Here is a 230,686-nt window from a genome sequence, read left to right on the forward strand (position 1 = left end):
CCTCCAGCTACGGCCTGATCGCCCGCTCGGTGGAGTACAGCGAGGACCGCAGCTGGGTGGTGTTCAACCTGCGCCCGGAGGCCCGCTGGCATGACGGCAAGCCGATCACCTCGGCAGACGTGGCCTTCTCCTACCGCACGCTGCTCAAGGATGGCCACCCGATCTACCGCACCAACCTGCAGGAAGTGCAGCGGGTGGACATCCTTGGCCCGCTGCGCATCCGCTTCGTATTCAAGCGCGCCGGCAACCCGCTGCTGATCCTGCGCCTGGGCGAAATGCCGGTGCTGCCCAAGCACTACTGGCAAAAGCGTGACTTCAAGGCCACCACCTTCGAGCCTCCACTGGGCAGCGGCCCTTACCGCATCACCCAGGTCCAGCCTGGGCGCCGGTTGGTGTTCGAACGGGTAAAGAACTACTGGGGCAAGGACCTGGCGGTGAACCGTGGCAAGTACAACTTCAACCGCGTGGAATACGAGTTCTACCGCGACGCCACGGTCGCCTTCGAAGCATTCAAGGCCGGCGAGTTCGACATCTATATCGAGCACCAGGCGAAGAACTGGGCCAACGGCTACAACTTCCCGGCCGTGCGCCGGGGCGAGGTGATCAAGGCGCAGATCCCGCACCGCATCCCCACGCAAACCCAGGGCCTGTTCATGAACAGCCGCCGGGCCACCTTCAGCGACCCACGGGTACGCCAGGCACTGGGGCTGATGCTCGACTTCGAGTGGACCAACCGCGCGCTGTTCAGCGGCGCCTACCGCCGCTCGACCAGCTACTACCCCAACAGCGAATTCGCCGCCACCGGCCTGCCCACCGGCAAGGAATGGCTGTTGCTGGCACCGTTTCGTGACCAGTTGCCGGCCAGCCTGTTCAGCGAACCCTACAAGGTCAGCCATACCGATGGCCGTGGCATCAACCGCCAGACCCTGCGCCAGGCCCTCGGCCTGCTCGCCGAGGCCGGCTGGAAGCTGAACGGCCAACGTCTGGTCGACAGCAAGGGCCAGCAGCTGCGCATGGAACTGCTGCTGGTAAACCCCAACCTTGAACGCATCCTGCAACCTTATGTCGAAAACCTGGCCAGCATCGGCATCGATGCGCGCTTGCGTACTGTGGACCGCGCCCAGTACAAACAACGCCTGGACCAGTTCGATTTCGACATGATTCTGATGACCCTGAACCAGACCCTGAGCCCGGGCCTCGAACAGTGGCTGTACTTCCACTCCAGCCAGGCAACCACCAAGGGCAGCAAGAACTATGCTGGGGTCAAGGACCCGGTGGTCGACCATCTGCTCGACACCCTGCTGGCCGCCCGCACCCGCGATGATCAGGTTGCCGCCGCCCGCGCCCTGGACCGCGTGCTCTCATGGCAGTACTACATGATCCCCAACTGGTACCTCGACAATCATCGCCTGGCCTACCGCAACCGGTTCGCCTTCGTCACCACGCCGCCCTACACCCTTGGGCTGAACAGCTGGTGGATCAAGACTTCGGAGAAAGCCCAATGACGCCAACGCACCGACTGCGCCGGTTGGCCGGCAGCCTGTTGCTTGCCTGCCTGAGCCTTCCCGCCCTGGCCGCACCGCAACACGCGCTCACCCTGTACGACGAGCCCCCAAAATACCCCGCCGACTTCAAGCACTTTGCCTACGTCAACCCTGACGCACCCAAGGGTGGCACCTTCCGCCAGTCCAGCTTCGGCGGCTTCGACAGCCTCAACCCGTTCATCAACAAGGGTGTGCCGGCCGAGAACATCGGCAGCATCTACGACACCCTGATGCGCCAGAGCCAGGACGAGCCGTTCACCGAGTACGGCCTGGTGGCCGGCAAGATCGAAAAAGCCCCGGACAACAGCTGGGTGCGCTTCAACCTGCGCCCCGAGGCACGCTTCCACGACGGCCACCCGATGCGCGCCGACGACGTGGTGTTCACCTTCAATGCCCTGATCAAGGACGGCGCGCCGCTGTACCGCCAGTACTATGCCGACGTCGCTGAAGTGGTCGCCGAAGACCCGCTGACGGTGCTGTTCACCTTCAAGCACAAGAACAACCGCGAGCTGCCGCTGATTCTCGGCCAGCTGCCGGTACTGCCCAAGCACTGGTACGAAAGCCGCGAGTTCAACCGCGGCAACCTGGAAATCCCGCTGGGCAGCGGCCCTTACAAGGTTGCCGAGGTCAAGGCCGGGCGCTCGGTGCGCTACGAGCGGGTCAAGGACTACTGGGCCAAGGACCTGCCGATCAACCGCGGCTTCTACAACTTCGACGTCATGACCTTCGACTCCTACCGCGACACCACCGTCGCCCTGGAAGCACTCAAGGCCGGGGCGTTCGACTATGCGCTGGAAGTCAGCGCGAAGAACTGGGCCACCGCCTACAACGTACCCGCCGTGCGCGATGGCCGCCTGATCAAGGAAGAGTTGCCCAACGGCAACCCCACGGGCATGCAGGGCTTCATCTTCAACATCCGCCGCCCGGTGTTCCAGGACGTGCGCGTGCGCCAGGCGCTGAGCCTGCTGCTGGACTACGAGTGGACCAACAAGCAGCTGTTCAACGGTGCCTACACCCGCACCGGCAGCTACTTCGAAAACTCGGAAATGGCCGCCCGCGGCCTGCCCAGCCCCAGCGAACTGAAAATCCTCGAACCGCTACGTGGCAAGGTCCCCGAGCAGGTATTCAGCGAAGCCTTCCGCAACCCGGTCAGCGACGGCAGCGGCATGATCCGCGAACAGCAGCGCCAGGCCTACAAGCTGCTGCAGGAAGCCGGCTGGAAGATCGTCGACGACAAGATGGTCGACGCCCAGGGCAAGCCGGTAAGCATCGAATTCCTGCTGGCACAGACCGAGTTCGAACGCATCCTGCTGCCGTTCAAGCGCAACCTCGCCGACCTTGGCATCGACCTGAACATCCGCCGGGTCGACGTGTCCCAGTACATCACCCGCCTGCGCTCGCGCGACTACGACATGATCGTCGGTGGCTACCCGCAGTCCAACTCGCCGGGTAACGAGCAGCGCGAGTTCTGGTCCAGTGCCGCCGCCGACAACCCCGGCAGCCGCAACTTCATCGGCCTGCGCGACCCGGCCATCGACCAATTGGTGGAACAGCTGATCAATGCCGATTCGCGGCAGAGCCTGATCGACCACTGCCGGGCCCTCGACCGCGTGCTGCTGTGGGGCTACTACGTGATCCCCAACTGGCACATCAAGACCTGGCGCGTGGCCTACTGGAACCACATCGGCCACCCGGACGTCTCGCCCAAGTACGACATCGGCATCGACACCTGGTGGATCAAGCCCGGCGTAACCCCGGCCGTCAGCGAAACCACTGCGGACGAGGCCGAATAACATGCTGGCCTACATCCTGCGCCGCCTGCTGCTGATCATCCCGACCCTGTTCGGCATCCTGATCATCAACTTCATCATCGTCCAGGCCGCCCCCGGCGGCCCGGTCGAGCAGATGATCGCCAAGCTCGAAGGTTTCGAAGGCGCCACCAGCCGCATTGCCGGTGGCGGTGCCGAAGTGTCCGTGGCCGGCTCCAACTACCGTGGCGCCCAGGGCTTGGACCCGGCACTGATCGCCGAGATCGAACGCATGTACGGCTTCGACAAGTCGCCGCCCGAGCGCCTGTGGATCATGATCAAGAACTACGCCCGGCTGGACTTCGGCGACAGCTTCTTCCGCGATGCCAAGGTTATCGACCTGATCATCGAGAAGATGCCGGTGTCGATTTCGCTGGGGCTGTGGAGCACGCTGATCATGTACCTGGTGTCGATCCCGCTGGGCATCGCCAAGGCCGTGCGCCACGGCAGCCATTTCGACGTGTGGACCAGTTCGGCGATCATCGTCGGCTACGCCATCCCGGCGTTCCTGTTCGCCATCCTGCTGATCGTGCTGTTCGCCGGCGGCAGCTACTTCGACTGGTTCCCGCTGCGCGGCCTCACCTCCAACAACTTCGACGAACTGAGCACCACCGGCAAGGTGCTGGACTACTTCTGGCACCTGGTGCTGCCGATCACCGCGCTGGTCATCGGCAACTTCGCCACCATGACATTGCTGACCAAGAACAGCTTCCTAGACGAGATCAACAAGCAATACGTGGTCACCGCCAAGGCCAAGGGCCTGAGCCGGCCACGGGTGCTGTACGGCCATGTGTTCCGCAACGCCATGCTGCTGGTGATTGCCGGTTTCCCTTCGGCGTTCATCGGCATCTTCTTCACCGGTTCCTTGCTGATCGAGGTGATCTTCAGCCTCGACGGCCTTGGCCTGATGAGTTTCGAGGCGGCCATAAACCGTGACTACCCGGTGGTCTTCGGCACCCTGTTCATCTTCACCCTGCTGGGGCTGGTGGTGAAACTGATCGGCGACCTGACCTACACCCTGGTCGATCCACGCATCGACTTCGCCAGCCGGGAGCACTGACATGGCCTTGTCCCCCCTCAACCGCCGGCGCTTCGAGCGCTTCAAGGCCAACCGCCGTGGCTGGTGGTCGTTGTGGCTGTTCCTGATCCTGTTCGGCCTGAGCCTGGGCGCCGAACTGATCGCCAACGACAAGCCGATTGCCGTGCGCTACGACGGCGAATGGTACTTCCCGGCATTCAAGCGCTACCCGGAAACCACCTTCGGCGGCGAATTCCCGCTGGAAGCCAACTACAAGAGCCCGTACATCCGCGAGCTGCTGGAGAAGAAAGACAGCTTCGTGCTGTGGGCACCGATCCCGTTCAGCTACCAGAGCATCAACTATGACCTGCGGGTACCCGCCCCGGCCCCACCGTCGGCGGACAACTGGCTGGGCACCGACGACCAGGGCCGCGACGTGCTGGCACGGGTGATCTACGGTTTCCGCATTTCCGTGCTGTTCGCCCTGACGCTGACCCTGCTCAGTTCCATCGTCGGCGTGATCGCCGGCGCCTTGCAGGGCTTCTATGGCGGCTGGGTCGACCTGGCCGGGCAACGCTTCCTGGAAGTCTGGTCGGGCCTGCCGGTGCTGTACCTGCTGATCATCCTCGCCAGCTTCGTGCAGCCCAACTTCTGGTGGTTGCTGGGCATCATGCTGCTGTTCTCTTGGATGAGCCTGGTGGATGTGGTACGCGCCGAGTTCCTGCGCGGGCGCAACCTGGAATACGTACGTGCCGCCCGAGCCCTGGGCATGCGCAATGGCGCGATCATGTACCGGCATATCCTGCCCAACGCCATGATCTCGACCATGACCTTCATGCCATTCATTCTCACCGGCGCCATCGGCACCCTCACCGCCCTGGACTTCCTTGGTTTCGGCCTGCCGCCGGGCGCACCGTCGCTGGGCGAGCTGGTGGCCCAGGGCAAGTCCAACCTGCAGGCCCCATGGCTGGGCATCAGCGCCTTCGCCGTGCTGGCGCTGATGCTGAGCCTGCTGGTGTTCATCGGCGAATCCGCCCGCGATGCCTTCGACCCGAGGAAGTGACATGAGTGAACAGAACCTGATCGAAGTGCGCGACCTGGCGGTGGAGTTCGTCACCGGGGAACAGGCCCACCGCGTTGTGAACGGCATCAGCTTCGACATCCGCAAGGGTGAGACGCTGGCACTGGTGGGCGAGAGTGGCTCGGGCAAATCGGTCACCGCGCATTCGCTCCTGCGCCTGCTGCCCTACCCCCTGGCCCGCCACCCCAGCGGCAGCATCCTCTACGAGGGCAAGGACCTGCTGCAGCAGAACGAGAAGACCATGCAGCGCATTCGCGGCAACCGCATTGCAATGATCTTCCAGGAGCCGATGACCTCGCTTAACCCGCTGCACTGCATCGAGAAGCAGATCAACGAAATCCTCCTGCTGCACAAGGGCCTGACCGGCAAGGAGGCCACGGCGCGCACCCTGGAGCTGCTGGAGATGGTCGGCATTCCCGAGCCACGCAAGCGTCTGAAGGCCTTGCCCCATGAGCTGTCGGGCGGGCAGCGCCAGCGGGTGATGATCGCCATGGCCCTGGCCAACGAGCCGGAACTGCTGATTGCGGATGAGCCGACCACGGCGCTGGACGTGACTGTGCAGTTGAAGATTCTCGAACTGCTCAAGGAACTGCAGGCGCGTCTGGGCATGGCCCTGCTGCTGATCAGCCATGACCTGAACCTGGTGCGGCGCATCGCCCACCGTGTGTGCGTGATGCAGCACGGGCAGATTGTCGAGCAGGCCGAATGCGCCAAGCTGTTCAGCGCACCGCAGCACCACTACACGCAGATGCTGATCAATGCCGAACCCAGCGGGCTGCCGGCGCACAACCCGGTGGGCGCGCCATTGCTGGAGGTGGATGACCTCAAGGTGTGGTTCCCGATCAAGAAGGGCCTGCTACGGCGCACGGTCGACCATGTGAAGGCGGTGGACGGGATCAACTTCAGCTTGCCGCAAGGGCAGACGCTGGGGATTGTCGGCGAGTCAGGGTCGGGCAAGTCGACTTTGGGTTTGGCGATCTTGCGGCTGATCTCCAGCCAGGGCGGCATTCGCTTTCATGGGCAGGATCTGGAAGGGCTGAACCAGAAGGCCGTGCGCCCGTTGCGCCGGGAAATGCAGGTGGTGTTCCAGGACCCGTTCGGCAGCCTGAGCCCGCGCATGTGCGTAGAGGACATTGTCGGCGAAGGGTTGCGCATCCACCGCATCGGCACGGCGCAGGAACAGGAAGCAGCGATTATTGCGGCCCTGGAGGAAGTGGGGCTGGACCCACGCACACGGCATCGCTATCCGCACGAGTTTTCCGGTGGGCAGCGCCAGCGCATTGCCATTGCCCGGGCGTTGGTATTGAAGCCGGCGCTGATCCTGCTGGATGAACCTACGTCGGCGCTGGACCGCACGGTGCAGCGGCAGGTGGTGGAGTTGCTGCGCAATCTGCAGCAGAAATACAACCTGACCTACCTGTTCATCAGCCATGACCTGGCGGTGGTCAAGGCATTGAGCCACCAGTTGATGGTGATCAAGCATGGGCATGTGGTGGAGCAAGGGGATGCACAGGCGATCTTCCATGCGCCGCAGCATCCGTATACCCGGCAGTTGCTGGAGGCGGCGTTCTTGAAAGTGGATGCGGCTAGTTAGCTTTTGACCGCGCCGGCTTCAAGCCATGCGCTATCCCTGTGGGAGCTGGCTTGCCGGCGATGGGCCGCAAAGCGGCCCGCTTTCGGCGAGGTAAAAAACAGACTTATCCGCTTCCTTGTAGGCCATTTCCCAAACATACTCCTGCCGCGTGTTTTCCGTTGCGGCTGTTCTGGCAGCACTCTAGTCTCAGCACGTCGTTGCTCATCAACGACACGGCTTTGACAGGCCGTAACGGTATATGCACACGGCTCGCCTGTTTTGGCGGCTGTACATGGGGCACGTTCGCGTGCGCCGGAACTTGCATAGTCCGCCGGTCTGTCAACCCATGTACAGCTGCCACCCAACTGTTTGACAGCAGCCAGGTGGAAGCCCCACCAAAGGTACTATGCGATGTTGAAGATGGTCCCCGATCCACCCCACGATACCCATTCCCTCGAAGACACCCTGATCCAGGCCACCGACTACGCGCTATGCGCGGCCACCGTGGTGCATCAGGCCTTGCTACTGCAGCCCAAATCGCCGGCTTCGATCCTGATGATGACCTCGATGCATGAGCTGGAGGCGCTTCGGACTTTGCTTGAGTCGGCACTGGTTCAGGTGCAAATGCCCGCTGAGCCTCGGACTTTGCACTGAGGCTTTAGTGTTGCGTTGTCTGGGCCGGCCTCTTCGCGGGTAAACCCGCTCCCACAGGATCTCCACAGGCCTTGAGGTAGATGCAGTACCTGTGGGAGCGGGTTCACCCGCGAAAGGGCCCGTCCGGGCAGTCGAGAATTTTCAAGGGATTCAAAAATGACCACAGAAGACACGCAATTCACTGTCGGTAAAACCACGTTCTACCAAGGCGAACACGGCACCCACCCACTGTTCCGCATCGAGCCCGGCATCCCCTGCCGCGGTGCCCGCGAGCAATCCTCAGAGCTGATGGGCTATGTACGCGAACTGACCATCACCGGCCTGATGGACGAGAAACCGATGATGATCTGGGCTGCCCACTACCTGAGTGCGATGGCCAAGGCCCTCATGGATGACGCCGAGCTGGGCATGATGCGCTGATTGGCATCACAGGCCATACGCGCATATGGGGGCGGTCTCGTGTCGCCAAAGGGCTGAAAGCAGCCCCGGCGGTTTATGCTTTCATGCAGAAATCCGGGGGCCGCCCTGCGGCCGTTTCGCGACACAAGGCCGTCCCCACGGGAGATTGCATACCCAGGGAGACCGGCGCTAGCTGGCCTAGGCTGATGCAGCTCAGAGCCGGCCCAACAACTCCTGCCGCTCGCGCCAGATCTCCTGTACAAAGGGGTCGGTCACCCCATACAGCCCATGCCCCCGACGCATGATCAGGTTAGCGGCCAGCAGTTCGTTGGCAACCGGCTGTATCTCTTCGACACGCACTTCACGCCCCACATACTTCGAATATTCGGCCGCCGCTTCGTTGGAGAACACCCCACGCGCATCGCCTTCGACCGATGCGATCCGGGCAAAAATCGCCTCAGCCAGGACGCCCAGCTCTTCTACTTTCATCAGTTCCAGGTCAGCAGCCGCCGAACGCAGCGTTGATGCGATTACCGGCAGCACCTCATCCGGCCCCATCCCGGACGCAGGTGAGTGCACCAACTGCCGAAGTGCACGAATGAACTCCTCGGGCCTGCTGCCCAGCGTTTTGAATGCCTGGGCCGCGACATCCAGCGACGGCAAGTTGCCCAGGCCATCTTTTGCGAGCCGCTTGAGCCAGAATTCGACATAGTCCCTGTCCAGCACCGGATACGGCACGTTTGTGGCACCGGCAAAAGCCTGGTTACGCCGCGCGGTCAACTCGTTGACCATCGCCCGGTGAGAGCCGGTACCGATGAACAGGAAGTGCCCTGGCGTGTTCGGGCGCGGATTGATGGCATCGCGCGCAGCCTTGAGCGCCAGCATCATCTGTTGGCCGTCCTCGGTTGTGATTGCCTGCTGCACCTCGTCGACGACCAGCACGACGTCAGTCCTGGCCTGGTCCACAACCTCGGTCAGCGCTTCCGCAAGTGTGACACCGCCCTCTGTGCCCAAGGTTTCCAGGTTGAAGCCAAACTTCAGCCCAGCCACTTCGACCTCCGCGCCACGCAGGGCCTTGAGTTTCTGCAAGAAAGCCGAGGTAGGTTTCTGAAGATCAGCAAGGGCTTTACGCACTGCGGCGAGGACCAGCACGACCGGGCTGGTCTGGGTATCACTCCAGAGGTCGACATAGATCACCAATGCACCCATTTCCTCCAGGGCAGGGATCAAGTCGTTCTTTAAAAAGGTGGTTTTGCCAGTCCTGCGCAGCCCGGAGAAAAATAGCCCTGATCTCAAGCCGATATCCAGGGCAGACGGTTTCAACAGCTGCCTGGCCATGTCGGCAGCCAGTTCACGGCGCGGGAAGATGTCGATCATGGCTTTATCCGAAATTATTGAATAACAATAATTATTGGCAGAGAATAATTTAATGTAAAGGCGTACAGGCAGGTCGGCTCGAAAGCCGTCATCAAATTTTCTGACAACAATCATCTTCCATCATCAGCCAGATCGGGCATAAATTCTCCACCGTCAACCCCAGCAGCAACGGTAGAGCCCCATGTCCAGCCCACACCACCAGCCCGCCTCCCCTGCCCTGACCACGCTGATCCAGCGCTCCGGCCTGCCCAGCCCTGCGCTAGGCGAAGCCCAGGCACATGCCGTGCTGCAAACGCACTACGGCATTACCGGCAACCTCTCGGCACTGGGCAGCCAACAGGACCTGAACTTCCGTGTAGACGCACCACAAGGCCGTTTCGTGCTCAAGGCCTGCCACGGCAGCTACGCCCAGGTGGAGCTCGAGGCCCAGCACGCGGCCCTGGCCTACCTGCGCGAACAGGGCTTGCCTGTGCCGGCCGTGCGCCCGGCCAGCGATGGCCAGATGCTGCTGGCGTTGGAAATAGACGGGCGACCGCTGCGCATGCGCCTGCTCGACTACATCGAAGGCCAGCCACTGACCCGCCTCAAGCACATGGAGCCACGCCTGATGGCCGAACTCGGCGGGCTCTGCGCGCGGCTGGACAAAGCCCTGGCCACTTTCGACCACCCGGGCCTGGCGCGCACCCTGCAATGGGACCCGCAACATGCCCAGGCCCTGATCCAGCACCTGCTGCCCGTGCTGGGCAACGCCGAGCAACGCGCCCGCATCGAACGGGCCACCCAGCTGGCCGCCGAGCACCTGGCGCCACTGGTCGACCAGCTGCCAAGCCAGGCCGTGCATCTGGACATCACCGACGACAATGCCGTCTGGGCCCGCGATGGCGAGCGCCAGTGGCAGCTGCAAGGGGTGATCGATTTCGGCGACCTGTTGCGCACCTGGCGCATCGCCGACCTGTCGGTGACCTGCGCTGCATTGTTGCACCACGCCGAGGGCGACCCGCTGCGCATCCTGCCGGCCGTACGTTCCTACCAGGCGCTCAACCCTCTGAGCGAAGCCGAACTGCGGGCGCTGTGGCCACTGGTGCTCAACCGCGCTGCCGTGCTGGTGCTGAGCAGCGAGCAACAGCTCGCCGTCGACCCCGGCAACCAGTACACCCGCGACAACATCGCCCATGAATGGGAAATCTTCGACACTGCCACCGCCGTACCTTTCGCGTTGATGGAAGCGGCCATCCTGCAAGCTGCGGGCCTGCAGCCAGCCACGCCGGACCTGAGCGGCTGCGCCCTTCTGCTCCCTGAACTGGATCGGCAGGCAGTGACGCGCGTCGACCTGGGCGTGCTCAGCGTGCATTGCGAGGCGGGCAACTGGGAGCAACCGGGCTTCGACCAGCACCTGCTGACCACGCAACCAGCACCGGCCTGCAGCCTGCACGGGCAGTATCGCCTGTCGCAAACCCATATCGATCGCCCCGAAGAACCTGCCACCTGTGCCCTGGGCGTCGAGCTGCATGTACCCAACGGCAGCCTGGTGCAAGCGCCAGATGCCGGCACCTGGCAGCGCCATGGCGACGGCCGTGGCTGCCTGCGCAGCGCGCACTGGGCGTTGTGGCTGCAAGGCCTGGAAGACGCGCCTGCAGATGGCCAGGCCGTGGAAAAAGGCCAGTCGCTGGGCAGCAGTTGTGGCTTCCTCAGCGTGCAACTGTGCCTGGATAGCGGCAGCCAGCCGCCGTTCTTCGCCACCCCATCCCAGGCAACCGCCTGGCTGGCCCTGTGCCCGTCGCCAGCTGCGTTGCTGGGCTTCGACTGCAATGCCGAGCCGCTGCCCGACCCGCAGGCCCTGCTGGCCCGCCGCGACGCCAGCTTCGCCCGCTCGCAGAAGCATTACTACGCGCAACCGCCTCACATCGAACGCGGTTGGCGCAACTACCTGATCGACATGCAGGGCCGCTCGTACCTCGACATGCTCAACAACGTCGCAGTGCTGGGCCACGGCCACCCGCGCATGGTCGCCGAGTCGGCACGGCAGTGGTCGCTGCTGAACACCAACTCGCGCTTCCACTACGCAGCCATCACCGAGTTCTCCGAACGCCTGCTGGAGTTGGCACCCGAAGGCTTCGACCGGGTGTTCATGGTCAACAGTGGTACCGAAGCCAACGACCTGGCGATTCGCCTGGCCTGGGCCTACAGCGGCGGGCGCGACCTGCTCAGCGTGCTGGAGGCCTACCACGGCTGGTCGGTGGCCACCGATGCTATTTCCACTTCCATCGCCGACAACCCGCAGGCCCTGGAGACCCGCCCGGACTGGGTGCACCCGGTCGAGGCGCCGAACACCTTCCGCGGCCGCTTCCGTGGCGCCGACAGCGCCACCGACTACCTGCGTGACGTCGACGCCAAGCTGGCCGACCTCGACGCCCGTGGCCGCCAGTTGGCGGGCATCATCTGCGAACCGGTGTACGGCAATGCCGGTGGTATTTCGTTGCCGGCCGGTTACCTGCGCGAGGCCTATGCCAAGGTCCGCGCCCGGGGCGGTGTGTGCATCGCCGACGAGGTACAGGTCGGCTATGGCCGCCTGGGCGAGTACTTCTGGGGCTTCGAGGAACAGGGCGTGGTGCCCGACATCATCACCATGGCCAAGGGCATGGGCAACGGCCAGCCACTGGGCGTAGTCATCACCCGCCGCGAGATCGCCGAAGCGCTGGAGGCCGAGGGCTACTTCTTCTCCTCGGCCGGTGGCAGCCCGGTCAGCTGCCGCATCGGCATGGCGGTGCTGGATGTGATGCAGGAGGAAGGCCTGTGGGACAACGCGCGCGATACCGGGCGCTATTTCAAGGCGCGCCTGCAGGCACTGGTCGACAAGCACCCGCTGGCCGGCGCGGCGCATGGTTCGGGCTTCTACCTGGGGCTGGAACTGGTGCGCGACCGCGCAACACTGGAGCCGGCCACCGAGGAAACCATGGCCCTGTGCAACCGCCTGCGTGACCTGGGCATCTTCATGCAGCCGACCGGTGATTACCTGAACATCCTCAAGATCAAGCCGCCGATGTGCACCACCCGGGCGAGCGTGGACTACTTTGTCGACAGCATTGACCGGGTGCTGGGTGAAGGGCTGTAGGTGCTTGGCTTTGGTTTTTCAGCGCCTGTGAGATCGAGCGCCGCCCGCGCGGCGCTTCGCAGCACAAGGCTGCTCCTACATTTGTTTCGGGCCAATAAATCCTGAGGCGAGGGCGCGCGGCCCCTTGGTGTCCACCTCGATATCGTGTCGGGCAAACAAGGCGGTCGCGTGCACTGGTACAGGCGTTACTGGCCCGAAACAGATGTAGGAGCAGCCTTGTGCTGCGAAGCGCCGCGCGGGCGGCGCTCGATCTCACAGGCGCTGACAATCCCCCGCCGAACCGCTCGGCACCCTGGTGCATTCTCAAACAAAAGCCCCATAATTTTCTTCCATAACACTCCCCGTCATCAGGTTTACTGACAATGGCCTTTACCAGCGACTCCCTGGCAATCTTCCTCGCGGTGCTGGAGGCAGGCTCGTTCTCTGCCGCCGCGCGCAAGCTGGGGCGTGTGCCTTCGGCCGTGAGCATGGCCATCGCCCAGCTGGAGGCGGAGCTGGACCTGGTGCTGTTCGACCGGGCCACGCGCAAAGCCTTGCCCACCAGCGCCGCCCTGGCCCTGGAGCCCCAGGCCAGGCAGGTGATCTGCCAGCTCAACCTGCTCGACGCCCAGGCCCTGCAACTGCACAAAGGGCTGGAAAAGCGCCTGACTATCGCCATGGCCCCCGAGCTGCAGACCGGCCGCTGGAGCCAGCCGCTGGAAACCCTCGCCCAGGAATTTCCCAGCCTGGAAATCGAAGTACGCTCGGCCACCCAGGCCGAAGCCATCCGCCTGCTGCATGACGGCAGCGTGCAACTGGCACTGGTCTTCGAACGGCCTGGCATCGACGAGCGCGAGTCATTCCTGGAGGCCGGCAGCCAGTTGCTGGTGGCCGTCGCCTCCCCCCGCCATCCGGCCGGGCAGAACAGCGGCACGCCGTTGCCGGAAGAAACTTTCGCCGAACAGAGGCAGATCATTGTGGCGTCGGGCAAGGCCACCGGGTCGGACCCGCGCATGGTGCTGTCGCGGCGCATCTGGCTGACCGACAGCTACCTGGCCACGCTGGACCTGGTGCAATCGGGGCTCGGTTGGGCCTACCTGCCGCAGCCTTTGGTAGAGCCGTTGATTGCTTCGGGCGCGCTGGCGGAGGTGCGTTTCGACAACATGGCCAGCCGATTGCGCTTGTGGGTGGACATCATCTGGGTCAAGTCGCGCCCGTTGGGCCTGGGCGCGCGGCGTTACCTTGACGTGATGCGCCAATGCTTTGAAACAGAATCCCCGAGGTCCTGAGCGATACGACTGCCTCGTCCGACAGCGAAAAATCCTACAGCTGGTTAGGAAGCCGATAACTACCTGCAGCATTGATTCCCCGTTAGGTTTCTGCTCGCCATCAAGAAGAAAAGGAACTTCTCATGTCGAGCCAGTCCACGCAGGGCTACGTGCAGTCGGTCGATCACTTCGCCAACCAGCAGCGCCAACCAGAAGAGGCCCTCTACCTTTTACTGGACCCATTCGCCGGCTGCCCGCCTGAGCACCCGCTGGCCATCGCTGCCCTCAGCGAAGCGCTGGGTGGTGATGCCGTAACGCGCATCGACTGCAGCCGCCTGGTGCAGGATCCTGAGTGCTGGCCAGCTCTGGTGCGGCTTGCCGAACCCGGCGATGCGCCCACAGCCCTTGCCCTATTAAGCGCGACCTGCGCCGCTCGTGAATCGGCAGCTACCTGGCACTACGTGTGTGGCTGGCTGATCAGCGATCAACCCGCCGACCTCATCGCCCAGCACATCAGCCACCAGTGTCAGGTGCTGCACCAACCAGAACCGCACGGTATCACCGCCTGGTTCGAGCCCGTGCGGCTGGCGCTGCTACGCGCGACCCTGAAAAACGCAGGCGAACTCCTCGGGCCTGTTCGCAGCTGGCTACATCCCGATGGTTGTGGCAGTTGCGAGGTCTTCGAGCGAGAACCCATGGCTGGCGAACTGGCCGTCCCCGAGGCCGTAAGGGCGACCCAGCACGTCGCACCACAGATCATTCAACTGCTCGGCGCCTGGCATCGCCTGAGTGCCGTGCAGCATCCCCATGCACCCTGGCACTTCGCAGGCTCCTCAGGCTTGCCGGAAAACGCCCCCACCCATGCCATGAACCTGATCCTCAAGGCGTTCAAGCAGGGCCTGCGCGACCGCGCCGATATCCAGTGCATGAGCCTGCACATGCTCATGATCCACCCATTGCTCCTTCAGCACCCGACCATCCAGCACGAGGTGGAAAGGGCAGCGGCCGGCGAGCAGCGCCTGGCGGACCGCTTCGCCAGCTACGACGACTGCACCTGGTCGCACATCGTCGCCGGCCTGCCGAAGGCAAGGAGTTACCCATGAGCATCAGCAAAACCATCCACATCGCCATGCAGGAAGAGATCCCCAACACCTACGGCACCTGCAATGCCTGCGAACGCTCCGGCCTGCCGATTCTGCTGCTGCGCGAGGCCTACGCCCCGCGCCCGGATACAGGGCGCCCCTATCGCCTGGCAGACGACAGCGAAATCATCTTCCACCCGATGCACACCGACCAGTTGCGCCTCCTGCGCCAGGGTTATGTCTACGTACTGCTCGACCAGGAAATCTGGCAGGCCTACGAGGTAGCGGCGGAAGGTACCTTGCAGCGCTTTCCGGTATCGCAGATGCCCTTGGGGCCACCCAGGTCGTTACCCAAGGTATGCGCCACCGAAGGCCACGATGTGATCGCCTCGTTCATCAACATCGATACCCTGCTCTACCGCAAGGCCTGGATCGCCTTCGCCAACGACCCTTGGCCCCGTGCGGTACTCGACCGCTATCGGCAAGGCATCGCCGACAGTGACCCGGGCACCCTCGCCCGCTTCGTCGAAGTGGACCTGAACACCGCACGCAACGACCCTGCCAGCCTCGGCATCGCCATGACCGACAGCTTCCGCTTCGGCCTGGAACAGGTGCTGGAGTTCTCCACCTTTTCCTCTGCCAGGTTTACCAGCGTCCATGGCTTTTACAGCCGCCTGGGCCGCTGGCATGAAACCCGCACGCATGTGCGCAGTGTCATCGAGCAGGAACAACTGCCCAATGGCCTGCTGGCGCTGACACTGCCCGACCCGGTCGGAATGGTCATGGAGCTCAACGCGCAACGCACTGGCTGGGTGCAGGCCCTGCAGGAATGGCGGGCGCAGCCGCAGCGGCACTTCGAATACTTCACCTCGCAAGCACTACTGGGCATCCGCGAATTGCACGCGGCCATGGCGGCTGTGCAAGGTGCCGAGGACGCGCAGCGGGAAGCCCGGCAGATCGAGCAATGGAACGACAGCCCGATCGCAGCCAAGGCGTATCTGCCGCCGGTGGACATCGACGCGCAGACCGAACGCAACACCGCGCGCAAGCAGCAGGACGCCCGCGAGCGGCTGGAAGAGCGTTACGACGAAGGCGCCCGCGCAGCGTTCCAGGCCGACTACGACCGCGAACTGAAAAACTGGCAGTCGATGATCGACCAGGTTGGCGATCTGTATGCGCGGCACTATGCCAAGCGGGCGTTTCAACAGATCGGCTACTACGACTATGACGCGACCTCCCCCGTTTCGGTGGAGTACTTCATCCAGATGATGGCCGCCTGCCTGGCCGGCGGGCCCACTGAAACCTTGCCTCAGAAGGGTCAGCCGCTCGGGATCACCCAGCATATCTGGCAGCAGTTGCTGGAGGACAACCGCAGCCTGCTTTACCAGGCACTGCTGGCCAAGAATCAGAAGCTGATGCAGCAGGTGGCCAGCGCGCTGTCCGGGGACGACTTCGGCAAGGTGTACGACATCATCAAGGGCATCGCCGGGACCGCCGATGGCCAGCTGTTGATGATCAAGCCAATACAGGATGCCGTTGGCCAGTTGCTGGCCGCGACCAACAGCGCAGGGAATGCGCTCAGCCAGCACCTGAGTGAACGGACCAAGACCCTGATCGGCCATGTGCATCGCTCGGCGTTTGCCCTGTTTGCCGGGCAGCAGGTGACGCCGCTGCGGGTGTCGCTGACGGTAGGCGAGTACATGAGGCTGCTCAATGAAGCCCTGGAGTCGCGGACCGATGCGTTTCTGCAGCAGGTAGACAAGCAGTTCCGTGACCCACTGGGCCGCAAGGTGCGGGCCATGGTGCTGAGTGGCGCGATCAATATTGCGGCAGTGGGTAACCGTAGCCAGATGATCGAGGTGATGCTCTGGACGTTGGAAAGCGCCGAGAGTTTGCAGGCGCGGCTGGTGCAGTTGCGCGAGGGTGCAGCCGGCGGCGTCGGGGCGCTGGTGCGCAATGTTGCGATTGGTGCGGGTACGCTGCGTGCGCAGGTTACGGGTGGTTTGAAGATCAGTTCTACGGCCGCGCAAAGCCTGGCAAGCGATGCGATGCGCAGCCTGCGGGATGCTGCAGCGAGTAGTGGAAGTGGGAAGCTGATGCTTGCCTTGGGGGGCATATGGTTCCAGCAGGACAGCCTGGGCAAGAACTATCGGGCGTTGCAGGAGACGCATCAGAACAATCCAGAGGCGCTTGCCGCGATCTGGTCTTCATCGCTTGGGTTGTTGGGAGTGAGTGTCGAAGCGGCAGGGCTTGCTGTCACACTTGTACGACCGAAGATACCGTGGCCCAGAACGGTAACCACAGCTTCTCTAGGAAAGAACCTAGCCAAGTACGGCGGCGCCATCGCTGCACTCGCCAATGCCATGGATGCAGTGCAATACGTGAATGCGCTCGCCAGAACTAATAACCAAGGGGACAGCACCTCTGCAAACCAGTACGCTCGCGCGGCCGTGCTTGCTACGGTTTCCACTGTCTCTGGTATTTACTCGGCATTATTCGCAAGTTCGCTACTCGGTCCCTTAGGCTTTACGATCATCCTTGGTCTGGCAGCCTATACGCTGGCGATGGATGCCAAAAATCAAGAATCTTCACTATTAGAGCTTTGGTCCCGACACAGTAGATGGGGAACACCAGAGGAACATCGGCGCTGGATGAATCCAAAAGATCTGGATACCGCAATTGGCTCACTGAACGCGGCAGCCTTGGGAGTTCAAGCGCAGGTTTCAATTGAGACAAGATTTCAACCAACTCACAGTACCCACACGCTAGACCAAACTAAAGCCTTCATCAGCGATGACGCTGCTGTTGCGGCAGGTTTTTATCTCGATTTGTACATAAGCTTGCCAAATTTCAGTACTGAAGACGCACAGTACAAATGGCAACTGACTATGTACCCAGCAGGGCAAAATCGACTGCCTTTTCATCTCTCTGGTAATAGTTCACATCCAAAAGTAGTCGAATACGTGCCCGAAGAAACCAAAAAAACCTTTGCTAGCCCTGAAAGCGTCAGCGAACGAATAATTTTTAAAACCACCGATAAGACCCTGCACATCAGCACTTCAATTCCACTACTGGATAACCATTGCACAAAAGCTATTGAGCTAACGCTCACTTATTGGCCCAACAAGCATGACATGTCAGGTTATGCAAAAGTGACAATGAGAGAAAACAATCTATCCTCGCTAAGGAGTCTATTCTAATGGCCCGCCCGCACCTTAACCCGCCATGTACAGGATGGATAGAGGACCTACCCCATCCTGACACTCCCATTGCGATCGAAGCCAGCCTGGGCAATCAATCCCCTAACCATCAGGATCTTATCTATCTTGAAGTACCCAGACCCCTCGGTTGGGCAAGAGAAGTAATGGCTTTCCTTTCGCTTCCAACTATCGCCATCACCACCCCTCTGCTCAGTTTCATAAACTCCAACTTAGAGCAGAGAGACTTCGAATCCGTGCTAATTGATATATTAATACTTGCATGCGGAGTATGGGCATCCGTATTTTGCCTTCGAGTAAGCATATCCCCACCCCGAGATGAACCCCTTCGCTTCAACCGAGTACGTAAAAAATTGTATGCATACAATTTCAAGTACTGCTGGTGGAACCCCTTCACGAACTGGAAAGTAGAAACAGTTTGCTACGACTGGTCCCAAGTCCGCGCCGAGCGCTGGTCCCAGACCGGCGCAATGCCAAACGGTGGGTTAATTTTCAAATGGGGTGTCACACTCTCCATCGTTGCACCAGGCACAAACAATGTCATCGACCGTTTTCCTCTGGTTACGATGGGGGCCGACCAACATGCCTGGGCCTACATCTGCACCTACATGCAGGAAGGCCCCACAGCCCTGCCACCACCTGGGGAACCCAAGGATCACAACGATGTGCTCTGGTGTGAGTTCGCCCTGCGCCTGGCACCCCGAGTAGAGTGGCCAGCGGAAATGGATCTGGAGTCGAGAACCGCCCCCTGAGCTTACTGTCTTGCGCTGCTTGCGCTGGCCCCATCGCCGGCATGCCAGCTCTCATAGAACTGCACATGACTCATTGAGTTAGCAGGGACTCTGTGGGAGCGGGCATGCCCGCTCCCACAGGGGTTACATGGTGGGCGCCACCAACCTGTATCCCACACCTGGCTCGGTGATGATGAACCGCGGCGCCGTGGGGTCATCGCCCAGCTTCTGCCGCAGATGCCCGACCACTATCCGCAGGTAATGGGTGTCATCCACATGGGTAGGCCCCCAGATATCCTTGAGCAGCTGCTGCTGGGTAATCACTCGCCCCGGGTGCCCGGCCAGTTGCGCCAGCAGCGCATACTCCTTGCGGGTCAGCGCCACTTCCGCGCCATCCAGGGTCACCCGGCGAAAGGCAAAGTCCACCATCAGCGGCCCAAAGCTGGCCGCCACTTCCGAGCCACCGGCCTGCGGCACCTGGCGCAGCAAGGCGCGCACCCGCGCCAGAAACTCCTGGATGCCGAACGGCTTGGTCACATAGTCGTTGGCGCCGCCATCCAGCGCATCGACCTTCTGCACTTCACTGGCGCGCACCGACAACACCAGCACCGGCACCGCGCTCCATTCGCGCAGGTCACGCAGTACCTGCTGGCCGTCCATGTCCGGCAGGCCCAGGTCGAGTACCACCAGGTCCGGCTTGCCCAGCGCCGCCTGAGCGAGCCCTTCCGCGCCAGTGGCGGCCTCGAGCACCTTGTAGCCTTGCGAGGCCAGGCTGATGCGCAGGAACTTGCGGATCTGCGGTTCATCGTCGATGACCAGGAGGGTGGCGGACTGACTCATGGGGTTTCGCTTTCGGTTTCAGGTTGAGGGGGCAGCGGCAAGCATAAAGTGATGCTGGTGCCCTGGCCATCGATGCCTTCACCCACCAGGATCTGCCCGCCATGGGCGCCTATCATGCCTTGGCAGATCGCCAGGCCCAGGCCGGTGCCCTGCCCGCCGCGGTCACCGCGAGCGGCGGTGTAGAACATGTCGAAGATCTTCTCGCGGTCTTCCACGGGAATGCCGGGGCCCTGGTCGCTGACGGCAAAGCACAACCGGGCGTCCTGCACCGACACCTGCAGCTCCAGCCGGCCATTGGCTGGCGAGAAGCGCGCGGCATTTTCCAGCACGTTGACCAACGCCTGTTCGATCAATGCCGCATGCACGAACAGCAACGGCAGCTCGGTCGGCACGTCGGTGTGTACCCGCAGCGGTGCCAGCACCGCGCGCAGGCGGTTGAGCGCGCTGCCGACGATGTCGGCCGGGGCCACCCAGTCGCGGGCCAGCTTGAGGCCGCCATGGCCCAGGCGGGTCATGTCGAGCAGGTTCTGGATGTAGCGGTCGAGGCGTTCGGCCTCGTTGCGGGTGCCCTCCAGCAGTTCGCGGCGGTCGGCGGCGGGGATCGCCTCGCCCAGCGCCAGCAGGCTGTCGATGCTACCGCGCATGGCGGTCAGCGGGGTACGTAAGTCATGGGAAACGGACGCGAGCAAGGCGCTGCGCAGCTGCTCGGTTTCGCCATGCAGGCGCGCGGCCTCCAGCTGTTCGGCCAGGCGCGCGCGGGCCAGGGCCTGGGCCAGTGGTTGACCAAGGGCGGTGAGCAGGCGCCGGCGCGGGTCGCTGAGCGGCTGGCCGGAGCGTGGGCGCACACCAAGCAATGCCAGGGGCTGCTCATCCACCGCCAGCGGCCACCACCACCAGCGGCCATTGGGCAGGGTGTCGCTGCCATGACCGGCGGCCTGGCCGTGCTGCCAGGCCCACTCTGCGGCGGCGCGTTCGTTATCGCTGAAGGCATGGGCTTCGCCGCTGGCCACCTGCAACTGGCCTTCGACATTGCGCTCCAGCAGGCACACCTGCATGTCATGCCAACCGTCCAGGTGCTGGCCGGCGGCGTTGAACACCGCCTGGCGGTCGGTGGCCACGGTCAGCCGGCGCGACAGGTCGAGCAACTGGCTGGTCTGCGCCTGGGTCTCGCGCAGCGCCTGCAACTGGCGGCGCTGGCGGGCGGCCAGGTTGCCGGTGAGCGCGGCCATCAACAGGAAGAACACCAGGGTCAGCACGTCTTCTTCGCGCTGGATCCTGAACGACAGGTTGGGCGGGATGAACAGGAAGTCGTAGGTCAGGAACGACAGCACCGCGCAGGCCAGCGCAGGCCCCAGGCTGCTGCGCACTGCCACCAGCAACACCGCGGCCAGGAACACCAGCGATATGTTGGGCAGCGCCAGCACACTCGACACCGCCCAGGCCAGGCCTGCGGCCATGACCGTGGCCAGCAGCGCCAGCAGGTAATGGCGCCAGACCCACACCCGCCGTACCGCCGAACGCGGCGCTGGCGGCTGCGCGTCGCGGTCCAGCACGTTGATTTCCAGGCCGTGGCTTTCGCGCAGCAGCCGCGCGGCCACACCGGCACCGAACAGGCGCCGGCGCAGGCGGTCGCGGGACTGCCCAACCAGCACCAGGCTGGCCCGCCGTTCGGCAGCATGCTGGATCAGTGTGCGCACCACTTCGCCGGCACGCAGCAGTACCACCTCGCCGCCCAGGCGTTCGGCCAGTTGCTGGGCAGCTTGCAGGCGCTGGCGTGCGGTTTCGTCGCGCAGGCGGCCGTTGTCCACGTGCACCAGGCTCCAGGGCAGGTGGCGGCGTTGCGCCACGCGGCTGGCATGGCGCACCAAACGTTCCGCCTGGTCGTCACCATCCACGCCCACCAGCAAGCGCCCACGCAGGGCCGGGGCTTCCTGGCCGCGTTGGCGATAACCGTGGGCCAGGTCGGCATCCACCTGGGCAGCGGCGGTCTGCATGGCCAGTTCGCGCAGGGCGGTAAGGTTGGTTTGCGAGAAGAACGCATCGATGGCGGCCCGCGCCTGCTCGGGCACGTACACCTTGCCTTCGCGCAGGCGTTCAAGCAGCTCCCGGGGGGGCAGGTCGATCAGCACCAGCTCGAAGGCTTCCTGCAGCACCCAGTCCGGAAGGGTTTCGCGCACTTGCACGCCAGTAATGTCGCGGACCTTGTCGTTGAGGCTTTCCAGGTGCTGGACGTTGACCGTGGTGTACACATCGATGCCGGCGGCCAGCAGTTCCTGTACGTCCTGCCAGCGTTTGGCATGGCGGCTGCCGGGCGCATTGGTGTGGGCCAATTCGTCGACCAGCACCAGGGCCGGCGCGGCCTTGAGCAGGCCGTCGAGGTCCATTTCCTCGAGCGTTACGCCGCGGTACTGGCTACGCAGCAGGGGCTGCTGCTGAAGGCCAGCGAGCAATACCTCGGTTTCGGCACGGCCATGGGTTTCGACCACCCCGGCCAGCACCTGCACGTTCTGGCGTTGCTGGGCGTGGGCGGCCTGGAGCATGGCGAAGGTCTTGCCGACGCCGGGGGCGGCGCCAAGGAACACCTTCAACCGCCCCCGGCCGCTTCGCGGGAGGGTAGCCAACAGCGCGTCTGCGCGGGCGGAGTCACTCATCTTTCATCCTTTGCTATTTCCAGCAAGCAGCAAATCCAGGGACAAACACCGTACCTGTGGGAGCGGGTTCACCCGCGAATGCAGTAATAGCGCCACCGACGCATTCGCGGGTAAACCCGCTCCCACAGGGTCCCTGCTAGCCCCTCAAGTCATCTATCAATGGCTGAGGTTTTCCAAGGCCTGGTTCAAGGCCAGCACATTGACCACCGGCGGGCCGATCAATGGGTGGAGGGTGGCCTCTTCCAGCAAGCCTTGCAAGCGCTCCACCGGCAACTGCCGTGCCGCCGCCACCCGCGGGATCTGGTAGGCCAAGGCCTCCGGCGGCAGGTGCGGGTCGAGGCCGCTGCCCGAGGCGGTGAGCAGCGCCTGGGGCACCGGCCCCTGCTGCGCCTGGTACAACGCAGCCGCATCGCCCTTGACCCGCTCGGCCAGCGCCGGGTTGCTCGGCGACAGGTTGCTGGCACTGCTGGCCACGGTGGCGTAGGCGCCTGCCGATGGCCGCGCGTGGAACCAGCCATCGCCCTGGAAATCCTGGGCAATCAGCGCCGAACCGCGGACCTGGCCCTGGTCATCGCGCACCAGGCTGCCATTGGCCTGGCTGGGGAAAGCCACCTGGGCAATACCGGTCACCACCAGCGGATACAGCGCGCCGGTCACCAGGGTCATCAACAAGGCCAGGCTCAATGCCGGGCGTACATAAGCATTCATGGTGGCCTCCTCAGACCAGGTGCAGGGCATTGAGCAGCAGGTCGATCAGCTTGATCCCGGCAAACGGCACGACAATGCCGCCCAACCCGTAGATCAGCAGGTTGCGCCGCAGCAGGTGCGCCGCACTGGCCGCCTGCACCCGCACGCCGCGCAGCGCCAGCGGGATCAGCACGATGATGATCAGCGCGTTGAATACGATGGCCGACAGAATCGCACTCTGCGGGCTGGCCAGGTGCATCAGGTTGAGCACGCCCAGCTGCGGGTAGATGGCGGCGAACAGCGCCGGGAGGATGGCGAAGTACTTGGCCACATCGTTGGCGATGGAGAAGGTGGTCAGCGCGCCGCGGGTCACCAGCAGCTCCTTGCCGACCTGCACCACATCCAGCAACTTGGTCGGGTCGCTATCCAGGTCGACCATGTTGGCCGCCTCGCGCGCGGCCTGGGTGCCGTCGTTCATGGCCATGCCCACGTCAGCCTGGGCCAGTGCCGGGGCGTCGTTGGCGCCATCGCCGCACATGGCCACCAGGCGGCCGTCGTTCTGCTCCTGGCGGATGCGCGCCAGCTTCTTCTCTGGCGTGGCCTCGGCCAGCACGTCATCCACGCCGGCCTCGGCAGCGATGGCGGCGGCGGTCAGCGGGTTGTCGCCGGTCACCATCACCGTGCGGATGCCGAGCTTGCGCAGCTCGGCAAAGCGCTCGCGAATGCCGGGTTTGACCACATCCTTGAGGTGGATCAGGCCAAGCAGGCGCTTGTCCAGGCACACCAGCAGCGGTGTACCGCCGCTCTGGGCAATACGCTCCACTTCACGGGCCAGTGCCGGTGGCATTTCCAGGCGTTGCATGCCGACGAACGCCAGTACGGCATCGACAGCGCCCTTGCGGTAGCGGTGTTGCTGGAAGTCGATCCCCGACAGGCGCGTCTCGGCGCTGAAAGCCACGGCCTCGAACTGGCCGGCGGACGGTTCGACAAAATCATGCAGTTGGCGCAGATACTCGACGATCGACTTGCCCTCGGCGGTGTCGTCCGCCAGCGAGGCCAGCAAGGCGCCCTCCCCCAGCTCGCGGGCAGTGATGCCCGGTGCCGCGTGCAGCGCACTGCAGCGGCGGTTGCCGAAGGTAATGGTGCCAGTCTTGTCGAGCATCAGCGTATGCACGTCACCGGCCGCCTCCACCGCCCGGCCCGAGCGGGCGATGACGTTCAGCCGCACCAGCCGGTCCATGCCGGCAATGCCGATGGCCGACAGCAGGCCGCCGATGGTGGTGGGGATCAGCGTTACCAGTAATGCGGCGAGAAAGATCAGCGGCAGGCTGCCACCGACAAAGTGGGCGAACGGCTGCAGGGTCACCACCACGATCAGGAAGATCAGGGTCAGGCCGATCAGCAGGATGTCGAGGGCGATCTCGTTGGGCGTCTTCTGCCGCTTGGCGCCCTCGACCAGGGCAATCATGCGGTCGAGGGTCGATTCGCCCGGGTTGCTGGTGATGCGGATCAACAACCAGTCTGAGACCAGCCGGGTATTGCCGGTCACCGCTGAGCGATCGCCGCCGGACTCGCGGATCACCGGCGCGGACTCGCCGGTAATGGCGGCCTCGTTGACCGCAGCGATACCTTCAAGCACCTCGCCGTCACCGGGAATCATTTCACCAGCTACCACGCGCACCACATCGTCCTTGCGCAGCGCGCTGGCCGCTACGGTTTCGTAGCTGCCATCACGCTTGCGACGCTGGGCGGTAAGCCCTTGGCTGCCAGCCTTGAGGCTGTCGGCGCGGGCCTTGCCACGGCCTTCGGCCAGGGCCTCGGCAAAGTTGGCGAACAGCACGGTGAACCACAGCCACAGGGCGATCTGCACGGCCACACCGGTGCTCACACCGCTGCCGGGAGCGAAACACAGGACGGTTGTCAGTACCGCAGTCAGGGCGACCACCAGCATCACCGGCGAGCGCTTGAGTTGGCGCGGGTCGAGCTTGACGAATGCCTGCACCAGCGCCGGGCGCCACAATGCGGCGAAACGGGTCTGATCCTTGGCACTTTGCCGGGCTTTTACTTCAGCAATGGGCATGTTCATGGTCGGTCCTCAAAAACCCAGACTCAAATGTTCGGCGATCGGCCCAAGGGCCAGGGTCGGCAGGAAGGTCAGGCCACCGACCAGCAGGATGGTGACCAGCAGCAGGCCGGTGAACAGCGGGCCATGGGTGGGGAAGCTGTTAAGCCCCTGGGGCGCGCTTTTCTTCGCCGCCAGGCTGCCAGCCAGCGCCAGTACCGGCAGGATGTAGCCGAAGCGGCCGATGAGCATGGCCAGGCCGATCATCAGGTTGTGGTACACCGTGTTGGCACCAAAGCCGGCAAAGGCCGAGCCGTTGTTGGCCGTGCCCGAGGTGTAGGCATACAGCAGCTGGCTGAAGCCATGCGCACCCGGATTGCTGACTGCACCTGCCGGGCCTGGCAGACTGGCGGCAATGGCGCCGAGCACCAACACGCCGACCGGCATCACCAGCAGGGTCGCCACCAGCAACTGCACCTCGCGGGCCTGCAGTTTCTTGCCCAGGTATTCCGGGGTGCGGCCGATCATCAGCCCGGCCAGGAACACCGCGATCAGCACGAACAGCAGCATGCCGTAAAGCCCTGCACCGACGCCGCCGAAGATCACCTCACCGACCATCATGTTGACCGTCGCCACCATGCCGGTCAGCGGGTTGAGGCTGTCGTGCATGGCATTGACCGAACCGTTGGAGGCAGAGGTGGTAGTCACTGTCCACAGCACCGAACCGGTGGTGCCGAAGCGGGTTTCCTTGCCCTCCATCGGGGCGCTTTGCTGTACCTGCGCGCTCTCGAGGGCCGGGTTGGGCTGGTACTCGGACCACAACGCCGTGCTGCCGCCGATCAGGAACAGCGCAAGCATGCAGGCGAGGATGGCGCGGCTCTGGCGCAGGTCCTTCACGTAGTGGCCAAAGGTGAACACCAGCGCCACCGGAATGAGGATGATCGAAGCCACCTCGAACAGGTTGCTCCAGGCCGTGGGGTTTTCGAACGGGTGCGCCGAGTTGACTCCGAAGAAGCCACCGCCATTGGTACCCAGTTGCTTGATGGCGATCTGGCTGGCGGCCGGGCCCAGCGGGATGGTCTGCTCGGTGCCTTGCAGGGTGACCGCGTGGGCGTAGTCGGCCAAGGTTTGCGGTACGCCCTGCCATACCAGCAGCAACGCCAGCAGCAGGCACAGCGGCAGCAAGCCGTAAAGGGTGGCGCGGGTCATGTCGACCCAGAAGTTGCCTAGCGTCGTGGCGCTGCGCCGTGCGATGCCGCGGCACAGGGCGACCAGCACGGCCAGGCCGGTGGCGGCGCTGACGAAGTTCTGCACGGTAAGGCCGAGCATCTGGCTCAGGTAGCTGACCGACGCTTCACCGCTGTAGGCCTGCCAGTTGGTGTTGGTTACGAAGCTGATCGCGGTGTTGAACGCCAGCGACCATTCCTGGCCGGGCAGATGCTGCGGGTTGAATGGCAGGTAGCCCTGCAACAGCAGCACGGCGAACAGCAGCAGGAACCCGGCCAGGTTGAAGGCCAGCAGGGCCAGGGTGTACTGCTGCCAGTTCTGTTCCTGGCTGGCGCGCACGCCCGCCAGCCGGTAGCAGGCTTGCTCGACCGAGCCCAGCACGGGCGACAGCCAGGTGCGCTGGCCTTCCATGACCTTGAAGTAGAACCGCCCGAGCCAGGGTGCCGGTAGCAGCACGATGGCGAAAAATGCCAACAGCAAGGCGAAATCGTAACTGTGCATGGCCGCTCCCTAGCTGCGATCGGCGCGCAGCAGCGCCACCAGCAGATAAAACGCCAATGCCACTGCCAGCAGCAGTGACAGCCCGTCGAGCATGTTCATGTGTGGTTCTCCCCGTGGTGCGGCTTGAGCCGCTTTGGGGAAATTGTCCGAGCGAGGGGCGTAAAGGGGCGAGACTGGGAGGTGGGGATGGCGATAAAGAAGGCGTAAAGATCGGGAGTTGAGGTTGCCTGAACCGGCCTCTTCGCGGGTAAACCCGCTCCTACAGGGACCGCACCGCTCTCCCGGGCTGTAGAGATCCTTGTGGGCGCGGATTCACCCGCGAAGAGGCCAGTACAGGTTTACTGCTGAGGCGGCTGCGGGACGGCGTTGCGGCTCCAGTCCAGCAGCAGGCTGTAGCCGACCGCCAGCAAGGTCGGCCCGATGAACAGGCCAATGAAGCCAAAGGCGATCAGGCCGCCGAACACGCCCAGAAGCACGATCACCAACGGCAGGTTGCCGCCACGGCTGATCAGGTACGGTTTGAGTACGTTGTCCACGCCACTGATAATAAAGGTGCCCCAGGCTCCCAGGAACACCGCCATGCCGTATTCGCCTTTCCATACCAGCCAGCCGGTGGCCGGAATCCATGCCAGTGGCGGGCCCATGGGAATCAGGCTGAGCATGAAGGTCACCAGGCCCAGCACAATGGCCCCGGGCACACCGGCAATCAGGAAGCCGATCAATGCAAGCACGCCCTGCGCGGCGGCTGTACCGATCACCCCATTGACCACCCGCTGCACCGTACCGGCGACCAGCTCCAGGTAGTACTCGGCACGGTCGCCCATCAGACGGTGCAGCAAGCGCAGGACGAACGCCGACAAGCGCGGCCCGTCGCGGTAGAAGAAGAACACGAACACCAGGCTAAGGGTCAGTTCCAGCACGCCGCTGCCGATCTGCGCGCTGCGCGCCAGCAACCAGTTGCCCACCTGCCCCAGGTGCGGCTTGACCGAGGCCAGCAAGGCCGCGCCCTGCTGGTCCAGCGATTGCCACCAGCTGACCAGGCGCTCGCCAACCACCGGGATGCCACCCAGCCACGCCGGAGCATCGGGCAGGCCGTCCACCTGCACGTCACGCACGAACGCCGTCGCATCGCGAATGTGGTCGGCCAGGTTGAACCCCAGCCACACCAGCGGCAGCGCCACGATCAGGATCCAGGCAGTGGTCAGCAGGCTTGCCGCCAGGGTTTCGCGCCCGCCCAGCGCACGCGTCAGCAAGCGCATCAAGGGCCAGCTGGCAAAGGCCAGGATGGCTCCCCACAACAGCGCTGAAATGAAAGGTGCCATTACCCACAGGCCGGCACCCAGCAGCGCCAGCAGCAGAATCTGGACCAGCAAGCGGTCATTGTTAGCCATGGTGGTGCCCGTTCAACGGATCAGTTCAAGGTGCAGGCCGTCGGTAGGTGCACTACCGACTTCGAGGCGGCCATTGCGCACGCCCGCCTTGACCAGCGCCTCGCGCCAGGCTTCAGCCTGGGCCCCACTGAGGCTGGCACGCAGGGTGCTGTCGAGGTTCAGGCTGCGGGCCAGCAGGTTCGCCCAGGCGTCTTGCGGCGCGGCCAGGTCAGGGTAGTCGAGCTTGCCGGTGTCGCGCATTTCGCGCAGCACCGTGGCGGCGGTCGGCAGCAGTTCGCCCAGCGGGCTGCCGGCGACGAACTCTTCCACGTGCAGGTAGGCGCGGCGGTTGCCGCGGGTGACGCTGTACAGTGCGACGAGGGTGTCGGCCTGCTCCGCCGAGCGGCGCAGAAGGATGAACGCCTGCTGTTCGTCGCCGCCGTTGAGGCGGGCATTGCCGAACACATCATTGGCCCACAGGCTGGCCTCGCCGCAATCGCGGCCCTGGCACCAGAACAGCGGGTAGCCGCCGTCGCGCTGCAGTGCTTCGCGAGCGCTGGTGAAGGCTTCGCGAGCAGTACGCTCGACCGGCAGTTCGTAGGTTACCGAGCTGACCTGGCCACGGCTTTCGACCTTGTCCTCGACCCGCAGGCGGCCGCTGATCTTGCGCAGCGGGCCCATGGGGTAGACGCGCTCCTGCTCCACGGCCGGGCGCTGGTCGACCACCTTGGCGTCCACCGGTACCGGCAGGCTGCCGGCCCACAAAACGGGGCTGGCGAACACCAGGCAGGCAGCGAAGGCATTACGGATGGCAACAGGCGCGCTCATTGGCGAACCAGACGGCGCTCAGCGCCGAGATGAAGCTCCAGGATGTCTGGCAGTTGCATGGTTGTCTCCCTGTTCAACCCGCCAAGCCTCGACACTTGTCCGATGCAAGTCAAGCAAAGCCAAAGAAGCGATTGAAACAGTCTGCGACAAGGGCCGCGCCCTGCTCATCGTTCAGGTGCAGGTGATGGCCACCGGGCAGCGTCACCTGCTCAAAGGGTAGCTGCTCCAGCAACCCGGTGTGGCGCGCCAGCATGCCGTCGGCGGCCACGACCAGGCGCGTCGGGCAACTCACCCGGTGCACATAGGCCATGGCCTGGGCCTCGCTCAGGCGCACTGGCGAAGGCAGGGTCAGGCGGCTGTCGCTGCGCCAGCTGTAACCGCCGGGCACCGGCATCAGGCCGCGCTGGGCCAGAAGCTCGGCCGCCTCACGGCTGACCGCGACCATGCCTTTCATGCGTGCCTGTACGCCCTGCTCCAGTGTGGTGTATACCGACTTGCGCTTGGCATCCAGGCGCAACTGGGCCTGCAGTGCCATGCCCAGCCGCTCACCGGCATCCTGCTCGGCGCCGGTCGGCGGGATGACGCCGTCGATCAGGGCCAGATGGCTGACCCGTTCCGGCAGCGCGCCAGCCAGTTGCACCGAAATGATTGCCCCCAGCGAATGGCCCAGCAGGGCAAAACGTTGCCAACCCAGCTGTTCGGCCACCCGCAGCACGTCATGGGCGTAGTCGGCCAGGGCATAACCGGCGCCGAGCGGCCGGTGCTCGGAATAACCATGCCCGGCCAGGTCCAGGGCGACGATGCGCAGGCCTTTCAGCTGCGGCGCCAGGCGGGCGAAGCTGTTGGCGTTGTCCAGCCAGCCATGCAGGGCGATTACCGGCAGCCCATCCTCGGGGCCGAACAGGTGCGCCGCCAGTTCGATATGGCCCAGGCTCAGGCGGATCTCCTCAACCTGCGCGCTCATGCCTGGCTCCAGCGGTCGAACAGGCCCTTGATCAGGCTGGCGGTGTCGGTTGGTCGCTCAAGCGGGAACATGTGCCCACCCGGCACGCTGTGGTATTCGCCCCTGGGCATGCCACGCACGGCCAGCGTGTGGTGGCGGCGAATGACGTTGCTGCGCTCGCCGCGGACCATGGCCAGCGGCACCTGCAATTGCCGCGCGGGCGCAGGGCTGGTATGCGGGATGCTGCGGTAGATGCTGATTTCCGTGGCCGGGTCGAAGCGCAACTGCAGCCCCTGCTCCATCGCCTGCAGGCCGTGCTCTATGTAGGCATCGAGGCATTCGGGATCGAAATGGCGGAACAGTGACTTGCCGGCGAAATAGTCCCGGGCACTGTCGCGGTCATTGAAGGTTTCGCGGCGCCCCAGGGTGCGGCCAGCCGGGGTGATACGGTCAATGAAGCCGAAGCGCTTGGCGGTGCGCAGCAGCCACTGGTCGGCGCGGGTGAGCACCGGCGAGTCGAGCATCACCACGCCGCGGTAGTACTCGGGGCAGCGCAAGGCTGCGTGCAGGTGCAACACCCCGCCCAGCGAATGGCCGACGCCCCATACCGGCTGGCCCTGCCGGGCCAGGTGGTGCAGCAATTCATCGACCAGGCTCTGCCAGTTGTCGTCCACCGGAAAGCGCGGATCGTGGCCGTGCTGGGCCAGGTGCTGCACCTGGTAGTCCGGTGCCAGGGCGGCGAACAGCTTGCCGTAGGTGGCCGACGGAAAACCGTTGGCATGGGCGAAGAAGATCTGCTGCGACATGGCGCCGGGTCCGGATGCGAGATGATGGCCCATTGTCGGTATCGCGGGGCGGTTCGGCAACGTCCGGAAAGGTCATCGGCGAGGGCTATCAGGTCAGGCTTGCGGACGCGGGCGCTCCCTGTAGGAGCAGCCTTGTGCTGCGAAGAGGCCATAACTGCCGGAGAAGAGCTATTGCCCTACTGGCCTCTTCGCAGCACAAGGCTGCTCCTACAGGAAACCGAGATAGCCTGAGAGCTCAGGCCGGCGAGTTGATCGCCCGAAGGGTCATCAACCCAGCCAGCGGCCAGTCCCCTTCCAGCTCCGCCAGGCTTGCAGTGCTCATGCCCGCCGGTTGCTGCTGGTGGCCATGCTGCAACGCCCCTACCAAGGTACCCACCAGCGGCTGGTGGCTGACCAGCAGCACATGCTCCAGGCCCAGGCGCTCGATTTCGCCGATAACCTGCTGCACATCACTGTCAGGCGTCAGCCAGGGCACGGTGCGCACCGGTTCGGCGAAGCCGAGGGTGTCATGCACCAGGGCAGCCGTTTGCTGGGCGCGTACGTAAGGGCTGGCGATGATCGCCTGCAGCGGCTGGCCCAGCAGGCGGGCGGCGCTATGCAGCACCTGTTCGCGACCATGGGCGGTCAGCCGGCGCTCGGCATCGCTGTTGGCCCGCGGCTCCGCTTCGCCGTGGCGCAGAACCCACAGCTTCACAGCTTGGGCTCCTCGTCACGCACCGGGTGCGAGGCCGGGGCCACCGCATGCGGCGCCTCGCCTTCCGGGGCACGCGGTGCCGGCCAGTCGGCGAATGGCCAGGGCTTCTGGTCGCTGTGGAAGCTGCCGAAGCGGCCGATCTGCGCCAGGTACTGGCTCAGACTGTCGCCGAAGTTCATCAGGCTGGCGCTGGGGGCGCCGTACACCAGGCGGTAGATCAGTTGTACCAGCACCAGGCCACCGAGCAGCAGCTCGGCCAGCTGCCAGACCACCAGGAACACCAGCATCCACAGGGCCCGCAGGATGATCGACTCGCGCTGGGCGCGTTCGGGCGTATCGTTCATGTGTTGCTCCTTGCTGTTGTCAGAGCCGCTGAAGGCTCAGTTGAAACCGCTGATGGAAATGAAATCGACATCGGTCTTCGGCTCGGCACGCATCAGGTGCTCGATCACCTGGTTCAGCGTGCGGCCTTCGAACAGGATGGCATGCAGGCCTGCCACCAGCGGCATGTATACCTGCACTTCCTGCGCCTTGGCCTTGAGCACCTTGAGGGTGTTGACGCCTTCGGCCACTTCGCCCAGGCGGCTGACCGCCTGCTCCAGGCTCAGGCCCTGGCCCAGCGCGTGGCCGACCTGGTAGTTGCGGCTCTTTGGCGAGGAGCAGGTGACGATCAGGTCACCGACACCGGCCAGGCCAAGGAAGGTCATGGGGTTGGCACCCTGGCTGACGGCGAAGCGGGTCATCTCGGCCAGGGCGCGGGTAATCAGCATGCTCTTGGTGTTCTCGCCCATGCCCAGGGCCACCGCCATGCCAGCGATGATGGCGTAGACGTTCTTCAGCGCCCCGCCCAGCTCGACGCCAAAGCGGTCGGCACTGGCGTAGACGCGGAAGGTACGCCCATGCAGCACGGCCTGCACCTGCTGGCACAGTTTTTCATCCTCGCTGGCGACCACCGTGGCGGTCAGCGCATGTTCGGCGATTTCACGGGCCAGGTTGGGGCCGGACAGCACGCCGATGCGCGCCTCGGGGGCGATTTCCTCGAGGATCTGGCTCATCAGCTTGAAGCTTTGCGCTTCGATGCCCTTGGTCAGGCTGACCAGGCCCTTGCCGCGCAGCAACTCGGCATGCGGAGCCAGCACGCTACGCAAGGCGCTCGATGGCAGGGCGACGAAAATCAGCTCGCTGGCCTGCAGTGTGGCCAGCAGGTCACAGACCGGCTCGACGCCGTCGTGCAAGCGGATGCCCTTGAGGTAGCGCGGATTCTCGCGATTGACGCGCATGGCCTCGGCCTGTTCCGGGTCGCGCATCCATTGGCGCACCGGCACACCGTTTTCTGCCAGCAGGTTCGCCACGGCGGTGCCGAAGCTGCCGCCTCCCAGAACTGCAACAGGTTGCTGTTCAGTCATATCCAATCCGTTAAAGCCAAAAGTTAAGTGGCGACCCGGCCATTATACGGCTCGCCTGCTACAGAACCAGTGTCAGTACCGGCCCTTTCGCGGGCTCGCCCGCTCCCACAGGGGATAGCGCAGTCCTTCAGAGCGGCGCCGCACCTGTGGGAGCGGGCGTGCCCGCGAAAGGGCTCGACAGGTAGAGCAGATCACTGGCAAAACCCCCACGGTCGGTTACCATGCCTGTTTCAATCCTGATACAAGGCCGCTTTGTGTTCCCTGGCACGCCCTCGTACCCGCGCCTGCTCATACTGACTGCCCTGCTCGGCGGCCCGGCCGTGGCCGATGACCTGTTCATCGACAACACGGACCTGCCGCAGGTTCTGACCGCCACGCGCCTGAAACAATCCCCCGCCGCAGTCCCGGGCAGCATGACCGTGCTCGACAGCGAGCTGATCCGGGCCAGCGGTGCCCGTGACATCCCCGAGCTGCTGCGCCTGGTGCCGGGAATGATGGTGGGCTACAACGCCGGCAACCAACCCACGGTCAACTACCACGGCAGCAACGTCAACGATGCCCGACGCATGCAGGTGCTCATCGATGGCCGTTCGGTGTACCGCGCCGGCCTGGCCACGGTGGACTGGAGCGACATCCCGCTGGCCATGGAGGATATCGAGCGCATCGAGGTGTTCCGCGGCCCCAACACGGTCAGCTATGGCGCCAACGCGCTGATGGCTGTGGTCAACATCCTTACCCGCAACCCTGCCGACAGCCATGGCACGCGGTTGAAGATGACCCGTGGCCAGGATGGTATCAACGATTTCTACGCCAGCCACGGCTTCGGCTGGGAGGGTGGCGACATGCGCCTGTCGCTGTCAGGCCAGCAGGACGATGGCTTCGACGAGAACCAGTTCGGCCAGGACTACCGCGACAGCCGCCGGCTGACCCGCTTCAATATCAACGCCAGTCACAGCCTGGCACACGACCAGACCCTGGAATGGCAACTTGCGGCGAAGGAAGGCAGCAACCAGCGGCCTTATACCTACCAGCCGGTGTTCGCCAAATACGAAGCCGGTAACAACGCTGACGTCAGTGCCAAGGACTACGCCGGCTCATTGCGCTGGAACAAGGACTTCAGTTCTGAGCACAGCCTGTATATCCAAGGCTCTGCCCAGCATTTCGACCGTCAGCAGGTGTGGCGCGCCTGTGACGCTTTGCAGTCGTTCAGCCCGGAATTGACCCAGCTCTGGCAAATGAACCCCGATTTCGCCGAAAAAGTGGCGCGCGGCATTGCTACCGGCGCTCCACTTTCGACCAACGATCCTGTCATGAGAGGGCTTTTGGAGAAGGTCCAGCAGCAATGGGCGAACGGTGGCAAGCAGCAGGTCTGCGGCGACGTCGACCAGAGCACCCGCGAAACCCGCTACGACCTGGAAATCCAGGACACCCTGAGCCTGACCGACAGCCTGCGCCTGCTCAGTGGCATGAACTACCGCTATGATCGTGCCGACTCGCAGACCTACTTCAATGGCAGCATCGACGACCAGACCTGGCGCCTGTTCGGCCAACTGGAGTGGCGCGCCGACGAACACTGGATCCTGCAGGGTGGTGCCATGTTCGAGGACTCGCGCCTGTCCGGCAGCTCGCTGACCCCACGCGTGGCGGTCAACTACCTGATCACCCCGCGCCATGGCCTGCGTGCAGTGTATTCCGAGGCAGTGCGCTCGCCAGACATGTTCGAGAACAACGTCAACTGGAGCTACTCGGTCAAGAACCTGACCCCCAACGCTTTCGGCCTGCAAAACGGCGAATACTTCGTCAAGACCCGCGGCCCGGGCGACCTCGACCAGGAACGCATGCGCTCGCGCGAACTCGGCTACAACGGCTACTTCAGCGACATCGACCTGAACATGGATGTGAAGCTGTTCTATGACGAGATCACCGGCATGATCAGCGAGCCCCTGAAGAACAACCAGTACATCGCCAGCAATGCCAACAAGGCCCGTTTCAGCGGCAGCGAGGCGCAACTGGACTGGCGCCCGACCCTGCGCGACCGCCTGCGGGTGACCTACGCCTACGTGGATGCCTGGGCCAGCAACCCCGCCGACCGCCGCCTCAGCGCGCGCAACAGTGGCTCGGCCGGGTGGATGCGCGAGTGGGGTGACGGTTGGTCGAGCGCGCTGTTCTATTACGGTGACGATGCACTCAACCAGTATCGCTACGAGCGCCTGGACCTGCGCCTGGCCAAACGTTTCCGGGTGCATGGCAGCAACCTGGAGCTTGCGGCGCTGTGGCAACAGCGCCTGGACGATGAGCCGACCACGGCGATCCAGAACCGCTACGACAGCCGCCACCGCCTGATCGTCAGCGCGGAGCTGGAGTTCTGATGGCCCTGCTGCTGCGCCTGTTGCTGTTGTGCCTGTGGCCGATAGGGCCGCTGTTCGCCAGCGAAATCCTGTTGGTAGGCGCGGAAGACCAGCCTGGCATTCGCAGTTTCGTCGCCGCGCTGGAAAGCCGCCGGCCGCACGACCATGTACATTTCCAGACCACCGCCGACCTGCCCCCCCCGGGCAAGCTCAAGGCTGACCAGCGCCTGATCCTGCTGGACAACGCCGCACTGGAATGGCGCCTCGGGGAAACTGCCGGCCCGCCGGCCCTGGCCATGAGGGTCAGCCGGGTACAGGCTGAACAGCGCCTGGGAAAGTCGCGGCCCGCGTTCCTCACGCTGCTGTGGAGCGATCCGCCGCTGGGCCGGCAGTTGCGCCTGGCGCGCTACCTGCTGCCGCAGGCCCAGCGCATTGGTGTGCTGTACGGTGAGCACAGCAGCTTTCTGCTCGAAGAGCTGCGCCACGCCGCCCGCGCGCTGGACCTGGAGATCATTGCCCAGGACTGGCCCGACCCGCGCGACAGCCGCCCTTTGCAACACTTGTTGGCCAACAGTGACGTGCTGCTGGGCTTGGACGATGCCGACCTGTACAACTCCAAGACTGCGAAAAACCTGCTGTTGAGCAGCTATGGCCGGCAGATGGCGCTGATCGGCCCGAACGCCGGGTTCGTCCGCGCCGGCGCCCTGGCCAGCACCTTCAGCGACCAGGACGATTGGCTGGCGGTGCTCGACCAGTTGCTCGACCAGCCACCGGCGCGCTGGCCACGCAGCCTGTACCCGGTACGCTTCGGCGTCAGCGGCAACCAGCAGGTGGCGCGCGCCCTGGGCCTTGAACCGATCGATCCGAACGCCGCCGCCAAGGCCCTGGCCGAAGGAGAACCCACCCCATGAGCAAGCGCCTGAGCTGGGACATTCACACCCGCACCCAGATCATCAGCCTCGGCCCTGCCCTGCTGCTGACCTTGCTGCTGATCAGCTTCTTCACCTTCGTGCGTATCCAGGACCTGCGCCAGGAACTGAACCACACCGGGCAACTGATCGCCAACCAGTTGGCGCCAGCCTCGGAATACGGGGTGATCTCGGGCAACAACGAAGTGCTCGAGGGCCTGATGCGCGCCACGCTCAGCATCCCCCACGTGCGCTTCCTCGAGGTGCAGGACAGCCGCAACCACATACTGGTTTATGTTGAGCAGTCCGACGAAAGCGCCAACCGCGCGCAGCGCGTCGAAGTGTTCCAGGCGCCCATCCGCCTGCAGCAGATCCGCCTGGACAGCGACTTCCTGCAACAGGGCAAGGCCACCAGCCCGGCCATCGGCGACGATTACCTGGGCAGGGTTATCGTCGGCATGTCCGATGACGCCTTCAGCCAGCGCCAGCAGGAAATCGTGATCAAGGCCGGTATCCTCGCGCTGTTCGCCCTGCTGTTCACTTTCCTGCTGGCGCGCCGCCTGGCCCTTAGCCTCGCCAAGCCGATCAGCGACATGGGGCACGCGGTCAAGGCCATCCAGCAGGGCGAGTACCACACCCTGTTGCCGGTGGTCGATGACAGCGAACTGGGCCATCTGGCACGCCACATCAACAACCTGGCCCATGCCCTGGCGCAGGCCAGCAATGAACAGAAGCAGGCGATTGCCGAGCTTATCCAGGCCCGCGAGGAGGCCGAACAGGCCAACCGCACCAAATCGGATTTCCTGGCGATGATGAGCCACGAACTGCGCACGCCGATGAATGGCGTACTGGGCATGCTGCAGTTGCTGGAAACCACGCAGCTGAACAGCGAGCAGGCCGAGTACACCGCGGTGGCCAGCGAATCCACCGGGCACCTGCTCAAGGTCATCAATGACATCCTTGACTTCTCGCGCATCGAACGCGCCGCGCTGCAACTGGAACACATCGACTTCAACCTGGGCGAACTGATCACCAGCAGCGTCCAGTCGTTCCAGCACAGCGCCCAACAGCGCGGCCTTGCCCTGCACCTGCAAATGCCGGCGGGTATCGAGCAGCTGCAGGTGAACGGCGACCCCACGCGCATCCGCCAGATCCTGCTGAACCTGGTCGGCAACGCGCTGAAATTCACCGAACGCGGCCAGGTTCAGGTCGAGGCGCGCTGGCAGGTGCTGGACCGCCAACTGATCTGGTTGACCTGCAGTGTGCGCGACACCGGTATCGGCATCGACAACGAACGCCTGGAAATGATGTTTGTCGCCTTCCAGCAGGCCGACAGCTCGATTTCCCGCCGCTATGGCGGCACCGGGCTGGGACTGTCGATCGCCCGCACCCTGGCCGAACGCATGGGCGGCAAGCTGCGTGGCGAAAGCCGTGAGGGCCTGGGCTCGACCTTTACCCTGGAGATGCCTCTGGCCCTGGCCAGCCCTGCCCCGCTCTCGCTGACGCAGCCAGGCGCTGCGCCACCGGCGGTGGCCGACAATGATCAGGTGCTGCTGGTAGAGGACAATCCGGTCAACCAAAGTGTCATCGAAGCCATGCTGCGTAGCCTCGGGCTGGCGGTATGCACGGCCGAGGACGGCCTGGAGGCGGTCGAACGGGTCAGCCGGCAGCGTTTTGCCGCTGTGCTGATGGACTGCCGCCTGCCGCACCTGGACGGCTATGAAGCCACCCGGCGTATCCGCCAGCTGCCCAACGGCGCCAGGTTACCGATCATCGCCCTGACCGCCAACGCCTTGCAGGGCGACCGCGAGCGTTGCATGGCGGCCGGCATGGACGACTACCTGAGCAAACCCTTGCGCCGCACCGAACTGCAGCGCGTGCTGCAGCGCTGGCTACCCGGTCAGACAACCGCGACTGGCGATAAATGCTAAAGTGCGGCAGTCTTAAACACTGGACAGGACCTTCATCGGACCTGAAAATAGACGTTTCAGTGCACACCTGTACTTCTTTCACCGGGTGCACTGTGACTTTCACCACAACGCAATAGTCTACCTGTAGGCTGCCGCCCCGAACGCGATGCGTATCGGGCCGGCCGGGAAGATTCATCCCCTGCCGCAGGGGGTTATTGAGGAGCTCGCATGACCAAACAACACGCCTTTACTCGGGAAGACCTGCTGCGCTGCAGTCGCGGTGAGCTGTTCGGCCCAGGTAATGCGCAACTGCCCGCGCCGAACATGCTGATGGTCGATCGCATCACCCATATCAGCGAAGAAGGCGGCAAGTACGGCAAAGGTGAATTGGTCGCCGAGCTGGATATCAATCCGGACCTGTGGTTCTTCGCCTGCCACTTCGAAGGCGACCCGGTAATGCCGGGCTGCCTGGGGCTTGATGCCATGTGGCAGCTGGTAGGTTTCTTCCTCGGCTGGCAGGGCCTGCCAGGCCGCGGGCGCGCCCTGGGTTCGGGCGAGGTGAAGTTCTTCGGCCAGGTACTGCCGGAAGCCAAGAAAGTCACTTACAACATTCACATCAAGCGCGTCCTGAAGGGCAAGCTGAACATGGCCATCGCCGATGGCTCGGTCAGCGTCGACGGCCGCGAGATCTACACTGCCGAAGGCCTGCGGGTCGGCGTGTTCACCTCCACTGACAATTTCTAAGGGTTATTCGCATGCGCCGCGTCGTTATCACTGGTCTGGGCATCGTATCGTGCCTGGGCAATGACAAAGCTACCGTCACCGAAAACCTGCGCAACAGCCGTCCGGGTATCCGTTACAACCCGGAATACAAGGAAATGGGGCTGCGTAGCCAGGTTTCCGGGTCCATCGACCTCAACCTCGAAGAACTGATCGACCGCAAGGTCTACCGCTTCGTCGGCCACGCTGCTGCCTATGCCTACCTGGCGATGCAAGATGCGATCAAGGACGCCGGCCTGACCGAAGAGCAGGTTTCCAACCCGCGTACCGGCCTGGTGGCTGGCTCCGGCGGCGCCTCGACCCTGAACCAGATGGAAGCGCTGGACACCCTGCGTGAGAAAGGCGTCAAGCGCGTCGGCCCGTACCGCGTTACCCGCACCATGGGCAGCACCGTTTCGGCATGCCTGGCCACCCCGTTCAAGATCAAGGGCATCAACTACTCGATCTCCTCGGCCTGCGCCACTTCGGCACATTGCATCGGCACCGCCCTGGAGCAGATCCAGTGGGGCAAGCAGGACATCGTCTTCGCCGGTGGCGGTGAAGAAGAGCACTGGAGCCAGTCGTTCCTGTTCGATGCCATGGGCGCCCTGTCGACCAAGCGCAACGAAACCCCGGAACAGGCCTCGCGCGCCTACGACGCCGACCGTGATGGCTTCGTCATCGCTGGCGGTGGCGGCATGGTGGTGGTCGAGGAGCTGGAACACGCCCTGGCCCGTGGCGCCAAGATCTACGCGGAAATCGTCGGCTACGGCGCCACTTCCGACGGCTACGACATGGTTGCCCCGAGCGGCGAAGGTGCTATCCGCTGCATGCAGCAGGCGCTGTCGACCGTCGACACTCCGATCGATTACCTGAACACCCACGGCACCTCGACCCCGGTCGGTGACGTTGCCGAGATCAAGGGCGTTCGCGCCGTGTTCGGCGACAAGGCACCGAAAATCAGCTCGACCAAGAGCCTGTCGGGCCACTCGCTGGGCGCTGCCGGCGTACACGAGGCGATCTACTGCCTGCTGATGATGGAAAACAACTTCATCGCCGGCTCCGCCAACATCGACGAGCTGGACCCGGAGGTCGCCGACCTGCCGATCCTGCGCAAGACCGAAGAAAACGCCAAGATCGACACGGTCATGAGCAACAGCTTCGGCTTCGGCGGCACCAACGCCACCCTGGTGCTCAAGCGCTGGGAAGGCAAGTAAGACGCTGCTGCGGTAAACGAAAACGCCCCGACTGGTTCGGGGCGTTTTCATTTGTGTTGCCTGTACCGGCCTCTTCGCGGGCGCGCCCGCTCCCACAGGTACAGCACCGGTTTCAAGAGCAGCGCGGCCCCTGTGGGAGCGGGTTTACCCGCGAAAGGGCCGGCACAGGCGAAATACTATTGCTTGGGCAACACATCCAGAAAATTCTCCCTGGCCACCTTATTGGCAACTTGTTCCGGCAATGCATCCAGAAACGGCCTGAACCCATGCATCTGCTCCCCAAGGCTACCAAACCGCCCCACCACATCCGAACCCAGCATGAACCGTTCCGGGAACCTCTCGACCAGTGCCAGCCACGCCTTGCGCGGTACACCCTGGTCATCCAGCAGATAGGGTTTCAGCACGCTCCACGACAAATCGACATACAGGTTCGGGTAATCCTCCAATAACCGCGTCAGCACCGGCAGCAGAAAGTCCATCTGCGTCTGGTGCCGGTGAATCTCCATGCTGCTGCCAGCGTGCGCCCAGATAAACCGCGTGTGCGGGTGATTGCGCAGCGGCTCTTCGATCTCCGCCAGGTACAGCGGGTTGCGCTCGCGCTTGGAGGTGATGTTGGAATGCAGCAGCACCGGCAGGTCGCGCTCGGCCGCCAGGTGGTAGATACGCGCCATGGCTTCGTTGTTGGCGCGCGGCGTGTCACCGCTGGTAAGAGCAGTCAGGTCATCGTGGCGGGTGAACACCTCGCCAATGCCCTGCCACAGCCCCGGATGCAGATCGAGCATGCGCTCGATATGGCTGGCGGCGTTCTTGTCCACCGGATTGAAGCCGGCCAGGAACGGATGAAAGCGCTTGCGCTGCTCGTCGGGCAGTTGCTGTAGCGCCGCCGCCACGTAGGTATCGGTGGCGCTGTACCAGTAGGCTTCGGCGTCATCCCCAGCGTAATAGCGTGGGCGCTTGGGCTCGTCTTCATGCCACTTCTTGGCCACCGGCACGCCGGAAATCATCGACTGCTCGATACCGGCAGCATCCATGGCCTTGATCAGCGCGGGCATGCCTTCGCTTTCCTGGAAGAAGTCGACGTAGTGCAGGTGGGCATCACTGTAGCGGTAGTCGCGTGCCTGCGCGGCTTGGCACAGCCAGGTGGATAACAGCACGCAGGCCAACGCTCTCACGATCATGACGAAGCTTCCTTTTCCGGGTATCAGATCTCTAGACCGGCCGGCCTGCGAGACGGTTCAGCCGGGGCGGGCAAACCGCTATGCTTGGGACATTTCCACCTTGCCTGGAGCCTTCCCATGAGCAGCCCCCTGGTCATCCGCCCACGTGCCGAATCGGTCGAGGGCCAGCCGATCCTGCGCCCGCTGCCATCGGCCCAGTGTCGCAGCGTCGGCCCGTTCGTGTTTTTCGACCACATGCTCGAAACCGACTATGCCCCGGGGCATGGCATGGACATCCGCCAGCACCCGCATATCGGCCTGTCGACCCTTACCTACCTGTTCGAAGGGGCAATCCTGCACAAGGACAGCCTCGGCTCGGCGCAGCGGGTGCTGCCGGGCGACGTCAGCTGGATGACCGCAGGCAGCGGCGTGGCCCATGTCGAGCGCACGCCTGAAGATGCCCTGGCCCATGGCTCACGCCTGCACGGGCTGCAGGTATGGCTGGCGTCGCCACGCGAGCATGAACAAGGCCCGGCAAGCTACAGCCATCACCCGGCGGCGAGCCTGCCGGTCAGCGACAGCCTGGGGGTACGCATCTGCATGATCGCCGGCAGCGGGTTCTGCCTGGAATCGCCGGTGCCAGTGCTCTCCCCTACCCTGTACGCGCATGTACAGATGCAACCGGCAACCACGCTATTGGTGCCGAACGAGCATGCGCAGCGGGCGATTTACCTGCTCGATGGTGAGCTGGTGATGAACGATGAGGATGTGGAACCGTGCAGCCTGGTGGTCCTGCCGGAGGGCGAAGAGGTGACGCTGTATGCGGAGGGTGAGTGCCAGCTGGTGCTGATTGGTGGCGCACCACTGGATGGGCCGCGGCGGATGAACTGGAACTTTGTCGCTAGTGATGTGGAGCTGATCGAACAGGCCCGGGCCAAGTGGGCTGCGGGGGATTGGCCGGTGGTGCCGGGGGAAACTTCGAGGATCGAATTGCCTAGGTGATTTTGGGGCCGCTCTGCGGCCCTTTCGCGGCACAAGGCCGCTCCTACAGGGAATCGCGTAACTCATGGCTTGCGCGACCTTTGTAGGAGCGGCCTTGTGCCGCGAATGGGCTGCAAAGCAGCCCCGTGCAATCTCAGCGCTGGAACACTTCGGTCAGCAGGTTATGCATCGAGCGGAACGCCCGCTCAGAGGTACGCCGGTCATACTGCATCTTGCCCGGCACATTGGCACTCGGGTCGGTAAACGAGTGCACCGCGCCGCCATAGCTGAGCAATTGCCAGTCAACCTTGGCCGCGTTCATCTCCTCCTCGAACGCCGGCAACTGCTCCTTCGGCACCAGTGGATCGGAAGCGCCGTGCAGCACCAGCACCGAGCCCTTGATGCGCTTGGCATCTTCCGGGTTCGGGGTATCCAGGGTGCCATGGAAGGACACCGCCGCACGCAAATCGGCGCCAGTACGGGCCAGCTCCAGTGCACAGCAGCCACCAAAGCAGAAACCAAACGTGCCGACCTTGCCCGGTTCCAGCAGCGCCTTCGACTGCCCCAACAGTTGCGCCAGGGCTTCCTGCATGCGCTTGCGCAGCTCGCCTCGGTCATTCTTCAACGGCATCATCGCCGCGCCGGCCTCGTCCGCGTTGGACGGACGCACCGATTGCCCGTACAGGTCGGCAATCAGCACCACATAACCTTTCTCGGCCACTTCCTTGGCGATGCGCTCGGCACCTTCGCCGATACCCATCCAGTTCGGCGCCATCACCAGACCTGGCCGCCCCAGCGCGCCCGGCTCGTATACCAGGCGGCTTTCATACGCCTTGCCGGACAGGTGATAGACCAGCGATTCGACGATTACTTTGCTCATCAAGCACTCCTTTGGCACTCGTCATCAATATGCTCGCCATGAAAAAAGCCCGCCGAAGCGGGCTTTCCTATGCATCAACTCAAGCAGACAGTTCGACCAGCAGCTTGTTCAGGCGACGAACGTAAGCCGCCGGGTCCTTCAAGCTGTCACCGGCCGCCAGGGCCGCCTGATCGAACAGGATGTGCGACAGCTCGGCGAAGCGGTCTTCGCTCTGCTCGTTGTCCAGCTTCTCGATCAGCGGGTGGGTCGGGTTGAACTCGAAGATCGGCTTGGACTCCGGCACCTTCTGCCCGCTGGCTTCGAGGATCTGGCGCATCTGCAGGCCCAGGTCCTGCTCACCGATGGCCAGGATCGCCGGCGAGTCGGTCAGACGGTGCGACACGCGCACTTCGGCCACGCTGTCACCCAGCGCGCCCTTCAGGCGCTCGACCAGGCCTTCCTTGTCCTTGGCGACTTCCTCCTGGGCCTTCTTGTCTTCTTCCGAGTCCAGCTTGCCCAGGTCCAGGTCGCCACGGGCGACGTCGACAAAGGCCTTGCCGTCGAACTCGTTCAAGTAGCTCATCAGCCACTCGTCGATACGATCGGTCAGCAGCAGCACTTCGATGCCTTTCTTGCGGAAGACTTCCAGGTGCGGGCTGTTCTTGACCTGCGCGTACGACTCGCCGGTGAGGTAGTAGATCTTGTCCTGACCTTCCTTGACGCGAGCCAGGTAGTCGGCCAGGGCGACGCTCTGCTCGCCGCTGTCGTCCTGGGTGGAAGCGAAGCGCAGCAGGCCGGCGATCTTTTCCTTGTTGGCGAAGTCTTCGGCCGGGCCCTCCTTCAGCACCTGACCGAAGTTCTTCCAGAAGCCCTTGTACTGCTCGGGCTCGTTCTTCGCCAGCTTCTCCAGCATGTCCAGCACGCGCTTGGTCAGCGCGGTCTTCATCGAGTCGATGATCGGGTCTTTCTGCAGGATTTCACGCGACACGTTCAGCGACAGGTCGTTGGAGTCGACCACACCCTTGATGAAGCGCAGGTACAGCGGCAGGAACGATTCGGCCTGGTCCATGATGAACACGCGCTGCACGTACAGCTTCAAGCCGCGTGGCGCTTCGCGCTGGTACAGGTCGAACGGCGCTCGGGCCGGCACGTACAGCAGCGAGTTGTATTCGAGCTTGCCTTCTACCTTGTTGTGGCTCCAGGCCAGCGGATTTTCGAAGTCATGGCCGATGTGCTTGTAGAACTCCTGGTATTCCTCGTCCTTGATTTCGGTACGCGGACGGGTCCACAGGGCGCTGGCACGGTTGACGGTTTCCCACTCTTCGGCCGGCTGCTCTTCGCCTTCGGCGGTAGCTTGCTCTTTCAGCAGCTGGATCGGCATGGCGATGTGGTCGGAGTACTTCTTGACCACGTTGCGCAGGCGCCAGCCATCGGCGAACTCCTGCTCGCCCTTCTTCAGGTGCAGGACGATGCGGGTGCCGCGCTGTGGCTTGTCGATGGTGGCGACTTCGAACTCACCTTCGCCCTTCGACGACCAGTGCACGCCTTCAGCGGCCGGCTGGCCGGCACGGCGACTGTAAACGTCGACCTTGTCGGCAACGATGAACGCGGAGTAGAAGCCCACACCGAACTGACCGATCAGGTGCGAGTCCTTCTTCTGGTCACCGGTGAGGTTCTTCATGAAGTCGGCAGTGCCGGACTTGGCGATGGTACCCAGGTGGGCGATGACGTCTTCGCGGCTCATGCCGATGCCGTTGTCCTCGAGGGTCACGGTACCGGCGTCCTTGTCGAAGCTCAGGCGAATCTTCAGGTCGGCGTCGCCTTCGAACAGCTCTGGCTTGGCCAGGGCCTCGAAACGCAGCTTGTCGGCGGCGTCGGAGGCGTTGGAGATCAATTCACGCAGGAAGATCTCCTTGTTCGAATACAGGGAATGGATCATGAGGTGCAGCAGCTGCTTTACCTCGGTCTGGAAGCCCAGCGTTTCTTTTTGAGTCTCCACACTCATGGTCTTCAAAACTCCGATCTGATGGCAGTTGACGCCTGGCGGCCAGGTTGGCCAGCGTTTAGCGGCGGATGTCATGCAGATGGGGGCTGCCCGGATGATTTCAAGGGCTTTTCCGGTTCGATCTTGAAATGGGCGCGAGCCGTGGCGATCGGCGACTGCCTGTCCCCCTGCCAGGCGGTGATGGCCACATTGGTCACCCGCCGACCCTGGCGCCAAAGCTGGCACTGGGCGTAGGTATCGCGAAAGTGCCCGGCGCGCAGGTAATCGATGGAAAAGTCGATGATCTTCGGAATGCTTGCGCTCTCGCTGAAGATCAGCAGGTACAGCGCTGCCGACAGTTCCATGAAGCCCGCGATCACCCCGCCGTGGATGGCCGGCAGCAGCGGGTTGCCGATGTTGTCCTGGTTGGCCGGCAGGCGGAACAGCAGGTCATCGCCCTGACGCTCGCATTCAATGCCGATCAGGCCGGCATAGGGGATCAGCGCCAGCAAGGGCCGATAGTCTCCCACCGCATGAGCAGCGTTGAGCTGTTGGCGAACCTTGTGCGGAATCATGCCCCGCCCTCCTTCAGGCTGTTGCCGAAGCGGATGCCCCCCTTGATTTCCTGGCCCAGGCGCATGAACGTGCCCACCACTTGGCAGATAGGCTGGGCCGGGTCATCCTGGTAGGCCGTGCCACGGGTGAAGATCACATCGCGGGTGACTCGGTAACATTGGGCATGGCCGTAGATGTCCTTGCCGGCCTTGGCCGGATGCATATAGTCGATGCGCAGGTCCAGTGTCGGGCACACTTCGAAGCGCGGCAGCACGCACAGCGTGGCCATGCCGCAAGTGGTGTCCATCAGCGTGGTCAGCGCGCCGCCATGCACGGCGCCGGTCTGCGGGTTGCCGACAATGGCCGCAGACCATGGCAGCACCAGGGTCATGCCATCGGCATTGGTTTGCACCACACGCATTTGCAACAACTGACAATGTTTCAGGGCTGAGAGAAAACGCTCGGCCATGGCCATCAAGGTTGAATCACTCATTGGCTGTTTCCCTGCGCATTGCCGTAGCGGCATAAAATCGTTAAAAAGTCTATATAGAACGGGACGTTATATATGTGTAATCTTCGCGGAACTTATTCCGCGTAGTTGCACTCGAAGGAACAAGTCACTTATTCCACCAAGGAGAAACACCCCCATGCGTAAACCTTTTGCTTTTGCTCTGATGCTGGCCGCTGCCATGGGCCTGGCCGCTTGCGATAAAGCGAGCGAAGACAAAGCCCAGGACGCACAGCAACACGCCGAGCAAGCCCAGGAAAAAGCGGGCGAAGCTCAGGATAAAATGAACGAGGCTGCCAAGGAAAACGCCGAAGCCGCCAAAGATCAGGCCGAAGCCGAGCAGAAGGCCGCCGAAGAAGCCGCTCCGGCTACTCCGGCTCCGGAAGCCGCTCCAGCTACCCCAGCTGCTCCAGCCGAACCTGCCAAGCAGTAATCGGCTAAAACAAAAAAACCCGACATTGTCGGGTTTTTTTGTACCTGAAACTTATGGATTAAACGTTTCAGGCACCAGGAGCGGTGCTTTCCTTGGCGGGTTCGATCGAAACACTTTCGGTAGGTGTGAACACCATCACATCCAATACATCCGAATGGAACTCGCGGCGGTACAGAATCAGCACCACCCCGACACTCATGACCATGAATAACCATGGGCTGATGAACCAGCTCAACATGGCCATGCCAAAGTAATAGGAGCGCAGGCCCAGGTTGAACTGGTTGGCGGCAAGCGACAGCACCCGCGCCGCCCGCGAGGCGAATGCCTTGCGTTCAAGCTCATTTACCAGACGTTCACCTATCATCGGCGCCGACCCCACCAGTACTGCCGCGAAATTGTATTGGCGCATGCACCAGCTGAAGGTGAAAAAGGCGTAGACGAAGACCATGGCCAGGCACAGCAGCTTGATCTCCGACATGCCCTGGGAGGTCTGCTGCACCAGCGGCAGGTCGGCCAGCAGCGACAGCGCCCGGTCGGAAGCCCCGAGCACGGTGAGGATACCGGCGAGGATGATCAGGGTGCTGGAGGCGAAGAACGAGGCGTTGCGCTCGAGGTTGCCGATCACGCTCGCATCGGCAATGCGGTTGTCGCGCAGCAGCATGCGGCGCATCCAGTCTTCGCGGTACAGGTGCAGCACGCTGGCCAGGCACGCGGTGTCGCGGCCCTTCCAGATGGCATAACGGGTGTAACCGCCCCAGCACAGGGCGAACCAGATGATGGCCAAAAGATTGTTGAAGTTGCTTTGGATGAAGTTCATGCACGGTTCCCAGGAGGGCCAGATACCTGAAGGATAGGGACCGGATTTCGACGCTGGCAAGCGGCAAAAGGCACACATTCACCCAGAAATCCGCATTGCCTGTTCTGGCCTCTTCGCAGCACAAGGCTGCTCCTACAGGTACGGCACTGCACTTGTAGGAGCAGCCTTGTGCTGCGAAGAGGCCAGTGCAGGCAAACAAAAAGCCCCGCATCCTTTCAGATACGGGGCTCTTGAGCTTCCACCCTTGGCGAGCACCCTTCGGCTTGTGGCCGGTGCCGCCCTCAGGCTTCGACTATCAGGCCAGCGCTTCGCGCGGCTTGCCGAGCATGCGGTCGCAGGCCACGGCGCCAACCAGGGTCACCACCGAAGGCACCAGCCAGGCCAGGCCCTGGTCGCTCAGCGGCAGGTGAGCCATGAAGTCCGGCAGCACGTGGGCAATGCTGCTGCCCTTGATCGCGTCGACCATGCCGAACAGCAGCGATACCAGCATCACTGGTGCCAGGATGCGGGTCGGCGAGTTCCACAGGTCCTTCACGAAGCTCAGCCCGACCACCACGATGCACGGCGGGTAGATCGCCGTAAGCACCGGGATCGAGAACATGATCAGCTTGGTCAGGCCGAGATTGGAGATCAACAGCGAGAAGCCCGCCAGGATCACCACCAGTGCGCGGTACGACAGCGGCAGCATCTGGCTGAAGTACTCGGCGCAGGCACAGGTCAGGCCAACGGCGGTCACCAGGCAGGCCAGCGCGATCAGCACGGCGAGGAAACCGCTGCCCAGCGAACCGAAGGTGTGCTGCACGTAGGCATGCAGTACCGCCGCACCGTTGGTAGCGTCAGCCGCGATCTCGTGGCTGGTTGCACCCAGTCGGAACAGGCTGATGTACACCAGGGCCAGACCGACGCCGGCGATCAGGCCGGCAATGATGGCATAGCGGGTGATCAGTTTCGGCGACTCGACACCGCGCGAGCGGATGGCGTTGACGATGACGATACCGAACACCAGGGCACCCAGGGTATCCATGGTCAGGTAACCATCGGAAAAGCCCTTGGAGAATGCTGCGGCGGCATAGGCCGGCTGCGCTTCACCGATGGTACCGGCAGGCAGCGCGAAGGCGGCGATGCCCAGCACCGCCAGGGCGATGATCTTCAACGGCGCCAGGAAGCGGCCCACGGTGTCGAGCAGCTTGCCCGGGTACATCGACACGGCCAGTACCACGAGGAAGTACACCAGGCTGTAGATGAACAGCGCCAGCGGGCTTTCGCCGGTCAGCGGCGCAACGCCCACTTCGAACGATACGGTCGCGGTGCGCGGGGTGGCGAACAGCGGGCCGACCGACAGGTAGCACACGGCCGCCAGCAGGCCACCGAAGAACTTGCCGATCGGGCTGCTCAGGGCATCCATGCCGCCGCCGACCTTGGCCAGGGCGACCACGGTGATGACCGGCAGGCCTACGGCGGTAACCAGGAAGCCAAGGGCCGCCATCCATACGTGCGGGCCAGACTGCAGACCGACGATAGGCGGGAAGATGATGTTGCCAGCGCCCACGAAAAGCGCAAACGTCATAAAGCCAAGCGCCAGGATATCCTGGCCTTTGAGAACTTTCATTTAAGGTAGTACCACACTGCTGAAATCGGGATTCGAGAGGGGATTTCCCTTTGGATGAGGGGAAATGCTGCCCGGCTTGATAGGCCAGACCCGTTTAGCGTGTCGTTCCCTTTTGGGGTACGGGCACAGAGTGAGCGCGTAATGTAACTGTTTTGTCAGTCAAACGCACTGGCACAGTACTGCTTGTCCGATGTGCGTACATGTTTGTCGTCTGTGCGACCGAGGACAGCGAGAATTATCCTCGAATTGAAACATTCGTCTGCGTGAAAATTCCTATCAAACCCATCGAAAAATCCATGTTGCCTGTACCGGCCTCTTCGCGGGCTTGCCCGCTCCCACAGGGGATCACCACAGCCCCGGAAAGTGGAGATCTCATGTGGGAGCGGGCAAGCCCGCGAAGAGGCCGGCACAGGAATTCCCCCCCAGAAACGACAAAGGCCACCCGAAGGTGGCCTCTGTGCGCGTGGGGGGTGTAGCAGTATTACTTCTTGACTTCCCAGCCAGTCAGCTCGGCCAGGGCCTTGCCGATGTCAGCCAGGGAACGCACGGTCTTCACACCAGCGTCCTGCAGAGCGGCGAACTTCTCGTCCGCAGTGCCCTTGCCGCCGGAGATGATGGCGCCAGCGTGGCCCATGCGCTTGCCCGCAGGTGCGGTAACACCAGCGATGTAGGAAACGACAGGCTTGGTGACGTTGGCCTTGATGTAGGCCGCAGCTTCTTCTTCAGCCGAACCGCCGATCTCACCGATCATGACGATCGCTTCGGTCTTCGGGTCTTCCTGGAACAGTTTCAGGATATCGATGAAGTTGGAGCCCGGGATCGGGTCACCGCCGATGCCGACGCAGGTCGACTGGCCGAAGCCGGCGTCGGTGGTCTGCTTCACAGCTTCGTAGGTCAGGGTGCCGGAACGCGAAACGATACCGACCTTGCCTGGCAGGTGGATGTGGCCAGGCATGATGCCGATCTTGCACTCGCCCGGGGTGATGACACCTGGGCAGTTAGGGCCGATCAGGGTCACGCCCAGCTCGTCGCACTTGACCTTGGCATCCAGCATGTCCAGGGTAGGAATGCCCTCGGTGATGCACACGATCAGCTTGATGCCGCCGAAGGCAGCTTCCAGGATCGAGTCCTTGCAGAAAGGAGCCGGAACGTAGATCACCGAAGCGTCGGCGCCGGTAGCTTCCACAGCTTCTTTCACAGTGTTGAACACTGGCAGGCCCAGGTGGGTGGTGCCACCCTTGCCTGGGGTTACGCCGCCGACCATCTTGGTGCCGTAGGCGATGGCCTGTTCGGAGTGGAAAGTACCCTGCGAGCCGGTGAAGCCCTGGCAGATGACTTTGGTGTCTTTATTGATCAGGACGCTCATTACTTGCCCTCCGCAGCTTTGACAACTTGTTGAGCAGCGTCGGTCAGGCTGGTTGCCGCAATGATGTTCAAACCGCTTTCTGCCAGTACTTTAGCGCCCAGTTCGGCGTTGTTGCCTTCAAGGCGAACGACAACCGGAACTTTCACGCCGACTTCTTTCACTGCACCGATGATGCCTTCGGCAATCATGTCGCAGCGAACGATGCCGCCGAAGATGTTGACCAGAACGGCCGCGACATTGCTGTCGGACAGAATGATCTTGAACGCTTCGGTAACGCGCTCTTTGGTAGCACCACCGCCAACGTCGAGGAAGTTGGCCGGCTTGCCGCCGTGCAGGTTGACGATGTCCATGGTACCCATGGCCAGGCCGGCACCGTTGACCATGCAGCCGATGTTGCCTTCGAGGGCAACGTAGTTCAGTTCGAACTTGGCAGCGTGGGCTTCACGGGCGTCGTCCTGCGACGGGTCGTGGAAGGTCTTCAGCTTCGGCTGACGGTACATGGCGTTGGCGTCGATGTTGATCTTGGCATCGAGGCAGTGCAGGTCGCCGTCGGCCTTGATCACCAGCGGGTTCACTTCCAGCAGGGCCAGGTCGTGATCCTTGAACAGCTTGGCCAGACCAACGAAGATCTTGGCGAACTGTTGAACTTGCTTGCCTTCCAGGCCCAGCTGGAATGCCAGCTCGCGACCCTGGAACGGCTGAGCGCCGACCAGCGGGTCGATGGTGGCCTTGAGGATCTTCTCAGGCGTTTCGTGAGCGACTTTCTCGATGTCCACGCCACCTTCGGTGGAAGCCATGAACACGATACGGCGGCTCGAACGATCGACTACAGCGCCCAGGTACAGCTCTTTGGCGATGTCAGTGCAGGATTCGACCAGAATCTTGGAGACGGGTTGACCGTTGGCATCGGTCTGGTAGGTAACCAGATTCTTGCCCAACCACTGTGCAGCGAACGCCTTGGCGTCTTCTTTGCTGCGAACCAGCTTGACGCCGCCCGCCTTACCGCGACCACCCGCGTGAACCTGGGCTTTTACCACCCACTCGTTCCCGCCGATCTTGTCGCAGGCTTCTGCAGCTTGCTCAGGGGTATCGACAGCGAAACCCTTGGAAACTGGCAGGCCGTACTCAGCGAACAGCTGCTTACCCTGATACTCGTGAAGATTCATGCTTTTTACCGTCTTCGTTAGGTACTGCGCTTCGGCGCTGCGCCATCACTGGCGCCGCACCACCTGTGACCGTTGACCCCGGGTTTTCCCGTGTGATCCGGTCCGGCGGACTTTCCGCGGTGAGTCATGCACGCAAGACTCACGACGGGCAGCCCGCCGTGGTTTCTTATAATTAACGCTTCTTACGGTTGGCCACGTGAATGGCGCCGCCATTCACTGCCAGCGCTGCTTCATGCAACGCTTCGGACAGGGTCGGATGGCTGAAGACCATCATGCCCAGATCCTCGGCACTGGTGCCGAATTCCATTGCGATTGCGCCCTGCTGCACCAGTTCGGCAGCCGATGGGCCAATCACGTGTACACCCAGGACGCGGTCGGTCTTGGCATCGGCGATGACCTTGACGAAACCACCGGTGTCGTTGGCAGCCATCGCACGGCCGCTGGCCGCGAACGGGAAGGTGCCCACGTTAACCTCAACGCCCTCGGCCTTCAAGGCCTGTTCGGTCTTGCCGACCCACGCGATTTCCGGGTGGGTGTAGATGACCGACGGAATCAGGTCGTAGTTCATCTGGGCCTTGTGGCCCTTGATGCGCTCGACCACCATGATGCCCTCTTCCGAGGCCTTGTGGGCCAGCATCATGCCGCGCACCACGTCACCGATGGCGTACACGCCAGGCACGCTGGTAGCGCAGTAGTCGTCGACGAAGATGTAGCCACGCTCATCGATGGTCACACCGCTGTCGGCAGCCAGCAGGTCGGTGGTCACCGGGCGACGGCCAACCGCGACGATCAGCTTGTCGAAGGTGATCTTCTGCTCGCCGTTGGCGTCGGTGTAGGTCACTTCGACTTCGTTGCCGTTGACTTTCGAGCCGGTGACGCGCGCACCCAGCTTGATGTCCAGGCCTTGCTTGGTCAGGGTCTTCTGGGCTTCTTTCGACACGGCGGTGTCGGCAGCCATCAGGAAGGTGTCCAGGGCTTCCAGGACGGTGACTTCAGCACCCAGGCGAGCCCATACCGAACCCAGTTCCAGGCCGATCACGCCAGCTCCGATAACGCCCAGGCGCTTCGGCACGGCCTGGAATTCCAGGGCGCCGGTGGAGTCGACGATGACGTTCTGGTCGACCGGAGCCGGTGGAATGTCGATCGGGCGCGAGCCGGAAGCCAGGATCACGTTCTCGGCTTCGATGACTTCGGTGGTGCCGTCAGCCTTGGTGACTTCGACTTTCTTGCCGGCCAGCAGTTTGCCGTGGCCCTGGATCGAAGTAACGCCGTTGGCCTTGAACAGGGTGGCAACGCCACCGGTCAGGTTCTTGACGATGCCAGCCTTGCGGCCAACCATCGCGGCGACGTCCATCTTCACTTCACCAGTGGAGATACCGTGGACGTTGAAGCTCTCTTTGGCTTCCTTGTACTTCCAGGAGCTGTCCAGCAGCGCCTTGGAAGGAATGCAACCTACGTTCAGGCAGGTGCCGCCCAGGGCCAGCTTGCCCTCGGCGTCGGTGTACTTCTCGATACAGGCAGTCTTCAGACCAAGTTGTGCGGCCTTGATGGCAGCAACATAGCCGCCAGGACCTGCACCAATCACCACTACGTCGAATTTCTGGGTCATAAAAGATTCCTTATCAGCTACAAGCTACAAGCCGCGGACCGCGCGGCATGGCTTCCTGCGAAGCCAGGGCCGGCACGGTACGCAGCCAGAGGGTTAGATGTCCAGCAGCAGGCGAGACGGATCTTCCAGCAGGTTCTTGATGGTGACCAGGAAGGTTACCGCTTCCTTGCCGTCGATCAGGCGGTGATCGTACGACAGCGCCAGGTACATCATCGGGCGGATCACAACCTGACCATTGATGGCCATCGGGCGCTGGATGATGTTGTGCATCCCGAGAATGGCGGCCTGCGGCGGGTTGACGATCGGGGTCGACATCATCGAACCGAAGGTACCACCGTTGGTGATGGTGAAGGTGCCGCCAGTCATCTCTTCGATGGCCAGCTTGCCATCACGAGCCTTCTTGCCGAAGGTGGCGATGCCGTTCTCGATTTCCGCCAGGCTCATCGACTCGGCGTTACGCAGTACCGGCACCACCAGGCCACGGTCGCTGGACACGGCAACGCCGACGTCGGCGTAGCCGTGGTAGACGATGTCGTTGCCATCGATCGAGGCGTTGACAGCCGGGAAGCGCTTCAGGGCTTCGGTGGCAGCCTTGACGAAGAACGACATGAAGCCCAGGCGCACGCCGTTGTGGGTCTTCTCGAACAGGTCCTTGTACTTCGAACGCAGGGCCATGACTTCGGTCATGTCGACTTCGTTGAAGGTGGTCAGCATGGCCATGCTCGACTGGGCTTCGACCAGACGCTCGGCGATCTTGGCGCGCAGGCGGGTCATCGGCACGCGCTTCTCGGTGCGGTCGCCAGCGGCAACGACAACCGGGGCAGCGGCGGCAGGCTTGGCAGCTGCAGCAGGCGCCGACTTCTTGTTGGCGACGGCAGCGACGACGTCTTCCTTGGTGATGCGACCGCCTTTGCCGGTGCCGGCAACGGTAGCCAGGTCGATGCCGTTCTCTTCAGCCAGCTTGCGCGCGGCCGGGGCGGCAACCGGGTCTTCTTCGCCAGCGTCGGCAGCAGCGGCAGCCGGGGCAGCAGCGGCCGGGGCGGCAGCTGGTGCAGCAGCGGCAGCACCGCCTTCAACGATCGAACCCAGTACTTCGTCGGACAGGACGGTGTCGCCCTCGCCCTTGACGATGGCGCCCAGCACGCCGTCGGCGGTGGCCAGTACTTCCAGGACGACCTTGTCGGTCTCGATGTCGACGATCAGCTCGTCACGCTTGACGGCATCGCCCGGCTGCTTGTGCCAGGTGGCAACGGTGCCATCGGCAACCGATTCCGGGAAGGTTGGGGCTTTGATCTCGATAGCCATTATCTGTGTTTCCTTAAATTCGGTTTCAGGTGCGCGAAGGCATTAAACAGTGAAGGCATCTTGCAGCAGTTTTTCCTGCTGTTCGGCGTGCTTCGATGCGTAACCACAGGCTGGCGCGGCGGAAGCGTCGCGGCCGGCGTATTCCAGGACCAGTGCCTTGTTGTGGCGGCCCAGGATACGGCGCATGTGGTGCTGGCTGCTGTACCAGGCGCCCTGGTTCATCGGCTCTTCCTGACACCAGACCGCATGCTTGAGGTTGGTGTAAGGCGCCAGGATTTCGACCAGGTCGTCCTCAGGGAACGGATACAGCTGCTCGATACGCACGATGGCGATGTCTTCGCGGCCTTCGGCACGGCGTTTTTCCAGCAGGTCGTAGTAAACCTTGCCGCCGCACAGGACCAGGCGTTCGACCTTGGCCGGATCGAGGCTGTCGATTTCCGGGATCACGGTCTGGAACGAGCCTTCTGCCAGGTCTTCCAGGGTCGAGATGGCCAGCTTGTGGCGCAGCAGCGACTTCGGCGTCAGCACGATCAGCGGCTTGCGCAGCGGACGGATGACCTGGCGACGCAGCAGGTGGTAGATCTGGGCCGGGGTGGTCGGTACGCAGACCTGGATGTTGTGCTCGGCGCACAGTTGCAGGTAACGCTCCAGGCGCGCGGAGGAGTGCTCCGGGCCCTGCCCTTCATAACCGTGTGGCAGCAGCATGGTCAGACCGCACAGACGGCCCCACTTGTGCTCACCGCTGGTGATGAACTGGTCGATCACCACTTGCGCACCGTTGGCGAAGTCACCGAACTGGGCTTCCCAGATCACCAGCGCGTTCGGCGTGGTGGTCGAGTAGCCGTATTCGAAGGCCAGTACCGCTTCTTCCGACAGGAAGGAGTCGTACAGTTCGAACTGAGGCTGGCCCGGGAACAGGTTCTTCAGCGGTACGTAGGTGCTGGCGTCCTTCTGGTTGTGCAGCACCGCGTGACGGTGCGAGAAGGTGCCACGGCCGATGTCCTGGCCGGTCATGCGGATCGGGTGACCTTCGAACTGCAGGGTGGCGTAGGCCATGGTCTCTGCATAACCCCAGTTGATCGGCAAGCCACCGGCCTGCATCTTCTGGCGGTCTTCGTAGATCTTGGCGACCTGGCGCTGGACGACGAAACCTTCCGGGATCTCCAGCAGCTTGGCCGACAGTTCCTGCAGGGTCTTGAGGTCGAAGCGGGTATCGTGACGCGCGGTCCAGGCATGGCCCAGGTACGGACGCCAGTCGACGAACAGCTCGCGGTTCGGTTCCTTGACCAGGCTCTTCACAACGTGCAGGCCGTTGTCCAGCGCGTTGCGGTACTCGTCGATCTTGGCCTGGGCGCGTTCGGCATCGATGCGGCCGGCCTGGATCAGTGCCTCAGCGTACAGTTCACGCGTGGTGCGCTGCTTGCTGATCTGCTGGTACATCAAAGGCTGGGTGCCGTTCGGCTCGTCGGCCTCGTTGTGGCCGCGGCGGCGGTAGCAGACCAGGTCGATAACCACGTCACGCTTGAACTGCATGCGGTAGTCGATGGCCAGCTGGGTCACGAACAGCACGGCTTCCGGGTCGTCGCCGTTCACGTGCAGGATCGGCGCCTGGATCATCTTGGCAACGTCGGTGGCGTACTCGGTGGAGCGCGCGTCCAGCGGGTTGCTGATGGTGAAACCAACCTGGTTGTTGATCACGATGTGCACGGTACCGCCGGTCTTGAAACCGCGGGTCTGCGACATCTGGAAGGTTTCCATGACCACGCCCTGGCCGGCGAATGCTGCGTCGCCGTGGATCGAGATCGGCAGTACCTTGTCGCCAACGGTGTCGTTGCGGCGGTCCTGACGGGCGCGCACCGAACCCTCGACCACTGGCGAGACGATTTCCAGGTGGGACGGGTTGAACGCCATGGCCAGGTGCACTTCGCCACCCGGGGTCATCACGTTCGAGGAGAAGCCCTGGTGATACTTGACGTCACCGGAGCCCAGCTCGTTCATCTTCTTGCCTTCGAACTCGTCGAACAGCTCGCGCGGGTTCTTGCCGAAGGTGTTGACCAGAACGTTCAGGCGGCCACGGTGGGCCATGCCGATCACGACTTCTTTGGTGCCGTAGGAACCGGAGCGCTGGATCATCTCGTCCAGCATCGGGATCAGGCTTTCGCCGCCCTCGAGGCCGAAACGCTTGGTGCCCGGGTACTTGGTGCCCAGATATTTCTCAAGGCCTTCACCGGCGGTCACGCGCTCGAGCAGGTGGGCCTGCACGTCAGCGGAAAACTCCGGACGGCCGCGCACGCTTTCCAGACGCTGCTGGAACCAGCTGCGCTGCTCGGAATCGACGATATGGGTGAACTCGGCGCCAATGGTGCGACAATATGTCTTCTGGAGCGCCTCGAAGATCTCGCGTAGGCTCGCCTCCTCTTTGCCGATGAACAGGTCGCCGGCACGGAAGGTCGTATCAAGATCGGCATTGGTCAAGCCGTAGTGATTGATCGACAGGTCTACGGGCGCAGGACGCTGCCACAACCCCAACGGGTCGAGCTTGGCAGCCTGATGGCCGCGCATACGATAGGCCTGGATCAGTCGCAGAACTTCAACCTGCTTCTTCTCGTGTTCACTGCTCACGCTCCCGGCGGATACCGGTTGGGCGCGGCGCTGGTTCTTTGCCAGCAGTACGAAATGGTCGCGGATTGTCGAGTGCGATACATCGGTAGCGGTGCTGCCGTCGGCGGGCAACTTCTGGAAGTAGGTGCGCCACTCTTCTGGCACAGCGTTAGGGTCGTGCAGGTAGAGCTCATAAAGCTCTTCCACATATGCAGCGTTACCACCTGAAAGGTGGGCGCTTTCCCACATGCGCTGCATCACGCTTTCTTGCATGCTTGGTCACCCTCGGTTAGGGGACTGATCGGCGAGAGCCACAGCAAACCTGGAAAAGTCCGAATACAGCGACTGAACCACGCCACTTGGATCCTGCTGATTTTCCGGGTACCAGCCCGGAAGCCCCTGCTGGTCTCATATCTTCATAGGTAATGAACGCAGGCTTTGTGGGCCCTTGTTCGGGTTTTACCTAAGTGCGGGCTCACCACCCGCACCTCGGCTTACTGCAGGTACAACTCTTTGTATCAGGTGCCGCTTTGCAGCAGCATGTTACGTACGTGGCCGATTGCCTTGGTCGGGTTCAGACCTTTCGGGCAAACGTTGACGCAGTTCATGATCCCGCGGCAGCGGAATACGCTGAACGGGTCATCCAGGGACGCCAGGCGCTCCTGGGTCTTGGTGTCACGGCTGTCGGCCAGGAAGCGATAGGCCTGCAGCAGTGCGGCGGGGCCCAGGAACTTGTCCGGGTTCCACCAGAACGACGGGCAGGAGGTCGAGCAGCAAGCGCACAGGATGCACTCGTACAGGCCGTCCAGCTTGTCGCGGTCTTCCGGCGACTGCAGGCGCTCGATGGCCGGTGCCGGGGTGTCGTTCTGCAGGAACGGCTTCACCTTCTCGTACTGCTTGTAGAAGATGCTCATATCGACGACCAGGTCACGAATGACCGGCAGGCCCGGCAGCGGACGCAGAATCAGCTTGTTGCCCTTCACCACCGCCGACAACGGGGTGATGCAGGCCAGGCCGTTCTTGCCGTTGATGTTCATGCCATCGGAACCGCAAACGCCTTCACGGCACGAGCGACGATAGGAGAAACCTTCGTCCTGTTCCTTGATCAGTGCCAGCACGTCCAGAACCATCAGATCCTTGCCGCCGGTATCGACCTGGAAGGTCTGCATTTTCGGCGCCGAATCGGTGTCCGGGTTGTAACGATAAACTTCGACTTGCAACATAGCGGCCACCCTTAGTAAGTCCGGACTTTTGGTTCGAAGGCTGGAACAGTCTTCGGCGCAAAGTTGACGCCACGCTTGGCGACGCGCTTCTCACCCGGGTAGTACAGGGTGTGGCACAGCCAGTTTTCGTCGTCACGGTCTTCGTAGTCTTCACGGGCGTGAGCGCCGCGGGACTCTTTACGGGCTTCTGCCGCGATGGCGGTAGCTTCGGCGACTTCCAGCAGGTTCTGCAGCTCCAGCGCTTCGATACGCGCGGTGTTGAAGGCCTGGGACTTGTCGTTGATCTTGACGTTGGCGATACGGTCACGCAGACCGGCCAGCTGCTCGATACCCTTCTGCATGTATTCGCCAGTACGGAATACACCGAAGTAGTTCTGCATGCAGCTCTGCAGCTCGCGCTTCAGGCTGGCAACGTCTTCACCGGTGGTGCGCTCGTTCAGCTTGTTCAGGCGGTTCAGGGCAACATCGACGTCGGTGTCGCTGGCGTCGCGGTATTCCACGCCTTCGGTCAGCGCCTTCTCCAGGTGCAGGCCGGCCGCACGGCCGAACACCACCAGGTCGAGCAGCGAGTTGCCGCCCAGGCGGTTGGCACCGTGAACAGATACGCACGCCACTTCACCTACGGCGAACAGGCCCGGGATGATGTGGTCGTTGCCTTCGGCGTCCATGGTAATGGCCTGGCCATGAATGTTGGTGGCAACGCCGCCCATCATGTAGTGGCAGGTCGGGATGACCGGTACCGGCGCGACCACAGGGTCGACGTGGGCGAAGGTCTTGGACAGCTCGCAGATACCTGGCAGGCGGCTGTGCAGCACTTCCTCGCCCAGGTGGTCCAGCTTCAGCAGTACGTGGTCCTTGTTCGGGCCCACGCCGTTGCCGGCGATGATTTCCTTGACCATGGAACGGGCGACCACGTCGCGGCCGGCCAGGTCTTTCGCGTTCGGCGCGTAACGCTCCATGAAGCGCTCGCCGTGGGCGTTGATCAGGTAGCCACCCTCACCGCGGCAACCTTCGGTGACCAGTACACCGGCGCCGGCGATGCCGGTCGGGTGGAACTGCCACATTTCGATGTCCTGCACCGGCACGCCGGCACGCAGGGCCATGCCCACGCCGTCACCGGTGTTGATCAGGGCGTTGGTGGTGGAGGCGTAGATACGGCCGGCACCGCCAGTTGCCAGCACGGTGGCCTTGGACTTGATGTACAGGGTCTCGCCGGTTTCGATGCAGATCGCGATCACGCCAACGAATGCGCCGTCCTGGTTCTTCACCAGGTCAACTGCGTAGTACTCGTTGAGGAAGGTGGTGCCGGCTTTCAGGTTGCCCTGGTACAGGGTGTGCAGCAGCGCGTGACCGGTACGGTCGGAAGCGGCGCAGGTACGGGCAGCCTGGCCACCCTTACCGAAGTCCTTGGACTGGCCACCGAACGGACGTTGGTAGATGCGACCGGTTTCGGTACGCGAGAACGGCAGGCCCATGTGGTCCAGCTCGAAGACCGCAGCCGGGCCTTCCTGACACATATATTCGATAGCGTCCTGGTCACCGATGTAGTCGGAGCCCTTGACGGTATCGTACATGTGCCAGCGCCAGTCGTCGTTCGGGTCGGCCGAAGCGATGGCGCAGGTGATGCCGCCCTGGGCGGATACAGTGTGCGAACGGGTCGGGAAGACCTTGGTGACTACGGCAGTCTTGTGGCCGCCTTGAGCCAGCTGCAGCGCAGCGCGCATGCCGGCGCCGCCGCCACCGATGATGATGGCGTCGAAGGAAATGGTTGGAATGCTAGCCATGGATCAGATACCCCAGAGAATCTGCACACCCCAGACGAAGTAAGCGAACATCGCAACGCCGCATACCGCCTGGAACAGGAAACGAATCGCAGTTGCCGACTTGCCGAACGACATAGGCGTCAGGTAGTCGGTCGCAATGGTCCACATGCCGACCCAGGCGTGAGCGCCCAGGGCAACGAGGGCCAGCAGACTGAAGATCCGCATCGCGTTGTTGGAGAACAGACCATGCCACTGGGTGTAGTCGATGCCTGGGTGGGCGACCACGTAGCCGATCAGGAAGAGGAAGTAAGCCGCGAGAACGACCGCAGAAACGCGCTGCGCCATCCAGTCATAGAGGCCCGAACGCGACAGGTTCGTGACATTGGTTACCATACCCAAACTCCCACCAGAACGATCAGCACCACGGAGATGACGATCACGATTTTCGAGCCCAGCTTGCCGCCTTCCAGCGTCTCACCGATGCCCATGTCCATGATCAGGTGACGAACACCTGCCACGAGGTGATAAAGCAGGGCGGACAGCAGGCCCCAGGTCACGAATTTGGCCAGCGGGCTGGTCAGACACGCCTTCACCTCACCAAAGCCTTCCTCGGAACCCAGCGACTTGCCCAGTGCATAAAGCATGATGGCAAGGCCGAGGAACAGGATGACGCCGGAGATACGATGCAGGATGGACGTGTACGCAGTGACGGGGAGCTTGATGGTCCTTAGGTCTAGGTTTACAGGTCGTTGGCTTTTCACGGCTTTTTTCACACTGAAGAGCCCCTAGCGAATCAGGGCAAAGTTGTTGGTAAGTGTACTGGTCAGGTACCCACCACCCAGGGAACGGCGACCCCCAGCAGTTCGGGCTTGCAAGCCCCTGGCGGTCGGGTTGCGAGTATAGACAGTTAGGCTGCTTATGACAACGTGACGGGGTAGCCCAAATAGCGCATTGCCTTTAGCGCACAAAAGGCGTAAATGGGCGAGAATTTCGAGAAAAATCAGGCCTCAATGCCTGTTTCAACAAGCCTTTAGGCAAATTGACATCTGAATTTATCCCTCTATAGTGGTGCGGGCCCTGCGTGGGGGGTCTGTCTGATGATTTCAAGCATTAATAGGAGGCCACATGGCTGACAAAAAAGCGCAGTTGGTCATCGAGGGCGCTGCCCCCGTCGAGCTGCCCATTTTAACCGGCACCGTTGGTCCTGATGTAATCGACGTCCGCGGGTTGGGGGCCACTGGTCACTTCACCTTCGACCCTGGTTTCATGGCGACTGCCTCGTGCGAGTCGAAGATCACCTACATTGACGGCGACAAAGGTATCCTGCTGCACCGCGGCTACCCGATCGAACAGCTCGCTGAAAAATCCGACTACCTCGAAACCTGCTACCTGCTGCTCAACGGCGAACTGCCGAATGCCGAGCAGAAGGCCCAGTTCGTCAGCACCGTGAAGAACCACACCATGGTTCACGAGCAGCTGAAGTCCTTCTTCAACGGCTTCCGCCGCGACGCCCACCCGATGGCGGTGATGTGCGGCGTGGTTGGCGCCCTGTCGGCGTTCTATCACGACTCCCTGGACATCAATAACCCGCAACACCGCGAAATTTCCGCGGTGCGCCTGGTCGCCAAGATGCCGACCCTGGCCGCGATGGTTTACAAGTACTCCATGGGCCAGCCGATGATGTACCCGCGCAACGACCTGTCGTACGCGGAAAACTTCCTGCACATGATGTTCAACACCCCGTGCGAGATCAAACCGATCAGCCCGGTGCTGGCCAAGGCGATGGACCGGATCTTCATCCTCCACGCCGACCACGAGCAGAACGCCTCCACCTCTACCGTTCGTCTGGCCGGTTCGTCGGGTGCCAACCCGTTCGCCTGTATCGCCGCCGGTATCGCCGCACTTTGGGGCCCGGCCCATGGCGGTGCGAACGAAGCGGTACTGACCATGCTCGATGAAATCGGCGATGTCTCGAACATCGACAAGTTCATCGCCAAGGCCAAGGACAAGAACGACCCGTTCAAGCTCATGGGCTTCGGTCACCGCGTGTACAAAAACCGCGACCCGCGCGCCACCGTGATGAAGCAGACCTGCGACGAAGTCCTGCGCGAGCTGGGCATCAAGAACGACCCGCAGCTGGAACTGGCCATGCGCCTGGAAGAGATCGCCCTGACCGATCCGTACTTCATCGAGCGCTCGCTGTACCCGAACGTCGACTTCTACTCGGGGATCATCCTCAAGGCAATCGGCATTCCGACCAGCATGTTCACCGTGATCTTCGCCCTGGCACGTACCGTGGGCTGGATCTCGCACTGGAAAGAAATGCTCTCCAGCCCGTACAAGATCGGCCGCCCGCGCCAGCTGTACACCGGCGAGCAGAAGCGCGACATCGTTGCGCTGCAGGACCGCAAGTAAGCTTCCCTAGCCGAACGCAAAAAGGCTGCCCTCGGGCAGCCTTTTTTATTTCTGCTCGACACAATGCCTCAGTTTTTCTCCGCCCGCTCCCGCAACCCTTTCAGGGTATTGAACGGCGCATCCACCACGAACTTGTTGGCCACCATCGCCGGCACGCTGCCACCCGGTTCGGTGTGCACCTGATAGGTCACTTCCGTGCTGTCGCCCTTGGGCACCAGCTTCCAGAAGCCTTCGACCTTCGCCACCCGCACAAAGCCCTTCTCTTCCGGGATATAGGTCGGCTCTTCCTTCAGGTTGCGCACCAGGCTGCCATCAGCCTCCTTCACAGTAGTCACACGCAACACCGAGTCCCGCGGCGTCACCGGCCATGGCGTATTGAACTGGGTGTAGGTCCAGCTCTGGTCACCTTCGTGCTTGAGCAGCTTCTGCGACTTGCATTCGTGAATCCATGCACAAGCCCCGACCACGTCCTCCTGCAACGCCTGCACCTTGGCCAGCGGCGCCTTGATCACCGTGACACCTTGATAGGCCTTGTACTTCGAACCGGCCACTTCGCTAAGGGAAACCTTGATCCCCTCCTCGTCCTTGGCCACCTGCCAGTTTTCGGCCCAGGCCGCAGGCGACAGCAGAACACCCATGCCACACAGCAGAGCAATACGCTTGAACGATCTCATCATGTTTATCCTTGTTTTCGAAGATCCAGCCTGTCACGCCGCCGTTATCTGTTCCCACCAGCCGAGAATCCTAATGGCCTCATCGCGATCACTGCCACACACCTCGACATCCGCCTTGAAACCACCACACACCGCAGGCCTTTCGGGCTTGCCGAACAAGTCGCAGAGGTTGTCGACAGTCAGGTGCAGGCAGCGCTCGCCAGCCGGCTTGCCATTGGGCATGCGCGGCATCGCAGAGGTGATGGACGGGGCGATGCAGCAGGCACCACAGCCCTCACGACAGTTCATGGCTATTCACCAAAATCAGGACTCCCTGGAACAAAACGGGACGAGCGTCCCTGGATAGTAACCGCTCAAACAGGCGTTTGAAATTGCTGGCACGATGAAATCTGCCATGACCCGGCAGTCAGTTCGCCAGCTACTGGCGGTACTCGAAATCGATGGCTGCCCCTTCCACTTCCCGACGGCTGTCATTGCGTAGCTGCAGCTGCATTTCATTGCTGATCAACCGACCATTGAGCTGGAACGGGCTGTCGCTGGTCTCCGGCTTTTCAGTGAACATGGGAGGCAGTAGAGGTTTGCGTCGCTGTATCGGCGACAGGCTGCCCACATCTGGCTCAAGGTTATCGACCATCTCGGCCGGCAGGCTGAGGTCGAGCTTTGCCTTGGGTAGCGGCTTGGCAACCTCCTTGCTCACCTGCTTGCGCGCCGGCCTGGCCTTGCTGTTACCGGCTTTTTTTGCTGATTGTTTGTGCGCTGGCCTGGCTGCGGCCTTCTGCACCGGCTTGACCGCCTGCGCCTGGCCTGCCGGCTGCGCAGCCTGGGCAACACCAGCCAGGCTGCAAAGCGGTACAAGGCACAAGATCAGGGCAAAACGGCGCAGAGCATTCATGGCAAATGGACAGACTGGCAGCAAAAGTGCGTATGCTCCCTGTTCCACAGGCGCGTGGCAAGCCTATAAAAATGCCGCCGCTGGCTCCCGACACAATTGCTGGGCAAGCAAACCGAGAGTGATCACCGCGCGCTCGGCTTCCTTGTTCCAGGGTATGCCGCAATTAAGGCGGATGCAGTGGTTGAATTGCTCGGTGTTACTGAAGATCAGCCCCGGCGCAATACTGATGCCCTGCTCCAGCGCACGCACATGCAGCTCCTGGGTGTTGACCCGCCCCGGCAGGCTCACCCACAGGATGAAACCGCCCGTCGGCCGGGTCATCTGGGTACCCTCGGGGAAGTGTTGCTGCACCGCCAGCTGGTAGGCACTGAGGTTCTTGCGGTACTCCTGGCGAATGTAACGCAGGTGCCGGTCGTAGCCGCCATTCTCCAGGTAGGCCGCCACCCCCATCTGCGTCACGCTACAGGCCGAGTGGGTGGTGAAGGTTTGCAGGCGCTGGATCTCGTCCTGATAGCGCCCGGCAATCATCCAGCCAACTCGAACACCAGGGGACAGCGTCTTGGAAAAACTAGAGCAATAGATTACTCGGTCCAGGCGGTCGAATGCCTTGAGCGCCTTGGTCTTGCCTTGCTCGAACATCAGCTCGCCATAGATGTCATCCTCGACGATCTGGATATCGAAGTCCGACGCCAGGCGCAGCAACTGCTTCTGCCGCTCTTCCGGGACAGTGCCACCCAGCGGGTTGCTAAGGCGCGCGGTCAGAACCAGGGCCTTGATCGACCACTGGTTGGCGGCCAGTTGCAGCGCCTCGAGGCTGATGCCGGTGGACGGGTCACTGGGGATCTCGATCACCTTAAGGCCCAGCAGGTCGGCCAGTTGCAGCAGACCGTAATAGGTGGGCGATTCGGCCGCGATCAGGTCGCCTGGACGAGTCAGCACGCGCAGCGACATCTGCAGCGCATCGACACAGCCATGGGTCACGATCACTTCACGCGGGTCAACCAGTACGCCGGCATCACGCATGCGAATGGCGATCTGCCGGCGCAGCGGCTCGAAGCCGGGGCTGAACATGTAGCTGAAGGCACGCGGGCTGTGGAAGCGCGTCACCTTGGCAATCTGCTGGTGTAAAGCACGGACCGGCAGGTAGTCGACATGCGGCACAGCGGCGCCGAACGGGAACACGCCATCACGGCGAGCCTCGGTCAGTACCTGCTGGATGATACTGGCGCGGGTGACCAGGCCGGGGCGCTCCACGCGGGCGATGTCCGGGGTCTGCGCGGTCAGGGCCGGGGTCTGGTGCACGTAGTAGCCGGACTGCGGCCGCGCACGAATCAGCCCCTGGTCCTCGAGATTGGCATAGGCCTGCAGCACCGTGGCATGGCTGACATTGAGCTGGGCGCTCATCTTGCGCACGGAGGGCACCCGCTCGCCTGGCTGGTAGACACCACGACGGATGTCATCGGCCAGTTGCTGGGCGATACGCTGGTACAACAGCAGGTTGGTCATGGCGGCAGACTCGTTATTCTTGTACGGCTCAGTGACGGTAGAGGATACCGTAACAGTTGCAGAGTGTACTGGAACAGAATGCAACATAGTCGACAATACAATAGCGTGACAGCTATCGAAACGATTAAGCCGACAAACTGCCGGGGGTGCGCCGCCCCTGTGGGAGCGGGTTCACCCGCGAAGCAGGTGACGCGGTGGATGGCACCGGCTTTGCCGGTGTTCGCGGCTAAAGCCGCTCCCACAAGAGCAGTGCCAAACTCAAGGCATGCACAACGCCTGTAGGAGCGGCCTTGTGTCGCGAAAGGACCGCAGAGCGGTCCCCGGTATTTCAAAGACTCAGCGTGCTGGCGCCAGCTTGCCCTTGTCATCGGAGAACACGATCTCCACCCGACGGTTCTGCGCCCTGCCCCGCTCCGAGGCATTGGCCTCGATCGGGTACTGGTCGCCATAGCCCTCGACCTGCAGGCGCTTCTCGTCGATGCCCAGGTCTACCAGCATGTCGGCCACGGCCTGCGCCCGGTCACGGGACAGCTTCAGGTTGTCCTCAGCCGGGCCCGTGCTGTCGGTATAGCCCTCGATCCGCACCACCCGGCGCGGGTTGAGCTGGAGGAACTGCACCAGCTTGAGCACGGTACGGCTGGCCGAGTTCTTCAGGTCGGCGCGGCCGGTGTCGAACAGCACGTCCCCCAGGGTCATCACCAGACCACGGTCGGCCTGCTCCGAGGCCAGCGCGGCGATCTGCGATTCGACCCACTTGCCCTGCTGCTGGACACTGGCCAGCTTGGCCTCGCGCAGGGCCAATTGCAGGCGCTGGCGCTCCAGGTCGAGCTTTACCTGGCGCTCCTGGTTCAGCGCCAGCTTGGCATGCTCGCTGGCAATTTCACTGTAGCGCTGGCTCAGGTAGGCGTAATGGCGCACGTCTGCACCGGTGCCGATGTAGCTGGACAGGCGCTCGGCACGGGCCAGCGACTCGCCTGCGCGAATCACGTCACGCGGCGCGCTGCGCAGCACATTGGAATCATCCTTGACCTTCTGGAAAGCAGCAGTGGCATCATCCAGCGCTGCGCTGCTGCGCTGGCTGGCGCAACCTTGCAAACCTGCCGCCAGCGCCAGCACTGCCAGCACGGCCAATGGCATGCGACGGATCATGGCTGCACCTCCAACTGCTTGCGCAGGCGCTGGACCCGCGACTGCAGCAGTTGCAGCTGCTCTTCGCTCTTCTGGTTCAGTACCTGGGCCTCGGCCAGGCGCGCATCCAGTTCGGCCTGCTCGGCACGCATGCGCGCATCGCGGTAGTCTTCGGTGAGCATGTTGGTCTTGGCCCTGGCCAGCTTGTCTTCAGCCAGCTTGAGCGCATCGACCTGCTCGGTGGCACCGACGGCCCTGGCCTGCTCCAGTGCCTGTTCGGAGATGCGCATCTGCTCGTTCGGGGCCGGATCGTTGGCGCAGCCAGCCAGGCCGAGCACGGCCAGGGCAAGGATTAGTGGTTGGGTTCTCACGCAATCTTCCTAGTGTTTGGGGGCGTCCGACGGCACCTGCAACTGCGCTTTCCAGCGCTCGACATTACGTTGCAGCACAGCCTCGGACGCACCGGAGATCGGCAATTCTGTCAGTTTTTTCGCCAGTTGCCCACGCAACCAGTTGTCATTGCAGGCCGAATTGTGCGACAGGGCCAGATACAGGCCCGGCCGATCCACCGGCAGGCCGCGGGCGATCAGGTCATTGCTCATGCCCAGGCTTTGGGCCATGGCCATGCCCGAATAGCGGCCAGCGAGCACATAATCCACCTGGCCGAGCACCAGCTTCTGGAATGCCTGGGTCAGGTTCTGTGCCGGCACCAGCTTCAGCTGGGCCTTGGCGAAAGCGGTAAAGGCCGGGGTCAGCCGAGCGCGCTCGGACAAACTGCCTTGGTACTGGGCCAGGTCAGCCGGGCCCTCGAAGGCCAGTGTGGCGTCGTGGCGCGTCCACACCAGGTATTCGTTGAGCTGCAGGGGTGGATGGATGTAGTCCAGCGCGGTCAGTTGCTCCACCTGCATGGGGGTGTCGAGCAGCAGGTCCATCCGCCCGCTACGTACTTCTTCCAGCGCCTGGTCACGACGGCCGGCGCTCAGCACCTCCACTTTCACACCCAGCTCGCCAGCCACCTGGCGCAGCAGGTCGACGTTGGCGCCGATCAGGTGTTTCGGGTCATTGGGGTCCTGCCATGAATAGGGCGGAGAATCAGGGCTGCCGGTTGCCACCAGGCGTTCACACTTGCCCGCCGCCATGGCCAGCGGCGAAACCAGCACCGCCAGGCATGCCAGCACCCCGCCTGCTTTACGCAGCACCATTGCTCACTCCTTGTACAGACCAAAAAAAACCCGGCCCCTGTACAAGGGCCGGGTTCTTTATAAGTGAAGCAGGCGGATCAGACCAGCTTTTCCAGCTCCGGAACCGCTTCGAACAGGTCAGCGACCAGGCCGTAGTCGGCTACCTGGAAGATCGGCGCTTCTTCGTCCTTGTTGATCGCCACGATCACCTTGGAGTCCTTCATGCCGGCCAGGTGCTGGATCGCGCCGGAGATACCGACGGCGATGTACAGCTGTGGCGCAACGATCTTGCCGGTCTGACCGACCTGCATGTCGTTCGGCACGAAGCCGGCGTCGACCGCGGCGCGCGAAGCACCGACGGCAGCGCCGAGCTTGTCGGCCAGGCTGTACAGGTGCTTGAAGTTGTCACCGTTGCCCATGCCACGGCCGCCGGAAACGACGATCTTGGCAGCGGTCAGCTCTGGGCGGTCGGACTTGGCCAGCTCTTCGCCAACGAAGGCCGAGATGCCGGCGTTGTGCGCAGCGCCAACGGCTTCGATGGCAGCCGAACCACCTTCGGCGGCCACGGCGTCGAAGCCGGTGGTACGCACGGTGATGACCTTGATGGCAGCGCTCGATTGCACGGTGGCAATCGCGTTACCAGCATAGATCGGGCGCTTGAAGGTGTCGGCGGACTCGACCGAGATGATCTCGGAGATCTGGTCCACGTCCAGCAGCGCGGCAACGCGCGGCAGGATGTTCTTGCCGTTGGTGGTGGCCGGCGCCAGCACGTGGCTGTAACCCTTGGCCAGCTCGACGATCAGCGGCGCAACGTTTTCTGGCAGGACGTGGGCGTAGGCAGCGTTATCGGCAACCAGCACCTTGGCCACGCCAGCGATCTTGGCTGCGGACTCGGCAACGCCGCCCACGTTCTGGCCAGCGACCAGCACGTGCACATCACCACCGATCTTGGCGGCAGCAGCAACAGTGTTCAAGGTGGCCGGGGCTACGGCACCGTTCTCGTATTCAGCGACAACCAGGATAGTCATTTAGATTACCTTCGCTTCGTTCTTCAGCTTCTCGACCAGTTCGGCCACCGATTTGACCTTGATGCCAGCGCTGCGGGCAGCCGGGGCTTCAACCTTCAGGGTCTTGTTGGTGGAGGCGAGGGAAACGCCCAGCGCGTCTGGAGTAACAGTCTCCAGCGGCTTCTTCTTGGCCTTCATGATGTTCGGCAGCGACGCATAGCGCGGTTCGTTCAGGCGCAGGTCGGTAGTGACGATGGCTGGCAGGTTCAGTGCAACGGTCTGCAGGCCGCCGTCGATTTCACGGGTGACGTTCAGCTTGTCGCCAGCCACTTCGACCTTGGAGGCGAAGGTGCCCTGGGCGAAGCCGGTCAGCGCAGCCAGCATCTGGCCGGTCTGGTTGTTGTCACTGTCGATGGCCTGCTTGCCGAGGATGACCAGCTGCGGCTGCTCTTTGTCGACAACGGCTTTCAGCGCCTTGGCCACGGCCAGGGAATTCAGTTCGTCAGCGGCTTCGACCAGGATGGCACGGTCGGCACCCAGTGCCAGGGCAGTACGCAGTTGCTCCTGGGCAGTGGTCGGGCCGACGGAAACGACGACGATCTCGGACGCGACGCCCTTTTCCTTCAGGCGTACGGCTTCTTCCACGGCGATTTCGCAGAAGGGGTTCATGGACATCTTGACGTTAGCAAGGTCGACGCCGGAGTTGTCCGCCTTGACGCGAACCTTGACGTTGTAGTCGACCACTCGTTTGACAGCTACAAGAACCTTCATGGATTCCTCGTTACTCTCCGGTGAATAGATAGTCGCCAGGGGCAGAGCCCTGCGATGCGCGTGGGTACAAGGGCACCTCTAAAAACGTACCGGGAGGCGGTAACTTCACAGTGACCAAACAGTCTTGTCCGGACTCTTGCGACAAATACTCACGGGTCATTTTCTGTCGTGGCGTGTAAACTCCACTACAAACCGGCCAAAGGCCGCAAAACCCTGCTCCACACCTGGTCTTTAGAGGTGTACCTGCGCCCGGCTGCAAGCCTACGGCGAACGTAAAACCGCTCGTATCTTGACCGTAACACCCAATCCGGTCAATACGGCAAATCGGTCACCCTCCAGCCGCGTTCCTGTGATTTTACTGGCCTGCGGCAAATTCAAACAAACGTTTGTATTGGACCCGCCAAGTGGTGTAGATATAATGCGCGGCCAAGACAAAACGGTGTAGTCCGTCATTTGCCCAGCTACAGTTCCGCCGTTGCGTAGAACCGCTGCGAATGCCCCGCGCACCCATAAGACAAAGCAACAGCACGAGCCTTGATGAGTAGGAGAGAACCAGTGGAACGCGAATACATGGAATTCGACGTGGTCATCGTCGGCGCCGGCCCGGCGGGCCTGTCCGCCGCCTGCCGCCTGAAGCAGAAGGCCGCCGAAGCCGGTAGCGAAATCAGCGTCTGCGTGGTGGAAAAAGGCTCTGAAGTCGGCGCCCACATCCTCTCCGGCGCGGTGTTCGAACCCCGTGCCCTGAACGAGCTGTTCCCCGACTGGAAAGAGCTCGGCGCGCCGCTGAACACCGAAGTGAAGCGTGACGACATCTACGTGCTCAAGGATGCAGGCAGTTCGACCAAGGTGCCTGACCTGTTCGTGCCCAAGACCATGCACAACCAGGGTAACTACATCATCTCCCTGGGCAACCTGTGCCGCTGGCTGGCCCAGCAGGCCGAGAACCTGGGCGTGGAAATCTACCCGGGCTTCGCCGCCCAGGAAGCACTGTTCGACGACAACGGCGTGGTCCGTGGCATCGTCACCGGCGACATGGGCGTCGACCGCGAAGGCAACCCGAAAGACGGCATGTACACCCCTGGCATGGAACTGCGTGCCAAGTACACCCTGTTCGCCGAGGGCTGCCGCGGCCATATCGGCAAGCAGCTGATCAAGCGCTTCAACCTCGACAGCGAAGCCGACGTCCAGCACTACGGCATCGGCCTGAAGGAAATCTGGGAAATCGACCCGGCCAAGCACGAGCAGGGCCTGGTGGTGCACACTGCCGGCTGGCCGCTGGACGTGATGGCCAAGGACAACACTGGTGGTTCGTTCCTCTATCACCTGGAAAACAACCAGGTGGTGGTCGGCCTGATCGTCGACCTGTCCTACGCCAACCCCTACCTGTCGCCGTTCGACGAGTTCCAGCGTCTCAAGCACCACCCGGTGATGGCGCAATACCTCGAAGGCGGCAAGCGCATCAGTTACGGTGCCCGTGCCATCTGCAAGGGCGGCTTCAACTCGCTGCCGAAAATGGTCTTCAACGGCGGCGCGCTGATCGGCTGCGACCTGGGTACCCTGAACTTCGCCAAGATCAAGGGCAGCCACACCGCAATGAAGTCCGGCATGCTCGCCGCCGAAGCGGTGGCTGATGCACTGATCGCCGGCAGCGAAGGCGGTGACCAGCTCAACGGCTACGTCAGCGCCTTCAAGGCCAGCTGGCTGTACGAGGAGCTGTTCGCCAGCCGCAACTTCGGCCCGGCCATGCACAAGTTCGGCCCGCTGCTGGGCGCGGCATTCAACTATGTGGACCAGAACTGGTTCGGCGGCAAGCTGCCGTTCACCCTGCACGACACCAAGCCGGACTACGCCTGCCTGAAGCTGGCGGCCGAGTCGCAGAAGATCGATTACCCGAAACCGGACGGCAAGCTCAGCTTCGACAAGCTCAGCTCGGTATTCCTCTCCAGCACCAACCACGAAGAGGAACAGCCCTGCCACCTGAAGCTGACCGACCCGAACGTGCCGATCGCCAGCAACCTGCCGCTGTACGACGAGCCGGCCCAGCGCTACTGCCCGGCAGGCGTGTACGAGGTTGTCACCCAGGAAGACGGCAGCAAGCGCTTCCAGATCAACGCGCAGAACTGCGTGCATTGCAAGACCTGCGACATCAAGGACCCGGCCCAGAACATCACCTGGGTCACCCCTGAAGGCGCTGGCGGGCCGAACTACCCGAACATGTAAGGCCCCTGCCCTGCACTGACAAAAAGCCCCCGGTTCTCACGAGCCGGGGGCTTTTTGTTTTACCTGTACCGGCCTCATCGCCGGCAAGCCAGCTCCCACCTCGACCGCATCGACCTCGAGCCATGCGCTATCCCTGTGGGAGCTAGCTTGCCAGCGATGAGGCCAGAACAAACAACAGAAAACTATTTTTCACCACACATTACCGGCACCGGCTCTGCCGCGAACGCCAATGGCTCCCGACGCCCGAAGTACAAGGCCGTCAGCAACCCCACCGTGCCCATGGCAAGACAAAAGCCGACACACACCCACGGGCTCCACGGCATCAGCGCAATCAGCGCCAGCGGCGTGGTGCTGGCCCAAAGAGCGTAGGCCACGTTATAGGTGAAGGAGATGCCCGACACGCGGATCTCGGCCGGGAACAACCCGACCATCACTGATGGCACCACACCCACCACGCCGCAGGACAGGCCCGCCAGCGCATAGGCCAGCCAGGTCACGCCCCACTGTCCCACCAGGCTGGCATACAACGCGCCGATGCCCACCGGCAGCAACAGGCTGTAGAACATCAGTGCGCGCCAGGCGCCTGCACGGTCGACCAGCAGCCCGGCCAGCACGCAGCCGATGTTGAGGAAGACGATGCCCACGCTGCTAAGGGCAAAAGTGTGCCCGGCACTCATGCCGAAGCGCTGCTGCATCACTGTCGGAGTAATCACCACCAGCACCACCACGGCGGAAGTCAGCACGCAGGTCAGCAGCGCCGCCGGGATCAACGCCCGGCGGTGTTCGCCCAGCACCCGCCGCAGCGGGAAGCTCACCGGCTGCTCCTGGCGCGCGCGCAGGGCAAGGAACACCGGTGTTTCGCTGAGCCAACGACGCAGCCACACGCCGATCACGCCGAATACCCCGCCGAGCAGGAACGGATAGCGCCAGGCGTAGTCGAGGATTTCCTGCGGGGTGAACACTTGCGCCAGCAAGGTCGCGGTCAGTGCCCCCAGCAGATAACCAAAGGTCAAGCCGGCCTGCAGGAAGCCCAGGGCATAACCGCGCCGCCCGGCTGGCGCGTGCTCGGCGACGAAGGTCCAGGCACTCGGCACCTCGCCGCCCACCGCCGCGCCCTGCAAGATACGCAATGCCAGCAGGATCAGCGGTGCAGCGTAGCCGATGTCGGCGTAGGTCGGCATCACCCCGATCAACAGGCACGGCAGGGCCATCATCAGGATGCTCAGGCTGAAGACTCGCTTGCGTCCCAGGTGGTCGGCGAAGTGCGCCATAAGGATGCCGCCCAGCGGCCGCGCCAGGTAGCCGGTGACAAAGATTCCGAAGCTTTGCAGCAGGCGCAGCCACTCGGGCATCTCGGGCGGGAAGAACAACTGGCTTAGGGTCAGCGCAAAGAATACGAAGATGATGAAATCGTAGATCTCCAGCGCGCCGCCCAACGCCGCCAGGCCCAGGGTCCGGTGGTCGCCGCGGCTGAACCGTGGCGGGCGAGCGGTATCGATGGCAGTCATGGCAGGGTCCGCAAATCGGCAAAGGACAAGAGGATAGCAAATAGCTGCCCCCTTGCCCCGCCCGCTGCGGCTTTAGCGGTTGAACAGGGTATTGACGAAATTGGCCTTCGGCCGTGGCCGCGCCGTGGCAGCCGGCATGGCGCCCGGCAGCGGTAGCCTGCCGACCTGCAGCGGCGAATCGATGATCGCCATGAATGCCTCCAGTGCCTCGTTGTCGGGCACCTGGGGCAGGCTCATGCTGACGGCCTGGCGCTCGGCCTGCGGCACCAACGGCACTTGCAACTGGTTGGAGTGATAAAGCAGGGCATGCTGGATCTGCGTGCTGACGCGACAGAAGCGCGCCAGATCGACCCCGACATGGCTGGCCAGCTCGATATTGCCCAATAGCAGGTGGAAAGGCTGCAAGGCACTCAGCACCAGGCGCTGCAGCTCCTCGAAGCTTTCCACTGGCGCTATCCGGTAGTAGCCCAGGCCGTTGAGCAGCCGCTCCAGTTGCAGGCGCTGGCAGGGGTGTGCATCGGCGATGAGGATGCGCAGGGTCTTGTTGGCCATGGTGGGACCTGGGCAGTTGGGTAATGGTTAGGCTCCATGACCATACTGCGCCAGTAACGGCTGCTGCCTAGGCTACGCCTGGCAAGGGTCTTCTTTGATAGAAGTCGGGAAAACCGTGGAAATCAAGTGATCGACTGACGGAATTTTCATCCGCCTTCAACCCGGCGATCAGGATTCCCACTCGCGCATGCGCACACGACAGTGCTTCATGGCATTGACGATGTGCTTTTCCACCAGACTGCGGGAAATACCCAGGTGCTCGGCAATCTGTTGGTGTGACAGGCCTTCGAGCTTGCGCAGCAGGAAGCAGTCGCGGCAGACCTTGCTCAGCTCATCCAGGGCGCGCTGCATCAGCGCCAGGCGCTGGTCGAGCTGCATGTCATGGGTCGGCGCCGGGGTGTGCCAGCGCTCGTCGTTGTCCAGCACCTCCAATGGCTCGGCCTGGCGCACCAGGTGCCGGCGATGGCGGTCGACAACCAGGTTCAGCGCGGTGCGGTAAAGGAAAGCACGCGGGTGCTCGATGCGCTCGGCGTCGGTGCGCTCCAGCACTCGCAGGTAGGCATCATGCGCCACGTCTTCGGCGGCCTGACGACTGCCCAGGCGCGAAGAAAGAAAACCCACCAGTTCGCGATAGTAATGTTCCACGACGTTACCTGAGATCGTCCTGCCAGCCTATGCCAGAAAGCCTTTTCAGGCAGCAACGCGGGACCGAGTGATGTCAACGTGCGATCTTACAAATTATAATTATTCTCAGCAACAAGGGTATGTCTTGGGAGGTTTCGCGCCTGTGAAATCGCGCGCCGCCCGCGCGGCGCTTCGCAGCACAAGGCTGCTCCTACATCTGTTTCGGGCCAATTATTCCTGTGACAGAGGCGCGCGTCCCTCTGGCGTCCACCTCAATATCGTGTCGGACAAACAGGGCGGTCGCGCGCATTGTTACAGGCGTTACTGGCCCGAAATAGATGTAGGAGCAGCCTTGTGCTGCGAAGCGCCGCGCGGGCGGCGCTCGATCTCACAGGCGCCACAACCCTGTCGCCATACACCTGTCAGCCCCTGCTCAATATTCGCTAAATCCCCTCCTGCCGCTTTCGTCTATCTGGCACCCACTCGGCTGGATGTCTGCATGAGACCTTTAACCAACACCCGTCGCCGGCTCCTGCTCGGCGGCCTGGGCCTGCTCGGCCTGGGCAGCCTGCTGGCCTGGAAGGCCCTGCCCTACGGCGCACAGCCGCTCAGCACGGTTGCCGTGACCCGCGCCGACATCGAAAGCAGCGTTACCGCACTGGGCACCCTGCAACCAAGGCGCTACGTGGACGTCGGTGCCCAGGCATCGGGGCAGATCCACACCCTGCATGTGGAGGTCGGCGACACGGTGCGCAAAGGCCAGCTGCTGGTCGAGATCGACCCTTCTACCCAGCAGGCCCGGCTGGATGCCGGCCGCTACTCGATCGACAACCTCAAGGCCCAGCTGGCCGAACAACGCGCTCAGTTCCAACTGGCCCGGCAGCAGCTCAAACGCCAACGGGAGCTGGCCGCCGCCGGCGCCACCCGTGACGAGGACGTGCAAACGGCCGCCGCACAGCTGAAGGTCACCCAGGCGCGCATCGACATGTTCCAGGCGCAGATCCGCCAGGCCCAGGCCAGCCTGCGCAGCGACGAGGCCGAGCTGGGCTACACGCGCATCTACGCGCCGATGGACGGCACGGTAGTGGCGGTGGATGCCCGTGAGGGGCAAACCCTCAATGCCCAACAACAAACCCCGTTGATCCTGCGCATCGCCAAGCTCTCGCCGATGACCGTGTGGGCCCAGGTGTCGGAGGCCGACATCGGCAAGGTCACCCCGGGCATGACCGCCTACTTCACCACCCTGGCCGGCGGCAAGCGCCGCTGGACCAGCACCGTGCGGCAAGTGCTGCCGATCCCGCCCAAGCCACTGGAGCAGGCCAGCCAGGGCGGCGGCAGCCCGGCCAGCGTCAGCAATGGCAGTGCCGGCAGCCAGGTGGTGCAGTACAGCGTGCTGCTGGATGTCGACAACCCGGACGGCGCCCTGATGGCCGAGATGACCACGCAGGTGTTCTTTGTCGCCGGCAAAGCCAGCCAGGTGCTGACCGTACCACTGGCCGCGCTGGACGAAGGCGATGGCCTGCGCCTGGCGCATGTGCTGACCCGCGACGGCAAGGTGGAACAGCGCCAGGTGCGCACCGGCCTCAGCGACCGCCTGCGCGTACAGGTGCTGGACGGCCTGAACGAAGGCGAACGCCTGGTGATAGGCGCCCCTGGCGTCAGCGGAGGTTGAATGAGCACACCCCTGATCGAGCTGGTCGACATCCGTAAATCCTACGGCGGCATCGAAACGCCCAAGGTCGATATCCTTCATGGCATCAGCTTGCGCATCCATCCCGGCGAGTTCGTCGCCATCGTCGGCGCCTCTGGCTCCGGCAAATCGACCTTGATGAATATCCTCGGCTGCCTCGACCGCCCCACTTCCGGCAGCTACCGCTTCGCCGGCAAGGATGTGGCCGAACTGGGCAGCGACGAACTGGCCTGGCTGCGCCGCGAGGCATTCGGCTTCGTGTTCCAGGGCTACCACCTGATCCCCTCGGGCTCGGCCCAGGAAAACGTCGAAATGCCGGCCATCTATGCCGGCATCGCCGCCAACGAACGCCACGCCCGTGCCAGCGCCCTGCTCGGCCGCCTGGGCCTGGCCAGCCGCACTGGCAACCGCCCGCACCAGTTGTCTGGCGGCCAGCAACAACGGGTGTCGATTGCCCGGGCGTTGATGAACGGTGGCCATATCATCCTCGCCGACGAACCCACTGGCGCCCTCGACAGCCACAGCGGCACCGAAGTGATGGCGTTGCTCGACGAGCTGGCCAGCCAGGGCCACGTGATCATCCTGATCACCCATGACCGCAATGTCGCGGCGCGGGCGCAGCGCGTGATCGAAATTAGCGACGGCCTGATCATCAGCGATTCGGCCGCCGAAAAGCCCATGGTCGAAAACAGTCGCGGGCTACAGGCCGACCAGCTGCGCCAGCGCCTGGACCATGGCGCAACCTTGCACGGGGCATGGAAAGGTGAATTGTTCGAAGCCCTGCAGGCGGCCTGGCGGGTGATGTGGGTCAACCGCTTCCGCACCGCCCTGACCCTGCTGGGGATCGTCATCGGTGTGGCCTCGGTGGTGGTGATGCTGGCAGTGGGCGAAGGCAGCAAGCGCCAGGTCATGGCGCAGATGGCAGCCTTCGGCTCGAACATCCTCTACCTGAACGGCAAGCCGGCGAGCCTGGGCGAGCAGGCCGGCACCATTACCCTCGACGATGTCGCTGCCATCGGCCAACTGCCGCAGGTCAAGCACGTGATGCCGGTGATCGGCGAAAAGATGATGGTGCGCCACGGCAACAACAGCCAGCGGTTCTATGTGGGTGGCAACAACACCGGGTTCCCCGAGATTTTCAACTGGCCGGCGGTGCAAGGCAGCTTCTACAGCGATGCCGATGAAGCCAACGCTGCCGCGGTGGCGGTGATCGGCCAGAAAGTGCGGGAAAAGATGCTCGACCCTGGGCGCGACCCTTTGGGGCAGTACCTGTTGATCGGCAATGTGCCGTTCCAGGTGGTCGGTATCCTGGCCGGCAAGGGCGCCAGCTCTGGCGACCAGGACAGCGACGGGCGCATCGTGGTGCCCTACTCCGCCGCAGCCATCCGTCTGTTCGGCCAGCGTGACCCGGACTACATCGCCGTTGCCGCCCTGGACTCCACGCGGGTCAACGAAGCCGAAGCGGCCATCGACAAGCTGCTGCGCCAGCGCCACAACGGCCGCCAGGACTTCGAGCTGACCAATGACGCAGCGCTGATCCAGGCCGAGGCGCGCACGCAGAACAGCCTGTCGCTGATGCTGGGGGCGATCGCCGCGATCTCGCTGCTGGTGGGTGGCATCGGCGTGATGAACATCATGTTGATGACCGTGCGCGAGCGCACCCGTGAAATCGGTATCCGCATGGCCACCGGCGCGCGCCAGCGCGACATCCTGCGGCAATTCCTCAGCGAGGCGGTGATGCTGTCGATGGTCGGCGGCCTGGCCGGCATCGTCCTGGCCCTGGCCATCGGTGGCGGCCTGATGCTGGCCGAAGTGGCGGTGGCCTTTGCCCTGCCCGCCATGCTCGGCGCCTTCGCCTGTGCTGTCGTCACCGGCATCGTGTTCGGCTTCATGCCAGCGCGCAAGGCCGCCCGCCTCGACCCGGTCAAAGCCCTTACCAGCGAATAACCCATGACTCTGCCTAGCCGCATCAGCCTGTTGCCCCTGTGCGTATGCCTCGCCGCCTGCAGCACGCCGCAAACACCCGCCAGCGGTATTGCCGCGCCATCTGCCTGGCAAGGCGAGGCCGCATCACCCTCGGCCCAACTGCCAACGACGCAGTGGTGGCAAGCCTTCGCCAGCCGCGAACTCGACCGCCTGGTGCAGCACGCCCTGCACAATGCCCACGACCTGGCTGCTGCCACGGCACGGGTACGCCAGGCCCAGGCCCGCGCAGTCATCGCCGGCGCGCCGCTGCTACCGGAGCTGAAGCTGGGCCTGGATGGTAGCCGCCAACGCCTGCTGCACGGTGACGGCTACGACCAGCTGGATGTCAGCCGCAGCGAACCCACCAGCACCTCGTTCGGCATGCAGCTCAGCGCCAGCTACGAAATCGACTTCTGGGGTGGCCTGCGAGCGACCCGTGACAGCGCCCTGCGCAGCCTGGATGCCAGCCGCTTCGACCGCCAGACCGTGGAGCTGACCTTGGTCAGCGCGGTGGCCGACAGTTACCTGCAGGGCCTGGCTTTGCAGGAACAGTTGCGCATTGCCCGCCTCAACCTGCGCAATGCCCAGGACGTGCTGGGCCTGGTCGAGGCACGCCAGCGCAGCGGTTCCGCCACGCGCCTGGAACTGGCCCAGCAGCGCAGCCTGGTGGCCGCGCAGCAACGTCAGTTGCCGTTACTGGAACAGAAGTGGCAAGACAGCCGGGTCACCCTGGCGACCCTGCTCGGCGACCCGGTGCAGTCGCTGCCCACCAGCCAGGACGCGATCAACACCCTGCAATGGCCCGCCATTGGCAGCGGCGTGCCCAGCGAGCTGCTCACCCGCCGCCCGGACATTGCCGCAGCAGAAGCTCGGCTCGCTGCCGCCAGCGCCAATGTGCAGGTCGCCCGCGCCGCCATGCTGCCCAAGCTCACCCTCGGGGCCAACCTGGGGGCTGGCGCCAATACCTTTGCCCATTTGTTCGACAGCTCCTACTACACCCTCACCAGCGGCCTGGTCGCGCCGGTCTTCAACAACGGCCGCCTGCGCGCCGCGCGTGAACTGGCCGAGGCTGAACAGGCAGAGTTGCTGGAGACCTACCGCAGCAGCATCCTGGCCGGTTTTGCCGATGTCGAGAAGGCGCTCAATGCGATCCAGGGCGTGGACCGCCAGCGGCAGTGGCAGGATGAAGAAGTGGCGCAGGCGCGCCTGGCATTCGACCTGGCGCAGCAGCGTTATGGCGCGGGAGCGGAGACGCTGTTGAGCGTGCTGGAGACCCAGCGCACCTTGTATGCGGCGCAGGACCAGCAGGCCCAACTGCGCCTGGCCCGGTTGCAGGGTAGCGTGGCGTTGTACAAGGCATTGGGGGGTGGCTGGCAACTAGAACACCTGCGCGCCCCGTTGTAGGAGCGGCCTTGCGTCGCGATGGGCCGCAAGGCGGCCCCGGCATTATCCGCATCAACGCTGAAATCCGGGGGCTGCTGCGCAGCCCATCGCGACACAAGGCCGCTCCTACAAAAAGGCGGCGCAAGCCTCGGGGGCTTCAACGCGAGCGCTGCGCCACCTTCAGGTTGCGCGCATACCACGGCCGCTGCGGTACCTTGGGCCGCAGCTTGTCGAGCAGGTCGTCATCGCTGTAGATGATGCGCAACGCCAGCTTCATGGTCTCCGGGTCCATCTCTACACTGCGCCCGGGCCGCAAACCCGGCACCGTCGAGCAACCATGGGTATCCGGCCCCAGCCACGGGTCGGCCACCTCCACCCAGCGCCCTGGCGCAAACCATGGTACGCCATTGACTTCCAGGCGCCGTACCTCGCCTGGGTGCAGCCGCTCATGGGCGTGGAACCAGTCCTCGATGCGGTCGTCGATCCAGCCATGAAAGTGCCAGAACACCGGGTTCACATGGGATGAAAACGGGTCACCGAGAAAATCGTTCTGTTCTGCGAACCAGCGTTCGGCAAAATCATCCGGCGTGCGCGCCGTCGGCACCGGCATACCGTTTGACGGGTCGCGCGGTACCGACGCCCAGCGCATGTGCAGCCAGTCGTGCAGGCCCAGTTCCACTTCCGAACCGAACTGGCCCAGGGTCAAGGTGCTCAGGTACTCCGGATCGGTGTAGCGCGACTCCCAGACCTGGAAGTTGCCATGGAAGGTATCCGGCGTCTTGATGTCGCGCACCCACTGGGTGTATTCCGCATCACCGCTGGCCAGCCAGGTGGGCGGCAGGGCATTGCCGTCATGGTTGTCGAAGTAGCGGGCGAATCCGGCCCGGTCGCGCTCCAGTTCCGGCTGCGGCAACGGGAAGCGCGTCCATGACGGCAAGTCCTGCAAGGCACGGGCCCTGCCAAGCATGTGCCGGTGCATGAAGAAAAAGTCTTCGCCCGAGCCGTTGCGGTCCTTGTGCCGGCCCCGCGCATCACGCTCGCGATCACGTGGCCCGGGCTGCCAGCCCAGGCCACGCAGGGCGCCCTGCTTGTGCTTGCCCAGTTTGTGCCATTTGTCCCGCGACGAGTGCCACAGCTGGTGGAACAGGCGATGCTCCGGGGTGGTCAGCCAGGCCAACAACTGCGGGTTCAGCGGGGTACGCTCGCGCGCCTCGGGGAAGGTGCGCTTCAAGGCCAGGAACTGGTTGTCCTCCACAGGCAAAGTCAGCGCGCGGTCCAGGCGTGCAATGCGCCCGTTGAGGGTGGCCGGCCCGGCGTTGCCGAACCGGCCCCAGACCTCGTCGAGCACGATATGGCATTCATAGCGGGCCTGGGCCGAAAACAGGCGCCAGCGCAGGGTGCCCGGCTTGTCCGCCAACAGGTCGCCTACCACGCGGTAGCGCGGTTCCTCCTGCCCTCGCAGGCGCTCGGGGGTATCCAGGTAGCCGCGCAGGGCACGCCCGCTGGTTGCCACATCCAGGAACAGCTCCAGTTCACCCGTGGGCAGGCCGTCCAGGCCCGCATCCTTGCCCTGCAGGGTCCAGCGCCAGATGCCGCGCAGGGTATCGCCCAACTGCTGCAGGCGAGTATCGGCCAACTCGACGACGGCCTCGCCAGGGGTTTCCGGGAATTCCTCGGCGGCACGCTGGCGCTGCACATACAGCGCCCCCAGCGCACCGGGCACCACCACACCCGTCAGTGCCACACCGGCGATGAAACCGCGTCGGGAAATCGTCATTGCATACCTGCGCATTCATTGCGGCCATGGAGCACGGCCCGTCCAAGGCTAGAACGTTGCACGGCAGGCGAAATTTAGCGGCTTGCCACCCCCGCCCCTGAGGGCAACTCGGTCAATGTAGGAGCGGCCTTGTGTCGCGAAAGGGCCGCAAGGCGGCCCCGGCAATTTTGCAGAGGTGCGAAGATCCTGGGGGCGCTGCGCACCCCTATCGCGACACAAGGCCGCTCCTACAGGGCCCTGCGCCAGCGACCTGATAGCGGCTAAATTTCCCGGGTGCGAGCTCGTTCACTGCAGGTAGCGGCGGCCTCTGTGCCCATCCCTCGACGGTGAACCTACTGAGACCAAGATGACGACTCCACGCTGGAAGAAAGCCCTGTTTATCAGCCTGGCCGCGGCGGTTGCCGCTGGCGCCGGGTTTGCCGCCTGGCACTACTTCGCCACACCCGCTGGCTATTCCAGGGAGGTGACCCGCCAGGCCAACGACCTGCAGGAACGCATCATCTCGTTCGACAGCCACGTCACCCTGCCGCTGACCTTCGGCACCGAAGGCAGTGAGGCCGACAAGGATGGCGATGGCCGCTTCGACCTGGCCAAGGCCGCACGCGGGCGTTTGTCCGGCGCGGCCCTGACCATCTTCGCCTGGCCAGAGTCCTGGACCGGAGACGGCGGCCCGCACCGCCCGACCCCAGGCTTCGTCGAAGCCGCCCGCCACACCCAGGAGGTGCGCTACAACGCCATCACCGCCATGGTCCGCGACTTCCCGCAGCAGGTGGGTATTGCCTATACCCCGCAAGACATGCGGCGCCTGCACGGCGAAGGCAAGTTCGCGGTGTTCCTCAGCATGCTCAACGCCTATGCGCTGGGCGATGACATCGACCAGCTCGACCGCTGGGCCGCGCGCGGCGTGCGCATGTTCGGCTTCAGCTATGTTGGCAACAACAGCTGGGCCGACTCCTCGCGTCCGCTGCCGTTCTTCAATGACACCGCCGATGCCCTGGACGGCCTGTCGCCGGTCGGCAAGCGCGCCGTGCAGCGGCTGAACGACCTGGGTGTGATCATCGATGTGTCGCAAATGTCCAGCAAGGCGCTGGCCCAGGCCGTTGCCCTCAGCCGCGCGCCGGTGGTGGCCTCGCACTCGGTGCCACGGGCGATGGTCGACATCAGGCGCAACCTCTCCGACAAGGAGCTGCAACTGATCAAGGACAGCGGCGGCGTGGTCCAGCTGGTGGCCTTCTCCACCTACCTCAAGCCCTTGAGCAGCAAGACCCAGGACAAACTCAACGCCCTGCGCGCCCGCTACGACCTGCCGCCACTGGCCAACCTCGACTACGCACTGATGCCAGGTGACCCGGTGATCGCCGGCTGGCCCGAGCAGAAGGTCGGCCATTACGCCAACGCGCTGTACGGCATTCTCGAAGAGGAGCCGCCGGCCACGCTCAAGGACTATGGCGACGCCATCGACTACACCGTGCGCAAGATCGGCATCGATCATGTCGGCCTGAGCTCGGACTTCAACGAAGGCGGTGGCATCGACGGTTGGCAAAACGCCAGTGAAGCACGCAACGTCACCGCCGAACTGATCAGCCGCGGCTACTCCGAAGCAGATATCGCCAAGCTCTGGGGCGGCAACTTCCTGCGGGTGTGGGAGCAGGTGCAGCGCGCCGCGCATCCTGTCGCCACCTCATCCCCCTGACCCTTGCGAGCCATTTGATGAACGATCGTCGCACCTTTCTCAAGCAGGCCGGCCTGCTTGCGGCCGCCCTGCCCCTCACAGGCCCACTGCTGCCTGCCGCCCAAGCGGCGGCTGCGCAGCCTGCAACCGCCAGCGACTGGGCCGGGTTTCGCAACCTGTTCGAGCTGGACCCGGCGTACGCGCACTTTGCCAACTTCCTGATCACCTCGCACCCACGGCCCGTGCGCGAGGCCATCGAAGCGCTACGCGCCCGCTTCGACCACCACCCGGCCCGCATGGTCGACTGGGACAGCCAATCGGAGTGGAAGCACGAGGCCGCCGTGCGTGAATGGGCAGCCCGCTACCTCGAAGTGACGCCCCGGCAAATTGCCCTGACCGGCAGCACCACCGAAGGCCTGGGGCTGATCTATGGCGGGCTGAAGATTGCCCCGGGGCAGGAAATTCTCACCACCGTGCACGAGCATTCGGCCGCCCGCCATACCATGGGCTTTCGCACCACGCGCGATGGCACACCGGTGCACCGGTTGCGCCTGTTCGACGACCCCGCCAAGGTCAACAGCGACCAGGTACTGACCACCATCGCCGCAGCCATCGGGCCGAAAACACGAGTACTGGGCATGACCTGGGTGCACTCGGGCAGTGGCGTGAAACTGCCCGTGGGCGAGATCGGCGCGCTGGTGCGCGAGGTCAATCGCCAGCGTGACGAGCAGGACCAGATCATCTACGTGATCGACGGTGTGCATGGCTTTGGCGTCGAAGACATGCGCTTTGCCGATCTCAACTGCGACTACTTCATCGCCGGCACGCACAAGTGGATGTTCGGGCCGCGGGGTACCGGGATCATCTGCGCGGCGTCCACCGAACTGAAGCAGCTGACCCCGACCATTGCCACGTTTTCCGAGAACGAGGACTTTGCCACGGTGATGACGCCCGGGGGTTACCACGCGTTCGAGCACCGCTGGGCATTGGGCAAGGCGTTCGAGTTGCACCTGCAGCTGGGCAAGGCGGCGGTGCAGGCACGGATTCATGGGCTCAATGGCTATCTCAGGCAGCGGCTAGAGGCGCTGCCGGGGGTCGAGCTGGTGACACCGCGCAGCACGCAGTATTCGGCGGGGTTCACCTTCTTCCGGGTCACGGGGCAGGATGCTGACGAGGTGGCCCGGTATCTCAACAGCCAGCGCATCGTGGTCGATGCGGTGTCTCGGGATGTCGGGCCGGTGGTGCGGACGGCGCCTGGGCTGTTGAATACCGAGGCGGAGATCGAGCGATTGGTGGATATTCTGAAGCGCTACCTGCGCGCTTGAGGGTTGCCAGTACCGGCCCTATCGCCGGCAAGGCGGCTCCCACAGGCACTGCACATGACTTGAAGTCGGTGCGGTCGGTGTGGGAGCTGGCTTGCCGGCGATAGGGGCGCGAGCTCAAGTCAGGACTGGCCGCCGACCCGCTTCAACCACGCCCCGACATCCCGGTAAATCCCCTCTACCTGCCCCACGATCCCCGACATGCGCAAGAAGTCATGGGTCAACCCCTCCACCCGGGCAAAGGTCACCGCCGTCCCACCCGCCACCAGCCAGTCACGATAAGCCATGCCCTCATCATGCAACGGGTCATATTCGGCCACGAACAGGTAAGCTGGTGCCAACGGCTGGCGCAGCGTCGACAGCAACGGCGATACCCGCCAGTCAAGGCGCTGCTCGCGCTGCGGCGCATAGTGCTGGTAGAACCACTCCAGGGTAGGCGTCTCCAGCAGGTAACCCTCGGCATGCTCGCGATGGGACTCACGCCAGCAGGAGATATCGGTCACCGGGTAGAACAGCAACTGTGCCAGCGGCTTGAACGCCAGCGCCTCGGGCTGCTCCACTGCCGTAATGGCCAGCACCGCCGCCAGGCTGGCGCCCACGCTGTCCCCTGCCAGCACCACCCGGCGGTTGTCCAGGCCCAGCGAGGCCGCCTGCTCAGCCAGCCAGTTGGCGGCGTCCAGTACATCGTGCAGGGCCTTCGGGAACTGCTGCTCCGGCGCCAGCCGGTAGTCCGCCGCCAGCACCGCGAACTCGCCCAGGGCCGCCAGGCGACGGCACACCGAGTCATGCGAATCGAGGCTGCCGACCACATAGCCGCCGCCATGCAGGTACAGGATCACTGGCTGCAAGGCAGCACCAGCATCGCCCTGGCGGTAAAGACGAGCAGCCAGACGGGCACCGTCGCGCGCGGTAATCTGCAACTCGCTGGCCCTGACGCTGCCGGGCGGGCTCGGGTCGAGTACCTGCGAGCTGCCTTCGAACTCGGCACGGGCCTGGGTCACGTCCATCGCGTGCATGGGCAGGCTCCTGCCCGTCAGCCGGCCAAATTCGACCAGTTCCAGAAATGCCGCCAGATCAGGGTGCAGTGCCATGTGGGTTCCTTGGGTGAACAATGTGACTCGAGCCTCCCTACGGGACGTAGCAGCACGCCGAAAAATTACCCGCCCACACGGCTAAATCGTTGGTGCAGGCACTCGTTATCCCTGCACAACGAAAGACCGCCAGAGGCATACCGTGGACCTTCAGAGCATCCTCAGCAAACTGTTCGCCAACGCCCATGCCGTCGGCATCGAAGGCGTTTTCCAGTTCGTCTTCGGCCAGGACCGGGCCTTCTGGTCGGAGGTGCGCGACAGCAGCCGCACCGGTGCCGGCCGGCACAGCGCCCCGGACGTCACCATCGAGGTGGCCGAGCGTGACTTCATGGGCATCATGGGCGGCACCGCCAACGTCGAAGAACTGTTCGCCAGCGCCCGCCTGAAGATCAGCGGCAACATGGGCCTGGCCACCCTGCTGCCGCAGATCATCAGCAACGCCCGGCGCGGTGCGCCGGCGACCAAGGTGTCGATGAACCAACGCTACCCGACACCGGCACGCCTCAGCGAACGGGTATCGGCCGCGCAACCGGTGCAGCGCGAGGTGGCACGCATTGCCCGCGCCGACATGCCACTGGCGCGCTTCCAGGGCGATTACCTGGAGCACGGCACGCCGGTGGTCATCAGCGATGCCCTGCAGGACTGGCCGCTGTTCACCATGGGCCGCGAAGCTTCGCTGGAGCATTTTGCCGAACTGCAGGGCATCACCCGGCACGGCGACTACGTGAAGAAGACCTTCTCCACCGACCGCGACTTCCGTTCCACTTCCATGGCCGACTTCATCGCCTCGCTGGACACCCCTGCCAAACCCGGCGAAACCCCGGCCTACATGGGCAACAACATCGTGCCGGAAAAGCTGCTGAGGCTGATTCGCTACCCGCAGTACTTCGCCCGCGAGAAGTTCATTGCGCCGCGCATCTGGATCGGCCCCAAGGGCACACTGACGCCATTGCACCGCGACGACACCGACAACCTGTTCGCACAGGTATGGGGGCAAAAGTCGTTCATCCTTGCCGCGCCGCACCATCGCCCGGCCCTGGGTACCTGGTCGACCAGCCCCAAGGGCGGCCTGGACGGCTGCGACTTCAACCCCGACGCCCCGGACTACCAGCGCTTCCCGGCGGCGCGCGAGGTGCCGTTCCTGCGCGTGGTGCTGCAGGCCGGTGACCTGTTGTTCCTGCCCGAAGGGTGGTTCCACCAGGTGGAGTCTGTGACCACCTCGCTGTCGGTGAACTTCTGGGTGAATTCCGGGCGCGGCTGGTAGCCGGGATTGCCAGGGGCCGCTGCGCGGCCCCGGCAATCGATCAGACCGCCGCGATCAACGCCTCGGCAAAGCGCTGCGCGACCTCGTCGATCTGCTCGCCACTGATGATCAACGGCGGCAGGAAACGCACCACTGCCCCATGCCGCCCACCGAGTTCCAGGATCAGCCCGCGCTTGAGGCACTCGCGCTGCACCTTCGCCGCCAACTCACGGTTGGCCGCCGGATGCCCAAGTGCATCCCTGTGGCCTTGCGGATCCACCAGTTCCACCCCAAGCATCAGGCCACGCCCGCGAATATCACCCAACTGCGGATAATCCCGCTGCAACTGCTGCAGGTGCTGGCGCAGGCGCTGGCCCATGGCCTCGGCATGCTCTGCCAGGCGATGCTCGACCAGGTAATCGATCACTGCCGAACCCGCCGCCATGGCCATCTGGTTACCACGGAAAGTGCCGGCGTGGGCGCCCGGTTTCCAGGTGTCCAGCCAGTCGCGGTACACCACCACCGCCAGCGGCAGGCTGCCGCCAATGGCCTTGGACAAGGTGACCACATCCGGGATGATGCCGGCATGCTCGAAGGCGAACATGCGCCCGGTACGGGCGAAACCGCTCTGAATCTCATCGACGATCAACGCCACGCCGGCCTGCTCGGTGATACGGCGTACCCCCTTGAGCCACTCGATATCGGCCGGAATCACCCCGCCCTCGCCCTGCACCACCTCGAGGATCACCGCCGCCGGCAGCGGCACGCCGCTTTCCGGGTCGAGCAGCAGGGTTTCCAGGTAATGCAGGTTGGCCCTGACCCCGGCTTCGCCGCCCAAGCCGAACGGGCAACGGTAGTCGTAGGGGTACGGCATGAACTGCACACCGTTGCCCAGCAAGGCCCCCAACGGCTGCTTCGGCCCATGGCTGCCCATCAGGCTCAGCGCCCCCTGGCTCATGCCATGGTAGGCGCCCTGGAAGGCCAGCACGGTGCTGCGGCCGGTGGCGCTGCGCACCAGTTTCAGCGCGGCTTCCACCGCATCGGTACCGGTCGGGCCGCAGAACTGGACCTTGGCCTCACGGCGCAACGCCTCGGGCAGCACACCGAACAGGTCCTGGACGAAGCGGTCCTTGACCGGTGTGGTCAGGTCCAGGGTGTGCAACGGCAGCTCATCGGCCAGTACCCGCTGGATCGCCTCGACCACCACCGGGTGGTTGTGGCCCAGCGCCAGGGTGCCGGCGCCGGCCAGGCAGTCGATGAACTGGCGGCCTTCGACATCCTCCACATGGATGCCACGGGCGCGCTTGAGTGCCAGGGGGATGCGCCGCGGGTAGCTGCGGGCGTTGGACTCCTGTTGTTGCTGGCGTTGCAGCAAGGGTGAATCGGTGAACTCGTACAAGGCACGCGGCGCGCTGGCCGGCGGGACCTGGGCAAGGCAGGAAGCGGTGGACATGGGTGAATCCTCGCAAGCAAGCGAAAGTGCGGGTGTTCGTCGCTTGGAAAACGCTTGAGTGCGGGGAGGATTTAGCGGTTGCTGTGGGATTTTTGAAAGCAGGCCCGGCCTCTTCGCGGGTAAACCCGCTCCCACAGGATTGGCACAGATCTCAGGGTTGATGCAGTACCTGTGGGAGCGGGTTTACCCGCAAAGAGGCCGGCACAGGCAATAAAAATCAATTCCCCGAGCGCGCCGGCACTTGCAACAACACCCGCAACCCATCACTGCGGCTGTCGAACTTCAGGCTACCGGCACAACGCTGCACGATCGCCTGTACGATCGCCAGCCCCAGCCCGCATCCACCACTCTGCCCGTTACGCCAGAAGCGCTCGGTCAGGTGCTCAAGGTCCGCCTCGGCAATCCCCGGCCCATGGTCCCGCACCATGAAGCCCACCTGGCCGTCAGCCATCTGCACCTCAAGCTCCACCGCCTCGTCGCCGCCATGGCGCAAGGCGTTGTCCAGCAGGTTGCGCAGCGCCGCCACCGCCAACGGTGCCGGCATGCCCAGGTAGATCTGCGTAGCGGCTTCAGGCAAGCGCAGCACGATGCGCCGGTTGTCACCGCCGCCGGCATCCTGCACCGCCTGCCGGGCCACCTGCTCGGCGCTGCACTGCACGCCATCCTCGAACGACAGGCTGCCTTCCACCCGCGCCAGCATCAGCAACTGCTCCAGCGTGCGGTGCATGCGGTCGGCGCCCTGCTCGGCATGCTCCAGCGCCTGCTCGCGCACGGCGCCATCGGTCATCCGTGCCACCTGCAGGTGGGTCTTGATCGCCGTCAGCGGGCTGCGCAGTTCATGCGCGGCATCGTCGGTCAGGCGCCGCTCACGCTCGATGGTCTGGGCAATGCGCAGGAACAGCTGGTTCTGGGTTTCCAGCAACGGTTGCAGTTCGCTGGGCATGCCCGCCACCTGCAACGGCTCGACGCTGTCCGCGCGCCGGCGGCGCAGGGCATCGCGCATTCGGTTGAGCGGCTCCAGGCCCTTGCCCAGGCCGATCCACAACAACCCCAGGCTGCCAAGCAGGGCCATCAGCACCGGCGCCGAGGCCGCCAGCAGGATCGACTGGTTCAGTGCCTCGCGCTCCATGTGCCGGTCGGCGGTAGTAATGCGCACATCGCCATGGTTGTAGGTAAAGGTGCGCCACAGGGCGTCGTCGATAGTCTGGTCACGGAAACCGCTGCGTTCATCGTCCATGACGCCATCGTGCTTGTGGTTGCTGGCGAGAATCTCGCCACGCAGCGAGCTGACCTGACAGGCCATGCCGTCCGGCACGCTGAACTGGTCGGCGGAAAAGTGCGCCTCCCCGCCCTTGGCGGTCAGCGGCTGCGGCAGCTGGTCGATCAGCCCGGCGACCATGCGCGCCGAAGCCACCAGGCGCTGGTCGAGGGAGAACATCATCTGCTGGCGCAGGTCTCGCAGCATCCACGCGGCGGCCAGCGCCCAGATGATCACGAAGGCGCTGCCCAGGATCAGGCTCAGGCGTACCCTCAGGCTCATGATGCGGCTTCCTCCGGCGCCTGCGCCGGGCCAAGGCGGTAGCCCAGGCCGCGCACGGTCTCGACGATGCCATTGCCCAGCTTGCGCCGCAGATGGTGGATATGCACGTTCAGGGCATTGCTCTCGACTTCGTCGCTGAAGCCGTACACGCAGTCTTTGAGCTGCTCGCTGGACAGCACCCGCCCGGGGTTCTGCAGCAGCGCCTGGAGCAATGCCTGTTCACGCCGGGACAGGTCGACCGGCTGGCCGGCCAGGGTTGCCTCGCAGCTGCTCGGGTCGTAGCGCAGCGGGCCGTGTTCGATCACATTCACCGCCCGCCCGGCTACGCGCCGCAGCAGGGTGTGCAGGCGAGCAGCCAGCTCGCGCAGGTCGAACGGTTTGAGCAGGTAGTCGTCGGCGCCGGCCTGCAGGCCATCGACACGGTCGGTGACCGCATCACGGGCGGTGAGCACCAGCACTGGCAGCGTCTCGCCTTTCTCGCGCAGGCGGCGCAACAGCTTCAGGCCGTCTTCGTCGGGCAGGCCAAGGTCGAGAATCATCACGTCGAACTGCGCGGCCTGCAGCATTGCCCGTGCATCGGCGGCGTTGCCCACACGGTCCACGGTCAGACCCTGGGCGGTAAGGCCGGCGCAGATGCCGGCGGCGATCAGGTCGTCGTCCTCACAGAGCAGAACGTGCATGGTGGGGCTCCCGGAATGGTGTAGCTGGCATTGCACCTTGGGCGGATTAAGGGGGGATTATGGACCTTTTGTGGGGGATTGGGGATGTATGGCGCCTGCGGCAACGAGCACCGCGCAACTGCCACATGCGCCCGGGAGCGACAAACATTTGAAGCCCCCCCAAGGCCCACCCCGACAGCCTAACTCCGCCGAACACGCCGGAAACGAAGTCGCATTTTCCTACAACTGGCTCAGAAACTTCCGATCCGAATCCATGATGGGATTTCCCCCTGCACACGCTGTCAGGGAGACACCTCATGTACCTGGATTACCTCGTGCCCTCCTGGCACGAGATCGAGTCACGTGTCATCGCCATGGTGGGCTACCAAAGCGGTGGCCAGTTCCGCACCAGCCTCAATGAAGAGGTCGCCTCGCTGGGCCTCAACCTGCGCCGGATCGAAGCCGTCCGCACAGCCTTCTACCACGCCGAATGGCAGGCGGCGCACATGCTGCGCCAGCGCTTCGCCGACCTCGACATCAACAGTATCGTCGACGAACTGCTGATGGTCGTGCGGCAGATGGCGATGATCGTCGCCGGCAGCACCATTACCGGTGGCCTGCTTGGCGCGGGGGTTGGCGCATTCGCTGGCGGCGCCGGAACCATTCCGTTCGCCGGCGCGGGCGCGGCCATGGGCCTCAAGGTCAGTGGCTGGATCCTCGGCGCGCTGGGGCTGGCCTCCATCGCCGAGTTCTTCATCGAGGGCTTGCCGCGTATCGGCGAGTACTACGTCGACGGCATTCGCTTCGCCTGGGAAGGCACCTGCGGCAATGAAGGCTCGGGCCCGTTCTGCCGGGACGACCCCTATGCGATATCCCGGGCCACGCATCAGATTGCCAAAGGCCATGTGGAAGTCGTGCTGCTGTTGTTGGGGGCGATCGTGTCGTACCTCACCCGCGGCCGCGGCGATGCCCGGGTGCTGGCCCAGGAAATGACGGCCAGCCGCAAAGGTGCGCGGCTGGGGCAATGGATGCTCAAGCATGAAGAGGGCTTGAAGAAACGGCCAGACCTGCAGGTGCCGGAGCGGCGCAAGGGGGCGGTGGGTGAGCCGCAGCCGATGCAGCCTGATCGGCCGGCAGGGAAAGACAAGGAGCCCTCGACAGGGAAGCCCGGTAGCATGCCGTTGCATACGGTGGCGTGCTTCAAGGCCGACAAATTGCCACCCGCCAAGCATGGCGAGTTTGAACGGCAGTTGAAGGGGCAGCAGGATGGGTTGAATCGGCTGACGGTTGAGGAGTTTTTAGAAAACGTTGCCAATCCCGTAAAGCGAAACCCAATTGTAGCGCGCAAAGCTCGTAAACAGATGCAAGACAAATTAGAGCAACGGATACTGGACGACTTGCCAGACGATTTGAGCCCACGTGAAGCCCAAAGGACGGCTGCAAAATTAGCGAAGGAGACGATGGCAACGCTCGCGGCATTGCACAACCCGGACCTGACCGCTGGAGGAAGAGATGTCATTGCCGATTTCGGTGACAAACAAGTCAACTCCACCATTGGCCCACAGTGGAAAAGCAAGATCAAGGGTATGCAGCAAGCTGCCGAAGAAGCATTGAAATCAGGCGGAGATTCCTCCTTCATGAACATCAAACTGATCAAGTGCTAGATTGATATGGAGCCAAATGATGGATGACGTCTATTCCGTCTTTATCGATACAATTGGACCACCTATTCACAGGCAAGAGGTTCCTCCTTCAACCATCGAGCGTTACAGGAGAAAGCTGCCGAAGAAATTATTGGAACATTGGACGACACATGGCTGGTGTGGATATGGTGATGGTATTTTTTGGACCGTCGACCCCCAAGAGTATGAAGGCGTCGTTGCATCTTGGATTGACGGCACGTCCCTGGCCGAACACGACACCTACCATGTGATCGCGCGCGGGGCGTTTGGCGACCTCTACTTATACGGAGAGAGAACCGGTTTCTCACTATGCATTGCGAGCCATATCTCACACTATTGCGGCAACAACCGCCGAATAGCAAACATTGACAGGCACGTTCAATCTTTCTTTCTACAGGTTAAAAAGGACAGCAATGACTTCGAGGATTTATTCGAACCATCAAGAAACAATCTAGGCCCACTCAATCACGATGAAATGTATGGTTTTGTCCCCGCACTCGTCTTCGGCGGAAAAGCAAGACTGGAGCGAATTGAAAAAGTAAAAACAATTGAACACTTGATTATGCTTTCACAACTTTCGGCACTCGAACCCTACAGCTTCTCCGACTTCTAAACACTTAAAAAAGGACTTAATCAAATGGACGTCATCTTCAGCATCTTCCTCGAAACCTTCGGCGACCCCGTCGGCCACCAACCAGTACCGCCCTCTGCCCTCGATCATTACCAAGGCAAACTCCCCAACCGTCTCCTGGGATACTGGCAAGAGCACGGCTGGTGCGGCTACGGTGGTGGCCTGTTCTGGCTGGTAAACCCTCAGGATTACGAAGACGTAGTAGCGTATTGGCTGTCAGGCACGCACTTCGAAGCACGCGACACTTATCACCTCATCGCCCGTAGCGCTTTTGGCGACCTGTACCTGTGGGGTGAAGACACCGGCTCGGTGCTGACCATTGCGGCGTACCATTCCCGTTACCTCGATGGCGCCCCCAGCTCAGGCGACGAAGAGCGGGACAACAAGATCCACGGCCTGCTCATGTGGCTGATGACCGAATGCATCTATTTCGACGACCTGTTCGAACCCGCCAGGGAACGGCTCGGCACGTTGGCCGCAGACGAAATGTATGGCTTTGTTCCTGCCTTGATGCTGGGAGGGTCAGACAGCCTCGAGCGGCTTGAAAAGCTCAAAGCAGTCGAGCATCTGGTACTGCTCGCCCAACTGAGCGAGCTTCAACCCTATGAGCTGGCTGACGAACAAGATGAATAGGCCCTGACAAGTGCGTTCACCGGTGCACCGCATCAGGCTTGTCGACATCCAGCAGCACACCGGTATCCGGCACTTCTACCCTGACACAACTCGCCGGGTTGGCCTTGACCACCGAACGCGCCCCTTCATCGCCGGTCAGGCGCGCAAGCGCCGGCCAGAAATCGCGCCCGAACAGCACAGGGTGCCCTTGCTGCCCTTCATGGCAAGGCAACACGATGGTCGACGCGCTGGCCCTGGAAGCCAGCCGGGCAAGGGTTGCCTGCTCCAGCCAGGGCATGTCACCCAACAGAATCGCTACTGCCTGCGCCTCACTGTCGGCCAGCGAGGCGGCGCCGGCCGCCAGGCTATGGCCCATGCCCAATGCGAAATCCGGGCTGGAGACGACCCGGCACCCCGCAGGCAGCCCCAGATCCACGCCCCGCTCCCCCTCGCGCAACACCACCCGCACATCGTCGAACACTGCACAGGCCCGCTCCACGCTGTGCACCAGCAAGCTGCGACCATCAACCAACAGCGCCCGACGCTTGTCAGCCCCGAAACGCACGCTGCTGCCAGCAGCCAATATCAGTGCAACCACGCTCACAGCGCCTCCCGCTCGATACCATTGCGCACGCGAAGGATATCGGCCAGCACCGCCAAAGCGATCTCGGCCGGGGTCTTGCTGCCCAGGTTGAGGCCAATCGGGGCGTGGATGCGGCCCAGTTCGACCTCGCCCAGGCCACCGATCCGCCTCAGGCGTTCACGGCGCTTGTCGGAAGTCGCCCGGGAGCCCATCACACCGATATAGAACGCCTCGGTGCGCACCGCTTCGAGCATGGCCAGGTCATCGATCTTCGGGTCGTGGGTCAGCGCCACCACCGCGGTGTCGGCATGGCAACCGCCATGGGCGATGAACTCCGATGGCAGCTCACGACGCACCTCGATGCCATCCAGCCGCACGCCGTCGAGCACTTCGTCACGCGGCTCGCAGAGGATGACTTCGAAGCCCATGCCCTTGCCGAACTCGGCACAGAAATGCGCGACGCTGGAGTACCCGGCCAGCAGCAGGCGCTGGGCGGCCCCCACACGCAAGCGTACACAGGCACTTTCACGCTCCACACGCGGCCCCTGTCTATGGTCATCGGCAAGCAGGCACCTGCCCTCGGGCAGGCTCACTTCACGCAGCACACGGCGCTGGCCCTGAATTGCGCTTTCCAGCTCACGCAGGTGCGCCTGTACCTCGCATTCGGCCGGCAGGTTCTCCACCAGCACTTCCAGCACGCCGCCACACGGCAGGCGGATGCTCGAACGCGAGTCGCTACCATCGCCATAACGCACGATAGCCACCGGCTCGGGAAACTCCCCCCGCCCCACGCGTTCGAGGAAGTCGTCTTCGACGCAGCCACCGGACAGCGAACCGAGCCACCGCCCGCTGGCGTTCACCGCCAGCAGCGAGCCCGGCGCACGGGGCGCCGAGCCATAGGTGGCGAGCACCGTGCACAACCACACCCGCTGGCCGCCGCACGACCACTGCAACGCCTGGCGGACCACCTGTAGATCGAGATGCTGCACCCTTTACTCCGCCTTCAGCTCGGCGAGCTGCTGTACGCTCAGGTCACCGGGCAATCCACCCCAGGCCTGGCGCAGGTAGTTGACCATATCCGCCACCTGCTGGTCATCGAGCTTGTCGGCAAAGCCCGGCATCGGCTGCATGCGCTCGAAGCCGGTGAACTGCTGTTCACGGATGCCTTCGAGGACCACCTTGACCAGGTTGCGCGAGTCGGCCTGGCGTAGCACCGTGTTGCCACGCATGGCCACGGCGATGTGCGGCTTGCCCTCGCCGTCCACCCCATGGCAGCCGGCGCAGACGTTCAGGTACTGCTGGCGGCCGCGCCTGGCGCTGTCGCTCATCTGCTCCAGTGCCACCGTCTGGATGGCCTTGGCCGGCGGTGGCTGGTCGCCAAGCAGGTAAGTGGCCATGGCCGCCAGGTCGGCATCCTCCAGGTGCTGGGTGCTGTGGTGCACCACCGGGAACATTTCGTTGAACATGCTGCCCTGGGCACTGATGCCGTGCTTGAGGAAGGTGGTCAGGTCCGGCTGGGTCCAACCGCGCTCGGCCAGGTCCTGGGCCAGCAGGCTCGGGGCCAGGTAGCCACCCAGCAGGCCGCCGCTCAGGCGCTGGTCTTGCTGCAACGCACCGATCGGGTTGCGCGGGGTATGGCACTCGCCGCAATGGCCCATGACTTCGACCATGTACTGCCCACGCTGCCAGGCCGGGCTTTTGCCCTCGGTCGGCTGCAACTGCACGCTTTTACCGTACAGCATGTTCCAGCCGCTCAGCCCCTGGCGCACGTTGAACGGAAAGCGCAACGCAGTCTGCGGTGCCGGGCGGTTGATTGGCGGTACGGTCATCAGGTAGGCGAGGATCGCGTCCGAATCTTCGCGTTTGATCAGGTGGTACGAGGTGTACGGCATCGCCGGGTAGAGGTTGGCGCCGTCCTTGCGCTTGCCCTCGGTTACCGCGGCGAAGAATTCGTCGGCGCTGTAGTTGCCGATGCCGTACTGCTTGTCCGGGGTGATGTTGCTGCCGTAAATGGTGCCGAACGGCGAATGGATCGGCAGGCCGCCAGCATACGGCGCACCGCCTTCAGCGGTGTGGCAGGCCATGCAGTCGGCCGCGCGGGCCAGGTATTCACCGCGCTTGACCTGCGCCTGGTCGGCTGCCTGGGCAAGCGAGGTAACGGCAAGCCCGAAAGCCAGCGCCATTGCGCTACGAACAAGACCCATGCTCAACCCTCCTTGACCAGGCCGAGGTCGTTGAGCACCGTGCGGGTGGCGTCGTAGTAACGCACGTAGCCGGTGCAACGGCAGATGTGGTGGCCCAGGCTCGCCTCGATGCGGTCTTCCACCTCGCTCTTCTTCAACGGCTGGCGCTGGGCGGTTTCCACCAGCACCGTGGCGGCATTGACGAAGCCCGGCGCGCAGTAGCTGCACTGGAAGGCGAACAGGTCGACGAACTTCTGCTGGATCGGGTTCAGCGTGAGGTTGCCGGCCTCGTCCTGTTTGGCATGGCCCTCGATGGTGCGGACCTTCTTGCCCTCGAAGTAATGCGCGCCGGTAATGCAGGTACGCACCTCCTCGCTGGTGCCGTCGGGGTTGTCGACGATCACCACGCAGGCGTGGCAGATGCCCTGGCCGCAGCCCAGGCGCGAGCCGGTGAGGTTCTGGTGTTCGTGCAGGTAGTCGATCATCGCCAGGTCGTCGGGGACCTCGACCGGGCCGACCGGTTGACCATTGAGGGTCAGTTGCAGTGGACGGTTAGCCATTGAGGGCCTCCTTGATACGGGCTGGGGTGATGGGGAGATCGCGAACGCGCTTGCCGATGGCATGCGCGACAGCATTGCCGATGGCCCCCACGACCGGGATCATCACCACCTCGGCGATGCCCTTGGACGGGTCGGTCGGTGACAGCGGCGGGAGGATTTCGCTGGTCTGTTGCCACACCGCCACGTCGCGCGCATGCGGCAGGCGGTAGCGGTTGAAGTTCCAGTCGCCCTCCCCGGGCCCGCCCTCGTACAACGGCATTTCTTCGGTCAAGGCATGGCCGATGCCCATGGCGATACCGCCCTCGAGCTGGCCCTTGACCAGTTCCGGCACCAGCACCCGGCCGCACTCGACCCAGCTGTGGTGGTTGAGCACCTGCACTTCGTGAGTGCCTTTGTTCACCTTGACTTCGACAATGGTCGCCACCGGGCTGTAGTAGGTGACCATGGCGTTGTTCAGCTGGGTGTCGGGGTAGGCGGCGTTCTGCCGGTCGAGCAGGTGGTAGCCGTGGCTGCTCATCTGCGCCTTCTTGGCGCTCACCGCGCCATCGCCGTATTTGACTGCCACCGCGTCGAGCGGGAAGCGTTCGCGCACGCCATCGATGACGAAGTCGGCCTCGGCCCAGCTCCAGCGGTTGAAGCCGTGCACGCTGACGCCGGTGACCAGGCCCATTTCATGGGCCTTTTGGGCCAGCTGGGCGAACGGGATCGGTGACAGGCCGTTGCCGGTCAGCTCACCGTTGACCCATACCGCATTCTCGCGGCGCACCACCAGCGGGTTGGCCTGGCCGCCGTACGGGCCCTGGCGCCAGATGGCCATGGCCGCCGGCCAGAGACCGTGGTTGAACAGCACGCGTGCCGCTTCGCGGGTGGCATGGCTGAAGTAGAAGGCCGAGTTGGTCGCCGACGACGGCGAAGCAAGCTTGCCGACCCAGCGCGGGTTGCGCAGCGCGGCGTCCTGCTCGGGCTGGCTGATCAGGTAGGGGTTGCCGCTGGTGGTCAGCTGCAGCTCCGGCCATTCGGTGACCGCGGTCTTCACCTCGTCGGCCGAGCGGCCGAGGAAATCGCTGACAACCAGGGCCTGGGAGGTGGACATGCCGGTGCCCAGCTCGGTACCGATGTGGCGCAGGCTGATGCGCCCGTCGCGGCTGAACTCGATGCTGGCCATGGGGGCTTCGGAGCCGGTGCCGAAGTCTTTCTGGCAGATGGCAAAGCCCACGCCATACCAGTGGTCCGGGTCCTTGGCGTCCATCTGCTGCTTGCGCGCGTCGCGGTTGCGCCACCAGTCGTGCACGGCGGCCTTGTCGAGAATCTCATACAGGCGCAGGGCGCCGGCCGGGACCGCGCCCTGGGTGTTCTTCATGCCCGACTTCAGCGCGTTGGCGCGGCGCAGGTCGATGGCATCGACGCCCAGGCGCCCGGCGACCTCATCCACCATCATTTCGGTGGCGGCCATGGTCTGCAGCGTGCCGTAGCCGCGCATGGAGCCGGCCTCGACGCCACGGGAGTGATAGGCAGTGACCGACAGGTCGTTCTGCGGCATGTAGTAGATCGACTGCGCCGCCGTGGCCCCCACCGCTGCCACCGACGGGCTGTAGTTGATACGCCCGCCGCCGTCGCAGCTCATGTCGGCGCGGAAGATCTTGAAGCTGTTGTCCTTCTTGTCCACCGCCAACTGGTAGCGGATATCGAAGGCATGGCGCTTGATGCCGCTCTGGAACTGCTCGTAGCGGTCGTTGGCCAGGCGGATCGGCACACCGGCGCCATACAGCGCGGCCACGGCGGCGTAAAAGACGAAGATGTTGTTGTCTTTCGAGCCGTAGCCCACGGTATAGCCTGGGTGCATGTTCAGCGTGTTCAGTGCGAAGCGCGACGGCTTGATCATGTGCACGCATTCCTGCGCCACTTCGAACGGGCACTGGGTCGCGACCACAAAGTGCAACGTGCCGCTGGCCGGGTCGTACCAGCCGTTGCCGTTGTCCGGCTCCAGGGCGGCCGGCTCGATGGACGGCGTCTTGTAGCGCTCGTCGAACACCAGCCAGTCCTCTGGCGGGTTGTCCAGTTGCTCGGCCATGCGCTTGGCGTAGAACAGGCCCTGCTCGGTCAGGTCGCCATGCTGATTGGGCTGCTTCGACCACACCGGCTTGCGGTTGAGGATGGTGGGGAACAGCATGGAATTCTTCAGGCTGGAGAATTCATCGTCGTCGAACGGTGTGGCACCGCCCACGCGCACGAAGCGGAAGCTGCCGTAGGGGTCGCGCTGGTACAGCGGCGCCTGGGCGCCATAGCGGATCGCCTGGTCATTGAACTGCAGCTTGCGCTTGGCCTGACGGAAGCGCTCGAAGTCGTGCCAGATCAGGATCGCCACCGGGTGGCCGATGAACATAGGCACCTTGCCGGGCGGCAGCAGCGGGTCGGGCGAGTGGGCCTCGGGCCAGGCGATGCCGTCCTTTTCCAGGTCGGCAGCGGTGACGATGCGGTCCGGCTGCAGGTCGGCACCAAGCAGGCTGAGGTCATGGCCGGCATAGATACGATCGGCCTTGGTCGCCTTGAGCAGCAGCGCATGGCCCTGCTGTGCGGGCCAGCCGGGCATGTCCTTGGCACGGATGTCGCGAGCGAACACCTTGTCGCCGCACACCTTGGACAAGGCATCGTTACGGAAACGTGCCTTGCCATCATGGTTCATCCACTTCTGCGGCGAGGTGGTGACGCGTTCCTCCATCAGCGCGGCGAATGCCTGGCTGCCGAGCGGCGCCATGGTCACGCCGACACCAGCGATCAGGCCGCCTTGCAGGAAGGCGCGCCGGGAAATATCACGGTTGGACATGCTTGATCCTCTGGGCAGCAGGGGGTCTGCCCTTTTTTTGATTCTGGTACTAGCCTGAAAAGCTGACCTGTACGTCAACTTTACAGCAATTGTGTTGGCGCAGGCAAAGTCAAGTCGACAATATGTCGCGACATGTCTGGGATCTGGGGCGGAATTTGCTCTGGGGCTGGTAGGCGTTCGTCTTAGGATCTTCGGCGCTTGGGAGACCGAGCGCCGCCCGCGCGGCGCTTCGCAGCACAAGGCTGCTCCTACATCTGTTTCGGGCCAGTAACGCCTGTGCCAGTGCACGCGACCGCCTTGTTCGTACAACGCGATATCGAGACATGCGCCAAAGCGTTCGCGCACAGACCTCATAGGAATAATTGGCCCGAAACAGATGTAGGAGCAGCCTTGTGCTGCGAAGCGCCGCGCGGGCGGCGCTCGATCTCCCAGGCGCAGACAATCCCACGGCAAACACCTGCAAGCCCTGATGCGCCCCCCTGACCAAAAACCAGAGTTAACCTTGGGTTAATCGACCCAAGCCAGCATGACCCCTTTCAACGTACTGCCAAGGCGAAGACATGCGCGTCCTCCTGCTCTTCCTGACACTACTGCTGGCCGGCCCATTGCAGGCCAACCCGTTCGATGTCAAACCGGACTTCCTGCCGGTCAACCAGGCCTTCGTGCTTACCCACGACCGCCAGGCCGACGGCCAGATGCGCCTGTTCTTCCAGATCCAGCCTGGCTACTACCTGTATCAGAAACGCCTGAAGTTCGACGGCCTGCCTGCCGAACAGCACCCGCAACTGCCGGCCGCTCTCAACCACCACGACGAGTTCTTCGGCGACAGTGCGGTGTACCGCGACCAGCTAGAACTGCTGCTCCCGGCCGATGCCCAGGGCCAGCTGCGCCTGGGCTGGCAGGGCTGTGCCGACGCCGGCCTGTGCTACCCCCCGCAAACCACGTTGGTCGACCTGGGTGGCAGTGTGGTGCCGGCGGTCGAACAAGCCAGTGACCAGGCCCTGGCCAGCGACCTGCAAAAAGGCCACCTGGCCTGGAGCCTGCTCGCGTTCTTCGGCCTGGGCCTGTTGCTGGCCTTTACCCCCTGCTCGCTGCCGATGCTGCCGATCCTCGCCGGGCTGGTGCTGGGCAATGGCGCCAGCGCCCGGCGCGGCTGGATACTGGCCGGGGTCTATGTACTGAGCATGGCCCTGGTGTATGCCGCCCTGGGCGTGGTCGCCGCACTGCTGGGTGCCAGCCTGCAGGCCTGGCTGCAGCAACCCTGGCTGCTGGGCAGCCTGGCGGGGCTGTTCGTGCTGCTGGCCCTGCCGATGTTCGGCGCCTTCGAGCTGCAACTGCCCGCCGCCGTGCGTGACCGCCTCGACCGCGCCGGGCAAGGCACCCGTGGTGGCAACCTGTATGGCGCGGCGCTGCTGGGCGCGCTGTCCGGCCTGCTGATGGGCCCGTGCATGACCGCGCCGTTGGCCGGCGCGCTGCTGTACATCGCCCAGAGCGGCGACGTGCTGCAGGGGGCGCTGGTGCTGTTCAGCCTCGGCCTGGGCATGGGCGTGCCGCTGCTGTTGCTGGTAACCCTGGGCAACCGCTACCTGCCCCGCCCGGGCGCCTGGATGAACCGGGTCAAGGGCGTGTTCGGCTTCGTGTTCCTGGGCATGGCGCTATACACCTTGCGCAGCCTGCTGCCCGCAGCATTGCTGCTGGCCCTGAGCGGCGCCTTGCTGATTGCCCTGGCCTGGGCTGCCTGGCCGGCCCTGCAGCGGTTGCCGGCGTTGCGCGCCTTGCCACTGCTGGGAGCCCTGTGGGGCGGCCTGCTGCTGGTGGGTGCGGCGGCTGGTGGCGACGACCTCTGGCAGCCGCTGCGCCCGTTCGCCGGTGGCGGCGCTGCGCCGGCCACCGGCCAGCACATCGAGGACGCTTTCGTCACCGTCAGCCGCCCCGAAGACCTGCAACGCGAACTGGATACGGCCAAGGCCCGTGGCCAGTGGGTGATGCTCGACTACTATGCCGACTGGTGCGTGTCGTGCAAGGTCATGGAGAAACAGGTGTTCGCCCGCAGCGACGTGCAGGCCGGCCTGGCCGGTGTGCACCTGCTGCGCCTGGACGTGACCGCCGACACCCCGGCCAGCCAGGCCTTGCTGCAGCGCTACCAGGTACCCGGCCCGCCCAGCATCATCTGGGTCGGCCCGGAAGGCGACGAACGCCGCGCGCGGCGCATCACCGGTGAAGTGGATGCAGCCGCCTTCCTGCAACACTGGACCCAGACCAGGAGCCAAGGCTGATGCTGACCGTAACCCTCGGGCCACTGACCATGGCCCTCAACCACCTGCTGATGCTCACCGCCCTGGTGATCGCCAGCATGGTCGGCTGGTGGGTCGCCCGGCGTGGCGGCGAGAGCCCGGAATCGGCACTGTTCAACCTGTTCCTGATCGGCCTGCTGTGCGCACGCGCCGGATTCGTGCTGGCCTACTGGCCGATGTACCAGGACGATCTGCTGCAGATCATCGATATCCGTGATGGCGGCTTCCTGTTCTGGTCGGGCCTAGCCGGCATCGTGCTCGGCGCCCTGTGGCAGGGCTGGCGCCATCCGGGCCTGCGCCGCCCGCTGGGCTGGGCGCTGTTCAGCGGCGCGCTGTTCTGGGGCCTGGCCAGCCTCGGGGGCCACCTGTACAGCAAGGGCACCGAACTGCCCGATTTGAGCCTGCGCAAGGCCAACGGCCAATCCGTGGCGTTGCACAGCTACCGCGGCAAACCGCTGGTCATCAACATCTGGGCCACCTGGTGCCCACCCTGCCGACGCGAAATGCCGGTGCTGCAACAAGCGCAAAGCGCTTACCCGCACGTGACCTTCCTGTTCGTCAACCAGGGCGAGACCCCGGAAAACGTCAGCACCTTCCTCGTCACCACCGGCCTGAGCCTGACCCACGTGCTGTTCGACAGCACCGGTCTGCTGGCCCAGCGCGTCGGCTCCATGGCCCTGCCCACCACCCTGTTCTACGACGCCGACGGGCGCCTGGTCGGCAGCCATCTGGGTGAGCTGTCCCGGGCCAGCCTGCGCCACGCCCTGGAGCCTTTCGACCGGGCCACCGCGCCCGCCCCTGCCGCACAAGGAAACTGACATGCGACTGACTGCACTGCTGCCCCTGTCCCTGGCCCTGCTGGCTGCCCCCACCCTGCATGCCGAAGAGTTGCCCAAGGCGATTGCGCAACTGCAAGCCAAGGGCGCCGTGATCAAAGGCAGCTTCGACGCCCCCAACGGCCTGCGCGGGTATGCCGCCGAGTACCAGAACAACGGCCTGGCGCTGTACCTCACCCCTGACGGCAAGCATGTACTGGTCGGCAGCCTGTTCGACGAACAGGGCAACGACCTCAGTGCCGAGCCGCTGAAAAAGCTGGTGTATGCGCCGATGAGCAAGGAAATCTGGGCGAAGATGGAGAAAACCTCCTGGATCGCCGACGGCAAGGACGATGCACCGCGCAAGGTGTACCTGTTCAGCGACCCCAACTGCCCGTACTGCAACATGTTCTGGGAACAGGCGCGGCCATGGGTGGAGTCGGGCAAGGTGCAGTTGCGCCATATCATGGTCGGCATCATCCGCGAGGACAGCCCGGGCAAATCGGCGGCGCTGCTGGCGGCGAAAGACCCGGCCAAGGCACTGCAGGAACATGAAAAGGCCGGCAAGGCCAGCAAGTTGAAGGCACTGGAGCAGGTGCCGGAGGCGGTGCAGCAAAAGCTGGCGGCGAACATGGCGCTGATGGAAGAAATGGGCTTGCAGGCGACCCCGGCGATCTTCTATCAGGATGACCAGGGCAACCTGCAAAGCCAGCAAGGCGCACCGCGGCCGGAGTTGCTTGGAAAGATTCTCGGCAAGCGCTGATGTGAAATCGCCGGGGTTGCCTTGCAGCCCATTCGTAGCACAAGGCTGTGGCGGACCTGTGGGGCAAGCCCGCGAAGAACTCAACGCGGTGTTATGGCACCGGCTGCGCCGGTTTTCGCGGGCATGCCCGCTCCCACAGGTACTGCGCCAAACCTCGAGAACAACGCCGTATCTGTAGGAGCGGCCTTGTGTCGCGAAAGGGCCGCATAGCGGCCCCAGCAATTTCAACTTTTGTGCACCAATCCAGGGGCGGTGCAGGCCTCACCTGCTCAGGTCACAACCCCTCCAGCTCGGCCATCAGGTCACTGAGCCGGTCGACCTTGTCGTCATCCAGCACACTGCCCTGCAGCCCCTGCACATACACCGCCAGCTCCTCCACCGTGCTGCACTCGAACATCGCCCGCAGCGGCACGTTCAGTTGCAGCTGCTTCTGCACCCGCGAGGCGATTTGCGTGGCCAGCAGCGAATGCCCGCCCAGCTCGAAGAAGTTGTCGTGCACCCCGACCCGGTCGGCCTTGAGCACATCCGCCCAGATACCGGCCAGTACCTCTTCCAGCTCATTGCGCGGCGCCTGGTAGGCCTGGCTGTGCTGGCCACCGATGTCGATGGCCGGCAAGGCCTTGCGGTCGAGCTTGCCGTTGGCGTTGTGCGGCAGGCTGTCGAACCAGCCCCAGTGCAGTGGCACCATGTACTCCGGCAACTCGGCACGCAAGCGCTGCTTGATCTGTTCCAGCAACGCAGCGTCGGCTGCAACGCCCTGATGCGCCACCAGGTAACCCACCAGGTGCTTGCCATTGACGCCCTCCTGCACGCCAACGGCAGCGTCGCGGATCTCTGGCTGTTCGTGCAGGCGGGCTTCGATTTCGCCCAGTTCGATGCGGTAGCCGCGAATCTTCACCTGATGGTCGATGCGCCCGACATACTCCAGCACCCCGTCCGGGCGCTGCCGCGCCAGGTCTCCGGTGCGGTACAGGCGTTCGCCCGGTGCACCATGAGGATGGGGAATGAACGCCAGCGCTGTGCGCACCGGGTCGCCGACATAGCCACGTCCCACGCCGGTGCCAGCCACGCACAACTCACCTGTCGCACCCAGTGGTACCAGCGTCTGGTCCTCGCCGTACAGATACAGGCGGTTGTTGTCGGTCGGCGTGCCGATCGGCAGGTAGCTGCCACGGGTCGAGGCGGCATCGACGCGGAAGAACGCCACGTCATCGGAGCACTCCGCCGGGCCGTAGGCGTTGACCAGGCCGATCTGCGGGTAGCGCTGCAGCCACTGCGCCGCCAGCTCCGGTGGCATGGCTTCGCCGGTCGGCAGCATCCAGCGCAGGCCATCGAGGGCCTGGTGGTCGTTGGCCAGCATACCCTGGATCAGCGACGGCACGCTCTCCAGCACGCTGATGCCGGTGGCCTGCACATGCGCCAGCAGGCCCTGCGGGTCATGGGCGATGGCATTCGGCACGATCTCCACCCTGGCGCCGAACAGCGGTGCGGCAAGGAACTGCCACACCGAAATGTCGAAGCTCTGCGAGGCCGTCTGGGCGATCACGTCGTGCTCGCCAAGCGCCAGGTACGGCACCTTGCTCAGCTGGTTGTTGAGCATGCCGCGCTGCTCGACCATCACCCCCTTCGGCAGGCCGGTGGAGCCTGAGGTGTAGATCACATAGGCGAGGTTATCCGGCCCGCTGTGAATGCCGGGGTTGTGGCTGGCCACCGGGCTGGCCTGGATGTCTTCCCAGACCAGCAGCTGCGGCCGTGCCGCCAACGCAAGCTGGTCCAGCAACTGCCGCCCTTGCCCGGCACAGGCCGCGCTGCACACCAGCACGGGTGTACGGCTGAGCTGGATGATGCTTTGCAGGCGCGCCGCCGGCAGGCCCGGGTCCAGTGGCAGGTAGCCGGCGCCGGCCTTGAAGCTGCCGACGATCATGCCCAGCAGCGGTAGCCCACGCTCGGCCAGCAGTGCCACCGGCTGGTCCACGTTCACACCCGCCGCGATCAAGGCATGGCCCAGACGGTTGGCCGCCAGGTTCAAGCCGGCGTAGTCGTAGGACGCGTCCAGGCAGCGGGCCACGGTACGTTGCGGATGCGCGGCCACCTGCGCCTCGAACTGCGCGATGTAACTCTGTTCCAACGGATAGGCGCGCGCGGTGCAGTTGCAGTCTTCCAGCAGGAAGCGCTGCTCTTCCGCACCCAGCAACGGCAGTGCGCTCATCTCCCCTTCAAAGCCTTGCACCAGCGCCAGCAGCAGGCGCTTGAACTCGGCCAGCAGGCGCTCGACGGTCGGGTAGTCGAAATAGCGCTGGTCGAACGACAGGTGCAGGCCAAGGTCATCGCCCGGGTAGCACACCGCTGTCAGCGGGAAGTTGGTGTGGGTACGGCCCGAGTCGGAGCTGGCATTCAGGTGCTGGGCGTGGTCGAGCACGGCAGTTTCCACCGGCGCGTTCTCGAACACGAACAGGCTGTCGAACAGCGGCTGGCCCTTGGGCAGTTCGCTGCATTCCTGGATGGCCACCAGCGGCAGGTATTCATACTCGCGCAGCTCCATGTTGTGCTCCAACAGGCCTTGCAACCACTGCCGCACACTGCAGCGCTCACCCGCCACAGGCAATTGCACGCGCAGGGCGACGCTGTTGATGAACAGGCCGACGGTACGCTGCATCTGCGGCATGCTCACCGGGCGCCCGGCCACGGTCACGCCAAAGGCCACGTCGCGGTCGCCACTGTAGCGCGCCAGCACCAGTGCCCAGGCCGCCTGGGCGAAGGTGTTGACGGTGAGCTGGTGGGCCTGGGCCAGTTCGCGCAGGCGCACGCCGTCGCTCACCGCCAGGCGGGTGTAACAGTCGCCGACGATCATGCCGCTACCGGCATGGTCGTGGCGCAGCGGGCGGTCGCTGGGGATCGTGGTGGCGCGTTCGAAGCCGGCCAGGTTGGCCTGCCACCAGGCTCGCGCGTCGTCCAGGCCCTGGCGTTGCAGCCAGCCGATGTAGTCGCGGTAGCGCGGTGGCACCGGCAAGCGGGCCTGGCGCCCCTCGCCGAGGGCCTGGTAGATCTCGAAGAAATCGTTCATCAGCAGCGAGCGGCACCAGGCATCGATGAGGATGTGGTGGTTGCTCATCATGAACCAGTAGCGCTCGTCGGCCACACGCACCAGGCGCAGGTGGAACGGCGCCTCGCTGAGCAGGGCGAAACCAGCCTCGCGTTCCTGCTTGTGCAGGGCCTGCAGGCGCTGCTCCTGGGCGTCGTCGTCGAGGCCACGCCAGTCCTGATAGTCCACCGGCATGTTGCCCGGTTTGTGGATGATCTGCAGCATCGCCTCGCCGGTGTTCCAGCTGAACGATGCGCGTAGCGCCTCGTGGCGTGCCACCACCGCCTGCCACGCCTGGGCGAAGCGTTCGGGGTCGAGCGCGCTGTTGATCCGGTAGCGGTCCTGCATGTAGTAAAGGCCAGTACCCGGCTCCAGCAGGGTGTGCAACAGCATGCCCTCCTGCATCGGCGTCAGCGGGTAAACGTCCTCGATCTGCGCGGCCGGTACCGGCAGCGCGTCGATCTGCGCCTGGGTCAGGTGCGCCAGCGGGAAGTCCGATGGCGTGAAACTGCCGTTGCCATCAGCCAGGCAATGCTCGACCAGCGCCAGCAGCTCCTGACGATAGGCCTCGGCCAGGCAGGCGATGGTCCGCTCGTCGTAGCGTTCGGCACTGAAGGTCCAGCGCAGTTGCAGGGCACCGCCATACACCTGGCCATCGACACTCAGCCAGTTGGGCAGCGGTGCATCGAGGTCGTGGGCCAGGCCGACCGGGGCGTCCAGCGGCTGGAACAGGGCTGTGCTGTCGAACTGCTGGTCGAACTGGCCCAGGTAGTTGAAGGTGATGCGTGCCTGCGGCAGGGCCGCCATCTGCTCACGCACTGCCGTATCGGCCAGGTAGCGCAGCACGCCGTAACCCAGCCCTTTGTGCGGCACCTGGCGCAGCTGCTCCTTGATGCGCTTGATCGAGCCTGCCCGCGCCGCATCGTCCTCGCCTGGCAGCGGGCGCAGGCTCAGCGGGTAGGCGTTGGTGAACCAGCCGACGCTGCGGGTCAGGTCCATGTCTTCGAACAGCCCGTCACGGCCATGGCCCTCAAGCTGTACCAGCACTTCTTCATCGCCGCTCCAGCGGCACAGGGCACGCGCCAGCGCGGTCAGCAGCAGGTCGTTGACCTGGGTGTGATAGGCCGCCGGGGCCTGCTGCAGCAACTGCCGGGTCTGCGCCACATCCAGGCCGATGGCCAGGGTACGGGCGTGGCGGTGCAGGTTGCCGCCCTGCGGGTGATCACATGGCAGTTCACGGCGCACACCACCCAACTGGCCTTGCCACCAGCCCAGCTCGTCGCGCAGCGAATCGCTGCCAGCATAGCTGGCCAGGCGTGCGGCCCAGTCGCCCATGGCGTGGGTCTTGGCCGGCAGCGGCTGGCCACGGTACAGCGCCTGCAGGTCTTCCAGCAGCACGCGCCACGACACGCCATCGACCACCAAGTGATGGATAGCCAGCAACAGGCGCTGGCCGCCCTGGCCGTCATTTACCAGCAAGGCGCGCAACAGTGGGCCCTGTTCCAGGTCGAGGCTGCGTTGCAGGTCGGTGTACAGCGGTTGGCAATCGGCGAAGTCGGCGACCGTGGCTGTCCACAGCAATTGCCCGGTGGCAAGCGAAGCATATTCGGCCTGCCAGCGGCCCTGGGCCTGACTGAAGCGCAGGCGCAGGCTGTCGTGGTGCTGCACCAGGCCGGCCAGGGCTCGCTCCAGTACCCCCTCATCCAGCGGCTTGCGTGGCTCCAGCAGAACAGCCTGGTTCCAGTGCTGCGGCTGTGGCACTTCACTGTCGAAGAACCAGTGCTGGATCGGCGTGAGGCCGGCCTGGCCCTGGCGCAGGCCCTGTTCGATGCTGCTGGCGGCTTCGCTGCGCTGAACGATGGCGGCCAGGGTCTGGATGGTCTGATGCTGGAACAGGTCGCGCGGGGTGAACTGCAAGCCGGCCTGACGGGCCCGGCTGACTACCTGGATCGACAGGATCGAGTCGCCGCCCAGTTCGAAGAAGTTGTCCTGCACGCCGATCCGGGCAATGTTGAGCACGTCGCGCCAGATCTGCGCCAGTTGCGCTTCCACCTCGTTGCCAGGCGCCTGGTACTGCTGGCGTGCCTGTTCCAGGTTCGGCAGCGGCAGCGCACGGCGGTCGAGCTTGCCGTTGCCCATCAGCGGCAGGCTGTCGAGCAGCACCAGGTGCGCCGGCACCATGTAGTCCGGCAAGTGCTTGCGGGCATCGGCTTTCACCGCGTCGCGCAGCATGCCCTGGGCCTCGCTGTCGGCAGCGGCTTGCCCGCACACCAGGTAACCCACCAGTTGCTTGCCACCTGGCAGGTCGAGGGCCAGCACCACAGCTTCGTCGACATCGGCATGCGCCTGCAGGCGGCTTTCGATTTCGCCCAGCTCGATACGGAAACCGCGAATCTTCACCTGCTGGTCGGCGCGGCCGACGTACTCGACCAGGCCATCGCTGCCCAGGCGCACCAGGTCACCGGTGCGATACAGGCGCCCGCCTTCGCTGCCGAACGGGTCGGCGACGAAGCGCTCGGCGCTTAGGCCCGGGCGGTCGTGGTAACCCTGGGCCAGGCCGGCACCGCCGACATACAGCTCGCCAACACCGCCTTGCGGCAACAGGGCAAGGTCTTCGTCGAGGATGTAGGCCGTGCGGCTACCGATGACACGGCCGATCGGCACGCTGCCCAGCTCCGCCGGCAGTGTCTGTGGTGCCAGGCAGGCCAGCGGCATGACCACGGTTTCGGTCGGCCCGTAGGCGTTGAAGAACTGCTGCGGCGCAAAGGCCTGGCGGATGCGCTGCAAGTGTTCGCCGGTCAGCGCCTCACCACCGGTAATGACCAGGCGCACTGGCAACTGCTCGCCCTGCCCGGCCAGGTACTGGGCCAACTGGCTGCCGTAGCTTGGCGTGAAGCCGAGGATGCTCACCTGCTGCTCGCGCACCAGCTGGCAGATGTCTTCGGCACCCCACTGCCCCTGGGCACGCAGCACCACGCGGGCGCCACACAGCAGCGGCACCCACAGGCGTTCGCTGGCGGCGTCGAAATTGATCGAATAGAAGTGCAGCTCGCAGTCATCGCTGCGCATGCCGAACGCGTCGATCACCGCCTGGCAATGCATGGCGAACTCGCCGTGGCTGACCGCCACGCCCTTGGGCTTGCCGGTGGAACCGGAGGTGTAGATCAGGTAGGCCTGGTGCTGCGGCAGGTTGAGGTTGTCCAGCGGCGCATCGCTGTAGGCCGACAGGCTGGCGCTGTCGTCTTCCAGGCTCCAGCGCACCACGCCTTCGGGCAGCTGCCCCAGGGTTTGCAGCAGCGCGCGCTGGCTGAGCAGCAGGCCGATGCGGCTGTCTTCAATCATGTAGCGCAGGCGGTCGAGCGGGTATTCGGGGTCGAGCGGCACATAGGCGCCACCGGCCTTGAGGATGGCCAGCAGGCCGACGACCATTTCCAGCGAACGCTCCAGCGCCAAGCCCACACGCACCTGCGGGCCGACGCCACGCTCGCGCAGGGCGCGGGCCAGGCGGTTGGCCCGCTGGTCGAGTTCGGCATAGGTCATGTGCCGGCCGGCGAAGCTCAACGCGCCAGCGTGTGGCGTACGCGCAGCCTGGGCGGCGAACAGGCCGTGCACGGTCTGGTCGAGAGCGAGACCCTGCTCGCCCTGCAACTCGCCCACCAGCACCTGCTGCTCGGCGCTGCTCAGCATCGGCAGCTCGCACAGGCGCTGTTGCGGGTTGTCGAGCAGGCCCGCCAGCAATTGCTGCCAGTGCTCGGCCATGCGTGCGATGCGTGGTTCGTCGAACAGATCACGGCTATAGGTCAGGCAGCAACCCAGGCGACCGTCGAGGTCGGTCACCTCCAGGTACAGGTCGAACTTGGTGGCGCTGGCGTCGTTGACCAGGTAATCCACCTGCATGCCGGCAAGCTGGCGGCTTTGCTGGAAGGCCCAGCGCTGAACGTTGCACATCACCTGGAACAGCGGGTTGTAGGCGCTGCTGCGCGGTGGTTGCAGGGCTTCCACCAGCTGGTCGAACGGCAGGTCCTGGTGCGACTGGCCTTCGATGGCAACCTGGCGTACCTGCTCCAGCAACTGCGCGGCGCTCATCTGGCCGTCCAGCTCGCAACGCAGCACCTGGGTGTTGAGGAACGCGCCAATCAGCCCTTCGCTTTCCGGGCGGATGCGGTTGGCCACCGGCGCGCCAATGCGCAGGTCACGTTGGCCGCTGTAGCGATGCAGCAAGGCGGCCAGGGTGGCAGTCATGGTCATGAACAGGGTCAGGCCGCGCTGGCTGTTGAAGGCATGCACGCGGGCAACCAGCGCCGGGTCGAGTTCGAAGCGGTACAGCTCGCCACGGTGGCTTTGCACTGCCGGGCGCGGGCGGTCGGCAGGCAACGCCAGCACCGGGTGCTCATCGCCCAGGCGGGCCTGCCAGTAGGCCAGCTGGCGGGCGCCCTCGCCGCTTTCCAGCCATTGCCGTTGCCACACGCTGTAGTCCAGGTACTGCACCGGCAGCGGCGCCAGCGGCGATTCGCGGTCATCGACGAACGCCTCGTACAGCTCGCCCAGTTCGCGGGCAAAGATGTCCATGGCCCAGCCCTCGGTGACGATATGGTGCAGGGTCAGCACGAAGAAATGCTCGCGCTCTTCGGCTTTCACCAGGCAGGCACGCAGCAGCGGGCCGCGCTCCAGGTCGAACGGCTGGTGCGCCTGGTCGTCGGCCAGTTGCTGCAGGTGTTGTTGGCGGGCATCTGCGGGCAAGGCGCTGAAGTCTTGCCAGTCGAGGTGCAGGCTGCTGTCGTCGGCCACGCACTGATACGGCACGCCATCGATGCTGGGGAAGGTGGTGCGCAGGGTTTCGTGGCGCACCACCAGCGCCTGCAACGCTCGCTCGAAAGCATCCACATGCAGGGTGCCGCGCAAGCGCGCCATGCCGCCGACGTTGTACGCCGGGCTGCCCGGCTCCATTTGCCAGAGGAACCACATGCGCTGCTGCGAGTACGACAGCGGCACCGCCTGGCGGCGGTCGACGCGGGTGATTGCGCCTTGCTGGTTGCGCTCACCGGCAGCACGAATACGCGTGATCTCGGCACAGAAGGCGCCCAGCTCGCTGGCGTCGAACAGGGCCTTGAGCGGCAGCTCGACATCGCAAGCCTGACGCGTGCGCGAGACAATTTGAGTGGCCAGCAGCGAATGGCCGCCGAGGGCGAAGAAGTCATCCTGCAAGCCGATGCGCGGCAGGTTCAGCACCTCGCGCCAGATGGCGGCGACCTGCTGCTGCAACTCGGTTTGCGGCTCGACGTGTTGCCGCTGCTGCCACACCGGGGCGGGCAATGCCTTGCGGTCGACCTTGCCGCTGGGGCCTAGTGGCATCTGCGCCAGCGGGATGAGTTGTGCCGGCACCATGTAGGCCGGTAGTTGTTCCGCCAGCACCGTCAGCAATGCATCAGGCTGGGCGCTGCCACTGTAGTAGCCGACCAGTTGCGCGCCTATGGCATCCTTGTGAATCAGCACCAGCGCCTGTTCGACCCCCGGCTGCGCCAGCAGGCAGGCCTGGACTTCCTCGGGTTCGACACGGAAGCCACGCACCTTGACCTGCTGGTCTAGGCGGCCAAGGTATTCCAGCGCCTCGGTCTGCACCTGCCAGCGGGCGCGGTCGCCACTGCGGTACAAGCGCTCGCCATTGCCGTCAGCCTGGGGCACGAAGCGCTCGGCGGTGAGGCCCGGGCGGCCCAGGTAACCACGGGCCAGGCCTGCACCGCCAAGGTACAGCTCGCCCGGCACACCGGGGGCGGTCAGTTCCAGCTCGTCGTCCAGCACACGGCACAGCACATTGCCCAGCGGGCGGCCGATCGGCGAGCGTTCGCCATCGGTGGCCTGGCAGTGCCAGTGGGTGACGTTGATGGCGGTTTCGGTCGGGCCATAGCGGTTGTGCAACTGCACCTGTGGCAGCACCTGCAGCACGCGGTCACGCAGTGCCGCGGACAGCGCTTCGCCACCGGAGAACAGCCGGCGCAGGCTGCCGCAGGCACCCGCCTGCGGCTCCTGGACGAACACCTGCAACAGCGGCGGCACGAAGTGCAGCGTGGTCACGCCATGGGCCTGCACCAACGCGGCGATGCGCTGCGGGTCGCGGTGCTCGCCAGGGCCGGCGAGCACCAGCTTGCAACCGGTCACCAGTGGCCAGAAGCATTCCCACACCGAAACGTCGAAGCTGATCGGCGCCTTCTGCATCAGCACGTCGCTGTCGTCCAGCACATAGCTGGCCTGCATCCATTGCAGGCGCTCGGCCAGTGCCGCGTGGGTATTGCCCACGCCCTTGGGCTGGCCGGTGGAGCCGGAGGTATAGATCACATAGGCCAGGTTGTCGCCATGCAGATGCAACCCGGGGGCATGGCTTGGCCAGCTGTCCAGGTGCAGCTGGTCGAGGGCGATGGCGCTGACGCCGTCCACCTGTGGCAGCTTGCCCAGCAGGCTGCTGTGGCTCAGCAACAGGCCAGCGTTGCAGTCGGCGAGCATGTAGGCCAGGCGCTCGGCCGGGTAATCGACGTCCAGCGGCACATAGGCACCACCGGCCTTGAGAATGGCCAGCAGGCCCACCAGCAGCTGCGGCGAACGCTCGATGGCAATGGCCACGCAAGTGTCTGGGCCCACGCCTTTGTCACGCAGGTAGTGGGCCAGACGGTTGGCTTGCTGGTGCAACTCGACGTAATCCAGGCTGCCACCGTCCCACACCAGGGCGGTGCGCTGCGGGGTCAGGCGTGCCTGTTCATTGAGCTGCTCGACCAGCAGGCGTTGCGGCGGCGCAGCGGGTGCCTCGCCCCAGCTCAGCAGTTGCGCGCGGCCAGGCTCGTCGAGCAGTTGCACCTCGCCCAGCGCCCGCTGCGGCCCGGCACACACCTGCTCGAGCAGGGCCAACAGGTGCTGGGCCAGGCGCTTGACGGTACTGGCATCGAACAATTCGGCGGCATAGTCGAAGGCCAGGCTCAGGCGGCCCTGGTGGTCTTCTTCACTGTGCAGCTGCAAGTCGAACTTGGCTTCGCGACTGTGCCACGGCAGCTCTTCGGCCAGCAGGCCCGGCAGGCGGCGCAGCGCAGACAGGTCACGTTGCTGGTGGTTGAACATGACCTGGAACAGGCCTTGCTCGCGAGCCTCGGGCAGGGCTTCGAGCAGTTGCTCGAACGGCAGGTCCTGGTTGGCCTGGGCATCCAGGGTGGCCTGGCGCACCTGGGCCAGCAACTGGTCGAACGGCAGGCGGCCGTCGAGCTGCGCACGCAGCACCTGGGTGTTGATGAAGAAGCCGACCATGCCTTGGGTTTCCAGGCGCGGGCGGTTGGCGTTGGGCACGCCGACACGAATATCGGCCTGGCCACTGTAGCGGTGCAACAGCGCCTGCCAGCCGGCCAGCAGTACCATGAACAGGCTGGCCTGCTGTTCGCGGGCCAGGCCCTTGAGCGCTTCAGTGAGCCTGGCCGGCACCTTGAGGTTGAAGCGAGCGGCGCGGTGGTCGCGCTGGCTGGTGCGCGGGTGGTCGGTACACAGGTCGAGCACCGGCAGTTCATCCCCCAGGCGCTCCTTCCAGTGCTGCAGTTGGCGCTCGGCTTCGCCTGCGGCCAGCCACTGTCGCTGCCAGCTTCCGTAGTCGGCATAACCCAGGGTCAGCGGTGCCAGGTTGGCCTCGAGGCCCTGGCAGTGGGCGGCGTACAGTTTGGCGAATTCGTCGAGCAGGATGTTCAGCGACCAGCCGTCGGCGACGATATGGTGCAGGGTCACCCACAGTTGATGGTGCTCATCGTCCAGGCGCGCCAGGGTCACCCGCAGCAACGGCCCCCGGGTCAGGTCAAACGGCTGGCGAGCTTCGGTTTCACGTTGGGCGGCGACCTGTTCGGCGGCCTGGCCTTCGAGGTCCAGGCGGCGAAGGTCGAACGGCTGCTGCGCCTGGATGCGCTGCAGGGCCTGGCCGTTCTCTTCGGCAAACAGGGTGCGCAGCGATTCATGGCGCGCCACCAGCGCCTGGAAGGCTGTTTCCAGGGCGTTTTCGTCCAGCTCACCGCGCAACTGCAGGCCGGCCGGAATGTTGTAGGCCGCCGATTGCGGGTCCAACTGCCACAGCAACCACAGGCGGTTTTGCGCCAGCGACTGGGGCAGCGCCTGGGTGCGTTCCAGTGTAGCGATGGCACCGACCCGGCCACCGCCTTCGGCGATGATCGCGGCCACGGCCTTGGCGTAGTCAGCCAGTATCGGCGCTTCGAACAGGGTGCGCAGGCCCAGCTCAATGCCCAGTTCATCGGCCAGGCGTGCGGTGGCGTGGGTGGCGGCGATGGAGTTGCCGCCCAGCAGCAGGAAGTGGTCGTCTGCCGCCACCGCCTCGACCTTGAGGATGTCGCGCCACACATCGGCGATGCGCGCCTGCAGTTCATTGCCGGCGGCATCCGTGGCAACGGGCTCGCCCACCTCAGGGAAGCGGGCATAGCAGTCCAGACTGCCATCGTCCATGCGCACGCGGCAGGCCGAACGCTGCAGCTTGCCGCTGGAGGTCTTGGGCAGCGCCCCCGGGTTCAGCAGCAGGACCACGGCCGGGGCCTGGCGGCAGGCGTCGGCAATCACCTGGCGCAGGGTCTTGATCAGCTCCTGGGGCTTGATCGCCTTCTGCACGTTGCGGCTGATTTCCACCGCCACGCCAATACCCTCCTCGCCTTGCTGCTCGACGGCGAACACTGCCACCCGGCCTTTGCGCAGCACCTCCACTTCGCGCTCGAGGGTCTTTTCCAGGTCCTGCGGGTACAGGTTCTGCCCGCGCACGATCAGCATGTCCTTCAGGCGACCGGTGACGAACACTTCCCCTTCGCGCATGAAGCCCAGGTCGCCGGTACGCAGCCAGGTCTGGCCGCCCATCTCGACGAAGGTGCGGGCGCTGGCCTCGGGGTTGCGCCAGTAGCCCAGGGCGATGCTCGGGCCGGCGGCCCAGATCTCGCCCACCTGGTTGTCGCCCAGCACCTGCAGGCGTTGTGGTTCGACAATGCGCACGGCATGCCCGGGCTGCGGGTAGCCACAGCTCATCAGCACACTGCCCTTGCCTGGCTCCGCACGGTTGGCGGCGAAGGCTCCGGCGTCCAGCTCCAGCGCGGCGATGCCCTGGCCACGGCGACTACCGCTGACGAACAGGGTCGCCTCGGCCAGGCCGTAGCTGGCGAAGAAGCTCTGCGGGTCGAAGCCGCAGGCCTGGAACTTGTCGGCAAAGGCCGCCAGGCTGTCCTGGCGGATCGGCTCGGAGCCAGAATAGGCCACCCGCCAGCGGCTGAGGTCGAGCCCCGCCAGGGAGGCCTCGCTGACCCGCTCGCTGCACAACCGGTAGGCAAAGTCGGGGCCGCCGCTGATGGTGCCGCCGTATTCGCTGATGGCCTGCAACCAGCGCAGCGGCCGGGCCAGGAAGTAGCCCGGCGACATCAGCACACAGGGCACGCCGCTGAAGATCGGCTGCAGCAGGCCGCCGATCAGGCCCATGTCGTGGTACAGCGGCAGCCAGCTGACGATCACATCGTCGGGGTGGAGGTCGATGCCAAAGCCTTGGCGGATCAGTTGTTCGTTGGCCACCAGGTTGCCATGGCTGACCTGCACGCCCTTGGGCAGTGCTGTGGAGCCGGAGGTGTATTGCAGGAAGGCGATGTCATCACCCTTGAGCACGGGCTCGCGCCAGTTTGCAGCCAGTGCCGGGTCCAGGCCATCCACCGCCAACAGTTCGGGGGCGTTGGCCGCTGTCAGGGCTTCCAGGCCCTGCAGGCTGTCGTGCAGGGCCGCGACGGTCAGCAGCAGGCGCGGCTCGGCGTCGTCGATGATCGACAGCAAGCGCTGCTGGTGGTGCTGGCGCGCGGACTCCGGCGGGTAGGCCGGCACCGCAATCACACCGGCATACAGGCAGCCGAAGAATGCCGCCACATAGTCTGGCCCGCTGGGGAACAACAGCACTGCGCGGTCGCCGAAACCGGCCCGGCTTTGCAAGGCAGCAGCGATGGTGCGTGCGCGCTGGTCGAGGTCCCGGTAGCTGAGCACGGCCTGCTCGCCGGGAGCGTCGGCCAGAAAGCGCAAGGCGACTTTGTCCGGGGTCTGCACGGCGCGCTGCGCCAGGGCCTGGACCAGCGAGAGCGGGAGTTCGAAGGCGTCCGTCATGGGGTGTTCCTGCCAGTGTCTGGTTGGGTCGGGCCGGCTGCTGCGCGAACGTGGGCGCAGCGGCATGTGGCGGCCTGAGGTGTACACAGGGGGACGGATGGGCGGGGGGAGAAATTAGCGGTGGTGAGGCTTTGGGGGCACGTGAGGGTTGCCAGGTGTTTGCCTTGAGAAATGTTGCGCCTGGCATGCACCCAGCCATCTCTGCGCTTTAGAACTGAAACCACATGAAACCAATTACATTTCGCATTTGACAATCATTATCATTCTGAATAGCTTGTCGCCCGTCGTAGGAAGCTTCCCAAATTTGGGTGCGTCCTTTCCCCTCTGTGACAAGGTGATTTCCATGGCGGAACAACTATCCACAAGTAAGTGCGATTCACCATTACTGCAGGCCTTCGTCGACAACCGCAGCATTCTGGTCAAGATCGCTGCCCGCATCACCGGCTGCCGATCGCGCGCCGAAGATGTGGTGCAGGACGCCTTCTTCCGGCTCAGCGCCGCCCCGCAGATCACATCGTCGTTCAAGGCGCAGCTGAGCTACCTGTTCCAGATCGTGCGCAACCTGGCCATCGACCACTACCGCAAGCAGGCCATGGAGCTGAAATACTCCGGCAGCGAGGAGGAAGGCCTGAACGTGGTCGTGCAAAATACCTCCCCCGAAGCCACCCACATCAACCTTGCCGCGCTGGATGACATTGCCGAGGCGCTGAACGAACTGCCCCAGCGCACCCGCTATGCCTTCGAGATGTACCGCCTGCATGGCGTGCCGCAGAAGGACATTGCCAAGGAGCTGGGAGTGTCGCCGACGCTGGTCAACTTCATGATCCGCGATGCGCTGGTGCATTGCCGCAAGACGGCCAGTCGGCAGGCCTGAACCTTCAAGGTTGCTGAGGGCACGTGTGGGAGCGGGTTTACCCGCGAACACCGGCATAGCCGGTGCCATGCACCATGTCGCATTCTTCGCGGGTAAACCCGCTCCCACAGGGCCGCACAGCGGCCCCCTGGCACTCAAGCCAATTTACACTTATCGAAGAACCGTTCCCGCCCCAGAATCATCAACGCCGCACGCTTGTGCGGGAAGTCGAACTCCTTGTCGCAATGGAAGCACTGGTCGTGCATGTAGCCGATCATCTTGCCGTTGTCGGCACGCGGCTCGGCCACCACCCGCTGGGTGCGCGGGTCATCCAGGAACAGGTAGTGCACCAGCGCCGATAGCCAGCTGGCCACCTTGTGCGGCCCGCGGTGGCTCTCCTCCCCCACCAGCATGTGGATGCCACGGTCGTAGTCATCGGCCGGGTAGAACGGCGCAATGCGATCCTCCTTGGCCCAGTACGCCTCGAAGTAGGCAAACGGCTGGTCATCGAAGCAACCGATCAGCGTCAGGGCATGCGGGTCGGCCTCGAGCTTGCCCAGGTATTCGCGATGCTGCGCAAGGGTGCCACCCTCCTGCCAGAACGTCTCCACCCGCGGGTTGTTCTGCCAGCGGTTGAAGCGCTCCAGGTCATGCTCGATCTCCAAGGTACGCAGCGATACCCAACTGCCCAGGCGCGTATCGAAGCGCCGGTACACCTCGCCACGAGGCTTGGGCGCGCGGCGGGGGTGGCGCTTGCCGTTGCTGATCTGCATCTGCTGTGGGTAGGCCACGCTGGCCGACTCGCCCAGCCACGGCTGTGGCAGCTGCCAGAACAGCGCCCGCTCGCACAGGTATTGACCAGGCTGGTCGCCGGCCAGCAGCAGGCCACTGGTCAATGCCTGAGGCAACGGCTCGGGCAGGTGCCAGGCAAGACACTGGCAGGCCGCATCGCGGGCCAGCAGCCAATAACAGGCGGCCCACAAGGCCACATAGGGGCGCTCGGGGCACAGCCGCTCGAGGTGGACATGCAAAGTAGCACCTATCTCCAGGCGCAACTGGATCAACGCGCGGCCTTCGAGGGACAGGCTCAGCCAGCTGTCACCCTCCTCGGCACTGAGGCTGCGCCAGCGTGGCGCTGACTGGGGCTGTGATGCGGCATCGAACGGCATGGGCTTGACTCGCGGCAATGAAGAAAAGGCTCACTGCTGAGAACGTTGCCGCATCACGGGAATTTAGTCGCGCGGGGCCGCCACCGTGATGCGGTATGGCTCGAAGATACGCGCCAGCTCACCACTGTCGCGCAGGGCACGCAGCAGCGCCGCGAACGATTGTTCACCGATGGGTGCCCCCGGGCGTAGCAAGGCGTAGTGATGATAGACCTGGTCAATGCGCTGCGAGGGCATCAACTGCTCCCGACTGGCCGGGTTGCGCGCCAGGAAATCGCTGAGGTAGGAACGCGTGACCAAGGCGATGTCGGCGCGGCCGGCCTGCACCATCAGCAGGTTGCTGTCATGGGAATACGTCAGGGTCGCGTTGTAGGCGTTGCGCAGGTAGTCGGGGTCGGAGTTGAAGCCGGCGAACGCATAGTGGTAGCCGTTGAACAGCGCCAGGCGCTTGCCGCGCAGGTCGTCGAAGTAATGCGGGTCACGGCCACTGGCCTTGCGGGCGACGAACACCTCGGCATCTTCCAGGCCCATGTCCACGCTCTGGTGGGCAATCTGCTGCCAGCCCCATGCCGGGTTCTCGAAAATGGCCATGTCGGTGCGGCCTTGCTGGAGGTCACCAAAACGCCGCTGGATGGAGGTGGGCACCACGACGAAGTGGTAGCGCTGCTGCGCGCGATTGAGCGCGTCGACCAACTGCCGCAGCAGGCCGCTGTCGGCGCCCTGCTCCGGGCGTACCGTGTACGGAGGGAAATGCGCAGCGCCAATCTTTACCTCGACGGCATCGGCAGCCCATGCCGGCGCCGCCAGCCAGAACACGGCTAGCAGCATCAGGGAAGACAGGGCCTTCAGGCCGGTCGCTGGAGTCAAGACGGACACTCATCACGGTTCATGCCAGGGTCCGCCTAAGCTAGGCGTTTTCCGGGCCGGACACAACTGCCGGTTAGTGGCACTTTGCGCCAAAGCTGCGGGCAAACTGCCAGGGGATGCCGGATGCCCGGAGTTTCGCTACGCTCTAGCAGGATCTGCAAGGGAGCCTGGTATGGGCCACTGGTTGGTGATCGACCTGGAAGCCACCACCGACGATGGTGGGTGGCCGGTCACAGAGATGGAAGTCATTGAAATCGGCGCAAGCCTGGTTACCCGCGATGGCCGCGAGGTCGACCACTTCCAGCGCTTCGTGAAGCCTCGCCGACGGCCGCAGCTGACCCCGTTCTGCCGTGAGCTGACCCACATCAGCCAGGCCAGCGTGGACAGTGCGGCGTCGTTCCGCGAGGTATGGGCAAGCTTCGAGCGCTGGCTCGGGCACCACCGCGGGCAGCTTCAGGCCTGGGTCAGCTGGGGCGACTACGACCGCCAGCAGTTGCACCAGGAGTGGCAGCAGCATGGGCTGGACAGCCTGCTGCGGACCCTGCCGCACATCAACCTCAAGCAACGCTTCGCCAAGGCCCGCCACCTGCAGCGCCCCGCTGGGCTGAATGGTGCACTGCAGCTGGCCGGCATGCACTTTTGCGGGCAGCAGCACCGGGCCCTGGAAGATGCGCGCAATACCGCGCGGCTGCTGCCGTTGAGCCTGCCGGCAGACGCTACCTGAAAGCAGATGACGGGGCCGGTGGGCTTGGGCATACTGGCCAGCCCTTTTTCATCCCCCCTTTCAGGAGTCGCCCATGTTCCAGGTCAACGAGTACTTCAACGGCACCGTCAAGTCGATCGCATTCGCGGGCGAAGAAGGCCCGGCCACTGTCGGTGTGATGGCCCCGGGCGAATACGAGTTCGGCACTGCCAAGCGCGAAATCATGCACGTGGTTTCGGGTGCGCTGACCGTGAAGCTGCCAGGTAGCGACAACTGGGAAACCTTCAAGGCGGGCGACAAGTTCAACGTGCCGGCTGACAGCAAGTTCCAGCTGCAGGTGAAGGTGGATACCGCTTACCTGTGCGAGTACCGCGACTAAGCGTCAGCCTGGTCCGGCCTCTTCGCGTGTAAACCCGCTCCCACAGGTCCACTACAAGCTTGCGGGCCTGTGCAGTACCTGTGGGAGCGGGCAAGCCCGCGAAGAATCCAGCACTATTGCGACAGGAATGCCGCAACCTTCTCAGCCGCCGCCTGCAAGTGCTGCTCATGACTGAACCCCGAGGCCTTCAGCGGCTTCAGGTCATGGTCCCCCGCCACCAGCCAGCTCACCTCGATCGCCGGCGATAACGCATACCCTGCCACCGCCTCGCGGTTACCCAGTGCATCCCGCTCGCCCTGCACGATCAACGTCGGCGTCTTCAATTCGGCCAGGTGCTCGACCCGTGGCTTTTCCGGTTTGCCCACCGCATAAAATGGATAGCCCAGGCACACCAGTGCATCCGCTTCCAGTTCATCGGCCAGCAGGCTGGCCATGCGCCCGCCCATGGACTTGCCACCCACCGCCAGCTTGCCCGCGACCAAAGGTCGCACCTGCCGGTACACCTCGCGCCAGCATTCCAGCAACACCTTCTGCGGGTTCGGCGGCCGCTTGCCGCCGGCAACCCTGCGCTCGGCCATGTACGGGAACTCGAAGCGCACTACCGCTACCCCAAGCGCCGCAAGCCTTTGCGCCATTTCGTCCATGAACCCGCTGTCCATCGGCGCACCTGCGCCATGGGCCAGGATCAGGCAGCCCTTGTAGCCGTCCTTGCCCCGAGCATGCGGGGGATCGCAGCGCAAGCCTGGGACATTTCCGACCTTCGCCCATTGATCCCCGTCAATACCGGCACTTTGCCCATTAATCATGCTTGCCTCGCTGTAAAGCCTGCCAAATAACCGTGGATGGGAACCCATACATGAACACAACCAGCAGTACCGCCTATAACTACAAGGTGGTCCGCCAATTCGCCATCATGACGGTGGTGTGGGGAATCGTCGGGATGGGGCTCGGCGTCTTCATCGCCGCCCAGCTCGCCTGGCCCTCCCTCAACTTCGACCTCCCCTGGACCAGCTTCGGCCGCCTGCGCCCCCTGCATACCAATGCGGTGATCTTCGCCTTCGGCGGCTGCGCGCTGTTCGCCACCTCCTATTATTCGGTGCAACGCACCTGCCAGACCACCCTGTTCGCACCAGGCCTGGCCGCGTTCACCTTCTGGGGCTGGCAACTGGTGATCCTGCTGGCGGCCATCAGCCTGCCGCTGGGTTACACCAGCTCCAAGGAATACGCCGAACTGGAATGGCCGATCGACATCCTGATCACCATCGTCTGGGTGAGCTACGCCATCGTGTTCTTCGGCACGCTGATGAAGCGCAACACCAAGCACATCTACGTCGGTAACTGGTTCTTCGGCGGCTTCATCCTCACCGTGGCGATGCTGCACGTCGTCAACAACCTGGAACTGCCGGTCAGCCTGACCAAGTCCTACTCGGTCTATGCCGGTGCCACCGATGCCATGGTGCAGTGGTGGTATGGCCACAACGCCGTGGGCTTCTTCCTGACCGCGGGCTTCCTGGGGATGATGTACTACTACGTGCCCAAGCAGGCCGAACGCCCGGTGTATTCCTATCGCCTGTCGATCGTGCACTTCTGGGCGCTGATCACCCTGTACATCTGGGCCGGCCCGCACCACCTGCACTACACCGCCCTGCCCGACTGGGCGCAGTCGCTGGGCATGGTGATGTCGCTGATCCTGCTGGCACCAAGCTGGGGCGGCATGATCAACGGCATGATGACCCTGTCCGGCGCCTGGCACAAACTGCGCAGTGACCCGATCCTGCGTTTCCTGGTGGTGTCGCTGGCGTTCTACGGCATGTCCACCTTCGAAGGCCCGATGATGGCCATCAAGACGGTCAACGCCCTGTCCCACTACACCGACTGGACCATCGGCCACGTGCACGCCGGCGCCCTCGGCTGGGTGGCGATGATCTCGATCGGCGCGCTGTACCACACCATCCCGAAAGTGTTCGGCAAGGAGCGCATGTACAGCATCGGCCTGATCAACGCGCACTTCTGGCTGGCCACCATCGGCACCGTGCTGTACATCGCCTCGATGTGGGTCAACGGCATCGCCCAGGGCCTGATGTGGCGCGCGGTCAACAGCGACGGCACGCTCACCTACTCGTTCGTGGAAACCCTGGTGGCCAGCCACCCAGGCTTCATCGTGCGCTTCGTCGGCGGTGCGATCTTCCTCAGCGGCATGTTCCTGATGGCCTGGAACACCTGGCGCACCGTGCGTTCGCCGGCGCTCGATGTCGCCCCTGCGAACGCCCAGCTGGCTTGAGGAGACCTGCCTGATGAAACATGAAGTCATCGAGAAAAACGTCGGCCTGCTGGCCCTGCTGATGGTGTTCGCCGTCAGCATCGGCGGCCTGACCCAGATCGTCCCGTTGTTCTTCCAGGACGTCACCAACAAGCCGGTGGAAGGCATGAAGCCCTACACCGCGCTGCAGCTGGAAGGCCGCGATATCTACATCCGCGAAGGCTGCGTGGGCTGCCATTCGCAGATGATCCGCCCGTTCCGCGCCGAAACCGAGCGCTATGGCCACTACTCGGTGGCTGGTGAAAGCGTGTGGGACCATCCGTTCCTGTGGGGCTCCAAGCGCACCGGGCCGGACCTGGCCCGGGTCGGTGGCCGCTACTCGGACGACTGGCACCGTGCGCACCTGTACAACCCGCGCAACGTGGTACCGGAGTCGAAGATGCCGTCGTATCCATGGCTGGTCGCCCAGCAGGTCGACAACAGCCATACCGACACCAAGATGCGCACCCTGCGCACCCTGGGCGTGCCGTACACCGACGATGACATCGCCGGGGCCCGCGACGCGGTCAAGGGCAAGACCGAAATGGATGCCCTGGTCGCCTACCTGCAGGTGCTAGGCACCGCGATCAAGAACAAGAGGTGAATGCGATGGGAATGGACATCGGCATGATCCGCGGCCTGGGCACACTGGTGGTGATGATCGCCTTCATCGGCCTCACCCTGTGGGTATTCAACCGCCGCCGCGACCGTGATTTCGCCGAAGCGCGCCTGCTGCCCTTCGTCGACGACCGCCTGCCCTCTGCCGGACAGGAACCTGCTGCAAAAAGGAGTAACGGGCAATGACCACCTTCTGGAGTACGTACATCTGCGTACTGACCATCGGTAGCCTGATTGGCCTGACCTGGCTGCTGCTCGCCACCCGCAAGGGCCAGAGCAACAACACCACCGACCAGACCATGGGCCACAGCTTCGACGGCATCGAGGAATACGACAACCCGCTGCCCAAGTGGTGGTTCTGGCTGTTCGTCGGCACCCTGGTGTTCTCGGTCGGCTACCTGATCCTCTACCCGGGCCTGGGCAACTGGAAGGGCATCCTGCCGGGCTATGAAAATGGCTGGACTGGCGCCAACGAATGGCAGAAGGAAATGGAGAAGGCTGACGCAAGATTCGGCCCGATCTTTGCCAAGTACGCCGCCATGCCCGTGGAAGAAGTGGCCAAGGACCCGCAGGCACTGAAGATGGGCAGCCGCCTGTTCGCCTCCAACTGCTCGGTTTGCCATGGCTCGGATGCCAAGGGTGCCTATGGTTTCCCCAACCTCACCGACAAGGATTGGCGCTGGGGCGGCGAAGCGGAAACCATCAAGGCGTCGATCATGAACGGTCGTCACGGCGTGATGCCGGCCTGGGCCGAAGTGATCGGCGAGCAGGGCGTGGCGGATGTGGCCGCGTTCGTGCTCACCAACCTCGATGGCCGCAGCCTGCCGGAAGGGGTCAAGGCTGACGCCGCCAAGGGCAAGGAGATCTTTGCCGGCAACTGCGTGGCCTGCCACGGACCTGAAGGCAAAGGCACCCCGGCCATGGGCGCACCAGACCTGACTCACCCGCAGGCGTTCATCTACGGATCGAGCTTTGCCCAGCTGCAGCAGACCATTCGCTATGGTCGCCAGGGTCAGATGCCGGCGCAGGCGGAGATCCAGGGCAACGACAAGGTGCACCTGCTGGCGGCGTATGTGTATAGCCTGTCGCAGGATGGTGCTGCTGAAACCGTGACTGCCAAGTAATACCGCCCAAGGGCCGCTTTGCGGCCCACTCGCAGCACAAGGCTGCTCCTACAAGGGTACCGCGCAAGATTAAGCCACCCTGTAGGAGCAGCCTTGTGCTGCGAACGGGCTGCAAAGCAGCCCCTCTCCTCGCTCTACCCCTCCTTGCACCCCCTCCGAACACAACTAAGCTTGTTGCCTCAGTGGGCCTCGCTCCGAAAGGACCGAAGCAGACGCGGCGCGTAGCCTGTCGCCGTCCCGATAAAAAGCTTGACCGATCGATCAGAAAAAGTCGAAAAACGGTACACATTACAAATATTTATTTGTGTACAATCGTCCAGACCCGATCGCTGCGGGACATCAGTGAACGGGCTCGGGCACGGGTCGGCGTACCAAAGTTGCGTTGCGGTAACCCCGGTGGTTATCAATACTGGCGCCGATTTTTCGACCAACAAGAACATCAAAACCGTGGAACCTTAGCAATGAGCACAGCAATCAGTCCGACTGCTTATAACTATAAGGTCGTCCGCCAGTTCGCCATCATGACGGTGGTCTGGGGGATCCTTGGCATGGGCCTCGGCGTCTTCATCGCCTCGCAGCTGGTATGGCCGCAACTGAACCTGGACCTGCCCTGGACCAGCTTCGGCCGCCTGCGCCCGCTGCATACCAACCTGGTGATCTTCGCCTTCGGGGGCTGTGCGCTGTTCGGCACCAGCTACTACGTGGTGCAGCGCACCTGCCAGACCCGGCTGATCTCCGACAGCATGGCCGCCTTCACCTTCTGGGGTTGGCAGGCGGTGATCGTCGGGGCGCTGATCACCCTGCCGATGGGCTACACCACCACCAAGGAGTACGCCGAGCTCGAGTGGCCGCTGGCGATCCTGCTGGCCATCGTCTGGGTCACCTACGGGTTGGTGTTCTTCGGCACCATCGTCAAGCGCAAGACCAAGCACATCTATGTCGGCAACTGGTTCTACGGCGCCTTCATCGTGGTTACCGCGATGCTGCACATCGTCAACCACATCTCGCTGCCGGTAAGCCTGTTCAAGTCGTACTCGGCCTACTCCGGCGCCACCGACGCGATGATCCAGTGGTGGTACGGCCACAACGCCGTGGGCTTCTTCCTCACCACCGGCTTCCTGGGGATGATGTACTACTTCGTACCGAAGCAGGCCGAACGCCCGATCTACTCGTATCGCCTGTCTATCGTGCACTTCTGGGCACTGATCACCCTGTACATCTGGGCCGGTCCGCACCACCTGCACTACACCGCCCTGCCTGACTGGGCGCAGTCGCTGGGCATGGTGATGTCGATCATCCTGCTGGCGCCAAGCTGGGGCGGCATGATCAACGGCATGATGACCCTGTCCGGTGCCTGGCACAAACTGCGCACCGACCCGATCCTGCGCTTCCTGGTGGTGTCGCTGGCGTTCTACGGCATGTCCACCTTCGAAGGCCCGATGATGGCCATCAAGACCGTGAACTCGCTGTCGCACTACACCGACTGGACCATCGGCCACGTCCACGCCGGCGCCCTCGGCTGGGTAGCGATGATCTCGATCGGCGCCGTGTACCACATGATCCCGCGCCTGTATGGCCGCGAGCAGATGCACAGCGTCGGCCTGATCAACGCGCACTTCTGGCTGGCTACCATCGGTACCGTGCTGTACATCGCCTCGATGTGGGTAAACGGCATCACCCAGGGCCTGATGTGGCGCGCCATCAACGATGACGGCACCCTCACCTACTCCTTCGTCGAAGCCCTGCAGGCCAGCCACCCTGGCTATATCGTCCGCGCCCTGGGCGGTGCGTTCTTCGCCACCGGCATGCTGCTGATGGCCTACAACGTGTTCCGTACCGTACGTGCCGCCAACCCGGCACAGGCTGAGGAAGCCGCCAAGATCGTCGTCGTGGGAGCGCACTGATGAAGCATGAAGCCGTCGAGAAGAACATAGGCCTGCTGGCCTTCTTCATGGTCATCGCCGTGAGCGTCGGTGGCCTGACCCAGATCGTCCCGCTGTTTTTCCAGGACGTCACCAACAAACCCGTGGAAGGCATGAAGCCGCGCACCGCACTGGAGCTTGAAGGCCGCGATATCTATATCCGCGAAGGCTGCGTGGGCTGCCACTCGCAGATGATCCGCCCGTTCCGTGCCGAAACCGAGCGCTACGGCCATTACTCGGTGGCCGGCGAGAGCGTATGGGACCACCCGTTCCTGTGGGGCTCCAAGCGTACCGGGCCGGACCTGGCGCGGGTCGGTGGCCGCTACTCCGATGACTGGCACCGTGCGCACCTGTACAACCCGCGCAACGTGGTACCGGAATCGAAGATGCCGTCGTACCCGTGGCTGGTCGAGCACAAGCTCGACGGCAAGGACACCGCGAAGAAGATGGAAGTGCTGCGCACCCTCGGCGTGCCATACACCGACGCCGACATCGCCGGGGCCCGCGACGCGGTCAAGGGCAAGACCGAAATGGACGCCATCGTCGCGTACCTGCAGGGTCTTGGCACCATCATCAAGAGCAAACGGTGACGCTGATGGATATCGGGATGATTCGCGGCCTGGGCACCGTCGTGGTGATGGTGGCCTTCGTGGGCCTGGCGCTGTGGGTGTTCAACCCACGGCGCAAGAAGGACTTCGACGAAGCGACCCAACTGCCCTTCGCGGATGACCCCGAAGCCAGCCGGCACGTCGAGCAAGCAAAAGCTTCTGGGAGCAAAAAACAATGACAACCTTCTGGAGTCTGTACGTTACCGTCCTGACCCTGGGCACCATCTTCTCGTTGACCTGGCTGCTGCTGTCGACCCGCAAGGGCCAGCGCGAAGAGGTCACCGACGAAACCGTCGGGCATGCCTTCGATGGCATCGAGGAGTACGACAACCCGCTGCCGAAATGGTGGTTCTGGCTGTTCGTCGGCACCATCATCTTCGCCCTCGGCTACCTGGTGCTGTACCCGGGCCTGGGCAACTGGAAAGGCGTCCTGCCAGGCTACTCATACCTGGATAACGACAAGCAGACCGAGTTTTCCAACGGCCAGCCGGGCTGGACCGGCGTGCACGAGTGGGAAAAGGAAATGGCCAAGGCCGACGCCCGCTTCGGGCCGATCTTCGCCAAGTTCGCCGCCATGCCCATCACCGAGGTGGCCAAGGACCCGCAGGCCCTGAAGATGGGCGCGCGGCTGTTCGCCTCCAACTGCTCGGTATGCCACGGCTCCGACGCCAAGGGTGCCTATGGTTTCCCCAATCTTACCGACAACGACTGGCGCTGGGGCGGCGAGCCGGACACCATCAAGGCAACCATCATGGGCGGCCGCCACGGCGTGATGCCGGCCTGGGCCGAAGTGATCGGCGAGCAGGGCGTGGCCGACGTGGCTGCGTTCGTGGTCAGCAAGCTCGATGGCCGCACCCTGCCAGAGGGCGTGAAAGCCGATGCCGAAAACGGTCAGAAGATCTTCGCCGCCAACTGCGTGGCCTGCCACGGGCCCGAGGGCAAGGGCACGCCAGCCATGGGCGCGCCGAACCTGACCCATCCGCAGGCGTTCATCTACGGCTCGAGCTTTGCCCAGTTGCAACAGACCATCCGCTACGGTCGCCAGGGGCAGATGCCGGCCCAGGAGCAGCTGCAAGGGAATGACAAGGTGCACTTGCTGGCGGCTTATGTGTACAGCCTGTCGCACCAGGACCAGGCACCGGCCAAAGCCGAGTAAGCAGGCCAGGCCTCTTCGCGGGTAAACCCGCTCCCACAGGTACTGCGCTCGCGTCAGGATCTGTGCGATCCCTGTGGGAGCGGGTTCACCCGCGAAGAGGCCGGTACTGAAAACACATTTGTTGCAGGCCCCATGACCTGGATCAATTGACACCTGCCATAACACGATTCATACCACGAACCCAACGCGACTAAAGGTCGCAGTGCAGCCCCATACTGCCATCAGCGGCGTATCATGGGCCGCAGAGCGCTAGCAGATTGCGCTAGACTGCGGCCGGCATGCACTGGCTGCGGCACTTCTCCACTGCCGTGGGACTTGATGATGAGCAAGCAAATTCCGGTACATGACGTCACCCCGCCTGCCAACAAAGGGAAGGATTCCGTCGACCTCTACGCCTCCCGGGAAAAGATCTACACCCGCGCTTTCACCGGCCTGTTCCGACGCCTGCGCATGGTCGGCGGGGCTGTGCTGTTCCTGCTGTACTTTGGCACGGTGTGGTTGAACTGGGGCGGCCACCAGGCCGTGTGGTGGAACCTGCCCGAGCGCAAGTTCTACATCTTCGGCGCTACCATCTGGCCGCAAGACTTCATCTTGCTCTCGGGCATCCTCATCGTTGCCGCCTTCGGCCTGTTCTTCATCACCGTGTTCGCCGGCCGGGTATGGTGCGGCTACACCTGCCCGCAAAGCGTGTGGACATGGATATTCATGTGGTGCGAGAAGGTCACCGAGGGCGACCGCAACCAGCGCATGAAGCTCGACAAAGCCCCCATGAGCGGCAACAAGTTCCTGCGCAAGTTCGCCAAGCACAGCCTGTGGCTGCTGATCGGTTTCGTCACCGGCATGACCTTCGTCGGCTATTTCTCGCCGATCCGTGAACTGGCAATCGAATTCTTTACCGGCCAGGCCGACGGCTGGGCCTACTTCTGGGTCGGCTTCTTCACCCTCGCCACCTACGGCAACGCCGGCTGGCTGCGCGAGCAGGTGTGCGTGTACATGTGCCCCTACGCGCGCTTCCAGAGCGTGATGTTCGACAAAGACACGCTGATCGTTTCCTACGACCCGCGTCGTGGCGAAACCCGCGGCCCGCGCAAAAAGGACCTGGACTACAAGGCCGCAGGCCTGGGCGACTGCATCGACTGCACCATGTGCGTGCAGGTCTGCCCCACCGGCATCGATATCCGTGACGGCCTGCAGATCGAGTGCATCGGCTGCGCCGCGTGCATCGATGCCTGTGACAACATCATGGACAAGATGAATTACCCAAGGGGGCTGATCAGCTACACCACCGAGCACAACCTGTCCGGGCAGAAGACCCACATGCTGCGCCCGCGCCTGATCGGCTATGCCGTGGTACTGCTGGTGATGATGGTCGGCCTGGCCACCGCCTTCGCCACCCGTTCGCTGGTCGGCTTCGACGTCAGCAAGGACCGCGTGCTGTACCGCGAGAACGCCCAGGGCCGGATCGAGAACGTGTATAGCCTGAAGGTGATGAACAAGGACCAGCGTGACCACGTCTACGTGCTGGATGCCACCGGCCTGCCGGACCTGAAGCTTGAAGGCCAGCGCGAGATCCGCGTGGACGCTGGTGATATCGTCAGCCTGCCGGTGCAGCTGTCGATCGCGCCCGAGAAACTGCCATCGACCACCAACGAAATTACCTTCATCCTCAAGAGCGCCGATGACAGCGACGCCCAGGTTGAAGCCAAGAGCCGCTTCATCGGCCCACAGATCCGCTAAGAGAGATAACCCACAATGCCTGCCACCGCCGCCAGCCCCTGGTACAAGCACCTCTGGCCCTGGATCATCATCGGCATTCTCGCCACCTCGGTGTGCCTGAGCCTGACCATGGTCAGCATCGCCGTGCACAACCCGGACAACCTGGTGAACGACAACTACTACGAGGCTGGCAAGGGCATCAACCGCTCGCTGGACCGAGAACTGCTGGCGCAGACGCTGGGCCTGAAGGCCGGCGTGCACCTGGACGAGCTGACCGGCGAAGTGGACGTGCGCCTGACCGGCAACAGCGACCCGCAGAGCCTGGAGCTGAACCTGATCTCGCCAACCCAGCCGGAGAAAGACCGCAAGGTGCTGTTGAGCCGGGTCGAGGCTGGGCGCTATGTAGGGCAGCTGGAGGACAAGGTTGACGGGCGGCGCTTCGTTGAGCTGCTGGGTAGCGAAGGTGGCCAGGTGTGGCGCTTGTTCGAGGAAGAAAAGGTGGAGCATGGTGTGACCTTGCAGCTGGGTGATGAAGCACTGCAAGGTGCCGAGCACCAATAATCGCACCTCCGCCGCTCCTTGTAGGAGCGGGTTTACCCGCGAATGCGTCTAACCTGAAAACATCATTGCCTGATCTGACGCATTCGCGGGTAAACCCGCTCCCACAGGTGCCGTGCCCAACCTAGCCGATTTGTTTAAGGCAATGATGTGATGACCCAGCCCACCCCTTGCTACCACTGCGCAATGCCCGTCCCTGCCGGCAGCCGCTTCAACGCCGTGGTCCTCGGTGAGACCCGGCAGTTCTGCTGCCCCGGCTGCCAGGCGGTGGCCGAGTCGATCGTCGCCGGTGGCCTGGAGCACTATTACCAGCATCGTAGCGACAACAGTGCCAACCCCGAGGCCCTGCCCAAACAGCTGCAGGACGAGCTCGCCCTCTATGACCGCAGCGACGTACAGCAAACCTTCGTTCGCCATGCCGGCGACCTGGCCGAAACCACCCTGCTGGTCGAAGGTATCAGCTGCGCCGCCTGCGGCTGGCTGATCGAAAAGCACCTGCGCAACCTGCCCGGCGTCGCCGAGGCGCGCCTGAACCTGTCCAACCACCGCTTGCTGCTGAACTGGGATGACAAGCAACTGCCGCTCTCGCGCCTGCTCGCCGAGCTGCGCCAGATCGGTTACGCCGCCCACCCTTATCAGCCCGACCAGGCCGCCGAGCAACTGGCCCACGAGAACCGCAGCGCCCTGCGCCGCCTGGGCGTGGCCGGGCTGCTGTGGTTCCAGGCGATGATGGCAACCATGGCCACCTGGCCGGAATTCAACATCGACCTGTCGCCCGAACTGCACACCATTCTGCGCTGGGTGGCGCTGTTTCTCACCATCCCCATCGTGTTCTACAGCTGCGCACCGTTCTTCAAGGGCGCGGCACGCGACCTGCGTACCCGCCACCTGACCATGGACGTTTCGGTGTCGCTGGCCATTGGCCTGGCGTTCGGCGCCGGCATCTGGACCGCCATCACCGGCAGCGGCGAGCTGTATTTCGACACCGTGGGCATGTTCGCGCTGTTCCTGCTCACTGGCCGTTACCTGGAGCGCCGCGCCCGCGAACGCACTGCCGCGGCCACTGCGCAGCTGGTCAACCTGCTGCCGGCCTCGTGCCTGCGCCTGGACGCCGTCGGCCGCAGTGAACGCATCCTGCTCAGCGAGCTGCAGCGCGGTGACACGGTGCAGGTGCTGCCAGGCGCGGTAATCCCCGCCGACGGGCGCATCGTCGAAGGCCGCTCCAGCGTCGATGAATCGTTGCTGACCGGTGAATACCTGCCGCAACCACGGCGGGTCGGCGAGCGGGTCACGGGCGGTACCCTGAACGTCGAAAGCACCCTGAACGTGGAAGTCGAAGCCCTCGGCCACGACTCGCGGTTGTCGGCCATCGTCCGCCTGCTGGAACGCGCCCAGACCGAAAAACCCCGCCTGGCCGAAATCGCCGACCGGGCCTCGCAGTGGTTCCTGCTGTTCTCGCTGCTGACCGCCGCGGCCATCGGCCTGTGGTGGTGGCACCTGGACCCGACGCGGGCGTTCTGGATCGTGCTGGCCATGCTGGTAGCGACCTGCCCCTGCGCGCTGTCCCTGGCCACGCCAACGGCGCTTACCGCAGCCACTGGCACGTTGCACAAGCTCGGCCTGCTGGTGACCCGTGGCCATGTGCTGGAAGGCCTGAACCAGATCGACACGGTGATTTTCGACAAGACCGGAACGCTGACCGAAGGCCGCCTGACCTTGCGCAGCATTCGACCGCTCGGCAGCCTGCCCGCCGACCGCTGCCTGGCCCTGGCCGCAGCGCTGGAGAACCGCTCCGAACACCCCATCGCCCGTGCCTTCGGCCGCACCGCCACGCCTGCTGACGACGTGCAGACCGTGCCGGGCCTGGGCCTGGAAGGGCTGGTCGACGGCCAGCGCCTGCGCATTGGCCAGGCCACCTTCGTCTGCGCCCTGAGCGGAGCGGAAATCCCTGGCGTGCCAGAGCCGCGCGGCCAGTGGCTGCTACTGGGCGACCGCCAGGGCCCACTGGCCTGGTTCGGCCTGGACGACCGCCTGCGCGACGATGCCCCTGCCCTGCTGGCGGCCTGCAAGGCCCGTGGCTGGCGCACGCTGCTGCTGTCGGGCGACAGCTCGCCGATGGTCGCCGAAGTGGCCGCGCAGCTGGGCATCGACCAGGCCATCGGCGGCCTGCGCCCGGACGACAAACTGGACCGGCTGAAGGCGCTGCAGGCGGCCGGGCGCAAGGTGCTGATGCTGGGGGACGGGGTCAACGACGTGCCGGTACTGGCCGCCGCGGACATCAGCATCGCCATGGGCAGCGCCACCGACCTGGCCAAGACCAGTGCCGACGCCGTGCTGCTGTCCAACCGCTTGCAGGCGCTGGTACAGGCCTTCGAGCTGGCCCGCCGCACCCGCCGCAACATCCTCGAGAACCTGCTGTGGGCGACCCTGTATAATGGCCTGATGTTGCCGTTCGCCGCGCTCGGCTGGATCACCCCGGTATGGGCAGCCATCGGCATGTCGGTCAGTTCGCTGATCGTGGTGCTCAATGCCCTGCGCCTGACCCGCCTGCCCCCGGCATCGGGTTTGCCATCGACCGAAGCGCCCCTGCCTGGGAGGAAATCGCCATGCCCGCCCTCTATGTCATGATCCCCGCGGCCCTGCTGCTGGTCGGCGTGGCCGTGTACATCTTCTTCTGGGCGGTGGACAGCGGCCAGTACGACGACCTGGAAAGCCCTGCCCACAGCATCCTGTTCGACGACCAGGACCCGCGCCATCAGGCGGCGGTGAAGCCTGACGACAGCAAAGCCGACACCGACAAGGAAAACCCGCCCCGTGCCTGACCTGCTGCCCCTGCTGGGCTCGGCGTTGATCCTCGGTTTGCTCGGCGGCGGCCACTGCCTGGGCATGTGCGGCGGCCTGATGGGCGCGCTGACCCTTGCCATCCCGCCTGAACAACGTGGTCGGCGCATGCGCCTGCTGCTCGCGTACAACCTTGGCCGCATTCTCAGTTATGCCTGTGCCGGCCTGCTGCTGGGCCTGGCCGGCTGGGCCGTGGCCAGCAGCCCGGCGGCGCTGGCACTGCGGGTGGTGGCGGCGCTGCTGTTGATCGCAATGGGGCTGTACCTGGCCGGCTGGTGGAGCGGGCTGACCCGCATCGAGGCGCTGGGCCGGGGACTGTGGCGGCATATTCAGCCAGTGGCGTCGCGCTTGCTGCCGGTGTCCAGCGTGCCTCGGGCGTTGTTGCTGGGGGCGCTATGGGGGTGGTTACCATGCGGCCTGGTATACAGCACCCTGCTGTGGGCGGCCAGTCAGGGCAATGCCGGGTACAGCGCGGCGCTGATGCTGGCGTTCGGCGTGGGGACCTGGCCGGTGCTACTGGCCACGGGACTGGCGGCTGAGCGAGTAAATCGGTTGTTGAAACGGCGCAGTGTGCGGGTGGCTGGCGGGGTGCTGGTGATGCTGTTTGGGGTATGGACCTTGCCCGGGCCGCATCAGCATTGGTTGATGGGGCATTGATGGGGGCCGCCGTGCGGCCCTTCGCGGGCATGCCCGCTCCCACAGGGCCCTGCGAACGGCTGATAGCAGCCCCTATGCCCTTGATACAAATCAACACCGATTCCTGCAGACAGCCATAGACTCCGGGGCACTGCTGCTCTTTCCGGGGACCACCCTCATGCTCGACGACCTACGTTGGGATACCGACCTGATCCGCCGCTACGACCTGGCCGGGCCACGCTACACCTCCTACCCGACCGCCGTGCAACTGCACAGCGAAGTGGGCTCGTTCGACCTGCTCCACGCCCTGCGCGAGAGCCGTCGGGCCGTGCGCCCGCTGTCGCTGTACGTGCACGTGCCGTTCTGCGCCAACATCTGCTACTACTGCGCCTGCAACAAGGTCATCACCAAGGACCGCGCCCGCGCTGCGCCCTACCTGCAGCGCCTGGAGCAGGAAATCCAGCTGATCGCCTGCCACCTCGATCCCAAGCAGCGTGTCGAGCAGCTGCACTTCGGCGGCGGCACGCCAACCTTCCTCAGCCATGTGGAACTGCGCCAGCTGATGGCTACCCTGCGCCAGCACTTCCACCTGCTGGACGACGACTCCGGCGACTACGGCATCGAGATCGACCCGCGCGAAGCCGACTGGTCGACCATGGGCCTGCTCCGCGAACTGGGCTTCAACCGCGTCAGCCTGGGCGTGCAGGACCTCGACCCAGCCGTGCAGCGCGCGGTCAACCGCCTGCAGAGCCTGGAGCAGACCCGCACCCTGATCGAAGCCGCGCGCACCCTGCAGTTCCGCTCGATCAACCTCGACCTGATCTACGGCCTGCCCAAGCAAACCCCGGAAGGCTTTGCCCGCACTGTCGAAGAAGTGATCCGCCTGCAACCCGACCGCCTGTCGGTGTTCAATTACGCCCACCTGCCCGAGCGCTTCATGCCGCAACGGCGCATCGACAGCAATGACCTGCCCAGCGCGGCCGCCAAGCTGGAGATGCTGCACGCCACGATCGACCAGCTGACCGCAGCCGGCTACCGCTACATCGGCATGGACCACTTCGCCCTGCCCGACGACGAGCTCGCCATCGCCCAGGAAGAAGGCACCCTGCAGCGCAACTTCCAGGGCTACACCACCCATGGGCACTGCGACCTGATCGGCCTGGGCGTGTCGGCCATCAGCCAGATCGGCGACCTGTACTGCCAGAACAGCAGCGACCTCAACACCTACCAGGACAGCCTGTCCAACGCCCAGCTGGCCACCCAGCGCGGCCTGCTGTGCAACCACGACGACCGTATCCGCCGTGCAGTGATCCAGCAACTGATCTGCCATTTCGAGCTCGATTTCGAGCCGATCGAACAGGCATTCACCATTGATTTTCGCGGCTACTTCAACGACCTCTGGCCAGAACTGCTGACCTTGCAGCGCGACGGCCTGATCCGCCTGGATGACAAAGGCATCCGCATCCTGCCGGCCGGCCGCCTGCTGGCGCGCTCGGTATGCATGGTGTTCGACGCCTACCTGGCGATGCACAACCGCCAGCGCTTCTCGCGGGTGATCTGAACCGAGTCGTTCAACCGCATGGACAAAGTTCCTTGCCAGGCACACCATGGGCACAGCGAAGGCCCCGGCGCACACCCGCCGGGGCCGGGCCAGCTCGCACCACAACAGCGCAAGCTGGCCTACAACCTATGCCGTGAGTTACCCTTACGTCTTATGTGTGCTTTCCCACAAGGATCGAATGAAAATGTCCGAGCCAGTCAAACTGCGCCCACACAACCAGGCCCATTGCAAGGACTGCAGCCTGGCCCCCCTGTGCCTGCCTCTGTCGCTCAACCTGGAAGACATGGATGCACTGGATGAAATCGTCAAACGTGGGCGGCCGTTGAAAAAAGGCGAGTTCCTGTTCCGCCAGGGCGACAATTTCGGCTCGGTCTACGCGGTACGTTCCGGCGCGCTGAAAACCTTCAGCCTCAGCGACAGCGGCGAAGAGCAGATCACCGGCTTCCACCTGCCCAGCGAGCTGGTCGGCCTGTCGGGCATGGACACCGAAGCCTACCCGGTATCGGCCCAGGCCCAGGAAACTACCTCGGTGTGCGAAATCCCGTTCGAACGTCTCGACGAGCTGTCGGTGCAGCTACCGCAGCTACGCCGTCAACTGATGCGGGTAATGAGCCGGGAAATCCGCGACGACCAGCAGATGATGCTGCTGCTGTCGAAAAAGACCGCCGACGAGCGTATAGCCACCTTCCTGGTCAACCTGTCGGCACGCTTCCGCGCCCGCGGCTATTCGGCCAACCAGTTCCGCCTGAGCATGTCGCGCAACGAAATCGGCAACTACCTGGGCCTGGCGGTGGAAACCGTGTCGCGGGTGTTCACCCGCTTCCAGCAGAATGGCCTGATCCGCGCCGAAGGCAAGGAAGTGCACATTCTCGACCCGATCCAGCTGTGCGCGCTGGCCGGTGGAGCAATGGAGGCCTGAGGCCGGCGTTTAGCGGGTATACTTGGGCATTCGTTTTCCCAGGATACCCGCAACAATGCACAGCGACGCCTTCGACCTCAAAGCCCTGATCCGCCCGGTAGTGGACTTCCCCAAACCGGGTGTGATCTTCCGCGATATCACCCCGCTGTTCCAGTCGCCGCGCGGGCTGCGCTATGTGGCCGACCAGTTCATCGAGCGCTATGTCGAAGCCGAGTTCAGCCACATCGGTGCCATGGATGCCCGGGGCTTTCTGATCGGCTCGATCATCGCGCACCAACTGAACAAGCCGCTGATCCTGTTCCGCAAGCAGGGCAAGCTGCCGGCTGATGTGCTGAGCGAGGGTTACCAGACCGAGTACGGCGAAGCCTTCCTGGAAGTGCACGCCGACAGCCTGTGCGAAGGGGATTCGGTGTTGATCTTCGATGACTTGATTGCTACGGGCGGTACGCTGCTGGCAGCGGCCAACCTGGTGCGCCGGACCGGTGCGCAGGTGTTCGAGGCGGCGGCGATCATCGATCTGCCGGAGCTGGACGGGTCGCGCCGGCTGCAGGCGGCCGGGGTACCGACTTTCTGCCTGACCGAGTTTTCTCTTAGCGAGTACTGAGTTGGGTTTTGGGGCTGCTTTGCAGCCCATTCGCGGCACAAGGCCGCTCCTACAGGGATCGCGAAATATCCGAAAATTACGCGGCCCCTGTAGGAGCGGCCTTGTGCCGCGAATGGGGCGCAAAGCGGCCCCAACAATTCTGAATCAGAGCGAAATCGGCCGACGCCCCGCAAAGGCATGGGCCAAGGTCCCACCATCCACCAGCTCCAGCTCGCCACCCAGCGGCACGCCATGGGCAATCCGCGACGCCACCAGGCCCTTCTCGCTCAGCAACTGGGCAATGTAATGCGCCGTCGCCTCCCCTTCCACCGTCGGGTTGGTCGCCAGGATCACCTCGGTGAAGGTGCCCTGCTCCTCGATCCGCGCCATCAGCTGCGGAATCCCGATCGCCTCGGGCCCCAGCCCGTCCAGCGGCGACAAGTGGCCCTTGAGCACGAAGTAGCGACCACGGTAGCCGGTCTGCTCCACTGCATACACATCGGTCGGCCCTTCGACCACACACAACTGGGTATCGTCACGGCGCGTGTCGGCGCATTGCGGGCACAGCTCCTGCTCGGTCAGGGTACGGCACTGACGGCAATGCCCAACCCCTTCCATGGCCTGGGTCAAGGCCTGTGCCAGGCGCAGGCCACCGCTACGGTCACGCTCGAGCAGTTGCAGGGCCATGCGCTGGGCGGTTTTCTGGCCGACACCCGGGAGAATACGCAGGGCATCGATCAGTTGGCGGATGAGTGGGCTGAAGCTCATGGGAAAGGCCTGACAAATCAATAAGAGGCGGTTTATACCCAGCGGGGGCAGTGGCGTCAAATCAGCCATGCGCACATTGCAAGGCTTGCGCGGTCCCTGTAGGAGCGGCCTTGTGTCGCGATGGGGCGCGAAGCGGCCCCAGGTTATCAGCTTCGCAGCATGGATTGCCGGGGCTGCTGCGCAGCCCTTTCGCGACACAAGGCCGCTCCTACAAAGACCGCGCAGGCTGCAGGAACGCACAAAAAACCGCCGCTGGTATCAGCGGCGGTTTTCGGTAACGCAAATGCCCTTAGAACGGCATCTTGAAGCCCGGCGGCAGCTGCATGCCGGCGGTCATGCTGCCCATCTTGTCCTGGCTGTTCTGCTCGACCTTGCGCACCGCGTCGTTCAGTGCCGCGGCGATCAGGTCTTCCAGCACTTCCTTGTCGTCTTCATCAGTCGACATCAGGCTCTGGTCGATGCTGACACGCTTGACGTCGTGACGACCGGTCATCACCACGCTCACCAGGCCACCACCGGACTGGCCGGTGACTTCGGCGTTGGCCAGCTCTTCCTGCATCTTCTGCATCTTTTCCTGCATCTGCTGGGCCTGCTTCATCAGGCCGGCCATGCCACCTTTCATCATGGGGGTATACCTCGATTGGGTCATGTGATGCGGCCCGGCACCGGGCCGGCCGCATGGTTATCCGTTACTGGCCCTGATTAACCAGGGCTTCTACAGGCTCAATAGTATCCTGCCGCACCTTGGCGCCGAACAACTTGATCATCTGCTGGATCAACGGATCCTGCTCGATCGAGGTGACTGCGTCCTGCTGGCGCTCGGCGCGTTTACGCGCCGCCGCCTGGGCCGGGGTTTCCTGCTCGGGCAGGATCAGCTCGATGCGCAGGTTCAGCGTGCGCCCCAGGTGCTGGTTGAGCGCTTCGTTAAGGCGCCGTTGCTGGGTGGCGTTGAACAGCGCACCCTGGCCAGGGTCCAGGTGCAGCAGCCAGTCGTCGCCATCGACGGCAATCAACGTACAGTTTGCCGCGATGTTGCCTGTCATCCCGGATACAGGCAACTGTGGGAATAATTCCAGCCATTGCAGGGCCAGGCCGGTGGCCGGCTTGGCTGCGAGCAGCGGTTCGGCTGCCGGCTTGGGTGCTTCTTCCTGGACGTGTTCGGCCAGTTCATCCAGGTAGCTGAAGCCGACCGGGTCGCTTTCGCCGCCGTAATAGTCTTCGTCCAGGGGCGGTTCATCGTCGCGGTCCATGCCCACGGCGGCATAGGCGGACGGGTCGAAGGGTGGCTCGTCGTCGTGCGCCGGGGCGGCAGGTGCCGGCGTGGGCGCAGCGGCCGGTGCAGGAGCCGGCGCAGGCTCGGCCACTACCGGTGCGGGCGTTGGCGCGGGCTCTTCCCATGGCAGGTCAACCACCTCTGCCACGGGTTCTGGTGCTGGCTCAGGTTCGCTGACCGGGGCAAGCTCAGCTGCCACCACAGGCTCGACAACCGGCTGTGGCGCTGGCTCGACCGGTGCGGGCGCCTGCACTTGTTGCTCGGCAACCGGTGCAACAGGCGCCACGACAGCAGCGGCCGGCGGCGCCACGGCAACCGCCGGCGCTGCCACCGGTGTTGCAGGATCAGCTGTGGCCTGGCTGATCCCCACTGGCTTTAGTACCGGCTTCGGCGCGTCGTCGGTGTCAGCGGGGCGGAACGCCAGCATGCGCAGCAGGACCATTTCGAAGCCGCCGCGCGGGTCCGGCGCAAGTGGCAGGTCACGGCGGCCGATCAGGCCCATCTGGTAATAGAACTGCACGTCCTCGGCTGGCAATGCCGAGGCCAGCGCCAGCACCCGCTCACGGTCGCCCTGGCCGTTGTCCACCGCTTCCGGCAGCGCCTGGGCAATGGCCACGCGGTGCAGCACATTGAGCATCTCGGCCAGCACGCCAGCCCAGTCCGGGCCCTGCTCGGCCAGGTTGCGCACGGCCTCGAGCAAGGCCCGGGCATCGCCTTCGAGCAGCGCCTGCAGCACCCCGTAGACTTGGCCATGATCAAGGCTGCCGAGCATGGCCCGCACATCAGCGGCCAGTACCTTGCCTTCGCCAAAGGCGATGGCCTGGTCGGTCAGGCTCATGGCGTCGCGCATCGAACCATCGGCCGCGCGCCCCAGCAGCCACAGGGCATCCGGCTCGAACGGCACGTTCTCGGCGGCCAGAACATGGCTGAGGTGCTCGACCACCCGCTCCGGGCTCATGTTCTTCAGCGAGAACTGCAGACAGCGCGACAGGATGGTGGCCGGCAGTTTCTGCGGGTCAGTGGTGGCGAGGATGAACTTGACGTAGGGCGGTGGCTCTTCCAGCGTCTTGAGCAAGGCGTTGAACGAGTGAGTCGAGAGCATGTGCACTTCGTCGATCAGGTAGACCTTGAAGCGCCCACGACTCGGGGCGTACTGCACGTTATCGAGCAGTTCGCGGGTGTCCTCGACCTTGGTGCGGCTGGCGGCGTCGATCTCGATCAGGTCGACGAAACGGCCTTCGTCAATCTCCCGGCACACCGAACAGGTACCGCAGGGCGTTGAGGTGATGCCGGTTTCGCAGTTCAGGCACTTGGCGATGATACGGGCAATGGTCGTCTTGCCCACACCCCGGGTACCAGTGAACAGATAGGCATGGTGCAGGCGCTGGTTGTCCAAGGCATTGATCAAGGCCTTGAGCACATGGGTCTGGCCGACCATTTCGCGGAACGAGCGCGGACGCCATTTACGTGCAAGAACCTGATAACTCATCGAAAAACCATCGCAGCCTGATCGAGCGGAAGATCGCTAATGCTAGCGGAGCGGGGGCAAAATTGCACCCTGCGCAAGTCGTCTAAGCTTTGAAACTGGCGCGCCATCCAGGGAGGATCGCCTTTGCGAAGACTGCTGGCCCTGTTGCTGCTGTGGAGCACCTACAACCAGGCTGAACAGCCCCTGGTGCGTTTTTCTGTCGCCGAGAGCTGGAGCATGCCGCTGGTGCGCATCGAAGGCGACCAGCCGGTGGAAGGCATGCTGTACGACCTGATGCAGGCCTTGGCCAAGGAAGTGGGCATCCGCCCTGAATACCACGTCATGGCCCGCCTGCGTCTGCAGGAGGCGATGAACAGCGGTGATATCGATGTGCGCTGCTATGTCAGCACCCAGTGGTTCAATGACCGGCCAGGGGATTTTGTCTGGAGCATTCCACTGCTGCACCAGCGAGACCTGCTGGTAGGACGCGCTGGCAATAGTACTCCGCTGCCCCCGGAGCAATTGCCTGCCCAGGCCATCGGTACGGTGCTTGGCTACACCTATTCGACCTTGCAACCGCTGCTCGCCCAGGGTCGCCTGCACCGCGAGGACAGCCGCAGCCAGTTGCTGGTACTGCAGAAGCTGCAAGCCGGGCGCTATCGGCATGCGGTAAGCAACCAGCTGTCGTTGCAGTGGTTTAATCAGGGCCTGCCCACCGAACAGCAATTGCAGGCGCTGGCAGTACTGGAAGAACAGGACCTGGGGTGCATGGTACGCAATGACCCGTCGATACCGACCCAAGGGCTGCTGCGGGCGCTGGTGCGAATGAAGCAGTCGGGGGAGATCGAGCGGATTGTGCAGCGGTATGGGGGGACGGGCAACCAAGAACCCATGTCTGTGGCTGGCCCCTGAGCCACGCATACCTGATGAAAGACAAACCCGCCCGAAAATTGCACGCCCGCTGTGGGAGCGGGTTCACCCGCGAACACCGGCAAAGCCGGTGCCATCCATCGCGTCGCGTTCTTCGCGGGTAAACCCGCTCCCACAGGGTTAATTGATATCCCTGCTATCTCTACTTACTCCAAGGCCGACTTCACTGGCTTCTACGCTCAACTGCCAGTGCCACAGCATCCGCCTGCCCCCAGGCAATCTGCATGGCCCGCAACCCGTGCTCCAGCAACTGCCGCGTCTCCTCGTCCTGGATACGCTCCAGCGCCCGCCGGCTGTCGCTATAGGCAAACATCAGATAGTGGGTGACATTCATCAACGCGAACTCCATCGGCACGATGCCTTCGCTGATCGCGCGGGAAAGGGATTTACCTTGGGGAAGCTCGAAAACGTGGGGTGAATCGGGGACCAGTTTTTTCATGACAGCTCCGTGTTGGCTGTGTTGTCCCCTTCCGCTTCCACGCATTAGGGTGGCAACTGTACGCGGGGTGGAAGACCAGGTACACGGTAGACCCGGCAGGTACGAATACCTCCCGCGCACAGCCGCCATAAATGACAACCGTCCCGTGTACTGCCCAGGCTTCCACACCCGATCGCTGAACCGACAGCGACCGCAAAAGCCTAGTGGGCGGTGATTCCCGGGACAATCAGACGGGAGTCGACGGAGTGCGTAGGATATTTCGACACCTCCTACAGAAAAAGCGGGAAATTGCCCTGACCGTTGTAGGAAGCATCCTGAAAGCAGATCGCATTCCTGCTACCGATTGCTCGTCTTGAGGAATGTCGCTCTCACACAGCCGCAACCAAACCCGCACTCAAGAACATCCCAACGCCAAACACAGAATGCGTGGCCAGGCTCTTCAAGCAGTTGCGCGCAGGCGTCGGCGTCCTCGACGCAAAGAACCCCGCGCCCATCGCCGGCTGCATGAAGCACAAAGGCGCCACGACCGTCACCACACCAACAACCAGCGCAGGCAACAATGTAGGTGCCAGCAACCAGCCCTCCCCCACGATCATGACCAGCAGCATCGCGAACAGCACGCCGATGGCGTAATGAATCCCCCACCCCAACGCCAGCTCATGCCGCACCGGTTCCGCCTTGGCAATCGCCTGGTGCCGCACACGCCCGTGCAGCAAATGCCCCGCCCAACGCCCGACCATGGCGAAGTTCAGCGTGGCGACACCCATTCGCCTCAGCAGCAGCCCCCACAGGTCCATCACCATCGTGGCACCGATACCAATTGGCAAAGCAGCGGACAACATCGCAGTAAACGTCATTGAACAAGCCCTCGAAGATTGACGGTCATCACCATGCCGCGCAGCATAGAAGTTGAAGTCAACTTCAAGTCAAGGGCCCGAAATGGACATTGCCGACGTCGCCAAACGCACAGGCGTACCCGCCTCGACGCTGCGCTACTACGAGAAGAAAGGCCTGCTCAAGTCACTCGCCGGGCCTGGCCAGCGGCGGCAGTTCGCAGCCGATGTTGCAGACCGGCTGGCGCTGATCGCCCTGGGCCAGGCTGCGGGGTTTTCGCTGGATGAAGTGGGGACGATGCTGGTGGACCTGCAAGTCGACCGGCAGATGCTGATCGCCAAGGCCGACGAACTGGATGCACGGATCAGGCGCTTGCAGGCGATGAGCAAGGGCTTGCGGCATGCGGCGCAGTGCCCTGAGGAAGATCACCTGGAATGCCCGAAATTCCAGCGGCTGATGAAGCTGTCGGCGGCGGGGCATGGAAAAAAACAGGGCAGTTCAACAGTTGCCTTTAAGCGGCCAGGATAAACCACCATCTGGATGCATCAACATCTGAATAGAGTAATGGCAATACGATATCAATGCGCCACTACTCAGTGTAGAGTTACGCGCCTCCGCGCCCAGTCGTGCGCCGAGAACAGTACTCACACTCAGGAAATGTTGCATGTCCACAATTCGAAATCTGACCGCTGCCGCACTGATAGCGCTGACCACTGGTTGTGCTACCGGCCTCAATTCGGCCCAAGAGTCGGAACTTGCCAGCTATCGCGCCAGAAACCTCGCGGTTGAAGAAAAAAGCCCAGGGCTTGCTGCCGGCCTTGGCCTGCTTCCAGGTGGCGGCTCGTTCTATGGTCGTGCATATGGCTTTGGCGTGGTGAACCTGCTGTTCTGGCCGCTTTCCATTCTGTGGGACCCGGTGAGTGGGCATGACGCTGCAGAGATGATCAACTACCAAGCCACCAAAGCCCATGTTGTAACGCTGAAAAAGCACGACATGGACGAGCTCGATGCCAAGCTGGAATCCGACTCGATCGACCTCAAGCGCTACACGCTCGACAAACGCAGAATCGATGAGAAATACAACCTGTAAGGGCATCTGCCGCACAGCGCGACGCTCGGCCTTTCAATAGTTGAAGCCATACACGATGTATGGCTTTCGTCTTGCACTACCGGCATCTCACTCAAGGATTATTAAAGTGACCTACTTCCGTGTGTTTCTGGTCTCGGTATTTATTGCCCTTTGCACAGGGTGCGCTTCGCCTGCTCAAATCTCCGGGATGTCCGTGGCATCCGACCAGACCGATGCGCAGTTTTACGATCAACGCCTGCATCGCAATATTCAGGTAACCGAAGTAAATGGCGGAGACGCCACCAACCCGCTCTGGACTTCGGAAATCGACGGCCCGGACTTTGGCGCTGCACTCAAACAATCACTTGCCAGTGCTGACCTGCTTGGCGAAGCACCTGCCGCCTACACCCTGCGCGCCAACCTGCTACGCGTCGACCAACCCATTTTTGGCCTGGACTTCGAAGTTACCTGCGAGGCTGAATATACGTTGACCGAGTCCGCTACAAACACCGTAATTTTCCGAGAGATCATCAGGACGCCCTTTACCGCTGGCGTTGGCGACTCCGTTATCGCGATCAAGCGCCTGCGCCTGGCCAATGAAGGTTCGGCACGCACAAATATCCACACGCTGCTGAAGCGCCTGAAGGAACTCAAACTTGAGACCAGACAGGTTTCTTTGAAGTAATGAACGCCTGCTGATAGCGGCTTTCGATGCGGGTAGGACGACAGCGCCTACTCCGCTGCATCGGCGCGGTCGCGGCAGGACTGGCGGCCAAACCAGAGCGAAGTTGGGTAATGCGAGAAATCCTTGAGAATTCAAGGACCTGAAATGGAGGCGGCCCCACCAGCCACACCCCGGCACTCGATGTTCCCGCTATGGCTGCTCCCTTCCGGGCCTGACCAGGTTAACGGGTAATCAATGCGGGGGGACCGATGGGACCACCACTACAAGGCTCGCTGAACAGCGAGTGGCGCCATTGTACCGGTCTTGGGGGCAGATACAACCTCTGGAGGAGAAAAAGTCATCATTTCTCAATGACTTGTCCGGGCCGGGTGGTCTGGGGCTGCCAATTCGCGGGTGAATCCGCTCCTACAGGGTTAACGCTGACAGCAAGACCAGCGCAGGACTTGTGGGAGCGGGCGTGTCGAGGCGTCGAACCGCCGCGAAGCAGGCAACGCGGTGGATGGCACGGGCTTCGCCCGTGTTCGCGGGCATGCCCGCTCCCACAAGGACCGCGCAAGCCACAGGGGATTGCGCAGGGCGTTAGACAGCGATGCCCTGTTCGCCCAGGAAAGTGACGAAGGCATCTTCATCAAGCACCTTCACCCCCAACTCACTGGCCTTGGCCAGCTTGGACCCCGCCCCCGGCCCCGCCACCACGCAGTGGGTCTTGCCGGATACCGAACCCGCCACCTTGGCCCCCAGGCTTTCCAGCTTTTCCTTGGCGATATCACGGCTCATGCGCTCCAGGGTGCCGGTCAGCACCCAGGTCTGGCCGGCCAGCGGCAAGCCTTCGGCCACTTTCTTCTCGCTGCTCCAGTGCATGCCGAACGCCAGCAACTGTGCCTCGATGTCTCGGGCCAGCTTCTGATTGGCTTCATCCTTGAAAAACTCGCGCACGGCTTCGGCCTGCTTGGCCGCCAGGGCCTGGCGCAGGTCGATACCGTCGGCGGCGATGATCTTGTCCAGGCTGTCTAGCTTGGCCACCAGCTTCTCGGCACCGGTCGGGCCAACCGAGGCGATGTCGAGCTTGGCGATCATGCCGGCCAGGGTGGTGCTGGCGGCGAACTCGGCAGCCAGCTCGCCTTCGTCCTGCAGTTGCATGCCGCTGTCGAGCAACTGCTTGATGACCTTGCGGTTGTGCTCGTCCTCGAAGAAGTTGTGGATCTCGTACGCCACCTCCAGGCCGATGTCCGGCAGGTAGGTGAGCACTTGCGGCAGCGCTTGCTGCACGCGTGCCAGGCTGCCCAGCGAGCGGGCCAGCACCTTGGCCGTCTCCTCGCCTACGTCCGGGATACCCAGGGCGTAGATGAAGCGCGCCAGGCCCGGGCGCTTGCTGGCTTCGATGGCATCCAGCAGCTTCTTGCTGGACACTTCGGCAAAGCCTTCCAGGCCGACGATCTGGTCGAATTCCAGCTTGTACAGGTCGGCCGGCGAACCGATCAGACCTTCGTCCACCAATTGCTCGACGCTCTTCTCGCCCAGACCATCGATGTCCATGGCGCGGCGTGACACGTAGTGGATGATCGCCTGCTTGAGTTGGGCGCCACAGGCCAGGCGACCGACGCAGCGGTACACCGCCCCCTCGCTGGTTGTTTCCTTGCCCTTGCTACGCTTGACCAACTGGGTACGCTCGACCTGCGAGCCGCATACCGGGCACTCACTCGGCACCTGCACCGGGCGCGCATCTTCCGGGCGGCGCTCCAGCACTACCTGCATCACCTGCGGAATCACGTCACCGGCGCGGCGGATGATCACCGTGTCGCCAACGCGCAGGCCCAGGCGGGCGATTTCGTCCATGTTGTGCAGGGTGGCATTGGACACGGTCACACCGGCCACCTTGACCGGCTTAAGGCGTGCCACGGGCGTTACGGCGCCGGTGCGGCCGACCTGGAACTCGACATCCAGCACCTCGGTCAGCTCTTCCATGGCCGGGAACTTGTGGGCAATCGCCCAGCGGGGCTCACGGGCACGGAAGCCCAGCTCGCGCTGGGCGGCCAGGCTGTTGACCTTGAACACCACGCCGTCGATTTCGTAGGGCAGGCTGTTGCGTCGCTCGCCGATGTCGCGGTAGTAGGCCAGGCATTCTTCGATACCGGCGGCATGCTTGAGTTCGCGGCTGATAGGCAACCCCCACGCCTTGAGCTGTTCGAGGATGCCGATGTGGCTGTCGCCAATGCTCGCAGACACCTGGCCGACGCCATAGCAGCAGAACTCCAACGGGCGGCTGGCGGTGATTTTCGAGTCCAGCTGACGCAGGCTGCCGGCTGCGGCGTTGCGCGGGTTGGCGAAGGTCTTGCCGCCGGCTTCGGCCTGGGCGGCGTTGAGCCGGTCGAAACCGGCCTTGCTCATGTACACCTCGCCGCGCACCTCCAGCACCGCAGGCCATCCCTCGCCTTGCAGCCTGAGCGGGATGTTGCGCACGGTGCGTACGTTGGCACTGATGTCTTCGCCGGTGGTGCCGTCGCCACGGGTGGCGCCCTGTACGAGCAGACCGTCGCGGTACAGCAAGCTCACGGCCAGGCCGTCGAGCTTGGGCTCGCAGCTGTAGTCGACCGCACCGGGCTGGTCGAGGCCGTCTACCACGCGGCGGCCGAACTCACGCAGGTCGGCTTCTTCGAAAGCGTTGCCCAGGCTGAGCATGGGCACTTCGTGGCGGACCTGGCTGAACGCGGCCAGGGCTGCGCCACCGACGCGCTGGGTGGGCGAGTCGGGGGTTACCAGGTGCGGGTATTCGGCTTCAAGCGCCTTGAGCTCGTTGAACAGGCGGTCGTATTCGGCATCGGGCACGCTTGGCTCATCGAGCACGTAGTAGCGGTAGTTGTGCTGGTCGAGCTCGGCACGCAGTTCGTGGATACGGGTTTCGGCGGTCATGGGATTTGTCTTCTCTTGCAAAGCAAAAGAGCAGCCTGGGGGTGGTGCCGGGGGCTTGAGGTATTTATTGCCTGTGCCGGCCTCTTCGCGGGTAAACCCGCTCCTACAGGGACACCACAAACCTCAAGGGCCGTGGTGCCCCTGTAGGAGCGGGTTTACCCGCGAAGAGGCCGGAACAGGCGATAACAACACCCGAACCGACCAGCACGCCCTGAGGCTGCTCTTTCGTCTGGATCTGTCAGCGCTTCTGGGTCAGCGCACGGCGCTCGAACTCGACGATGCGCTGGCGATAGTGCTCGATGGTCTGGGCGGTCAGCACGCTGCGCTGGTCGTCCTTGAGTTCACCGTTCAGTTCGTGCGCCAGCTTGCGTGCCGCAGCCACCATCACGTCGAAGGCCTGCTTCGGATGACGCGGGCCCGGCAGGCCGAGGAAGAAGCTCACCGCGCGGGTGCTGAAGTGGTCGATGTCGTCCAGGTCGAACACGCCGGGCTTGACGGCGTTGGCCATGGAGAACAGCACCTCGCCGTGACCGGCCATGCTCTCGTGACGGTGGAAGATGTCCATTTCGCCGAAGCGCAGGCCGCTTTCCAGAATGTTCTGCAGCAGCGCCGGGCCCTTGAAGCCACCCTCGTCGCGGGAGATGACGCTGATCACCAGCACTTCCTCGGCCGGCGGCAGCTCCTTGACGCTGCTGCTGGCAGGCGCAGCACCGTTGCTGCGGGTATTTTCCGCGGCAAAGTCGTCATCGCTGTCGGCAAACAGATCGGGCTCGCGTGGCTCGGCGCTGAGGTTCAGGTCGCCCTGCTGTGCATCCGCAGCAGCGGTGGCGCGCTTGCCGCGCTTGGCAGCCTTGGCCGGCTTGGGCTCGCGCTCGCGATCACGCGCAGAAGCACTGAGCGACGGCAGGTCGCTTTCGTCCAGCTCAGGCTCCTTGTGGGTATCCAGCACCCGCGACGGGCCAAGCACTTCGGCATTGCCCTCTTCGTCCGGCAGGTTGGAATAACTGCGATCCAGACGGAATTTCAACTTGCCTTTCCCGCCGCGCATGCGGCGCCAGCCGTCGAAAAGAATCCCGGCAATGACAATGATGCCGATGACGATCAGCCACTCGCGCAGACCGATTTCCATGTAATCCCGTGCCTCTATAAAAATATGCTTGAAAACAAAGGGTTCAAAGCCCTTTAACACGTGGCGCCAACTCTATGTTCTGACAGGCGTTTTACCCACGCAAAAAACGAGTGACATTAAGCTAGCACGACCAAAGACAACTTTACACCGTCTGTCGCACATGGCGGGGGCATTTCGCTACGGAATATGCCCTTATCGTCGAGCATCAGGCATCGACCATGGCCATGGCCTCCTCCACGTCGACGGCAACCAGACGTGAACAGCCCGGTTCATGCATGGTCACCCCCATCAATTGATCCGCCATCTCCATGGCAATCTTGTTATGGGTGATGTAGATGAACTGCACGCTTTCACTCATTTCCTTGACCAGACGGGCGTAGCGCCCGACGTTGGCATCGTCCAGCGGCGCGTCGACTTCGTCGAGCATGCAGAACGGTGCGGGGTTCAACTTGAAGATGGCAAACACCAGCGCCAATGCGGTCAGTGCTTTCTCGCCGCCGGACAGCAGATGGATGGTGCTGTTCTTCTTGCCCGGTGGCCGCGCCATGATCGTTACCCCTGTATCGAGTAGATCTTCGCCCGTCAGTTCCAGATAAGCGCTGCCACCACCGAAAACTTTTGGGAAAAGTGCCTGTAATCCGGCATTTATCTGATCAAAGGTATCCTTGAAGCGGTTGCGGGTTTCCTTGTCGATCTTGCGAATGACGTTTTCCAGGGTCTCCAGGGCTTCGACCAGGTCGGCGTCCTGGGCGTCCAGGTAGCGCTTGCGCTCGGACTGCTGCTCGTACTCTTCGATGGCCGCCAGGTTGATCGCCCCCAGGCGCTGGATACGCGCCTCGAGCTGCTCCAGCTCCTGTTCGGTACCCTGCTCGCTGGCCTCGGCCTCGAGAGTGGCGAGCACACCTTGCAGGTCGTAGCCGTCGGCCAGCAACTGCTCCTGCAAGGTCTTGCGCCGCACATCCAGGCCCTGGCACTCCAGGCGCAGCTGCTCCAGCTGGCCACGCAGCAATTGGGCCTGCTGCTCGGCCTGGGTACGACGCTTTTCGGCGTCACGCAGTTCGCGGTCGGCTTCGTCCATGTGCAGGCGGGCCTGGCGCATTTCCTCGTCGACGCTCATGCGCCGCTCCAGCAGCTCTTCCAGCTTCAGGCGCAGTTCTTCCTGCGGGGCCTCGCCCTCTTCCAGGTTCAGGCTCAGTTGCTCCTGGCGCTCGATCAGGCGCGCGGCCTGCTGCTCCAGGCGCTCCAGTGCCTGCCGGGTGGAGTCGTGCTGGGCACGCAGCGAGCCCAGGCGGACAGCCAGCTGGTGGGCGTGATCCTTGTGCTGGCGGGCCTCCTGGCGCACGCGATCAAGGCTTTCGCGCAAAGTGTCGCGGCGGGCCATCAACTGCTCGCGCTGCTCGGTGTCCTGGGCCATCAGTTCCAGGGCCTCCTGCAGCAGCAGGCGGGCTTCGCCCAGTTGCTCATGTTCCAGAGCGCGCTGCTCTTCCAGTTCGGCCAGCTCTTCCTGCAGGCGCCGGCGGCGCAGCTCGACCTGCTCGGCACGTGCGCGGCCAGCCGACAGGTTGGCCTTCAGTTCGCCATGCAGGCGGCTTTCTTCCTGGGTGCGACGGCGCAGTTGTTCACGCTGTTCTTCAAGGTCCTGCTGCTGCTCGCGCAGGGCCTGCAGTTGCTGTTCCAACTGCTCCAGCGCCGCATCCTGCTCCAGCTGCTCCTGGCCGAGGCGCTCGATCTCCTGGCCGCGCGCCAGCACGCCGCCTTCGGCTTCGCCGCCACGGCGCACCCGCAGGAAGTGTCTACCAACCCAGTAGCCATCGCGACTGACCAGGCTCTGGCCTTCGCCGAGCGACGCGCGCTGTGCCAGCGCCTGGGCAAGGTCTTCCACGGGTTTGACCTGCCCCAACCAGGGCGACAGGTCGACACGGCCTTCGACCTTTTCCAGCAGGCTGCCGGGCAGCGACGAGCCGGTACCGCTCGCCAGCAGCAAGCGCAACTCGCCCTGCTCCAGGCCGGCAAAATCCAGATTACTGAAGTCGTCCACCAGTACAGCCTGCAGGTCGGCGCCAAGCACGGTTTCTACCGCAAGCTCCCAGCCCGGCTCAACCCGCAACCCTTCAGCCAGCCGCGGCCGTTGCTCCAGGCCTTGGCCCTGCAGCCAGTCCGCAGCACCTGCACCCGGCTCCAGGGCGGCCTGCTGCAAGGCTTCGAGCGAGGCCAGGCGGCCGCCCAGGCGTTGCAGGTCGCCCTGCGCCTGCTGTTGGGCCTGGGTGGCCTGCTGCAGTTGTTCACGCGCGCCTTCCAGGCGCTCGACCACCTGCTCTTCCGACAACTGCAACTCTTCCAGCAACATTTCGCTACTGGCCAGCTGCTCGGCCAGTTCGAGCATGGCCGCATCCTGCGGGTCGCTGCCCAGCAGCTCGCGCTCCTCGCCCAGCTTGCGTTGGCGCTCGGCCTGGCGTTCCAGGCTGGCTTCCAGCTGCTGCAGACGCGCCTGCTGCACTTCGGCCTGGCGGCGCGGCTCGGCGGAACGGCTGTTGAAGCTGTCCCACTGTTCCTGCCAACCGTGCATGCCCAGCTCGGCCTCTTCAAGGGCAGCGGCGGCTTCTTCGGCAGCGGCCAGGGTCATTTCCTGCTCGGGTTCGAGCATTGCCAGCTCTTCGCCCAAGGTAGCCAGCAGGGTGCGGTCGTGCCCGAGGTGCGACTCGGTTTCCAGGCGCGTGCGCTCGGCTTCCTTGAAGTCATCCTGCAACTGGCGCAGGCGCTGCTGGCCGTGCTGGATGCTCTGCTCGACCCGGGCGATGTCACCGGCCACCGAGTAGAAGCGGCCCTGCACCTGGTTGAAGCGCTCGGACAATTCGTGATGGCCATCGCGCAAGCGCTCGATGCTGGCATCGGCATTACGCTGCTCGGCCACCAGCGCCTCATGGGACACATCCTGGTCGCCGATCACCGCCTCGCGCTGGCGCACCCGTTCGTCCAGATCACGCCAGCGCAAGGCCGACAGGCGCGCCTTCAACTGGCGTTCCTGGGCTTTGTATTCCCGGTACTTCTCGGCTGCCTGGGCCTGGCGGTGCAGGCGCTCCAGCTGGCGTTCCAGCTCTTCGCGCAGGTCGGTCAGGCGCGCCAGGTTTTCCTGGGTGCGGCGGATGCGGCTCTCGGTTTCCCGGCGGCGTTCCTTGTACTTGGAAATACCGGCGGCTTCCTCGATGAAGTTACGCAGCTCCTCGGGCTTGGCCTCGATCAGCTTGGAGATCATGCCCTGTTCGATGATCGAGTAGCTGCGCGGCCCCAGGCCGGTACCGAGGAAGATGTCGGTGATATCGCGCCGGCGGCACTTGGTACCGTTGAGGTAGTAGCTGTTCTGCCCGTCGCGGGTGACCTTGCGGCGGATCGAGATTTCGGCGTAGGCGGCATATTCGCCGACCAGGGTGGTTTCGCTGTTGTCGAACACCAGCTCGATGCTGGCCTGGCTGACCGGCTTGCGGCCACTGGAGCCGTTGAAGATGACATCGGTCATCGACTCGCCGCGCAGGTTCTTCGCCGAACTCTCGCCCATCACCCAGCGCACGGCATCGATGATGTTGGACTTGCCACAGCCGTTGGGGCCGACCACGGCCGCCATGTTGCTGGGGAAATTGACCGTGGTCGGGTCGACGAACGACTTGAACCCGGCCAGGCGAATGCACTTCAGGCGCATCGGTCAGCCTCGGGCCAACGCCGCCAGCACCAGTTCGCAGCTGCGCTGGCCATAGGCGGTGAGCACCTCGCGAATGCGCGGCAGGTCACGGGCGATCACGGCGTCGAGCAGGCGGGCGAACAGGTCCAGATAGTCGATCATGCTGGCCTGGCGCTGGTCCAGCGACAGGTAGTAGGCACGGCTCATCGCCGGCTGCAGGTTTTCCACGGTTTCCTGCAGGAACGGGTTGTCGGCGAACGGGTAGGCCGCCCGCATGACTGCGAAGCTGTCGGCGACGAAGGCCTTGATGTCCAGCTGGTCATGGGCTCGCTGCAGGCGCTGCTGGATCTCCAGGAACGGGCGCAGGTCGGCATCGGTGCGCCATTTTTGCGCAACCGCGTTACCCAGCAGGATGTAGAACTCGCCCATCAGTGCGCACAGGCTGCGCACACTGCGCTCGTCGAGCTCGGTCACATGGGCACCCCGGCGCGGCAGGATCGCCACCAGGTGGCGGCGTTCGAGGATCAGCAGCGCCTCGCGCACCGAGCCGCGGCTGACGTTGAGTGCCTGGGTGACCTTCTGCTCCTGGATACGCTCGCCTGGCGCCAGCTCGCCACGGATGATGCGTTCGGCCAGGTAATCGGCAATCTGCTCGGAGAGGCTGTCCGGGGCCTTGAACGTCATGGTTTTCCTTCAAAATCATTGAACTGGGCACAAGGAGCGGATTGTAGCGTACTTGGCCGCTGATCGCGCAGAGGGGCCTGGCGGTTTATTTGACCTGCAAGGCAACCACACGCCCGGCGCGATCTATGCTTGGAATATGGGCAATGTGTGCGGCCGGGCTTGGACATGAGCAATTTCTTGACCTTTGAGTCAGAAAAATATTGACCAGCTGGACAGCTCTTGCTTAGAGTCCGCCCAACAACAATAAAACCATTGCGAGGCCATCCCCGTGATCCAGTTTCTCGTAAACCAGGAGCTGCGTAGTGAGCATGCCCTGGACCCGAACATGACGGTGCTGCAGTACCTGCGCGAGCACCTGGGCAAACCTGGCACCAAGGAGGGCTGCGCCAGTGGTGACTGCGGTGCCTGCACCGTGGTGGTCGGCGAACTGACCCAGGACGACCAAGGCAACGACAGCATCCGCTACCGTAGCCTCAACTCGTGCCTGACCTTCGTCTCGTCGCTGCACGGCAAGCAACTTATCAGCGTCGAGGGTCTCAAGCACCAGGGCCAGCTGCACAGCGTGCAACAGGCCATGGCCGATTGCCATGGCTCGCAGTGCGGCTTCTGTACACCCGGCTTCGTCATGTCGCTGTTCGCCCTGCAGAAGAACAGCAGCGGCCCCGACCTGCACCAGGCCCAGGAAGCCCTGGCCGGCAACCTGTGCCGCTGCACCGGCTACCGGCCGATCCTCGACGCCGCCGAGCAGAGCTGCCGCCAGCCCTGCCGCGACCAGTTCGATGCCCAGCAGGCACAGACCATCAGCCGCCTCAAGGCCATTGCCCCAACCCAGACCGGCGAACTGAACAGTGGCGACAAGCGCTGCCTGGTACCACTGACCGTGGCCGACCTGGCCGACCTGTACAGCTCGCACCCCGAAGCGCGGCTGCTGGCCGGCGGTACCGACCTGGCACTGGAAGTCACCCAGTTCCACAAGACCTTGCCGGTGATGATCTACGTCGGCCATGTGGCCGAGCTCAAGCGCATCGAGAAAACCGCCAGCCATCTGGAAATCGGCGCCGCCACACCGCTCACCGACTGCTACGGTGCGCTGAACGAGGAATACCCGGACTTCGGTGCCCTGCTGCACCGCTTCGCCTCGCTGCAGATCCGCAACCAGGGCACCCTGGGCGGCAATATCGGCAACGCTTCGCCAATCGGTGACTCGCCACCCCTGCTGATTGCCCTGGATGCACAGATCGTCCTGCGCCAGGGCGATCGCCAGCGGGTGATGCCACTGGAAGACTACTTCATCGACTACCGCATCACCGCCCGCCAGGACAGCGAGTTCATCGAGAAGATCATCGTGCCGCGCGCCACCAGCGATTGGGCGTTCCGCGCCTATAAAGTGTCCAAGCGCCTGGACGATGACATTTCTGCCGTATGCGGCGCCTTCAACCTGAGCATCGAAGACGGCGTGGTCAGCGGTGTGCGCATCGCCTTCGGCGGCATGGCGGCGATCCCCAAACGGGCCCGTGCCTGCGAAGCGGCGCTGCGCGGCAAGCCGTGGAACCAGGCTGCCATCGAGCGCGCCTGCCAGGCCCTGGCGGAAGACTTCACCCCGCTCAGCGACTTCCGCGCCAGCAAGGAATACCGCCTGCTGACCGCCCAGAACCTGCTGCGCAAGTACTTCATCGAACAGCAAACGCCGTACATCGAAACCCGGGTGACCGCTTATGTCTAACCATCACGTAGCCAAGAGCCAGGCCGAGATGGCCGAACTGTTCAGCCAGGACCTGACCACCGGGGTCGGCCGCAGCGTCAAGCACGACAGCGCCGACAAGCATGTGTCCGGCGAGGCCGTGTACATCGACGACCGCCTGGAATTCCCCAACCAGCTGCACGTCTATGCGCGCACCGCCGACCGCGCCCACGCGCGCATCCTGCGCATCGACACCACGCCGTGCTATGCCTTCGAGGGCGTGCGTATCGCCATTACCCACGAAGACATCCCCGGCCTCAAGGACATCGGCCCGGTGGTAGCCGGCGACCCGCTGCTGGCCATCGACAAGGTCGAGTTCTTCGGCCAGCCGGTGCTCGCCGTGGCCGCCCGTGACCTCGATACCGCGCGCCGTGCGGCCATGGCCGCCATCGTCGAGTATGAAGACCTGGAGCCGGTGCTGGATGTGGTCGAAGCACTGCGCAAGAAGCACTTCGTGCTCGACAGCCACACCCACCAGCGTGGCGATTCCGCCGCTGCCCTGGCCAGTGCACCGCACCGCATCCAGGGCACCCTGCACATCGGTGGCCAGGAGCACTTCTACCTGGAAACGCAGATTTCCTCGGTGATGCCCACCGAAGACGGCGGCATGATCGTCTACTGCTCCACGCAAAACCCCACCGAAGTGCAGAAACTGGTCGCCGAAGTACTCGACGTGCCAATGAACAAGGTGGTGCTGGACATGCGCCGCATGGGTGGCGGTTTTGGCGGCAAGGAAACCCAGGCCGCCAGCCCGGCGTGCCTGTGCGCCGTGGTGGCGCGCCTGACCGGCCAGCCGACCAAGATGCGCCTGCCACGGGTCGAAGACATGACCATGACCGGCAAACGCCACCCGTTCTACGTCGAGTACGACGTGGGCTTCGACGACGACGGGCGCCTGCACGGCATCAACTTCGACCTGGCCGGCAACTGCGGCTACTCGCCCGACCTGTCCGGTTCGATCGTCGACCGCTCCATGTTCCACTCCGACAATGCCTACTACCTGGGCGATGCCACCGTGCACGGCCACCGCTGCAAGACCAACACAGCCTCCAACACCGCCTATCGCGGCTTTGGCGGCCCGCAAGGGATGGTCGCCATCGAGCAGGTGATGGACCACATCGCTCGCCACCTGGGCCGCGACCCGCTGGCGGTGCGCAAGGCCAACTACTACGGCAAGACCGAGCGCAACGTCACCCACTACTACCAGACCGTCGAGCACAACATGCTCGAAGAGATGACCGCCGAACTGGAAGCCAGCAGTGACTATGCCGAGCGCCGCGAGTCGATCCGCCGCTTCAACGCCAACAGCCCGGTCCTGAAGAAGGGCCTGGCACTGACACCGGTCAAGTTCGGTATTTCGTTCACCGCCACCTTCCTCAACCAGGCCGGTGCGCTGATCCATATCTACACCGACGGCAGTATCCACCTGAACCATGGCGGCACCGAGATGGGCCAGGGCCTGAACACCAAGGTGGCACAGGTGGTGGCGCAGATCTTCCAGGTCGATTTCAGCCGTATCCAGATCACCGCCACCAATACTGACAAGGTGCCCAACACCTCACCGACCGCTGCCTCCAGTGGTGCCGACCTGAACGGCAAGGCAGCGCAGAACGCTGCGGAGATCCTCAAGAAACGCCTGACCGAGTTCGCCGCACGGCACTACCAGGTGACCGAGGAAGACGTCGAGTTCCGCAACGGCCATGTGCGCGTGCGCGACCAGATCGTCAGCTTCGAGCAGCTGGTGCAGCAGGCCTATTTTGCCCAAGTGTCGCTGTCCAGCACCGGTTTCTACCGCACGCCAAAGATCTACTACGACCGCAGCCAGGCACGTGGCCGGCCGTTCTACTACTTCGCCTTCGGCGCCGCCTGCGTGGAGGTGGTCGTCGACACCCTGACCGGCGAATACAAGATGCTGCGCGCCGACATCCTGCACGATGTGGGTGATTCGCTGAACCCGGCCATCGACATCGGCCAGGTGGAAGGCGGCTTCATCCAGGGCATGGGCTGGCTGACCACCGAAGAACTGGTGTGGAACGCCAAGGGCAAGCTGATGACCAACGGCCCGGCCAGCTACAAGATCCCGGCAGTGGCCGACATGCCGCTGGACTTGCGGGTAAAGCTGGTGGAAAACCGCAAGAACCCTGAGGACACCGTGTTCCACTCCAAGGCCGTGGGCGAACCGCCGTTCATGCTCGGCATCGCCGCCTGGTGCGCGATCAAGGACGCCGTGGCCAGCATCGCCGACTACCGCGTGCAGCCACAGGTGGATGCGCCGGCAACGCCGGAGCGGGTGTTGTGGGGTTGCGAGCAGATGCGCAAGGCAGTGGCTGCAGCGCAACCTGCCGAGCCGGAGCTGGAAACCGTGTCTCACTGACAATGCAGGGCCCTGTGGGAGCGGGTTTACCCGCGAATGCGATAGTGGTTTCACCGCCGCATTCGCGGGTGAACCCGCTCCCACAGGGATCGCGACGCGACTATAGAGAGGTTGCATCATGCACCAATGGATCAACGCCCTCGCCGACCATCAGTCCCGTGGCGAAGCCTGCGTGCTGGTTACCATCATCGAGGAGCGCGGCTCGACCCCGCGCAATGCCGGCTCGAAAATGGTCGTCAGCGCCAGCGGCCTGTTCGACACCATCGGCGGCGGCCACCTGGAATACAAGGCCCTGCACATCGCCCGGCAAATGCTCGAAGAGCACCGCACCACCCCGCATCTGGAGCGCTTCAGCCTCGGTGCCAGCCTTGGCCAGTGCTGCGGCGGCGTCACTGTGCTGCTGTTCGAACCCATGGCCGCGGTGCAGGCGCAGATCGCGGTGTTCGGCGCGGGCCATGTCGGCCGGGCTCTGGTACCCTTGCTCGCCGCGCTGCCCTGCCGGGTGCGCTGGATCGATTCGCGCGAGCAGGAATTCCCTGCCCTGATCCCCGACGGGGTGACCAAGGTGGTCAGCGAGGAGCCGGTCGACGAAGTGGCAGACCTGCCGCCAGGCTGCTACTGCATCGTCATGACCCACAACCACCAGCTCGACCTGGAATTGACCGCCGCCATTCTCAAGCGCAACGACTTCACCTGGTTCGGCCTGATCGGCTCGAAGACCAAACGGGTCAAGTTCGAGCACCGCCTGCGCGAGCGCGGCTATGACGAGGCCGTGATGTCGCGCATGCGCTGCCCGATGGGCCTGGCCGAGGTCAAGGGCAAGCTGCCCATCGAGATCGCCGTGTCCATCGCCGGTGAAATCATTGCCACCTACAACGCCTGCTTCGGCCAGCACGATGCTGCCGCCAATGCCGGCCCCATTGCCCAGTTGCTGCCGCCCTCCCGGCGCAGCCAAGCCATTTGACGAGTGTGTTATGACCGTTACCCGCAAAGCCTACCGTGCCGCCATCCTGCACAGCATCGCCGACCCGGCCGAGGTGGGCCTGGAGGCTTCCCATGAATACTTCGAGGACGGCCTGCTGGTGGTCGACAATGGCCGCATCACCGCCGTAGGCCACGCCGCCGAACTGTTGCCGACCCTGGACGCCGATATCCCGGTCGAGCACTACCAGGACGCATTGATCACCCCAGGCTTCATCGACACCCATATCCATTTCCCGCAGACCGGCATGATCGGCTCCTACGGCGAACAGTTGCTGGACTGGCTGAATACCTACACCTTCCCCTGCGAAAAGCAGTTCGCCGATAAGGAACACGCCGACCAAGTGGCGAAAATCTTCCTCAAGGAACTGCTGCGCAACGGCACCACCACCGCCCTGGTGTTCGGCAGCGTGCACCCGGAATCGGTCAATGCCCTGTTCGAAGAAGCCGAACGCCTGGACCTGCGCCTGATCGCCGGCAAGGTGATGATGGACCGCAACGCCCCGGATTACCTGACCGACACCGCAGAGTCCGGCTATGCCGAAAGCAAGGCGCTGATCGAGCGCTGGCACGGCAAGGGCCGCCTGCATTATGCAGTCACCCCGCGCTTCGCCCCGACCAGTACGCCTGAACAGCTGGCGCTGGCGGGCCAACTGCTCAAGGAGCACCCGGGCGTGTACATGCACACGCACCTGTCGGAGAACCTCAAGGAAATCGAGTGGGTCAAGTCGCTGTTCCCCGAGCAGAAGGGTTACCTCGACGTCTACGACCACTTCGAGCTGCTGGGCGAACGCTCGGTATTCGCCCATGGCGTGCACCTGTGCGATGACGAATGCCAGCGCCTGGCCGAAACCGGCTCGGCGGTGGCATTCTGCCCCACCTCCAACCTGTTCCTCGGCAGCGGCCTGTTCAACCTGCCCCAGGCCGAGCGCTTCAAGGTCAATGTGGGCCTGGGCACCGACGTTGGCGCCGGCACCAGCTTCTCGCTGCTCAACACCCTGAACGAAGCGTACAAGGTGATGCAACTGCAGGGCGCACGCCTGCACCCGTACAAGTCACTGTACCTGGCCACCCTCGGCGGCGCCCGCGCGCTGCGCCTGGACGACCGCATCGGCAGCCTGCGCCCGGGTAACGATGCCGACTTCGTGGTGCTGGACTACAAGGCCACGCCTTTGCTGGACTACCGCATCCAGCAGTCCAACAGCATCGAGGAAACTCTGTTCGTGCTGACCACCCTCGGCGACGACCGCACCGTGCGTGAAACCTACGCCGCTGGGCGTTGCGTGCACCAGCGCTAAGGTTCTTTTGCCAGGCCCCGGTACAGTGCGCCGCCGATCGCAGCACCAATCAGCGGCGCCACCCAGAACAGCCACAGCTGTTGCAGGGCCCAGCCACCGACGAACAAGGCCGGCCCCGTGCTACGCGCGGGGTTGACCGAGGTATTGGTCACCGGGATCGAGATCAGGTGGATCAGGGTCAAAGCCAAACCGATGGCGATCGGCGCAAAACCCGCCGGCGCCCGGGCGTCGGTAGCGCCCATGATCACCACCAGGAACATCGCCGTCATCACCACTTCACTGACAAAGCCCGCCCCGAGCGTGTAACCGCCAGGCGAGTGGTCGGCGTAGCCGTTCGAAGCCAATCCCGCAGACAGCTCGAAACCTGACTTGCCGCTGGCGATGAGGTAGATCACACCTGCCGCCAGAATGGCGCCGATCACCTGGGCGATCACGTAGGGCAGCAGCTCTTTGGCCGGAAAGCGCCCGCCCACCACCAGCCCGAACGACACGGCGGGGTTGAGGTGACAGCCGGAGATATGGCCGATGGCGAAGGCCATGGTCAGCACGGTGAGGCCGAAGGCGAAGGCGACGCCAAGTACACCGATGCCGATGGGGGAGCTGGCGGCGAGTACCGCACTGCCGCAGCCGCCAAGCACCAGCCAGAAGGTGCCGATCAGCTCGGCCCCCATGCGTTTACCGAGGGACATGCTCATGAGTCCATTCCTCAAGAAGTTGAACGCAACGAATGCGCAAGCCCAACTGCTTGATGAAGGTTTGCTCACAAGAATTTAGCAGACACCAGGCTAATGGCCAGAAATGGCTGGGGGCCGCTTCGCGCCCCATTCGCAGCACAAGGCTGCTCCTACAGGGGTTATGCAATGCCTGTAGGAGCAGCCTTGTGCTGCGAATGGGCTGCAAAGCAGCCCCCTTCAGTCAACCAGGCAAACGATCAACCCTTGACCGATACCTTGGGCTTTTTCAGCAAGTGCGAGAACACCGCATGCAGATCGTCCGAGGCACTCTCCTCGTCCAGGTTCAGCTTGCTGTCGATGTGGTCCATGTGGTGCATCATCAGGCTCACCGCCTGCTCGGCATCGCGCGCCTCGATGGCATCGATCAGCTGCATGTGCTCGTCATACGAGCAATGCGAGCGGTTGCCGCTTTCGTACTGGGCGATGATCAACGAAGTCTGCGACACCAGGCTGCGCTGGAAGCTGACCAGCGGCGCATTGCCCGCAGCCTCGGCCAGCTTGAGGTGGAATTCGCCGGAAAGACGAATGCCGGCACCACGGTCACCACGCGAGAAGCTGTCGCGCTCCTCCCGCACCATCTGCCGCAGCTCGTTGAGCTGCTCCAGGGTAGCGTGCTGCACGGCCAGTTCGGTAATGGCCCGTTCGACCATGCGCCTGGAGAAGAACACCTGACGGGCTTCTTCCACTGTAGGGCTGGCCACCACTGCGCCGCGGTTCGGCCGCAACAGCACCACGCTTTCATGGGCCAGCCGCGACAACGCGCGGCGAATGATGGTGCGGCTGACGCCGAAGATCTCGCCCAGCGCTTCCTCGCTCAACTTGGTACCCGGTGCCAGACGCTGCTCGAGGATTGCCTCGAAAATATGCGCGTAGACGATGTCGTCCTGGGTACCACTGCGGCCAGCCTTGCCGGTACGCGCAGGTTTCTTCAGAGGTTGCAGCTGTTCGTTCATGGGCTCTCGAGGCACGAAGGAAAGTATGGCGCCATTGTACACAGGCTGAGCCGTTTCTGCAGGTGGCCTTTTACCTATATAGCCGTTGTACGACGTATTGCGCACACAAAAGATAAAACATTATTTGCTTTATTTGTACACAAAAGCATAATCCACCGAGCAACTTCTTGACCCATAAGTCAACAAACCGGTCAGACGTCTGCCTTCCCTCGCGGAGCCGCCAAGTGCATTGCGCAGGCCCATGGTTCCAGAACAACAAGAAAGACTTGAGGAGTACTCGCTGTGGAAAGCCGCAAATCCGAAGCCCCTACGCTGGATCTTGCTCCACCGCTCGAAACGAGCTGGCTGGAGCGGATTTTCAAACTCAAGCAACACGGCAGCACCGTCAGAACCGAAATGATCGCCGGCGTGACCACCTTCATCACCATGGCCTACATCATCTTCGTCAACCCCAACATCATGGCCGACGCAGGCATCGACCACGGTGCCGCCTTCGTCGCCACCTGCATCGCCGCCGCGCTGGGCTGCCTGCTGATGGGCCTGTACGCCAACTGGCCGGTGGGCCTGGCGCCGGGCATGGGGCTCAACGCCTTCTTCACCTACACCGTGGTCGGCACCATGGGCTACAACTGGGAAACGGCACTGGGCGCAGTATTCGTCTCGGGCGTGCTGTTCATGTTCCTGACCTTGTCGAAAGTGCGCGAATGGTTGCTCAACAGCATCCCGGTCAGCCTGCGCCATGCCATGGGGGCCGGCGTCGGATTGTTTCTCGGGCTGATCGGCCTGAAGACGGCAGGCATCATCGTCGACAGCCCCGCCACGCTGATCAAGCTGGGCTCGCTGCATGAACCGGGGCCGCTGCTGGCTGCGGTGTGCTTCCTGCTGATCGCCATCCTCAGCTACAAGCGGGTGTTCGGGGCGATCCTGATCAGCATCATCGGTGTCACCCTGGCCGGCTGGGGACTGGGCCTGGTGAAATTCGGCGGGGTGATGTCGATGCCGCCGAGCCTGGCACCGACCTGGATGGCCATGGATGTGGCTGGCGTATTCAACGTCAGCATGATCAGCGTGGTGCTGGCGTTCCTGTTCGTGCACATGTTCGACACCGCCGGCACGCTAATGGGCGTGGCGCAGCGAGCCAACCTGGTGGCACCGGACGGGCGTATCGAGAACTTGTCGAAGGCGCTGAAGGCTGACAGCGCTTCGAGTGTGTTCGGTGCCGTGGTCGGTGTGCCGCCGGTGACCAGTTATGTGGAAAGTGCTGCCGGCGTGGCCGCTGGTGGCCGTACCGGCCTGACGGCGGTGGTGGTCGGCCTGCTGTTCATTGCCGCCATGTTCTTCGCGCCATTGGCCGGAATGATTCCGGCCTATGCCACCGCGGGCGCACTGATCTACGTGGCAATGCTGATGATGGGCAGCATGGCGCATATCCACTGGGACGAAGCTACCGACAGCATTCCGGCGATCGTCACGGTGATCATGATGCCGCTGACTTTCTCGGTCGCTGATGGTATTGCTCTGGGCTTCATCAGCTATGTGGCATTGAAGGCAGGTACCGGCAAGTACAAGGAAATCTCCGCCAGTCTGTGGGTGCTGTGCGCGATTTTCATTGCCAAGTTTGTGTTCCTCTGACCCTTCACTGCATCGACGAAGGGCGCTCAGGCGCCTTTTGTCATTTTCGGCACATTTGCAGCAACCGCATATACCGATGTACTGATATTTTTGTCAGGTGCAAGGTATATCAGAAATGGTTACAAATCAGGGGAATCTCACAAGCGTTATCGCCATAGGCATTACCAATGCTCAACATCGCCCTCCTCCCATCGGCCTATACCGCATACGGCTTCACCGGAGCAGACAAAAGGCGGATTGGTTTCAATGGAGAGTTTCGGGATACGGTTTCCGGATCTTACCCGCTCGGCAACGGCCACAGGTCATTCAGCCCCGTGCTGATGAGGTTCGTGAGTCCCGATGATTACAGCCCATTTCTAGAAGGCGGTTTGAATGCCTATGCATATTGTCTAGGAGATCCGGTAAACCTTATCGACCCCAAGGGAAGCAATGGTTTTTTTAAAGGCGTCGCCAAAACGCTCAAGAATATATTCATCCCAGGCGATGCTCCTATTGAACAGTTCTCCCCCACCCGCCGACGCTTGCACGAACAGGTCGACACGTCTTCGCAATGGGGACGAGCGACAGCGGTCATCAACAAGGCAATGGGTAGTAATAGGGATACCAGTATTCCTGACTGGAAGGCTGATAGGTACATCCTGCGATCACAGAATGCTTCAGCAAGTTTGAGCCCAAACAAGAAAAACAGCTTGAGTGAGCCGACGCTATTTTTCGGTTCCAGTTTCGAGTGGGGCCAGGTGGCCGTACAGGCCTTGCAAGGCAGTAACAATGAACAGGCGGGGGCTGCAGCCGTGGGGCTCAGCTTCAACTTTGCAGGTGGGATCATGGCGGGTGCTGGAGTTCATACGAACTACAAAACAGGCCGGATACTGTCCGCGCCTGCAAATCTACAAACCACCATTCGCCAATAAAAAAAGCCCGCCAGTGTGAGAGCGGGCCAAAGGACCTACGAAGATTCTTCTAGCGACCAACTAGCTTCCACGATAGGTCGAATAGCTGTACGGCGAGATCAGCAGCGGCACGTGGTAGTGCTCCTGCTGCTCGTCGATACCAAAGCGCAGCACGACAACATCCAGAAACGCCTGGGCCGGCAGCTGTACACCGCGAGCGCGGTAGTAGTCACCAGCGCTGAACTGCAGCTGGTAGACGCCGGTACGGTAGTCGTCACCCTGCAGCAGCGGCGCATCGACGCGGCCATCGCTGTTGGTCAGGGCGGTGTTCACCAGCTCAAGCTGCTGGCCTTCGACACGGTACAGCTCGACCTTGATCGAGCTGCCCGGGCAGCCATGCGCGGCATCCAGTACGTGTGTGGTCAAACGTCCCATTGCTTGTCGCCTCTTGTTCAATCTGTGGGCAAAAAATACTCAGCCGTCGCACCAGCATAGCGCCTGCGGCAGGCGGGAATGACGTCATTAAGACATTCCGAGCCAAGATTGTACACAATTTTTTCAACCCATCTGTCGCCCGCAGCGAATCTTGCCCCTGAGCGACCCACCGATCGCAAAGACAGGCCTGGTAACGACACCAACGTCATTAGCTGACCAATCAGGCAGGTTTCTTGCACTGTTTTTCAAGGTTGCTGCGAGGCGACAAAAGGGAAGAAATGCGGAAAAACAGGCTTACAAAAGATTTCAGAAGTTGTATACAATCAGCCCATCCGGTGGTGCGACATCCCGACGCGGTCCGCCCACCCCCGCACAAACGCACAAGAAGGAAGACTGCAGTGAGCGCTGACTACCCTCGCGACCTGATCGGTTACGGCAACAACCCTCCTCACCCGCAATGGCCGGGCAACGCTCGCATCGCGCTGTCTTTCGTCCTCAACTACGAGGAAGGTGGCGAACGCAACATCCTGCACGGTGACAAGGAGTCCGAAGCGTTCCTCTCGGAAATGGTCGCCGCCCAGCCACTGCAGGGCGTGCGCAACATGAGCATGGAATCGCTGTACGAGTACGGCAGCCGTGCCGGCGTGTGGCGCCTGCTGAAACTGTTCAAGGACAGCGGCGTGCCGTTGACCATCTTCGCCGTGGCCATGGCCGCCCAGCGCCACCCCGACGTGATCCGTGCCATGGCCGAGGCCGGTCATGAAATCTGCAGCCACGGCTACCGCTGGATCGACTACCAGTACATGGACGAGGCCCAGGAGCGCGAGCACATGCTCGAAGCCATCCGCATCCTCACCGAAATCACCGGCGAGCGCCCGCTGGGCTGGTACACCGGCCGCACCGGCCCGAACACCCGTCGACTGGTGATGGAGGAAGGCGGCTTCCTGTATGACAGCGACACCTACGACGACGACCTGCCCTACTGGGAGCCGAACAACCCTACCGGCAAGCCGCACCTGGTGATCCCCTACACCCTCGACACCAACGACATGCGCTTCACCCAGGTACAGGGCTTCAACTGCGGCGAGCAGTTCTTCCAGTACCTGAAGGACGCCTTCGATGTGCTGTACGCCGAGGGCGCCGAAGCACCGAAAATGCTGTCCATCGGCCTGCACTGCCGCCTGGTCGGCCGCCCGGCGCGCCTGGCCGCACTGAAGCGCTTCGTCGATTACGCAAAAAGCCATGACCAGGTCTGGTTCGCCCGTCGCGTGGACATCGCCCGCCACTGGCACGCCACCCACCCGTACAAGAAAGAGAACGCCTGATGACCGCCTTCAAGACCCTCAAGCCATCCGCCCTGGACCGCGACGCCTTCGTCAAGGCCTTCGCCGACATCTACGAGCACTCGCCGTGGGTAGCCGAAAAAGCCTATGACCTGGGCCAACTGGGCGAACTGGACGAGATCGAGGCGCTGCACCAGCGCATGAGCGACATCCTGCTCAGCGCCAACCACGCCGACCAGTTGGCGCTGATCAACGCTCACCCGGACCTGGCCGGCAAGGCCGCCATCCAGGGCGAGCTGACCGAATCGAGCACCAACGAGCAGGCAGGCGCCGGTATTCACCAGTGCACCGCCGAAGAGTTCGCCCGTTTCACCGAACTGAACGACGCCTACAAGGCCAAGTTCCAGTTCCCGTTCATCATGGCGGTAAAAGGCAGCAACCGGCACCAGATCCTCGCCTCCTTCGAAAAACGCATCCACAACGATGCCGATGCCGAATTCAAGGAAGCCCTGGCGCAGATCAACCTGATCGCCCTGTTCCGCCTGCTGCAGCTGTAAAGCCGCCGCAACGCTTGAGCCTTATCCAGAACAACGAACATAGAAGAGATATCCGCATGCGCACCCTGATGATCGAGCCCCTGACCAAAGAAGCCTTCGCCCCCTTCGGAGACGTGATCGAAACCGACGGCAGCGACCACTTCATGATCAACAACGGCTCGACCATGCGCTTCCACAAGCTCGCCACGGTCGAAACCGCCGAGCCTGAAGACAAGGCGATCATCAGCATCTTCCGCGCCGACGCGCTGGACATGCCGCTGACCGTGCGCATGCTGGAACGCCATCCGCTGGGCAGCCAGGCTTTCATCCCGCTGCTCGGCAACCCCTTTCTGATCGTGGTCGCGCCAGTTGGCGATGCACCTGTATCAGGTTTGGTCCGAGCCTTCCGCAGTAATGGCAGGCAGGGCGTTAATTACCATCGCGGCGTCTGGCACCACCCGGTGCTGACGATCGAAAAGCGGGATGACTTCCTGGTGGTTGATCGCAGTGGTTCCGGCAACAACTGCGACGAGCATTACTTCACCGAGGAACAGATGCTGGTCCTCAATCCCCACCAATAAGAAAAGGTCGGTCATTCAAGGGCATTGCCCGAGCGGGTGACCGGCAAGAGGTACATACTGTGGAAGCACACCTTCACGAATGGCTGAACCTGAGCATTCGCTGGGTTCACATGATCACCGGTGTCGCCTGGATCGGTGCATCGTTCTACTTCGTCTGGCTGGAGAACCACCTGAACCGAAGCAACCCGCGCGATGGGTTGTCGGGTGATCTCTGGGCAATTCACGGCGGTGGTATCTACCACCTGGAGAAATACAAGCTCGCCCCCCCGAAAATGCCCGAGAACCTGCACTGGTTCAAATGGGAGGCCTACTTCACCTGGATGTCCGGTATTGCCCTGCTGTGCGTGGTGTTCTACTGGAACCCGACCCTGTACCTGCTGGCCCCTGGCAGCACCTTGAGCGGTGCCGAAGGCGTGGCCATCGGTATCGGCTCGCTGATCGCAGGCTGGTTCATCTACGACTTCCTCTGCGACTCGCCCCTGGGCAAGAAGCCAGCGCTGCTCGGTGCAGTACTGTTCGTGCTGATCATCGCGGCATGCTGGGGCTTCAGCCTGGTGTTCAGCGGCCGTGGTGCGTACCTGCACACCGGCGCGATCATCGGCACCATCATGGTCGGCAACGTGTTCCGCATCATCATGCCGGCCCAGCGCCAGCTGGTTGCGGCGATCGAGAACAACCAGACCCCAGACCCGGTACTGCCGGCCAAGGGCCTGCTGCGCTCGCGCCACAACAACTACTTCACCCTGCCGGTGCTGTTCATCATGATCAGCAACCACTTCCCGAGCACCTACGGTAGCCAGTACAACTGGCTGATCCTGGCCGGTATCGCAGTAGCCGCGGTCCTGATCCGCCACTACTTCAACACCCGCCACGACAGCAACAAGTACGCCTGGACCCTGCCGGTCGGCGCCCTGGCGATGATCTGCCTGGCCTATGTCACCGGTCCGAAACCGATGGCCGTCAGCCCGGAGCAAGCTGCGGCGAAGATCGAATACCAGCCTCTGCCTGCAACTGCGGTTGGTGGCAAGACCGCTGCCGAGCAACGCGCCGAGGACGCCGCCAAGGCTGCCGCAGCGCCTGCCGCGCCGGCCGAAGCCCCAGCCCAGGCCACCGCCCAGGCCGGCGGCGAGAGCTTCGACAAGATCCACAATGTCATTCAGGAACGCTGCACCGTGTGCCACTCGTCCAAGCCGACCAGCCCACTGTTCAGCGCCGCCCCTGCCGGAGTGATGTTCGACACCCCGCAGCAGATCCAGGCCCAGGCCGCGCGCATCCAGGCGCAAGCGGTCGCCAGCCAGATCATGCCGCTGGGCAACATCACCCAGATGACCACCGAAGAGCGCAAGCTCGTCGGTGACTGGATCGCCAAAGGCGCCCCGGTCAACTGAAACACAATTGTCGGGATAACACCGCCCCCTGTGGGAGCGGGTTCACCCGCGAAGAGGCCGGCACTCCCGGCCTCTGTTTCAAGACATATGCAACAAGCAAGCATCGAGCGTTCAGCGTCAGGCGGGAACCCCAGGCTCTCTTCACAGCGAGCCTGCCGCCTGAGGCCGGCGCTTGGATCCGAGAATAAAAACAAAACTCGAGGTGCTGCATGTCCGAGTCACGCAAGGCGTACATCCCTGTTGCGCCGCCGCGCGAGCCCTTGCCCCTGTTCCAACTGATCCTGGTTGGCCTGCAACACGTTCTGCTGATGTACGGCGGCGCGATCGCCGTGCCGTTGATCATCGGCCAGGCCGCCGGGTTGTCCCGTGAAGAAGTCGCTTTCCTGATCAACGCCGACCTGCTGGTCGCTGGCGTCGCCACCATCATCCAGTCCTTCGGTATCGGCCCGGTGGGCATCCGCATGCCGGTAATGATGGGTGCCAGTTTCGCTGCCGTCGGCAGCATGGTGGCCATGGCCGGCATGCCCGGCGTGGGCCTGCAGGGGATCTTCGGCGCGACCATTGCCGCCGGGTTCTTCGGCATGCTGATCGCGCCGTTCATGTCCAAGGTCGTACGCTTCTTCCCACCCCTGGTTACCGGCACGGTGATCACCTCGATTGGCCTGTCGCTGTTCCCGGTGGCAGTCAACTGGGCCGGTGGTGGCCAACAGGCAGATACCTTCGGCTCGCCGATCTACCTGCTTGTGGCCGGCCTGGTGCTGGCGGTAATCCTGCTGATCAACCGCTTCATGCGCGGTTTCTGGGTCAACGTGTCGGTGCTGGTGGGCATGGGCCTGGGCTACATCCTGGCCGGCTCCATCGGCATGGTCGACCTGTCGGGCCTGAACGACGCACCGTGGCTGCAAGTGGTGACCCCACTGCACTTCGGCATGCCGACCTTCAGCCTGGCGCCGATCCTGTCCATGTGCCTGGTGGTGGTGATCATCTTCGTCGAGTCCACCGGCATGTTCCTGGCCCTGGGCAAGGTGACCGATCGTGAAGTTACCCCAGGGATGCTGCGTCGCGGCCTGCTGTGCGATGCCGGTGCGTCGTTCATCGCCGGCTTCTTCAACACCTTCACCCACTCCTCGTTCGCCCAGAACATCGGCCTGGTGCAGATGACCGGGGTGCGCTGCCGCTATGTCACCATCGTGGCCGGTGCACTGCTGATACTGCTCAGCCTGCTGCCCAAGGCGGCCTTCCTGATTGCCTCGATCCCGCCAGCGGTACTGGGCGGCGCGTCCATCGCCATGTTCGGCATGGTCACCGCCACCGGGATCAAGATTCTCCAGGAGGCGGACATCGGCGACCGTCGCAACCAGCTGCTGGTTGCAGTGAGCGTCGGCTTCGGGTTGATCCCCGTGGTACGTCCGGAGTTCTTCGCCCAGATGCCCCAGTGGATGGAGCCCATCACCCACAGTGGCATCGCCATGGCCACGGTCAGTGCCCTGGTGTTGAACGTGCTGTTCAACATCCTTGGTGGTGCCGACCGCGCGGTGCACAACGAAGCCTGTCACCAGCATTGAGCCAGACGGGGCGGCGCATGGCCGCCCCGCATTCACACAGGCAGTAAACGCAACACCGTCGGCCCGCCGGAATGGGCCGCCCGGGGCGCCTGCGCGCCAAATAAACCGCCAACAAAAACAATAAGTCCGGGAATCACAACATGAAGCGCATCACCACGTCCCTGTTGCTGGGCAGCAGCCTGCTGGCCACCCTCCCCTCGCATGCAGGCGAATGGCTGCAATGGCACGGCGAAAGCCTGACCTACCTGTACGGCAAGGACTTCAAGGTCAACCCTGATATCCAGCAGACCATCACGTTCGAGCACGCCAACAAATGGAAGTACGGCGACACCTTCATGTTCGTCGACAAGATCTTCTACAACGGCAAGGCCGACGCCAGCAAAGGCGTCACCACCTACTACGGCGAGTTCAGCCCACGCCTGTCATTCGGCAAGATCTTTGACAAGAAGCTGGCCTTCGGCCCGATCAAGGACGTACTGCTGGCCATGACCTACGAGCGCGGCGAAGGCGACAACGAGGCCTACCTGATCGGCCCTGGTTTCGACCTGAACGTCCCCGGCTTCAACTATTTCACCCTGAATTTCTACGTGCGCAACACCGAGGGCAGCCGCCCGGGTGACAACGTCTGGCAGATCACCCCCGGCTGGTCCTACACCATCCCCGTGGGCAGGTCCGACATTCTGATCGACGGCTACATGGACTGGGTCACCGACAATGACCAGACCCGCCGTGGCACCTACCACGCCAACCTGCACTTCAACCCGCAGGTGAAGTACGACCTGGGCAAAGCGCTGAACCTGGGCGCCAAGCAGCTGTACGTGGGCTTTGAGTACAGCTACTGGAAGGACAAGTACGGCATCGACAGCCGCGGCAATCTGGAAAGCAACCAGAGTGTCGCCAGTGCGCTGATCAAAGTGCACTTCTAGAAAACTGACCAAACGCACAAGTTTGTTCCACTCTGCTCCAGGACGGAGCACTTGAGGCAAGGCGCGCAAGCCAGTAATCTGCGCGCCCCCTCGATCAGGGCAGAACGGATTCTGCCTGCGTTTACTGACCGCTCAGTCAATGAATACGGGCGGTTGGCCAACGTGTTGCCAGCCTGAAAGACCCTTTTCATCCGTTCAGAACGAAGTCGAGCAGGAAGGTTTTGCCAGCCCAGGAAAGTTGGCTCAACCCTTGCCAAACAGCTGTGGCCTATCGAAAAAAGCTGACTCAAAAGACAAAAAGCGCCAATAACGAGCGCTGACAACAGATCAATCAAGGGAGCGACATTCGCAATGCGTACCATCAACAGCCTGATCCTCGCCGGCGGCCTGCTGGCCTGTGGCACCACCTTCGGCGGCGACCTGCTGCAATGGCAGAACAACAGCCTGACCTACCTGTGGGGCAAGAACTTCAAGGTCAACCCGTCGATCCAGCAAACCGTGACCTTCGAGCACGCTGATGGCTGGAAGTACGGCGATAACTTCATCTTTGTCGACAAGATCTTCTACCAGGGCCAGAAAGATGAGGGCAACGGCCCGAACACCTACTACGGCGAAATCAGCCCGCGCCTGTCGTTCGGCAAGATCTTCGACCAGAAGATAGGGTTTGGCCCGGTCAAGGACGTACTGCTGGCGATGACCTACGAGTTCGGCGAAGGTGATACCGAGTCGTACCTGATCGGCCCTGGTTTCGACCTGGACATCCCTGGCTTCGACTACTTCCAGTTGAACTTCTACAACCGCACCACCGACGGCAGCCGCGCCGGCGACAACGTGTGGCAGATCACCCCGGTGTGGTCGTACACCATTCCGGTCGGTTCGTCCGATGTGCTGATCGACGGTTTCATGGACTGGGTGGTGGACAACGACGAGAACCGCCGCGGCACCTACCAGGCCAACCTGCACTTCAACCCGCAGATCAAGTATGACCTGGGCAAGGCCTTGCACCTGGGCGAGAAGCAGCTGTATGTGGGTGTGGAGTACGACTACTGGAAGAACAAGTACGGCATCAAGGATTCCGATGCCTTCACCACCGACCAGAACACCATGAGCTTCCTGCTCAAGGTTCACTTCTGATCTGAGTACAGGGGCCGCCTTGCGGCCCATTCGCGGGTAAACCCGCTCCTACAGGGTCCGCACCGGATTCATGGCAGACGCTATACATGTGGGAGCGGGTTCACCCGCGAACCGGGGCGAAGCCCCGGCCAGGCAGCATCAACTGGCCGGCCGAACCGCTCGCCACAATTTCCCCGCAATGCCCACCACGGCCAGCACCACGGCACCGGCCACCACCCCCACACCGCCGTTCAGCAGTGCCACGGTCAACGCCCCGCCACGCCCTTCGCTGAATGCCTCGATCGCATGATGCAGCGGCCCGATACCATGCACCAGGATCCCGCCACCAACCAGGAACATGGCCGCCGTGCCGATCACCGACAGGCTCTTCATCATGTATGGCGCGGCACGCAGAATGCCGTTACCCACCGCCCTGGCCAGGCGTGATGCCTTGCGGGTCATCCACAGCCCCAGGTCATCGAGCTTGACGATACCGCCCACCAGCCCGTAGACGCCGATGGTCATGACCACCGCGATGCCCGACAGCACGACGATCTGCTGGGTCAACGGCGAGTCGGCAACGATGCCCAGGGTGATGGCGATGATTTCTGCCGACAGGATGAAGTCGGTACGTACCGCGCCCTTGATCTTGGCTTTCTCGAACGCCACCAGGTCGACATTGGCATCGGCCACCGCCTCCTTGAGCGCTTCGTGCTCGGCGTCAGTTTCGGCCTTGCTGTGCAGGAACTTGTGCGCCAGCTTCTCGAAGCCCTCGAAGCAAAGGTAGGCACCGCCCAGCATCAGCAACGGCGTCACCGCCCAGGGAATGAACGCACTGATCAGCAGCGCCGCCGGCACCAGGATGGCCTTGTTCACCATCGAGCCCTTGGCTACTGCCCACACCACAGGGATCTCGCGCTCGGCACGTACCCCGGTGACCTGCTGGGCATTCAGCGCCAGGTCATCGCCCAACACGCCTGCGGTCTTTTTCGCCGCCACCTTGGTCATCACCGAGACGTCATCGAGCACAGTGGCGATGTCGTCGATCAGTACCAGTAGACTGCTTCCTGCCATGTTTGCCTGCATCCAGAAGGGTGAGTGTCCAGGATTCTAGCCCAAAGCCGCTGCCTTGAGCGCCCGTCGAGCCCGGTGCTACCATGCCCGATCCCTCTTAGAGGTGGCCAGACACGAGGAAGATCCCTGACCATGAGCACCATTCGCGAGCGCAACAAGGAACTGATCCTGCGCGCGGCCAGCGAGGAATTCGCCGACAAGGGCTTCGCCGCCACCAAGACCAGCGATATCGCGGCCAAGGCCGGCCTGCCCAAGCCGAACGTGTATTACTACTTCAAATCCAAGGACAACCTCTACCGCGAGGTCCTGGAAAGCATCATCGCGCCGATCATGCAGGCGTCGACCCCGTTCAATGCCGACGGTGACCCGAAGGAAGTGCTGAGTGCGTACATCCGCTCGAAGATCCGCATTTCGCGCGACCTGCCGCATGCGTCCAAGGTATTCGCCAGCGAGATCATGCACGGTGCCCCGCACCTGTCGCCGAACCAGGTAGCGCAGCTGAACGAGCAGGCGCGCCATAACATCGAGTGCATCCAGCGCTGGATCGACCGCGGGCAAATCGCCCATGTGGATGCGCATCACCTGATGTTCAGCATCTGGGCAGCGACCCAGACTTATGCCGATTTCGACTGGCAGATCTCTGCCGTGACCGGCAAGGCCAAGCTGGCCGACAGCGATTATGACGCGGCGGCGGAGACCATCATCCGCATGGTGCTCAAGGGGTGTGAGCCAGAGGTAGCCTGACCCCCGGCGCTGGCTTCTTCGCGGGTGAACCCGCTCCCACAGGGACACCACGAGCTTCAAGCCTGTGATGATCCTGTGGGAGCGGGTTCACCCGCGAATTGGCCGGAACAGACAACAGAGAATTAGGCTGCTACACCCGCATCCGCCTTCAACCCCACCTCCTCGATCGCACTGATCGCGCACTGCTCGTCGATATCCGACGTATCCCCGCTGATCCCGACAGCACCCAGCACCTTGCCGTCCTGATCACGCACCAGCACACCACCCGGCGCCGGCACCACCGGTCGCTCGCCCAACCCGTTCAGCGCGGCAAAAAATGCCGGCCGCTGCTGCGCGTCCAGCGCCAGCAGGCGCGACCCCTTGCCCAGGGCAATAGCCCCCCAGGCCTTGCCGGTAGCCACCTCCGGCCGGATCAGGCTGGCGCCATCCTCGCGCTGCAGCGCCAGCAAGTGGCCGCCGGCATCCAGCACCGCCACGGTCAGTGGCGCGGCGTTGATCTTGCGGCCCGCCGCCAGCGCGGCATTCACCAGGCTGACCGCGACTTTCAGGTTCAAAGCGTTCATGGAAAGGTCCTCTTCTTGTTGTGAGAAGCCCTGAGGGCAGGTGAAAAACCGATAAGCCAATAGAACACAACTGAATGTTTTTTTGTATACAATAAATTGAAACGATCGTATGCGAGATTGCAAACACCCTTTTTCACGGGCGCTTGAACGAAAGCGACCTCGTCCGACGAAAACCCGTTGACCTGAGCGGCCAGCCGTGAATACACTCTGGCACAAAGCAAGTTGTATACAATTACAAAATCGATGAGGCACAAACCATGAGCAAAATGAGAGCAATCGATGCAGCCGTTCTGGTCATGCGCCGTGAAGGTGTAGATACCGCGTTCGGCATCCCGGGGGCTGCCATCAACCCGTTGTACTCGGCCCTGAAGAAAGTCGGTGGCATCGATCACGTCCTCGCTCGTCACGTCGAAGGCGCCTCGCACATGGCCGAGGGTTACACCCGTGCCAACCCAGGCAACATCGGCGTGTGCATCGGCACCTCCGGCCCAGCCGGCACCGACATGGTCACCGGCCTGTACAGTGCCTCCGCCGACTCCATCCCGATCCTCTGCATCACCGGCCAGGCCCCACGTGCCCGCCTGCACAAGGAAGACTTCCAGGCCGTCGACATCACCAACATCGTCAAGCCGGTCACCAAGTGGGCCACCACCGTTCTGGAGCCAGGCCAGGTGCCTTACGCCTTCCAGAAGGCCTTCTATGAAATGCGCACCGGCCGCCCAGGCCCGGTACTGATCGACCTGCCGTTCGACGTGCAGATGGCCGAAATCGAATTCGACATCGACGCCTACGAACCGCTGCCAGTGCACAAGCCGTCCGCTACCCGCGTACAGGCCGAAAAAGCCCTGGCCCTGCTCAATGACGCCGAACGCCCGCTGCTGGTAGCCGGTGGCGGCATCATCAACGCCGACGCCAGCGACAAGCTGGTCGAGTTCGCCGAACTGACCGGTGTACCAGTGATTCCAACCCTGATGGGCTGGGGCACCATCCCGGACGACCACGCACAGATGGTCGGCATGGTCGGCCTGCAGACTTCGCACCGCTATGGCAACGCCACCCTGCTGAAATCCGACCTGGTGTTCGGTATCGGTAACCGCTGGGCCAACCGCCACACCGGTTCCGTCGACGTCTACACCGAAGGCCGCAAGTTCGTGCACGTGGACATCGAGCCGACCCAGATCGGCCGCGTGTTCACCCCGGACCTGGGTATCGTTTCCGACGCTGGCAAGGCACTGGACGTGTTCCTCGAAGTGGCCCGCGAGTGGAAAGCCGCTGGCAAGCTGAAGTGCCGCAAGGCCTGGCTGGAAGACTGCCAGGAGCGCAAGGCCACCCTGCAGCGCAAGACCCACTTCGACAACGTGCCGGTCAAGCCGCAGCGCGTATACGAAGAAATGAACCAGGTATTCGGCAAGGACACCTGCTACGTCAGCACTATCGGCCTGTCGCAGATCGCCGGCGCGCAGTTCCTGCACGTGTACAAGCCACGCCACTGGATCAACTGCGGCCAGGCCGGCCCGCTGGGCTGGACCATCCCTGCCGCCCTCGGTGTGGTCAAGGCCGATCCGAAGCGCAAGGTGGTCGCGCTGTCGGGTGACTACGACTTCCAGTTCATGATCGAAGAGCTGGCGGTGGGCGCACAGTTCAATCTGCCGTACGTGCACGTGCTGGTGAACAACGCCTACCTGGGCCTGATCCGTCAGGCACAGCGTGGCTTCGATATGGATTACTGTGTACAACTGGCGTTCGAGAACATCAACTCGACCGACGCCGCCACCTACGGTGTCGACCATGTCGCCGTGGTCGAAGGCCTGGGCTGCAAGGCCATCCGTGTATTCGAGCCGGCCGAGATCGCCCCTGCCCTGCTCAAGGCACAGAAGATGGCCGAAGAGTTCCGCGTACCGGTGGTGGTCGAAGTGATTCTCGAACGTGTGACCAACATTTCCATGGGCACCGAGATCAACGCGGTCAACGAGTTCGAAGACCTGGCCCTGGTCGGCAACGACGCGCCAACCGCCATCTCGCTGCTGGACTGATCGCCTGACGCCCCCGTGCCGGCCCCTACCTGAGGGCGCCGGGGGCCTTCATCGCAAGGAGACACAACATGCCTCGCTTCGCTGCCAACCTGTCCATGCTGTTTACCGAACAGGACTTCCTGGCCCGCTTCAAGGCTGCCGCCGATGCTGGTTTCAGCGGCGTAGAGTACCTCTTCCCGTACGATTTCAGCGCTGCCGAGATCAAGCAGCAGCTGGACGCCAACGGCCTGACCCAGGTGCTGTTCAACCTGCCGGCGGGCGATTGGGCCAAGGGGGAGCGCGGTATCACCTGCCACCCTGACCGCGTCGAGGAATTCCGCGCCGGTGTCGACAAGGCCATCGAATACGCCAAGGTGCTGGGCAACACCCAGGTCAACGCCCTGGCCGGCATTCGCCCACAAGGCCCGGACTGCGCCACCGTGCGCAAGACCTTCGTGGAAAACCTGCGCTACGCCGCCGACAAGCTGAAAGCCGCCGGGATCCGCCTGGTCATGGAAATGATCAACACCCGCGACATCCCCGGCTTCTACCTGAACACCACCAAACAGGCCCTGGAAATCCAGGCCGAGGTTGGCAGCGACAACCTGTTCCTGCAGTACGACATCTACCACATGCAGATCATGGAAGGTGACCTGGCTCGCACCATGGAAGCCAACCTGAAACTGATCAACCACATCCAGCTGGCCGACAACCCCGGCCGCAACGAGCCAGGTACCGGCGAGATCAACTACCGCTTCCTGTTCGAACACCTGGACCGCATCGGCTACCAGGGCTGGGTGGGCGCGGAGTACAAGCCGCTGACCACCACCGAAGCGGGCCTGGGCTGGCTGAAGACCCATAACGCAATCTAAGGCTGATCGGGTCCCGTGACACATGCCTGACCCTGTGGGAGCGGGTTCACCCGCGAATGCGATGTTGGCTTCACTGCCGCTTTCGTGGGTAAACCCGCTCCCACAGAGTTTTGTGTCCAACAAGGGGGCCTGTGCAGCTTGCTCCATCGAGATTCAACAAATACAACGAGGTAATCTCTCATGGCTAAAATCGGTTTCATCGGCACCGGCATCATGGGCAAGCCCATGGCTCAGAACCTGCAGAAAGCAGGTCACAGCATCTTCATTTCCACCCACCACGACGCTGCCCCGGCCGACCTGATCGCCGCCGGTGCCGTGGCCCTGGCCAACCCGAAGGAAGTTGCCCAGGAAGCCGAGTTCATCATCGTCATGGTCCCCGACACCCCGCAGGTCGAGAGCGTCCTGTTCGGTGACAACGGCGTGGCCGAAGGCGTGGGCCCGAACAAGGTCGTGATCGACATGAGCTCGATCTCCCCTACCGCCACCAAAGCCTTCGCCGAGAAGATCAAGGCTACCGGCGCTGCCTACCTGGACGCCCCGGTGTCCGGCGGCGAAGTCGGTGCCAAGGCCGCGACCCTGAGCATCATGGTCGGTGGCTGCCCGAAAGCCTTCGAGCGCACCCTGCCGCTGTTCGAAGCCATGGGCAAGAACATCACCCGCGTCGGTGGCAATGGCGACGGCCAGACCGCCAAGGTGGCCAACCAGATCATCGTTGCCCTGAACATCCAGGCCGTTGCCGAAGCCCTGCTGTTCGCCGCCAAGAATGGTGCCGACCCGGCCAAGGTACGTGAAGCCCTGATGGGCGGCTTCGCCTCGTCGAAGATCCTCGAAGTGCACGCCGAGCGCATGATCAAGGGCACCTTCGACCCAGGTTTCCGCATCAACCTGCACCAGAAGGACCTGAACCTGGCCCTGCAAGGCGCCAAGGAACTGGGCATCAACCTGCCCAACACCTCCAATGCACAGCAAGTGTTCAACACCTGCCAGGCCCTGGGCGGCGGCAACTGGGACCACTCGGCGCTGATCAAAGGCCTGGAGCACATGGCCAACTTCTCGATCCGCGACGACAAGTAAGTAATTTTTAGCCTTCACCGGCCTCTTCGCGGGTGAACCCGCTCCCACAGGATTTACGCCGTCTTCAGCCTCTGTGAAGTCCCTGTGGGAGCGGGTTTACCCGCGAAGAAGCCAACACCGTTGAACCTGCGACCACAGGTTCAACGGTGGCACCGAGCAACACCCGCCCCTGGTTCGGCCTGCACGGAGGCAGTTCCAGGGGCGTTTTGATTCTGCAGAACAACAATAATTGGGAGCCTGCCATGTCGGTCGATCCGCAAAACCTTCTCCGCGAGCTGTTCGACACAGCCATCGCTGCCGCCCACCCCCGTCAAGTCCTCGAACCCTACCTGCCCGCCGACCGCAGCGGCCGGGTCATAGTCATCGGTGCAGGCAAGGCCGCAGCCGCCATGGCCGAAGTGGTCGAGAAGTGCTGGCAGGGCGAAGTCTCCGGGCTTGTTGTCACACGGTACGGTCACGGTGCCAACTGCCAGAAGATCGAGGTGGTCGAAGCCGCCCACCCGGTCCCCGATGCCGCCGGCCTGGCCGTGGCAAAACGCGTGTTGGAACTGGTCAGCAACCTCAGTGAAGACGACCGCGTCATCTTCCTGCTGTCCGGCGGTGGCTCAGCGCTGCTGGCCCTGCCCGCCGAAGGCCTGACCCTGGCCGACAAGCAGCAGATCAACAAGGCGCTGCTGAAATCCGGCGCCACCATCGGCGAGATGAACTGCGTGCGCAAGCACCTCTCGGCGATCAAGGGCGGCCGCCTGGCCAAGGCCTGCTGGCCGGCCACGGTGTATACCTATGCCATTTCCGATGTCCCGGGCGACCTCGCCACGGTGATCGCCTCCGGTCCTACCGTGGCCGACCCGAGCACCTCGGCCGACGCCCTGGCCATCCTCAAGCGCTATAACATCGAAGCACCCAAGGCGGTTATCGACTGGCTCAACAACCCAGCCTCGGAAACCGTCAAGGCCGACGACCCGGCCCTGGCCCGCAGCCACTTCCAGCTGATCGCCAAGCCCCAGCAGTCGCTCGAAGCCGCCGCGGTCAAAGCCCGCCAGGCCGGGTTCAGCCCGCTGATCCTCGGCGACCTGGAAGGCGAATCACGCGAAGTGGCCAAGGTGCACGCCGGTATCGCCCGGCAGATCGTCCAGCACGGCCAGCCACTGAAGGCACCCTGCGTGATCCTGTCCGGCGGCGAAACCACCGTGACCGTGCGCGGCAATGGCCGTGGCGGGCGCAACGCCGAATTCCTGCTCAGCCTCACCGAAAGCCTGAAAGGCCTGCCGGGCGTGTACGCCCTGGCCGGTGACACCGACGGTATCGATGGCTCGGAAGAAAACGCCGGCGCCTTCATGACCCCGGCCAGCTACGCCCGTGCCGAAGCCCTGGGCCTGTCGGCCAGCGACGAGCTGGACAACAACAACGGCTACGGCTATTTCGCCGCCCTGGATGCGCTGATCGTCACCGAGCCGACCCGCACCAACGTCAACGACTTCCGCGCCATCCTGATCCTCGAGACTGCCCAATCATGACGCCTGATAAAAAAGTAAAGATCCTCGCCACCCTCGGCCCTGCGATCAAAGGCATCGACGACATCCGCCAACTGGTAGAAGCCGGGGTGAATATCTTCCGCCTCAACTTCAGCCACGGCGAGCACGCCGACCACGCCCTGCGCTACCAGTGGATCCGCGAAGTCGAGCAGCAACTGAACTACCCACTGGGTATCCTCATGGACCTGCAGGGGCCGAAGCTGCGCGTCGGCCGCTTTGCCGACGGCAAGGTGCAGCTGCAACGCGGCCAGGCCCTGCGCCTGGACCTGGACAACACCCCGGGCGACAGCCGCCGGGTCAACCTGCCGCACCCCGAGATCATCGCCGCCCTCGAGCCGGGCATGGACCTGCTGCTGGACGACGGCAAGCTGCGCCTGCGCGTCACCGCCAAGCACAGCGACGCCATCGACACCGAAGTGCTGGCCGGTGGAGAGCTGTCCGATCGCAAGGGTGTCAACGTGCCGCAAGCGGTGCTCGACCTCTCCCCGCTCACCGAGAAAGACCGCCGCGACCTGGCCTTCGGCCTGGAGCTGGGCGTGGACTGGGTGGCCCTGTCGTTCGTACAGCGCCCCGAAGACATCACCGAAGCACGCCAGCTGATCGGTGACCGTGCCTACCTGATGGCGAAGATCGAAAAGCCATCGGCAGTCGAACAGCTGCAAGCCATCGCGGAGCTTGCGGATGCGATCATGGTGGCCCGTGGCGACCTGGGCGTGGAAGTGCCGGCCGAAAGCGTGCCGCAAATCCAGAAACGCATCATCGGCACCTGCCGCCAACTGGGCAAACCGGTGGTGGTGGCCACCCAGATGCTCGAATCCATGCGCTTCTCGCCAGCGCCGACCCGCGCCGAAGTCACCGACGTGGCCAACGCCGTGGCCGAAGGTGCCGATGCGGTGATGCTGTCGGCCGAGACTGCCTCGGGTGAGTACCCGCTGGAAGCCGTGCAGATGATGAGCAAGATCATCCGCCAGGTGGAGAACGGCCCGGACTACCAGGCCCAGCTCGACGTTGGCCGGCCGAAGGCCGAGGCCACCGTATCGGACGCCATCAGCTGCGCCATCCGCCGTATCAGCGGCATTCTGCCGGTGGCGGTGCTGGTCAACTACAGCGAGTCGGGCGCCTCGACCCTGCGCGCGGCACGCGAGCGGCCACGGGCACCGATCCTCAACCTCACCCCGAACCTGGCCACCGCGCGTCGCCTGAGCGTGGCGTGGGGCGTGCACTCGGTAGTCAACGACCGCCTGCGCCAGGTGGACGAGGTTGTATCCACCGCACTGGAGATTGCCCAGGCACAAGGCATGGCCAGCCGTGGCGACACGCTACTGATCACCGCCGGTGTGCCTTTCGGCAAACCAGGGTCGACTAACACGCTGCGGATCGAGACCTTGATCTGAGATTTCGGGGGCGCCTTGCGCCCCATTCGCAGCACAAGGCTGCTCCTACAAAGGGACCGCGAAAACCTCCCGCTGCGCGGTCCCTTTGTAGGAGCAGCCTTGTGCTGCGAATGGAGGGCAAAGCCCTCCTCGTACACAGAAACACCACAACTGCGGAAAACCCGAGGCCCAAAGAGGCCCACCGCGCCCCATCAACCTCACTGACTGCCCCGATGTACACCAAAAATTTCGTCAACCCGTGCCCTGACTGGGCCACGGCGTTACTCAACGGCTTCAGCCAGGTGCTGCTGCTGCGCAACCCCCTGTGCGGCCTGTGCTGCCTGCTGGCCATCCTGCTGACCGCCCCCGGCCTGGTCGGTGGCGCCCTGCTCGGCGCCCTGGCCGGCCTGCTCACCGCCCAGGCTCGTGGCTACGACCGTGCCGACCGCCAGGCAGGCCTGTACAGCTACAACGGCGTACTGATCGGCATCCTGATCAGCGCCGTGCTGCCCTGGTCGGTCATCCTGCCGCCACTGATCATCGCCGCTGGCGGCCTGTCCAGCATCATCACCCACCAGTGGCGCAAGCGTGGCGGCAAGCTGCTGATCGCCTACACCGCACCCTTCGTGCTGCTGGGCTGGGCCGTATTGCTGATCGCCAGCCCCTCGCCCAGCGGCTTCGTCGAAGCCGACCCGCTGTACGCGTTGGCGCGCGGCGTGGGCCAGATCTTCCTGCTCGACCAGCCCCTGGCCGGTCTGCTGATCGTCATCGGCATATTCATCGCAAACCCTTATGCCGCAATGTGGGCGGTGATCGGCTCGGCCATCGGCGGCGGCGTGGCACTGTTCGCCGACCAGGCGCAAGCCGCCTGGCTGGGCCTGTATGGCTTCAACGCTGCACTGGCAGCACTGGCGTTCAGCAGGCAAGAAGAGCGGCCGTGGGTAACAGTGTTGGCGATCGTGATGGCAATCGCTGTGCAAAGGACTACCGCGAGCCTGGATCTGCCTCTGCTGACAGCCCCTTTCGTCGTCGCCTGCTGGATCCTTGGCGTCGCCCTGGCTCGGTTGAAACGACATCAATCGCATCAAGACCTGACGCAACGTAGCTGAAGATTACTTAGCTCTCCTGCGAACCTCTGGTCCGCGCCACTTCAGCGACCGGATCTGTGGCGTAAAAGTTGCTGCGCCGATGCAGGCCGGGATTGGCCATTCCCCCGGGTTGGGCGCTCGCTGCTCCTGGGAACAGGGCGTCGACGTAGGTGTCAACGTCGAACCGGGTTAATGTAAAACCAGCCCTAGTGAGCCCGTCGACTGCTTCCTGGGGAACAGTCGACTGCGGAATATACAACTCGCCAGACCGATAAAAAGACTCGGAGCTCATGTAGGACTCGAACGCCGAACGCTCGGTGCGTCGTGCTCCGAGGATCTTCTTACCTGCCCCCATGAACTCGAAGTGTTCAAAATTGCCGTCCTTCAGCCGATACACGGAACGTCGCTGCTTGAGACTCTCGAGTCGACCCAGCGGTTTAAGATAGCCCCGTAGCTGCGGCTTCGGCAGGTCGAACTTAATCAACAGTTTGGTAAGGCCAGTCCTGGCACGGCCAGAAGGGTCGTGAAAATTAACGGGATCGCCAGAACAGTACACATAGCCATTGATTCCGCCCGCAGCGAATGGGCTCAGGCTGTCAGGGCTCAGGAACCGCATGATGGCCGGGATATACAACCTGAGCCCGTTGCCCAGGAAGTAACCCTGTACTACTGGGTCGAACCACTGCCCCACGAACCGCAGTGCGCCGACAGCCTGCTGCGAGGAAAGCTGTCCATAGGGCAGAAAAGACCATTCCCCTTGGCGCGAGCCTCGCTCGGCGACGATACTACCAACCTCATCAACCTGCAGCAGAGTTGTCTTGCCCGGACTCAGCAGCGAAAGCGGGACATCGGACATAGTGTTCGCTCCATACTCGATCGATTTTGCGCCCAATGATGCCCACTGGCGTAACTGAGGAAAACTATCAGTTCTATCAGGTCTGCCATGTGCCCCCACTCCCGTTACTTACCAAGACCCTCTAGGCTTGGCATTTTTTACCCGCGGAACCCGAGCCCATGTCCACCCCACAATCCCTGCGTGAACGCCTCTACATAATGGTCTTCCAGACCGACACCGTAGCCGGCCGGCGCTTCGACAAGATCCTCCTGCTGATCATCCTGGCCAGCCTGGTTACCGTCATCCTCGACAGCATCGACGAAGTGCACCAGGGTTACGCCGGCCTGCTGGCGGGTGTCGAGTGGGGCTTTACCGCGATCTTCCTGGCCGAGTACCTCACCCGCCTGTACTGCTCGCCCAAGCCTTTGCGCTACGCATTCAGCTTTTATGGCCTGGTCGATCTGCTGGCGATCGTGCCGGGGATCATCGCGCTGTACTACAGCGACGCCCAGTACCTGCTGATCATCCGCGTGATACGGATGCTGCGGATCTTCCGTGTGCTCAAGCTCAGCCCGTACCTCAAGCAGGCCCATTACCTGATGGAGGCGCTGCGCGGCAGCAAGCAGAAGATCATCGTGTTCCTGGTGACGGTATCGACCCTGGTGACGGTGTTCGGCACCTTGATGTATGTGATCGAAGGGCCTGAGCATGGCTTTACCAGCATTCCCAAGGGTATCTACTGGGCCATCGTTACCCTGACCACGGTAGGCTTTGGCGACATCGTGCCGAAGACCCCGCTGGGGCAGGTGCTGTCGTCGCTGGTGATGATTACCGGTTATTCGATCATTGCCGTGCCGACCGGGATCTTTACCGCCGAGCTGGCCAATGCCATGCGCGGGGAGCAGCTGCAGCATGATTGCCCGACTTGCAGCAAGAAAAGCCATGAGCATGGCGCGGCGTTCTGTTCGCGGTGCGGGAATGTGCTGTTTCCCAAACAATGATTCCGCCTGTTCCGGCCCTGTCGCCGGCAAGCCCGCCCGCACAGGATCACCACAGGCCCGAACCCTGCGCTGTCTCTGTAGGAGCGGGTTTACCCGCGAAAGGGCCGGCACAGGCAGAAGCATAACCAAAGTGTTTTTTGTTCTTTAACCCCCACAAACCCACCCGCTATAGTCGCAGGCAAACTGCCAACACCTTCTCGATAACAAGGAAGCAACGTGAAAAAACTCTTCACCGCCTCGCTGCTCGCCGCAGGCCTTGCCCTGGGCAATTTCGCCCAGGCTGCCCCCACCCTGCTCAACGTTTCCTACGACGTGATGCGCGACTTCTACAAGGACTACAACCCGGCCTTCCAGAAGCACTGGGAAGCCGAGCACAACGAGAAGGTCAACGTGCAGATGTCCTTCGGCGGCTCGAGCAAGCAGGCGCGAGCGGTGATCGATGGCCTGCCGGCCGATGTCATCACCATGAACATGGCCACCGACATCAATGCCCTGGCCGACAACGGCAAGCTGGTGCCGGACAACTGGGTAACCCGCCTGCCGAACAACAGCGCGCCGTTCACCTCGGCCACTGTGTTCATCGTGCGCAAGGGTAACCCCAAGGCGCTGAAAGACTGGCCCGACCTGCTCAAGGATGGCGTACAGGTGATCGTACCCAACCCCAAGACCTCGGGTAACGGCCGCTACACCTACCTGTCGGCCTGGGGCTATGTGCTCAAGCAAGGCGGTGATGAAAACAAGGCCAAGGACTTTGTCGGCAAGCTGTTCAAGCAGGCGCCGGTATTGGACACCGGTGGCCGCGCCGCCACCACCACCTTCATGACCAACCAGATCGGCGACGTGCTGGTGACCTTCGAGAACGAAGCCGAGATGATCGCCCGCGAGTTCGGCCGCGACCAGTTCGAAGTGGTCTACCCGAGCGTGTCGGCCGAAGCCGAGCCGCCGGTCAGCGTGGTCGACAAGGTGGTGGCGAAGAAAGGCACCCAGGCAGCGGCCGAGGAATACCTGAAGTACCTGTGGTCGCCAGCCGCACAGGAAATCGCCGCACAGAACTACCTGCGCCCGCGTGATGCGACGGTACTGGCCAAGTACACCGACCGCTTCCCGAAAGTGGACTTCCTGTCGGTGGAGAAGACCTTTGGTGACTGGCGCACCGTGCAGAAGACCCACTTCAATGATGGTGGGGTGTTTGACCAGATCTACACCAACAATCAGTAATTGATGCATGCAGGTCCGGCCCTATCGCCGGCAAGCCAGCTCCCACAGGGACTCCACAGTACTCAAGACCTGTGCAGTACCTGTGGGAGCTGGCTTGCCGGCGATAGGGCCGGTACAGGCAACATCAGACCTGGCGGAATACCAGGGCCTTCAAGCCCCCCGCCGGGTCCACGTCAGGAAACTCCGGCGGGTTCTCCAGCCGCTCGACAAATGCCAGCGACGGCGCCTGCTCCGCCATCCCCTCGATCAGAAACTCTGGCCCGATGCCCGGGTCGTTCACGCATGCCAGCACCGTCCCGCCCTCGCTCAACAACTCCGGCAAGCGCCGCAGAATCTTCGCGTAATCCTGGGTCAGCACAAAACTGCCGCGCTGGAAGGTCGGTGGGTCGATGATGATCAGGTCGTAAGGCCCGTACTTGCGCACCTTGCCCCACGACTTGAACAGCTCGTGCCCCAGGTAGGCCACCCGCGACGCATCGTGGCCATTGAGGCGGTGGTTGTCGCGGCCCCGGGACAACGCCGACTTGGCCATGTCCAGGTTAACCACCTGCTGGGCGCCACCGGCAATCGCCGCCACCGAGAAACCGCAGGTGTAGGCAAACAGGTTCAGCACGCGCTTGCCCGCCGCCTGCTCGCGAACCCAGCGCCGACCATAGCGCATGTCGAGGAACAGGCCATTGTTCTGCCGCACGCCCAGGTCCAGCAGGTAGGTCAGCCCATCCTCGACCACCTCGCGCTGCTGGCACGGTTCGCCCAGCAGCCACTGGCCGGGGCTGTCGGGCAGGTAGCGATGCTGGAGAAGGATGGCTTGACCAGTCCACTGCGGGCGCTCGGCGATTGTGCGCAGCATGGCCTCCAGTTCGGCCAGCTGGCCTTCCGCCGGCTCGCGGAACAGAGCGACCGACAGCACGCCTTGCAGCCAGTCGACTGTGACCTGCTCCAGGCCCGCCCAGCAGCGGCCGCGGCCGTGGAACAGGCGGCGGGTTTCCTGCGGGGCAGGGTCGAGGGCGGCGAGCAGGTGTTGCTCCAGGGTCTGGATCGGCGAAGTCATCATGGGTCGCAAGCTGGCAAAAGCGGCATTCTACCTTGCGGGCCCTTTCGCGGGTAAACCCGCTCCCACAGGTGCTGCACACGGTTCGGGCCTGTGATGATCCTGTGGGAGCGGGTTTACCCGCGAAAGGGCCCGCAAGACCATCTCTTTACTCGGCCACAACCCGCGCTGGCCGGAACCACCACCCCTGCTGCATCCCCGCCGCCGCCAGCAGGATCAACGCCACCCCCAGCCACTGCAACGGTGCCAGCCGGTGCCCGAACGCCACCCAGTCCACCAGAATCGCCGCAATCGGGTAGATGAACGACAGTGCCCCGGTCAGCGCCGTGGGCAAGCGCTGGATGGCGCTGTACAGCAACACATACATCAACCCGGTGTGCACCATGCCCAAGGTCACCAGGCTGGCCAGCGCCGGCACTTCACCCGGCAACCCGCCAAGCTTGACCCACGGCGCCAGCAACAGCACACCCGTAGCCACCTGGATCAGCGCGATCAGGTGCGGTGGCGTGCCACTCAGGCGCTTGATGATCAACGCCGCGATGGCATACAGGAAGGCCGCCCCCAGCGCCAGCGCAATGCCCAACAAATAGTCCTCACCGCCACCCTGCCCCGCGCCATGGGCACTGACAATGGCCAGCATGCCGAGGAACGCCACGCTCAGCCAGGTAACCTTGGCCAGGGTGATCTTCTCGCCCAGGAACACCGCCGCCAGCCCCACCAACATGAACGGCTGTACGTTGTACACCGCCGTGCCGATGGCAATCGACGCCCGCGAGTAGGAGGCGAACAGCAACACCCAGTTGCCGACAATGGCCACACCGCTGGCAATCGCCAGCAGGAACGCCGTGCGGCTGATCACGCCCGGCCGCAGGAAGCCGAACCCAGCGCAAATCGCCAGCAAGGTCACGGCACCGAACACGCAGCGCCAGAACACCACCTCGAGCACCGGCTGGCCTGACACCAGCACGAACCAACCGATGGTCCCGGAAATCAGCATGGCGGCAACCATTTCCAGCGAGCCACGACGCAATGAACTGTCCATCTCAAACCTCCTGTTGACGATGGCAACAGTATGCAAAGGTTGTCGGCGAGCCTTCCAGCGCATAACGAAGGAAGATTGGCCAGTTTGCCTTTACTATCAAGGCAAATAACGCGAATAACCTGATTGAGGTGACCATGACCGATGCCATCGACCAACTGCTGATCAACGCGCTGATGGAAGACTCGCGCCGCTCGCTCAAGGCCCTGGCGCAGATCAGCGGGCTGTCTTCACCCAGCGTCAGCGAACGCCTGCGTCGCCTGGAGGAACGCGGCGTGTTGCGCGGTTACACCGTAGAGGTCGACCCACGCGCCTTTGGCTACCAACTGCAGGCCATCGTGCGCATCCGCCCGCTACCCGGGAAGCTGCAGGAGGTGGAACGGCAGATCATCGCCATTCCCGAATTCACCGAGTGCGACAAGGTAATTGGCGAAGACTGCTTCATTGCCCGCCTGCATGTTCGCTCGATGGAGCAACTGGACACCCTGCTCGACCGCCTCTATACGGTGGCCGAAACCAATACGGCGATCATCAAGAAGACACCGGTCAAGCGGCGGTTGCCGCCGATGGATTGAATCTGCCTGTGCGGGCCTCTTCGCGGGTAAACCCGCTCCCACAGGATTTCGACCGACCTGAATGCTACGGGGTACTTGTGTGCGGGTTTACCCGCGAAGAGGCCAGCACAGGAAAAAGTTGACCAATTTTTGTACACAAGAATGTCACCTTAAGTGCCGTTTTTGTGTGCACTTTTCAAGATTGCGCCCCAATAGGTTACACACTTCCCACAAATTATTCTGACCAAACGATCAACAAAATTACCTTCGGGAAATTTAAATCTGTTCATTTGGTCAACTTATACTCTCTTCATTTCATGAACTTACAACTCAACAAGGTAAGTTCAAAATGATGGCCAACTGAAGTTTGCTTTTTCCTTGGCATGGAACTCGCTTTTGTGTGTTCGTGTTTTGTATACAAACCAAGCAAAACATAAATACACAAGAACCCGCGACGCCGACTCAACATCGGCCGCCGCGCCCCAAACCCTGAGATGCCAACGCTGCACCGACGAGATGGCGAGCCCGTGCGCATGCCCGCTCATCGCAGTCCACGTGCATCAGGAGCCCGCCGGAATGAGTACCAGCTTCGACCTTGCCCCTGAACTATCCGTCGCCAGCACCCACCCCGCGTCCACTCTCGCCGGCAGCCAGCCGGAACTCGCCCTGAGCCCGCGCCTGCATAACCGCGACCTCGCGCCGACGCGCATCGAAGGTCGCCGCTGGGGCGGCTACAGCATCTTTGCGCTGTGGACCAATGATGTGCACAACATCGCCAACTACTCGTTCGCCATGGGCTTGTTCGCCCTCGGCCTGGGTGGCTGGCAGATCCTGCTGTCGCTGGCCATCGGCGCGGCGCTGGTGTACTTCTTCATGAACCTGTCCGGCTACATGGGGCAGAAGACCGGCGTACCATTCCCGGTCATCAGCCGCATCGCCTTCGGCATCCATGGTGCGCAGATTCCGGCGTTGATTCGTGCGGTCATCGCCATCGCCTGGTTCGGCATCCAGACCTACCTGGCTTCGGTGGTGCTGCGCGTGCTGCTCACCGCTGTATGGCCGCAGATGGCAGCCTATGACCATGACAGCATCCTCGGCCTGTCGAGCCTGGGCTGGGTGTGCTTCGTGTCGATCTGGCTGGTACAGCTGGTGATCCTGGCCTATGGCATGGAGATGGTGCGCCGCTACGAGGCCTTTGCCGGCCCGGTGATCCTGCTGACCGTCGCCGCCCTGGCGGTGTTCATGTACTTCAAGGCCGACGCCCGCATCGCCTGGTCGGTTGCCGAACCGCTGACCGGCTATGAGATGTGGCGCAACATATTTGCCGGCGGCGCGCTGTGGCTGGCGATCTACGGCACCCTGGTGCTGAACTTCTGTGACTTCGCCCGCTCCTCGCCATGCCGCAAGACCATCCGCGTCGGCAACTTCTGGGGCCTGCCGGTGAACATCCTGGTGTTCGCCGTGATCACCGTGGTGCTGTGCGGCGCGCAGTTCCAGATCAACGGCCAGATCATCGACAGCCCGACCCAGATCGTCGCGGCCATCCCAAGTACAGCGTTCCTGGTACTGGGCTGCCTGGCCTTCCTGATCGTGACGGTGGCGGTGAACATCATGGCCAACTTCGTCGCCCCGGCCTTCGTCCTCAGCAACCTGGCACCGCGTCACCTGAACTTCCGCCGCGCCGGGCTGATCAGCGCCACCCTGGCGGTGCTGATCCTGCCGTGGAACCTGTACAACAGCCCACTGGTGATCGTGTATTTCCTGTCCGGCCTGGGTGCCCTGCTCGGCCCGCTGTACGGGGTGATCATGTCCGACTACTGGTTGCTGCGCAAAGGCTGCATCAACGTGCCGCAGCTGTACAGCGAAGACCCGGCTGGCGCCTACCACTACACCAAGGGCATCAACCTGCGCGCCGTGGCCGCCTTCGTGCCGGCCGCCCTGCTGGCCATCGTCCTGGCCCTGGTGCCCAACTTCCATGGCGTGGCGCCATTCTCCTGGCTGATCGGTGCCGGCATCGCCGCCGCACTTTACCTGCTGATCGCCCCACGCAAACACCAATACCAGGACGTCAGCGGCGAATGCATCGCCGTGGACCACAGCAGCCATTGACCAGGGAGGACTACCCATGCGCATTCTGATCGCCAACGTCAACACCACCGAAGCCATCACCGAAGCCATTGCCGAACAGGCCCGTGCGGTGGCAGCGCCCGGCACGGAAATCATCGGCCTCACCCCATGGTTCGGTGCCGAGTCGGTGGAGGGCAACTTCGAAAGCTACCTGGCCGCCATCGCTGTGATGGACCGGGTGCTGGCCTACGAAGGCCCTTATGATGCCGTGATACAGGCGGGTTACGGCGAACATGGCCGCGAAGGCTTGCAGGAACTGCTGAACGTACCGGTGGTGGACATCACCGATGCAGCCGCCAGCACGGCGATGTACCTGGGCCATGCCTACTCGGTGGTGACCACCCTGGACCGCACCGTGCCGCTGATCGAAGACCGCCTGAAGCTCTCCGGCCTGTATGACCGCTGCGCATCTGTACGCGCCAGCGGGCTGGCAGTGCTGGAGCTGGAAGCCGACCCGCAGCGCGCGGTAGAGGCGATTGTCGAGCAGGCAGAACGCGCCGTGCGTGACGACAAGGCCGAGGTGATCTGCCTGGGTTGCGGCGGCATGGCCGGGCTGGACGAGCAGATCCGCCAGCGCACCGGCGTGCCGGTGGTCGATGGCGTGAGCGCGGCGGTAACCATGGCCGAATCGCTGGTGCGCATGGGCTTGAGTACCTCCAAGGTCCGTACCTTTGCCACGCCACGGGTGAAGAAAGTGGTGGGTTGGCCAATGCGGTTCGGGCGTTAGGAGTCTTTCGCCTGTCCTGGCCTCTTCGCGGGTAAACCCGCTCCCACAGGGACCGCATTGCTCTCAAGGCCTGCGCAGTACTTGTGGGAGCGGGTTTACCCGCGAAGAGGCCGGTCCTGTCGAAGCATCATTCTGGTCAACCGCTGTGTACACAACTTCATCGTTACTCTGTACAGGCTTCCCGGCAGAACAGTACCAGCGGATCAGGTCGGGCAGCTATGCGCACCATCATTCAAGCCTTGACGCACGTTGCGGCTGAGCAGGCTGGCCTTGCCGTCGTGCCAGGTCAGGGTCAGGACGTAGAGGGTGTCGAAGTCGTCGCCGCTCCAGTGCTCGGTGATCACCCGCTCCTCACCGAGGGCCTTGCCAGCCACGGCATTGATCAGGTCAGGGAGGTAGCCATGCGACCAGGCGGTGTACACGGTCGCGTTACGGTACTTGTCGCGCAGCAGCTCTTCGGCCAGCGCGTCGGTGTCGTTGGCGCCATAGTCGATGTTTACCGGCAGGCCCAGGCGAATGGCGCTGGGGCTGATGGTCATCAGCGGGCGAATGTAGCTGTAGCTTTGGTCCTTGCTGCCTTCCTCGACATGCCGCGAGGGGTTGGCAGCGAACACGTAGTCGGCCTTGCCAAAGCGCTCGGGGAGCAGGGTAGCCAGGTCCAGCGCACGGTTGAGGCCCTGGCAGTTCAACTGGCCCAGCCCCTCGCCCGGCTTCTCGGCGTGGCGCAGGAACACAAGGGTCTGGGTGCCATCCACCGGTTGCGCCCGGCTTTCGACTGCTTCCAGCGCCAGCGGTACGGCTATGGCTGTAAGCGTCAGGCTCAGCAACCAGTGACGACGACGGCGGAAGAATGTTGGCAACTTCATCAAAACAGGCCCATGTGGCAGAAAGAATCGGGTAGACCCGCCACATCACCCCGCCAACAGCACCGCGGGGCATCCTTGTAGTGAATGCCGTCCTTGGCAACGAGTGAGGGTGAGAGTGCCCTGAACCCGTTTGGTTCCTCCCTGGAGGTGGATGCCGTTCCCTAGGCAAGGCTTAGATTAGAGGATGGGTGTTGCTGAAATGTGTCCGTTCGTTACTCGTTGCTCTCGCTGATTACCGTTACGGTGGCCCAGCTGCTTGTTCCATAGAGACAGTGTCGAGAATGGTTACATCAAATACCTGCTCGATAACCTGCTTGGGGCCTTGATTCAGGCTCCAGGTGAAGAACACCAGAAAGCCCAGCAAGAACACGAAGAGAATCGAGCCCACGAGACTTTGTGCCACACCCGACCAAAATCCTGGCTTGGCCTGCCTGACTTCGCTGCTTGCTTTATCGGAATAGTACTGTTCAAGCTCCACTGCTTGCGCCGCGATCGAGGCATCAAGAAAGCCTTGAGCAAGCTGGCTGGCCTGATTGCGGTAGCTCTCGATCTGCGAGGGGCTGTTGCTGACATCATGGAAAGGGGCCAAGTCTTCATCCTTCGGCTCCCGGTCATGCTTTATCTTGAAAGCCTGGATAAACTCGATTTTCTGCCTCTTGTACAACGAATAGGCAATGATACCGAGTGTATCTTGCTCATTCTCCACAAGAACCGAGTATATGTGGTTGTAACAGCCATCGGCCATATGGCTCTTACCCTTTGCGCAGGCGAGAATACGCAGCCGCGAATGCTGCCTTCAGTTCCGAACGGGTTTTTCGGGAGTTGGTAACCACACTCGCGAGTTCGCGTGGTAACGAGATCTCCATTCGCGCGCCAGATGCCACCAACAGCGCGTTCGCTTCGCGTACCACCCGTGAGGAAAAATGCGATTTCATGGATAGGCTACCCTCTTCACGCAATGAGTCTGCAAGGTTAGCCGTACCCGGGAGGCTCCTCAATCAGACACTGGCCGACAGCGCGTGTAGTCCTTTTCCTCAATCATCCCGTGTCAGCACTTCCAGCAATTCGATCTCGAAGGTCAAATCCGAATTCGGCGGAATCGCCCCCACGCTGCGTTCGCCATAGCCCAGGTGCGCCGGTACCAGCAACTTGCGCTTGCCGCCAACGCGCATACCCATCAGGCCTTGATCCCACCCCTTGATTACCCGACCCGTGCCGATCACGCACTGGAACGGCTTGCCGCGCGACCAGGACGAATCGAACTCGCTGCCGTCGGCCAGCCAGCCGGTGTACTGGGTGGTGATCAGGGCGCCTTTGACGGCGGCTTTGCCATCCCCCTCCACAAGGTCGATGATCTGCAGTTCTTGGCTCACGGGGCATACTCCAACGCTGGAAACAAAGCCGCCCTTTTCTCAGGAATGCACCGGTTTGGCAAGTTCGCGTGGCGTTTCGTGCTGGCGCATCGATCACAGCACGCCGCCTGAATCAGCCGAGCTGCTCGAAGGCTTCCTGGCCAGTCAGTTCCTTGGTCTGGTTGGCGAAGCAATACCAGGCGGGTTTCTGTTCTACGAAGATCTGCAAGTCGAAATGCCATTCCTGGTCGCCGTCGAGCAGGCCGACCGGCACGGCGTGGAAGTCATTGGCCTTGAGCCGGTAGTACAGGTGCGTGCCGCACTGGCCGCAGAAGCCGCGCTGGGCCCAATCGGAAGACTCATAGACGCTGGGTGCGCGCCCTTCGATCACCGGTGGCTGGCTGCAATGCACCACCAGCAATGGGCCGCCGGTCCATTTGCGGCACATGCTGCAGTGGCAGGCGCTTATATGGGTATTGTCGACGGTGACCTTGAGCCGGGTGGCGCCGCACAGGCAGGTGCCGTGTTTTTCCAGGGCCATGGCTGGCTCCTTGAGCGGAAGATGGGCCAGCAAGTATAGATACCTGTACCGGCCTCATCGCCGGCAAGCCGGCTCCCACCCCGACCGCGCCGTTCTCAGGCCAGTGCAGTACCTGTGGGAGCTGGCTTGCCGGCGAGGAGGCCGGCACAGGCAGCACAAGACAGTTGCCCAAGGTCAGATGTACACCGTACCGCGCAGGTACAACGCCGCCCGCCCGCTGATGATCACCCGGCCGTTATCCGGTACTTCGCACTGCAGCTGCCCTTTGCGCACCCCACCCTGCTCGCAGCTCAGCACGTTCCTACCCAGACGCTCTGCCCATATCGGCGCCAGCGAGGTGTGCGCCGAGCCAGTCACCGGGTCTTCGTTCACGCCAACCCTCGGGCCGAACCAGCGGGTGACGAAATCAAAGCCACGGCCTGCCGCGGTAACGGCGATACCGCGCACATCGAAGGCCGACAGCGCAACGAAATCCGGCTTCAGGGTGTCGAGCAACAGTGCGTCATCGATCACCACCACATAGTCATCACTGCGGTACAGCGCCTGTGCCTGGCCCAGGCCCAGCGCCTGCAACAGGCCCGGCAGCATGTCCACTGCGACCGGATGCTTGGCCGGGAAGTCCATGGCCAGCAGCCCGTCAGCGTTGCGGCTTACCCGCAGCTCGCCACTGCGGGTGTTGAAACGCAGCACCTGCACCTGCTCGCCCAGCTGTTCGAACAGCACATAGGCCGAGGCCAGGGTGGCATGGCCGCACAGGTCGACTTCCACGGTCGGGGTGAACCAGCGCAGGTCGAAGGTTTCGCCGTTGCGCACGAAGTAGGCGGTTTCCGAGAGGTTGTTCTCTTCGGCAATGCGCTGCAGCACGTCGTCCGGCAGCCAGCTTTGCAGTGGGATCACTGCCGCCGGGTTGCCCCCGAACGGCTCGGCGGAAAACGCATCGACCTGGAAGATTTCAAGTTGCATGCACACACTCCTTGTTGCCCGATCGCTGCCAGGCAGATGTATGAAAAGGGTTACTGGCGTACCGGAGTCAACACGGCTTCGCCGACAAAGAACGCCTGCAGGTTGCGCAGCACCAGGGTCACCGTGTCGCGCGCCGCCTCCGGCGACTGGCCAGCCACGTGGGGGGTGAGCACGGTGTTGCCAAGGGCCTTGAGGGCATCGGGTACAGCCGGCTCGTCGTCGAACACATCCAGTGCCGCACCAGCCAGCTGGCCATGCTGCAGCGCGGCCACCAGGGCCTGGGTGTCGACCACGCTGGCTCGGGCGATATTCACCAGGTAGCCCTCGGCCCCCAGGGCCTCGAGCACCTGTGCATCGACCAGGTGACGAGTGTTGGCTCCCCCGGGGGTTGCCACCACCAGGATGTCGACGGCGTCGGCCAGGTGCTGCGGGCTGTCGTACCAGGTGTAGGGCACATCCTGGCGCGGCGTGCGGCTGTGGTAGCTGACGGGCATGGCGAAGCCCAGATGGGCGCGCCTGGCGATGGCCAGGCCCACCGCACCAAGGCCGAGAATGCCAAGGCGCTTGCCACTCACCGAGGGGCTGATCACCCGGTTCCATTCGCCCCGGCGGGTACTGGCATCGGCGCGGGGAATGTCGCGCAACAGCGCCAGCAGCAGGGCGAGGGTGTGGTCGGCGACCGCTTCGGCATTGGCCCCGGCGCCGTTGGTGACAGTGATGCCGCGCGCAGCGGCCGCGGCCAGATCGACCTGTTCGTAGCCGGCACCGATCACGCAGATGATCTGCAGTTTGGACAGCGTGTCGATTTCGCTGGCAGTCAGGCCCAGCGGGCCGCGGGTGAGCACGGCATCGATTTCATGGCCATGGCGCTGGATGGCCTCGGCCCGCAGTTGCGGCGAAGGGGCACGGATCAAACGGTAGCCGGCCTGCTCCAGCATGGGCAGGTAATCATCGACGGTTTCCACCAGCACCAGGACTGTCTTGTGCATGCCACCTCCGGGTCAGTTCGAGGCGACATTATGCGGAGTCACCGGCCAGTACAGTCAACCGAAATAAAGAGGTGAAACTGCACTGTTCTGCTTAGCTCTGCTCTTGCTCTTGCTCTTGCTCTTGCTCTTGCTCTTGCTCTTGCTCTTGATCTTGATCTTGATCTTGATCTTCGCGACTTCAGGAGGCCGAGCAGAGGTCTTGCGAAGGGAGGTGACGGGCATGGATGCCCGTCAAGCGCTGAGGCCCCATGGATGGGGCCTGCAGCGCGTCCTCCCGGGAGCAAGACCGGCGCGAGGGAACCCCGGAGCGCAGCGCAGGGGCCGGATGATGGGAGCGCAGCGTTTTTTGGTTACTTTTTGCCGCGTTTGGCAAAAAGTGACTCGCCGTAAGGGCGAAAAGGTGAGTAAGCGTCGCCATCGTAAATGGACTATGCGCGAGATCAAGACCGGTACTTTTCCGCTCTTCGCTCTTCGCTCTTCGCTCTTCGCTTTCAAGCGTGGGCATCAACAACAAGGTCAACATTCATTTTCGAAGGTGGCGCTTATTCACCTTTCCGCCCTTACGGCGGGTCACTTTTTGTCAAACGCGACAAAAAGTAACCAAAAAACGCTGGCTCCTATCATCCGGCCCCTACGCTGCGCTCCGGGGTTCCCTCGCTACGGGCCTGCTCCCGGGAGTACGCGCTGCAGGCCCCATCCATGGGGCCTCAGCGCTTGACGGGCATCCATGCCCGTCACCTCCCTCCGCAGTCCCTTCGCTCGGCCTCCTGAAGTCGCAATCTGCGGCGCCTGGACTACCGCGCGCTTAAAAGCAAAAGCAACGGCAACGGCAACGGCAACGGCAACGGCAACGGCAACGGCAACGTTGCAATTATTGGGCGAACGCACGCCCCAGACCACCCGGCACACCGCTGCTGTCAGTCTCCTGCCACGGTCCATCCGGGCTCAGCGACCAGCTCCAGCCGTTGTTGAAGCGGTAGTAGGTCCGCTGGCGGTAGAAGGTATTGGGTTTCTTCTCCAGCACATACACACCCAGCTTAGGGTCCCAATGGCTCGCCCCGCCAGGTGGCGGCGCGAAGCTGGCCGAGGTGCGAGGCATCGGCTTGGGCGTGGCCGCAGGCTTGCTCGGCGCGGGGGCCGGCTGTCTGTCCGGCAAGGGCTTGACCGCCGGCCCCGGCGGCGGCAGGCGCTCGATCGGTGGTTCGGGCTGCTCGTACGGCTCATGCACCGTACACGCAGACAAACCCAGGGCCAGGGTGATCAGGGTCAGGCGGACGATGCTGTGCATGGCATTGCTCTCTTACGGGTCGGGGCTGTCGATGGTCAGGTGCTGGATGGCCTGGGTGGCGCTGGGCAATGGCGTGCCCTGGCCAATCCACTCGCCATGGGTTGGCTGGCCAGCGCGTGATACACGTGCAACGAGTTGGACTTCGGCAAAGTCCGACAGTTTCATCTGCGGCATCATGGCGTCAGCATCGGACAGTTCCACCTCGATCGGCAACTGCGCCACGGTCACCCGCTTGGCCGCCAGCGGCATGGGTGGGCCATTGCTGGCGCGGGCGAAGATGAACACCGTGTCGTCAGGCTTGACCTTGTCCTTCAACGCCGCAGCAAGTTCCACGCGCACCTTCAAGCGAGCCGCCACGGGCGCCGCAGCCTGCCCCGGCGAACCGCCCAGGCGCTCGGCAGCGCGGTCGATACCACCCTGCAGCGCCGCACGCGAGGTATCACCTTCCGGCAGTTGCGCCAGCAGGCGCTTCCAGTAATCGATGGCTTCCTGGTAACGCTCGCCCTCGAAGGCAGCGATACCACGCAGGCCCAGGCTGGTCACTTCGTTGGGGTCGGCTTTCAGCGCCTCGTCAGTCAGCGCCTGCAGCTGCGGGCTCCATTTCTTGTCGGCGGCGAAGTACAGCGCCTGTGCCCATTGCCCGAGCAATTCGGGCTGGCGACCGGCCAGGGCCACGGCGCGCTCGAAGGTACGCGCGGCATCGGCGGGGCGCTGCTCGGCCATGTAGGCTCGGCCCAGGAAGTACACGGTCTCGGCCGAATCCGGCTGGGCCTGCACCACCCGTTCCAGGCGGGCAGTCATTTCTTCCATCGACTTGGGCGCTTCGGCAAACTCCTGGGTCAGCTCAACCTTGTCGGCCGCGCCGAAATGCAGGTACAGCCCCAATGCCAGCAGCGGCACCAGCAGCGCCGCCAGCAACGGCAGGGCCTTGCCCAAGTGGCCCTGACGAGGGGCCTCGGCACCTTCGGTATCCGCCAGCAGCTCACGGGCGGCCTCGTCACGACCCTTGGCCATTTGCGCCTCATCGAGCACGCCGGCGGCCTGCTGGGCAGCCAGTTCGGCGACGCGTTCCTGGTACAGGGCCACGTTCAGGGCGGTGCGGTCTTCTTCCTGCTGGCGGCCACGGCCACGCAGGATCGGGATCAGCAGGAAGCTGAGGGCAGCGAGCAGCAGCAGGCCCGCGCTAAGCCAGAATTCAATCATGGGTCTGTTCTTTTTCCAGCAATTTGGCGAGACGCTCGCGTTCTTCGGCGGACAACTCATTGGCGCCCTGCACGGCCGCACTGCGGCGCCGGCGCACGATCAGCGCCAGTACCACGAAACCACCGGCCAGCAAAATCCCCGGGCCGAACCACAGCAGCCAGGTACGCCCGCTGAGCGCCGGCTTGTAGCGCACGAAGTCGCCATAGCGGTCGACCATGAAGTCGACGATCTGCTGGTTGCTCTTGCCCTCGCCGAGCATGCGGAAGATTTCCCGACGCAGGTCGGCGGCAATCGGCGCGTTGGAGTCGGCGATGTCCTGGTTCTGGCACTTGGGGCAGCGCAGCTCCTTGGTCAGCTGCTGGTAGCGCTCACGCTCGGCATCGTCGCGGAACTGGTAGGTGTCGATGGCCGCCTTGGCCACGCCTGCCAGGCTCAACCCAATGAAGAGCCCCAGCACGGCAGCTGCCAGCCCCCGCTTCATGGCTTGGCCTCGTCGACCAGGCCCTGGTACAGCGGCGCCAGCTGCTCACGCCAGACCGTGGCATCGACCACGCCCACGTGCTTGTAGCGGATGATGCCCTTGGCATCGATCAGGAAGGTTTCCGGCGCGCCATACACGCCCAGGTCCAGGCCCAGGCTGCCCTGCTCGTCACGAATGTCCAGCTGGTAAGGGTTGTGGAACTCGGCCAGCCACTTCAGGGCCGCCGCATTGTCGTCCTTGTAGTTGACGCCGTGGATCACCACGCCCTGCTGGGCCAGCTGGTTCAGGTACGGGTGCTCGACCTTGCACGACGGGCACCAGGTGGCCCACACGTTGACCAGTGCCGGGCGGCCACGCAAGTCGGCCTCGGTCAGGTTACGGTCGCCCTGGGTCGAGGCCAGGGAAAACGCCGGGAACGGCTTGCCGATCATTGCCGAGGGCAGCTCGTCGGGCTTGAGGAACAGCCCTTTGTAGAGGAACACCGCCACCAGCAGGAATACCGCCAGAGGGACTACCATGATCCAACGCTTCATGCAGCTGCTCCAGACACGCCCAGGGCATCACGCACCCGGGTCTTGACCTTGACGCGATAGCGCCGGTCGAGGGCCGCCAGCAACCCGCCCAGGCCGGTCAGCAGACCGCCCAGCCAGATCCAGCGGACGTAAGGCTTGATATGCACGCGTACTGCCCAGGCGCCGTTCTCCAGCGGCTCGCCGAGGGCGACGTACAGGTCGCGGGTAAAGCCGGCGTCGATGCCGGCTTCGGTCATCATCGACTGCTGCACGGTGTACAGGCGCTTCTCCGGGTGCAGGGTGGTCACTTCACGGCCATCGCGACTGACCACCACGGTGCCCTTGTCGGAAATGAAGTTCGGCCCTTCGAAGTGCCGGGCCCCCTGGAACAGGAAGTGGTAACCGCCCAGTTCCACGCTCTCGCCCGGTGCCATGCGCAGGTCGCGTTCGGCGCTGTTGTTGCTCGACAGCACCACGCCCAGCGCGCACACCGCCAGGCCCACGTGCGCCAGCTGCATGCCCCAGTAGCTGCGGCCCAGGCCAGGCAGGCCCTTGAGCAGGCCTTTGTGGCGGGTCTTGTCGAGAATGTCGCGCAGCCCGCCAAGCACCACCCAGGCGGCCAGGGCGAAGGCGGTCAGGGTCGGCCAGTCGAAGTCGTCGACGATAAGGCCCGCCACCGGCGCAAGGATGGCGCTGCCGAGCAGCACCGGGGTCATCATGCTGGCCAACCATTTGCCTGGGGTGTCTTTCCAGCGAACCACCACGCCCACGCCCAGCACCACCATCAGCAGTGCCATCAGCGGCAGGAACAAGGCGTCGAAATACGGTGGGCCGACCGACAGCTTGGCACCGGTCAACGCATCGAGCACCAGCGGGTAGAGGGTGCCGAGCAGAATCATCGAGGCCGCCACTACCAGCACTAGGTTGTTGGCCAACAGCAGCGTCTCGCGCGACCACAGGGCAAAGCCGACCTGGCTCTTTACCACCGGTGCGCGCAGGGCGAACAGAGTGAGCGAACCACCGACCACGAACAGCAGGAAGATCAGGATGAAAATACCCCGCGACGGGTCGGCGGCAAACGCATGCACCGAGGTCAGGACACCGGAGCGCACCAGGAAGGTACCCAGCAGGCTCAGCGAGAACGCGGCAATCGCCAGCAGCACGGTCCAGCTCTTGAATACCCCGCGCTTTTCGGTCACCGCCAGCGAGTGGATCAGCGCCGTACCCACCAGCCAAGGCATGAACGAGGCGTTTTCCACCGGGTCCCAGAACCACCAGCCACCCCAGCCCAGTTCATAGTAGGCCCACCACGAACCCAGGGTAATGCCGACCCCGAGGAAGGCCCAAGCAACGATGGTCCAGGGCCGCGACCAGCGCGCCCAGGCGGCGTCCAGGCGGCCACCGAGCAAGGCGGCGATGGCGAAGGCGAAGGCCACCGAGAACCCGACGTAGCCCATGTACAGCATCGGCGGGTGGACGATCAGGCCAAAGTCCTGCAACAGCGGGTTGAGGTCGCGGCCATCGGTCGGCACTTGCGGCAGCAGGCGCTGGAACGGGTTGGAGGTGATGATCAGGAAGCTCAGGAAGCCCACGCTGATCATGCCCATTACCGCCAGCACGCGGGCCAGCATCACCTGCGGCAACTGCCGCGAGAACACCGATACGGCGAAGGTCCAGCCGCCGAGCATCAGCGCCCACAGCAACAGCGAACCTTCGTGCGCCCCCCACACGGCACTGAACTTGTAGTACCAGGGCAAGGCGCTGTTGGAGTTGCTGGCCACATAGGCGACCGAGAAGTTGTCGGTCATGAAGGCATGGGTCAGGCAGGCGAAGGCAAAGGCCAGGAAGGCGAACTGCCCCCAGGCCGCCGGCCGCGCCAGGCTCATCCACAGGCTGTCGCCACGCCAGGCGCCGAGCAGCGGCACGCTGGCCTGCACGGCAGCAAAGCAGATGGCCAGGATCATCGCCAGCTGGCCGAGTTCGGGGATCACCAGCGCCGCGTTCATGGCCTGGCCTCCCCGCCGCTGGCGGCCTGGCCGCTTTCCTTCAGGGCCTTGGTAACCTCGGGCGGCATGTACTTCTCGTCGTGCTTGGCCAGTACTTCATCGGCCACCACCACGCCATCGGCGTTGAGCTTGCCGAGGGCGACGATGCCCTGCCCTTCGCGGAACAGGTCGGGGAGGATGCCACGGTAGGTGATCGGCACCGACTTGTTGAAGTCAGTGACCACGAAACGCACGTCCAGCGAATCGGACGAACGCTGTACCGAACCTTTCTCGACCATGCCGCCGGCGCGGATGCGGGTGTCCAGCGGCGCTTCGCCGTTGGCGATCTGGGTCGGGGTGTAGAACAGGTTGATGTTTTGCTGCAATGCGCTCAAGGCAAAGCCGACGGCAACCCCGACGCCGACCAGCAGGCCGACGATGAGCAACAGGCGTTTCTTGCGCTGCGGATTCACTGGTTGTTCTCCCGGCGCAAACGGCGCGCCTCATCTTGCAGGTAGCGACGGCGGGCCAGCACGGGCGTGGCGACATTCAGCGCCAGCACGGCCAGGCAGATGCCATAGGCCGTCCACACGTACAGGCCATGGTGGCCCATGGCGAGAAAGTCACCGAAGGTGGCGAAACTCATTGTGCGGCCCTCCGCCCCAGGCTGTTCAATACTTCATCCTTGACCCAACTGGCGCGCGCTTCGCGCTTGAGTACTTCAAGGCGCATGCGCAGCAACAGCACCGCGCCAAAGAAGCAGTAGAAGCCCAGCGCCGTGCACAGCAGCGGCAACCACATTTCTGCGGGCATCGCCGGCTTTTCGGTGAGGGTGAAGGTGGCGCCCTGGTGCAGGGTGTTCCACCACTCCACCGAGTACTTGATGATCGGGATGTTCACCACGCCGACGATCGCCAGTACCGCACAGGCCTTGGCTGCACTGTCACGATTACTGATTGCCTGGCCCAGCGCAATAATGCCGAAGTACAGGAACAACAGGATGAGCATGGACGTCAGCCGGGCATCCCAGACCCACCAGCTTCCCCAGGTGGGCTTGCCCCAGATGGCCCCGGTGACCAGTGCCACGGCGGTCATCCAGGCACCAATGGGGGCCGCGCATTGCAAGGCGACGTCGGCCAGTTTCATCTTCCATACCAGCCCCACCACCCCGGCCACTGCCAGCAGCACGTAGCAGGACTGCGCCAGCATCGCCGCCGGTACGTGGATGTAGATGATGCGGAAGCTGTTGCCTTGCTGGTAGTCCTGGGGGGCGAAGGCCAGGCCCCAGGTGATGCCGACCAGCAGCAGGAGCACGGCAGCGCCGGCAAGCCACGGCAGCATGCGGCCGCTGATGGCATAGAACCATTTGGGGGAGCCCAGCTTGTGGAACCACGTCCAGCTTATTTTCATCAGGGTACATCCAGGGTATTGGCCGGGCTTGAAAGCCCGGGACTCGTTATTCGCCGACGCTGATCTTCAGGCCGGCCGCTATCGCAAAGGGTGCCAGGGTCACGGCCAGGGCCGTCAGGCTGGCGAGCCAGAGCAGGTGGCCGGTTGCCGGCATATTCTGCAACGCCGCTTGCAACGCACCACTGCCCAGGATCAATACAGGGATATACAACGGCAGAATCAGCAATGCCAGCAGCAAACCGCCGCGTTTCAGACCGACTGTCAGCGCCGCGCCCACCGCGCCCAAAAGGCTCAGCACGGGCGTACCCAGCAGCAGCGAACCGAGCAGCACCGGCAGGCAATGGCTCGGCAGGCCCAGCATCAGCGCCAGCAGCGGCGCCAACAATACCAGCGCCAGCCCGGAAAAGATCCAGTGTGCCAGCACCTTGGCCAGCACCAGCAGCGCCAACGGGTGCGGCGACAGCACCCACTGTTCCAGCGAGCCGTCCTCGAAATCGCTGCGGAACAGGCCGTCCAGCGACAACAGCACCGCCAGCAGTGCCGCCACCCAGACCAGGCCTGGCGACAAGGTTTGCAACAATTGGCTTTCCGGGCCGACTGCCAGCGGGAACAGTGCAACCACGATGGCGAAGAACACCAACGGGTTGGCCAGCTCGGCCGGGCGGCGGAACAGCAGGCGCGCTTCGCGGCGCAACAACAGGATGAATACGCTCATGCCGCCCATTGCCCCAGGTTCAGTTCACGGTAACCGGAGGGTTTGCGTTCCAGCGTGTGGTGGGTGGTCAGCACTACCGTGCCGCCCTGCTCGCAGTGGGCCGCCAGGTGCGCCTCGAGCTGCGCCACGCCCTGCTTGTCGAGGGCGGTGAAGGGTTCGTCGAGGATCCACAGCGGTGGGCTGGCCAGGTACAGCCGGGCCAGGGCCACGCGGCGCTGCTGGCCGGCAGACAGGGTGTGGCAGGGCACGTCTTCGAAACCACGCAGGCCGACGGCCGCCAGTGCCGCCCAGATCGCCTCGCGGCTGGCCGGCTGGTGCAGGGCGCACAGCCAGGTGAGGTTCTCCTCGGCGGTGAGCAGGTCCTTGATGCCGGCGGCGTGGCCGATCCACAACAGGATGCTGGCCAGGGCGTGGCGCTGTTCGGCCAGTGGCTTGCCGCCCAGCAGGATCTGCCCGGCCGTCGGCTGCATCAGGCCGGCCAGCAAGCGCAGCAGGCTGGTCTTGCCGCTGCCGTTGGGGCCGCTGATCTGCAGCATGTCGCCGGGCCGCAGCTCGAAAGCGAGGTGCTCGAACAGCAGGCGCCAGTCGCGCTCGCAGGCCAGGCCCGCGGCTTGGAGGTGAAGGGTCACGGTTTCGCCTTATCTTTGTAGGGCTAGAGGTCGGCGTCGCCTGCTTCGCGGGTAAACCCGCTCCCACAGGTTCAACGCAGGGTTTGAAAGCTGCGCAAACCCTTGTAGGAGCGGGTTCACCCGCGAAGCAGGCGACGCCGACCTCTAGCCCTGTATCTCAAGTCGCCCCCCTCGCTGCCGTTATACTGGCAACGACGGACGGTCGGCATTATTACACGCGCCGCCGCGCTGCCAAGAGGGCGGGTTCGACAGGTTGTATACAATCATGACTGAAATCAATAGTCTCGGCGCACAAACCGCAATCAACCCCCAGGCCATCAAGGCGGGCATGACCGGCGAACTGCTGCGCCTGACACAACCGCAACCCGGCTTGATGGCCCCCGGCGAGACCGCCCAGGCCGAAGTCATGTCGTTGCGCCAGGTGGGCCAGGACTTCCAGCTGGTGCTGCGGCTGATGCTGGCCAACGGCACCCAGACCCAGCTGCAAGCCAGCGCCAGCCAGCCCCTGCCCCAGGGTAGCCAGGTCACGGTCAGCCAGACCGAAAGCAACCGCCTGGCGATCATGCTGCAGCAGGCCAGCGCCAGCCAGGTCGCCACCCTCACCCGCCTGGACACCAGCAAAGTGCCGGTCGGCACCCTGCTGCAGGGCAAGGTCCTGACCAACCAGGCTCTGGCCCAGGCGCCCGGCCAGCCCGCCGTCTACCGGGCGCTGGTCAGCCTGCTCAACAGCGCCCAGGCCGGCGCTACCCTGAGCGTGGACAGCCCGCGACCGCTGGCCGTCGGCAGCCTGCTCAGCGCGCTGGTGCAGGGCGACCAGTCGTTGCGTTTCGTACCGCTCAGCGGCCGCCAGGACCAGCTCAGCATTGCCCAGCAGCTGCTGACCCAGCAAAACCGCCAGGCTTCGCTGCCCGGCCTGCTCAATGCCCTGCAACAGGTGGCCCGCGACCCGGGCGCCGATGGCGAATTGCGAGCCAGCGCCGAACGCCTGCTGGCGAGCCTGCCAGAAGCCCGGCAACTGGGTGATGCCAAGGCAGTGGCGCAGGCCCTGAACAACAGCGGTGCCTTTCTCGAAGCCAAACTGCTGGGCGGTTTCCCGGCCAGCGTCGCAGCCGACCTCAAGGCGCACTTGCTGCGGCTGATCACCCTCACGCCGGCAAGCGTACCCGGGGCGCCCAACCTGGCGCCCGCCAGCCTGGCCGTTACCATGCCGGCCCTGGCCCGCAGCGCGCTGGGCATGCTCGAACGGGTCAGCCCCAAGCCGCAGCCGGGCGCATTCCCGCTGCCGTCGCGCCTGCTCAAGGCCATGGAGGACGAAGGCGACCTGCAACAATTGCTGCGCCTGGCCGCCGCTGCTGTATCGCGCCTGCAAAGCCATGCCATGAGCAGTCTGCAACAAACCGGTACCCTGGAAAACGGCAACCTGCAGACCACCTGGCAAACCGAAGTGCCGATCCGTCACGGCCAGGAGTTCATACCGTTGCAGGTCAAGCTGCAACGCGAGGAAACGCCACAACAGCAGGCCGACCGCCAGCAGGAAGCAGCCGACCCGCTGCAAGCCCTGTGGCGTATCGAGCTGGCTTTCGACCTCTCGCCCCTTGGCCCGGTGCAAGTCCAGGCACAACTGAGCCAAGGCCGCCTGGGTGGCCAGCTTTGGGCGGAACGCGAGGCGACAGCCCGGCTGATCGACAGCCAGCTCGGCAGCTTGCGCGAACGCCTGTTGGCGCGGGGCCTGGATGTGGGTGATCTGGAATGCCATCCTGGTATCCCCCCACAAGGCCCGCGTACGCGGGTAGAACAACGTTGGGTGGATGAGAACGCATGACGCACCAACCTGCACGCCAGGCGATTGCCCTGTTCTACGACGGGCAGCAAGCCCCGACCCTCACCGCCAAGGGCGACGATGCGCTGGCCGAGGCCATCCTGGCATTGGCCCGCGAGCACGAAGTGCCGATCTACGAAAATGCCGAGCTGGTGCGTCTGCTGGCGCGCCTGGAGCTGGGAGACCAGATACCGGAGGCGCTGTACCTGACCATCGCCGAAATCATCGCCTTTGCCTGGCACCTGCGGGGCAAAGTGCCTGCGGGCTTCGATGACGAACCTGACGCCCCAGGGGCAACCCCACCGCTGCTCGGAAGGCTGCTGCCCGGTGGCGAAGGCGCCTGACCGCCACGGTATCCATGCAAATTGCCTTTTTGCGCCATATTGGTAACGTGCCGTTCAAGGTCAGGCGCTTGGCGATGTAAGGAATACTGTAATGCGTACCATCTGGTTCTTGCTGCTCCCGGGCACCCACATCCTTGATCTCGGTGGCCCGTTACAAATCATGGCGAGCCTCGAAGAACTCCAGCTGGCACCGGTCAACGTACGTTGCATAGCCGCCAGACAACAGGTCAGCAGTTTTCAGGGCGTGACACTGAGTGGCCTGCACCAGTTGCCTGACCGGCTGGCACCGCAGGACTTGCTGTTCGTGGTGGGCAACAAGCTCTCTGCGACACCCGCCGATACCGCGATATTGACCGCCACAGCCCGGTGGCTGGCGAAGGTGGTCAGGCAAACGCCGGATATAAAGCTGTGCTCCATATGCACCGGTGCGTTTCTGCTGGGCGAAGCTGGCTTGCTGGATGGCCGGCAATGCACCACGCACCATCGTTACGTCGACTTGCTTCGAACGCGCTACCCAGCAGCCAAGGTGCTGGAGAACCGCCTGTTCGTCGAGGATGATGGCGTGTTCACCTCGGCAGGCGTGTCCAGCGGAACCGACTTGGCGCTGCACATCGTCAGCCTGCAATTTGGCAAGGTAGTAGCCAACCAGGTGGCGCAGGAACTGGTCATCTACCGTCGCCGCGCCGGCGAAGATGTGCAACTGCGCGCGGCAGACCTGGCGCGCAACCACATCCACCCGTTGGTGCATGCAGCCCAGGACTACATGGATGCACACCTGGGTACCAACTTCAGCTTCGAACAACTGGCCAGCCAGTTCAATGTGAGCTACCGGCACCTGGCGCGGCTGTTTCGCGATAATACCGGCCAGACACTGCAGAACTACCTGCGCGCCCAACGCATCGACCTGGCCCGTGAGCTTTTGCGCGGCAGCCATCTCAACGTGGAACAGATCGCCGAGCGTTGCGGCTACGGCAGCAGCCATGCCTTTCGCCTGGCATGGCGCCAGGAAATGCCGCAGCCGCCACTGCAGTTTCGCCATGCTCTGGCTCACGAGGGCGCCTAGATCTTTGCGCTGCTACCGCTCGCTTATCGCAGTCGGGGCGAAGCTTTCGGTGAAGAACTCCACCACGGCCCGGCGCGAAGCGTCGCGCGCTGCCGGGTCAGGTGCCGAACGCCCCACGCCTCCCTGGCCACGGTGCAGGAACGGGTCCTGATACTCCTGTGCAGCCTCCAACCCATTGAAGCCGTGCTCTGCGCCGGGGTACACCAGCACCTGCGCCCGCGCCTGGTCTTCGCTGGGCAGGTTTGAAATCAGCGACGAACAGGCACGCGGGTCATCGTCGTACTGGTCGTTTTCGCCCACCAGCACCAGCAAGCGCGCCGGGGCCAGATGCTTGAAGGTATAACCTGGCACACGGTTGTAACCCCAACACACGGGGTAGAACGCGGCCATCGAGATGGGGCGTACGCCTGAGGCTTTCTCCAGTTCGTCGTTGATGGGAGCAGAGGCGGCGAGCATGGCCTGTACGCCCCCCCAGGAAAACCCGAGCACGCCCACGCGTTTGTCATCGACACCGGGTTGCTTGGCCAGGTAAGCCAGGGCGCCTGCCAGGTCCGGCAGGGTATCGTGCACACGTGGTGGCCGCCCTTGTGCACCGCCCGCAAGCCTGCGCGCGCCCCACATATCCAACTCCAGCGTAGCGATGCCGCGGGCATTGAGGTCGCCGCCATGCAACGGGCCGCGCGAATCCATGCCCGCCGAGCCATGCAGGATGATCACCGCCGGTACCGGGCCCGCACCGTTGGCCGGCAGCGACAACACAGCCGGAACCCGAATCGGTATCGCCTTGCCGGCGGATGGCAGTGGCTGACTATAGAAAGAGACAAGCCGTTTGCTGACAGTGGCAACGGTGCCGCTATCGGTGGCGGCGACCTCAGCCCGGGCCGCTGCGAACGGAAGCGCACAGCCAAGCACCAAGCTGATGGCCATTACTTTGAACATCTGGTTACCCCTGAACGTCATGAGCGGGTGTTGAACCTGCACCCGTTATCGAAAATTGGCGGCGCCTGGCATCAGCCGCACATCGTCATTAGTGCCAGGCCATCAACATGCCATTGGGTGAATGCCAACGGGTCGAGCATCGCCATACCTGTCATCACGCAACTCGCCAGCACAAAAGCCACGGCATAAAAACGCACCTCCTTCGCGCAGGCCGTGCCATACACCGCGATCAATGCAAGGATCTGCACCCCCACGGCGAACACACCGATGCCGAATCCTGAAGCAAGCAGTTCAGCCATTGAACACCGCGCTCCAGGCACGGCCGGCCGTCGCGGCCATGGACCTTTGCGAGGACACGGCCCGGAAGGCCTGTTGCAGGTCGGCCTTGATATCGTCAACACGCTCCAGGCCGACACACAACCTGATCAAACCATCCGTGATACCCGCCTGTTGGCGTGCCTGTGCGTCCAGCCGCCCGTGTGTGGTTGTGGCCGGATGCGTGACCATGCTGCGGGTGTCGCCGATGTTGGTACAGCGCGCCACACAACGCAGTTCGTCAATCCATTGCCAGGCTGCGGCCTGGCCCCCGACGATCTCGAAAGCCAATAGCCCGCCATGGCCGTCCTGCTGGCGGCACGCCAATGCATGCTGGGGGTGGTGTTCAAGGCCGGTGTAATGGACTGCAGTCACCAGGTCCTGATCCATAAGCCAGCGTGCCAGCTCAAAGGCGCTCTCCTGCGCCCGCATCATTCTGACTTCGAGGGTTTCCAGGCTTTTGAGCAGCAGCCAGGCGTTGAACGGGCTGCAAGAAATGCCCAAGGTACGCAGAACACCCCGCAACACCTGCAGGAGGCTTTGCGAACCGGTCACGACGCCCGCCAATGCACGCCCCTGGCCATCCATGTACTTGCCAGCGGAGTGGATGACCAGGTCCGCTCCCAGTGTGTGTGGCCGCTGAAAAACCGGGGTCAGCAAGGTGTTGTCCACCACCAGCAATGCCCCTTTTTCATGTGCCAGCATGCTTATGGCGCGGATATCACCGATTTTCAGCAGCGGGTTGGATGGCGACTCCAACACCACCAGGCGGGTCCTGCCGTCGATTGCTGACTTCCACTGCGCCAGGTCTGTCAAATCGACGAATCGGGCCTCGATCCCGAAGCGGGCCATGTAGTAGCTGAAGGCATTGACCGTAGTGCCGAACACGTCCCGGCTGCAGACGATGTTGTCGCCTTGCTGGAGAAAGGCGTGACAAAGCGCGGTGAAAGCGCCCATACCAGAAGCGAACGCCACTGCGCTTTCAGCGCGTTCGAGCGCTGCCACACGGTTTTCAAACGCTTGGACGGTCGGGTTGGTGAACCGGCTGTATACATTGCCTTGCTGCTGGCCGCTGAAGCGCTCGCATGCCTCTTTGGCTGAAGCGAAGGTATAGGCGGACGTCATGGCCAACGGTTCACAGAACACATCGGACAGGTCGCTGACCCGGTGAGCATGCAATGCCCTGGTTGCATTGAAATCAGTTGCGTTGAAATCATCCAGGCCAATCACGGTCGATTGCATGGTTATGCGCCTCCTTGTTTGCATTGAACAATGCGCAATTGATCGGTGGACTATTCAGGTTCGGCGAGTTGAGTGGCCAGGGTTTCGCTTGAAGGGCGAACTGCTACCAGCCACAAGGATGCCAGGGCAGCCACCGCCGTGGCCGTGGCCAGGCCGGCCAAGGTCAGCTGGTAGCTTTGATGCCGGTCGAAATCCAGTGCGCCCAGCTGCGTGGCTACCAAGGCGCCAAGTTGGTGTACCAGGAACAGCATCCCAAACACCTTGCCTTTGATTTCGGCGCCATACAGCGCGAAGCAGAAGGCAGACGTGAGCACCACCGTTCCGAGGTAACTGGCGCCAAACAGCACAGCGAACACGTACGTTCCGAGGGGCCCGGGCGTGGTCAGCAGCACGATGACCGCAGCGGTTCGCAGCAGGTAGAACATCATCAGCAACAGGCCCTTGTTGTAGCGGGTGGCCAACCAACCCGCCGCCAGGCCGCTGACCAGCTCCAGCACACCCAGCAGGCTCAGGCCGCTGGCCTGCACCGAACTGGGCAGCGCCTCACCCTGCCAGAACGACACCAGATGAACATCGATGAACGCCATGGTGGCACCACAACTGGCGAAACTGAGCGCCAGCACGAAGAAGCGCGGGTCACGCAGCAGAAACATCACCGGATGCCTGACCTTTGCCGCCTGCGGGTCGGGCTTCAGCGGCACGGTGCGGGATACCCAATACAGCGCCAGGCTCAAAGGCACCAGGAAGATCAGGCCAACCCAAGAGAACACCGACTGCCAGGGCACGCTCTGCTGCAGCATGATCCACAACGGCGACAGCACGATGAAGCCGATGGACGTGCCGTTGGTGACGAATGCGAAAGCGAAGGCCTTGAACCGTTCGGCGACCAAGCGATCGACCAGAATACCCATGGGTACATAGGTCATCGCCGCAAGGGCAAAGGCTCCAAGCAGGCCATACACCAGGGTGAACACCAGCAGGTGCGTGCCGGCGAAGGTCACGCCCAGCAGCACCACCCCGCCGCTGAGACTACCCAGGGCCACCGTGCTCAAGGGGCCAACCCGGTCGCTCAGCCACCCCACCACGGGCGACACCAGGCCAATGGTCAGGACGAACAGCGATCCTGCGGTGGCCAAGGCTGCGCGCCCCTCGCCAAAGTGCGAGGCCAGGTCGACGAAGTAGACTTGGTACAACCCTTTCAATGCGCTGGACAGAAACATCACCACGAAGCCGACTACCAGCACCGAGACGATCAAGGTAGAGCTGAATTTCTGTTTCATGGCCAATCCTTATCGTGTGGGCATTACACCGCCTCGGCTTGCGGAGCTCGGCAATAGGCCTGGTACATGTTTTCGTACATTGCGTAGAACAGCCGGCAGGTGTGGTCTACCGCCTGCAACGCCTCTTCCTGCATCTGCGCGGTGGTGCACAACTGCGAGACAAGGTCCAAGCCTTCATTGACGTGGCCCACGTCTTCCTTCTGGTGCACCGAGAAAAACAGCAGGTCCTGTTCGGTCAGGCCATAGGCTCGCCCCAGCAACACGTGCCGTGCATCTCCAGCGACGGTCTCGAGGTTCTGCCCCTCGCTGGCGATCATCACTGCTGCTGCACCAATGTGATAACGCGCCGGGTCCCGTACCGCCTGCAGGCGGAAATCGATCAACTCCCGAGTGGCTGGCAGCGGTTGCTCGGCATCACGCTCGGTATCGGTGATACCGAGCGCCCTCAGGAAGTTCTGCATGAGCACGACATGGTTATCGGTGCGCGAAAGCCGGCCGGTTTCTTCTTCGAAGCAATTGGTGATCAATGCCCGCTTGTGGGCGGGTAGCGGGCAATAAAAGAACAGGTGCTCGACATAAGTCAGGAAATACTTGGTGAGCTGGTAGCCTTGCAGCGCGACCTTGCGCAGCAGCGGCCGGTTGCCCTCAGGCGCAAGCAATTCCTCGAATATGGGGTGGGACAAGGTCAGATGGTGGTGCAGCTTCTGCTCCAACTGATCGCGAAAATCTGCAGTAGATAAGGCCATTGGGGCGTTCCTTGGTGAATGAGCAGTTGCCGTTGACGGGGATGACCGCAGGCGGGGTCAATGAAGGGCAATTCAGTGCAGGTTGAGTCGCAGCGCAAGGCTTTCCACGGTCTGGGCCATGTAATGGCCGCGATGCTTCACGCCATCGACCCGCGCGTAGTCGTCAAGCACGCCGTAGGTCTTAAACCCGAAGGATTGCCATAACCGGTGTGCACGAGTGCCCTCGCGCACATCCAGGGTCAACAGCTCGATACCTTGGGCCTGGCACAAGCGCACGACTTCGCAGAAAGCCCGTGCCACCAGGCCGGACCCGCGATAGGACGGATGCACCACGCCCTTGCTAAGGTCGGCAATATGCCGGCAGTTCGGCATGCTGCTGCGCGAAAGGATGACCAGGCATGCCGGCCCTGCCATTGCCTGGCCGAGCAGGACGTGGGTATCGCCGCCACGGATGCGCTCTTGCAGCGAGGCCGTGAATTCGACGCTCTGCCCGGCAGACATCTCGTGCTCGTAACCCAGAACACCGCCATCGCCAACCGTGCTGTTGATGAGTTGCATGATGGCTGGCGCGGTATCGCTGTCAGCCTGGCGCAACCACTGCAACTGTGGTTCGCCGGGGGCCAACTGCTTTGAAGAGAGGGTGTTCATTGCGTAAATCCCTTGTGCGTACAGGCAGGGATTTAAACGTTTAAGTACGACCCCGGGTAAGAAGGGAACCGGACAGGAAACGGAAGGATAGTGACATACATGCAAAATGCCATCAGCGACCAAGGCCAGGTGCGATGAGACCGGTCAGGTCCTGTACCGAAATATCTACCACCGTTTTCCCGCGCCCCTGTTTCAACCTCGCCGACCTCATCTCAGCGCAAGGTATACCCCCCATGCATTCGACCCGCATCAACGTGATGGGCACGCATTACGTTATAGACCACCTTGGCCATGTGCCCCGCCCCGATCGTGAGGCCAACCGCGCCATCCGCCAATGGCTTGCGCAGCAAGGCCATGACCTGGACCCGGACCAGCTCGACGTCGTTACCCTCCACTACTGCTCAGATGGCGCAGGTGCCCAGCTGGCCGCAATCAGCCAGCGCACCAGCCTGACCCAGGCACTGCTGGGCAACTGGCAGGGCGAGTCTGCCAGTGACATGTTCGGCAAGCTGCTGCAAGCACCATGGGCCGGTGCGTTACCCGCAGGCCCGATACGGTTGGTGGGAACCCTCCCGCAACCCGTCTTCAATCACTACGGGGCACCCTTCGAAGTATTCAACGGCTTGTTCCGGCGCACTACCCCGCAACGCTACGACGCTTCCACCCATTTGCCGGTAAGCGCCGAAGCCTTCCAGCAGTTCATTACCAACCTGGATTTCCAGCAGCCTTTCAAGGCGTCGCTCGATGCCTACTGGCGTGACCACCTGCACAGCCACAGGCTGGCACTCAAGCTCAACTTCATCGCAGCCTGCAACAGACAGGTCAGCGAGGGCAGCCTCAGCGAGCCCGCACGGCAACTGGTCTGGCAAGCGGCCGGGCTGATGCCTCGGCGCAACAGGCTGCGACGCAGCACGTTGAGCATCTACGGCTATGCCGCAACCGACCTGCTGTACCTGAACGACCCCGCTACCGACCTGACAGTGCTGTATGTTCCTGGCAACAGCTCACCGTTGCTGACGTTCAGCAGCGAACGAGAATTGAAGGCCTGGGTCGGCGAACAATGCAAAGACCCGACCAGGCGCCAGGCCCTGAAACAGCACTTTCGCCTGGCAGATTGTCCGCAAGGCCTCGACTTCAGCGGCCTGGACACTGCCATGGAGGGGCTGGGCGCCTACCCTGAACGGCACCTGCTGCCGCCCGAACACGGCTATTTCAACGACGACGGCACCTGGCCGCCGCAGACCTATGTCAATTATCGACCAGCCAAGTACAACCCCAAAATCAAGGGCGACCTGTTCCAGGCACTGGCCGAGCGCCAGCGTCAGCGCAGCTACGACGATGCCGCGTTTCTGATCACGGCTGACAGCGAAGTCATCAAGGCCAGGTGGCGTGGCTACCTGGCCACTACGCTCAACCTGCTGGCGCCACTGTGCCTGGTAGTACCCGGCCTGGGGCCGCTGCTGGCCGTCGGCGGTATCGCCCAGCTTGGCCTGGGGCTCGACCAGGCAATCAACGGCAAGTCACTTCAGCAGCAGCAGGAAGGCATCGGCAACATCACCTGGGGCCTGTTCAACGCCTTGCCCCTGGCGGCAGGCGCTGCCGCAAGGGCCAAGGCGTTGTTCGAATTCAAGGTCGAAGGTTTCGCGCCGCCGACGCGGCTGAATGAACAGATCGGCTACCCCCTGAGCCCGCTCTCGCCACCGCGCTTCCCGGAGCCCGAGGGCGCAAGCTACTTCCATATCACCGACCCGATAGAGCCACTGGAGGACGCTGACCAGGCAGTTGCCGACGCCGTCATTCGTACACCCCAGTACGATGGTGAGCCAGACACCCTGGCAGCGAACATCGATGGCTACAACGCCAAGGTGATCTACGACATGGAGCGGGACCTATTCATTCGGGCCGAAGACCTGAACCAGGTCGACCCTGTCGGCTTCGTGGCGGTACCCGGCAGCCGGAACCTGCGCCCCGCGCCACAAGGGCGCGTGGTTACCCATGCGATGCGCAGTCGTACCCTGCGGGCGCTGGGCGTGGACCTGCCATTGCCGCTACAGGTGCCGGCCAGAGCGCCAGGCAGTTGGCCAATACCCAAGCACATCTCCTGCCTGTGGGTCGGTGACCAGATCATCGGCCCGGAGCTGCTGGCCAACTTGGGCCAGAACGCAGCGCGGTTGCAAGGTAGCGAATACAGCATGCGGTTGTTCCTTTCCAGCACTGCCCAGCAGGCCTATGCCGAAAACCTGGAGCTGCTGGCCAGTCATGCCCCGGGCTTGCAGGTGCTGCCCTTGGAAGAGCAGGCCTTCTTCAGGGCTTTCCGCCAAAGCAGGTACTACGCGCAGTACGACGCTGCCCTGGATGGCAACGGCGGCGTTGCCCGCAACTATGCATCGGCATGCGATGTGCTGCGCTACCCGATGCTGCACCACGAAGGTGGCCTGTACATGGATGTCGATGACACCTTGCTCGCGCCAGGCGAATACTCATTGATCATCGACGGCCAACCGGTAGGTGCCGCCGGTGAACCCATCGATCAGGTCGATTTGAGCACGGACGCCAATGGGCTGCTGCTGGTACCGCCCATGTCCAATGAAAAGATGGGCATGAACAGCCTCTACAACTCCAGCCTCATCGGCAGCCACCCCGGCAACCCCACCCTGGAGGCCATTTCCGAAGAGATGTACGCACGCTACCAGCTCAATCGCGACTTCTACGACAGCAAGCCCAGCCTGGCTGAAGACCCGGGGAATTTCTATGAGTATGCCAGCCGCCTGAGCTACCTCACCGGCCCTGCCCTGCTCAGCGACGTGGTCGATCGGCAACTGCCGAGCCTGCGCATCCTGCGCCAGCTCACCAATCTCTATGGGATGCCGCGCATCAATGCCTACCGGTTCGTCGATCTGCCACGCATGCGCGATTCGGTGCGTACACTCCTGCCTCTGAACCGCTTCGCCACTGTCGGTGGCAACCATTCCTGGAGCCGAACATGAACCCGCGCCAACCTGTGGTCGGCGCAGCCGGCCAAGACTACGTCAAGGCAATGCTGGGTTCCGTGCCTCGCCCTGACTGCAGTGCCAGTGCAGCCATCCGCGAATGGGCCAGCCAGCAGCGGCTGGACGTGGAACCCGACAACACGCTTGCAGTGACCTTGCATTGCAAATTCGTTCCCAAGCGGGGCTGGCTGGCCAAGATCGTCCAACAAATGAGCCTGACCGAAGCGCTGCTTGGCAACTGGCAGCAAAGCGGCTACTCCAAGGTTGCCGAGCAAACCGCGCAGCTGCTGCTAAGAGGCGGGACGGCCACCGTCGACCTGCTAGGTGTACTGCCAGAGCTTTCCCTGCCACACGGTCGAGCGCCCTGGGCCCAGGCCTTCAGCAATGGCCAGGTGACGATCGTCGATGAATTGCCAGGAAGTGGCCTGGACCACGACATCGATGTGCACACCGAATTCCATGGCCTTTTCCGCCAGACCGCACCCATGCGCTACGACGCCAGCACTTATGTGCAGTTCGACGCCACGACCTTCCAGTCCTTCATCTGGCAACTCGACTTCCAGGGTGTATTCAAACGCCAGCTCGATGACTTCTGGGCCCATGCCGCCAGCCAGTACAGCGTCAGCGCGTGCATCGCATTCCTCGCTGCCTGCAACAGGCAAGCATTGCGGGGCAAACTCAGTGAATAGGGGCGCAGCCTGGCGTGGCGGGCGGCAGGCGTGGAACGCTGGCACCACGGCGCCAACCTCAGTGACAACGGGGTAGAGGCCAGGCTGCTGAACATCAATGGCTACCCATCGAGCGACATCCTCTGCCTGAGCGATATGCGCAGCCGCCTGACCTTGCTGTACATACCGGGCAATGCGGCGCCGTTGCATGAGTTCGCCAACCCAGGTGCCATGCGTGCGTGGCTTGCCAGGCAGTGCCGCGACGCCGACAAACGGGCAGCCCTGCTTGCCCACTTCAGGGCCTGCGATATTCCGGACAGGATTGGCCGCTCGGGGTTGCGTCGGGTACTTCAGGGCATGGCCGATTTCCCGCCCCGCCAGATCATCCTGCCTGCAACCAGCGTGTATCGCCTGGCCAGGGTTTGGAACCCGCACACCCTGATCAACTACAAGGCAGACACCTCCAGCCCACGCATCGAATACAACCTGTTCGAGGCATTGACGGTGGCACAACGTCAACGCAGCCAATCCGACGCCGACTTCCTGATCACGCGCGACAGTGAAGTGACCAAGGCCGCATGGCGCAGCTATTTCTACCTGACCATGAACCTGGCCACACCGTTTCTGCTGATGGTTCCCGGACTGCTACCCCTGGCTGCCGTGGCCGGGGTGGCCCAATTTACAGTGGGCCTGGACCAGGCGCTGCACGGCAAGAATGTGAACCAACAGCTCGAAGGCGCGGAGCAGGCCGTGTTCGGCCTGCTGAACGCAGCCCCTGGGCTGGCGCGCGGGGTCAAGGCGAGCAAGGCGCTGTTCGGCCAACGCCCCATTGGCTTCATCAAACCGGTGAGGCTCAATGGCCGCATAGGCTACCCGCTGAGCCCGGTCTCGCCGCCACGCTGGCCCGGGCCTGCGATGACACCCTATTTCCAGGACTTGGCAGTAGCGGGTGACCAAGTAGCCACCACCTTGCCCGGCGCAGACTCACACGTTGCCCGCTGCGTAACGCGGCGCAAGGCATTCGGCACAGGTGACGAACTGATCGGCGATGCGGGGAATGGCCCACACCCGCTGTACTACGACGCCCGACAGGACAGTTTCGTGCTCAAGTACCCCAACGGCACACGCGGCGCCCAGCACTATGTGGCCAGCGCCGATCCGCTGCAGCCCTCGATCAGCCGACTGCTGCCCAATACGGACCCGTTGCGGGAAATCAGCCCGGCATCGCGCTCGCGCACGCTGCGGGCACTGGGTATCGATCTGCAGCTGCCCATCGACCTCGATGCGCTGGGGACTGCACCAGGCATACCCGTCCCCAGGCAGGTATTTCACATCTGGCTGGGTGACAGGACGATCGCCGGTGATTACCTGGCCGCGCTCGACAACAACGTGCAGGCACTGCGCAACAGCGATTTCACGCTCAAACTCTACCTCTCCAACGCCAACCCTCAGGCATTCGAACGTAACATGACCCTGCTGCAGCCCCGCATCGACAGGGGATTGAAGGTTGCAGTACTGGAGCAGCAGACTTTCTATCATCAATTCGCGGCAAGTGAATACTTCGACCAGTACCAGGCTGCGCTGGAAGGAAATGGCGGTGTGGCCAGCAACTTCTCCTCGGCCTCCGATATTTTGCGCTACCGCATCCTGCATAGCGAAGGCGGCATCTACCTGGATATTGACGACCATCTGCTGGTCGAGCCGGACGCAACCGGGCAGTTACGGGCAAAGATCGACAGCGTACCGCTCACCACGCCCCTCGACGGGCTGCTGTTGAGGAGCCCGGTGTGCAATGCGCAATTGGGCATGTATACCAGCTACAACACCAGCATGATTGGCAGCCGTGCTGGCAATCCGGTGCTGAACGCCATTTCGGACGAGATCCTGGGCCGTTACCTCACCCCGGAGGGCCAGGCGTTCTACGAGGCTCCCAAACCGCCGCGGCAGCATGCGGCGGCATTCCAGGCCTATACCGAAAGGCTCAACACGCTGACCGGGCCTGCGGTGCTCAACCATGTAATCGACCAACGTCTACCTGAGCTCTACACCTTCAGGCAGGTGGCAGACCTGGCAAACATGCACACCCTGAACTACGACGCGCTGCTGGATGAAGCAGCACAACAGCGTGCAGAGCTGCGGTTGCTACCCCTGGAAGAGGTCGCAATGGCAGGGAACGCTCAGGGTTACTGACGGCCGGTCGGGCTTGCGCGGCCGCTGTGCCTGGGGCCGCACAAGACTCATGGCAATCAGTTGCCGCGATGCAGCTTGCTCATCAGTTCTGCCTCGGCCTGGGTCAGGCCGCAGCTTTCGGTCAGCTCGGCCACGCTGGCGCCCATGCCCACCAGCTTGGCCGCTTGGGTGAAGGTGACGTTGTGCGGGTCGCGCTGCTCCAGTTGCTGGATCTTGTCGGGCAGCGGCGCAACCGCCACGCGCAAGTCATGCAGCGCCTCGCCCATGCGCACGGTACCGTTCTGGTAATCGTCCAGGCGCTTGGCCAGGTCCTTGATGCGCTGGTCACGCAGCGCGTCACCCGCTGCCTGCTGCGCAGCCAGCTCGCGCTGGCGCTTGCTGTAGTTGAGGAAAAACCACAGGCTCAGCGCCCAGACCAGCGCCAGGAAGATGACAGCAACCTCTAGGATCAACTCAGATGTTCTCCAGCTCGGACCACTCTTCCTCGGTCATCATCTTGTCCAGTTCGACCAGGATCAGCAGTTCGCCGTTCTTGTTGCACACGCCCTGGATGAACTTGGCCGACTCTTCGTTACCCACGTTCGGCGCAGTCTCGATCTCGGACTGGCGCAGGTAGACCACCTCGGCCACGCTGTCGACCAGGATACCGACCACTTGCTTGTCGGCCTCGATGATGACGATACGGGTGTTGTCGGTGACTTCAGTCGGCATAAGGCCAAAGCGCTGGCGCGTGTCGATCACGGTCACCACGTTGCCGCGCAGGTTGATGATGCCCAGCACGTAGCTTGGTGCACCCGGCACCGGGGCGATCTCGGTGTAGCGCAACACTTCCTGCACCTGCATCACGTTGATGCCGTAGGACTCATTGTCCAGACGGAAGGTAACCCATTGCAGGATCGGATCTTCGGAACCTTGTGCAGACGACTTTTTCATTCCCCTACCCTCAAAATCCGCCACAGGCGGTGTGTTCGGTGTCATTTCTGTTTGGCGTGCATCTGCTTGACCGCACCACTGGCGATCAGCTCGGCCAGTGCAGCGACGTCGAGCAGCGCACACATGTGTTCAATAACCGTGCCGGCCAGCCACGGGCGCTGGCCACGCTGGCTGCGCCACTTGATCTCGGACGGGTCCAGGCGCAGCGAGCGGCTGACCTGGTGTACGGCCAGCCCCCATTCGTAGCCCTGCACGGAAATCACGTACTGCAGGCCCTGGCGAAAATCATCGCGGTAGCGATCGGGCATCACCCAGCGCGCGGTGTCCAGCACCTTCAGGTTGCCGGCCTGGCAGGTCAGGATGCCGAGAAACCAATCCGGCTGGCCGAATAGTGGTGTCAGTTCCTGGCCGGCCAGGGTGTAGATCGAGCCCAGGCACACCAGCGGCACCGCCAGGGTCAGGCCCGCCACGTCGAACAGCAGGCATTCGAACGGCTCGGCGGCCCAGGCCGGGCGGCCATCGACCGTGGCCGGGGGCACGGGTACCTGCGGCGCCGGCAGGTGTACGTCCACCAGCGGCACTGCCGGCTCCACGGTCTGCTCCTCGACCAGCATCGGGATGCTGGCCTCGGCCACCACCTCGCGCTCGACCACCGTCACTACCGGTGCCTCCACCGGCATCACCTGTGGCAGCACCGCCAGCCTGGGCTCGGCGAACGGCCGTGGTGCGGGGCTGACGGTTGCTTCGGCTGACGCCGGCCTGGCTTGCTGCAAGGCATCATGCGCCTGCTCTTCGCGCACCGCTTCGGCGAACTCGTCCGCCGCCGCTGGCGCCTCGAACAAGTCTTCGGCTTCGGTGGCGTCCTGCAGCAGGCCGTCGAGGTACGACTGCAGGGCCATCTGTGGCCGGGTACTGGTTTGCCGGGTCTGGGTCATCAGGCCACCTGCGCCGCAGTCTTGTAGGTCAGCAGGTGCTTGAGCAGCGCCCTGTAGGCAACCAGCCCGCGGCTCTTGCTGTCAAATTGCGAGGGCGTGACGCCCTTGCGGCTGGCATCGCGCAGGCGCGTATCCACCGGGATGTAGCCCTGCCACACATGCTGGCCGTAGGTGTCACGCAGCAGCTTGAGCGTGGCCAGCGAGGCCTGGGTGCGGCGGTCGAACAAGGTCGGCACGATCTGGTACGGCAGCGCCTGCTTGCGCGAGCGGTTGACCATGGCCAGGGTCCCGACCATGCGCTCCAGGCCCTTTACCGCGAGAAATTCGGTTTGCACCGGAATCACCAGCTGCTGGCTGGCTGCCAGGGCATTGACCATCAGCACACCGAGCAAGGGTGGGCTGTCGATCAGGGCATAGTCGAAATCCTGCCACAGCTGCGCCAGACTCTTGGCGATCACCAGGCCCAGGCCGTTCTGCCCCGGTGACTGACGCTCCAGCACCGCCAGCGCGGTACTCGACGGCAACAGCGAGATGCGTTCGTCACTGGTAGGCAGCAGCAGTTGCCCGGGCAGGCCCTCGGGCACCGCGCCCTTGTGCAGGAACAGGTCGTAGCAGCTGTGCTCCAGGGCATCGGGGTTGTGCCCGAAATAGCTGGTCATCGAGCCGTGCGGGTCGAGGTCGACGACGACCACGCGCTTGCCGGCCTCGGCCAGCAGGCCGGCCAGGGCGATGGTAGTGGTGGTCTTGCCGACGCCACCTTTTTGATTGGCTACTGCCCAGACTCTCATCAAGCAAACTCTATCTATTGATTTGGCAGGGACACTGCTGGGGCAACTGTCTTGCTCAACATCGGAAAGCTGGCGCGATCCCTGTGGGAGCGGGTTTACCCGCGAACACCGGCGCAGCCGGTGCCATGCACCGTGTCACCTTCTTCGCGGGTGAATCCGCTCCCACAGAGGACCGCGCTACATTCAACTACTTGGCAGCGTCGGGGAATTGACGAATCACTGCCCCGCCACCGTTGCTGGCGTTGCCGGTGCACTTTGTGTGCCAGCCCGGCGCAATGCAGCATCCGGCGTGGCATTGGCACTGCCCGAGCCAGTCAGGCTGCGGCGCACTTCGAGGTTGCGCGAAATCACCAGCACCACGCGGCGATTGCGCGCACGGCCTTCGGCAGTGTCGTTGCTGGCAACCGGCTGGTACTCGCCATAGCCGACCGAGGCCATGCGTGCCGGGTTGACCCCTTCCATGGCCAGCAGGCGCACGATGCTTGCCGCTCGAGCCGAAGACAGCTCCCAGTTGGTCGGGTACTGCGCAGTGCGGATTGGCAGGTTGTCGGTAAAGCCTTCGACGTGCACCGGGTTGGCGAACGGCTTGAGAATGCCGGCCACCTTCTCGATGATCGCAAATGCCTTGTCGCTGGGCATGGCATCGCCACTGCCGAACAGCAACGAGGAATTGAGCTCGATCTCGATCCACAGCTCATTGCCGCGCACAGTCATCTGGTCGCTCTTGATCAGGTCGCCAAAGGCATCGCGCACGTCATCGCTGATGGTTTTCAGCGGGTCGACACTGCTCGCCCCAAGGCCCGCATCGGTCTGCTCGCTGTCCTTCACCAACGGCTCGGCCGGGCGCACGCTCAGCGGCCGCTCTTCACCGATGGGGATCGGCTTCATGCTGCGCTCGGGGTCGTTGAACACCCCGAGCAAGGCCTGGGAAATGACCTTGTACTTGCCCTCGTTGATCGAGGAAATCGAGTACATCACCACAAAAAAGGCGAACAGCAGGGTAATGAAGTCGGCGTACGACACCAGCCAGCGTTCGTGGTTTTCGTGCTCCTCGGTATGACGACGGCGACGCATGGGTTACTCCATGAAGCCTTGCAGCTTCAGCTCGATCGAGCGCGGGTTCTCACCCTCGGCAATCGACAGCAGGCCCTCTAGCAGCATCTCGCGGTAGCGCGACTGACGCATGACGATGGCCTTGAGCTTGTTGGCGACCGGCAGCAGCACCAGGTTGGCGCTGGCCACCCCGTAGATGGTCGCGACGAAGGCCACGGCAATGCCGTTGCCCAACTGCGACGGGTCGGCCAGGTTGCCCATCACGTGAATCAGGCCCATCACCGCACCGATGATGCCGATGGTCGGCGCGTAGCCGCCCATGCTCTCGAACACCTTGGCGGCCTGGATATCACGGCTTTCCTGGGTCAGGAAGTCGACTTCGAGGATGCTGCGGATGGCCTCCGGCTCGGCACCATCCACCAGCAGTTGCAGGCCCTTGCGCGCATAAGGGTCTGGCTCGCTGTCGGCCACCCCTTCCAGGCCCAGCAGGCCTTCCTTGCGCGCGGTCAGGCTCCAGTTGACGACGCGGTCTACCCCGCCCGCCAGGTCGACCCGTGGCGGAAACAGGATCCAGCGCAAAATCTGCAAGGCACGCTTGAACGACGACAGCGGCGACTGCAGCAAGGCCGCCGCCAGGGTGCCGCCCAGCACGATCAGTGCCGCCGGGCCATTGATCAGGGCACCGACTTGGCCGCCTTCGAGGAAATTGCCACCGACGATGGCAACAAAGGCGAGGATCAGGCCGATCAGGCTGAGCACGTCCATCAGACGCACGCCTCCACCAGGTGCTTGCCGATTTCGTCCAGGCTGTACACCGCGTCGGCCAGGTTGGCCTTGACGATAGCCATGGGCATGCCATAGATCACGCAGCTGGCTTCATCCTGGGCCCAGACCGTGCTGCCGCCCTGCTTGAGCAGGCGCGCCCCTTCACGACCATCGGCACCCATGCCGGTAAGCACCACCGACAGCACCTTGTCGCCATACGACTTGGCCGCCGAGCCGAAGGTGATGTCCACGCACGGTTTGTAGTTCAGACGCTCGTCACCGGGCAGGATTTTCACCGCGCCACGGCCGTCGATCATCATCTGCTTGCCACCTGGGGCCAGCAGGGCCAGGCCCGGGCGCAGCATGTCGCCGTCCTCGGCTTCCTTGACGCTGATGCGGCACAGCTTGTCCAGGCGCTCGGCAAAGGCCTTGGTGAACGCCGCTGGCATGTGCTGGATCAGTACGATCGGCGCCGGGAAGTTGGCCGGCAGCTGGGTCAGCACCCGCTGCAGGGCGACCGGGCCGCCCGTGGAGGTACCGATGGCCACCAGTTTGTATGGCTTGCGCTTGGGTGCCGGCGAATGCGCTGGCGCCGCTGCCGGGGTCGCTGCACGGGCAGGCGCAGGCGTGCGCGCCGCTGCCGGGCTGGCGAAACTGCTGGCAGCTGCGTGACCGCTGCCTGCTGGCGCGGGTACGGGTGCGGCAACCGGCGCATGGCTGGCGTAGCTGCCAAAACGGCGGTTGCTGCGGGAAATGGTATGCACCTTCTCGCACAGCAGTTGCTTGACCTTGTCGGGGTTGCGCGAGATGTCCTCGAAGTTCTTCGGCAGATAATCCACCGCACCGGCATCCAGCGCATCGAGGGTGACACGGGCGCCTTCATGGGTCAGCGACGAGAACATCAACACCGGCGTCGGGCAGCGCTGCATGATGTGCCGCACCGCGGTGATGCCGTCCATCATGGGCATTTCGTAGTCCATGGTGATGACATCGGGCTTCAGCGCCAGCGCCTGGTCGATTGCTTCCTTGCCGTTGGTCGCGGTACCCACTACCTGGATCGTCGGATCCGCCGAGAGGATTTCCGAGACGCGGCGGCGGAAGAAACCGGAATCATCCACCACCAGGACCTTGACTGCCATAAACACTCCATTAGGCGGCGCAACCCGCCAGGGTGCGCCACCGAAATCAAATACGCCGCGCGGCGTAACGCTTGAGCATGCTCGGGACGTCGAGAATCAACGCGATGCGACCGTCGCCGGTGATGGTGGCCCCGGACATGCCCGGGGTGCCCTGCAGCATCTTGCCCAGCGGCTTGATTACCACTTCTTCCTGGCCAACCAGTTGATCGACGACAAAGCCGATGCGCTGGGTGCCGACGGACAGGATCACCACGTGGCCCTCGTGCTGCTCTTCGTGCACCTGGCCCTGGACCAGCCAGCGCTTGAGGTAGAAAAGCGGCAGCGCCTTGTCGCGCACGATCACCACTTCCTGGCCGTCGACCACGTTGGTGCGCGACAGGTCGAGGTGGAAGATCTCGTTGACGTTGACCAGCGGGAAGGCGAACGCCTGGTTGCCCAGCATCACCATCAGGGTGGGCATGATCGCCAGGGTCAGCGGCACCTTGATGACGATCTTCGAGCCCTGGCCCTTGGCCGAGAAGATGTTGATCGAGCCGTTGAGCTGGGAGATCTTGGTCTTCACCACGTCCATGCCCACACCGCGGCCGGACACGTCGGAAATCTCGGTCTTGGTCGAGAAGCCCGGGGCGAAGATCAGGTTGTAGCAGTCCGACTCGCTCAGGCGATCGGCGGCATCCTTGTCCATCAGGCCCTTTTCCACGGCCTTGGCGCGCAGGATGTTGGGGTCCATGCCCTTGCCGTCGTCGGAGATCGACAGCAGGATGTGGTCGCCTTCCTGCTCGGCCGACAGCACCACGCGGCCAGTGCGCGCCTTGCCGGAGGCTTCACGCTCTTCGGGCATTTCCACGCCATGGTCGACAGCGTTGCGCACCAGGTGCACCAACGGGTCGGCCAGGGCCTCGACCAGGTTCTTGTCGAGGTCGGTCTCTTCGCCGACCAGCTCCAGGTTGATTTCTTTCTTGAGCTGGCGGGCCAGGTCACGCACCAGGCGCGGGAAGCGGCCGAAGACTTTCTTGATCGGCTGCATGCGGGTTTTCATCACCGCGGTCTGCAGGTCGGCGGTGACCACGTCGAGGTTGGACACGGCCTTGGACATGGCCTCGTCACCGCTGTTAAGGCCCAGGCGCACCAGACGGTTACGCACCAGGACCAGTTCGCCGACCATGTTCATGATCTCGTCCAGGCGCGCGGTATCGACCCGCACGGTGGTTTCCGCTTCGCTGGCGCCATGCTTGTCGGCGGCCGGGGCCGGGGCGCGGGGTGCTGCGGCAGGTTTGCTGGCAGGCGCCGGCGCAGGAGCCGGGGCAGCTGCTGCTGGCTTGGCCACAGGCTGGCTGCCGGCTTTGGCCGCTGCCGGCACTTGCACCTTGGTTGCAGCCGGGGCTTCGACGGCGGCCACGTCGCCGCCGAACTTGCCTTTGCCGTGCAACTGGTCCAGCAGCGCCTCGAACTCGTGCTCGCTGATTTCATCGCTGGCTGCACTGGTGTCAGTTGCAGCAGGCGCCGGCGCCTTGGCAGCGGGCAAGGCATCGGCCTGGAAGGTGCCCTTGCCATGCAACTGGTCCAGCAGCGATTCGAATTCGGCGTCGGTAATTTCGTCGCTGGCCACTTCCGGCGCGCTGGCAACCGGCTGCGCGGCAACTTCGGCGCTGAACTGGCCTTTGCCGTGCAACTGGTCGAGCAGCGACTCGAACTCGGCGTCGGTGATTTCGTCACCTTCACCGCTCACGGTCTCGCCCTGCATCTGCTCGTCGGCCGCAGCTTGCGCCTTGACCGCATCGAGCGAATCGAGCAGCTGTTCGAACTCGCTGTCGGTGATGTCCTGCTCCTCGGCAGGCGCTTCGGCAACCGGTGCCGGTGCCGCGGCGGCAGGCGCTTCAACGGCCACGGCGCCCCCCGGCTCGGCCAGGCGCGACAGCGCCGCCAAAAGCTCGGGGGTAGCCGGGGTCACTTCGGCGCGCTCGCGCACCTGGCCAAACATGCTGTTGACCGTGTCCAGTGCCTCGAGCACCACATCCATCAGTTCCGCGTCGACCCGGCGCTCACCTTTGCGCAGAACGTCGAACACGTTCTCGGCGATATGGCAGCACTCCACCAGCTCGTTCAGCTGAAGGAAGCCGGCGCCCCCTTTTACAGTGTGGAAACCGCGAAAGATCGCATTGAGCAGGTCGGCATCGTCGGGCCGGCTTTCCAGCTCGACCAGTTGCTCGGACAGTTGCTCAAGAATTTCGCCGGCTTCTACCAGGAAATCCTGGAGGATTTCTTCATCGGCGCCGAAGCTCATCAAACGTGCTCCTTAAAAACCCAGGCTGGACAGCAGATCATCGACATCGTCCTGACCGGACACGACGTCTTCACGCTTATCGGCATGAATCTGCGGACCTTCACCCCGAGTCGGATGTTTTTCTCGATCTTTTTCTGCACGCAGTTGATCGTGGTCATGCTGGATGCCCGCAAAGCGGTCGACCTGGCTGGCCATCAGCACCAGTTTGAGCAGGTTGCTTTCCACCTCGGTGACCAACGTGGTGACGCGCTTGATCACCTGGCCGGTCAGGTCCTGATAGTCCTGGGCCAGCAGAATGTCGTTGAGGTGGCCGGCGACCTTGCGGTTACCTTCGGCGCTGTGCGTCAGGAAACTGTCGACGCGCTTGACCAGTTCACGGAACTCCGGCGCAGCCACTTCGCGGCGCATGAAACGCTGCCAGTCGGTGCTCAGTGCCTGGGCCTCGCTGGCCAGGTCGTTGAGCACCGGGGTGCTTTCCTCGACCAGGTCCATGGTGCGATTGGCCGCGCCCTCGGTGAGCCTGACCACGTACGACAGGCGCTCGGTGGCGTCGGTTATCTGCGACACCTCCTCGGCCTGCGGCATGGTCGGGTCGATCTGGAAACTGACAATGGCACTGTGCAGCTCGCGGGTCAGCTTGCCGACTTCCTGGTACAGGCCGCGGTCGCGGGTCTGGTTCAACTCGTGAATCAGCTGCACCGCCTCGCCGAAACGGCCCCGCTCCAGGCTTTCGACCAGCTCCTGGGCATGCTTCTTCAGGGTCGATTCGAACTCGCCCAAAGACGTTTGTGATGAATCCATGGCGCGCCCCCTGACGTGACTCAGCCGTTGACGCGTTCGAAGATCTTCTCGATCTTTTCTTTGAGCACCTGGGCGGTGAACGGCTTGACCACGTAGCCATTGACGCCGGCCTGGGCCGCTTCGATGATCTGGTCGCGCTTGGCTTCGGCGGTCACCATCAGCACCGGCATGGTTTTCAGGCGATCGTGGGCACGCACCTTGCGCAGCAGGTCGATGCCGGACATGCCAGGCATGTTCCAGTCGGTCACCAGGAAGTCGTAGTGGCCGTTCTCCAGCATCGGCAGCGCCGTAGTGCCGTCATCGGCTTCTTCGGTGTTGGTGAAGCCCAGGTCACGCAACAGGTTCTTGATGATCCGCCGCATCGTCGAAAAGTCGTCAACGATGAGGATTTTCATGTCTTTGTTCAAGTAGACCTCCAAGCAGTCTCAAACGCGCTCGGCCCCGAGCGCGCATTCACAATTCGGTACAACGTAGAAAACGACTGCAACGACAGCGGGCTCAACGCGCCCGCCATTCCCCCAGGCGGCTGCGCAGGCGCGCGGCACACTGGCTGTGCAACTGGCTGACCCGCGACTCGCTGACCCCCAGCACCTCACCGATTTCCTTGAGGTTCAGCTCTTCGTCGTAGTACAGCGCCAGCACCAGGCGCTCACGCTCCGGCAGGTTGGAGATGGCCTCGGTCAGGGCGGCCTGGAAGCGCTCGTCCTCCAGGCCGCGCGCAGGTTCTACCTGGCCACTGGCGCCATCCTCATGCAGCCCTTCGTGCTCGCCGTCCTGCAACAGGTCGTCGAAGCTGAACAGGCGGCTGCCCAGGGTATCGTTCAAGATCCCGTAGTAATCATCGAGACTCAATTGGAGTTCGGCAGCAACTTCATGATCTTTAGCGTCACGGCCGGTTCTGGCTTCAACCGCACGCATCGCGTCGCTGACCATGCGGGTGTTGCGGTGCACCGAACGCGGTGCCCAGTCGCCCTTGCGCACTTCGTCCAGCATGGCCCCGCGGATGCGGATGCCGGCGTAGGTTTCAAAGCTGGCGCCCTTGCTGGCGTCGTACTTGCTGGCCACTTCCAGCAGGCCGATCATGCCGGCCTGGATCAGGTCCTCGACCTGCACGTTGGCCGGCAGCCGCGCCAGCAGGTGGTAGGCGATGCGCTTGACCAGCGGGGCGTAGCGTTCGATCAGCTCGTACTGGGCGTCTTTCGACGCTCGGCTGTACATCTTGAAACCGCTGGCGTTCATAGCACTGGACCCGCGCTGGTGGGTTGCACCAGACGCTCGACAAAGAACTCCAGATGGCCCCGCGGGTTGGCCGGCAGCGGCCAGCTGTCGACCTTCTGGGCTATCGCCTTGAAGGCCAGCGCGCATTTGGAGCGTGGGAAGGCTTCGTACACGGCACGCTGCTTCTGCACCGCCTTGCGCACGCACTCGTCATACGGCACGGCGCCCACGTACTGCAGGGCAACGTCGAGGAAGCGGTCGGTGACCTTGGTCAGCTTGGCGAACAGGTTGCGGCCTTCCTGCGGGCTCTGCGCCATGTTGGCCAGCACGCGGAAACGGTTCATGCCGTAGTCGCGATTGAGCAGCTTGATCAGGGCGTAGGCATCGGTGATCGAGGTGGGTTCATCGCATACCACCAGCAGCACTTCCTGGGCGGCGCGGACGAAGCTGACCACCGAATCACCGATACCGGCCGCGGTGTCGATCACCAGCACGTCGAGGTTGTCGCCGATTTCGCTGAACGCCTGGATCAGCCCGGCATGCTGGGCCGGGGCCAGGTGCACCATGCTCTGCGTGCCCGAGGCAGCCGGCACGATGCGCACTCCACCAGGGCCCTGCAACATCACGTCGCGCAGTTCGCAGCGCCCTTCGATGACATCGGCCAGGGTCCGCTTGGGGGTAAGGCCCAGCAGTACGTCGACATTGGCCAGGCCCAGGTCGGCGTCCAGCAGCATGACCCTGCGGCCAAGCTCGGCCAGCGCCAGGGACAGGTTCACTGAAACGTTAGTCTTGCCGACGCCACCTTTGCCACCGGTCACGGCGATCACCTGTACGGGATGCATGCTACCCATGTCTGTTCTTTACCTTGTCTCGCTGGGACTCAGGCCACACGTAGGGCAATTCTGCGTACCCTTTGGCATAGCTACCTTGCACACACTTCATCATCAACCCGCTCGCCGTGGGTTGTGATAGAGATCAGCGAACATGTCGGCCATGGCCTCTTCGCTGGGCTCGTCCTGCTGCTGCACATTGACCGCGCGGGTGACCAACTGGTGCCCCCGAGGCAGGTGCAGGTCGTCAGGAATGCGCGGCCCGTCGGTCAGGTAGGCCACTGGCAGTTCATGACTGATGGCAAGGCTCAGCACGTCGCCAAGGCTCGCCGTTTCATCGAGTTTGGTCAGGATGCAACCAGCCAGGCCGCAGCGCTTGTAGCTGTGGTAGGCGGCGGTCAGCACCTGCTTCTGGCTGGTGGTGGCCAGCACCAGGTAGTTCTTCGCGGCAATGCCACGCCCGGCCAGGGTATCCAGTTGCATGCGCAGGGCCGGGTCGCTGGCCTGCAGGCCGGCGGTATCGATCAGCACCACGCGCTTGCGCAGCAGCGGCTCCAGCGCCGCAGCAAGCGACTGGCCCGGGTCGACGTAGGTCACCGGCACGTTGAGGATGCGGCCCAGGGTCTTGAGCTGCTCCTGGGCGCCAATGCGGAAGCTGTCCATACTCACCAGCGCCAGGTTCTGCGCGCCGTACTTGAGCACGTAGCGGGCGGCCAGCTTGGCCAGGGTGGTGGTCTTGCCCATGCCGGCCGGGCCGACCATGGCAATCACCCCACCCTCTTCGATCGGCTCGACCTCGGGAATTTCGATCATCCGCGCCAGGTGCGCAAGCAACATGCGCCAGGCTTGGCGTGGCTCGTCGATCTCGGCAGTCAGGTCCAGCAGCTCACGGGCGATCGGCCCGGACAGGCCGATACGCTGCAGCCGGCGCCAGACGGTGGCCTGCTGCGGCTTGCTGCCTTGCAGCTGGTTCCAGGCCAGCGAGCCGAGCTGCACTTCCAGCAGCTCACGCAGGCCCGACAGCTCGGAGCGCATGGCATCGAACAGGCGCGGGTCGACCGGCGCCGACGCAGGCGCTGCAGCAGCCTCGGGAACATCGACATGCGGTTCGATCAACGGCTCGGCGGCTGTCAGCGACTGCCCGGCGAACAATTGGCGGTTGTTGTCGCTGCTGTCCTGGCGGTGGCCCAGCTCGGCCTGGGCAGTGGCGATGCGCGTATGCGTCTTGCGCAGCTCTTCTTCCAGTTCGGCGTTGGGCACACGTGGAGCCAGGGCGGACAGCTTGTAGTCCAGCGCGGCCGTCAGCTCGACACCGCCGGCGATGCGACGGTTGCCGATGATGGCGGCATCGGCGCCCAGCTCATCACGGACCAGCTTCATGGCCTGACGCATATCGGCGGCGAAAAATCGCTTAACTTGCATTATCCCCTACCTCAGCCGTTAGGGCCCACGGTGGCAACGATGGTGACTTGCTTGTTGTCCGGTATTTCCTGATACGCCAGAACATGCAAATTCGGTACAGCCAGGCGGCCGAAACGCGACAGCATGGCGCGGATCGGGCCGGCCACCAGGAGGATGGCCGGCTGGCCCTGCATTTCCTGGCGCTGGGCCGCCTCGATCAGCGAACGCTGCAGCTTCTCGGCCATGCTCGGCTCCAGAAGAACACCGTCTTCCTGACCTTGCCCGGCCCTTTGCAGACTATTGAGCAAAATCTGTTCCAACCTTGGCTCCAGGGTAATTACTGGCAGCTCCGACTCAACGCCGACAATGCTTTGCACGATGGCGCGACACAATCCGACGCGCACCGCCGCCACCAGCGCGGCGGTATCTTGACTCTTGCCGGCGTTGTTCGCGATCGCCTCGGCGATACTGCGGATATCGCGCACCGGCACCTGTTCCGACAACAGCGCTTGCAGCACCTTGAGCAGCCCCGACAACGAAATGACACCCGGCACCAGCTCTTCTGCAAGTTTAGGCGATGCCTTGGCCAACACCTGCAGCAGTTGCTGGACCTCTTCATGGCCGATCAGCTCGTGGCAATGCTTCTGCAGGATCTGGTTCAGGTGGGTGGCCACCACGGTACTGGCGTCGACCACGGTGTAGCCCAGCGACTGCGCCTGGGAGCGCTGGCCGACATCGATCCACACGGCTTCAAGGCCAAACGCCGGGTCACGCGCGGCAATGCCGTTGAGGGTACCGAACACCTGCCCCGGGTTGATTGCCAGTTCGCGATCCGGGTAGATCTCGGCTTCGGCCAGGATCACCCCCATCAGGGTCAGGCGATAGGCGCTGGGCTGCAGGTCAAGGTTGTCGCGGATGTGCACGGTGGGCATGAGGAAGCCCAGGTCCTGCGACAGCTTCTTGCGCACGCCCTTGATCCGCGCCAGCAACTGGCCACCCTGGTTGCGATCGACCAGCGGGATCAGCCGGTAGCCGACCTCCAGACCAATCATGTCGATCGGTGTGACGTCGTCCCAACCCAGCTCCTTGGTTTCCAGCGCGCGTTGTGGCGATGGCAGCAGGTCCTGCTGGCGCTGCGCTTCCTGCAGCGCCTGCGCCTTGGCCTTCTGCTGCTTCTTCCACACCAGGTACGCGCCACCACCGGCCAGCAGGCCAAGGCTGAGGAAGGCCACGTGCGGCATGCCCGGCACCAGGCCCATGACGATCATCAGCGCGCCGGACACCGCCA

Annotated in this window: 195 protein-coding genes, 1 other RNA gene and 2 pseudogenes (2 of these 198 only partly in view); 87 read left to right on the forward strand and 111 right to left on the reverse strand. The window is 63.5% G+C overall.

Features of this window, described 5'->3' with window-relative positions:
• The 7 genes from E5221_RS18820 to E5221_RS18850 form a co-directional block, all read left to right on the forward strand.
• On the forward strand, positions 1 to 1,505 hold the 3' portion of the coding sequence (locus E5221_RS18820; RefSeq protein ID WP_024087409.1) for an extracellular solute-binding protein. 325 nt of this gene lie to the left of the window's left edge; 1,505 of the gene's 1,830 nt are visible here — the last part of the coding sequence; the start codon falls outside the window, past its left edge; its stop codon occupies positions 1,503 to 1,505.
• A complete protein-coding gene (locus tag E5221_RS18825; protein ID WP_247846230.1) occupies positions 1,502 to 3,337 on the forward strand; it encodes an extracellular solute-binding protein in 1,836 nt (611 codons plus the stop codon). The genes E5221_RS18820 and E5221_RS18825 overlap by 4 nt, the downstream gene beginning before the upstream one ends.
• Position 3,338: 1 nt before the next feature.
• Complete coding sequence (locus E5221_RS18830; protein ID WP_009686399.1) at positions 3,339 to 4,412, forward strand: microcin C ABC transporter permease YejB; 1,074 nt, start codon at positions 3,339 to 3,341, stop codon at positions 4,410 to 4,412.
• 1 nt (position 4,413) lies between these two features.
• The gene (locus E5221_RS18835) at positions 4,414 to 5,433 is read left to right on the forward strand and encodes an ABC transporter permease (RefSeq protein WP_013973404.1); all 1,020 of its coding nucleotides are present in this window, start codon (positions 4,414 to 4,416) and stop codon (positions 5,431 to 5,433) included.
• Position 5,434: 1 nt separating this feature from the next.
• Positions 5,435 to 7,045: an ABC transporter ATP-binding protein gene (locus tag E5221_RS18840; protein WP_247846231.1), complete on the forward strand. Its 1,611-nt coding sequence runs from the start codon at positions 5,435 to 5,437 to the stop codon at positions 7,043 to 7,045.
• Between the two features lie 390 nt (positions 7,046 to 7,435).
• Positions 7,436 to 7,678, forward strand: a complete 243-nt coding sequence (locus E5221_RS18845) for a hypothetical protein (protein ID WP_013973406.1) — start codon at positions 7,436 to 7,438, stop codon at positions 7,676 to 7,678.
• Positions 7,679 to 7,834: 156 nt separating this feature from the next.
• Entirely contained in the window at positions 7,835 to 8,098 is a 264-nt protein-coding gene (locus E5221_RS18850; protein WP_061551098.1) for a DUF3077 domain-containing protein, read from the forward strand.
• A 192-nt stretch (positions 8,099 to 8,290) separates the two neighbouring features.
• Here the strand turns inward: E5221_RS18850 and E5221_RS18855 are convergent, their stop codons facing one another.
• The gene (locus E5221_RS18855; protein ID WP_061551097.1) at positions 8,291 to 9,454 is read right to left on the reverse strand and encodes an ATP-binding protein; all 1,164 of its coding nucleotides are present in this window, start codon (positions 9,452 to 9,454) and stop codon (positions 8,291 to 8,293) included.
• Positions 9,455 to 9,635: 181 nt separating this feature from the next.
• Between E5221_RS18855 and E5221_RS18860 the strand changes: the two genes are divergently transcribed.
• From E5221_RS18860 to E5221_RS18880, 5 genes are all read left to right on the forward strand, one after another.
• Positions 9,636 to 12,566: an aminotransferase gene (locus E5221_RS18860; RefSeq protein ID WP_247846232.1), complete on the forward strand. Its 2,931-nt coding sequence runs from the start codon at positions 9,636 to 9,638 to the stop codon at positions 12,564 to 12,566.
• Positions 12,567 to 12,928: 362 nt separating this feature from the next.
• Complete coding sequence (locus E5221_RS18865) at positions 12,929 to 13,834, forward strand: LysR family transcriptional regulator (protein ID WP_013973410.1); 906 nt, start codon at positions 12,929 to 12,931, stop codon at positions 13,832 to 13,834.
• 122 nt (positions 13,835 to 13,956) lie between these two features.
• On the forward strand, positions 13,957 to 14,916 hold the full coding sequence (locus E5221_RS18870) for a hypothetical protein (RefSeq protein ID WP_247846233.1): 960 nt from the start codon (positions 13,957 to 13,959) through the stop codon (positions 14,914 to 14,916).
• Positions 14,913 to 18,095, forward strand: coding sequence for a T6SS effector BTH_I2691 family protein (locus E5221_RS18875; protein WP_247846234.1), 3,183 nt, complete (start codon positions 14,913 to 14,915; stop codon positions 18,093 to 18,095). The genes E5221_RS18870 and E5221_RS18875 overlap by 4 nt, the downstream gene beginning before the upstream one ends.
• Positions 18,095 to 18,865 carry a DUF6708 domain-containing protein gene (locus tag E5221_RS18880; protein WP_247846235.1) on the forward strand — a complete coding sequence of 257 codons (771 nt, stop codon included), beginning with the start codon at positions 18,095 to 18,097 and terminating at the stop codon, positions 18,863 to 18,865. Before E5221_RS18875 ends, E5221_RS18880 begins: the two co-directional genes overlap by 1 nt.
• 123 nt (positions 18,866 to 18,988) lie before the next feature.
• On the opposite strand, the gene E5221_RS18885 is transcribed toward E5221_RS18880, so the two are convergent.
• From E5221_RS18885 to E5221_RS18945, 13 genes are all read right to left on the reverse strand, one after another.
• A complete protein-coding gene (locus tag E5221_RS18885) occupies positions 18,989 to 19,684 on the reverse strand; it encodes a response regulator (protein ID WP_038409994.1) in 696 nt (231 codons plus the stop codon).
• On the reverse strand, positions 19,681 to 22,335 hold the full coding sequence (locus E5221_RS18890; protein WP_247846236.1) for a sensor histidine kinase KdpD: 2,655 nt from the start codon (positions 22,333 to 22,335) through the stop codon (positions 19,681 to 19,683). The genes E5221_RS18885 and E5221_RS18890 overlap by 4 nt, the downstream gene beginning before the upstream one ends.
• Positions 22,336 to 22,491: 156 nt before the next feature.
• Entirely contained in the window at positions 22,492 to 23,043 is a 552-nt protein-coding gene (gene kdpC / locus E5221_RS18895; RefSeq protein WP_247846237.1) for a potassium-transporting ATPase subunit KdpC, read from the reverse strand.
• Between the two features lie 10 nt (positions 23,044 to 23,053).
• A complete protein-coding gene (gene kdpB, locus E5221_RS18900) occupies positions 23,054 to 25,108 on the reverse strand; it encodes a potassium-transporting ATPase subunit KdpB (RefSeq protein ID WP_247846238.1) in 2,055 nt (684 codons plus the stop codon).
• Positions 25,109 to 25,117: 9 nt separating this feature from the next.
• Complete coding sequence (gene kdpA / locus E5221_RS18905) at positions 25,118 to 26,812, reverse strand: potassium-transporting ATPase subunit KdpA (protein ID WP_247846239.1); 1,695 nt, start codon at positions 26,810 to 26,812, stop codon at positions 25,118 to 25,120.
• A 9-nt stretch (positions 26,813 to 26,821) separates the two neighbouring features.
• Complete coding sequence (gene kdpF, locus E5221_RS18910) at positions 26,822 to 26,911, reverse strand: K(+)-transporting ATPase subunit F (protein ID WP_003251485.1); 90 nt, start codon at positions 26,909 to 26,911, stop codon at positions 26,822 to 26,824.
• Between the two features lie 239 nt (positions 26,912 to 27,150).
• Entirely contained in the window at positions 27,151 to 28,203 is a 1,053-nt protein-coding gene (locus E5221_RS18915; RefSeq protein ID WP_015271080.1) for an AI-2E family transporter, read from the reverse strand.
• A 12-nt stretch (positions 28,204 to 28,215) separates the two neighbouring features.
• Entirely contained in the window at positions 28,216 to 29,010 is a 795-nt protein-coding gene (locus E5221_RS18920; RefSeq protein WP_023661209.1) for a DUF4892 domain-containing protein, read from the reverse strand.
• 109 nt (positions 29,011 to 29,119) lie between these two features.
• Entirely contained in the window at positions 29,120 to 29,974 is an 855-nt protein-coding gene (locus E5221_RS18925; protein ID WP_039613085.1) for an alpha/beta hydrolase, read from the reverse strand.
• Positions 29,971 to 30,759 (reverse strand): alpha/beta hydrolase, encoded by a 789-nt coding sequence (locus E5221_RS18930; RefSeq protein ID WP_039613084.1) that lies wholly within the window; start codon positions 30,757 to 30,759, stop codon positions 29,971 to 29,973. The genes E5221_RS18925 and E5221_RS18930 overlap by 4 nt, the downstream gene beginning before the upstream one ends.
• A gap of 235 nt (positions 30,760 to 30,994) precedes the next feature.
• Positions 30,995 to 31,453 carry a phosphohistidine phosphatase SixA gene (gene sixA / locus E5221_RS18935; protein ID WP_015271084.1) on the reverse strand — a complete coding sequence of 153 codons (459 nt, stop codon included), beginning with the start codon at positions 31,451 to 31,453 and terminating at the stop codon, positions 30,995 to 30,997.
• A complete protein-coding gene (locus E5221_RS18940; RefSeq protein ID WP_039613082.1) occupies positions 31,450 to 31,797 on the reverse strand; it encodes a DUF4389 domain-containing protein in 348 nt (115 codons plus the stop codon). The genes sixA and E5221_RS18940 overlap by 4 nt, the downstream gene beginning before the upstream one ends.
• A gap of 36 nt (positions 31,798 to 31,833) precedes the next feature.
• Positions 31,834 to 32,859, reverse strand: a complete 1,026-nt coding sequence (locus E5221_RS18945; protein ID WP_061551090.1) for an NAD(P)H-dependent glycerol-3-phosphate dehydrogenase — start codon at positions 32,857 to 32,859, stop codon at positions 31,834 to 31,836.
• Between the two features lie 221 nt (positions 32,860 to 33,080).
• On the opposite strand from E5221_RS18945, the gene E5221_RS18950 reads away from it, so the two are divergent.
• From E5221_RS18950 to fabB, 5 genes are all read left to right on the forward strand, one after another.
• On the forward strand, positions 33,081 to 35,228 hold the full coding sequence (locus E5221_RS18950) for a TonB-dependent receptor (RefSeq protein ID WP_247846240.1): 2,148 nt from the start codon (positions 33,081 to 33,083) through the stop codon (positions 35,226 to 35,228).
• On the forward strand, positions 35,228 to 36,118 hold the full coding sequence (locus E5221_RS18955) for an ABC transporter substrate-binding protein (RefSeq protein ID WP_039613081.1): 891 nt from the start codon (positions 35,228 to 35,230) through the stop codon (positions 36,116 to 36,118). The genes E5221_RS18950 and E5221_RS18955 overlap by 1 nt, the downstream gene beginning before the upstream one ends.
• A complete protein-coding gene (locus tag E5221_RS18960; RefSeq protein ID WP_247846241.1) occupies positions 36,115 to 38,046 on the forward strand; it encodes an ATP-binding protein in 1,932 nt (643 codons plus the stop codon). Before E5221_RS18955 ends, E5221_RS18960 begins: the two co-directional genes overlap by 4 nt.
• Before the next feature lie 207 nt (positions 38,047 to 38,253).
• A complete protein-coding gene (gene fabA, locus E5221_RS18965) occupies positions 38,254 to 38,769 on the forward strand; it encodes a 3-hydroxyacyl-[acyl-carrier-protein] dehydratase FabA (protein WP_003251509.1) in 516 nt (171 codons plus the stop codon).
• An 11-nt stretch (positions 38,770 to 38,780) separates the two neighbouring features.
• Entirely contained in the window at positions 38,781 to 40,001 is a 1,221-nt protein-coding gene (gene fabB, locus E5221_RS18970; protein WP_013973429.1) for a beta-ketoacyl-ACP synthase I, read from the forward strand.
• 176 nt (positions 40,002 to 40,177) lie between these two features.
• On the opposite strand, the gene E5221_RS18975 is transcribed toward fabB, so the two are convergent.
• Positions 40,178 to 41,179, reverse strand: a complete 1,002-nt coding sequence (locus tag E5221_RS18975) for an amidohydrolase family protein (RefSeq protein ID WP_247846242.1) — start codon at positions 41,177 to 41,179, stop codon at positions 40,178 to 40,180.
• A 117-nt stretch (positions 41,180 to 41,296) separates the two neighbouring features.
• Here E5221_RS18975 and E5221_RS18980 point away from each other — a divergent pair, with 117 nt between their 5' ends.
• A complete protein-coding gene (locus E5221_RS18980; RefSeq protein ID WP_039613078.1) occupies positions 41,297 to 42,160 on the forward strand; it encodes a pirin family protein in 864 nt (287 codons plus the stop codon).
• A 133-nt stretch (positions 42,161 to 42,293) separates the two neighbouring features.
• On the opposite strand, the gene E5221_RS18985 is transcribed toward E5221_RS18980, so the two are convergent.
• From E5221_RS18985 to E5221_RS19000, 4 genes are all read right to left on the reverse strand, one after another.
• Positions 42,294 to 43,019, reverse strand: a complete 726-nt coding sequence (locus E5221_RS18985; protein WP_015271090.1) for a dienelactone hydrolase family protein — start codon at positions 43,017 to 43,019, stop codon at positions 42,294 to 42,296.
• A gap of 79 nt (positions 43,020 to 43,098) precedes the next feature.
• Positions 43,099 to 45,003 (reverse strand): molecular chaperone HtpG, encoded by a 1,905-nt coding sequence (gene htpG / locus E5221_RS18990; protein ID WP_023661535.1) that lies wholly within the window; start codon positions 45,001 to 45,003, stop codon positions 43,099 to 43,101.
• A 71-nt stretch (positions 45,004 to 45,074) separates the two neighbouring features.
• Complete coding sequence (locus E5221_RS18995) at positions 45,075 to 45,557, reverse strand: PaaI family thioesterase (RefSeq protein WP_004375989.1); 483 nt, start codon at positions 45,555 to 45,557, stop codon at positions 45,075 to 45,077.
• A complete protein-coding gene (locus E5221_RS19000) occupies positions 45,554 to 46,030 on the reverse strand; it encodes a PaaI family thioesterase (protein ID WP_004375991.1) in 477 nt (158 codons plus the stop codon). Before E5221_RS19000 ends, E5221_RS18995 begins: the two co-directional genes overlap by 4 nt.
• 154 nt (positions 46,031 to 46,184) lie before the next feature.
• On the opposite strand from E5221_RS19000, the gene E5221_RS19005 reads away from it, so the two are divergent.
• Entirely contained in the window at positions 46,185 to 46,478 is a 294-nt protein-coding gene (locus E5221_RS19005; RefSeq protein ID WP_015271093.1) for a hypothetical protein, read from the forward strand.
• A gap of 67 nt (positions 46,479 to 46,545) precedes the next feature.
• On the opposite strand, the gene E5221_RS19010 is transcribed toward E5221_RS19005, so the two are convergent.
• The 11 genes from E5221_RS19010 to sdhC form a co-directional block, all read right to left on the reverse strand.
• Positions 46,546 to 47,295 (reverse strand): DUF599 family protein, encoded by a 750-nt coding sequence (locus tag E5221_RS19010; RefSeq protein WP_004375995.1) that lies wholly within the window; start codon positions 47,293 to 47,295, stop codon positions 46,546 to 46,548.
• Positions 47,296 to 47,590: 295 nt separating this feature from the next.
• Positions 47,591 to 48,904: a branched-chain amino acid transport system II carrier protein gene (gene brnQ, locus E5221_RS19015; protein ID WP_004375997.1), complete on the reverse strand. Its 1,314-nt coding sequence runs from the start codon at positions 48,902 to 48,904 to the stop codon at positions 47,591 to 47,593.
• Between the two features lie 481 nt (positions 48,905 to 49,385).
• The gene (sucD, locus tag E5221_RS19020; RefSeq protein WP_004376004.1) at positions 49,386 to 50,270 is read right to left on the reverse strand and encodes a succinate--CoA ligase subunit alpha; all 885 of its coding nucleotides are present in this window, start codon (positions 50,268 to 50,270) and stop codon (positions 49,386 to 49,388) included.
• Positions 50,270 to 51,436 carry an ADP-forming succinate--CoA ligase subunit beta gene (gene sucC / locus E5221_RS19025; RefSeq protein ID WP_003254205.1) on the reverse strand — a complete coding sequence of 389 codons (1,167 nt, stop codon included), beginning with the start codon at positions 51,434 to 51,436 and terminating at the stop codon, positions 50,270 to 50,272. The genes sucD and sucC overlap by 1 nt, the downstream gene beginning before the upstream one ends.
• A gap of 172 nt (positions 51,437 to 51,608) precedes the next feature.
• On the reverse strand, positions 51,609 to 53,045 hold the full coding sequence (gene lpdA, locus E5221_RS19030) for a dihydrolipoyl dehydrogenase (protein ID WP_013973439.1): 1,437 nt from the start codon (positions 53,043 to 53,045) through the stop codon (positions 51,609 to 51,611).
• Positions 53,046 to 53,138: 93 nt separating this feature from the next.
• Positions 53,139 to 54,350: a 2-oxoglutarate dehydrogenase complex dihydrolipoyllysine-residue succinyltransferase gene (gene odhB, locus E5221_RS19035; protein WP_247846243.1), complete on the reverse strand. Its 1,212-nt coding sequence runs from the start codon at positions 54,348 to 54,350 to the stop codon at positions 53,139 to 53,141.
• Between the two features lie 42 nt (positions 54,351 to 54,392).
• Entirely contained in the window at positions 54,393 to 57,224 is a 2,832-nt protein-coding gene (locus E5221_RS19040; protein ID WP_013973441.1) for a 2-oxoglutarate dehydrogenase E1 component, read from the reverse strand.
• Positions 57,225 to 57,469: 245 nt separating this feature from the next.
• Positions 57,470 to 58,174: a succinate dehydrogenase iron-sulfur subunit gene (locus tag E5221_RS19045; protein WP_011534752.1), complete on the reverse strand. Its 705-nt coding sequence runs from the start codon at positions 58,172 to 58,174 to the stop codon at positions 57,470 to 57,472.
• Positions 58,175 to 58,185: 11 nt separating this feature from the next.
• Complete coding sequence (sdhA, locus tag E5221_RS19050; RefSeq protein ID WP_013973442.1) at positions 58,186 to 59,958, reverse strand: succinate dehydrogenase flavoprotein subunit; 1,773 nt, start codon at positions 59,956 to 59,958, stop codon at positions 58,186 to 58,188.
• Positions 59,959 to 59,961: 3 nt separating this feature from the next.
• Positions 59,962 to 60,330 carry a succinate dehydrogenase, hydrophobic membrane anchor protein gene (sdhD, locus tag E5221_RS19055; RefSeq protein WP_003254214.1) on the reverse strand — a complete coding sequence of 123 codons (369 nt, stop codon included), beginning with the start codon at positions 60,328 to 60,330 and terminating at the stop codon, positions 59,962 to 59,964.
• Positions 60,324 to 60,710: a succinate dehydrogenase, cytochrome b556 subunit gene (gene sdhC / locus E5221_RS19060; protein ID WP_012315350.1), complete on the reverse strand. Its 387-nt coding sequence runs from the start codon at positions 60,708 to 60,710 to the stop codon at positions 60,324 to 60,326. The genes sdhD and sdhC overlap by 7 nt, the downstream gene beginning before the upstream one ends.
• Positions 60,711 to 61,062: 352 nt before the next feature.
• On the opposite strand from sdhC, the gene gltA reads away from it, so the two are divergent.
• Complete coding sequence (gene gltA, locus E5221_RS19065) at positions 61,063 to 62,352, forward strand: citrate synthase (protein WP_013973445.1); 1,290 nt, start codon at positions 61,063 to 61,065, stop codon at positions 62,350 to 62,352.
• A gap of 68 nt (positions 62,353 to 62,420) precedes the next feature.
• On the opposite strand, the gene E5221_RS19070 is transcribed toward gltA, so the two are convergent.
• The 9 genes from E5221_RS19070 to E5221_RS19110 all read right to left on the reverse strand — a co-directional run bounded on the left by E5221_RS19070 (position 62,421) and on the right by E5221_RS19110 (position 69,511).
• Entirely contained in the window at positions 62,421 to 63,026 is a 606-nt protein-coding gene (locus E5221_RS19070) for an START domain-containing protein (RefSeq protein WP_182328628.1), read from the reverse strand.
• A 33-nt stretch (positions 63,027 to 63,059) separates the two neighbouring features.
• On the reverse strand, positions 63,060 to 63,314 hold the full coding sequence (locus tag E5221_RS19075) for a YkgJ family cysteine cluster protein (RefSeq protein WP_023661894.1): 255 nt from the start codon (positions 63,312 to 63,314) through the stop codon (positions 63,060 to 63,062).
• A 130-nt stretch (positions 63,315 to 63,444) separates the two neighbouring features.
• Positions 63,445 to 63,918 carry a hypothetical protein gene (locus E5221_RS19080; RefSeq protein ID WP_061551084.1) on the reverse strand — a complete coding sequence of 158 codons (474 nt, stop codon included), beginning with the start codon at positions 63,916 to 63,918 and terminating at the stop codon, positions 63,445 to 63,447.
• A 63-nt stretch (positions 63,919 to 63,981) separates the two neighbouring features.
• On the reverse strand, positions 63,982 to 65,424 hold the full coding sequence (locus tag E5221_RS19085; RefSeq protein WP_013973449.1) for a PLP-dependent aminotransferase family protein: 1,443 nt from the start codon (positions 65,422 to 65,424) through the stop codon (positions 63,982 to 63,984).
• A gap of 336 nt (positions 65,425 to 65,760) precedes the next feature.
• Positions 65,761 to 66,573 carry an OmpA family protein gene (locus E5221_RS19090; protein ID WP_123085870.1) on the reverse strand — a complete coding sequence of 271 codons (813 nt, stop codon included), beginning with the start codon at positions 66,571 to 66,573 and terminating at the stop codon, positions 65,761 to 65,763.
• Positions 66,570 to 66,923, reverse strand: a complete 354-nt coding sequence (locus tag E5221_RS19095; protein WP_013973451.1) for a DUF4398 domain-containing protein — start codon at positions 66,921 to 66,923, stop codon at positions 66,570 to 66,572. Before E5221_RS19095 ends, E5221_RS19090 begins: the two co-directional genes overlap by 4 nt.
• A 9-nt stretch (positions 66,924 to 66,932) precedes the next feature.
• Positions 66,933 to 67,754 (reverse strand): transporter substrate-binding domain-containing protein, encoded by an 822-nt coding sequence (locus E5221_RS19100; RefSeq protein WP_247846244.1) that lies wholly within the window; start codon positions 67,752 to 67,754, stop codon positions 66,933 to 66,935.
• A gap of 77 nt (positions 67,755 to 67,831) precedes the next feature.
• On the reverse strand, positions 67,832 to 68,761 hold the full coding sequence (locus E5221_RS19105) for an FAD-binding protein (protein WP_013973453.1): 930 nt from the start codon (positions 68,759 to 68,761) through the stop codon (positions 67,832 to 67,834).
• Complete coding sequence (locus tag E5221_RS19110) at positions 68,762 to 69,511, reverse strand: electron transfer flavoprotein subunit beta/FixA family protein (RefSeq protein ID WP_025339979.1); 750 nt, start codon at positions 69,509 to 69,511, stop codon at positions 68,762 to 68,764. It abuts the gene before it with no gap.
• A gap of 537 nt (positions 69,512 to 70,048) precedes the next feature.
• Between E5221_RS19110 and E5221_RS19115 the strand changes: the two genes are divergently transcribed.
• Complete coding sequence (locus E5221_RS19115; RefSeq protein WP_282189715.1) at positions 70,049 to 71,731, forward strand: electron transfer flavoprotein-ubiquinone oxidoreductase; 1,683 nt, start codon at positions 70,049 to 70,051, stop codon at positions 71,729 to 71,731.
• 182 nt (positions 71,732 to 71,913) lie between these two features.
• On the opposite strand, the gene E5221_RS19120 is transcribed toward E5221_RS19115, so the two are convergent.
• The 3 genes from E5221_RS19120 to E5221_RS19130 form a co-directional block, all read right to left on the reverse strand.
• Positions 71,914 to 73,239 carry an MFS transporter gene (locus E5221_RS19120; RefSeq protein WP_247846246.1) on the reverse strand — a complete coding sequence of 442 codons (1,326 nt, stop codon included), beginning with the start codon at positions 73,237 to 73,239 and terminating at the stop codon, positions 71,914 to 71,916.
• Positions 73,240 to 73,311: 72 nt separating this feature from the next.
• The gene (locus E5221_RS19125) at positions 73,312 to 73,791 is read right to left on the reverse strand and encodes a hypothetical protein (protein ID WP_039615138.1); all 480 of its coding nucleotides are present in this window, start codon (positions 73,789 to 73,791) and stop codon (positions 73,312 to 73,314) included.
• Between the two features lie 168 nt (positions 73,792 to 73,959).
• Entirely contained in the window at positions 73,960 to 74,436 is a 477-nt protein-coding gene (locus E5221_RS19130) for a sigma-70 family RNA polymerase sigma factor (RefSeq protein WP_039615137.1), read from the reverse strand.
• Between the two features lie 478 nt (positions 74,437 to 74,914).
• Between E5221_RS19130 and E5221_RS19135 the strand changes: the two genes are divergently transcribed.
• The 3 genes from E5221_RS19135 to E5221_RS19145 are packed head-to-tail and all read left to right on the forward strand — an operon-like array spanning position 74,915 to position 79,474.
• A complete protein-coding gene (locus E5221_RS19135; RefSeq protein WP_247846247.1) occupies positions 74,915 to 76,087 on the forward strand; it encodes an efflux RND transporter periplasmic adaptor subunit in 1,173 nt (390 codons plus the stop codon).
• Positions 76,088 to 78,052, forward strand: a complete 1,965-nt coding sequence (locus E5221_RS19140) for a MacB family efflux pump subunit (RefSeq protein ID WP_061551079.1) — start codon at positions 76,088 to 76,090, stop codon at positions 78,050 to 78,052. It begins immediately after the preceding gene.
• A 3-nt stretch (positions 78,053 to 78,055) separates the two neighbouring features.
• Entirely contained in the window at positions 78,056 to 79,474 is a 1,419-nt protein-coding gene (locus tag E5221_RS19145; protein WP_061551078.1) for an efflux transporter outer membrane subunit, read from the forward strand.
• Between the two features lie 136 nt (positions 79,475 to 79,610).
• On the opposite strand, the gene E5221_RS19150 is transcribed toward E5221_RS19145, so the two are convergent.
• Positions 79,611 to 81,230 carry a PvdJ/PvdD/PvdP-like protein gene (locus E5221_RS19150; protein WP_247846248.1) on the reverse strand — a complete coding sequence of 540 codons (1,620 nt, stop codon included), beginning with the start codon at positions 81,228 to 81,230 and terminating at the stop codon, positions 79,611 to 79,613.
• 346 nt (positions 81,231 to 81,576) lie between these two features.
• Here E5221_RS19150 and pvdM point away from each other — a divergent pair, with 346 nt between their 5' ends.
• Complete coding sequence (gene pvdM, locus E5221_RS19155) at positions 81,577 to 82,923, forward strand: pyoverdine-tailoring dipeptidase-like protein PvdM (RefSeq protein ID WP_247846249.1); 1,347 nt, start codon at positions 81,577 to 81,579, stop codon at positions 82,921 to 82,923.
• A 17-nt stretch (positions 82,924 to 82,940) separates the two neighbouring features.
• The gene (locus E5221_RS19160; protein ID WP_247846250.1) at positions 82,941 to 84,227 is read left to right on the forward strand and encodes an aminotransferase class V-fold PLP-dependent enzyme; all 1,287 of its coding nucleotides are present in this window, start codon (positions 82,941 to 82,943) and stop codon (positions 84,225 to 84,227) included.
• Positions 84,228 to 84,346: 119 nt separating this feature from the next.
• On the opposite strand, the gene E5221_RS19165 is transcribed toward E5221_RS19160, so the two are convergent.
• Positions 84,347 to 85,315 carry an alpha/beta hydrolase gene (locus E5221_RS19165; RefSeq protein ID WP_247846251.1) on the reverse strand — a complete coding sequence of 323 codons (969 nt, stop codon included), beginning with the start codon at positions 85,313 to 85,315 and terminating at the stop codon, positions 84,347 to 84,349.
• Positions 85,316 to 85,457: 142 nt separating this feature from the next.
• On the opposite strand from E5221_RS19165, the gene E5221_RS19170 reads away from it, so the two are divergent.
• The gene (locus tag E5221_RS19170) at positions 85,458 to 86,579 is read left to right on the forward strand and encodes a cupin-like domain-containing protein (protein ID WP_247846254.1); all 1,122 of its coding nucleotides are present in this window, start codon (positions 85,458 to 85,460) and stop codon (positions 86,577 to 86,579) included.
• Positions 86,580 to 86,619: 40 nt separating this feature from the next.
• Here the strand turns inward: E5221_RS19170 and E5221_RS19175 are convergent, their stop codons facing one another.
• From E5221_RS19175 to E5221_RS19185, 3 genes are all read right to left on the reverse strand, one after another.
• The gene (locus E5221_RS19175; protein WP_015271114.1) at positions 86,620 to 88,011 is read right to left on the reverse strand and encodes an aspartate aminotransferase family protein; all 1,392 of its coding nucleotides are present in this window, start codon (positions 88,009 to 88,011) and stop codon (positions 86,620 to 86,622) included.
• A gap of 217 nt (positions 88,012 to 88,228) precedes the next feature.
• Entirely contained in the window at positions 88,229 to 89,551 is a 1,323-nt protein-coding gene (locus E5221_RS19180) for an ATP-binding protein (RefSeq protein ID WP_085705129.1), read from the reverse strand.
• Positions 89,548 to 90,231, reverse strand: a complete 684-nt coding sequence (locus E5221_RS19185; protein WP_013973469.1) for a response regulator transcription factor — start codon at positions 90,229 to 90,231, stop codon at positions 89,548 to 89,550. The genes E5221_RS19180 and E5221_RS19185 overlap by 4 nt, the downstream gene beginning before the upstream one ends.
• A 296-nt stretch (positions 90,232 to 90,527) precedes the next feature.
• On the opposite strand from E5221_RS19185, the gene E5221_RS19190 reads away from it, so the two are divergent.
• From E5221_RS19190 to E5221_RS19200, 3 genes are read left to right on the forward strand one after another with little or no spacing between them, the layout of a single operon-like run.
• The gene (locus E5221_RS19190; RefSeq protein ID WP_247846255.1) at positions 90,528 to 91,874 is read left to right on the forward strand and encodes a DUF6861 domain-containing protein; all 1,347 of its coding nucleotides are present in this window, start codon (positions 90,528 to 90,530) and stop codon (positions 91,872 to 91,874) included.
• A 19-nt stretch (positions 91,875 to 91,893) separates the two neighbouring features.
• Positions 91,894 to 92,505, forward strand: a complete 612-nt coding sequence (locus E5221_RS19195; protein ID WP_003260595.1) for a GAD-like domain-containing protein — start codon at positions 91,894 to 91,896, stop codon at positions 92,503 to 92,505.
• A 24-nt stretch (positions 92,506 to 92,529) separates the two neighbouring features.
• The gene (locus tag E5221_RS19200; RefSeq protein ID WP_247846257.1) at positions 92,530 to 93,156 is read left to right on the forward strand and encodes a GAD-like domain-containing protein; all 627 of its coding nucleotides are present in this window, start codon (positions 92,530 to 92,532) and stop codon (positions 93,154 to 93,156) included.
• Positions 93,157 to 93,172: 16 nt separating this feature from the next.
• Here E5221_RS19200 and E5221_RS19205 read toward each other — a convergent pair whose 3' ends face one another.
• From E5221_RS19205 to E5221_RS19225, 5 genes are read right to left on the reverse strand one after another with little or no spacing between them, the layout of a single operon-like run.
• Positions 93,173 to 93,739: a nucleotidyltransferase family protein gene (locus tag E5221_RS19205; protein WP_013973474.1), complete on the reverse strand. Its 567-nt coding sequence runs from the start codon at positions 93,737 to 93,739 to the stop codon at positions 93,173 to 93,175.
• Positions 93,736 to 94,707: an XdhC family protein gene (locus tag E5221_RS19210; protein WP_247846259.1), complete on the reverse strand. Its 972-nt coding sequence runs from the start codon at positions 94,705 to 94,707 to the stop codon at positions 93,736 to 93,738. The genes E5221_RS19205 and E5221_RS19210 overlap by 4 nt, the downstream gene beginning before the upstream one ends.
• Positions 94,708 to 94,710: 3 nt before the next feature.
• Entirely contained in the window at positions 94,711 to 95,922 is a 1,212-nt protein-coding gene (locus tag E5221_RS19215) for a cytochrome c (RefSeq protein WP_039615122.1), read from the reverse strand.
• Between the two features lie 2 nt (positions 95,923 to 95,924).
• Complete coding sequence (locus E5221_RS19220) at positions 95,925 to 96,461, reverse strand: (2Fe-2S)-binding protein (protein ID WP_013973477.1); 537 nt, start codon at positions 96,459 to 96,461, stop codon at positions 95,925 to 95,927.
• Positions 96,454 to 99,285 carry a xanthine dehydrogenase family protein molybdopterin-binding subunit gene (locus E5221_RS19225; protein WP_061551064.1) on the reverse strand — a complete coding sequence of 944 codons (2,832 nt, stop codon included), beginning with the start codon at positions 99,283 to 99,285 and terminating at the stop codon, positions 96,454 to 96,456. Before E5221_RS19225 ends, E5221_RS19220 begins: the two co-directional genes overlap by 8 nt.
• A 560-nt stretch (positions 99,286 to 99,845) precedes the next feature.
• Between E5221_RS19225 and dsbD the strand changes: the two genes are divergently transcribed.
• From dsbD to dsbG, 3 genes are read left to right on the forward strand one after another with little or no spacing between them, the layout of a single operon-like run.
• Positions 99,846 to 101,561 carry a protein-disulfide reductase DsbD gene (dsbD, locus tag E5221_RS19230; RefSeq protein WP_247846261.1) on the forward strand — a complete coding sequence of 572 codons (1,716 nt, stop codon included), beginning with the start codon at positions 99,846 to 99,848 and terminating at the stop codon, positions 101,559 to 101,561.
• Positions 101,561 to 102,397, forward strand: coding sequence for a TlpA disulfide reductase family protein (locus E5221_RS19235; protein ID WP_247846263.1), 837 nt, complete (start codon positions 101,561 to 101,563; stop codon positions 102,395 to 102,397). The genes dsbD and E5221_RS19235 overlap by 1 nt, the downstream gene beginning before the upstream one ends.
• Position 102,398: 1 nt before the next feature.
• The gene (dsbG, locus tag E5221_RS19240) at positions 102,399 to 103,157 is read left to right on the forward strand and encodes a thiol:disulfide interchange protein DsbG (protein ID WP_247846265.1); all 759 of its coding nucleotides are present in this window, start codon (positions 102,399 to 102,401) and stop codon (positions 103,155 to 103,157) included.
• A 274-nt stretch (positions 103,158 to 103,431) separates the two neighbouring features.
• Here dsbG and E5221_RS19245 read toward each other — a convergent pair whose 3' ends face one another.
• Positions 103,432 to 116,385 carry a non-ribosomal peptide synthetase gene (locus E5221_RS19245; RefSeq protein WP_247846267.1) on the reverse strand — a complete coding sequence of 4,318 codons (12,954 nt, stop codon included), beginning with the start codon at positions 116,383 to 116,385 and terminating at the stop codon, positions 103,432 to 103,434.
• Between the two features lie 343 nt (positions 116,386 to 116,728).
• Here E5221_RS19245 and E5221_RS19250 point away from each other — a divergent pair, with 343 nt between their 5' ends.
• The gene (locus E5221_RS19250) at positions 116,729 to 117,259 is read left to right on the forward strand and encodes an RNA polymerase factor sigma-70 (protein ID WP_003259914.1); all 531 of its coding nucleotides are present in this window, start codon (positions 116,729 to 116,731) and stop codon (positions 117,257 to 117,259) included.
• 134 nt (positions 117,260 to 117,393) lie between these two features.
• Here the strand turns inward: E5221_RS19250 and E5221_RS19255 are convergent, their stop codons facing one another.
• Together E5221_RS19255 and E5221_RS19260 are read right to left on the reverse strand one after the other, a co-directional pair.
• Positions 117,394 to 118,407, reverse strand: a complete 1,014-nt coding sequence (locus E5221_RS19255; RefSeq protein ID WP_247846269.1) for a GNAT family N-acetyltransferase — start codon at positions 118,405 to 118,407, stop codon at positions 117,394 to 117,396.
• 63 nt (positions 118,408 to 118,470) lie between these two features.
• Positions 118,471 to 119,271 carry a transporter substrate-binding domain-containing protein gene (locus E5221_RS19260; protein ID WP_182328629.1) on the reverse strand — a complete coding sequence of 267 codons (801 nt, stop codon included), beginning with the start codon at positions 119,269 to 119,271 and terminating at the stop codon, positions 118,471 to 118,473.
• Between the two features lie 172 nt (positions 119,272 to 119,443).
• On the opposite strand from E5221_RS19260, the gene E5221_RS19265 reads away from it, so the two are divergent.
• Both E5221_RS19265 and E5221_RS19270 read left to right on the forward strand, forming a co-directional pair.
• Complete coding sequence (locus tag E5221_RS19265; RefSeq protein ID WP_003259919.1) at positions 119,444 to 119,995, forward strand: exonuclease domain-containing protein; 552 nt, start codon at positions 119,444 to 119,446, stop codon at positions 119,993 to 119,995.
• A 73-nt stretch (positions 119,996 to 120,068) separates the two neighbouring features.
• A complete protein-coding gene (locus tag E5221_RS19270; RefSeq protein WP_003259920.1) occupies positions 120,069 to 120,353 on the forward strand; it encodes a pyrimidine/purine nucleoside phosphorylase in 285 nt (94 codons plus the stop codon).
• A gap of 113 nt (positions 120,354 to 120,466) precedes the next feature.
• On the opposite strand, the gene E5221_RS19275 is transcribed toward E5221_RS19270, so the two are convergent.
• The gene (locus E5221_RS19275; protein WP_085720445.1) at positions 120,467 to 121,159 is read right to left on the reverse strand and encodes an alpha/beta family hydrolase; all 693 of its coding nucleotides are present in this window, start codon (positions 121,157 to 121,159) and stop codon (positions 120,467 to 120,469) included.
• 50 nt (positions 121,160 to 121,209) lie between these two features.
• Here E5221_RS19275 and ccoN (E5221_RS19280) point away from each other — a divergent pair, with 50 nt between their 5' ends.
• From ccoN (E5221_RS19280) to E5221_RS19355, 16 genes are all read left to right on the forward strand, one after another.
• A complete protein-coding gene (gene ccoN / locus E5221_RS19280) occupies positions 121,210 to 122,634 on the forward strand; it encodes a cytochrome-c oxidase, cbb3-type subunit I (RefSeq protein WP_013973491.1) in 1,425 nt (474 codons plus the stop codon).
• Positions 122,635 to 122,647: 13 nt separating this feature from the next.
• Entirely contained in the window at positions 122,648 to 123,256 is a 609-nt protein-coding gene (ccoO, locus tag E5221_RS19285; protein WP_013973492.1) for a cytochrome-c oxidase, cbb3-type subunit II, read from the forward strand.
• A gap of 5 nt (positions 123,257 to 123,261) precedes the next feature.
• Positions 123,262 to 123,456: a cbb3-type cytochrome c oxidase subunit 3 gene (locus E5221_RS19290; protein WP_023661030.1), complete on the forward strand. Its 195-nt coding sequence runs from the start codon at positions 123,262 to 123,264 to the stop codon at positions 123,454 to 123,456.
• Positions 123,453 to 124,394, forward strand: coding sequence for a cytochrome-c oxidase, cbb3-type subunit III (gene ccoP / locus E5221_RS19295; RefSeq protein WP_038410020.1), 942 nt, complete (start codon positions 123,453 to 123,455; stop codon positions 124,392 to 124,394). The genes E5221_RS19290 and ccoP (E5221_RS19295) overlap by 4 nt, the downstream gene beginning before the upstream one ends.
• Positions 124,395 to 124,855: 461 nt before the next feature.
• Positions 124,856 to 126,298: a cytochrome-c oxidase, cbb3-type subunit I gene (gene ccoN / locus E5221_RS19300; protein ID WP_015271137.1), complete on the forward strand. Its 1,443-nt coding sequence runs from the start codon at positions 124,856 to 124,858 to the stop codon at positions 126,296 to 126,298.
• Positions 126,298 to 126,906 carry a cytochrome-c oxidase, cbb3-type subunit II gene (ccoO, locus tag E5221_RS19305; protein ID WP_013973496.1) on the forward strand — a complete coding sequence of 203 codons (609 nt, stop codon included), beginning with the start codon at positions 126,298 to 126,300 and terminating at the stop codon, positions 126,904 to 126,906. The genes ccoN (E5221_RS19300) and ccoO (E5221_RS19305) overlap by 1 nt, the downstream gene beginning before the upstream one ends.
• 5 nt (positions 126,907 to 126,911) lie before the next feature.
• Positions 126,912 to 127,103, forward strand: coding sequence for a CcoQ/FixQ family Cbb3-type cytochrome c oxidase assembly chaperone (locus E5221_RS19310; RefSeq protein WP_003259925.1), 192 nt, complete (start codon positions 126,912 to 126,914; stop codon positions 127,101 to 127,103).
• Positions 127,100 to 128,080 (forward strand): cytochrome-c oxidase, cbb3-type subunit III, encoded by a 981-nt coding sequence (gene ccoP, locus E5221_RS19315; protein WP_038410021.1) that lies wholly within the window; start codon positions 127,100 to 127,102, stop codon positions 128,078 to 128,080. The genes E5221_RS19310 and ccoP (E5221_RS19315) overlap by 4 nt, the downstream gene beginning before the upstream one ends.
• A gap of 321 nt (positions 128,081 to 128,401) precedes the next feature.
• A complete protein-coding gene (gene ccoG, locus E5221_RS19320; protein WP_015271140.1) occupies positions 128,402 to 129,817 on the forward strand; it encodes a cytochrome c oxidase accessory protein CcoG in 1,416 nt (471 codons plus the stop codon).
• 15 nt (positions 129,818 to 129,832) lie between these two features.
• A complete protein-coding gene (locus E5221_RS19325) occupies positions 129,833 to 130,357 on the forward strand; it encodes a FixH family protein (RefSeq protein WP_003259657.1) in 525 nt (174 codons plus the stop codon).
• Between the two features lie 150 nt (positions 130,358 to 130,507).
• Complete coding sequence (locus E5221_RS19330; RefSeq protein ID WP_247846271.1) at positions 130,508 to 132,982, forward strand: heavy metal translocating P-type ATPase; 2,475 nt, start codon at positions 130,508 to 130,510, stop codon at positions 132,980 to 132,982.
• Complete coding sequence (ccoS, locus tag E5221_RS19335) at positions 132,961 to 133,176, forward strand: cbb3-type cytochrome oxidase assembly protein CcoS (RefSeq protein WP_013973501.1); 216 nt, start codon at positions 132,961 to 132,963, stop codon at positions 133,174 to 133,176. Before E5221_RS19330 ends, ccoS begins: the two co-directional genes overlap by 22 nt.
• Positions 133,169 to 133,852, forward strand: a complete 684-nt coding sequence (locus tag E5221_RS19340) for a sulfite exporter TauE/SafE family protein (protein WP_061551053.1) — start codon at positions 133,169 to 133,171, stop codon at positions 133,850 to 133,852. The genes ccoS and E5221_RS19340 overlap by 8 nt, the downstream gene beginning before the upstream one ends.
• 157 nt (positions 133,853 to 134,009) lie before the next feature.
• The gene (gene hemN, locus E5221_RS19345) at positions 134,010 to 135,392 is read left to right on the forward strand and encodes an oxygen-independent coproporphyrinogen III oxidase (protein ID WP_015271144.1); all 1,383 of its coding nucleotides are present in this window, start codon (positions 134,010 to 134,012) and stop codon (positions 135,390 to 135,392) included.
• A gap of 184 nt (positions 135,393 to 135,576) precedes the next feature.
• Positions 135,577 to 136,311, forward strand: a complete 735-nt coding sequence (gene fnrA / locus E5221_RS19350) for a Crp/Fnr family transcriptional regulator FnrA (RefSeq protein WP_015271145.1) — start codon at positions 135,577 to 135,579, stop codon at positions 136,309 to 136,311.
• Between the two features lie 55 nt (positions 136,312 to 136,366).
• Positions 136,367 to 136,915: an adenine phosphoribosyltransferase gene (locus tag E5221_RS19355; protein WP_009683910.1), complete on the forward strand. Its 549-nt coding sequence runs from the start codon at positions 136,367 to 136,369 to the stop codon at positions 136,913 to 136,915.
• Between the two features lie 144 nt (positions 136,916 to 137,059).
• On the opposite strand, the gene recR is transcribed toward E5221_RS19355, so the two are convergent.
• The 3 genes from recR to dnaX all read right to left on the reverse strand — a co-directional run bounded on the left by recR (position 137,060) and on the right by dnaX (position 140,424).
• Positions 137,060 to 137,662, reverse strand: coding sequence for a recombination mediator RecR (gene recR, locus E5221_RS19360; RefSeq protein WP_003259670.1), 603 nt, complete (start codon positions 137,660 to 137,662; stop codon positions 137,060 to 137,062).
• Positions 137,663 to 137,951: 289 nt separating this feature from the next.
• Positions 137,952 to 138,287, reverse strand: coding sequence for a YbaB/EbfC family nucleoid-associated protein (locus tag E5221_RS19365; RefSeq protein ID WP_003259671.1), 336 nt, complete (start codon positions 138,285 to 138,287; stop codon positions 137,952 to 137,954).
• 64 nt (positions 138,288 to 138,351) lie between these two features.
• Positions 138,352 to 140,424, reverse strand: a complete 2,073-nt coding sequence (dnaX, locus tag E5221_RS19370) for a DNA polymerase III subunit gamma/tau (protein WP_247846273.1) — start codon at positions 140,422 to 140,424, stop codon at positions 138,352 to 138,354.
• A 123-nt stretch (positions 140,425 to 140,547) separates the two neighbouring features.
• Here dnaX and E5221_RS19375 point away from each other — a divergent pair, with 123 nt between their 5' ends.
• Positions 140,548 to 141,315, forward strand: a complete 768-nt coding sequence (locus E5221_RS19375) for a transporter substrate-binding domain-containing protein (protein ID WP_247846275.1) — start codon at positions 140,548 to 140,550, stop codon at positions 141,313 to 141,315.
• A gap of 181 nt (positions 141,316 to 141,496) precedes the next feature.
• On the opposite strand, the gene E5221_RS19380 is transcribed toward E5221_RS19375, so the two are convergent.
• Both E5221_RS19380 and E5221_RS19385 read right to left on the reverse strand, forming a co-directional pair.
• Positions 141,497 to 141,772: a hypothetical protein gene (locus E5221_RS19380; RefSeq protein ID WP_247846277.1), complete on the reverse strand. Its 276-nt coding sequence runs from the start codon at positions 141,770 to 141,772 to the stop codon at positions 141,497 to 141,499.
• Positions 141,773 to 142,140: 368 nt separating this feature from the next.
• Positions 142,141 to 142,629: a DUF2938 domain-containing protein gene (locus E5221_RS19385; RefSeq protein WP_123085903.1), complete on the reverse strand. Its 489-nt coding sequence runs from the start codon at positions 142,627 to 142,629 to the stop codon at positions 142,141 to 142,143.
• 82 nt (positions 142,630 to 142,711) lie between these two features.
• On the opposite strand from E5221_RS19385, the gene E5221_RS19390 reads away from it, so the two are divergent.
• The 3 genes from E5221_RS19390 (at position 142,712) to E5221_RS19400 (ending at position 144,360) form a co-directional block, all read left to right on the forward strand.
• Positions 142,712 to 143,134, forward strand: a complete 423-nt coding sequence (locus E5221_RS19390) for a helix-turn-helix domain-containing protein (protein ID WP_123085902.1) — start codon at positions 142,712 to 142,714, stop codon at positions 143,132 to 143,134.
• Between the two features lie 136 nt (positions 143,135 to 143,270).
• The gene (locus E5221_RS19395) at positions 143,271 to 143,696 is read left to right on the forward strand and encodes a hypothetical protein (protein ID WP_039614435.1); all 426 of its coding nucleotides are present in this window, start codon (positions 143,271 to 143,273) and stop codon (positions 143,694 to 143,696) included.
• A gap of 106 nt (positions 143,697 to 143,802) precedes the next feature.
• Positions 143,803 to 144,360: a hypothetical protein gene (locus E5221_RS19400; RefSeq protein WP_232881343.1), complete on the forward strand. Its 558-nt coding sequence runs from the start codon at positions 143,803 to 143,805 to the stop codon at positions 144,358 to 144,360.
• A gap of 154 nt (positions 144,361 to 144,514) precedes the next feature.
• Here E5221_RS19400 and ffs read toward each other — a convergent pair.
• The 5 genes from ffs to E5221_RS19425 form a co-directional block, all read right to left on the reverse strand.
• Positions 144,515 to 144,611, reverse strand: an RNA gene (ffs, locus tag E5221_RS19405) — signal recognition particle sRNA small type.
• 328 nt (positions 144,612 to 144,939) lie between these two features.
• The gene (ligA, locus tag E5221_RS19410) at positions 144,940 to 147,270 is read right to left on the reverse strand and encodes an NAD-dependent DNA ligase LigA (protein WP_013973519.1); all 2,331 of its coding nucleotides are present in this window, start codon (positions 147,268 to 147,270) and stop codon (positions 144,940 to 144,942) included.
• Between the two features lie 238 nt (positions 147,271 to 147,508).
• Positions 147,509 to 148,399, reverse strand: coding sequence for a cell division protein ZipA (zipA, locus tag E5221_RS19415; protein WP_015271153.1), 891 nt, complete (start codon positions 148,397 to 148,399; stop codon positions 147,509 to 147,511).
• Positions 148,400 to 148,604: 205 nt separating this feature from the next.
• On the reverse strand, positions 148,605 to 152,093 hold the full coding sequence (gene smc, locus E5221_RS19420) for a chromosome segregation protein SMC (RefSeq protein WP_173895921.1): 3,489 nt from the start codon (positions 152,091 to 152,093) through the stop codon (positions 148,605 to 148,607).
• A gap of 3 nt (positions 152,094 to 152,096) precedes the next feature.
• Positions 152,097 to 152,756, reverse strand: coding sequence for a GntR family transcriptional regulator (locus E5221_RS19425; protein WP_013973522.1), 660 nt, complete (start codon positions 152,754 to 152,756; stop codon positions 152,097 to 152,099).
• A gap of 268 nt (positions 152,757 to 153,024) precedes the next feature.
• On the opposite strand from E5221_RS19425, the gene xdhA reads away from it, so the two are divergent.
• The 4 genes from xdhA to guaD all read left to right on the forward strand — a co-directional run bounded on the left by xdhA (position 153,025) and on the right by guaD (position 159,150).
• The gene (xdhA, locus tag E5221_RS19430; protein ID WP_015271156.1) at positions 153,025 to 154,479 is read left to right on the forward strand and encodes a xanthine dehydrogenase small subunit; all 1,455 of its coding nucleotides are present in this window, start codon (positions 153,025 to 153,027) and stop codon (positions 154,477 to 154,479) included.
• Positions 154,472 to 156,871, forward strand: coding sequence for a xanthine dehydrogenase molybdopterin binding subunit (gene xdhB / locus E5221_RS19435; RefSeq protein ID WP_247846279.1), 2,400 nt, complete (start codon positions 154,472 to 154,474; stop codon positions 156,869 to 156,871). The genes xdhA and xdhB overlap by 8 nt, the downstream gene beginning before the upstream one ends.
• Positions 156,872 to 156,989: 118 nt before the next feature.
• A complete protein-coding gene (xdhC, locus tag E5221_RS19440) occupies positions 156,990 to 157,835 on the forward strand; it encodes a xanthine dehydrogenase accessory protein XdhC (RefSeq protein WP_013973525.1) in 846 nt (281 codons plus the stop codon).
• A gap of 10 nt (positions 157,836 to 157,845) precedes the next feature.
• Positions 157,846 to 159,150 (forward strand): guanine deaminase, encoded by a 1,305-nt coding sequence (guaD, locus tag E5221_RS19445; RefSeq protein WP_061551046.1) that lies wholly within the window; start codon positions 157,846 to 157,848, stop codon positions 159,148 to 159,150.
• On the opposite strand, the gene aqpZ is transcribed toward guaD, so the two are convergent.
• Both aqpZ and E5221_RS19455 read right to left on the reverse strand, forming a co-directional pair.
• A complete protein-coding gene (aqpZ, locus tag E5221_RS19450; RefSeq protein ID WP_061551045.1) occupies positions 159,147 to 159,845 on the reverse strand; it encodes an aquaporin Z in 699 nt (232 codons plus the stop codon). The genes guaD and aqpZ overlap by 4 nt on opposite strands.
• Positions 159,846 to 160,081: 236 nt before the next feature.
• The gene (locus E5221_RS19455) at positions 160,082 to 160,837 is read right to left on the reverse strand and encodes a GntR family transcriptional regulator (RefSeq protein ID WP_003259493.1); all 756 of its coding nucleotides are present in this window, start codon (positions 160,835 to 160,837) and stop codon (positions 160,082 to 160,084) included.
• Between the two features lie 312 nt (positions 160,838 to 161,149).
• Between E5221_RS19455 and E5221_RS19460 the strand changes: the two genes are divergently transcribed.
• Both E5221_RS19460 and E5221_RS28895 read left to right on the forward strand, forming a co-directional pair.
• The gene (locus tag E5221_RS19460; protein ID WP_153671158.1) at positions 161,150 to 162,469 is read left to right on the forward strand and encodes an NCS2 family permease; all 1,320 of its coding nucleotides are present in this window, start codon (positions 161,150 to 161,152) and stop codon (positions 162,467 to 162,469) included.
• A gap of 194 nt (positions 162,470 to 162,663) precedes the next feature.
• Positions 162,664 to 162,894 (forward strand): annotated as a pseudogene (locus E5221_RS28895) (RHS repeat-associated core domain-containing protein); the annotation flags it as partial.
• A gap of 546 nt (positions 162,895 to 163,440) precedes the next feature.
• Here E5221_RS28895 and uraH read toward each other — a convergent pair.
• On the reverse strand, positions 163,441 to 163,794 hold the full coding sequence (uraH, locus tag E5221_RS19470) for a hydroxyisourate hydrolase (protein WP_003259496.1): 354 nt from the start codon (positions 163,792 to 163,794) through the stop codon (positions 163,441 to 163,443).
• A 398-nt stretch (positions 163,795 to 164,192) separates the two neighbouring features.
• Here uraH and puuE point away from each other — a divergent pair, with 398 nt between their 5' ends.
• The 7 genes from puuE to E5221_RS19505 all read left to right on the forward strand — a co-directional run bounded on the left by puuE (position 164,193) and on the right by E5221_RS19505 (position 171,207).
• Positions 164,193 to 165,119, forward strand: a complete 927-nt coding sequence (gene puuE, locus E5221_RS19475) for an allantoinase PuuE (RefSeq protein WP_013973531.1) — start codon at positions 164,193 to 164,195, stop codon at positions 165,117 to 165,119.
• Complete coding sequence (gene uraD, locus E5221_RS19480) at positions 165,119 to 165,634, forward strand: 2-oxo-4-hydroxy-4-carboxy-5-ureidoimidazoline decarboxylase (protein WP_013973532.1); 516 nt, start codon at positions 165,119 to 165,121, stop codon at positions 165,632 to 165,634. The genes puuE and uraD overlap by 1 nt, the downstream gene beginning before the upstream one ends.
• 56 nt (positions 165,635 to 165,690) lie before the next feature.
• Positions 165,691 to 166,194 (forward strand): ureidoglycolate lyase, encoded by a 504-nt coding sequence (locus E5221_RS19485; protein WP_003259500.1) that lies wholly within the window; start codon positions 165,691 to 165,693, stop codon positions 166,192 to 166,194.
• Between the two features lie 59 nt (positions 166,195 to 166,253).
• Positions 166,254 to 167,582: a urate hydroxylase PuuD gene (locus E5221_RS19490; protein WP_061551043.1), complete on the forward strand. Its 1,329-nt coding sequence runs from the start codon at positions 166,254 to 166,256 to the stop codon at positions 167,580 to 167,582.
• A 209-nt stretch (positions 167,583 to 167,791) separates the two neighbouring features.
• Positions 167,792 to 169,147, forward strand: coding sequence for a nucleobase:cation symporter-2 family protein (locus E5221_RS19495; RefSeq protein ID WP_013973535.1), 1,356 nt, complete (start codon positions 167,792 to 167,794; stop codon positions 169,145 to 169,147).
• Positions 169,148 to 169,287: 140 nt separating this feature from the next.
• On the forward strand, positions 169,288 to 170,073 hold the full coding sequence (locus tag E5221_RS19500) for an outer membrane protein OmpK (RefSeq protein WP_015271165.1): 786 nt from the start codon (positions 169,288 to 169,290) through the stop codon (positions 170,071 to 170,073).
• A 351-nt stretch (positions 170,074 to 170,424) separates the two neighbouring features.
• The gene (locus tag E5221_RS19505; RefSeq protein WP_003259506.1) at positions 170,425 to 171,207 is read left to right on the forward strand and encodes an outer membrane protein OmpK; all 783 of its coding nucleotides are present in this window, start codon (positions 170,425 to 170,427) and stop codon (positions 171,205 to 171,207) included.
• 138 nt (positions 171,208 to 171,345) lie between these two features.
• Here E5221_RS19505 and E5221_RS19510 read toward each other — a convergent pair whose 3' ends face one another.
• Positions 171,346 to 172,260, reverse strand: coding sequence for a DUF808 domain-containing protein (locus tag E5221_RS19510; RefSeq protein ID WP_039614444.1), 915 nt, complete (start codon positions 172,258 to 172,260; stop codon positions 171,346 to 171,348).
• A 132-nt stretch (positions 172,261 to 172,392) separates the two neighbouring features.
• Between E5221_RS19510 and E5221_RS19515 the strand changes: the two genes are divergently transcribed.
• Positions 172,393 to 173,004 (forward strand): TetR/AcrR family transcriptional regulator, encoded by a 612-nt coding sequence (locus tag E5221_RS19515; protein WP_013973538.1) that lies wholly within the window; start codon positions 172,393 to 172,395, stop codon positions 173,002 to 173,004.
• Positions 173,005 to 173,126: 122 nt separating this feature from the next.
• Here the strand turns inward: E5221_RS19515 and E5221_RS19520 are convergent, their stop codons facing one another.
• Positions 173,127 to 173,567, reverse strand: coding sequence for a heme-binding protein (locus E5221_RS19520; protein ID WP_013973539.1), 441 nt, complete (start codon positions 173,565 to 173,567; stop codon positions 173,127 to 173,129).
• Positions 173,568 to 173,824: 257 nt separating this feature from the next.
• Here E5221_RS19520 and gcl point away from each other — a divergent pair, with 257 nt between their 5' ends.
• The 6 genes from gcl to E5221_RS19550 all read left to right on the forward strand — a co-directional run bounded on the left by gcl (position 173,825) and on the right by E5221_RS19550 (position 181,542).
• On the forward strand, positions 173,825 to 175,600 hold the full coding sequence (gene gcl, locus E5221_RS19525) for a glyoxylate carboligase (protein WP_015271168.1): 1,776 nt from the start codon (positions 173,825 to 173,827) through the stop codon (positions 175,598 to 175,600).
• A 68-nt stretch (positions 175,601 to 175,668) separates the two neighbouring features.
• Positions 175,669 to 176,451 carry a hydroxypyruvate isomerase gene (gene hyi / locus E5221_RS19530; RefSeq protein WP_003259508.1) on the forward strand — a complete coding sequence of 261 codons (783 nt, stop codon included), beginning with the start codon at positions 175,669 to 175,671 and terminating at the stop codon, positions 176,449 to 176,451.
• A gap of 180 nt (positions 176,452 to 176,631) precedes the next feature.
• The gene (locus tag E5221_RS19535) at positions 176,632 to 177,525 is read left to right on the forward strand and encodes a 2-hydroxy-3-oxopropionate reductase (protein ID WP_003259509.1); all 894 of its coding nucleotides are present in this window, start codon (positions 176,632 to 176,634) and stop codon (positions 177,523 to 177,525) included.
• Between the two features lie 242 nt (positions 177,526 to 177,767).
• Positions 177,768 to 179,042: a glycerate kinase gene (locus E5221_RS19540; RefSeq protein ID WP_039614445.1), complete on the forward strand. Its 1,275-nt coding sequence runs from the start codon at positions 177,768 to 177,770 to the stop codon at positions 179,040 to 179,042.
• Positions 179,039 to 180,454: a pyruvate kinase gene (gene pyk / locus E5221_RS19545; RefSeq protein ID WP_013973542.1), complete on the forward strand. Its 1,416-nt coding sequence runs from the start codon at positions 179,039 to 179,041 to the stop codon at positions 180,452 to 180,454. Before E5221_RS19540 ends, pyk begins: the two co-directional genes overlap by 4 nt.
• A gap of 212 nt (positions 180,455 to 180,666) precedes the next feature.
• Positions 180,667 to 181,542 (forward strand): urea transporter, encoded by an 876-nt coding sequence (locus E5221_RS19550; protein WP_054573079.1) that lies wholly within the window; start codon positions 180,667 to 180,669, stop codon positions 181,540 to 181,542.
• Between the two features lie 7 nt (positions 181,543 to 181,549).
• On the opposite strand, the gene E5221_RS19555 is transcribed toward E5221_RS19550, so the two are convergent.
• The gene (locus E5221_RS19555; RefSeq protein WP_061304316.1) at positions 181,550 to 182,377 is read right to left on the reverse strand and encodes an RHS repeat-associated core domain-containing protein; all 828 of its coding nucleotides are present in this window, start codon (positions 182,375 to 182,377) and stop codon (positions 181,550 to 181,552) included.
• A gap of 158 nt (positions 182,378 to 182,535) precedes the next feature.
• Here E5221_RS19555 and E5221_RS19560 point away from each other — a divergent pair, with 158 nt between their 5' ends.
• Both E5221_RS19560 and E5221_RS19565 read left to right on the forward strand, forming a co-directional pair.
• Positions 182,536 to 183,357, forward strand: coding sequence for an ion transporter (locus E5221_RS19560; protein WP_054573077.1), 822 nt, complete (start codon positions 182,536 to 182,538; stop codon positions 183,355 to 183,357).
• A 216-nt stretch (positions 183,358 to 183,573) separates the two neighbouring features.
• A complete protein-coding gene (locus E5221_RS19565) occupies positions 183,574 to 184,575 on the forward strand; it encodes a sulfate ABC transporter substrate-binding protein (protein WP_015271174.1) in 1,002 nt (333 codons plus the stop codon).
• A gap of 124 nt (positions 184,576 to 184,699) precedes the next feature.
• On the opposite strand, the gene E5221_RS19570 is transcribed toward E5221_RS19565, so the two are convergent.
• A complete protein-coding gene (locus E5221_RS19570) occupies positions 184,700 to 185,626 on the reverse strand; it encodes a class I SAM-dependent methyltransferase (protein WP_247847754.1) in 927 nt (308 codons plus the stop codon).
• A 148-nt stretch (positions 185,627 to 185,774) separates the two neighbouring features.
• Positions 185,775 to 186,668 (reverse strand): DMT family transporter, encoded by an 894-nt coding sequence (locus E5221_RS19575; RefSeq protein WP_039614450.1) that lies wholly within the window; start codon positions 186,666 to 186,668, stop codon positions 185,775 to 185,777.
• 134 nt (positions 186,669 to 186,802) lie between these two features.
• On the opposite strand from E5221_RS19575, the gene E5221_RS19580 reads away from it, so the two are divergent.
• The 3 genes from E5221_RS19580 to E5221_RS19590 all read left to right on the forward strand — a co-directional run bounded on the left by E5221_RS19580 (position 186,803) and on the right by E5221_RS19590 (position 190,073).
• Positions 186,803 to 187,240: an Lrp/AsnC family transcriptional regulator gene (locus tag E5221_RS19580; RefSeq protein ID WP_003260363.1), complete on the forward strand. Its 438-nt coding sequence runs from the start codon at positions 186,803 to 186,805 to the stop codon at positions 187,238 to 187,240.
• Between the two features lie 555 nt (positions 187,241 to 187,795).
• Complete coding sequence (locus E5221_RS19585) at positions 187,796 to 189,328, forward strand: NCS1 family nucleobase:cation symporter-1 (RefSeq protein WP_039614451.1); 1,533 nt, start codon at positions 187,796 to 187,798, stop codon at positions 189,326 to 189,328.
• A gap of 16 nt (positions 189,329 to 189,344) precedes the next feature.
• The gene (locus E5221_RS19590; RefSeq protein WP_123085408.1) at positions 189,345 to 190,073 is read left to right on the forward strand and encodes an aspartate/glutamate racemase family protein; all 729 of its coding nucleotides are present in this window, start codon (positions 189,345 to 189,347) and stop codon (positions 190,071 to 190,073) included.
• A gap of 203 nt (positions 190,074 to 190,276) precedes the next feature.
• Here E5221_RS19590 and E5221_RS19595 read toward each other — a convergent pair whose 3' ends face one another.
• The 17 genes from E5221_RS19595 to ccmA all read right to left on the reverse strand — a co-directional run bounded on the left by E5221_RS19595 (position 190,277) and on the right by ccmA (position 203,007).
• The gene (locus tag E5221_RS19595; protein ID WP_247846281.1) at positions 190,277 to 190,939 is read right to left on the reverse strand and encodes a histidine phosphatase family protein; all 663 of its coding nucleotides are present in this window, start codon (positions 190,937 to 190,939) and stop codon (positions 190,277 to 190,279) included.
• A gap of 238 nt (positions 190,940 to 191,177) precedes the next feature.
• On the reverse strand, positions 191,178 to 191,684 hold the full coding sequence (locus E5221_RS19600; protein ID WP_247846282.1) for a hypothetical protein: 507 nt from the start codon (positions 191,682 to 191,684) through the stop codon (positions 191,178 to 191,180).
• Between the two features lie 289 nt (positions 191,685 to 191,973).
• Positions 191,974 to 192,312, reverse strand: coding sequence for an FKBP-type peptidyl-prolyl cis-trans isomerase (locus E5221_RS19605; RefSeq protein ID WP_003254365.1), 339 nt, complete (start codon positions 192,310 to 192,312; stop codon positions 191,974 to 191,976).
• Positions 192,313 to 192,424: 112 nt separating this feature from the next.
• On the reverse strand, positions 192,425 to 192,832 hold the full coding sequence (locus E5221_RS19610; RefSeq protein WP_039614455.1) for a GFA family protein: 408 nt from the start codon (positions 192,830 to 192,832) through the stop codon (positions 192,425 to 192,427).
• Between the two features lie 174 nt (positions 192,833 to 193,006).
• Positions 193,007 to 193,795 (reverse strand): PhzF family phenazine biosynthesis protein, encoded by a 789-nt coding sequence (locus E5221_RS19615; RefSeq protein ID WP_247846283.1) that lies wholly within the window; start codon positions 193,793 to 193,795, stop codon positions 193,007 to 193,009.
• Between the two features lie 50 nt (positions 193,796 to 193,845).
• The gene (locus E5221_RS19620) at positions 193,846 to 194,784 is read right to left on the reverse strand and encodes a 2-hydroxyacid dehydrogenase (protein ID WP_247846284.1); all 939 of its coding nucleotides are present in this window, start codon (positions 194,782 to 194,784) and stop codon (positions 193,846 to 193,848) included.
• A 54-nt stretch (positions 194,785 to 194,838) separates the two neighbouring features.
• The gene (locus E5221_RS28825; protein ID WP_282189716.1) at positions 194,839 to 195,006 is read right to left on the reverse strand and encodes a hypothetical protein; all 168 of its coding nucleotides are present in this window, start codon (positions 195,004 to 195,006) and stop codon (positions 194,839 to 194,841) included.
• A gap of 649 nt (positions 195,007 to 195,655) precedes the next feature.
• The gene (locus tag E5221_RS19630) at positions 195,656 to 196,072 is read right to left on the reverse strand and encodes a hypothetical protein (protein ID WP_013973557.1); all 417 of its coding nucleotides are present in this window, start codon (positions 196,070 to 196,072) and stop codon (positions 195,656 to 195,658) included.
• 12 nt (positions 196,073 to 196,084) lie between these two features.
• Positions 196,085 to 197,275 (reverse strand): c-type cytochrome biogenesis protein CcmI, encoded by a 1,191-nt coding sequence (gene ccmI, locus E5221_RS19635; RefSeq protein ID WP_247846285.1) that lies wholly within the window; start codon positions 197,273 to 197,275, stop codon positions 196,085 to 196,087.
• Positions 197,268 to 197,756, reverse strand: a complete 489-nt coding sequence (locus E5221_RS19640; protein ID WP_247846287.1) for a cytochrome c-type biogenesis protein — start codon at positions 197,754 to 197,756, stop codon at positions 197,268 to 197,270. Before E5221_RS19640 ends, ccmI begins: the two co-directional genes overlap by 8 nt.
• Positions 197,753 to 198,289: a DsbE family thiol:disulfide interchange protein gene (locus E5221_RS19645; RefSeq protein WP_247846289.1), complete on the reverse strand. Its 537-nt coding sequence runs from the start codon at positions 198,287 to 198,289 to the stop codon at positions 197,753 to 197,755. The genes E5221_RS19640 and E5221_RS19645 overlap by 4 nt, the downstream gene beginning before the upstream one ends.
• Positions 198,286 to 200,259, reverse strand: a complete 1,974-nt coding sequence (locus E5221_RS19650; RefSeq protein ID WP_247847755.1) for a heme lyase CcmF/NrfE family subunit — start codon at positions 200,257 to 200,259, stop codon at positions 198,286 to 198,288. The genes E5221_RS19645 and E5221_RS19650 overlap by 4 nt, the downstream gene beginning before the upstream one ends.
• Before the next feature lie 11 nt (positions 200,260 to 200,270).
• Positions 200,271 to 200,726, reverse strand: coding sequence for a cytochrome c maturation protein CcmE (gene ccmE / locus E5221_RS19655; RefSeq protein WP_013973561.1), 456 nt, complete (start codon positions 200,724 to 200,726; stop codon positions 200,271 to 200,273).
• Positions 200,723 to 200,899, reverse strand: a complete 177-nt coding sequence (ccmD, locus tag E5221_RS19660; protein WP_003257324.1) for a heme exporter protein CcmD — start codon at positions 200,897 to 200,899, stop codon at positions 200,723 to 200,725. The genes ccmE and ccmD overlap by 4 nt, the downstream gene beginning before the upstream one ends.
• Positions 200,896 to 201,663 (reverse strand): heme ABC transporter permease, encoded by a 768-nt coding sequence (locus E5221_RS19665; RefSeq protein ID WP_012273476.1) that lies wholly within the window; start codon positions 201,661 to 201,663, stop codon positions 200,896 to 200,898. The genes ccmD and E5221_RS19665 overlap by 4 nt, the downstream gene beginning before the upstream one ends.
• A 46-nt stretch (positions 201,664 to 201,709) precedes the next feature.
• On the reverse strand, positions 201,710 to 202,378 hold the full coding sequence (gene ccmB / locus E5221_RS19670; RefSeq protein ID WP_012273477.1) for a heme exporter protein CcmB: 669 nt from the start codon (positions 202,376 to 202,378) through the stop codon (positions 201,710 to 201,712).
• Positions 202,375 to 203,007, reverse strand: a complete 633-nt coding sequence (gene ccmA / locus E5221_RS19675; RefSeq protein WP_013973564.1) for a cytochrome c biogenesis heme-transporting ATPase CcmA — start codon at positions 203,005 to 203,007, stop codon at positions 202,375 to 202,377. The genes ccmB and ccmA overlap by 4 nt, the downstream gene beginning before the upstream one ends.
• A gap of 265 nt (positions 203,008 to 203,272) precedes the next feature.
• Between ccmA and E5221_RS19680 the strand changes: the two genes are divergently transcribed.
• The 3 genes from E5221_RS19680 to E5221_RS19690 all read left to right on the forward strand — a co-directional run bounded on the left by E5221_RS19680 (position 203,273) and on the right by E5221_RS19690 (position 206,233).
• The gene (locus tag E5221_RS19680) at positions 203,273 to 204,829 is read left to right on the forward strand and encodes a flagellar hook-length control protein FliK (protein WP_061551788.1); all 1,557 of its coding nucleotides are present in this window, start codon (positions 203,273 to 203,275) and stop codon (positions 204,827 to 204,829) included.
• Positions 204,826 to 205,170, forward strand: a complete 345-nt coding sequence (locus E5221_RS19685; RefSeq protein WP_039612711.1) for an EscU/YscU/HrcU family type III secretion system export apparatus switch protein — start codon at positions 204,826 to 204,828, stop codon at positions 205,168 to 205,170. Before E5221_RS19680 ends, E5221_RS19685 begins: the two co-directional genes overlap by 4 nt.
• 91 nt (positions 205,171 to 205,261) lie before the next feature.
• Positions 205,262 to 206,233, forward strand: a complete 972-nt coding sequence (locus tag E5221_RS19690) for a helix-turn-helix domain-containing protein (protein ID WP_061551789.1) — start codon at positions 205,262 to 205,264, stop codon at positions 206,231 to 206,233.
• A gap of 12 nt (positions 206,234 to 206,245) precedes the next feature.
• Here E5221_RS19690 and E5221_RS19695 read toward each other — a convergent pair whose 3' ends face one another.
• The 6 genes from E5221_RS19695 to E5221_RS19720 form a co-directional block, all read right to left on the reverse strand.
• A complete protein-coding gene (locus E5221_RS19695; protein ID WP_054573514.1) occupies positions 206,246 to 207,172 on the reverse strand; it encodes a dienelactone hydrolase family protein in 927 nt (308 codons plus the stop codon).
• A 71-nt stretch (positions 207,173 to 207,243) separates the two neighbouring features.
• Positions 207,244 to 207,471: a hypothetical protein gene (locus tag E5221_RS19700; RefSeq protein ID WP_003257320.1), complete on the reverse strand. Its 228-nt coding sequence runs from the start codon at positions 207,469 to 207,471 to the stop codon at positions 207,244 to 207,246.
• Complete coding sequence (locus tag E5221_RS19705; protein ID WP_247846291.1) at positions 207,464 to 208,717, reverse strand: aminotransferase class I/II-fold pyridoxal phosphate-dependent enzyme; 1,254 nt, start codon at positions 208,715 to 208,717, stop codon at positions 207,464 to 207,466. Before E5221_RS19705 ends, E5221_RS19700 begins: the two co-directional genes overlap by 8 nt.
• Positions 208,718 to 208,779: 62 nt before the next feature.
• Complete coding sequence (locus E5221_RS19710) at positions 208,780 to 210,009, reverse strand: MFS transporter (RefSeq protein ID WP_247846293.1); 1,230 nt, start codon at positions 210,007 to 210,009, stop codon at positions 208,780 to 208,782.
• A 23-nt stretch (positions 210,010 to 210,032) separates the two neighbouring features.
• Positions 210,033 to 210,755 (reverse strand): iron-containing redox enzyme family protein, encoded by a 723-nt coding sequence (locus tag E5221_RS19715; RefSeq protein WP_061551792.1) that lies wholly within the window; start codon positions 210,753 to 210,755, stop codon positions 210,033 to 210,035.
• Between the two features lie 72 nt (positions 210,756 to 210,827).
• Positions 210,828 to 211,403 (reverse strand): GNAT family N-acetyltransferase, encoded by a 576-nt coding sequence (locus E5221_RS19720; protein ID WP_061551793.1) that lies wholly within the window; start codon positions 211,401 to 211,403, stop codon positions 210,828 to 210,830.
• Positions 211,404 to 211,636: 233 nt separating this feature from the next.
• Between E5221_RS19720 and E5221_RS19725 the strand changes: the two genes are divergently transcribed.
• The 3 genes and pseudogenes from E5221_RS19725 to E5221_RS28905 all read left to right on the forward strand — a co-directional run bounded on the left by E5221_RS19725 (position 211,637) and on the right by E5221_RS28905 (position 217,251).
• Positions 211,637 to 214,390, forward strand: coding sequence for a DUF6543 domain-containing protein (locus E5221_RS19725; protein WP_247846295.1), 2,754 nt, complete (start codon positions 211,637 to 211,639; stop codon positions 214,388 to 214,390).
• Between the two features lie 212 nt (positions 214,391 to 214,602).
• Positions 214,603 to 215,349, forward strand: a pseudogene (locus E5221_RS28900) (DUF6543 domain-containing protein); the annotation flags it as partial.
• Between the two features lie 1,179 nt (positions 215,350 to 216,528).
• Complete coding sequence (locus E5221_RS28905; RefSeq protein WP_348984762.1) at positions 216,529 to 217,251, forward strand: glycosyltransferase; 723 nt, start codon at positions 216,529 to 216,531, stop codon at positions 217,249 to 217,251.
• 56 nt (positions 217,252 to 217,307) lie between these two features.
• Here the strand turns inward: E5221_RS28905 and E5221_RS19740 are convergent, their stop codons facing one another.
• From E5221_RS19740 to flhA, 14 genes are all read right to left on the reverse strand, one after another.
• Positions 217,308 to 217,703 (reverse strand): DUF2802 domain-containing protein, encoded by a 396-nt coding sequence (locus E5221_RS19740; protein ID WP_015271199.1) that lies wholly within the window; start codon positions 217,701 to 217,703, stop codon positions 217,308 to 217,310.
• A 1-nt stretch (position 217,704) separates the two neighbouring features.
• Positions 217,705 to 218,184, reverse strand: coding sequence for a chemotaxis protein CheW (locus E5221_RS19745; RefSeq protein ID WP_003254393.1), 480 nt, complete (start codon positions 218,182 to 218,184; stop codon positions 217,705 to 217,707).
• A 41-nt stretch (positions 218,185 to 218,225) separates the two neighbouring features.
• The gene (locus E5221_RS19750; protein WP_085721210.1) at positions 218,226 to 219,119 is read right to left on the reverse strand and encodes a CheW domain-containing protein; all 894 of its coding nucleotides are present in this window, start codon (positions 219,117 to 219,119) and stop codon (positions 218,226 to 218,228) included.
• Positions 219,119 to 219,907, reverse strand: a complete 789-nt coding sequence (locus E5221_RS19755) for a ParA family protein (protein WP_013973578.1) — start codon at positions 219,905 to 219,907, stop codon at positions 219,119 to 219,121. The genes E5221_RS19750 and E5221_RS19755 overlap by 1 nt, the downstream gene beginning before the upstream one ends.
• A 216-nt stretch (positions 219,908 to 220,123) precedes the next feature.
• Positions 220,124 to 220,981, reverse strand: a complete 858-nt coding sequence (gene motD, locus E5221_RS19760) for a flagellar motor protein MotD (protein ID WP_046614571.1) — start codon at positions 220,979 to 220,981, stop codon at positions 220,124 to 220,126.
• 3 nt (positions 220,982 to 220,984) lie between these two features.
• Complete coding sequence (locus tag E5221_RS19765) at positions 220,985 to 221,725, reverse strand: flagellar motor protein (RefSeq protein WP_247846298.1); 741 nt, start codon at positions 221,723 to 221,725, stop codon at positions 220,985 to 220,987.
• Entirely contained in the window at positions 221,725 to 222,864 is a 1,140-nt protein-coding gene (locus E5221_RS19770; RefSeq protein WP_085721209.1) for a chemotaxis response regulator protein-glutamate methylesterase, read from the reverse strand. The genes E5221_RS19765 and E5221_RS19770 overlap by 1 nt, the downstream gene beginning before the upstream one ends.
• A gap of 46 nt (positions 222,865 to 222,910) precedes the next feature.
• Positions 222,911 to 225,148: a chemotaxis protein CheA gene (locus E5221_RS19775; RefSeq protein ID WP_247846300.1), complete on the reverse strand. Its 2,238-nt coding sequence runs from the start codon at positions 225,146 to 225,148 to the stop codon at positions 222,911 to 222,913.
• A gap of 12 nt (positions 225,149 to 225,160) precedes the next feature.
• Positions 225,161 to 225,949 (reverse strand): protein phosphatase CheZ, encoded by a 789-nt coding sequence (locus E5221_RS19780; protein ID WP_025340071.1) that lies wholly within the window; start codon positions 225,947 to 225,949, stop codon positions 225,161 to 225,163.
• Between the two features lie 20 nt (positions 225,950 to 225,969).
• Positions 225,970 to 226,344, reverse strand: a complete 375-nt coding sequence (locus tag E5221_RS19785) for a chemotaxis response regulator CheY (RefSeq protein ID WP_161551427.1) — start codon at positions 226,342 to 226,344, stop codon at positions 225,970 to 225,972.
• A 103-nt stretch (positions 226,345 to 226,447) separates the two neighbouring features.
• Positions 226,448 to 227,188: an RNA polymerase sigma factor FliA gene (fliA, locus tag E5221_RS19790; protein WP_247846302.1), complete on the reverse strand. Its 741-nt coding sequence runs from the start codon at positions 227,186 to 227,188 to the stop codon at positions 226,448 to 226,450.
• The gene (gene fleN, locus E5221_RS19795) at positions 227,185 to 228,018 is read right to left on the reverse strand and encodes a flagellar synthesis regulator FleN (RefSeq protein WP_003254408.1); all 834 of its coding nucleotides are present in this window, start codon (positions 228,016 to 228,018) and stop codon (positions 227,185 to 227,187) included. Before fleN ends, fliA begins: the two co-directional genes overlap by 4 nt.
• 93 nt (positions 228,019 to 228,111) lie before the next feature.
• Positions 228,112 to 229,419: a flagellar biosynthesis protein FlhF gene (flhF, locus tag E5221_RS19800; protein ID WP_123083730.1), complete on the reverse strand. Its 1,308-nt coding sequence runs from the start codon at positions 229,417 to 229,419 to the stop codon at positions 228,112 to 228,114.
• Between the two features lie 11 nt (positions 229,420 to 229,430).
• Positions 229,431 to 230,686: the 3' portion of a flagellar biosynthesis protein FlhA gene (flhA, locus tag E5221_RS19805; RefSeq protein WP_013973588.1), read on the reverse strand. It continues 874 nt past the right edge of the window; 1,256 of the gene's 2,130 nt are visible here — the last part of the coding sequence; its start codon lies beyond the right edge, outside the window; its stop codon occupies positions 229,431 to 229,433.

It is taken from the genome of Pseudomonas sp. A2, assembly GCF_023100865.1.
GTDB classification, from domain to species: domain Bacteria; phylum Pseudomonadota; class Gammaproteobacteria; order Pseudomonadales; family Pseudomonadaceae; genus Aquipseudomonas; species Aquipseudomonas asiatica.

What these genes read in the sequence shown, in the direction of transcription:
- gltA (WP_013973445.1), top strand. Translation starts at nt 61,063, where the DNA reads ATGGCTGACAAAAAAGCGCAGTTGGTCATCGAGGGCGCTGCCCCCGTC.
- E5221_RS19600 (WP_247846282.1), bottom strand. Translation starts at nt 191,684, where the DNA reads ATGGCCGATGGCTGTTACAACCACATATACTCGGTTCTTGTGGAGAAT.
- E5221_RS18925 (WP_039613085.1), bottom strand. Translation starts at nt 29,974, where the DNA reads ATGAGCGCGCAGGTTGAGGAGATCCGCCTGAGCCTGGGCCATATCGAA.
- ccoS (WP_013973501.1), top strand. Translation starts at nt 132,961, where the DNA reads ATGCCCGCCCTCTATGTCATGATCCCCGCGGCCCTGCTGCTGGTCGGC.
- E5221_RS19710 (WP_247846293.1), bottom strand. Translation starts at nt 210,009, where the DNA reads ATGAAACAGAAATTCAGCTCTACCTTGATCGTCTCGGTGCTGGTAGTC.
- E5221_RS19725 (WP_247846295.1), top strand. Translation starts at nt 211,637, where the DNA reads ATGCATTCGACCCGCATCAACGTGATGGGCACGCATTACGTTATAGAC.
- E5221_RS19355 (WP_009683910.1), top strand. Translation starts at nt 136,367, where the DNA reads ATGCACAGCGACGCCTTCGACCTCAAAGCCCTGATCCGCCCGGTAGTG.
- E5221_RS19615 (WP_247846283.1), bottom strand. Translation starts at nt 193,795, where the DNA reads ATGCAACTTGAAATCTTCCAGGTCGATGCGTTTTCCGCCGAGCCGTTC.
- pvdM (WP_247846249.1), top strand. Translation starts at nt 81,577, where the DNA reads ATGACGACTCCACGCTGGAAGAAAGCCCTGTTTATCAGCCTGGCCGCG.
- sucC (WP_003254205.1), bottom strand. Translation starts at nt 51,436, where the DNA reads ATGAATCTTCACGAGTATCAGGGTAAGCAGCTGTTCGCTGAGTACGGC.
- E5221_RS19225 (WP_061551064.1), bottom strand. Translation starts at nt 99,285, where the DNA reads ATGTCCAACCGTGATATTTCCCGGCGCGCCTTCCTGCAAGGCGGCCTG.
- E5221_RS19380 (WP_247846277.1), bottom strand. Translation starts at nt 141,772, where the DNA reads ATGAAAAAACTGGTCCCCGATTCACCCCACGTTTTCGAGCTTCCCCAA.
- E5221_RS19500 (WP_015271165.1), top strand. Translation starts at nt 169,288, where the DNA reads ATGAAGCGCATCACCACGTCCCTGTTGCTGGGCAGCAGCCTGCTGGCC.
- E5221_RS18975 (WP_247846242.1), bottom strand. Translation starts at nt 41,179, where the DNA reads ATGATCGTGAGAGCGTTGGCCTGCGTGCTGTTATCCACCTGGCTGTGC.
- E5221_RS18825 (WP_247846230.1), top strand. Translation starts at nt 1,502, where the DNA reads ATGACGCCAACGCACCGACTGCGCCGGTTGGCCGGCAGCCTGTTGCTT.
- E5221_RS19120 (WP_247846246.1), bottom strand. Translation starts at nt 73,239, where the DNA reads ATGACTGCCATCGATACCGCTCGCCCGCCACGGTTCAGCCGCGGCGAC.
- E5221_RS19135 (WP_247846247.1), top strand. Translation starts at nt 74,915, where the DNA reads ATGAGACCTTTAACCAACACCCGTCGCCGGCTCCTGCTCGGCGGCCTG.
- hemN (WP_015271144.1), top strand. Translation starts at nt 134,010, where the DNA reads ATGCTCGACGACCTACGTTGGGATACCGACCTGATCCGCCGCTACGAC.
- E5221_RS19045 (WP_011534752.1), bottom strand. Translation starts at nt 58,174, where the DNA reads ATGTTGCAAGTCGAAGTTTATCGTTACAACCCGGACACCGATTCGGCG.
- E5221_RS19010 (WP_004375995.1), bottom strand. Translation starts at nt 47,295, where the DNA reads ATGAACTTCATCCAAAGCAACTTCAACAATCTTTTGGCCATCATCTGG.
- E5221_RS19570 (WP_247847754.1), bottom strand. Translation starts at nt 185,626, where the DNA reads ATGACTTCGCCGATCCAGACCCTGGAGCAACACCTGCTCGCCGCCCTC.
- flhF (WP_123083730.1), bottom strand. Translation starts at nt 229,419, where the DNA reads ATGCAAGTTAAGCGATTTTTCGCCGCCGATATGCGTCAGGCCATGAAG.
- E5221_RS19505 (WP_003259506.1), top strand. Translation starts at nt 170,425, where the DNA reads ATGCGTACCATCAACAGCCTGATCCTCGCCGGCGGCCTGCTGGCCTGT.
- sdhA (WP_013973442.1), bottom strand. Translation starts at nt 59,958, where the DNA reads ATGGCTAGCATTCCAACCATTTCCTTCGACGCCATCATCATCGGTGGC.
- E5221_RS19290 (WP_023661030.1), top strand. Translation starts at nt 123,262, where the DNA reads ATGGGAATGGACATCGGCATGATCCGCGGCCTGGGCACACTGGTGGTG.
- E5221_RS28825 (WP_282189716.1), bottom strand. Translation starts at nt 195,006, where the DNA reads ATGCCCGTCACCTCCCTTCGCAAGACCTCTGCTCGGCCTCCTGAAGTC.
- xdhC (WP_013973525.1), top strand. Translation starts at nt 156,990, where the DNA reads ATGCACCAATGGATCAACGCCCTCGCCGACCATCAGTCCCGTGGCGAA.
- E5221_RS18950 (WP_247846240.1), top strand. Translation starts at nt 33,081, where the DNA reads ATGCCTGTTTCAATCCTGATACAAGGCCGCTTTGTGTTCCCTGGCACG.
- E5221_RS18980 (WP_039613078.1), top strand. Translation starts at nt 41,297, where the DNA reads ATGAGCAGCCCCCTGGTCATCCGCCCACGTGCCGAATCGGTCGAGGGC.
- E5221_RS19720 (WP_061551793.1), bottom strand. Translation starts at nt 211,403, where the DNA reads ATGAACACCCTCTCTTCAAAGCAGTTGGCCCCCGGCGAACCACAGTTG.
- E5221_RS19555 (WP_061304316.1), bottom strand. Translation starts at nt 182,377, where the DNA reads ATGTCCGATGTCCCGCTTTCGCTGCTGAGTCCGGGCAAGACAACTCTG.
- fabA (WP_003251509.1), top strand. Translation starts at nt 38,254, where the DNA reads ATGACCAAACAACACGCCTTTACTCGGGAAGACCTGCTGCGCTGCAGT.
- E5221_RS19550 (WP_054573079.1), top strand. Translation starts at nt 180,667, where the DNA reads ATGTACACCAAAAATTTCGTCAACCCGTGCCCTGACTGGGCCACGGCG.
- E5221_RS19455 (WP_003259493.1), bottom strand. Translation starts at nt 160,837, where the DNA reads ATGAACGAACAGCTGCAACCTCTGAAGAAACCTGCGCGTACCGGCAAG.
- brnQ (WP_004375997.1), bottom strand. Translation starts at nt 48,904, where the DNA reads ATGAAAGTTCTCAAAGGCCAGGATATCCTGGCGCTTGGCTTTATGACG.
- E5221_RS19275 (WP_085720445.1), bottom strand. Translation starts at nt 121,159, where the DNA reads ATGATTAATGGGCAAAGTGCCGGTATTGACGGGGATCAATGGGCGAAG.
- E5221_RS19665 (WP_012273476.1), bottom strand. Translation starts at nt 201,663, where the DNA reads ATGAAAATAAGCTGGACGTGGTTCCACAAGCTGGGCTCCCCCAAATGG.
- kdpB (WP_247846238.1), bottom strand. Translation starts at nt 25,108, where the DNA reads ATGAACATGCCCATTGCTGAAGTAAAAGCCCGGCAAAGTGCCAAGGAT.
- hyi (WP_003259508.1), top strand. Translation starts at nt 175,669, where the DNA reads ATGCCTCGCTTCGCTGCCAACCTGTCCATGCTGTTTACCGAACAGGAC.
- E5221_RS19180 (WP_085705129.1), bottom strand. Translation starts at nt 89,551, where the DNA reads ATGAGCCTGAGGGTACGCCTGAGCCTGATCCTGGGCAGCGCCTTCGTG.
- ccoO (WP_013973492.1), top strand. Translation starts at nt 122,648, where the DNA reads ATGAAACATGAAGTCATCGAGAAAAACGTCGGCCTGCTGGCCCTGCTG.
- E5221_RS19700 (WP_003257320.1), bottom strand. Translation starts at nt 207,471, where the DNA reads ATGGCTGAACTGCTTGCTTCAGGATTCGGCATCGGTGTGTTCGCCGTG.
- E5221_RS19235 (WP_247846263.1), top strand. Translation starts at nt 101,561, where the DNA reads ATGCTGACCGTAACCCTCGGGCCACTGACCATGGCCCTCAACCACCTG.
- E5221_RS19330 (WP_247846271.1), top strand. Translation starts at nt 130,508, where the DNA reads ATGACCCAGCCCACCCCTTGCTACCACTGCGCAATGCCCGTCCCTGCC.
- E5221_RS19175 (WP_015271114.1), bottom strand. Translation starts at nt 88,011, where the DNA reads ATGTCCACCGCTTCCTGCCTTGCCCAGGTCCCGCCGGCCAGCGCGCCG.
- pyk (WP_013973542.1), top strand. Translation starts at nt 179,039, where the DNA reads ATGACGCCTGATAAAAAAGTAAAGATCCTCGCCACCCTCGGCCCTGCG.
- recR (WP_003259670.1), bottom strand. Translation starts at nt 137,662, where the DNA reads ATGAGCTTCAGCCCACTCATCCGCCAACTGATCGATGCCCTGCGTATT.
- E5221_RS19685 (WP_039612711.1), top strand. Translation starts at nt 204,826, where the DNA reads ATGACGCACCAACCTGCACGCCAGGCGATTGCCCTGTTCTACGACGGG.
- E5221_RS19005 (WP_015271093.1), top strand. Translation starts at nt 46,185, where the DNA reads ATGCGTAAACCTTTTGCTTTTGCTCTGATGCTGGCCGCTGCCATGGGC.
- E5221_RS19105 (WP_013973453.1), bottom strand. Translation starts at nt 68,761, where the DNA reads ATGACTATCCTGGTTGTCGCTGAATACGAGAACGGTGCCGTAGCCCCG.
- E5221_RS19200 (WP_247846257.1), top strand. Translation starts at nt 92,530, where the DNA reads ATGGACGTCATCTTCAGCATCTTCCTCGAAACCTTCGGCGACCCCGTC.
- ccoO (WP_013973496.1), top strand. Translation starts at nt 126,298, where the DNA reads ATGAAGCATGAAGCCGTCGAGAAGAACATAGGCCTGCTGGCCTTCTTC.
- E5221_RS19325 (WP_003259657.1), top strand. Translation starts at nt 129,833, where the DNA reads ATGCCTGCCACCGCCGCCAGCCCCTGGTACAAGCACCTCTGGCCCTGG.
- E5221_RS18995 (WP_004375989.1), bottom strand. Translation starts at nt 45,557, where the DNA reads ATGATTCCGCACAAGGTTCGCCAACAGCTCAACGCTGCTCATGCGGTG.
- lpdA (WP_013973439.1), bottom strand. Translation starts at nt 53,045, where the DNA reads ATGACCCAGAAATTCGACGTAGTGGTGATTGGTGCAGGTCCTGGCGGC.
- E5221_RS28905 (WP_348984762.1), top strand. Translation starts at nt 216,529, where the DNA reads ATGACCCTGCTGCAGCCCCGCATCGACAGGGGATTGAAGGTTGCAGTA.
- E5221_RS19690 (WP_061551789.1), top strand. Translation starts at nt 205,262, where the DNA reads ATGCGTACCATCTGGTTCTTGCTGCTCCCGGGCACCCACATCCTTGAT.
- E5221_RS19610 (WP_039614455.1), bottom strand. Translation starts at nt 192,832, where the DNA reads ATGGCCCTGGAAAAACACGGCACCTGCCTGTGCGGCGCCACCCGGCTC.
- E5221_RS18830 (WP_009686399.1), top strand. Translation starts at nt 3,339, where the DNA reads ATGCTGGCCTACATCCTGCGCCGCCTGCTGCTGATCATCCCGACCCTG.
- ccoP (WP_038410021.1), top strand. Translation starts at nt 127,100, where the DNA reads ATGACAACCTTCTGGAGTCTGTACGTTACCGTCCTGACCCTGGGCACC.
- E5221_RS19425 (WP_013973522.1), bottom strand. Translation starts at nt 152,756, where the DNA reads ATGACGTTCAAGGCCCCGGACAGCCTCTCCGAGCAGATTGCCGATTAC.
- E5221_RS19145 (WP_061551078.1), top strand. Translation starts at nt 78,056, where the DNA reads ATGACTCTGCCTAGCCGCATCAGCCTGTTGCCCCTGTGCGTATGCCTC.
- E5221_RS19780 (WP_025340071.1), bottom strand. Translation starts at nt 225,949, where the DNA reads ATGGATTCATCACAAACGTCTTTGGGCGAGTTCGAATCGACCCTGAAG.
- E5221_RS19575 (WP_039614450.1), bottom strand. Translation starts at nt 186,668, where the DNA reads ATGGACAGTTCATTGCGTCGTGGCTCGCTGGAAATGGTTGCCGCCATG.
- E5221_RS19775 (WP_247846300.1), bottom strand. Translation starts at nt 225,148, where the DNA reads ATGAGCTTCGGCGCCGATGAAGAAATCCTCCAGGATTTCCTGGTAGAA.
- E5221_RS19620 (WP_247846284.1), bottom strand. Translation starts at nt 194,784, where the DNA reads ATGCACAAGACAGTCCTGGTGCTGGTGGAAACCGTCGATGATTACCTG.
- E5221_RS19220 (WP_013973477.1), bottom strand. Translation starts at nt 96,461, where the DNA reads ATGGCTAACCGTCCACTGCAACTGACCCTCAATGGTCAACCGGTCGGC.
- E5221_RS19215 (WP_039615122.1), bottom strand. Translation starts at nt 95,922, where the DNA reads ATGGGTCTTGTTCGTAGCGCAATGGCGCTGGCTTTCGGGCTTGCCGTT.
- fabB (WP_013973429.1), top strand. Translation starts at nt 38,781, where the DNA reads ATGCGCCGCGTCGTTATCACTGGTCTGGGCATCGTATCGTGCCTGGGC.
- E5221_RS18865 (WP_013973410.1), top strand. Translation starts at nt 12,929, where the DNA reads ATGGCCTTTACCAGCGACTCCCTGGCAATCTTCCTCGCGGTGCTGGAG.
- E5221_RS19755 (WP_013973578.1), bottom strand. Translation starts at nt 219,907, where the DNA reads ATGAGAGTCTGGGCAGTAGCCAATCAAAAAGGTGGCGTCGGCAAGACC.
- E5221_RS19250 (WP_003259914.1), top strand. Translation starts at nt 116,729, where the DNA reads ATGGCGGAACAACTATCCACAAGTAAGTGCGATTCACCATTACTGCAG.
- E5221_RS18920 (WP_023661209.1), bottom strand. Translation starts at nt 29,010, where the DNA reads ATGAGCGCGCCTGTTGCCATCCGTAATGCCTTCGCTGCCTGCCTGGTG.
- E5221_RS19160 (WP_247846250.1), top strand. Translation starts at nt 82,941, where the DNA reads ATGAACGATCGTCGCACCTTTCTCAAGCAGGCCGGCCTGCTTGCGGCC.
- uraD (WP_013973532.1), top strand. Translation starts at nt 165,119, where the DNA reads ATGACCGCCTTCAAGACCCTCAAGCCATCCGCCCTGGACCGCGACGCC.
- E5221_RS19510 (WP_039614444.1), bottom strand. Translation starts at nt 172,260, where the DNA reads ATGGCAGGAAGCAGTCTACTGGTACTGATCGACGACATCGCCACTGTG.
- gcl (WP_015271168.1), top strand. Translation starts at nt 173,825, where the DNA reads ATGAGCAAAATGAGAGCAATCGATGCAGCCGTTCTGGTCATGCGCCGT.
- E5221_RS18945 (WP_061551090.1), bottom strand. Translation starts at nt 32,859, where the DNA reads ATGACTGAACAGCAACCTGTTGCAGTTCTGGGAGGCGGCAGCTTCGGC.
- sucD (WP_004376004.1), bottom strand. Translation starts at nt 50,270, where the DNA reads ATGAGCGTCCTGATCAATAAAGACACCAAAGTCATCTGCCAGGGCTTC.
- E5221_RS19750 (WP_085721210.1), bottom strand. Translation starts at nt 219,119, where the DNA reads ATGACCCAGACCCGGCAAACCAGTACCCGGCCACAGATGGCCCTGCAG.
- E5221_RS18870 (WP_247846233.1), top strand. Translation starts at nt 13,957, where the DNA reads ATGTCGAGCCAGTCCACGCAGGGCTACGTGCAGTCGGTCGATCACTTC.
- E5221_RS18845 (WP_013973406.1), top strand. Translation starts at nt 7,436, where the DNA reads ATGTTGAAGATGGTCCCCGATCCACCCCACGATACCCATTCCCTCGAA.
- E5221_RS19765 (WP_247846298.1), bottom strand. Translation starts at nt 221,725, where the DNA reads ATGGACGTGCTCAGCCTGATCGGCCTGATCCTCGCCTTTGTTGCCATC.
- E5221_RS19080 (WP_061551084.1), bottom strand. Translation starts at nt 63,918, where the DNA reads ATGAATGCTCTGCGCCGTTTTGCCCTGATCTTGTGCCTTGTACCGCTT.
- odhB (WP_247846243.1), bottom strand. Translation starts at nt 54,350, where the DNA reads ATGGCTATCGAGATCAAAGCCCCAACCTTCCCGGAATCGGTTGCCGAT.
- smc (WP_173895921.1), bottom strand. Translation starts at nt 152,093, where the DNA reads ATGCGCCTGAAGTGCATTCGCCTGGCCGGGTTCAAGTCGTTCGTCGAC.
- E5221_RS18875 (WP_247846234.1), top strand. Translation starts at nt 14,913, where the DNA reads ATGAGCATCAGCAAAACCATCCACATCGCCATGCAGGAAGAGATCCCC.
- E5221_RS19715 (WP_061551792.1), bottom strand. Translation starts at nt 210,755, where the DNA reads ATGGCCTTATCTACTGCAGATTTTCGCGATCAGTTGGAGCAGAAGCTG.
- E5221_RS19140 (WP_061551079.1), top strand. Translation starts at nt 76,088, where the DNA reads ATGAGCACACCCCTGATCGAGCTGGTCGACATCCGTAAATCCTACGGC.
- E5221_RS19245 (WP_247846267.1), bottom strand. Translation starts at nt 116,385, where the DNA reads ATGACGGACGCCTTCGAACTCCCGCTCTCGCTGGTCCAGGCCCTGGCG.
- E5221_RS18850 (WP_061551098.1), top strand. Translation starts at nt 7,835, where the DNA reads ATGACCACAGAAGACACGCAATTCACTGTCGGTAAAACCACGTTCTAC.
- E5221_RS19785 (WP_161551427.1), bottom strand. Translation starts at nt 226,344, where the DNA reads ATGAAAATCCTCATCGTTGACGACTTTTCGACGATGCGGCGGATCATC.
- htpG (WP_023661535.1), bottom strand. Translation starts at nt 45,003, where the DNA reads ATGAGTGTGGAGACTCAAAAAGAAACGCTGGGCTTCCAGACCGAGGTA.
- E5221_RS19645 (WP_247846289.1), bottom strand. Translation starts at nt 198,289, where the DNA reads ATGAAGCGTTGGATCATGGTAGTCCCTCTGGCGGTATTCCTGCTGGTG.
- E5221_RS18840 (WP_247846231.1), top strand. Translation starts at nt 5,435, where the DNA reads ATGAGTGAACAGAACCTGATCGAAGTGCGCGACCTGGCGGTGGAGTTC.
- fliA (WP_247846302.1), bottom strand. Translation starts at nt 227,188, where the DNA reads ATGAACGCCAGCGGTTTCAAGATGTACAGCCGAGCGTCGAAAGACGCC.
- E5221_RS19310 (WP_003259925.1), top strand. Translation starts at nt 126,912, where the DNA reads ATGGATATCGGGATGATTCGCGGCCTGGGCACCGTCGTGGTGATGGTG.
- E5221_RS18890 (WP_247846236.1), bottom strand. Translation starts at nt 22,335, where the DNA reads ATGAGTGACTCCGCCCGCGCAGACGCGCTGTTGGCTACCCTCCCGCGA.
- zipA (WP_015271153.1), bottom strand. Translation starts at nt 148,399, where the DNA reads ATGGAAATCGGTCTGCGCGAGTGGCTGATCGTCATCGGCATCATTGTC.
- E5221_RS19040 (WP_013973441.1), bottom strand. Translation starts at nt 57,224, where the DNA reads ATGCAAGAAAGCGTGATGCAGCGCATGTGGGAAAGCGCCCACCTTTCA.
- E5221_RS18960 (WP_247846241.1), top strand. Translation starts at nt 36,115, where the DNA reads ATGAGCAAGCGCCTGAGCTGGGACATTCACACCCGCACCCAGATCATC.
- E5221_RS19195 (WP_003260595.1), top strand. Translation starts at nt 91,894, where the DNA reads ATGGATGACGTCTATTCCGTCTTTATCGATACAATTGGACCACCTATT.
- E5221_RS19265 (WP_003259919.1), top strand. Translation starts at nt 119,444, where the DNA reads ATGGGCCACTGGTTGGTGATCGACCTGGAAGCCACCACCGACGATGGT.
- ccoN (WP_013973491.1), top strand. Translation starts at nt 121,210, where the DNA reads ATGAACACAACCAGCAGTACCGCCTATAACTACAAGGTGGTCCGCCAA.
- E5221_RS18985 (WP_015271090.1), bottom strand. Translation starts at nt 43,019, where the DNA reads ATGAGCAAAGTAATCGTCGAATCGCTGGTCTATCACCTGTCCGGCAAG.
- E5221_RS18930 (WP_039613084.1), bottom strand. Translation starts at nt 30,759, where the DNA reads ATGTCGCAGCAGATCTTCTTCGCCCATGCCAACGGTTTTCCGTCGGCC.
- kdpF (WP_003251485.1), bottom strand. Translation starts at nt 26,911, where the DNA reads ATGAACATGCTCGACGGGCTGTCACTGCTGCTGGCAGTGGCATTGGCG.
- E5221_RS19385 (WP_123085903.1), bottom strand. Translation starts at nt 142,629, where the DNA reads ATGACGTTTACTGCGATGTTGTCCGCTGCTTTGCCAATTGGTATCGGT.
- E5221_RS18860 (WP_247846232.1), top strand. Translation starts at nt 9,636, where the DNA reads ATGTCCAGCCCACACCACCAGCCCGCCTCCCCTGCCCTGACCACGCTG.
- E5221_RS18885 (WP_038409994.1), bottom strand. Translation starts at nt 19,684, where the DNA reads ATGAGTCAGTCCGCCACCCTCCTGGTCATCGACGATGAACCGCAGATC.
- E5221_RS19540 (WP_039614445.1), top strand. Translation starts at nt 177,768, where the DNA reads ATGTCGGTCGATCCGCAAAACCTTCTCCGCGAGCTGTTCGACACAGCC.
- E5221_RS19585 (WP_039614451.1), top strand. Translation starts at nt 187,796, where the DNA reads ATGAGTACCAGCTTCGACCTTGCCCCTGAACTATCCGTCGCCAGCACC.
- E5221_RS19100 (WP_247846244.1), bottom strand. Translation starts at nt 67,754, where the DNA reads ATGGTGCTGCGTAAAGCAGGCGGGGTGCTGGCATGCCTGGCGGTGCTG.
- E5221_RS18955 (WP_039613081.1), top strand. Translation starts at nt 35,228, where the DNA reads ATGGCCCTGCTGCTGCGCCTGTTGCTGTTGTGCCTGTGGCCGATAGGG.
- E5221_RS19395 (WP_039614435.1), top strand. Translation starts at nt 143,271, where the DNA reads ATGTCCACAATTCGAAATCTGACCGCTGCCGCACTGATAGCGCTGACC.
- E5221_RS19680 (WP_061551788.1), top strand. Translation starts at nt 203,273, where the DNA reads ATGACTGAAATCAATAGTCTCGGCGCACAAACCGCAATCAACCCCCAG.
- E5221_RS19495 (WP_013973535.1), top strand. Translation starts at nt 167,792, where the DNA reads ATGTCCGAGTCACGCAAGGCGTACATCCCTGTTGCGCCGCCGCGCGAG.
- E5221_RS19000 (WP_004375991.1), bottom strand. Translation starts at nt 46,030, where the DNA reads ATGAGTGATTCAACCTTGATGGCCATGGCCGAGCGTTTTCTCTCAGCC.
- E5221_RS19255 (WP_247846269.1), bottom strand. Translation starts at nt 118,407, where the DNA reads ATGCCGTTCGATGCCGCATCACAGCCCCAGTCAGCGCCACGCTGGCGC.
- E5221_RS19165 (WP_247846251.1), bottom strand. Translation starts at nt 85,315, where the DNA reads ATGGCACTGCACCCTGATCTGGCGGCATTTCTGGAACTGGTCGAATTT.
- motD (WP_046614571.1), bottom strand. Translation starts at nt 220,981, where the DNA reads ATGCGTCGCCGTCGTCATACCGAGGAGCACGAAAACCACGAACGCTGG.
- E5221_RS19770 (WP_085721209.1), bottom strand. Translation starts at nt 222,864, where the DNA reads ATGGCAGTCAAGGTCCTGGTGGTGGATGATTCCGGTTTCTTCCGCCGC.
- dsbD (WP_247846261.1), top strand. Translation starts at nt 99,846, where the DNA reads ATGCGCGTCCTCCTGCTCTTCCTGACACTACTGCTGGCCGGCCCATTG.
- E5221_RS18835 (WP_013973404.1), top strand. Translation starts at nt 4,414, where the DNA reads ATGGCCTTGTCCCCCCTCAACCGCCGGCGCTTCGAGCGCTTCAAGGCC.
- ccoN (WP_015271137.1), top strand. Translation starts at nt 124,856, where the DNA reads ATGAGCACAGCAATCAGTCCGACTGCTTATAACTATAAGGTCGTCCGC.
- ccoP (WP_038410020.1), top strand. Translation starts at nt 123,453, where the DNA reads ATGACCACCTTCTGGAGTACGTACATCTGCGTACTGACCATCGGTAGC.
- kdpC (WP_247846237.1), bottom strand. Translation starts at nt 23,043, where the DNA reads ATGAATGCTTATGTACGCCCGGCATTGAGCCTGGCCTTGTTGATGACC.
- E5221_RS18855 (WP_061551097.1), bottom strand. Translation starts at nt 9,454, where the DNA reads ATGATCGACATCTTCCCGCGCCGTGAACTGGCTGCCGACATGGCCAGG.
- E5221_RS19365 (WP_003259671.1), bottom strand. Translation starts at nt 138,287, where the DNA reads ATGATGAAAGGTGGCATGGCCGGCCTGATGAAGCAGGCCCAGCAGATG.
- fnrA (WP_015271145.1), top strand. Translation starts at nt 135,577, where the DNA reads ATGTCCGAGCCAGTCAAACTGCGCCCACACAACCAGGCCCATTGCAAG.
- E5221_RS19110 (WP_025339979.1), bottom strand. Translation starts at nt 69,511, where the DNA reads ATGAAGGTTCTTGTAGCTGTCAAACGAGTGGTCGACTACAACGTCAAG.
- E5221_RS19630 (WP_013973557.1), bottom strand. Translation starts at nt 196,072, where the DNA reads ATGCACAGCATCGTCCGCCTGACCCTGATCACCCTGGCCCTGGGTTTG.
- E5221_RS19535 (WP_003259509.1), top strand. Translation starts at nt 176,632, where the DNA reads ATGGCTAAAATCGGTTTCATCGGCACCGGCATCATGGGCAAGCCCATG.
- E5221_RS19270 (WP_003259920.1), top strand. Translation starts at nt 120,069, where the DNA reads ATGTTCCAGGTCAACGAGTACTTCAACGGCACCGTCAAGTCGATCGCA.
- ccmB (WP_012273477.1), bottom strand. Translation starts at nt 202,378, where the DNA reads ATGAGCGTATTCATCCTGTTGTTGCGCCGCGAAGCGCGCCTGCTGTTC.
- E5221_RS19190 (WP_247846255.1), top strand. Translation starts at nt 90,528, where the DNA reads ATGTACCTGGATTACCTCGTGCCCTCCTGGCACGAGATCGAGTCACGT.
- ccmD (WP_003257324.1), bottom strand. Translation starts at nt 200,899, where the DNA reads ATGAGTTTCGCCACCTTCGGTGACTTTCTCGCCATGGGCCACCATGGC.
- E5221_RS19520 (WP_013973539.1), bottom strand. Translation starts at nt 173,567, where the DNA reads ATGAACGCTTTGAACCTGAAAGTCGCGGTCAGCCTGGTGAATGCCGCG.
- guaD (WP_061551046.1), top strand. Translation starts at nt 157,846, where the DNA reads ATGACCGTTACCCGCAAAGCCTACCGTGCCGCCATCCTGCACAGCATC.
- ccoG (WP_015271140.1), top strand. Translation starts at nt 128,402, where the DNA reads ATGAGCAAGCAAATTCCGGTACATGACGTCACCCCGCCTGCCAACAAA.
- fleN (WP_003254408.1), bottom strand. Translation starts at nt 228,018, where the DNA reads ATGGGTAGCATGCATCCCGTACAGGTGATCGCCGTGACCGGTGGCAAA.
- E5221_RS18940 (WP_039613082.1), bottom strand. Translation starts at nt 31,797, where the DNA reads ATGAACGATACGCCCGAACGCGCCCAGCGCGAGTCGATCATCCTGCGG.
- E5221_RS19115 (WP_282189715.1), top strand. Translation starts at nt 70,049, where the DNA reads ATGAGTAGGAGAGAACCAGTGGAACGCGAATACATGGAATTCGACGTG.
- E5221_RS19125 (WP_039615138.1), bottom strand. Translation starts at nt 73,791, where the DNA reads ATGGCCAACAAGACCCTGCGCATCCTCATCGCCGATGCACACCCCTGC.
- E5221_RS19695 (WP_054573514.1), bottom strand. Translation starts at nt 207,172, where the DNA reads ATGTTCAAAGTAATGGCCATCAGCTTGGTGCTTGGCTGTGCGCTTCCG.
- kdpA (WP_247846239.1), bottom strand. Translation starts at nt 26,812, where the DNA reads ATGCACAGTTACGATTTCGCCTTGCTGTTGGCATTTTTCGCCATCGTG.
- uraH (WP_003259496.1), bottom strand. Translation starts at nt 163,794, where the DNA reads ATGGGACGTTTGACCACACACGTACTGGATGCCGCGCATGGCTGCCCG.
- E5221_RS19745 (WP_003254393.1), bottom strand. Translation starts at nt 218,184, where the DNA reads ATGAAAAAGTCGTCTGCACAAGGTTCCGAAGATCCGATCCTGCAATGG.
- dsbG (WP_247846265.1), top strand. Translation starts at nt 102,399, where the DNA reads ATGCGACTGACTGCACTGCTGCCCCTGTCCCTGGCCCTGCTGGCTGCC.
- aqpZ (WP_061551045.1), bottom strand. Translation starts at nt 159,845, where the DNA reads ATGAGCATGTCCCTCGGTAAACGCATGGGGGCCGAGCTGATCGGCACC.
- E5221_RS19595 (WP_247846281.1), bottom strand. Translation starts at nt 190,939, where the DNA reads ATGAAGTTGCCAACATTCTTCCGCCGTCGTCGTCACTGGTTGCTGAGC.
- E5221_RS19560 (WP_054573077.1), top strand. Translation starts at nt 182,536, where the DNA reads ATGTCCACCCCACAATCCCTGCGTGAACGCCTCTACATAATGGTCTTC.
- E5221_RS19150 (WP_247846248.1), bottom strand. Translation starts at nt 81,230, where the DNA reads ATGACGATTTCCCGACGCGGTTTCATCGCCGGTGTGGCACTGACGGGT.
- E5221_RS19090 (WP_123085870.1), bottom strand. Translation starts at nt 66,573, where the DNA reads ATGATCCGTCGCATGCCATTGGCCGTGCTGGCAGTGCTGGCGCTGGCG.
- E5221_RS19515 (WP_013973538.1), top strand. Translation starts at nt 172,393, where the DNA reads ATGAGCACCATTCGCGAGCGCAACAAGGAACTGATCCTGCGCGCGGCC.
- sdhD (WP_003254214.1), bottom strand. Translation starts at nt 60,330, where the DNA reads ATGGTAACCAATGTCACGAACCTGTCGCGTTCGGGCCTCTATGACTGG.
- E5221_RS19085 (WP_013973449.1), bottom strand. Translation starts at nt 65,424, where the DNA reads ATGACCAACCTGCTGTTGTACCAGCGTATCGCCCAGCAACTGGCCGAT.
- E5221_RS19580 (WP_003260363.1), top strand. Translation starts at nt 186,803, where the DNA reads ATGACCGATGCCATCGACCAACTGCTGATCAACGCGCTGATGGAAGAC.
- E5221_RS19185 (WP_013973469.1), bottom strand. Translation starts at nt 90,231, where the DNA reads ATGCACGTTCTGCTCTGTGAGGACGACGACCTGATCGCCGCCGGCATC.
- E5221_RS19485 (WP_003259500.1), top strand. Translation starts at nt 165,691, where the DNA reads ATGCGCACCCTGATGATCGAGCCCCTGACCAAAGAAGCCTTCGCCCCC.
- E5221_RS19640 (WP_247846287.1), bottom strand. Translation starts at nt 197,756, where the DNA reads ATGAAGCGGGGGCTGGCAGCTGCCGTGCTGGGGCTCTTCATTGGGTTG.
- E5221_RS18880 (WP_247846235.1), top strand. Translation starts at nt 18,095, where the DNA reads ATGGCCCGCCCGCACCTTAACCCGCCATGTACAGGATGGATAGAGGAC.
- E5221_RS18915 (WP_015271080.1), bottom strand. Translation starts at nt 28,203, where the DNA reads ATGGCTAACAATGACCGCTTGCTGGTCCAGATTCTGCTGCTGGCGCTG.
- E5221_RS19590 (WP_123085408.1), top strand. Translation starts at nt 189,345, where the DNA reads ATGCGCATTCTGATCGCCAACGTCAACACCACCGAAGCCATCACCGAA.
- E5221_RS19075 (WP_023661894.1), bottom strand. Translation starts at nt 63,314, where the DNA reads ATGAACTGTCGTGAGGGCTGTGGTGCCTGCTGCATCGCCCCGTCCATC.
- E5221_RS19390 (WP_123085902.1), top strand. Translation starts at nt 142,712, where the DNA reads ATGGACATTGCCGACGTCGCCAAACGCACAGGCGTACCCGCCTCGACG.
- ccmI (WP_247846285.1), bottom strand. Translation starts at nt 197,275, where the DNA reads ATGATTGAATTCTGGCTTAGCGCGGGCCTGCTGCTGCTCGCTGCCCTC.
- E5221_RS19070 (WP_182328628.1), bottom strand. Translation starts at nt 63,026, where the DNA reads ATGAGATCGTTCAAGCGTATTGCTCTGCTGTGTGGCATGGGTGTTCTG.
- dnaX (WP_247846273.1), bottom strand. Translation starts at nt 140,424, where the DNA reads ATGAGTTATCAGGTTCTTGCACGTAAATGGCGTCCGCGCTCGTTCCGC.
- xdhB (WP_247846279.1), top strand. Translation starts at nt 154,472, where the DNA reads ATGTCTAACCATCACGTAGCCAAGAGCCAGGCCGAGATGGCCGAACTG.
- ligA (WP_013973519.1), bottom strand. Translation starts at nt 147,270, where the DNA reads ATGACCGCCGAAACCCGTATCCACGAACTGCGTGCCGAGCTCGACCAG.